Origin of the sequence: Streptomyces sp. NBC_00523, from assembly GCF_036346615.1 — a bacterium.
Taxonomy (GTDB): domain Bacteria; phylum Actinomycetota; class Actinomycetes; order Streptomycetales; family Streptomycetaceae; genus Streptomyces.
The window spans coordinates 6,720,496-6,949,962 of sequence record NZ_CP107836.1 but is presented as its reverse complement, the minus strand read 5'-3'; the positions used below and the strand labels follow the sequence as shown (position 1 = coordinate 6,949,962).

Here is a 229,467-nt window from a genome sequence, read left to right as displayed (position 1 = left end):
CCAGACGCCGTTGCCGTTGTTGAACGCGGCCTTCATCGAGGTCGCGGTTCCGAGGTCGACCGTCTTCTTCACCCAGCCGGTGCAGGCCGGTTCCATGCCGACACCGGGCACGGTGGTCCACGAGCCGCCCGCGGGCTGGTAGTGGAGGTTGGTGGTCGTCCAGCCGACGGTGGCGGTGGAGTAGTACACCGAGGCGGTGTGCGCCTCGTCGGACGGGGTGGGGCTCGGGTCGGGGTCACCGCTGTCCGCGCACGGGTCGCTGTGGGCGACGACCCCGTCCTTGACCGTGATGTTCCCGCTGCCCAGGTCGTAGTTCGCGCCCCCGTTGTTGTCCCAGACACCCGAACCGTTGTTGAAGGTCGCCTGGATGCCCTCGGCGCCGGCGAGCGGGACGGTCTTCTTGACCCAGTCGGTGCAGGCGGCCTCCATGGCGACCCCGGGCACGGTGGTCCAGGAGCCGCCGTCGGGGGCGTAATGCAGGTTGTAGGCGGCCCAGTTCTTCGTCTTGGTGGAGTAGAAGACGGTGGTCGTCGCGTCGGAGGCCGCGACGGGCCGTGCGTCGAGGCCGGTGTCCGGCAGTGCGGTGAGCAGCCCGCACACCGCGGCGGCAGCAGCGGCGGACGCCAGGGTGCGTCTCAGCAGCCGGTGGGCGTTGCGTTTCATGGTGTCTCCAGGGAAGAGCCACGGCGGCGGCGAAGCCGTGGCGTCCGAGGCACGGGAGGTGGGGCCCGTGCCGTCCCGCCGGAGACCCTGACGCGCCTCAAGGTCCGAGCGAGCTTGTAAATCAAGCCGGAATGTTGCTGCAATCTCTTGCAGGACGGAAGTTACCGGCACATGACAAGCCCGTAAAGAGGTGCGGAGCAGCCGTCTCGCGACGCACGTCGCCCGCCGCCTCCGCTCAGAGCGGCACCGTCAACTGCGCCTGGACATGCGCGTGCAGCACCCCGGCCATGTCGGTCCCACCGTTGCCGAGCAGCCATTGGATCTGCAGCCCGTCCATCAGCGCGATGAGCTGCTGCGCCGCCTCCCGCGGGTCGATGTCCTCGCGCAGCACGCCCCTCTCGCGCGCCTCGGTGTACGACACGGCCGTGGACCGGACCGAGCAGCGGTACCGCTCCACGAAGTAGGCGTGGGCCGGGTGGTCGGCGGAGGTGGCCTCGGCGGACAGCACGCAGAACAGCTCGACTATGCCGCGCCGCTCGGCGTTGAGCGCCGCGAGCCCGACCAGCCGGCGCAGCCGGTCGACGCCGGTGGGGCGGCCCGCCTCCAGCCACTGGTCGTCCACGGCGTCGCGATGTTCCAGGACGGCCAGCAGCAGCGATTCCTTGGTCGGGAAGTGGTGCAGCAGTCCGGGATGCGAGATGCCGCAGCGGGTGGCGATCACCCGCAGCGAGGCGCCCCGGTAGCCGGCCTCGCCGAACATGGCCATGGCCTGGTCGAGGATCTCCCCGCGTTTGGCCCGGCCCTTCGCGTATCCACGCCGCTCTTCGCCGGTCACTCTCCACGCTCCCCGGTCGTCTCGGCAGGCACCACTGCGTATGTTCGCATCCTACTTACTTACCACTAGGTCGGTATTCGGCGTACGGTGGTGCCCGGAGCGCACAGCCTCCGCATGACAGAACGTCGCCGACGTCGCGAAAGGACCTCCCGTGGGCTCCTCCCTGCCCTATCTCGACCCCCGCCTGTCCATTCCGGAGCGCGTCTCCGACCTGCTGGGCCGGATGACGCTGCCCGAGAAGGTCGGTCAGATGCTCCAGCTGAACGGCAAGGACGGGGTCCGGCAGCACATCGAGGACATGCACGCGGGCTCGATCCTGCACGCCTCGCCCGAACGCGTCCTGGAGGCCGCCGAGCTGACCCGGCGCACCCGCCTGGGCATCCCCCTCCTGGTCGCCGAGGACTGCATCCACGGGCACTCCTTCTGGGAGGGCGCCACCATCTTCCCGACGCAGCTGGGCATGGCCGCGAGCTGGGACGCGGAGCTGCTGGAGCGCGTGGCGCGGGCGACCGCCGTCGAGGTGGCCGCGACCGGCGTCCACTGGACGTTCTCGCCGGTGCTGTGCATCACCCGGGACCTGCGCTGGGGGCGGGTCAGCGAGACGTTCGGCGAGGACCCGCACCTCATCGGCGAACTGGCGTCGGCGATGGTGCGCGGCTACCAGGGCGAGGGGCTGGACGACCCGACGGCGATCCTGGCGTGCGCCAAGCACTTCGCGGGCTACTCCGAGACGCAGGGCGGCCGTGACGCGAGCGAGGCCGACATCTCGCGCCGCAAGCTGCGTTCCTGGTTCCTGCCGCCGTTCGAGCGGGTCGCCAAGGAGGGCTGCCGTACGTTCATGCTGGGCTACCAGTCGATGGACGGTGTCCCCGTCACCGTCAACAACTGGCTGCTCAACGAGGTGCTGCGCGGCGAGTGGGGCTACACCGGCACGCTGGTGACCGACTGGGACAACGTCGGACGCATGGTGTGGGAGCAGAAGGTGTACGCCGACCACACCCAGGCCGCGGCCGCGGCGGTCCGGGCGGGCAACGACATGGTGATGACCACGCCCGACTTCTTCGAGGGCGCGCAGCAGGCCGTGGCGGCCGGGCGGCTCACCGAGGCGGACATCGACGCGGCGGTCGCGCGCATCCTCACGCTCAAGTTCGAGCTGGGCCTCTTCGAGAATCCGCGCCACCCCGACCGGGACCGGCAGCAGGCGGTCATCGGCAGCTCCGGGCACGCCGAGCTGAACCTCGAGGTGGCCCGCCGCTCGCTGGTCCTGCTGGCCAACGACGGCGTCCTGCCCCTGGGCGGCGGCTTCGCGGCCGGGGCGGACGGCCGGGCGGTCGCGGACGCCGGGGCGACGCCGCGTACGGTCGCCGTGATCGGCCCCAACGCCGATGACGCGCAGACCCAGCTCGGTGACTGGGCGGGCTCCTCCGGCCAGGCGGACTGGCTGCCGGACGGTCATCCGCGCGCCATGATCCGTACCGTCCTCGACGGCTTCCGGGAGCATGTGCCCGCCGGCTGGACCGTCACCCACGCGCGCGGCGCCGACATCCTGACGGTGGGCCCGGACCCCGAGGGCGCGTTCTTCCCGGACGGGCAGCCGCGCCCCGAGATCGTCGTCCCGTGCGAGCCGTCCGAGGACCTGATCGCGGAGGCGGTCGCCGCCGCCGAGGCCGCCGACCATGTCGTCGCCGTGGTGGGCGACCGCATCGAGCTGGTCGGTGAGGGGCGCTCGACGGCGACCCTGGAGCTGATCGGCGGGCAGATCGCGCTGCTGGACGCGCTCGCCGCGACGGGCAAGCCGTTCACCGTGGTCGTCATCGCGTCCAAGCCACTGGTGCTGCCGCCGTCCGCCGACCGTGCCTCGGCCATCGTGTACGCCTTCAACCCCGGCATGCAGGGCGGCCGCGCGGTGGCCGAGCTGGCCCTCGGCCTCGTGGAGCCGTCCGGCCGGCTGCCCGTGTCCTTCGCGCGCCATGCCGGGCAGCAGCCCACGTACTACAACCAGCTGCGCGGCCAGCACGGTTCGCGGTACGCGGACCTGACGCAGCGGCCCGCGTACGCCTTCGGTGAGGGCCTGAGCTACACCACCGTCGCCTACACGGACCTGGAGGTGCTGACCGACGTCCTGGGCGCGGGCGACACGCTGCGGGCGCGCGTCACCGTGAGCAACACCGGCGGGCGCCCCGCGCTGGAGACCGTGCAGGCGTACGTGAGTGACCTGGTGACGTCCGTGACGTGGGCGGAGAAGGAGCTGAAGACCTACCGGCAGATCCGGCTGGCCCCGGGCGAGTCGCGTGAGGTGACGATCGAGCTGCCGGTGACCGATTGCGCACTGGTGGACACCGAGGGCCGGCGGGTCGTGGAGCCGGGGGCCTTCGAGCTGCTGGTCGGTCCGTCGTCGCGCGACGACGACCTGCTGCGGGCGGGCTTCACCGTCAAGGGCTGAGCCGTCGGGCGGGTGGCCGTCGAGGGTGGTCGGCCGGAGCGGTCGGACGGGTGTTCAGGCGCCCGGCTGGCCGCTCCCGCTCCCGCTTCCGCGCAGCCGTTCCAGGTCCGAGGGGCGGACCTGGATGACGAAGAGCGCGATCAGCGCGGCGGCGACGGCGAAGGCCGCTGCGGCCAGGAACGAGGTGGAGACACCCGATGCCAGGACCTGATCGCCCCAGGGGCTGGGGAGCTGCCCCGTCCTGCGGAACTGCGCGAGCTGGGCCGGTGTGGCCTCGGCCATGAACTTGGGCACCTGGTCGGTCGCCTCGTTGCGGCTGGCCGTACCGAAGACGGTGACCAGGATGGACAGGCCGAGCGATCCGCCCACCTGCTGCGTCGTGTTGAGGATTCCGGAGGCCGCGCCCGACTCGTGCGGCGCGACGCCGGAGAGTGCCATCAGGGTCAGCGAGACGAACTGCAGGCCCATGCCGAGCCCGAACACCAGCACCGGGCCCAGCAGACTGCCCAGGTACGAGCTGTGGACGTCGGTCTGCGTGAGCCAGCCGAGCCCGATCGCCGCGAGGACCGCGCCCGTCACCATGAAGGGCTTGGGTCCGAACTTCGGCAGCAGCTTCGAGGTGAATCCGGCGCCGATCGCGATGATGACGCTGACCGGCAGGAAGGCGAGACCGGTGCGCAGCGGGCTGAAGCCGAGGATGTTCTGCACGAACAGGGTCAGGAAGAAGAACATCCCGAACATCGCCGCCGCGAGGCTCAGCATGATCCCGTAGGTGCCGGCGCGGTTGCGGTCGCGGAACATCCACAGCGGGGTGATGGGCTGCCGGGACCGGCTCTCGTTGACGATGAACAGTCCGAGCAGCACGACCGCGGCGGCGAACGCGAGCAGGGTCAGGGTGTCGCTCCAGCCCTCCTCGGAGGCGCGGATGAACCCGTAGACGAGGCTCACCATGCCGAGCGTCGCCGTGAGGGCGCCGAGGATGTCGAAGTGGCCGGGGTGGCGCTCGGACTCCTGGATGTAGCGGCGGGTCGCCAGCACGATCAGTGCGCCGATGGGCACGTTGACGAAGAAGATCCACCGCCAGTCCAGCCATTCGACCAGCACGCCTCCCGCGAGCAGTCCGATGGCGCTGCCGCCTGCCGAGACGGCCGCGAACACGCCGAACGCCCGGTTGCGCGCGGGGCCTTCGTGGAACGTCGTCGTGATGAGGGCGAGCGCGGTCGGCGACGCGATGGCGCCGCCGACGCCCTGGAGCGAGCGGGCGGCGAGCAACTGCCAGGACTCCTGGGCGAGTCCGCCGAGCAGGGAGGCGATGACGAAGAGGGCGACGCCGGTCATGAAGACCCGGCGTCGCCCGAGGATGTCGCCGATCCGCCCGCCGAGCAGCAGCAGGCCGCCGAAGGTGAGGGTGTAGGCGTTGATCACCCAGGACAGGTTCTCGGTGGAGAATCCGAGGGATGTCTGGATGTGCGGCAGAGCGATGTTCACGATGGTGATGTCGAGGACCACCATCAGCTGGCACGAGCAGATGACCAGCAGGGCTATCGTGCCGCCGCGGTCCCTCCGAGGGGGTGCGGTGGCTTGCGCGGGTGTCGCGTGGGAGCCGGTCATTGGTTCGGTGCCGCTGTTGTGCGGGAGTGAACGTGGTCGTTCACTCCCCCGACGTTAGACCTGGGTGAGGGACGTCGCGAATCGATCTCTGGGGGGGCGCCTGCGGCGGGCCTTGTCCCCTACCCGCCCCTTCCGGAAACCGGGGCTCCACCCCGGACCCCGCTCCTCAAACGCCGGAAGGGCTGAACGGCGGCCTACTCGAACGCCGCTGCTGCCTCCTTCAGGGCCTGGGCCACCGCCTCCGGCGAGTCCGGGCCCGGGTCTCCCGGGGTGAACGTCACCGAGCGCAGACGCCCCCGGTACGGGAAGGAGCGGTGGCGTTCGAAGAGGGGCCAGGAGATGGGGGATTTGCGGTCCACGCCGATGCTGATGCCCTGGAAGGGGGCCATGCCGATGAGCTGGTGGACGCTGGGCGGGGTGGCCCGGGTCTCGCCGTCGGCCTCGATCCGGAAGCTCCAGCGCAGGCCGCGCTCGGCGGTGGCCACGAGCCGGACCGTGTGCCCGCCCGGTGCGAGCGGACCCGCGTCCGTCTCGTGGAGCACGCCGTACTCGTTGTACGCGAAGTGCAGACGGCCGCCCTCCACGTACAGGCTGTAACCGCCGCCCTGGTCGCCGTGCGAGACGAGGACGCCCTCGCCCGTCTCCTCGATCGCGACGGTGACCTCGAAGGAGCGCAGCGAGACCAGCCGGGAGGAGCGGTAGCGCTCCAGTTCGGGGGTGCCGGGCAGCAAGGTGAGGGGGCGCGACAGCCGCTGTTCGGCGGGGTTGCGGCGGGCGAGGGCGCCGCTGCCGTCGGGGAGCGGGAAGACGCCGTTGCGCCAGGCGGCCTTCTCCCAGGCCGCCGAGAGCTCCTTGACCAGGCCCGGGTGTGCGGCGGCCAGGTCGTGGATCTCGGTCGGGTCGGTCCTGATGTCGTAGAGGGCCCACTCGGAGTCGTCGTAGGGGGCGCCGGGGCGGTGCAGGGTGACGAGTTTGCGGCCGTCGCGGTAGTAGCTGCGGTTGCCGGTCATCTCGCAGTACTGCTCGGGGTGGGTGGAGAGGTGTTCCGGGTCGGCGAGTACGGGGGCGAAGGTGACGCCGTCCGGCTCCTGGAGCGGGACCCCGCGCCGGCGCTCCGGCCGTTCCAGACCGGCGAGTTCGAGGAGGGTCGGGGCGATGTCGGTGACGTACTGGTACTGCGGGCGGGTGCCCGGGGTGAGCCGCCCTTCGCGGGCGCCCCTCGGCCAGGACAGGACGAACGGGACGCGCACCCCGCCCGCGTACGTGTGCCCCTTGTAGAGCCGGAACGGGGTGTTGGACGCCATGCCCCAGCCGCGCGGATAGTGCACCAGGCTGCGCGGGCCGCCGATCAGCCCGGGGTCCCGGTCGACGTCGGGGGTCCAGTCCTCGGGCAGGGCCGGGTGGTGGACGAAGCGGCTGAAGTAGGAGCGGGTGCCTTCGGCGCCGCCCTCGCCGGTGCCTCCGTTGTCGGAGGTGAAGACGATGATGGTGTTGTCGAGCTCACCGAGGGCTTCGAGGGTGGCGGTGAGCCGGCCGAGGTTCTGGTCGATGTTGTCGACCAGTGCCGCGTACACCTCCATGTAGCGCGCGTACAGCCGCTGTTGCTTCTCGGTGAGGCTGTCCCAGGCGGGCACGTCCTGCCCGGCCTCGCTGTTGCGTTCCGGGAGTTCGGTGCCGGGCGGGAAGAGGCCGTCGGCGATCTGGGCGGCGAAGCGGCGGTCGCGCAGCGCGTCCCAGCCCTCGTCGTAGCGGCCCCGGTGGCGGGCGATGTCCTCCTCCTTGGCCTGGAGCGGGCCGTGGACGGCGTTGTGCGCGAGGTAGAGGAAGAAGGGTTTGTCCGGGTCGTGGGCGCGCAGCGACTTCACCATGGAGATCGCCTGGTCGGTGATGTCGTCCGTGTAGTAGTAGTCGTCCGGGAACTCGTCGATGTCCAGCGGGCTGTTGTCGCGCACGAGTTGGTGCGGGTGGAAGAGGCTGGTGAGCCCTTCCAGGACGCCGTAGTACTGGTCGAAGCCCTTGCGCAGCGGCCAGTTGTCGCGGTCGTCGGCGGCGTTGGAGGCGGAGTCGCGGACCAGGTGCCATTTGCCGACGGCGTAGGTGGCGTAGCCGGAGTCGTGGAGGAGCTCGGCGAGGGTGGGGATGTCGTCGGCGATCTCCATGCCGTAACCGGGGAAGCCCGGGTCGGAGTTGGCGACCATGGCGTAGCCGACGCGGTGCGGGTTGAGGCCGGTGAGCAGGGCGGCGCGGGCCGGTGAGCACAGCGGCATGGTGTGGTAGTTGCTGAGCCGTACGCCGTCCTCGGCGAGGGTGTCGAGCACGGGGGTGGGGATCTCGGAGCCGAAGGGTCCGATGTCGCTGTAGCCCATGTCGTCCACGAGCACGACGACGATGTTCGGGGCCTTCTCCCCCGGTGTCCGGGGCGCCGGCCAGGCGGGCTCGGAGGCGGCGAAGGTGCGGCCGATGCGGCCGGGGAAGCCGTCGTAGGGGTCGCGGCGGGTGCTGGTGGTCATCGGCGGGTGGCTCCGTCACGGGTCGGGGTGGGCGGCTCGGGGGTGCGGTCGGTCATGCGAGGGCTCCCGTCTTCTCGGCGTGCCCGGTCCGGGCCGCCGGGGGTACGGGTTCGGGCGCGGCGGCGAGCAGGGCGCGGGTGTACGGATCGCGGGGGTGCTCGCACACCTCGTCGGCGGTGCCGGTCTCCACGACCCGGCCCCGGTGCATGACGGCGATGCGGTGGCTGATCTGCCGGACGACCGCGAGGTCATGGGCGATGAAGACGAGGGAGAGGCCCAGGTCGCGCTGGAGGTCGGTGAGCAGGCCGGTGATCTGGGCCTGGACGGAGACGTCGAGCGCGGAGACGGGTTCGTCGCAGATGAGGACGGTCGGCGCCGGGGCGAGCGCGCGGGCGATGCCGATGCGCTGGCGCTGGCCGCCGGAGAAGGAGCGCGGGTGGCGTCCGGCCACGGCGGGGTCCAGGCCCGCCAGCTCCAGGAGCTCCGCCACCCGCTCCCGGCGCGCCTCCCGGTCGCCGATGCCGAACGCGACGAGGGGTTCGGCGACGATCTCGCCCACCGTCATGCGCGGGTTGAGCGAGGCGTAGGGGTCCTGGAACACCATCTGGACCTGGCGGCGCACCGCGTGCAGCGCCCGGCGCGAGGGCCGGGTGACGTCCTCGCCGCGCAGCCGCAGGGTGCCGTCGTCGGCGGTGTGCGCGTGGGCGAGGACCCGGGCCAGGGTGGACTTGCCGGAGCCGGACTCGCCGACGATGCCCAGCGTCTCGCCCTCCCTGAGCGTCAGCGACACCCCGTCGAGCGCGGGCACCCCGCGTCGCCGGGCGCCACGTCCCCCGTACGTCTTGGTGAGCCCGTCCGCCTCCAGCACGACCGCTCCGGGCGCGGGGCGGTCGATGCGGACGGGCGGGGCCGGGGCGGGCAGGGGTTCGGTGCGTCCGGCGGCGGGGAGGCAGGCCACCCGGACGTCACCGGCCACCCGTGCGAGCGGCGGGGTCGCGGTGCGGCAGCGGTCCTCGGCCAGGGTGCAGCGCTCGGCGAAGGCGCAGCCGTCCCCGAGGAGCGTGAGGTCGGGCGGGCTGCCGGGGATGCCGGTGAGCCGGGTCCCGGACGGGGTGGCGAGGCGCGGGACGGCCGCCAGGAGCCCGGCGGTGTACGGGTGGCGGGGGCGGGTGAGCACTTCGGCGGTGGGCCCGTCCTCGACCACGGTGCCGCCGTACATCACAAGGACCCGTTCGCAGGCGCGGGCGACGACGCCCATGTTGTGGGTGATGAGGACGAGGGCGGTACCGGTCTCGCGGTTGAGGTCGCCGAGCAGGGTGAGGATCTGGTCCTGGACGGTGGCGTCGAGCGCGGTGGTCGGCTCGTCGGCGAGGAGGACGTCGGGTTCACCGGCGAGGGCCATGGCGATGAGGATGCGCTGGCGCTGGCCGCCGGAGAACTGGTGCGGGTGGTCGTCGGCGCGGCGGTGCGGGTCGGGGATGCCGACCCGGTCGAGGAGTTCGACGGCACGGGCGCGACGGGCGGCCTTGTGGTGGTTGCCGTGGGCGCGCAGGGCCTCCTCGATGTGGCGGCCGGCGGTGAGGACGGGGTTGAGGGCGGTCATCGGGTCCTGGAAGACCATGCCGATGCGGGCGCCGCGCACCGCGCGCAGCTCGGCCTCGTCGGCGGCGGCCAGGTCGCGGCCGTCCAGCCGGACCGTCCCGGTGGTGATGCGGCCGGTGCCGGGGAGCATGCGGTTCAGGGCGAGCGCGGTGGTGGACTTGCCGGACCCGGACTCTCCGACGACGGCCAGGGTCTCGCCCCGGCGCAGGGTGAAGGAGACCCCGCGCACGGCGCGCAGCGGTGAACCGTCGGGGGCGGTGAACTCGACGCCGAGGTCGCGGACTTCCAGCAGCTCGGGGGCGGTCATCGGCGTATCTCCCGGTTGAGCGCCTCGGCGATGAGCGAGAGTCCGAGGACGAGCGCGGTTACGGTGATCAGGGGGCCCGCGGCGAAGTGCGGGGACTGGGCGAGATAGGGCATGGACTGGCTGAGCACCGCGCCGAGGGTGGGTTCGGGCGGCCGGACGCCGACGCCGAGGAAGCTCATCGCGCCCTCGATGAAGACGGCGACGGTCAGCGAGACGGCGATCTGCACCACGAGCGGGTCGGCCGCGTTGGGCAGGATGTGCCGGACCAGCACCCGGCTGCTCGAACCGCCGCCGACCCGGGCGGCGGTGACGTACTCCCGTTCCCGCTGTACGAGGACGCCGCTCCGCAGCAGCCGGCCGAAGACCGGGACCTCGGCGAGGGCGATGACGAGCACGACGGGGACGCGTCCGGGGCCGAGGATCGCGGTGACGGCGAGCGCCAGGATCAGCCCGGGGAACGCGAGGAGCAGGTCGAAGACGCGCTGGACGACGGTGTCGGCGACCGGGTGGGCGGCGGCGGCCAGGGCGAGCAGGCAGCCGAGTACGGCCCCGGCGGGCACGGCGATCGTGATGATGGTGAGGTCGGTGCGGATGCCGTACAGCACCCGGCTGAGCAGGTCGCGCCCGAGGTCGTCGGTGCCCAGGAGGTGTCCGGGCGTGCCGGGCCCCGCGAGGCTCTGGCCGCTCTGGTCGGTGGGCCCGTGTCCGGCGAGCAGCGGTGCGAGGAGCCCGGCGAGGACGACCACGCCGACGAGGACGAGGCCGGTGCGGGCGCGGGCGGTGGACAGGGCGGTGCGGTACGGGTGGCGGGGGCGGGCCGTGGCGCGCGGCTTGCGGGCGGCCGGGGGCGGCGCGACGGCGAGGAGGTCGGTCGTCTGGGTCATCAGGGTTACTCCCACCTGATCCGGGGGTCGAGCCAGGCGTACACGAGGTCGGTGAGCAGCTGGACGAGGACGAAGACGCCGACCAGGAGCAGCAGGAGGTCCTGGACGACCGGGTAGTCGCGGCGCTGGAGGCCCTGCTCGGCGAGTTGTCCGAGGCCGGGCCAGGCGAAGATCGCCTCGACCAGGACGGCCCCGCCGAGCAGGTTCCCGACCTGCATGCCGAGCAGGGTGACGACGGGCGGCAGGGCGTTGGGCAGGGTGTGGCGCCAGAGCAGGCGGCGCGGGGCGATCCCGGCGGCGGTCGCGGTGCGGATGTAGTCCTCGGCGAGGCCGCGTTCGATGCCGTCCTTGAGGTAGCGGCCGAGCACGGCGGCGCTGGGCAGGGCGAGGCAGAGCGCCGGCAGCACGAGGTACTGGGCGGCGAGGTCCGGGGCCATCAGGAAGGCGACCCGGCCGCCGGGCGGCAGTACGGGGAGCGCCACGGCGAAGACCAGGACGAGCAGCACGCCGCTGACGAACGGCGGTACGGCGAGGGCGGCGGTGGTGATCACGCGGACGGCTGCGGTCAGCCACCGGTTGCGCGAGGTGGCCCCGATGACGCCGAAGGCCGTACCGAGCACGACCACGAACACCAGTGCAGCGAGGGTGAGTTCGGTGGTGGCGCCGAGTCCGTCGCCGATGAGGTCGGCGGTCTGACCGCCGATCGCGTACGAGGGTCCGAGGTCGCCCTTCAGGAGCGAGCCGATCCAGTGGGCGTACTGGGAGAGCAGGGGTGCGTCGAGGCCGAGCCGTTCGCGGATCGCGGCGACGGTCGCCGCGTCCGCGTCGGGTCCGGCGAGCGAGGTGGCGGGGTCGCCGGGGACCAGCCTGAGGATGGTGAAGATGAGGAAGGAGGCGGCGACCAGGACGAGGAGGGCGGACGGCAGCCGCCGGATCAGGTAGCTGCGCATGTCACACCAGGTAGGCGTTGTCGAGGTTGAGGTAGGAGAACTTGTTGAGCGTGACGCCGTGCAGCCGGGCGGCGGAGACCTGGAGCTGTCCGCGTACGACGAGGTCGATGAGGAACGCCTCGTCCAGCAGGATCGAGGAGATCTTCTGGTGCAGCGCGTTGGCGGCGGCCGAGTCGGTCTCCGGCTCGGTCCACGCCTCCTGCACGACCTTGGTGTAGGCGGCCGAGCGGTACTTGGAGGTGTTCTTCGCCTCGTTGAAGGGGTACGCACTGACGGCGAGGGTGGAGGGCTGCACCTGGGCGAATCCGTGGCCCAGGGACCACAGGGCCGGCATGCCCTGCGAGATCAGCTTCTTCTGCGCGGTGGCGCCGTCGGTGGGCTGGAGCGTGACGTGGACGCCGACCTGCTTGAGGTCGTACTGGATGGACTCGGCGATGGCCGTCTCGCCGGGCAGCGCGATGTGCAGCATGGGCAGGTCGAGCCTGGTGTGCCCCGCGGACTTCAGGAGTTCCCGGGCCTTGGCGGGGTCGTGGGTGTAGTGGGTGCGGTTGGCCTCGCTGTAGGCGGGTGAGGACTTGGGCCAGGGCGCGGCGGAGGCGAGGCCGTAGCCGCCGAGGGTCTGGGCGACGAGCCGGTCCCGGTCGACGGCCCAGGCGAGGGCCTGGCGGACGGTGCGGTCGTTCAGCGGGGCGACGGTGGTGTTGACGCCCAGGTAGACGGCTCCGGCTCCGGTGTCGTAGTCGCTGATGGTGAGCCCGTTGTCGGTCTTGACGACGCCGACGCTCTTGCCGGGCACGTCGAAGGAGAGCTGGGACTGGCCGGAGCGCAGGGACGATATCAGCGCGTCGGCCTGGGCTATGACCCGCAGTTCGACGCCGTCGAGGTAGGGGCGGCCGGGCTGCCAGTACGTGTCGTTGCGGGTGAGGCTCAGACCGGAGCCGGGGCTCCACTTCTTCAGCTTGAAGGGGCCCGTCCCGATGAACTTCCTCCCGGCGACGGCGTCCTCGACGCTCTCCGAGTCCGTGATGATCATGAACTCGAACAGGTCGAAGAGGTTGTTGACCGGGTGCGCCAGCTTGAGCACCAGCTCGTGGTCGCCGCGTTTTTCGAACCCGGTGACCGTGGCGGCCGTGCTGCGCAACTGGGCGGCGCGCACCGGGTTCTGAAGATTCTTCACCGCGAAGATGACGTCGTCGGCGGTGAACTCGCGGCCGTTGTGGAAGGTGACGTCGTCGCGCAGCCGGAGCGTGATGCTGCGCCCGTCCTTGGCGTACGTCCAGGAGGTGGCGAGTTCGGGTTTCGGGTGGAGGCGGTCGTCGTAGCGGGTGAGGGTGTTGTAGATGAGGCGTTGCTGAAGGGACTGGTTGCTCTGCGCGAACAGCAGGGCGGGCGTGAAGTCGGCGTTCACGGCGACGTTCAGCACACCGCCGCGCCGTGGTGCGGCGCTCGCGCCCTGCGGGGCGGACGAGGTCTCCGACACGGCCGAGCGGCATCCCGCGAGGCCCAGTCCGAGGAGCAGGGCGCCGCCGCCCGCGGCGCGCAGCGTGGAGCGCCGGGACGGTCCGGAGGGCGTGAGGGGGTACAGCTCGGTCATCGATGCCTGCCTGTGACGGTGGGAAAAGGGAAGGTGGGAGCGCGCGGCGGTGCACGTCCGCGTATTCGTTCCGCTGCGGGAGGAATGGAGCGAGGGAGATGCGCTGCGCGAAAGGCGCACCGGACCGGGCCGCTGCGGCGGCCGTACGGAATCGGCGCGGGTAGGCGTCGGGGCTCCCGCGACGCACGGGAGCGGGGAAGCCGGAGGGGAGAGGCGATTCCCGGGTCTCAGCGGGTGGTTGTCACCCGTGGGAAGCCAGCGGGGCGGGGGCCATTCGGCCACGCGCCGCGGTCCGGGTCAGCGGCGGACGGCACAGACCGCGCTGGCCTGTCGACAGAGGTCGACGTGCCTGCGGGAGACGAGGCGCTTGTCCGGGTTCACGGGAGCAATATGACAGCGGCCTCGCCGGACGGTCAACCTGCCTTGTCCGCATCCTGGTACGAAGCGCTTTCCGTCCTCCGGTGGCCGGCTACCGCACCGACGCCGCCAGAGGGCTTCTGAACAGCGGGTTCAGGACGACGGCACCGGCCGCGACCGGGAGGACGGCCGTCCCGGCATGCGGACTGACGATGCGTTCGGGGTCCCGGCAGACGTGCGAGTGGTCGACCGCGGCGCCCCTGATCTCCTCCAGGTACTCCGGGTTGGTCAGGCTGGCGTGCTCGGTGACGACCACGAGGTCGGGGTTGAGGACGTCGAGCAGCAGGGCCGTCGCCCGGCCCACCGCACGGGCCCGCTCGCGCAGCAGCCGGTCGGCGCGCCGGTCACCGGCCGCCGCCGCGTCCACCACCAGAAAGGCGTCGGGCCAGGGCACGATGCCGCGCCGCACGGCGGTCCGTGCCATCGCGGTGTTCGAGGCGGTCGCCTCCAGGCACCCCGAACGCCCGCAGGGGCAGACCACCGTGGAGTCCGGCACTGGGAGGTGGGCCACGTCCCCGGCACCGGACCCGGGGCCCTGGTGCACCACCCCGGTGATGCCGAGCGCCGCGTCGACCACGTTGCCGATGAACAGGTGGACCAGGCTGCGCCGCGCCTCGGGCCGGCCGAACAGGATCTCGGACTGGGCCACGGCCCGGGCGTGGTTGTCGACGCGCACCTCCGGGCCGTCCAGCCCACGGGCGAGTTCGGCGGCGAGCGGGCGGCCGGCCCAGCCGAGCGAGGCGTGCCGCACGGCCGTGCCCGAGCCCGGCTCGACCCAACCGCCGAGGGCCGCGCCCACCCCCAGCAGCGGCCGGTCGCGCCGGACGTCGTCCAGGAAGGCGCGCAGCCCGCGCGCGATCCTCGGCGGCAGGTCCCCGGCGGCGATGCCGTCGTGCGGGAAGGTGCGCCGGTCGAGCAGCCGGCCGCGCAGGTCCAGCAGGCCGAACGTCGACGCGGGCACGCCGATGTGCACGCCGGCGACCAGGGGCCCGCCGCTCTCACCGGTGTGCAGGTCGACCGGGATCTGCGGCCGGCCCACCCCGTTTCCGGCGCTCAGCTCGGGCAACTCCCGGACCAGGCCCAGCCGTACGAGATCGGTGCACTGGCGCGACACGGCGGCCTGGCTCAGCCCGGAGCGGTCGGCGATCGTCCGGCGGGCGACGGGTCCGTGGTCCAGGACGGTGCGCAGCACGGTGGCGGCGTTGGTCTCGCGCCTTCCGTCACCGGTCGCGCGGAAGAGGCGGGGGGCGGCGGTCATGAGGGCCTTCCTTCGGTCCTGCGCCGGTGGGGCGCTCGCAACGTTACGGCGGCGTGAATTCGCACGGGGCCGGTGACCGGGCCCGGAGGCGGCGCCCGCGCACTGCCCGGGTGATCGGGTGAACTCGCAGGCCAGCAAGGGTTTTTCGGCTCCGTCGGGGATGTCCGGTGGCCCCGTGCAGGCGCCGATTGAACCACTCCCGTACGCCCCGCGGGGCGGCGGCGGGCGCTTGACGTACCCGGCGGGGCGCTGCGAGTCTCCGGGACATGTTCGCGACGGCACTCACCGATGCGCGGCCCGCCCGCGCCGGCCGCCCCGCCCCTCAGCCCGTGTGTCCGGGCCGCTGTACCGCCGCCTGACCTCACCGGCGTACCACCGCACCACCCCTCCCTCTCCCGAGCCGGTCACCCCGCGCGTTCTCGCTCCGGGAAGTGCACCGTCTCCGCCCGTGGGCGCCTCCCGCCCCAATTAATTCCGCTCCACAAGTAATTGGCTTGCCACCGGCCGCGCCCTGCGCCCGGCCGTGACGGGCACCTCCTCGAAGGGAAACCCCATGTCCTCCACCACCACCGCCCCCGCCGTCACCGTCCAGCAGCTCGGCGGCCGCATCGGCGCGGTCATCTCCGGTGTCCGGCTCGGCGGCGACCTCGACCCGGAGACGGTCGCCGCCGTCCGGGCCGCGCTCCTCGCCCACAAGGTCGTCTTCTTCCGGGAGCAGGACCACCTGGACGAGGACAGCCACGAGGCGTTCGGCCGGCTGCTCGGCACGCCGGTCGCCCACCCGACCGTGCCGTCCGCCGACGGGCGGTATTCGCTGGGCATCGACTCCGACCACGGCGGCCGGGCCAACCAGTGGCACACCGACGTCACCTTCGTCCCCGCCTACCCGGCCTTCTCCATCCTGCGGGCCGTCGTGATCCCCCCGTACGGCGGCAACACCCTGTGGTCCAACACGGCCGCCGCCTACGCGGAGCTGCCCGAGCAGCTGCGCACCCTGGCGGACGGGCTGCGGGCCGTCCACTCCAACGACTACGACTACGCGGCGGTGCGGCCCAACGCCCTGCCGGAGGCGCTTCAGCAGTACCGGGAGGTGTTCACGTCGACCAAGTTCCTCACCGAGCACCCGGTGGTCCGCGTGCACCCCGAGACGGGCGAACGCGTCCTGCTGCTGGGCAACTTCGTGCAGCGGATCAGCGGGCTGAACGGGCGCGACTCGCGGGCCCTGGTCGAGCTGTTCCAGTCGCACATCGAGCGCCCGGAGAACACCGTGCGCTGGGACTGGCAGGTGGGCGACGTGGCGATCTGGGACAACCGCGCCACCCAGCACTACGGCGTGGACGACTCCGACACCCACGAGCGCAAGCTCCGCCGCGTCACCATCGACGGTGACGTGCCGGTCGGCGTCGACGGCCGCTCCTCCACGCTCATCAGCCCCGAGGCGGTGCCGGACCCGTCCTTCGGCATCCCGTCCGGCGCCTCCACCGCCGAGGCGACGGCTGCGTGAGCGAGCACTCCCCGATCCCGGAGGGCGGCGTCCCGGCGCCGCCCTCCGGGGCACGCCCGCAGGTGATCGTGGTCCTCACCGACCAGCAGCGCTGGGACACCGCCGGGGTGCACGGCAACCGGGCCGGTGTGACACCGGAGTTCGACCGCATCGCGCGCGAGGGCACCCTCTTCGAGCAGGCGGTCACGCCCAACCCGGTCTGCGCGCCCGCCCGTTCGTCGCTCCAGACCGGCCGGTACCCCACGGCCACCGGTGTCTTCCGCAACGGGCTGCCGCTCCCCGGGGACATTCCCACGCTCGCCGGTGAGTTCGCGGCGGCCGGATACACCACCGGCTACATCGGGAAGTGGCACCTGGCGGGCGACGACAACCCCGACGGGCCGGTGCCGGCCGCCCGCCGGGGCGGTTACGGCACGTGGCTTGCGTCCGACCGGCTGGAGTTCACCTCGGACGCGTACCGCACGGTGGTGCACGACGAGGACGGCGCGCCGGTGCGGCTGCCCGGCTACCGCTCGGACGCGCTGATCGACGCGGCGATCCGGTTCGTCGCCGACCACCACGACCGGCCGTACCTCCTCTTCCTGTCGCTGCTGGAGCCGCACCACCAGAACCCCACCGACGACTACCCGGCCCCGGCGGGCTACCGGGAGCGCTACGAGGGTGCCTGGCTGCCACCCGACCTGGCCGCGCTCTCCCCGGGGGCCGAGCAGGGCGGGGCGCACCGCCACCTCGCCGGGTACCTGGGCCAGATCAAACGGGTCGACGAGGGGGTGGGCCGGCTGCGCGACGCCCTGCGGAGCCTGGGCACCGAGGAGAACACGGTCCTGGCCTGGACGGCGGACCACGGCTCCCACTTCCGTACCCGCAACAGCGAGTACAAGCGCTCGGCCCACGAGGCATCGGTCCGGGTGCCGCTGGCAGCCACCGGGCCCGGCTTCAGCGGCGGCGGGCTCGTCCGCCGGCCGGTCTCCACGGTGGACCTGATGCCGACCCTGCTCGCGGCGGCCGGCCTCCCGGTCCCGTCGGGCGTGCAGGGGCGCTCCCTGCTGCCGCTGACCGGAGGGGGCCGCGATCCCGAACGGCCCGGTTCCGTGTTCGTCCAGATCAGCGAGGACCGGGTGGGGCGCGCGGTGCGCACCTCACGCTGGAAGTATGCGGTGGAGGCACCGGACGCGGACGCCTGGAACGACCCGGGCGCGGACCACTACACGGAGACGGAGCTGTACGACCTGGCGGCCGACCCGTACGAGCTGGACAATCTCGTCGGCCTCGACTCGCACCGCGCGGTCGCCGATGAACTGCGCCGGGAGCTCCTGGACTGGCTGGTGCGGATCGAGGGCGCGGAGCCCGCCGTCGTACGGGCGGCGGCACGCCCGTCCGGGCAGCGCCGCGCGGAGTCCTTCCCGTCCGCAACGCCGTGGGAGGGGGTCCGGTTCGGCCACAGCCCGCGCGGGTGACACCGGGGGCGGGCGGGGTCTCCCGCCGCCCCCGGACTGGACTTGCCGGTCCATTTTTGCCTTTCTACGGTGGCCTGACTCACCGCGGCACACGGGTCGCGGTGACGGCTCATGGAGAGGCACACCCGATGCACGCGATCCGCATCACCGAGCACGGCGGCCCCGAGGTCATGGCCTGGACCGAACTCCCGGACCCCGTCCCCGCCCCCGGCGAGGCCCTGGTCCGCCTCGGCGCCGCCGGGGTGAACTTCATGGACGTGGGCGCCCGCAAGGTGGGCGGCCCGGGCTGGGCCGCCCCGACCGTGCTCGGCGCCGAGGGCATGGGGTACGTGACCGCGCTCGGCGAGGGCGTCGAGGATCTGGCCGTCGGTGACCGGGTGGCCTGGTTCTACCACCCGGGCAGCTACGCGGAGCTCCTGTCCGTCCCGGCGGACCGGCTGGTCAAGGTGCCCGCCGAGGTGCCGGACGAGACGGCGGCCGCGGTGATGATGCAGGGGCTCACGGCGAACCACTTCACCACCGAGACGTACGCCGTCGGCCCCGGCGACACCGCCGTGGTGCACGCCGCCGCCGGTGGTGTGGGGCTCATGCTGACCCAGATGATCAAGGCGCGCGGCGGCCGGGTCATCGGCCTGGTCTCCCGCCCGGAGAAGGCGGCCATCGCCGAGGCGGCCGGTGCGGACCACGTCCTGGTGTCGTCCGGGGCCGGGTTCGAGGACCGGGTGCGCGAGCTGACGGACGGCGAGGGCGCCCATGTCGTGTACGACGGGGGCGGGACCTCGACGTTCCGGTCCTCGCAGCTGGCCCTTCGCCTGCACGGGGTGCACGCCTACTACGGCCCGTTCATGGGCGTACCGTCGCTCTCGGTGACCGACCTGCCGAGCAGCATCCTGCTGTCGTACCCGACCGTGCAGGACCACGTCCCCACCCGGGAGGCGCTGGTCGCGCGGACCGGGGAGGTCTTCGCGATGGTGCGGGCGGGACAGGTGTCCCCGCGCATCGGCGGGCGGTACGCGCTCTCGGACGCGGCGCGGGCCCACAGCGATCTGGAGTCCCGCCGAACCACCGGAAAGCTGCTGCTGATTCCCTGACCTCACGCACGGACCCGTTCATGACCGCGGAGAAGGAGAGACATCGTGCCGCTGACCGCCAAGGGCGCCGCGACCAAACAGCGCATCGTCGAGGGCGCCGCCACGGCGATCCGGCGGCACGGTGTGTTCACGCTGACGCTCGATGACGTCCTGGCCCTCACCTCGACCAGCAAGAGCCAGCTGTTCCACTACTTCCCCGGCGGGAAGGACGAGTTGATGCTGGCCGTCGCCCACCACGAGGCGGACCGGGTGATCGGCGACCAGCAGCCGGAGCTGAGCGCCCTCACCTCGTGGCCCGCCTGGCTGCGCTGGCGCGACAAGGTCGTCGCCCGCTACCGCGAGCAGGGCCGGGAGTGTCCGCTCGACATCGCCGTCTCGCGGATCGGCCCGGCCTCGTCGGGCGCGCAGGCCGTCGCCACCGAACTGCTGCAACGCTGGCAGGACGCGCTGGCCGCCGGAATCCGGCACATGCAGTCGATCGGCGAGATCGACGCCGACCGGGACGCGGACCGCTCGGCGGCGGCCCTGCTGGCCGGGATCCAGGGCGGTGTGGTGATCCTGCTGTCCACCGGCGGCCCGGGCCACCTGGAGGCGGCCCTGGACCAGGGCATCGCCGACCTGCGCCGACGGGCGCGCGCCTGAATCGGAAGGCCGTGAACGGGGACGGCTGCTAAGATCGACGGGCCGTTCAGCGTGTACGAGGAGACCAGACATGGCAGGCGACGACGACATCTCCGGGTGATCCCGGAGCTCCATAGCCGCAGCGGGCGCCCAGGGCGCCGCCGCAGTGGCCATGTCGTTGTTCCCTCAGACCATTTCTCCGGGGCCGTGGTGTCTGCCGTCCCCGGATTCACACGCGAGGTCCCGTATGTCCGACGCATCCCTCATCTGCTCGAACCTCTCCTTCTCCTGGCCGGACGACACCCCGGTCTTCTCCGGCCTGTCCTTCAGCGTGGGCAGCGGCCGCACCGGTCTCGTCGCCGCCAACGGCTCCGGGAAGAGCACCCTGCTCAAGCTGCTCGCCGGTGAGCTGAGGCCGGGCGCCGGTTCCGTCACCGTCGACGGCACCCTCGGCTACCTCCCGCAGAGCCTGCCCCTGACCGGGGACCTGTCGGTCTCCGAGGTCCTGGGCGTCGACGCGGTGATCCGCGCGCTGGACGCCGTGGAGTCCGGTGACGTGGACGAGAAGCACTTCGCGGTCATCGGCGACGACTGGGACATCGAGGAGCGCACCCGCGCCCAGCTCGACCGGCTCGGCCTGGACGGCATCGCCCTGGACCGCAGCATCGGCACGCTCAGCGGAGGGCAGGTCGTCTCGCTCGGCCTCGCGGCCCAGCTGCTGAAGCGGCCGGACGTCCTGCTCCTCGACGAGCCGACGAACAACCTCGATCTCGACGCGCGGCTCCGCCTCTACGACACGCTGGAGTCGTGGAACGGCACGCTGCTGCTCGTCAGCCACGACCGCGCGCTCCTGGACCGCATGGACCGCATCGCCGAACTCGGCCCGTCGGAACTGCGGCTGTACGGCGGCAACTTCACGGCGTACGAGGAAGCCGTGCGGGCCGAGCAGGAGGTGGCGGAGAAGAACGTCCGCAACGCCGAACAGGAGCTGAAGCGGGAGAAGCGCGAGATGCAGCAGGCCCGCGAGCGGGCCGACCGGCGCGCGAGCAACGCGGCCCGCAACCTCAAGAACGCGGGCCTGCCCCGCATCTTCGCCGGGAACATGAAGCGCGGCGCCCAGGAGGCCGCCGGCAAGTCGGGCCAGACGCACGCCGCCCGGGTCGGCGAGGCACAGGCCCGCCTGGACGAGGCGGGGCGTGCGGTACGTGACGAGCAGCGCATCACGCTCGATCTGCCGGACACCGATGTGCCCGCCGGTCGCACCGTGCTGCTCGCCGAAGAGCTGCGGGTGCGTCTCGGCGGCCGGGAGCAGTTCTCCGGCGAGGGCGTCGGGCTGACGATCCGGGGCCCCGAGCGCATCGCGCTGACCGGGCCCAACGGGGCCGGCAAGAGCACCTTGCTGCGGCTGGTCAACGGGGACCTGGAGCCGGACGGCGGGTCGATCCGGCGGGCCGACGGGCGGATCGCGTACCTCTCGCAGCGCCTCGACCTGCTCGACCTCGGGCGCACGGTGGCCGAGAACTTCGCCGCGTACGCCCCGCACCGGGAGGAGGCCGAGCGCATGAACCTGCTCGCGCGCTTCCTCTTCCGCGGGGACCGCGCCCATCTGCCGGTCGGCGTGCTGTCCGGAGGCGAGCGGCTGCGGGCCACCCTGGCCTGCGTCCTGTGCGCGGAACCGGCCCCGCAGCTGCTGCTCCTGGACGAGCCGACGAACAACCTGGACCTGGTGAGCGCCGGCCAGCTGGAGAGCGCGCTCGCCTCCTATCGGGGCGCGTTCGTGGTGGTCAGCCACGACGAACGGTTCCTGGAACGGACCGGAGTGACAAGGTGGCTGCGGCTGGCGGACGGGGAACTGCGGGAGACGGGGGCACCGGAAGCATGAGCAGCGCCCTCCATGCCCACGACCTGGTCCGCGTCCTCGGTACGAAGCGTGTCCTGGACGGGGTTTCACTCACCGCGTCGCCCGGCGACCGCATCGGCCTCATCGGTGAGAACGGTGTCGGCAAGTCGACACTCCTGCGGCTGCTCGCCGGGGTGGACGAGCCCGACGCCGGGCAGGTGACCCGCCCCGAAGATGTGGGGTTCCTGCACCAGGAGATGCCGTTCGACGCGGACTCCACCCTCGCGGGCGTCCTGGACGACGCGCTGCGCGAGGCGCGGGCCGATCTCGCCGAGCTGGACCGGCTCTCCGGTCTGCTCTCCCGTACGCCGGAGGACGCTCCGGAGCACGCCGAGCTCCTGGAGACGTACGGCGGACGGCTCGAACAGGCGGAGGAGCGGGAGGTCTGGGACGCCGACCGGCGCGCGGCCGTCGTGCTCGACGGGCTCGGGCTCGGCTCCCTGCCGCACGGTCGGACGATCCGCTCGCTCTCGGGCGGGCAGCGCGGCCGGCTCGCGCTCGCCGCGCTGCTGGTGCGGCGGCCGGCCGCCCTGATCCTTGACGAACCGACCAACCATCTGGACGACGAGGCCGCCGCGTTCGTGGAGGAGCAGTTGCGGACGATGCCGGGACCCGTGGTGGTCGCCGGCCACGACCGGGCGTTCCTGGACGCCGTCTGCACGGACCTCATCGACCTGGATCCGGCGGTCGACGGGCCCGTACGGTACGGCGGCGGGTACAGCGCGTACTTGGCGGAGAAGCGGGCGGAGCGGGCCCGGTGGGAGCGCCGGTACGCCGAGGAGCAGGAGGAGATCGGGGAGCTGCGCCGGTCGGCGGCGGTGACCGCGCGCCAGGTCGCGCCCGACCGGGGGCCCCGCGACAGCGAGAAGATGGGGTACGGGGTGCGGGCGGGCCGGGTGCAGAGCCAGATCGCGCGCCGGGTCCGCAACGCGACCCGCCGCCTGGACGAGGCGGAGCGCGGCCAGGTCGCCGAACCGCCCAGTCCGCTGCGGTTCCGGTACCCCGAGCGGGCCCGGCCGTCCGAGCCGGGCACGCTGGTGTCCCTGCGCGGGGTGCGGTTCCCCGGCCGGCTGGCCATCGACGAGCTCGACGTCGGGGCGTCCGACCGGCTGCTGGTCACGGGCGGCAACGGCACGGGGAAGTCGACGCTGATCGCGGTGCTCGCGGGCCGGCCGGTGGCGTTCGGTGAGGTGGTCCGGCGGCCGGGTCTTACTGTCGGGGTGCTCGCGCAGGACAGCGTGTTCGCCCGGCCGGACCGTACCGTCGCCGACACCTACGTGCGGGTGCTGGGCGCCGACCGGGCGGAGCTGGTGCCGTTGGTCTCGCTCGGGCTGCTGCGCGAGGCGGACCTGGGCAAGGAGGTGCGGCAGCTGTCGGCGGGCCAGCGGCGCAGGCTCGCGCTCGCGCTGCTGATGGCCCGCCCGCCGGAGCTGCTGCTCCTTGACGAACCGACCAACCACCTCTCCCCCGCGCTGTGCGACGAGCTGGAGGAGGCGCTGGGCCCCGGACCGGGCGCGGTCGTGGTCGCCAGCCACGACCGCTGGCTGCGGCGTCGTTGGCGGGGGCGTGCGGTGCGGCTGGGTGATTAGGGGGTGTCGGCCGCCGCTCGCAGGACGCGGTCCGGGCGGATCGGCAGTGCGCGGTGGCGTACGCCCGTCGCGTGCCACACCGCGTTGGCGATGGCGGCGGCGACGCCCACGATGCCGATCTCGCCGATGCCCTTGATGCCGACGGGGTCGCCGGGCACCGGGTCGTCCACCCAGTCCGCCTCGATGAGCGGCACATCGGCGTGGGAGGCGACGTGGTATCCGGCGAGGTCGGCGTTGACGTGGCCGCCGGTCGCCACGTCGCGGACCGCTTCCTCGTGGAGCGCCATGGACAGGCCCCAGGTCATGCCGCCGATGAGCTGGCTGCGGGCGGTGAGGGGGTTGACGATCCTGCCCGCCGCGAAGATGCCCAGCAGGCGGCGGGCCCGGACCTCGCCGGTGGTGACGTCGACGGCGACCTCGGCGAACTGGGCGCCGAATGAATGCCGTTCCTGCTGCGGCAGGGCGGCGATGGCGTCGGCGGTGTCCGCGCGGGCGGTGATCCCCTCGGGCGGGATGCCGCCGCCCAGTGCGAGCCGTTCGCGGAGGTCGGCCGCCGCGAGGCGCACCGCCCAGCCCCAGGAGCGGGTGCCGGTGGAGCCGCCCGCGATCATCGCGTGGCCCAGGTCGCTGTCGCCGATGCGCACCCGCACCAGGTCCGGGTCCGCCCGGAGCGCTTCGGCGGCGACGAGTGTCATGGCGGTGCGGGCGCCGGTGCCGATGTCCGACGCGTTGACCCGTACGGTGAAGGTGCCGTCGGCCTCGGCGGTGACGGCGGCGGTGGAGCGGCCGACGCCCGAGGGGTAGGAGGCGGCGGCCGTCCCGGTCCCGAGCAGCCAGCGCCCATCGCGGCGCAGGCCGGGGCGCGGATCGCGGTCCGCCCAGCCGAACCGGCGGGCGCCCTCCTCGAAGCAGGCGAGCAGGTTGCGGCTGCTGAACGGCAGGCCGGAGACGGGTCCGGTGACGGGTTCGTTGCGCGCCCGCAGGGCGAGGGGGTCCACGCCGCACTTCTCGGCGAGTTCGTCGAGGGCCGACTCGATGGCGAAGGAGCCGGGTGCCTCGCCGGGGGCGCGCATCCACGTCGGCGTGGGCACGTCGAGCCGCAGGATCCGGTGCCGGGTGCGGTGCGCGTCGGCGTCGTACAGCACCCGGCCGAGCACGGCGCTCGTCTCGATGAACTCATGCACGTGGGACGTGAGGTTCAGCGCCTCGTGGTCGAAGGCGCAGAGTCGGCCGTCGGCGTCTGCCGCGACCCTGACGCGCTGGGCGGTGGGGCTGCGGTAGCCGACGAGCGAAAACATCTGACGGCGGGTCATGACGACGCGTACGGGCCGGTGGAGGGCGGTGGTCGCCATGACGGCGGCGACCTGATGGACGCTCAGGCCCTTCGATCCGAAGGCTCCGCCGATGTGTTCGGAGCGCACGCGCACCGAGGCCGGGTCGAGCGAGAAGAGCTGGGTGAGTTCTCCGGCCACCCAGGAGCTGCCCTGGTTGGAGTCCGTGACGTCGAGCCGGCCGTCGTCCCAGCGGGCGGTCGCGGCGTGCGGCTCCATCGAGCAGTGGTGTTCCTCCGGCGTCGTGTACTCCGCGTCCACGACGAAGGCGGCTCCGTCGATCCGCGCCCGGAGGTCCCCCTTCTCCGTGTCGGCCCGCACCATCGGGGAGTCCTCGGGCCGGTAGGCGTCGGCGCGCCCGGCGCGGAACGCCACGTCGTGCGGTTCCTCCTCGTAGTTGACGACCAGCGCTTCGGCGGCCTCCCGGGCCTGTTCGGGGGTCTCGGCCACCACGAGGGCCACCGGCCAGCCCACGAACGGCACCCGGTCGTGCTGGAAGAGCCCGACGACCGGGTTGGGGCGGCCGAGCATGCCCACGTAGCCGGTGTCGACGCGCGGGGCGTTCCCGTGGTGGAGGACGGTGAGCACGCCCGGCAGGGCGAGGACGGGCTCGTCCGCCACGGCGGTGATCCGGCCCCGGGCGATCGTGGAGAGGACCAGCCAGCCGTGGGCGAGCCGGGCGAAGGGGATCTCGCCCGCGTAACGGGCGGTGCCGGTGACCTTGTCGCGGCCCTCCACCCGGGCACGGCCCGAACCCACGGCTCCGGTGGCGGTGGTGGTGCCGGTCGTCGTGGTCATCGGGCGGCCTCCTCGGTGAGTCGGGTGAGCTCGGCGACGACGAGGTTGCGCATCAGCGTCACCTTGTAGCCGTTCTCGGGCAGCGGCCGGGCGGCGGCCAGTTCGGCCTCGGCCGCCGCGGCGAACGCGGTCCCGTCGGCCGGGCCGCCGGTCAGTGCCCGTTCGGCGATGCGGGCCCGCCACGGCCGGGAGGCGACGGCCCCGAACGCGAGGCGGACGTCGCGGACGACTCCGTCGCGTACGTCGAGGGCGGCGGCGACCGAGCCGATCGCGAAGGCGTACGAGGCACGCTCGCGCACCTTGCGGTAGCGGGAGTGCGCGGCGGCCGGGGCGGGCGGCAGCGTGACGCCGGTGATCACGGCTCCGGCGGGGAGCGCGGTCTCGATGTGCGGGGTGTCGCCCACCGGAAGGTAGAACTCCTCGACCGGCAAGTCGCCCGGTCCGTCGGCCGTTTCGTACGAGACGACCGCGTCGAACGCCGCGAGCGCGACCGCCATGTCGGAGGGGTGCGTGGCGACGCAGTGCTCCGACGCGCCGAGGATGGCGTGGTTGCGGTGGTCGCCCGCGCGGGCGGGGCAGCCGGTGCCGGGGGCCCGTTTGTTGCAGGGTTTGGCGAGGTCGGCGAAGTAGCCGCAGCGGGTGCGCTGGAGGAGGTTGCCGCCGACGGTGGCCATGTTGCGCAGCTGCCCGGACGCCCCGGCGAGCAGCGCCTGGGACAGGGCCGGATAGTGACGCCGTACCTCGGGGTGGGCCGCCAGGTCGCTGTTGGTGACGGTGGCACCGATGCGCAGGCCGTCCTCGGGGCTGAACCGGACCTCGTCCAGAGGGAGTTCCCGTACGTCGATGAGGAGGCTGGGGCGCTCCACGCCCGCCTTCATCAGGTCGACCAGGTTGGTGCCGCCGCCGAGGAGCCGGGCGCCGGGGTCGGTGCCGAGGAGGGCCACCGCTCCGGCGACGTCATGGGCTCGTTCGTAGCCGAACTCCCTCATGCGACCGCCTCCTTGGCCTGGTCGGCAGCGCGGGCGACCGCCTGCACGATCTGTGCGTACGCCCCGCAGCGGCAGAGGTTGCCGCTCATGCGCTCACGGATCTCGTCGGCGGTGAGCGCGGGCGCCCCGGCCCGCACGTCCTCGGTGACGGCGCTGGGCCAGCCGGCGGCGTGCTCCTCGATGACCGCGAGGGCGGAGCAGATCTGGCCCGGGGTGCAGTAGCCGCACTGGTAGCCGTCGAGGTCCAGGAACGCCTGCTGCACGGGGTGCAGGCGGTCGCCGTCCGCGACGCCCTCGATGGTGGTGATCTCGCGCCCTTCGGCCGCCACCGCGAGCTGGAGGCAGGCCACGGCCCTGCGGCCGTCGAGCAGCACCGTACAGGCGCCGCACTGGCCCTGGTCGCACCCCTTCTTGGTACCGGTCAGGTCGAGCCGCTCGCGCAGCGCGTCGAGGAGGGTGGTGCGGTGGTCGACGGTCAGCGTGTATTTTTCGCCGTTGACGCGCAGGGTGACGGCGCTGGACGTCGATGGGGCCATGATCAGCCTTCTTTCGCAGGTGCTTCGAGCGCTCCGCACCCGACGGCGAGCGGCCGGTGCGGGAGGCGGAGAGCGCGGCGTGCGGGTGGGGGGCCGACGGAAGCCGGTCGGTCAAGTGGCCTGATCCGGCGCTGCGGTGGAGACAAGCGGACAGCTGTCCGCTTGGTTGTCGAACCTAACGGACAGCTGTCCGGCGAGCAAGGCCGTCCCCGGCCGCGGCTCGGGAGGGGGGAAGGGTGCGGGACGCGAGGAGCACGCCCACGCGCCCGGACGCGCAGCGCAACCGCGAACGCATCCTGGCGGTCGCGCTCGCCGAGCTGACCCGGGCCGCGGACACCCCGGTGAGCGTGATCGCGCGGAAGGCCGGCGTCGGCCAGGGCACGTTCTACCGCAACTTCCCGCACCGCGAGGCGCTGGTCCTTGAGGTGTACCGGTACGAGATGCGGCAGGTCGCCGACGCGGCGGCCCAGCTGCTCGCCGACCGCCCGGCCGACCGCGCCCTGCGCGAGTGGCTGGACCGCCTCGCCCGGTACGCCATGGCGAAGGCGGGCCTCGCGGACGCCCTGCGCGCGGCGACCAGCGGGCACGGCAGCCTGGCGCAGGTCGGCCACGGTCCGGTGACCGAGGCGATCGCGCTCCTGCTGGCGGCGAACGAGGCGGCGGGCACGCTACGCGCCGGGGTGACCCCGGACGACTTCCTCCTCGCCATAGCGGGCCTGTGGCAACTGGACCCGCACAGCGACTGGCAGCCCCGCGCCGCCCGCCTCTTCGACCTGGTGACGGACGGGCTGCGGGCGGGGACGCCGGGTGTCGAACGCATGACCCGTCACCCGGATCAACGGGCTGCCGACTAGCCGATGTTGACGACGCGCGCCCACGCGGGCGGCGAGTCCGGTACGTAGTCGGGGTCGTCCTCGACCCAGGAGCCCCGGTCCGGCCGGTCGAAGAGGCCCACCACCGTCCGGCACGCGGGCCGGTCCGAGGGCCACGGGGTCTGGCCGTCGGTCAGGGCCACGACGACATCGGGCCGGGGGTGCGTCCGCAGCGCCCTTGCGAAGCCCGTACGCAGATCGGTTCCGCCGCCGCCCACGAGCGGGATGCCCTCCGCGCGGCACAGCGGGTGCACGACCCGGGCGGCCGCGTCGCAGGACAGGACCGAGACCAGGTCCCGGCGGCCGCCCACTGCACGGGTAATCGCGGACACTTCAAGCAGCGCGCTGCCCAGCTCGGCATCGCTGACCGAGCCCGAGGTGTCAATGACCACGGAGACGCGCGGTGGTCTGCGCCGCAGGCTCGGCAGGATCACCCCGGGCAGCCCGGCCGAGCGCCGCGAAGGACGCCCGTACGAGTAGTCGTCGCCCGCACCGGGGCCGGACACGGCCGACCGGACGGCGGCTCCCAGCAGGTCGCGCCAGGCCTGGGGCGGGTGGAACGCCTCCTCCGCCCACCGTTTCCACGCCCTCGGCGCATGGCCCGGGCGGCCGGTGATGCCCTGGGCGACCCGGAAGCGCACCGCGTCGCGTTCCTGCTCGCTGAGCCCGTGCGCGCCGTCGGGTCCGAGGTCCCACTCCCGGTCGAGCCCGTCGGAGCCGCTGCCGCAGTCCAGCCAGGCGAAGTCCTGCGTACGGGACCCGAGCCGGAACAGGCGCAGGTACTCCTCCATCAGCTTTCCCTCGGGGAGCCCCAGCGTCCCGGGCCACACGGCGCCCTCGGGGGCGGCCAGCCCGTCCCCGTACACGTCGTCGTTGATCTCGCAGTCGGCCGCGATGTTCATCCGCAACCGCTCCCCGGGCCCGGTCAGCCCCTCCTGGCGCGCGAACCGGTCGCCGCGCCCGTGGTGGTCGCGCAGCAGGTGCGACACCTCGTGCACCCACGCCCCGGCGAGCTCCTCCACCGGTGTGCGGTCCACGAACCACGGCGACACGTAGCACCGCCAGTAGCGGTCGACGGCCATCGTCGGGACGCGCCGCGACTCGACCACGTGGAGGGCGAACAGCGCCGTCGCCAGGAACGGGCGGGCCCTGACGGCCTGCAACCGGGCCGCGAAGAGCTTGTCGCGGTCCAGCTCGCCCCCGGTCACCGGCGGCCCTTCGTCGCCACGGCGGCCCGGGCCGCCGCGTCCTCGGCGCGGCGTGACACCGACACGACTCCCGTCAGCGCCTCGATCGACGGGGGCACGTCCCACTCCTCCCGCCTGAGCGCGGCGAGGGTCGTCGCCGGGACGACGACCAGGTCCGGCGCCCCGGTCTCGACCGCGCGCACCAGCAGCGTCCAGGCGGCGTCCCAGCGCGACCGGTCGAGGCGATTGCGCACCGCCGCGACCACCCCGTCGAGCACCGCCTGCCGCAGATCCCCCCGCTCGGGCAGCACGGCGGCCGCCGGGTCGGCCAGGAGCGTCTCCGGGTCGGGGAGGTCCAAACGGTCGACGGCCGCGAGGAGTTCGAGCCCCGGACCGTCCCCGACCGTGCCCCGGACGAGCAGCGAGAGCACATCGCGGGAGACTCCGGCGGCGGTGGCGAAGGCGATCAGGGTGAGGGTCATGTCCCAGCTCCGGGGCGACGGCCAGGGGCCGCCCCTGCGGGTCTCGCCGCTGGGCAGCCGATGGACGAGCGCGGGACGGGCCGCGAGGAGTCCGCACACCGCGCGACGGGCGAAGTCGACGGCCTCGCCGAGGCGTTCGGGCCGGAGCCGGGGCAGGGTCGCCCGGGGCCAGGTCCCGCCGAGACCGCGTACGACGACGTCCTGGTCGTGGGTCCACTGGAGGTGGACGAACCGGTTGGCGAGCGGCGGGCTCAGCTCCCAGCCGTCGGCCGCCGACGAACGGGGGTTGGCGGCGGCCACGATCCGTACTCCGGGCGGCAGTTGGAGCGCACCGACACGCCGTTCGAGTACGAGGCGGAGGAGGGCGGCCTGCACGGCGGGCGGGGCCGTGGACAGTTCGTCCAGGAAGAGCAGTCCGTGCCCGGCCCGGACCAGCCGCACGGCCCAGTCCGGCGGTGCCATGGGGACGCCCTGTTCCGCCGGGTCGTCACCGACGACGGGCAGCCCGGAGAAGTCGGACGGCTCGTGCACGCTGGCGATGACCGTGGTGAGGGGCAGCCCGAGGTCGTCGGCGAGCTGGGTGAGGGCGGCGGTCTTGCCGATGCCCGGCTCGCCCCACAGAAGCACGGGCAGGTCGGCGGCGACGGCCAGCGTCAGGGCTTCCAGTTGGGTGTCGGGGCGCGCCTCGGTCGTCGTGTCGCGCAGCAGGGTGGTCAGCGCCCCGGCGATGTCGAGCTGGGAGGCCGTGGGCAGGGCGGAAAGGGTGCTTACGGGCATGTGTCATCACCTTGTGAGTCGTGGTGGACCGGTGCGGGGTGCGGGCGCACCCGTCAGCGCGCCCCCGCCCGGCGCGGGCGCGTGCGGCGTGCGGGGGCGGGCGGGGTTACGGGGTGGCAGGTACTCGGGCCGGGTTCGATGAGGTCGGCCCGGTAGAGCCCGTAGGTGATCCGGCGGAGCGCCGCCGTCTCCAGTTCGTCGCGCAGCGGGCCGTCCCGGAGCTGTGCGCCGGGGCCGAGGAGACCTTCGACGACGGCAAGGGCGCCCGCGATGTCGCCGTGGTCGAGCCGCTCCCGTACCCCGGTGAGGCAGTCCGGGCGGCGGTGGGCCTCATCGATGGCCCTGAGGCACGGCAGCGGGGTCCCGGTCAGGGCGACCAGCAGTTCCTCGCGCCGGACCTCGGCCGGGTCGTGGTCCAGGGCGGAGAGCACCCCGTCGACCAGGCCGATCCGGTGCGGGGCGCCCCGGCAGTCCACGACGCGCGGGTGCCCGGCGCCTGCCGGGGCCGGGGGCGGTCCGGCCGGCGCGTGCCCGGCTGCGAGCGCGGCCGCGACGAGGGGGTGCAGCCGGTCGGCCTCGATCGCGCCGGAGCGCAGGAGTTCGAGGTCGGGCAGCGCCCAGGTGGCCGCGTCGGGCAGCACCAGCGGGGTACGGGCGGCGGCCGTCCGGGCGTCCGCGAGCCGCAGACGGCCTTCCGCGGTCGCGTGCAGCAGCAGCCGGTGCCGCCCGCCCAGCCGTACGGTGACGGGGCCCGAGGTGCGGCCCTCGGCATCGAGCAGCAGCGCGGCCTCCGCCGCCCAGCGCCCTGCGGCGCAGCGACGCCCCGGTGGCAGCTGGCCGAGGATTTCCGAGTCCCCGCCGCCTTCCCCTTCCGCACGGACCCGCAGGTCGGCGGCGTGGCGCGCGTCCCACAGGTGGCGGTGCAGGTCGAGCCGGAACCGTCGGCTGGGGTAGGGGTGCGGATGCAGGCGTACGGTCCCGGGGCCGGTGCCGTCCCAGAGGCCGAGGCTGATCCGCTGCCCGGCGTCCGCCCACGCCGGGGGTGTCCTGGCCACCAGGTGCACGGGGGCCGGGGCACGGGCGGTTCCGGGGCGCGGCTCGGAGTCGTACCGCGCGAGCGCGATCGTCAGCCCGGGGCGCAGCAGGCCGCGTGGGGCGATCCTCGGCATGTGCCAGCGCAGCAGGTCCGGTGCCAGGTGGCGCAGGTCGGCGCGTACGCGGGCGGCGAGTTCCCGCCCGTACGTGCGGGCCAGGGCCCGGGGCGTGAAGTCGACGTCGACACCGGCGGCGGCGCACGCACCGGCCCAGTCGCCGGTACGACGCCGGGCGGTGGCGGTTTCGATCATGGAGGGCGGCACGGCGAACTCGCGCACGCGCAGCCAGAAGGACAGGAAGGGATCCTCGTCGGGCCGGTGAGTGGTCATCAGCACTCACCTTGCGCGGACGGGGCCCCCAATCTTTGGAGAGAGTGAGTCGTCATCGCGGCACAGCGTAGCTTCCGGAGGCGGGTCGCGCAGCCCTTATTCGGTCAGGCCCGCCGCCAGTACGGCGCCCAGCTCCCAGCACGCCTCGGTGTCGGCCCTGCTCGGCTCGCCCGTCACCTTCACGGCCTCCGCCGCGCGGCGCCAGCCGAGGCCGGTGGCGATCGTCTCGATGCCGCGCACGGCGCCCGTGACGTCGTTGCCGCCGTGCACGTAGTAGCCGAAGGGGCGGCCCTGGGTGGTGTCGAGGCACGGGTAGTAGATCTGGTCGAAGAAGTGCTTGAGCGCCCCGGACATGTAGCCGAGGTTCGCCGGGGTGCCGAGGAGCAGCCCGTCCGCTTCGAGGACGTCGGACGCCGTCGCGGCGAGCGCGGCGCGCCGTACGACGCGTAGGCCCTCGATCTCGTCCGTCGTCGCTCCGGAGACGACGGCCTCGAAGAGGGCCTGGCAGTTCGGCGAGGGCGTGTGATGCACGATCAGGAGAGTGGGCACAGCACCGAACCCTGCCGTCCCCCTCCCTCCGTCGCAAGCGGGGCGCGCACCCTGCGCTGTGGTGTCAGGAGCGGTGGCCGAAGAACTCGACCTCGGCGACCGCCACCCGGCGCCCCTTGCCGGTGCCGTACGCGGAGTCGACCGTGAGCCGGATGCGGACGGTCTGCGAGCCCCGTACGTCGAAGGTCTGCTGGCCCGCCTGATCGGCGAGCCGGATCGTCTTCGTGCTCTTGGTGCCGTCCTCCGCGGTCAGTTCGGCGATGAGCCTGGACGGCCGGGCCTGCGTCAGGTACTCGTCCGCGCGCGTCGAGGTGCCGGGGAACACCACCATCTTCCGCAGCCGGACCGGCGCGTCGAAGGTGCACTCCAGGAACTCCCCCGCCCCGGCGCCGGTGGCCTTGGGCGCCCAGTACCGGTTGTTGAAGCCGTCCACGGCGGCGGCCGCGGCATGCCCGGGAGCCGCGCTCGACGCGTGGCACGCGGAGGGCGGCATCGACTCCGGCGCGCCGGTCTCCTCCTTGGCGAGGCCCAGCAGCCCGGACAGGTGGGGCAGCGCGAACCACACCCCCACCAGGACCAGGAGCAGCGCGAGGGGGATCCCGAGCCTCGGCCCCCGTCGGCGGCGTCGCGGACGCGCCCCGGCCTCGTGGCCCCGCGCCGGGCCCCGGCGGAAGAGGCGGCGCCACCAGGGCGGGCGTGCCTCCGGCGGGGCTCCGGGGTCGAGGAGCAGGGCGCACCGGACGCACAGGGTGCGGTCGGGGGCGTTCTCGGTGCCGCAGCCGGGGCACCGGACGGGCGCGCCCCCGACCGGTACGGCGGGCGGCTCGGGCGCGGACGCGTCGGGCGTCCAGGCCGAGGGGCCGGGCGGCACATCCGGCCGGTCGCCGGGGCGGCGGGGTGCGGCGCCGGACGGCGTACGGGGTGACGGGCCCGGGCGGTCCGGGTCCTGGGCGCGGAACGCGGGGTTCGGCGGGCGTTGCGGCGGGATGGCGGGGAGGGGGTTCACCGCATGGGGTGGGTGCGGTGGGGTTACGGGGGTTGAGGGCGCCGAGTCCGGCGGTGCGGGGGCCTGAGGCGTGGACGGCGAGGGCGCGGGGGTCCGGGGCGCCGGAGCCGCGGGGGTCGGGGGCGCGGCGCCCCGTCCCGGCTCGGGAGCCACGGCGGGTGGCTGCACGGGCGGCGACGGCGTCGTCCCCGGTGGACCGGGCTGCGGGGGCGCGGGCTCGTCCCCCTCCTCCCACGCCAGAAACGCCTCGCACGACACGCAGAACTCGCGCCCCGGTTCGTTCCTAGTCCCGCACGACTCGCAGATCACCGCGTCGCACCCCCCGCGCCCCCGTCCGAGGGCAGGATCTCCAGCGTGAAACCCACGTGGGCCGGCACCTCCGTGCTGATGAGTTCTTCCAGCCGGGCCCGGTCGACGGGCCGTTCGCGCCCCTCCCGGACCCGGATCGTCACCCAGGGGCGCGGCGCGCCAGGAAGCGTGGTGCCGGGTCCGGTGGACCAGGCGGTACCGCCGCTCTCCGTGACCTCGGGGTCCGCGCCGGTGGCCAGGCGCACCGCCTCGGCGAGGCCGCCCGCCGTCCCGCGCCGGGCGTGCCGGGCCACCGCGCCGCGTACGGTCTCACGGCGCCGCTCGACCGGTCCGTCCTCGGGGGACTCCGCCGCCACCCACTGCGCCAGCCAGGCCAGGAAGTCGTCGGGGGCGCTGCGCGGGTCCAGGTGGGCGGGAAGGTTGTCGATGGTGAGCAGGACCGGGGCGAGGACGTCGTCCAGGGCGGTGAGGAAGCGGCGGAGGAAGTCCTGCTCCAGGTAGACGGCGGGGAGCTGGTCGCTGAGGGGGTGCGGGGTGGGGAGCCCGGGGACGCCGGTGCGCATGGGTCAGGCTCCCCTCACGCGGAGCTGGTGCTCGTAGCTGAAGACCAGCGCGTGCCGGTCGAGCGGGATCTTGGCGGTGGCGTCGGTGCGCTCACCGGTCACCGGGTCGGCGCGGTAGAGGCGTACGTCCTCCACCAGGTCCACGCCCGGCACCCGCTGGAGCACCGCGAACGCCTCCCCGGACTGGACCGGGCGCCCGAACGGCCAGCCCTGTCCGGCCGGTCCTCCGGTCAGGGCGTTGAAGTACCCGTACAGCGCGGCCAGTGCCGCGTCCCGTACGCGGTCGCGGTCCGCGCCGGGCTCGGCCTGCACCGAGGCGACGACGGTGACGCCCTGGTAGAACGGCGGTTCCACGACGAGGCGGGCGCCGATCGGGCGGCGCTCGTCCAGGTGCCCGGCGATGAGGCGCAGGGTCTGGGCGGGCGGGACCAGCTCGTCGAACTCGATGCGGCCCTGGTCGTCGCTGCGCCCGGCCGGTACGACGAGGAGCCGTACGCCCTGCGCGGTGGCGTCGTTCTCGTCGCCGTCGGCCCCGGCCCTGATGCAGTGGACGCGGGCGGCGTCCGGGGCGACCTCGCGGGCGAGGAGTTCGTAGTCGTGCGGGACGACGGCCCGGTGCAGGGTGCGCAGGGTCATCGGGCCGCGCACCCGGGCACTGTCGACGCTCTCCCCGTCGACCCCGCCGAGCGCGGGCCTGCGGTTCTCCACGCGGGCCACGTAGGGGATGGCGCTGCGGAGGATCCTCAGGGTGGACCGGGCGACGTTGCCGCGCAGCCCGCCGCCGGTGCGGTACGCGCGCACCCGCACCGTGGCGCCCTTGGCGGGGACGGCCCCGTAGTAGCGGATGGAGCCGTCCCGTTCGCGTACGGCGGGGCCGAACTCGACGCGGCCGGAGTTGGGGTCCAGGGTGATGTGCCGGTCCTCGGGGCCGGAGTGCGCGAAGTCGTCAACCCTGGTCCAGCGGGTGTACTCCGGCTCGGGGCCGCTCGCCGGGTCCGCGACCTCGACCACGAAGTCCCCCGGCACGACGGGCGAGCGGGCCAGGGTGAACGCCTGGCCGGGTACGCCCTCCGCCGCGCCGAGCACCTCGTCGGTGATGGTCTCGGCGTGCTCGGCCGCGACGGTGGCCCCGATGGTGAAGGCGGTGACCGACCGGACCACGGGCGGCGCGAGATAGGTCGGGCGGCCGGGTTCGGCCTCGATCAGGCGGCAGCGCAGCCAGCCTCCGGTGCGCCGGACGACGGCGGCCGGGGTGTGGGTCCTCGGCAGGTGCAGGATGAGTTCGCCGGACCGGTTGAAGCCGCCGGTGTCGTCCTTCTCGACCTCGCAGGCCGCCCAGGTGGTGCCGTCCCAGGCCTCCCAGACCAGGGGCGGGCGCAGCGGGTCCACACCGACGCCCTCCACGCGGCAGTCGAGCCGCAGGACGACGACGCCGGCGGGGACGGCGGCCGACAGACCCACGTAGAGGCAGTCTCCGGGGGCGGGCGTCGCGCCGAAGCAGGCCACATCGCGCCCGATGGCGAGCTGTTCGGTGCGGTCGGTCACCTCCTCGGCGGCCGGCCAGGTCGCGAGGTGGGCGAACGAGCACGGCACGACGGTCAGTTCGGACGAGGTCGTGAAGACGACCGCCTCCTCCGTCTCCGTACGGACGGTTGCCACCTCGGTCCCGGCGCGCACCACGACGGGGTCGGGGCGGGGCGCGGACAGCCGGAACGTCACGTCGGTGCGCGCGGCCGTCGGCGGGTGGAGCCGTACGCCGATCAGGTCGAGGAAGGTGAGGTAGCTCTTCTCCGGCACCCGGTTCACCCGGTAGACGAGCTGGTCGACCATCGTCGCGAACGCCTCGATGAGCGTGACGCCCGGGTCCGACACGTTGTGGTCGGTCCACTCCGGGCAGCGCTGCTGGACCAGGCGCTTGGCCTCGTCCACCAGGCCCTGGAAGCGGCGGTCGTCCAGATGGGGACTGGGCAGCGTCACGCGCCGGCCTCCTCGTCGTCGGGGTTCGTCTCCGGTCCGTGCTGGGGGATCACGTAGAACGGGAAGACGAGGTTGCGCGGGTCGTTGGAGCCGCGCACGGTGTAGCCGATGTCGATGTACAGCACCCCGCTGTCCGCCGCGTCGAACCGGACGGTGACGTCGGCGACCTCGATGCGCGGTTCCCAGCGTTCCAGGGCGAGGCGCACCTCGTACGCGAGCTGCCCGGCCGTTCCGGCGTCGGCGGGGGCGAACACGTAGTCGTTGACGGCGCAGCCGAACTCGGGCCGCATCGGGCGTTCGCCGGGCGAGGTCGCGAGGATCAGCCGGATGGACTCCTCCAGTTCGCGTTCGCCGCGCACCAGCGCGATGGACCCGGTGGCGTCCGTACGCGGCGGGAAGGCCCACCCGGCCCCGATGAACTGTTCTCCCATGTCCGTTCAGCCTCCGATCAGCACCGTGGCGCAGCCCGACAGGATCGGCGCCCCGCACCCGCTCAGGTCGCCGACGCGGGCGGCCGGTCTGCCGCCGATGAACACGCTCCGGCTGCCCGGGGGCGCGATCGGGGACGGCGGGTGGCCGAGCGGCGAGGCGCACTGGTGGAGGGTGCCGACCGTGGCCGCGGGTCTGCCGCCGATCAGCACCGTGAGCACCCCGGGCGGCCCGACCGTGCCGGGGTGACCCGTGGGGTCGCCGACCCGGGCGGCTGCTGCTGACGGCATGCGGTGCGCTCCTGTTCGCTGCGAAGGTGGTGGTACGTCAGTTGAGCTGGATCATCGGTGCGTTGACGGAGACCGAGCCGCCGCTCTTGAGGTCCGTGCGCCTGCTGCCGTCGACCGTGACCTGTCCGCCGTGTACCTCCACCGCGCCGTCCGTGGAGAGGGCGACCTTGCCGGTGCCGCCGTTCAGGGCGACTCCGTTGCGGGAGGTGAGGGTGACGCTCTCGCCGGTGAGGGTCAGTTCCCCGCCTCCGGCGTCCAGGGACACGCCCTTCGCGGCCGTGATGGAGACCTGTTCCTTGCCCTCGATGGTGACGCTGCCGTCGCTGTTGATGACGACGGCGGTGCCCCGGCGGTCCAGGTCGATGGTGAGCTTCCCGTCGCCGGTGCGCAGCCGTACGCCTTGCGGGCCGTTGGCGGCATCGAGAAGTTCGAGTTGGTTGCCGCTCTTGGACGCGAAGGCGCGGCGGTTCACGGCGCCGGTGGTGGGGTCGACCAGGTCGCCGCCACCCGCGTCGGAGGCGCCGGGGGTGCCCGGGGCGCCGGACGCACCTGAGGTCCCCCCGCCGGGCCGGTCCTTCCCGTTGTACAACCCGGCCAGCACGTACGGCCGGTCCAGGTGCCCCTGCTCGAAGCCGACCAGCACCTCGTCGCCGACCTCCGGGATGAACGCCTCGCCGCCGCCCGTCCCGCCGGACTGCGCGGTGCGCGCCCAGTCGCTCGCGTACTCCTCCGACAGCCACGGGAAGCGCACCTTCACCCGGCCCGAGCCCTCCGGGTCCTGGGTGTCCGTGACCGTCCCGCTGACCAGGCCCGCCCAGCGCGGGCCGCTGCCGGACGCGCCGGAGGCCCCGGTGAGCCCGAACAGCGAGCGCTCCTGCTGGCCGGACACGGTGATCCAGGTCTCGTATCCGCGTACGGCGTCGAAGACGTGGCGCGAGGAGGTGACGGTGTAGCGGCCCTCGAAGGGCGCGCCGACCGCGTTGAGCGCGACCGCGCTGCCCGCCGTGACCTCGGGGTTGCCCCGGATCACCGCTTCCAGCTCCGCGAAGGAACCCGCGATGCGCTCGGCCAGCGCCTTCGCCGCCTGGTCCACCTGTGCCTGGGTGCCGTACGCGGCATCGGTGACGACGAACCGTGCCTCGCCGAACGGGGCGGTGACCTCGGCCGCCGTGACGCCGAGGTCCAGCGTGGCCGACGTTCCGGCGGGCGACCGGCCGACCAGCGGTTCCTTGGCGCCGATGTCCCAGCCGCGCACCTCGACCTCGGAGACCTGTTCGGCGGCCGAGACACCGGCGCGGCAGCGCAGCAGGTTGCTGCCGAGTTCGAGGACGAGCGGGTCCCGGTCGGCGCGCGCCGAGCTGTCCGGTGCCCCGCTCGCCTCGGCGGGCCGGGTGAGGTGCAGCTGCCCGTCGCGCACGTATGCCTGGGCGCCCGCCTCCTCGGCGAGGCCGCGTACGAACTCCCAGTCGGTGACGTTGGGCTGGGCGATGTGCTCGATGACCGGTCCGGCGATGTCCACGGTGCCGGGTTTGAGTCCGGCGCGCTGGGCGACCTGGCCGCAGATGTCGGACAGGGTCATGTTCTGGTAGCTGGCGACGCGACGGCCCCGCAGCAGCCGGTGCGAGGCGTCGAGCCCCCGGACCACGGTGAAGGTGCCGGTCTCGTCCAGCTCGACCTCCAGGGCGGTGACCGCGCCTTCGAGGAGCGGTTTCGGGGCGGTTCCGCCACCGGCCCGGGCGAGGAGCCGGGCCTCGCTGCCGATTTTCAGACCCGTCTGTTCGAGCAGGACGCGGTCCGGGTCGCGGAACCGGAGCAGGAAGAGATCGGGGAGCGTGCGGCTGTCGTCCACATAGCCCTCGACCAGGGTGTTGAGGAACTTCGCGGGCAGCGGGCGGCCGTCGAACTCCACCACCAGCGCGCTGGAGACCCCTGGGCGGGTCACCGCCCCGCTCCCCGGCCGCCGTTGTCGTCCAGGCGGCTCAGCTCGTCCAGCGCGGGCAGCAGCAGCTGGGTGCCCGGGGCGAGTCTGATCGGGTCGTCGATGCCGTTGGCCTCGGCGATGATCCGCCAGGCGCCCGCGTCGCCGTACTCCCGGTGGGCCAGCGACGGCAGCGAGTCCCCGGAGGCGACCCGGTGCACGCGCCGAGCGGCCAGCGCCCCGGAGGTGGGGTTCTGCCCCGGCGTCTCGCCGCTGATCTCCTCCATCGTCACCTGGCACACGGCCCGGATGGGCACGCCCGAGGTGGTGAACAGCGTGTATTTGGCGGCAACTTGGCTCACGTAACCGGGAAAGCCGGTCAGTCCGCCCCAGTGGAACACCACCCACGGCGGCGAGGAACGCTGCTGCTGCCTGGTCTCGTTCGTCGGTACGCAGCACGCGAACAGCTGCTCCACCGCCGTCACGACCCGGGTGTCCTGGGTGTCGCCCGCGTCGAAGAACATCTCGACGGTCAGCTTGCTGGGCTGCGAACCCTGGTACTCCGGCGGCCCGGAGCTCTTCGCGCCCTTGGCCGGGGTGCGCTTCCAGGAGGCCGCCTTGGTGAGGCTCAGCTCCTTGGGGTTGAACTGGAAGTCGATCCGCCCGCACGGCCCGCCCGGGGTCAGCCCGCCCCCGGTGGGCGGGGTGCGCAGCTCCAGGTAGGCGTGCTCCAGCTTGGGCCTGGCGGAGCCGCCCTTCGCGGCGGACGCCACCCCGGACGTCCCGGCCGCGCTGAAGGCGATGGGTCCCGCGCTCACGCCGCTCAGCCCTCCATCACATAGCCGTGGTGGGCGATCTCGATCGTCTCCATCGCGACCTTGGGCGACTCCGGGGTGAACGACGGCCCGGTCCAGCGCACCGGCACGACTTCGAGCAGCCCCCACTGGGCCACCTTGCGCCCGTCGCCGGTCCTCGCCTCGATGTGCGCGGTCTTGCGGCTGAACCCGGTCGTCATGGTGGCGAACCAGCGCGCCACCTTCTCCGTCTCCCGGGTGAGCGGACGCGACAGCTTCACGTTGGAGTACTTCAGCCGGGTCGGCAGCTGCCACACGTGCCCGTTGTTGCCGCCCTCCTCGCGGGTCTCCAGGACGACTTCGCAGCCCAGCCCGTCACAGGTGTTGAACGACCCGAGCTCGATGTCGTCGATCGTCACGACGAAGCAGACGCTGACCGCGGGGTCGTCGTCCGGGGCGTTGGCCATGCGCGTGCCTCTCGATCAGTGACGGGTGTTGATGAGGGAGCCGGAGCGCTCGCGCTCGAGCCGCAGGTCGGCCTTCAGCAGCCTGCTGAGGGGCGTGTAGAGCGCCCGGACGAGTTCGTCGGTGACGGGTGGCGTCTGCGGACTCCCGTCGGGGCTCGTGGAGGTGGTCGTCGCCGCCGGATGTTCCGCGGTGGGCGGCTCGGGGCCGGGTCCGGGCTCCGGACCGGGTTCCGGCTCCGGCTCCGGACCGGGTTCCGGCAGGGGCGGCGGCGGGGGCTCCTCGGCGGTCTCGGAGTCGCGCTGGACGACCGGCCGGGAGGTGCCGTCGCGGGGTGCGGACGGGAAGACGACGCTGCCGTCCGCCATGCGCTGCGCCACCCCGGCCGCCACGGCGACCGCCCCGGCGTTCCGCACGGAGGCGGGCACGCGCGGGCCCGGGCCGGGGACCGCCTCCGGCCGGGCGGGCGGCAGGGGCGTCTGCCGCTGTACGAGGGTGACCGCACGCTGCAAGGGCGGAGCCGGAGCGACCCGCGCGGGCCCCTCGTCGGGGCCGGTCCAGCGGACGGCCACGGCGGGAGGCGGGCCCGGGGGCGCGGGGGCGAACGGTGACGGTCTCGGACCGCTGCCGCCGGACCCCGGGCTCTCCGGCTCGCGCTGGACGGTCGCCTCGCCGCCGGCCGGGGCGGGGCCGGGCGCGGAGGCGGTACGGAGGGGCAGCGGGCGGTCACCGAGCAACGGCGCGGTGGGGCGGACCGGGTCCGACGGGGGCGCGGGGGCGGTGACGGCACGCTGCACGGGAGCGGCGGGCTCGCGGCCGCTTTCCGGGGCCCCCGCCGCCTGCCCGGTGACCGGCGGCGGAGCCGAGTCGTCGGCGGCAGCCTCCGCCAGGGGGGCGTCCCCCAGCAGCGGGGCCACGGTCTCCGGCTCGGGGGCGTTGACCTGCGGGTCTCGCGCCTCTGGCAGTCCCCCGGCCTCTGTCGCCCGGGGAGCACGTTGCACCTGCGGTGCCGGGGGATCCTCTGGCGCGACCGCCCGTCGCTGGGCGGTCGGCGGCAGGCCCGGCAGCGGCGCGCCGAGACCACCCACGCGCCGGAGCGGAGGCGGCACGGGAGTTGCGCCGTCGGCGGTGCGCTGAACCGGCGCCGCGCCGGAGCGGGTGCCCGGCACAGCTCCAGGGACGTCCGGCTCGGAGGCGGGGTCGACCGCATCCGTGTGCTCGTCCGTACGCACGAGGAGCTGCTCGCCGACCAGTTGGCGCACCGGAAGGCCCGCTGCTGATACGGCGGCGGGTTCAGCCGATGTCAGGCTCGGCAGGCTGTCCCCGTACGCCCGCTGTACGGCCACCGTCCACGCCCCGCGCCGCGCGGGCATCGGCATCTCGACGGCCCGCTGGACCGGTGGGGGCGGGCTTCCCGGAGCGGCGTCGACCACCCCGCGTACCAGACCGGCGGGCGCCTCGGGGTTGATCAGATGACCCAACGGCGTTCCCAGTGCTGGATTCTGACGTGTCGTCAGTTCAGCCTCGAATCCGGCCGGGTTGATCACCAGATCCTGGCCCGTGACGGACCGCTGGACGGGTGCCAGACGGCTCACGTCCACCCGGTCCTCCCGCTCACTGCCCGGCCCCGGCACGGGCAGGGCATCGGCGGAACGGCCCCCGCGCAGCCAGGACATCAGCCCCATGGTTTCTCGTCCTCCTCCGTGCTCCCGGCTACTGCCCGTTGAGGCGGGCGACCTGCGCGACGAACTTCAGGCGTTCCGGGTGTTCCAGGTCCAGCAGGTCGTCCAGCGGCCAGTGGAAGTGGTAGGCGAGGTACGCGACCTCCTCGTAGAGCAGGTCGGCCGCGTACGTCACGATTCCCCCAGGCGACCGCCGGCGAGATCCACCGCGAACTCCTCGTCGCAGGACGGACAGGTGACGGCCGCGCGGGTGTGCCCCTCGGCGTTGATCCGGCGGTAGAAGTCCTGGAGGAACGCGAGATCCGACGCGAACAGGTCCTCGATGACGCCCGGATGGATGTCCTCGACCGTCCCGATCCGGGTCACCACCCGGGAGATCAGCACGACCGAGAGGTACGCGGAATTCTCCCGGACCCGGTCGTCGCGCAGGGGCACCAGCTCGTCCCGGGCGGTCGCCAGGCGCATCACCCCGCTGCGGTGCACGGTGCCCGACTCGTCCACGTAACCGCGCGGCAGCTCGAAGGTGAACTCGGTCCGCAACGGTTCGGAGCGGCCCGTGCCCGTGTCCCGTTCCGGAGGCGCCTGGAACTGGACCGAACGCCGCATCAGTCGAGCTCCATGCTCTCGTACGTGATCGCCAGCTTCTCCGTGAGCACCGAGGTGTCCCCGGCCTTGAGCGTGCCGATCTCCAGCGACTTGGGCCAGGCGTTGATGAGCTTGTACCGCTTGATGGGCAGCCCCTCGTAGTCGTACACGATGACGGCGCCGTTGCGGCGGGCGTTCGTCATGCGGCCGAAGCGGGAGTCCTTGATCCAGCGCTCGAAGCTGTTGTCCTCGGTCAGGCCGCGCGTGACGGTGACCTCGCCGGCCTTGGGGCGGCCGGGCAGCTTCTTGATGGCGTACTTGCCGTCGGCGGTGTTCTGCTTCAGCTCGATGACGTCCTGTTCCATCTTCAGACCACTGACCTCGGTGATCTGCTTGATGACGACGCTGTCGAATTCGAGACCGAAGGAGTGCCCGACGGAACTGTCGAGATCGGGAAGTGGCACCACAGGCTCCTTACGCCAGGTTCGGGAACGGGCCGGTCACTGAAGGGCGGCGCGCGCCGGTCACTCGTCCACGCCTCCGGTCCCGCCGGTCAGCTGGGAGAGCCGGAACACGACGAACTCGGCCGGTTTGACGGGCGCGACGCCGATCTCGCACACGACCTGTCCCGCGTCGACGCTCTCCGGCGGGTTGGTCTCCCGGTCGCACTTGACGTAGAACGCCTCGTCCGGGGTGAGGCCGAAGAGCGAGCCCTTGCGCCACTCGTTCACCAGGAACGCGGAGACGGTGCGGCGGATACGGGCCCACAGGGCGTCGTCGTTCGGCTCGAAGACGACCCACTGGGTCCCGGCGAGGATTGACTCCTCCAGGTAGTTGAAGAGCCGCCGCACGTTCAGGTAGCGCCAGGCCGGGTCGGAGGCCAGGGTGCGGGCACCCCAGACCCGGATGCCGCGTCCGGGAAACGCGCGAATGCAGTTCAGCCCGATCGGGTTCAGCAGGTCGTGCTCGCCCTTGGTCAGCTGCGTCTGCAACGCGACGGCTCCGCGCACGACTTCGTTGGCCGGTGCCTTGTGCACACCGCGCGAGTCGTCGTTGCGGGCCCAGATCCCTGCGACGTGACCGCTCGGCGGTACGAGGGTCGCGCGGCCGGACGCCGGATCGGCGACGCTGATCCACGGGTAGTAGAGCGTGGCGTACTTGGAGTCGAAGTTCGCCCGGTCGGTGCGCCAGGCCCGGATCTGCTGCGGCGTCAGGCCGGGCGGCGGGTCCAGAATCGCGATCCGGTCGCCCATCAACTCACAGTGACCGATGAGCGCTTGCTGCACGGCGATGACCGATTCCAGGTCGAGCAGTCCGCGTTCGTACGCTCCCATGAGGTCGGGTACGGCGATCATCGTGACGTCGTCCACCGCTTCGAGGCCGCCCAGGCCGGTGCGGCGGTCGGCGTCGCCGACGTACACCTCGGGGGCCAGTGCACCGGCGCTTCCGGCGGCCGGGGCGGCGGGGGCCAGGGCGACCGTCTGCGGCGCCGGCCGGGCGGGGGCGGCGCCGCGCCCCGACTCCCGTATCTCGATCAGCTCCGACTTGGCGTTGACCCGGGTGGCGACGTTCTCCTTGCTCCGCTTGGTCGTCACGGACGGATACGTCTCCGCGACCTGGCCGTCGCGCTTCACGATCAGCTGGAACACGTCGGACGGCGGGTCGTCGCCCTCGGCCTCCGCGATCTCCACGCTGATCTCACCGGCCACGCCCGGCTTCGGCTTGACGGCGTACGGCCCGACCTGGACCTCGGAGCCGGCCGCGAGTTCGCCCTCCGCTCCCCCGGCCACGGTGTCCGATCCGTCGCCGATGCGGACGACGTAGCAGATGCCGCCGCCGTTGGCGAAGAAGCCGTACACGCTGGAGGCGAGGTACGTGCCGTCCACGAAGTCGCCGAAGGTGCTGACGAACTGGCTCCAGTTCGTGATCAGCGTCGGCTCGTCGAAGGGGCCGCGCTGGGCGAACCCGACGAAGGCGGCGACCGACGTGCCCACCCCTTCGATCGGCCGGGAGCCGGACTCGACCTCTTCGACGTAGACGCCCGGGGACAGGTACGACGGCATATGGGCCTCTCCTTGACGTGCTCCTCGACGTGCTTCCCACCCCGTCGCGTGACCGCTGCCCGACCGGGGAACACCGGCGATTCTCGCCACTTCGGCGATCACCGGGAACGGATAGTCGGCCGCCCCGGCGTGCATGGGGAGCTGCCCGATGAGGCAAACGGGCCGCGCCGCGCGCACCGCACGGGCCTGCCCCTCCCTCGTCCCACCGGTGCTCCCTGCGCCCCTCGGGTGCCCGGCAGCCTGGCTAGCCACCGTGTGCGGGCGGAGCTGTACTGGCGGGAGGGGACGTATGAAGGCGGTTCCCGGAAAGGCGCCCGCCGCCCCCGCCGGGTCCCGGGCCGGGTCTCCTCATATGGAAGCGGCTCCCGCTCGTACGGAGGAGGCTTCCGCCCCCTCGCCTGCCCCCGCACCGGCGCCTGACCGCCGCAGTCTCCAGCGGCTGCAACGGGCGGCCGGAAACGCGGCCGTCTCGCGCCTGGTCGCCCAGCGCTACACGGCCCCCGTCAAGCCGTCGCCCGCCCAGGCGCCGGGGTTCCGGGGCGTCAAGGCGGACATCGCGGCGAAGAAGCAGCGGCTGGCCCAGCACCGGCCGGCCGCGACGGAGTCGAAGGCGTCGCAGGATGCCGCCGTGGCGCCTCCGGACGACAAGGAGGCGCAGGGCAAGGCGGCCAACGCGGAGAAGATGAACGCCGCGAAGCCGGGCGAGTTCGACAAGAAGACGTTCATCGACGCGGTGAACAAGGCGATCGACGCGCAGGCGCCGAAGAACCTCGACGACGCCGACAAGTTCTCCAAGTCCGGCAAGGCGGAACGGGTCAAGGCGGAGGTCGACGGCAAGGTCTCGGACGGCAAGGAGGCGTCGTCCAAGGACATCGACACCGCGACGAAGGCCCCGCCGGACACGTCGGCCGCCAAGGACAAGCCCGTCACCCCGCTCACCCCGGACCAGCCGCCCGGCAACCCCGGGGCGCCGTCCGCGGCGGCCGCGATCCCCGAGAAGCAGCCGGCGTCGGTCACCGACTTCTCCGGGGGGCCCGCGCAGAACGACAAGGCGATGGCGGACGCCGAGGTCACGGAGGACCAGCTCGCCAAGGGCAACGAACCGGAGTTCAACGAGGCGCTCAGCGCGAAGAAGACCGCCGAGGCGGACTCCGCGAAGGCCCCGGCGAAGGGCAGGTCGGCCGAGAGCCGCCAGCTGTCCGCCGCGAAGGCGGGCGCCGCGGCCTCGGGCGCCGCGGCGATGAGCACGCTGACCGCGACGCGTGCGCAGGCCGGGCAGAAGGTGGACGGCGGCAAGGGCGAGACCAAGTCGAAGGACGAGAAGAAGCGCGCCGAGGTCACGGCGAAGCTCCAGAAGGTCTACGACGGCACGAAGAAGGACGTCGAGGCGACGCTGTCCGGCCTGGACAAGAAGGTCGACGCGGCGTTCACCTCCGGGGAGAAGGCGGCGCGGGACGCGTTCACGGCGGACCACAAGCGCCGGATGAAGAAGTACAAGGACAAGCGGTACTCCGGCTGGACCGGAAAGGCCCGGTGGGTGAAGGACAAGTTCGCGGGCCTGCCCGAGGAGGCGAACAACCTCTACCAGGAGGCCCGCAAGCTGTACGTCTCCCGGATGCAGACGGTGATCTCGTCGGTCGCCGACATCATCGGCACGGAGCTGGGCAAGGCGAAGGCCCGGATCGCCAAGGGCCGCGGCGAGCTGAAGGCGGAGGTCGACAAACTCCCGGCCGACCTGCGCCAGTTCGGTGAGGACGCGGCCAAGGACTTCGCGGGCAAGTTCGACGACCTCGAAGCGTCGGTCAACGAGAAGTCGGAGCAGCTGGTCCAGGACCTGGCCCAGAAGTACACGGCGGCGCTCAACAAGGTCGATGAGGAGATAAAGAAACTTCAGGAGGCCAATAAGGGTCTGATCGACAAGGCGAAGGACGCGATTGTCGGCGCGATCAAGACCATCAACGAGTTGAAGAACCTCCTCCTGGGCATCCTCGCCAAGGCCGCCGGCGCGATCATGAAAATCATCAAGGATCCCATCGGCTTCCTGGGCAACCTGGTATCGGCTGTCGGCGCAGGCCTGAACCTCTTCCTGACGAACATCGCCGACCACCTGAAGACCGGGGTCGTGTCGTGGCTGCTCGGCACGGCGGTGAAGGCGGGCCTAGATCTCCCCCAGAAGTTCGACATGAAGGGCATCATCCAACTGATCGGCTCGCTCCTGGGCCTGACCTGGGCCAACATCCGCGCCCGCGTCACCCGCAAGGGCGTCCCCGATCAAGCGATGACGGCGGTCGAGTCCTCGGTCCCGGTCGCCCAGAACATCGCCCGGGAGGGCCCGGCCGGCGCGGTCAAGGAGATCCAGGAGGAGGCGGGCGACCTCAAGTCCACGATCCTGGAAAAGCTGACGAGCTACCTGATCCCCACGGTCATCATCGCCGGCATCACCTGGATCCTCTCCCTCCTGAACCCTGCCTCCGCCTTCGTCCGCGCGGTCAAGGGAATCATCGACATCGTCACGTTCGTGGTGAACCAGGGCTCCCAGATCGTGGAGTTCGTCAACTCGGTCCTGGACGCGGTGGTGGCCATAGCCAACGGCGGCAAGGCCGGCGTGCCCAAAATGGTAGAAACCGCCCTGGCCGCCAGCGTCCCCCTCCTGATCGGCTTCCTCGCCTCCCTCCTGGGAATCGGCAGCCTGGCCGCAAAGGTCAAGTCCGTCTTCCACGCGGTATCCCGCCCGGTGAACCGAGCGATCGACAAGATCGTGAACTTCATCGCCAAGAAGGGCAAGGCGCTCTGGAGCAAGCTGAAGCGAAAGAAAGCTCCTTCCACTCCGGGAGGGAAGAAAAGCGATCAGCCGGACGTCAGGGGCTCAGGCACACACCAGGAGACCCTCACTGCAAAACTAAACAGGATCGCGTCCCGACTATCACCCAGAATCCAATCCTCCACACGATATGGCGCAGCACACGAAGCCGTATCCGCCGCCCTTTCCGAATGGAGGATCAAATACGGACTCTCGCGCCTTGAACTGCAGGGCGACGGCCGCATCAAGGCGACGATCAACCCTTCTGTTTACCTACCGTCGCTCAAGCTCACAAAAATGGAGCCGCGAGAGCTTGGGACACGGCTCATAGCAATTCTCGAAGAGGCAGAACGTCGATACTGGAACTTCCTTCTCACAACCCCCCGCGGGCAAGCAATCCGACAAGCCGTACTCGACTACCGCAACGCTCGCCCCCTTTGCCTCCAGCCCTTGAGCTCATTTGAAAGATCCATGATCCTGAGGACGGTTCCCGCACCTTCGAATGCCCAGACCCAGGACGGTCGCCCATATCTGCGCAATCTGCAAGTTACGAACGAAATGGAAATCGCCGCACTCAATTCTATGTACAGCGCGTGGCAGCCCAGCAGCTACTACTCGAACAGTCTCACGCGCGCTGGTTCGAGAATCAATCCCGTAACACGCGTCAGGGGAAGGTCCGGTTCACACACGCCTGCCCCTTACGAAGAGACGGAGAGGCGCGTATCCGGGGAAGAGTCGGGCGAAGGCACGACTCGCCACGCCCTCGGACGAGTCTCCTTCCCAGGGAACTTTCACTCGTACAGTTCCATGACTGCCGAGCTGCGCAGACGAGCAACAGCAGCAGGAATCTCGGAATCCGCAGCGGCCGAGCTGGTGGTGACCCCGGTCGGCCCGTCTCATCCCGCACCCCCGCCTTCACCGGCCGGCTCTCCCATGGCAGCTTTCGAGGAGTTGGCCGGCCCTGCCCGCGGACTCAGCACCGAGTTCGAGACGGCCCGCGCCGGCGGCATGCACACCACCATCGCCGTCAGGGCCGACGTACTGCGAAATTCCGGAAACGCCAACCTGAACGACGCACTGCATCCCTCGGGCCAGTACGGCCCCATGACCCCCCGTACGGTCGCGAGCGTCCGACCATCGCCGGCTTCAAGGAGAGCCGAGGACGAAAAACTGGCACGGATCGGCACAATTTTTCACGCACTGTACCAACAGGCCCAAAAGTTCATCACACAGAACAGCATATTAGCCCCGGTCAACCAAAGGGACTACGGGCCCATCGTTCGATCCATCCAACAGGTTATCGACCTGGAGACGGACCCGTCCGCAGCCCCTGGCGACCAAGAGCGGGCCGAGGCTAGACTGGTGGAAAAATTAACCGAACTCATGGCCTTGCACGATGGACACACCTACCGTTAGCTCTTGACTCGTAAGCGGACCGGAAGGGGTTTCATGCGGCTTCTACCGAAAACCAGGATCGAGCCCGACGACTTCGCTCTCATCTGCGAATCCCACGACTGGGTGTTCCACGAACGGACGGAGAACACGGATACCGGAGAGGCCCGCTACTCCTGGCTCTCACAGAACGCTGCCACGCGAATCACCTATGTCTATGACCCCATCCTGAATCTTCCCTACATCGAAACCACCGCTTCAGGCTATGCGGAAGAACCTGGAACCCAAGGCCAGGTGGACGGGGAATTGCGGGGCGCCATCCAACAATTGACCGGCCGTGAAGCACTCGCACTCTTTGATCAATGCGGAATGGACTCCGCTTGCCAGGTCAAAATCTTGCACCTAGTCGCAGCAAGCGCACCGGATGAGTTCGACGAATATTTTTTCCAGCGGTTCACCGAGATTCTCGGCGCGGAACAGGCGGACGTACGCAGCATGGCCCTGATCGCCGCCCTTTACATGCCGTGGCCCCAGATTCTCCCCGTGATTGAAACACTGGCGGAGTCCGACTCCTCGGAAGACATCAGAAACCTGGCCCGTTCCGTATTCCATGATCACCCCGCTAACCACTGAGTCGATCTCCAGGAAACGGCCGGCGCATCCTCAGGTCAACAGCCCCAGATACGGCCCGAACTCCGAGGCCAGCGTCAGGCGGCCCAGTTTCTGGTACTCGCGCCGGACCGCGTGGATCAGCGTCGCCATCGTCACCTCGCCGCCCGTGTCCGCCGCCAGGTACGCCGCCGTCACCGCGATCGAGCGGATGTTGCCACCTGCCAGTTCGAAGTTGTCCGCGCAGAAGGGGAGGTCCAGGTCCGCGGCGCGGGGGAGCATCGGCCCCAGGCAGCGGTTCCACAGCACCAGGCGCTGTTCCGCGTCCGGGACCGGGAAGTCCACGACCAGGTCCAGGCGGCGGGTGAAGGCGTCGTCCAGGTTGGCGCGGAGGTTGGTGGCGAGGATCGCCAGGCCGTCGAAGGACTCCATGCGCTGGAGGAGGTACGCGCTCTCCACGTTCGCGTAGCGGTCGTGCGCGTCCTTCACATCCGAGCGCTTCCCGAAAATCGCGTCCGCCTCGTCGAAGAGCAGGACCCCGTTGACCCCCGCCGCCTCCGTGAAGATGCGTTCCAGGTTCTTCTCGGTCTCGCCCACGTACTTGTCGATCACCGTCGCCAGGTCCACCGTGTAGAGGTCGAGACCGAGGTCCGCCGCGATCACCTCCGCCGACATGGTCTTGCCGGTGCCGGAGTCCCCCGCGAAGAGCGCCGACACCCCGCGCCCCCGGCCGCCGCCCGGCCGCATCGCCCACTCCCCCAGCACCCGGTCACGGTGCCGGGCCCGGGCGGTCAGTTCGCGGAGCTGTGCGTGGGCGTCGGGTGGGAGGACCAGGTCGTCCCACGTCACCGTGGGTTCGATGCGGCGGGCCAGGCGGTCCAGACCGGCCGCGTTCTGGGCGCGGGCCCCCTGGCGCACGTGGTCCGGGGTGAGGGTCCCGCCGTCGAGCCGGGCCGTCTGCGCGGCGCTCAGGGCCGCCCCCCGGACCTGCTCCGGCGTCAGCAGGAACGGCGCCAGGAGGTGGTCCGGGTCGACCCCGGCAGGCACAGCGCCCGACCCCGTACGCCGGTACGCGTCGCTCCACAGCGCCCCGCGCGCCGACGGCTCCACCCTCGGGGCGTGCACCAGCAGCGGCGGCACCGTGGACCAGGTGGCGTCCCACGGCACCCGGCCCACCATCACCGCCGGTACCGGGGTGGCCGTCAGGAGGCGTAACAGAGAGGGGTGTTCGCGGGACACCGCGTCCAGCGGCGCGCAGACCAGGCCCGCCCCGGTCAGCCGCGCCTCGCGGACCAGGGCGCGTACGGCGTCGGCGGGGGCGGGGTCCGCCGCCAGGCGGGCGAGGTCCACGCCGAGGACCCTCCGGCCCGCCCGCTCCAGCGCCGACGCGGCCAGGGCAGTGCCCGCACCGCCCTGGTCCTCGCTCAGGTAGACCAGCGGGACGCCACCGGCCAGGACCCGGGCCAGGGCCTCCGGGTCGCCGACGCCCGCGACCGATGCCCAGGGCGCCACGACGTCCGCGAGGCGCGGATCCCTCGTGTCGTCGCCGAGCAGGTGCGCCGTGACCCGGTCCGGCACGCGCAGCGCCCGGCTGAGGAAGGGGCGGTCCAGGTCCTCGGCGAGCAGCAGACCGGCCTCCCGGAGCGGGGCGGCGGCCGCTAACCGGCCGCGTGCGACGGCGTCGGCCGGGGACACCCCGCACAGGCCGAGCGCCAGGCCGATGGACGGGCGCCGCCGGGTCACGTCGTCGTTGAGGTACCCGTAGAACGCCTCGAAGCGGTCGTCCAGATCGGGTACGAGCGCGATGAGCAGGATCTCGGTGTCGAGCGGGGTCAGCCCGAAGTCCGATTCCAGAGCGGTGAGCCGCGAGGGCCCGGCGGACGCGCCGTCGTCGCAGGCCACGCGATCCGAGGCGCCCGCCGCTCCGCCCTCCTCCCCCACCGGGTCCGGAAACCCCCGCGCCCCCTCCTCGTTCAGCAGCCGGGCGATGTTCTCGTCCGTCAGATACAGGCCCCGGAACGCGTCCTCGGGGTCCGGGTCCGTGCGCTGCCGGGCCTCCACCGCGCGGCGGACGCGTTGCTCGACGGCGGTCGCCCGGGCGAGGAGGTGGCGCAGGTTCAGGTCGTCGTCGGGGCGGCCCGGGGGCGTCATGCGGTGGGGTCCTCCGTCGCGTCAGTGGCCGAGCGCGTCTCGGTGATCCGCAGCCCCAGTCCCCGCCGCGCCGCGGAGGCCGCGGGCTCCTCCCGTACCGGACGGCCGGGACGGCTTCCGTACACCGGAAGACCGCGCGGAGCGCCCCGCTCCGGCTCCGGGGATTCCTGCATGTCGCCGAACCGTGCGTGCAGGCCCTCGTCGCCGACCGGCGGCCCCGCCGGGTACGTCGGCGAGGCCGTCACGGGCACGCTCACCACCAGGTCGAGCGACGGCTTCAGTTCGCCGCCGAGCGCGCTCCACACATCGGCGAAGGAGCGGTCCTCCGGCGGGGGCAGGGCGATCGACATCGGGACGGCGGCCCCGATCCCGGCGAGGGAACCGGCCAGGCGCTCCGGGGGCAGGGCCTCGTATCCGAGCAGGCAGGCGAGCAGGGAGGAGAGCAGCCGGTGTTCGTCCTCCGGGCGCTTGGTCCACGCGGTGATGAGGTACGAGAGCTTGAAGTAGCGCGGCGGGCGGCGCCGGGCGACGACGGCGCCGCGTTCGTCGTACTCGTTGTGCAGGCCGCGCTCGCGGCGCCGCATGTCCTCGCGGATGTCGTACAGATAGAGGTTGACCATGGGGGCGTTGACCTTGGCGGCCCACTCCCGGGTGGGGGCGTCGAAAACGACCGTGATCTGGCCGCCGCCGAGCACCTCCGCCCGGATCAGGGACCGGAGTACGTCGTCCACCTCGTGGATCACCTGGTGCCCGCCCCTCTCACGTACGGCCCTTGAAGTCCGGTGGCTGGAGGTTGCGCTGGACGACGAGGACGGGTTTCTGGAGCCGGGGAAGCCCGGTGATGTCCGCGCGCAGGACGCGGGGGCCGAGGGTGTCCTTGCGCAGCACCAGCACCTGAACCTCGAAGGTGCCGTCGCGGCCCACGCGTACGCCGGTGCGGTCCGCCGTGATGCCGGTGTTCCAGGTCAGGCGTACGGTCTCGCCCGGCGGGTAGTCCTTGCCGCGCGCCACGACGGGCTGGCCGGGTTTGGCGACCTGCGGGGTGACGGTGAGGGAGGGCTTGAGGACGCGCAGCCGTTCCGTGTCCTGGTTGTTGACGGGGTGCAGGTCGCCCAGATTGCCGCTCACAGTGGCGCGTACGTCCCCGGTGATCGGTTCACGGTAGGTGCCGGCCTGCGTCACCTCGATCCGGCCGCCGGGCGGGATGGTGCAGGGTGCGGCGGCCGTGCAGCGGCCGAGGGAGGTCAGCGTGCGGTCCTTCGTGCTGCCGGGCTTCGGCCAGCTCGTGGCGAGGACGACGTCCCTGGCGGTGTCCGGGCCGGCATTGGTCACGGTGAATCGGGCCTGGGTCTGTCGGCCGATGTACGTACGGGCGGGGCTGAGGTCGGCCTTGACGGCGACGTCCGTCGCGGGTGGCGGGGGCAGCGGCGCCGGGGGCGCGGGCAGCACCTGGAACTCGGCGGTGTCGGTGGCGGTGTTGCCCGCCGAGTCGGTGGCGGTGCAGGTGACCGTGGTGAAGCCGATCGGGAAGAGGGAGCCGGACGCGGGGGTGCAGGTGACGGGGAGGCGGCCGTCGTGGGCGTCCTTGGCGGTCGCCCAGTAGCTGATCCTCGTACCGTCCGCGTCGTCCGCCCTGGCGATGCGGTCGTCCACGGTGACGATCGGGGCGTCGACGTCGTTCACGTCGATGGTGATCTTCTGCTGGAAGTCGGGGTCGGGCGCGGCCGTGGGGGCGAGTCGGTCCGTGCCCGGGATCTGCGGGCCGAGCAGGAACTGGACGGTGCAGGTGAGCCGGGCACCCTGCGGGGCGTCGGCCGCGACGTCGATGGTCTCGGCGAAGTGGGCGGTCTCGCCGCTGGTCACCCGGCGGGTGGGCGGGTCGAGCGCGACGGTGAGGTAGGGGCTGCAACCACTGAGCTGGTAGCCGACGGACGTGGGGAGGTTGTCCATGCCGTCGATGATGGCCTGGGCCACCTGGTCGCCCTGGATGCCCTCCAGGAGCCGGCCCTGGGTGGCTTCGATGATGCGAGTGGCCTGGTCCGGGTCGGTCGCCGGGAACTCGACCTGGTCGGGGTAGTCGGGGTTGTGCGCGTTGCCGGTGCCGTTGAGACCGTCGCCGAGCTCGCTGTCCACATCGACGCCGACCACCCGGACGCCCTTGTCCTGGAGGGCGAAGATCGTGTCGTCAATGGTGTGGCCGGCGCTCGGTGCGTGGCTGGACGCATCGCTGACGAGCACGATCACCGGGTTGGAGCCCTCGCGGAAGACCGTCTCGCCGCCGGCTCCGTTGGCGATCTGCCAGAGGCCGTTGATCCAGTCCTCGGACGGGCCCATGCTGTTGAGCCCCCGGTCGGTCCTCAGCGCGTCGACGCCGTCCTGCACCTTGCCGAGGTCGTTCGTCAGTCCCTGGAGGACCTCGAACTCGCCGCCCGTGGGGTCGAACTCCTGGTCCCCGAAGGTGGCGACGGCGAAGCGCGACTCGGGCTGTGCGGCCAGGACCTTCTGGGTGATGGCGGGCAGGTTCTCCTGCACGCTGGTGATGGGCACTCCCATGCTCCTGGTGCCGTCCACCAGTAGGACGACCTCGGGTTTCGGCGGGATCGCCGGCGTACGCACCGACTTGTCGACACTGGTCGAGCCGCCCGGGTCGAGCGCCTCGTGCACGGTCGCCGGGGTGACCCACGGGTCCGGGGGGACGGGCACGGCGGGCGCGGCGCCGGCCGGGCCCGGCCCCGGGACGAACGCGGTGGCCAGCAGGAGCAGGGCGAGCGCCGCCGAACGGCGCGCGCCGGCCGGTCCGGGCGGGCGTCCAGCCGCCCGAATCCACCGCACAGCTTCTCTCCCCCGCACCCGGACCTCCCACCGAAGAACAGCGCCCACACGGTCCCCCGCGCACGCCGCGCGCACAGCGGGAAGTCAGGCTTTTCGGCGGGTAGCGTGCACTGCCCTTTGGGGCAGCCGCCCGGGCCGTGTGGCGCCGGGCCGTGTCAGATCAGGCCCTGGCGCATCGCGTACGCCACGGCGTGGGACCGGTTGCGCAGTTGCAGCCGGGTCATGACGGAGTGCAGGACGTTCTTGATGGTGCGTTCGGAGTAGGCGAGCTTCGTGGCGATGTCGGCGGTGTCATAGCCCTCGGCGACGAGGCGGAGGACGTCCACCTCGCGGGCGGCGAGCCCGGTGAAGTGCAGACCGCGTGGTGCGAGGACCTGGCCCTGGAGCCGGCCGACCTCCGCCAGGAGTCGGCCGAGCAGGTCGGACGGGAGGTGCCCTTCGCCCCGGGCGACCGTCTCGATGACGTGCACCAGGTGCTCGGGGGTGGACTCCGCCCGCCTGATGACCCCGACGACCCCGCATTCCGCGGCGCTCACCAGCTTCTGTTCGTCGATGTCCGTAGTGACGAGCACGGCATGGCAGTCGGTGGTCCGCTGGATGTGGCGCAGGGTCGTCAGCACGTCCTCCTCCACGGCGTCCACGACCATGACGACGACATCGGGCCAGGGCCCCTCCTCGCTCCAGTCCACGACGTTCACTTCGGGCCGCGCCCGCAACTGGCTGGCCACTCCGGCTTGCGAGATCGGATCCTGGGCCCGTAACGCGACAGTGGTGCGCTCCATATGTGCTCCCCCTGTGTGACGGCCGGAAGCACATCTGGCACACGCCTCGCAGCCGTGTTCGTGCGCCTCATTGGTGAGGAGGCGGACAGAAGATGCCCTCGTTCATTGAGGAGGAAACCAATTTGCTTGGGCGGGGCACCGGATGTGCCCGAAAGTGTTCCTTCGCGGCCGATGTACGACCTGGGCGGCGACCTTACGGTCCGCCGTATGAGTCTCACGGCAAGCCTCGACGCGTCCACCGTCAGCGCCGCACCGGGCGCGGAGACGGCTGTCCCCCTTCAGGTCCGCAACTCCGGTCAGACCGTCGAGGAGTACCGCTTCGAGGTGGTCGGCGCGTGTGCCGCCTGGGCGGCGGTGGAGCCGGCCGTGCTGTCCCTCTACCCGGGCGACTCGGGCACCGTATCGCTCATGCTGCGGCCGCCCCGCGACGCGACGGTACCGGCGGGCGAGACGCCGTTCGGGGTCCGGGTGGTGCCGACCGGTGAGCAGGGCGAGACGGTGGTGCCCGAGGGCCGGGTGACCGTGCTGCCGTTCACCGGGACGACGGCCGAGCTGGTCCCGCGCGGTTCGCACGGCGCGCTCGCCGGGCGCCATCAGCTGGCGGTCGACAACCGGGGCAACACCCCGGTCACGGTGCGCCTCGGCGCCCAGCCCGGGACCGAGCGGGCACGCGTCGTCTTCGCCGCACCGGAGCTCCAAGTTGCGCCCGGGAAGGCGGAGTTCGCGAAGTTGCGGGTGCGTCCCGTCAAGCGGATGTGGCGCGGCACACCGGTCACGCACCCCTTCCAGGTGTTCGCCGCGACCCAGGTGGCCGAGGGGCAGGACCCGGTGGAACCGGTCCTCGTGGACGGCAGTTACGAGCAGGAGCCGCTGCTCCCCCGCTGGCTGCCCCGCGCCCTGATCACCGCGGCGGTCCTGGTGCTCGCGCTGGTCGGCCTCTGGTACGCACTGCTCCGCCCGGCCGTGAAGTCGGCGGCGCGGGAGGCGGTCACCCCGGAGGCGGTGCGGTCCGCCGCCGCGGCCGACAAGAGCAAGGCGCCGGAGCAGGGCGGCTCGGGCGGCTCCGGGGCGGGCGGGGGCGACTCCGCCGGGAGCGGGTCGGGCGGGGGCGGCGAGTCGAAGCCCACGCCGAGCCCGAGCCCGTCGGCGGCGGCCGACGCGGGAGCGGCCACACCGACGAGTGCGCAGGTCAGGGTGCAGGACTCGCTGGGCGGCGGAACGAACACGGGGACGGCGCTCACCGTGCCGGCCGGGAAGGCGTTCCAGCTGACCGACATCGTGGTCCAGAACCCGCAGGGCGACGCCGGGACGCTGGTCGTCTCGGCGGGCCGGGAGACCCGGGTGCTGAGCCTGGGTCTGGAGAACTTCCGGGACTCCGACTACCACTTCGTGACGCCGATCGTGGTCCCGGCGGGCGGCAAGGTCACCATGACGATCGACTGCCGCAAGGTGGGCAAGCCGGTGGGTGCGCAGGCGCCGGCGCGGTGCGCGGAGTCGGTGTTCCTGGGCGGCACCATGCGGAACGCCGAAGGCGGCTGACGAGCAGTCAGGGTTCTTCGGCGGCACGTCAGGCCGGCGGGGCCTCCTCTTCCTCCTCCGGGCCCTGCTCCTCCGCACGCTGTACGAACGAGCCCTGGACGTCGGCCGGTTGCTCGTCCTCGTCCTCCGTTGCCGCCCGCTGGACGGCGGGCGCCGCGGCGGAGGGTGCGGCGCCGGTGGCCGCCCGGGGTGCCGGGGCCGGGTCGGAGAGCACCCGGTCGGCGTTGGCGACGGCCTCGCGCTCGAAGCGGTCGGAGGGGTCGCTGACCCGGATGCCGCCGGGCGCCTCGGTGCCTTCGACGGGCCCGCTGCGCTGCTGGATGACGTGGGTCAGCTCGTGCGCCAGCGTCGTACGGCCCTGGGGCGAGGATGGGTCGTAGGCGTCGCGCTGGAAGACGACGTTGTTGCCGACGGTGTACGCGTGCGCGCCGACGCCCTTCGCCGACTCGTGCGCGGCCGAGTCGTTGTGGATGCGTACGTCGGAGAAGTCGGCGCCCATCCGGTGCTCCAGGTCGGCCCGGGTGTCGGTGTCGAGGGGGGTGCCGCCGCCGGAGGAGACGACGTCGTGCACGGGCGAGCGCGGCTCCGCCTCCTCGGCCTGCTCCGGGGCCGCCGCCCGGGCGCGCTGGATCACGGGGCCGAGCGCGGCGTTGCCGACGGTGCGCTGGAGGACGCCCATGCCGGAGATGCCGACGACGTCGGTCCGGCCGGTGGCGGCGGCCCGGAAGAGGTGGTGCGCGTCGGAGGTGGCGGGGGCCTCGGCGGTCGCGTCGCGCGGGGCGTCGGCCGACAGCCGCTGGTGGTCCTCCCCGGTCTCCGGGGGCTTCACATGATGCTCGTGCTCGTGGTCGTGGTCCTGTGCGTTCACCGTCATCTCCCCTGACCGCACCGGGGGCGGCCGCGGCGGACCGCCCGCTCCTGCCGGTCCTCCACCCTGGGGGCGGCTCCGCTGCCCCGTCCAGCCCGGTCCTGTCCGGTGCGGGGCACGGCGGGGTGCCTCTTCGGGCAGCGGGGCGGTCCGGAAGGCCGCCGGGCCGGAGTCGGGGAACCGGTCAGGATTCGAGAAGCGCGGCGGGGGCCCGCTGCCTAGCATGATCTTCATGGACATCACCATTCACACCAGCTTCCTCCCGCACGACGACCCCGAGGAGTCCGTCGCCTTCTACCGCGACACGCTCGGCTTCGAGGTCCGCAACGACGTCGGCCAGGGCAAGATGCGCTGGATCACCGTCGGGCCGAAGGACCAGCCGAGCACGTCGATCCTCCTGGCCCCGCCGGCCGCGGACCCGGGGATCACGGACGACGAGCGCCGCACCATCACGGAGATGATGGCCAAGGGCACGTACGGCTGGATCCTGCTCGCCACCCACGACCTGGACGCCACCTTCGAGAAGGTGCAGGCCGGTGACGCGGAGGTGGTCCAGGAGCCGACCGAGCAGCCGTACGGCATCCGCGACTGCGCGTTCCGCGACCCGGCGGGCAACCTGGTCCGCATCCAGGAACTGCGCTAGCCGACGGCCGAAGGCTTACGGTCCCGTGACGTGCCGCTTCCAAAGCACGTGACGGGGCCGTGCGCGTCCTAGCGTGGCCCGCATGCGCGTACTTGTCACCGGCGGCGCCGGGTTCATCGGTTCGGAGATCGTCCGCGGTCTCACCTCGGCCGGGCACGAGGCGGTGGTGCTCGACGCACTGCTCGCCTCGGCGCACGGCCCCTCCGTACACCGGCCGGCCGGGGGTGACGACGGGCGGCTGATCGTCGGGGACGTACGGGACCGCGCAGTCGTGGACCGGGCGCTGCACGGCGTCGACGCGGTGTGCCACCAGGCGGCGATGGTCGGCCTGGGCAAGGACTTCGCGGACGCCCCGGAGTACGTGGGGTGCAACGACCTGGGCACCGCCGTCCTGCTCGCCGCGATGGCAGAGGCCGGGGTGCGGAGCCTGGTGCTCGCCGGGTCGATGGTCGTGTACGGGGAGGGCCGTTACGCGTGTCCGCGTCACGGCACCGTCCGTCCGGGCCCCCGGGACCCGGACGACCTGGCGGCGGGCCTGTTCGAGCCGCGCTGCCCTGACTGCGGGGAGGCGCTGGTTCCCGGGCTCGTCGGGGAGGACGCGCCGGCGGACCCGCGCAATGTGTACGCGGCGACCAAGCTCGCGCAGGAGCACCTGGCGGCGTCCTGGGCGCGGGCGACGGGCGGGCGCGCGGTCGCGCTGCGGTACCACAACGTGTACGGGCCCGGGATGCCCCGGGACACGCCGTACGCGGGGGTCGCGTCGTTCTTCCGGTCGGCGTTGGCCCGGGGCGAGGCGCCGCGCGTCTTCGAGGACGGCGGGCAGCGGCGCGACTTCGTCCATGTACGCGATGTGGCCGCCGCGAACACGGTGGCGCTGGAGGCCGTCGGTGCCCGCGGTCCCGGGAGCTTCGCGGCGTACAACACCGGCAGCGGCGAGCCGCACACGATCGGCGAGATGGCCGGGGCGCTCGCGGCGGCCCACGGGGGTCCGGCCCCGGTGGTGACCGGCGAGTTCCGGCTCGGGGACGTACGCCATGTGACGGCGGACTCGCGGCGACTGCGCGAGGAGCTGGGCTGGCGGCCGCAGGTGGGGTTCGCCGAGGGCATGGCCGACTTCGCGGCGGCGCCGCTGCGGGAGGCCCCAGGGGGTGTCTTGCCGATCATGGCCGGGTCCGCGACTCCTGGCACGGCACCTCGCGGCGTTGCCGAAACGCCCCAATAGCTCCTTCCCCGAGCTCTCAACTCCGTTCGAGCAGGGGAGACCCCAGCCGAGACGCTCCGGCGCCTTGCGATGCACCGCACCAGACGCCGCGGCCTGATCCGACCCTGATCGACAAGACACCCCCTCGTGCTCACGCCGGGGGCAGGGTCACCTCGAAGCAGCAGCCGCCGGTGACGTTGCGGACCTCCGCCCGGCCGGCGTGGGCCTCGACGATGCCGCGCACGATGGCGAGCCCGAGGCCCGCGCCTGCCGGTGGCGTACGGGCATGACTGCCGCGCCAGCCGGTGTCGAAGACCCTCGGCAGGTCCTCCTCCGGGATGCCGCCGCAGCCGTCGGTCACCGAGAGGACCACCCCGTCCGGCGCGCGGTGGGCCGCGACGGCGACGGTGCCGTCGGCGGGCGTCCGGCGGATCGCGTTGATCAGAAGGTTGCCGAGGACGCGGCTCATCTCCTTGCCGTCCACCTCCACGGGCACCTCCTCGATCCGTCCGCCGACCAGCCGCACCCCGTGCTCGCGGGCGAGCGGGTCCGCTCCGGCGAGGGCGTCGCCCACCAGGTCGTAGACGGAGACACGGGTGGGGGTCAGCGCGAGCGAGCCCGCGTGGATGCGGGAGAGCTCGAAGAGGTCGCCGACCATGTCGTTCATCCGCTCGACCTCGGTCCGGATCTGGCGCAGGTAGCGCGGCGAGTCGACGGCCATGCCGTCCTCCAGCGCCTCGGACATGGCGCGCAGCCCGGCGAGGGGGGTGCGCAGGTCGTGCGAGATCCAGGCGACGAGTTCGCGCCGCGAGGTCTCCAAGGCGCGTTCCCGCATCCGCGAGCTGTCCAGCTTGGCGCTGGTGGCGGCGAGTTCGCGGGTGAGGTCGGCGAGTTCGGCGGTGGCCGGGGCCTCGGGCGCCGCGAAGGTGCCGCCGTCGCCGAAGGAGCGGGCGGCGAGGGTCAGTTCGCGGCTGCGGGCGGCGACCCAGCGGCCGAGCAGCATCGCCGTGACGAGGGAGACGACGGCGGCCATGGCGACGACGGTCGTCACCACGGTCAGGTCGTGCGGTGACAGGAACATCGCCCAGGCGACGGCCAGGGTCCCGGCGAGCATCGCGGTGACGGCCACGGTGGCCACGATGCTCAGGGAGACGACGAGCGGGCGGTGCCGCGTGAGCCGCAGCGCGAACGCCCCGAGCAGCCCCGCGACGGCGGCGCCGAGGAAGGCGAAGAGGGCGATGAGGAGCGTGTCGGTCATGACGCGGCTCCGGCGTCCGGGGCGGCGGTGGCACCGGCGGGCAGGTCGAGGCGGTAGCCGACGCCCCAGACCGTACGGATCAGCTCCGGGTGGGCCGGGTCGGCCTCGACCTTCCCGCGCAGCCGGCGCACGTGCACGGTGACGGTGGACAGGTCCCCGAAGTCCCAGCCCCAGACCTCGCGCATCAGCTCCTCCCGGGTGAAGACCCGGCCCGGGTGGCGCAGGAGGAAGGCGAGCAGGTCGAACTCGCGGAGCGTGAGGGACAGCCGCCCGCCCCGGCAGGTCGCGCTCCGGGCCGCCGGGTCGAGCACGAGCCCCGCGCCCTCCAGCAGCCGGGGCTGTCCGGCGGGGACCGCGGCCGCCCTGGCGCGCCGCAGCACGGAGTCGACCCGCAGGACGAGCTCGCGCGGGCTGAACGGCTTGGTGACGTAGTCGTCCGCGCCGGTTTCGAGGCCGAGGATGCGGTCGTCCTCGTCGCCGCGCGCGGTGAGCATGATGACGGGCACCGGCCCCCGGGCCCGCATCCGGCGGCAGACCTCGAAGCCGTCCATGCCGGGCAGCATGAGGTCGAGGACGGCCAGGTCCGGCCGGCGGGCCGCGTCCAGCGCGAGCGCGGCCGGCCCGTCGGCCGCCCGGGCGACGTCGTAGCCGGCCCCGGTCAGGTATCCCGCGACGACCTCGGCGACGGTCGGGTCGTCGTCCACGACGAGGACATGACCGCGCGCCGGGGCGGCGGAGGGCGCCCCGGCTGCGGGGCCGGGGGGCGGGGTGTCCGGGGGCGTCTGCATGGAACCACCCTGGCACCCGGGGCGGCGCCACCGGAAACGCGGGCGGGCCGGTGACGGGCGACGTCCATGTTTCGTAAGAATCCAAAGCCCGAAATGCCGGTTTTCGCTCCGTAGGGTGAGCCGGGTGATCCTTCCTTCCGATGACTCAGGCCCCCGCGCCGACATCGTCCTCCCCTGTCTTGACGAGGCCGCGGCCCTGCCCGGCGTGCTGGCCCGGGTGCCCCGGGGCTGGCGGGCGATCGTGGTGGACAACGGCTCGACCGACGGCTCCGCCGATGTGGCCCGTGCGCTGGGTGCGACCGTGGTGCACGAGCCCCGGCGCGGTTTCGGCTCGGCCTGCCATGCCGGGCTGCTCGCCAGTGAGGCGGAGTTCGTCTGCTTCTGCGACTGCGACGGCTCGCTGGACCCCGCCCTCCTCGCGGGCTTCGTACGCCGGGTGGCCGACGGCGAGTGCGATCTGCTGCTCGGGCGGCGGCGCCCCCAGGAGCGCGGTGCCTGGCCGGCGCACGCGCGGGCGGGCAACGCCGCGCTGTCCCGGATGCTGCAACGCCGGACCGGGCTGCGGCTGCGCGATCTGGGCCCTATGCGCGCCGGCCGCCGCGCGGATCTGCTGGCGCTCGGGCTCACGGACCGGCGCAGCGGCTATCCGTTGCAGATGGTGGTGCGGGCGGCCGACGCGGGGCTGCGGGTGGCCGAGACGGACGTGCCGTACCTCGCGCGTACCGGGAAGTCGAAGGTCACCGGTACCTGGCTGGGCACCTGGCACGCGGTCCGCGACATGCGCGCCGTGCTGGCCGAGCCGCCGGTCCCGGCGGGGGTGCCCCAGTGAGCGCGGGAACCGGACCGGCCGGTGCGACGACCTTGCTGGTCATCGCCAAGGAGCCGCTGCCCGGGCGGGTCAAGACCCGGCTCACCCCGCCCTTCTCCCCCGCCGAGGCCGCGCGCCTCGCGGAGGCCGCACTCGCCGACACCCTGCACACGGTCCTGGCCCTGCCGGCCGCCCGGCGCGCCGTCGTCCTGGCGGGGGCGCCGGGACCGTGGCTGCCGCCGGGCATCGAGGTCGTGGAGCAGGGGGCGGGCGGGCTGGACGAGCGGCTGGCCGCCGCGTTCGGGGCCTGCACCGGACCGACCCTGCTGATCGGGATGGACACCCCCCAGATCACGGCGGCCCATCTGGCCCCCGCGCTGGCCCCCGGGGCCTGGGAGGGGTGCGATGCCTGGTTCGGCCCGGCGGAGGACGGCGGATTCTGGGCGCTGGGCCTGGCGGAGCCCGACCCCGGGCTGCTGCGCGGGGTGCCGATGTCCGTGCCGGAGACGGGTGCGGTGCAGCGGCGCCGGCTGGTCGACGCCGGGCTGACCGTGCGGGACCTGCCCCGGCTGCGGGACGTCGACACGGCGGCCGACGCGGCGGAGGTCGCCGCGCTCGCGCCGGACGGGCGGTTCGCCGCCGAGCTCGGCCGGACGCGCCGGACGGCCGTCCGATGAGCCGCGCCGACCGGGGGCGGAACGCGCTGGTCGACCTGCCCACGGACCTGGACGCCGGGTTCGCGGGCGGGGAGCCCGGGCGCACGGACCCGGAGGCCGGGCTCGCCGCCCGGGCCGCCGCGTCCCGGGCCACCGCGCCGCAGGCCACCGGCCGTCCGGACGCCGACGCGTGGGGCACCGACCCGTACGCCAATGCCCTGCGCAACGGGCACGGGCCGCTGTTCCTGCGCCGTACGGACGGCTGGCTGCTGCCGCTCGACGTCGAGCGGTGGTGCGCCGGGGCCGATGCGGCGGACCTGTCGGCGCTGCGCCGCTGCGAGGGACCGGTCCTGGACGTCGGGTGCGGGCCCGGCCGCCTGGTCGCCGCACTGGCGTCGCGCGGCCACCGCGCCCTCGGCATCGACGTCAGCGAGGCGGCGGTCGCCCGGACGGTCCGGCTCGGCGGGTACGCCCTGCGCCGGTCCGTGTTCGACCCGCTGCCCGGCGAGGGCCGCTGGGGCACCGTGCTGCTCGCCGACGGCAACATCGGGATCGGCGGCGACCCGGAACGGCTGCTGCGCCGGGCGGCGGAACTCCTCGCGCCCGGCGGCCTCCTCATCGCCGAGACCGTGCCGCACGACCTGGACGAGCGGGTCCGGGTGCGGCTGGACGACGGACGCGCCCAGGACGGGAGCGCGGCGGACGGGCTCTTCCCGTGGGCGCGGCTCGGCTCCTCCGCCCTGCTCGGGTACGCCCGCCCGCACGGGCTGCGGTCCGACGGTCAGTGGGAGGCGGACGGCCGCGCCTTCGTCGCCCTGCGGCGGAGCCGGACGGTCCGCACCGCGCACCAGAGCGCCGACAGCAGGAACAGCGCGGCCGTGGTCAGCAGCCAGTTCCCCAGGAACACATCGGGGGACAGCCCGCTCGCGGGCTCGTAGCGCCTCGGCCGCGCGATCAGCGGGAACCACACGAGCAGCAGCAGCCCCGAAAGGAAGGCCGGCACCCGTACGTAATTGACGGAGGCCGGCCTTCGCCGTCCGAGGCCCCGGCGCAGCGCCAGGTCCACCGAGGCGTACAGCGGTACAAGCACCAGGTCGTGGATCAGGGCCGCGCCCACGAACCACAGGGTGACGCCGAGCCAGTCGCCGGCGAGCAGGCGCACGCCCGCGTATCCGGCGAGCGCGAAGGAGGCGGCCAGCAGGACGAGGTGCAGCGGGCCCGCTCCGTAACGGCGGCGCAGGAGGGCGCGGGGGCCGGTGGTGTTCACAGTTCTCCGAAGGTCAGCCGGGCCACCCATTTGGTGTTGAGCACCCCTGGGGCGGCGGGGACGATGATCCGGGCCGGGTACCCGTGGTCGGGCGACAGGTCCTCGCCGTTGACCTGGAGGGCCAGCAGCGAGCGCGGGTCGCGCACCTGGTTGTCCCGGAGCGCGGCCCGGCGGAAGGGGCCACTGCGCTGAAGGGACTCCACCAGCACCCCGGGCGGCCGGTCCGGGTACCCGGCGAGGGCCGCCAGGTCGCTCAGCCGTACGCCGCGCCACCACTGGTCCGAGGTGGACCAGCCCTCCACGCAGGCGATGGGCAGGGCCGCGCTGTGCTGTTCCATGGCCAGCAGTTGTTCCCGGCTGAACCGCAGGTTGCCCGCCGGGCCGCTGACGGTGAGCCACCAGCCCTCGCCGGTGTCGGCGGTGGTGATCCCGACGGCGGCGGCGGTCTTGTTGATCTGGAAGCCGTTGGGGCCGGACCCCGGTTCGGCCGCGCCGCGCGGGGTGAGCGCGGCGAGGCGGCGCAGGGGCCCGTCGAAGCTCCGGCCCACCGAGGTGACCAGCAGGAGCAGGGAGCCCGCGCCGACCATGGCGAGGGCGCCGCGCCGGGACAGGGTCGGCGGGGCCGGGGCGGGCGACTCCAGCACGTCGTCGGCGACCGGCCCGTTGAGGCCGCCCGACCGCAGCACCCGTACGGCCTGCGGGGTGCGCAGTCCGGCGTGGGCGAGGAAGGCGGCGAAGAACACCCATGCCCCGTAGAAGTGCAGCGGGTAGAAGGAGCCGGGGAACAGGTATTCCAGCTGGATGTTGAGCAGCCCGGTCACGAACTCGAAGAGCGCCCCGCCCACCAGCAGGAGCAGCGAGATCCGTTCCAGCGCGTGAGCGAGGGACCGGGCCGGGGGCAGGGTGAAGAGCCGGGGCACCACGGACCAGAGCTTGGCCAGCAGGACGGGGACGAGGACGATCCCGACGGTGACGTGGAGTCCCTGCGTCAGCCGGTAGAGCCAGTGCGGCGAGGTGGGCCAGGGGAAGAGGTAGAAGCCGAGCAGCCCCTTGTCCGGCGTCTTGTCGTTGACCGGGGCGAGATCCGGGTTGTACGCGGCGTACGACAGCAGGCCGGTCACGAAGAGCAGCGTGATCCCGGCGAGCAGGATGATCCCGAGCACGGCGGTGAACGGCACGCCGCGCACGGGGCTGCGCCAGAAGCCGGGCGCCGACGGCAGCCGCTGGAGGAGCGCGGCGGCGCGGGGCCGGGAGGAAACCAAGGAGGATGTCGGAGTCTTCCGACGGCTGTCGCCCATGGGCCCGACGCTATGCCCGTGGCCTGCGCGTTCGGTGGGCGCGACTCCTGACGAAACGATGACGTCACCCTGGCGAACGTACGGCCGGGGTCATGAATCTGACGGTTGTGTGACGCGCCCCGCCGGTACCCGTCGTCGCGGCCTCCCGGTGCGTACGGTGCCTGCGTGAAGACCGAGGACCGCACCGCGCCCCGTACCGAACGCGCCACCGCCCGGAGCTCCGGACAGCGCTGGGATCTGGTGGCCGCCGGGGCGGGCGTCGCGCTCGTCGCCGCTGCCGCACTGGGCGGGCGGGCCATCGAGGACTACGCGCGGACGCTGTACGTGCACTGGCCGCCGCTGCTGGCGTCCTGGTACCCGCACACGGGCCCGGGGACGGTGGCCGCTCCGCTCGTGGCCGTCGCCGTGATCGGGTACGGGCCGCTGCTCGCCCGGCGGCTGCGCTGGCGGTCCCTGCTCCTGGCGGTCCACGCCTCCTCGCTGGCGTGGATCTTCTCGCTCGCGCTGATCGACGGCTGGGGCCGGGGCGTCGCCGAGCGGCTGACCACCAAGCACGAGTATCTGCGGGTCATCGACCGCTTCGAGGACATCGGCGCCGCGCTGCGCACGTTCGACACGCACATCCTGATCGGCCCGCCGGGGAACTGGCCCACCCATGTCGCCGGTCATCCGCCGGGCGCCACGCTCACCTTCGTGTTCCTGGACCGGGCCGGTCTCGGCGGCGGCGCCTGGGCCGGTGTCTGGTGCATCCTGACGGGCGCGTCCGCCCTGCTCGCCGTGCTGGTCACGGTGCGGGCCCTGGCCGGTGAGGACATCGCCCGGCGCGCGGCGCCGTTCCTCGTCCTGGCCCCGGTCGCGGTCTGGGCCGGGACCTCCGCGGACGCCTACTTCGCGGCGATCGCCGCCTGGTCGGTCGCCCTGCTGACCCTGGCGGCGACGCGCACGGTGCGGAGCCCGGGGGCCGCGGCACTGGGCGCGGGCCTGCTCTACGGCTGGCTCTGCTATCTGAGTTACGGGCTGCCGCTGATCGCGCTCCTGCTCCTGGCCGTCCTCGTGCTCGCCCGCACCGCACGGCCGCTGCCGCTCGCGTTGCTCGGGGCCCTGGTGGCGCCGGTCGCGTTCACGGCGGCGGGCTTCAACTGGTGGGAGGCGTACCACGTGCTCGTGGAGCGCTACCACCAGGGCGCGGGCGGGTTCCGGCCGTTCGGGTACTGGGTGTGGGCGAATCTGGCATGCACCGTGATCGCGGTGGGCCCGGCGACGGTCGCGGGGCTGCGGCGCGTCTTCGCGGGGGCGCCGGGTGCCGTACGGGCGTTGCGCGGCGGGGAGGCGAGTGCGCCGGAGCGTCTGGTGCCGCTGGTCCTCGTGGCGCTGTTCCTGCTGCTGGCGGCCGATCTGTCGGGCATGAGCAAGGCGGAGACGGAGCGGATCTGGCAGCCGTTCATGGTGTGGCTGCTCCCCGCGGCGGCGCTGCTGCCCGACCGGGGCCGCCGGGGCTGGCTCGCCGCGCAGGCGGTGGTGGCTCTCGCCGTCAACCATCTGCTCTGGACGGGGTGGTGACGGCGGGGCCGGTCACCCCAGCCCGACCCGTACGAGCGCGGCGGCCAGCCGGGGCAGGTCCTCGTCGGCGACGAGACCGGCCAGCCTCTCCGGTGCGCGCGGCAGCCCGAGCCCTTCGGCGGCGTCCTGGGCGCGCCGGTCGAAGGCGGGGCGCAGCTCGGGCCACAGCCCCTGCGCCTCGCGGCTGAAGATGTCGGCGCCCGTGGGACCGATCCGGGGGAACTCCTTCAGCAGTTCGCGCAGATTCCCCGCGTCCCCGCCGGCTTCCTCGCGGAGCCTGCGCAGGTCCCCGTGGTACCGGTCGAGGGCGAGTTGGGCGCCTTCACCGAGGGCGGTGGCGGTGCTCTCGTCGTAGCGGCGGTAGTGGGCGCGGACCAACGCGTCGACCCGGTCCTGCCAGGACGCGTCCACCATGGCGCGCGGGGTGCGCAGCCCGGCGGCGAAGAGTTCCCGGGCGGCGGCCACCGCCATGTCGGCCTTGATGGGGACCGAGAACAGGACGCACAGGGTCAGCAGCTGGTACAGCGGCATGGGCGTGTCGCGGAGCCGGATCCCTGCTTCGTCGGCGTAGGTCCGCCCGTGCTCGTCCAGCAGGTTCCGCACGGTCGTGGCTCTGGACATGGTGGTTCTCCGTTCGGTGCTACGTGTTCAGCGTGTCGAGCAGGGTGCGGGCCCGGCAGAGGGAGCGGGGCCGCGGGGGCTGGTGCCAGGGGTTCCGGTCCGCGAGCGCGTCGGCGTCGCGCAGGGCCCAGCGGCGGGCGTCGAGCGCCGGGTCGTCGACGTCCTCCCAGGCAAGGGGCGCGGCGACGGGGGCTCCGGGACGGGCCCGGACCGCGTAGGGCGTGACGGCGGTCTGGGCGTAGGCGTTGCGCTGGACGTCGAGGTAGAGGCGGCCGCCGCGTGCCTTCTTGCGGGCCTCGGTGGTGAAGCGGTCGGGGTGACGGGTGACCAGCGCGTCGGCGACCGCGCGGGCGAATCCCCGTACGGCGTCGAAGTCGTCCCGGCGGTCGAGCGCCACCACGACGTGGAGTCCGCGTGAGCCCGTGGTCATGACGAGGGACGGCAGTTCCAGCTCGTCCAGGAGCCCGTGCAGGCCGAGGGCCGCCTCGCGGACCGGGGCGAAGTCGTCGCCGGGCGGGTCGAGGTCGAAGACCAGCCGGTCCGGGTGGTGGGGCCGGTCGGCGCGGGAGAGGAAGCGGTGCGGGGTGACGCTCGCCTGCCCCGCGAGGTAGACGAGGGTGGCGGTGTCGTCGGCGATGGGGTAGGTGACGGTGCCGTCCTCCTTGGGGAGTTCGACGCGGTGGATCCAGTCGGGGAAGTAGCCGGGCACGTCCTTCTGCATGAAGCCCTGTCCGCCGATCCCGTCGGGGAAGCGTTCCAGCATGAGGGGCCGGTCCCTCAGGTGGGGCAGCATGCGGCGGGCCACCGTGCGGTAGTAGCCGGCGAGATCGGCCTTCGTGAGGCCGTCGTCCGGGAAGAGGACCTTGTCGGGGCGGCTGATCTCCGGGATCTTCCGAGCGGTCATCTGCCGCACCTCCTGTTCAACGGAATGCACGCCCGCCCTGGCAGGAACCCCGTACCCGAAGTCGGCCGGTTCACCTGTGGGCGGAGCGTGGTGTCACCCGAGCGCGCGGCCCAGTGGGCGTACCCGGCGGGGCGGTGCCATGTTTCGGACGTGGCCGCCCGGAAACCCGGAGACCGGAGGCACGAGCAGAGGAGGACAGCGTCATGCCGGCAGGATCCAGCCCCAAGCGTGAGCGTCAGTACGAGCACGTGAAGGAGAGCGCGGAGAAGCGGGGCACGTCCGAGAAGCGTGCCAAGGAGATCGCCGCGCGCACGGTGAACAAGGAGCGCGCACGCTCCGGCGAGTCGAAGACGGCGAGCAGGACGTCCACCCGCGACCCCAAGTCCGCCTCCGAGCGCGGCGGTGAGCGCTCGCACAAGGGCGCGCAGGGCCGCACGAAGGACCAGCTGTACGAAGAGGCGAAGAAGAAGAACATCGAGGGCCGCTCCACGATGAACAAGGAGCAGCTCCTGAAGGCCGTCGGCCGCTGAACGAACAGGGCGTGCCGAAACCTTTGTGCGCGGGCCGTACGGCCCGCGCACAAAGGTTTCGGTACGAGGGAGGGAGGGACATCGCACATGGACAACGGACGAGTGGACGAGAACGACCGCAAGAACGCCCACCGGGGGCGGAACGAGACGACGGAGGAACGGGCGGACCGGCGCTGGACGGAACTGCTCCAGGAGTTGCGGGTGGCGCAGACGGGGGTGCAGATCCTCTTCGGCTTCCTGCTCGCTGTGGTCTTCCAGCCGCGCTTCACCACCCTCGCGGACACCGACAAAACGATCTACGTCGTCACCGTGCTCCTCGGTTCCGCCACGGCCGCCGCGCTGATCGGGCCCGTCAGCCACCACCGGCTGCTGACCGGCCGCCATCTGAAGCCGGAGACGGTGGTGTGGGCGTCGCGGCTCACCCTGCTCGGGCTCGTGCTGCTGTTCTGCACGATGTGTTCGGCGCTGCTGCTCATCATGCGCGTCGCGCTGCACAACACGCTCGCCCTGTGGCTGGTGGGCGGGATGGCGCTGTGGTCGTTCATCTGCTGGTTCGTCTTCCCGGCCTGGGCGATGGCGCGCTCCCCCAACGGACGTGACGGCTCCGGCCGCGACAAGTGACCTCGTACGCACCTCACATCGCGCGCAGCGCGGGGAGCAGCTTCTCCTGGGCCCAGTCGATGAACGGCTTCTGGTGGTCTCCGCCGATCTGTACGAGGGCGACCTCGGTGAACCCCGCGTCGACGTAGGGGCGCACCGCTTCCACGAACTGCCCGACGTCGTCGCCGCAGGGCACCGCCCCGGCGATGTCGTCGGGCCGGACGTACTGCGTGGCCTGATCGAAGGCGGAGGGGCCGGGCAGTTCCGAGTTGACCTTCCAGCCGCCGACGGACCAGCGGAACTGGTCGTGCGCCCGCTTCACCGCCGCGTCGCGGTCGGGGTCGTAGCAGACGGGCAGCTGGCCGACCCGGGGTTTCCCGCCGCCGCCGTGCCGGTCGAAGTCGGTGAGCAGCTCCTCCTTGGGCTCGGTGGCGATCACGAGGTCCGCGAGCCGGCCCGCGATCTCGCAGGACCGGTCGCCGGAGACGGCGACGCCGAGGGGCACGGCCACGTCGGGCACGTCCCACAGCTTGGCGTTCTCCACGTCGAAGTGGGGGCCGTGGTGGTTGACGTAACCGCCGGCGAGGAGCGCCTTGATGATCTCCACGGCCTCTTCGAGCTTGTCGAGCCGCACCCGGGCGTCCGGCCAGCCGCCGCCCACCACGTGTTCGTTCAGGCTCTCGCCGGAGCCGAGCCCCAGCCGGAACCGCCCTTCGGAGAGCAGTTGCAGCGTCGCGGCCTTCTGCGCCACGACGGCAGGATGGTAACGAGTGGTCGGGCAGGTCACGTACGTCATCAGCGGGATGCGGGTGGTGGCCTGCGCGGCGGCTCCCAGCACGCTCCAGGCGTACGGGGCGTGGCCCTGGGACTTCAGCCAGGGGAAGTAGTGGTCGGAGGTGACGGAGAAGTCGAAGCCGGCCTGTTCGGCGGCCACCACGTCCTCGACGAGTGCCCGCGGTCCCGACTGCTCGGTCATCATTGTGTATCCGAATTGCACCATATGGGATGGGTTACCGATCCCCGGCGGTCGAAACGTACGGCCGCGGATCATGTTTTCTCCGGGCCCGTTGCGGAACCCGTGAGGGGACATCCGCGCATCCACGTACCCCGAAAGCGAGGAAAGACATGGCTGTCGCGACCTACTGCCTGGTTGCCATCGACTGCCCGGACCCGGCGGCGCTGGCCGGTTTCTACCAGAAGGTGCTGGGCGGGGAGGTGACGCACGACAACGACCGCTGGTACGACCTCCGCGTCCCCGGCGGAGCGCGCCTGGCCTTCCAGCTGACCCCCGACTACCGCCCGCCGGAGTGGCCGCGCGCCGACCGGAACTCCCAGCAGGAACACCTGGACTTCGAGGTGACCGACATGGAGGCCGCCCAGCGCGAGGTGCTGGCCCTCGGGGCCACACCCCTCGACGTGGACGACGACGGCGGCAAGCGCGGCTTCCGGGTCTTCGCGGACCCGGCGGGGCACCCGTTCTGCCTGTGCAACGGCGAGAGCTGAGGACGCACGGCCTCAGGCGCTCATCCGACCGATGACGCCGGAGTCGAGGCGGTCCAGGAGCGCGGCCGGGGAGTCGTGGATCTCCACGGCCCCGGCCGCCTCCAGGTCCGCCCGGGGAATGCCGCCCGACAGCAGGCCCACGGCGGGGACCGACGCCCTGGTCGCCGCCGCCATGTCCCAGACGGAGTCGCCGATGTACACGGCCTCCTCGCTGGTGGCCCCGGCGATCTCCATCGCGTGACGGATCGGGTCCGGGGCGGGCTTCCCCTCGTCCACGTCGTCGGAGCTCGCGGTCCCGGAGATGACGTCGTCGGCGTCGAGCGCGCGCCGCAGGGCCTTCAGCTCGTGCCCGGAGGCGGAGGTGGCGAGGACGATCGTCCAGCCCCGGCCGGCCAGGGCGCGCAGCAGATCCGCCGCGCCCTCCAGCGGGGGCAGGCGTTCGAAATAGGTGGCGTACAGCGCGGAGTGCGTGGCGCTGATCCCGGCGTCCTGTTCCCGGTCCCGGTCGGGGCCCAGCAGATGGGAGACGAGGTCGCCTGAGCCCAGGCCGACCGCGCGGTGGATCGCGGGCATCGGCACGGTGTGCCCGGCCTGGTGGAACGCCTCCCACCACGCGGTGACGTGCAGGTAGTTGGTGTCGACCAGGGTGCCGTCCACGTCGAACAGCGCGGCGCGCGTCATGGGGGTCCTTTCGTACCGGCATGGCTCGCCGGTGTCAGAGGGTGATCTCTTCGGCGGCGCACACCCGGGCGCCCATGTTCCGTTCGGTCATCCGGAGCGCGGCGTCGGCCAGGTCGGCGTGGATGTGGGCCACCCCGTCACGGGGGATGGTCAGGTCCATGTGCCGGATGTGCGCGTCGAGCGCGGAGTAGAGGATGCACTGCTCCGTCACCTGGCCGGTCAGGACGAGGTGGTCGACGTCCAGCTGGTGGAACAGGTACGGCAGGGGCGTCTCGTAAAAAATCGAGTGCCGGGCCTTGACCACGAAGAGCGAGTTCTCGTCGGGCTTCAGCGGTTCCACCAGGTCGGGGCGGGCGCCCGCCATGGCCGCCTCCACGATCTCGCCGTGGTGGGAGCGCCAGTCGCCGAAGTTGTCGTTGGCGTAGATCACGAGGGAACCGCTGCCCCGGGCCGCCTCGAGCATGTCCGCGATGACCGGCACGGCCCGCTCGGCCGAGGGAAGGAGCTGGTCGGCGTCCTGGTGGTTGTACGGGTTGATCATGTCGATCACGATCAGCGCCTTGCGGGACATGGTTGTCATGGTGGCATCCGTGGGCTTTCGCGGCGAACTGTCCGGTGCCCTCAGCTCCACCGGCTGCCCGCCAGCGGCGCCGTCTCCTCGCCCGTGCCGCGTACGACGCCGCGCAGGAACGCCGTCAGCGCTTCGGACGCCGAGTAGCGGGGCCGCCAGTCCAGTTCCTCGTGGGCGCGGGCGCAGTCCATGACGGGGAGGCGCAGTACGGCGTCGAAGAGGTGGGGCGACGCGGGGACCGCCCGTGCGTGCCAGGCGGTCGCCAGCGCTCCGCGTACGAGCGGCACGGGCGCGCGTACCACCCGCGCGTCGAGGAGGGCGCCGAGGGACCGGGCGTCGGTGACGGTGTCGGCGGCCAGGTTGAAGGGGCCGCGTACGTCGCCGAGCACGGCGCGCCGGTACGCCTCGGCCGCGTCGTCCGTGTGCAGCACCTGGAACCTCAGCCCTTCCAGGTCGGGTACGAAGGGCAGCAGGTCGGGGCGGAGGAGTCCCCCGGGAAGGTGTTTCCCGCCGAAGATGCGCCGCTGCTCCGAGGCGGCCGTCTCCTTGAAGAGGAACCCGGGCCGCATCCGTACCACCCGGATCTGCGGGTGGCGCAGCTCGAAGGTGTCCAGGACCCGTTCCAGGTACGCCTTCTCCCGGCAGTAGGCGGCGTCCGGCCAGCCATGGGTGGGCCACTGTTCGTCCACTCCGGGCTCCCGTTTCGGCCCGGGCGCGTAGGCGCCGACGGACGAGGCGTGCACCAGCGCCGGGACGCCCGCCGTGCGCACCGCATCGAAGACGCGGAGGGAGCCCTCGACGTTGCTGCGCCAGGTGACGACGGGGTCGTGGGTGGGCTGGAAGCGCCACGCCAGATGCACGACGGCGTCCGCGCCCGTCAGCAGTGAGCCGAGCCGCTGGGCGCTGTCCGGGCGGGAGAGGTCCACCCTCCCCCACTCGACGCCGGGCAGGGCCAGGTCGGGCAGCCGCCGGGCCAGGCCGAGGACCGACCCGACATCCGGGTCCCGCGCCAGGGCCCGCACGAGGCTCGTGCCGACGTTGCCGGTGGCGCCCGTGACGACGACGCGCAGCCCTTGCGATGCGTTCACGATGACTCCTCACGTCGCGGCATCAGGGCCGCAGCAGCGTCTTGACCATGCCGTCGGCCTTCGCCTGGAAGGTCTCGTACGCCTTCGGGCCGTCCTCCAGGGGCAGGTGGTGCGTGGCGAAGCCGTCCACGCCCAGCGGGTCGTCGTCCACGAGCAGCGGCAGGATGTCGGGCACCCAGCGCTTGACGTTCGCCTGGCCCATCCGGAACTGGATCTGCTTGTCGAACATGGTGAGCAGGGGCAGCGGGTCGACGGAGCCTCCGTACACGCCGGAGATGGAGACGGTGCCTCCCCGGCGGACCGCGTCGATGGCGGTGAGCAGGGCGGTGAGGCGGTCGATGCCGGCGTGTTCCATGAGCTTGCGGGCCGCCGCGTCGGGCAGCAGCCCGGTGGCCCACTGGCCGGCCTTGCCGATCGGCGCCCCGGTGGCGTGGGCCTCCATGCCGACGGCGTCGATGACCGCGTCGGTGCCCCGGCCGCCGGTGAGGTCCCGGACCGCGTCCGGCAGGTCCTTGCCGTAGCGGCTCAGGTCGAGGGTCTGGACGCCGTGTGCGGCGGCGCGGGCGAGGCGTTCGGGGACCAGGTCCACACCGATGACCAGGCCGGCGCCCCGGTGCAGGGCGATGCGGGCGGCCATGTCGCCGATCGGGCCCAGCCCGAGAACGGTGACGCTGCCGCCGGGCGGGATCGCGGCGTATTCGACGGCCTGCCAGGCGGTGGGCAGCACGTCGGAGAGGTAGACGAACCGGTCGTCCGGCGGTCCGTCGGGGACCTTGATGGGCAGGGTGTTTCCGAAGGGGACCCGCAGCAGTTCCGCCTGTCCGCCGGGCACCTGCCCGTAGAGCTTGGTGTAGCCGAAGAGCGACGCGCCGGTGCCGTACTCCCTGACCTGCGTGGTCTCGCACTGCGAGTGCAGGCCCTGGTCGCACATGAAGCAGGTGCCGCAGGAGACGTTGAACGGGACGACGACCCGGTCGCCGCGCGACACGGCGGTGACCTCGGGACCCGTCACCTCCACGACGCCCATCGGCTCGTGGCCCAGGATGTCGCCGGGGTCGAGGTACGGGCCGAGCACTTCGTACAGATGGAGGTCCGATCCGCAGATGCCGGTCGAGGTGACCCGGATGATGATGTCGGCCGGGTCCTGGATGACCGGGTCGGGAACGGTCTCGACGCGTACGTCACGCTTTCCTTGCCAGGTCAGTGCGCGCATGAGTGGTCTCCTAGCTGTCGGGTCAGTGGCGGTCCGTGCGGCGTGCCGCCTTGGCCTCCGCCTGGGCGATCCGTCCGGCGGTCTCACGCCTGCGCCCCTCCGCCTTCAGGCTCTCGTCGCCCAGCGCGGCGCCGTCCGACTTGAGCTTCGCCGCCTTCGCCCTCATGGCCAGGGCGCGAGCGATTTCGGCATGCCGTCCCATATCTCCTCGGTTCCTCCCGGGTCGTCCTGCGGGCGGGCCCGCACAGCGGTTCCGTGCGACGGGTTCCCACGGAATCCGGGTTCAACCGGAATGACCGATTCGATCCGACGGACCGGTCGAGGCCCACGGAAGCGCTCCGGGCCGGTCCCGCATGTCCCCGGGAGGTACGGGTACTCGCCTGGCCAGGCTCCCGGCGTACGCGGGAGCAGGCGCTGCCGGTTGGGACCACAGCCGCAGCGCCGTCCGGTGGGCTTCGAGTCGCGCCGGTCCCGGGGCGCCGCGCCGGAGGTCAGGGCCGTGCTGGGCGACGCCGTGCTCCTCGGCGACCTCCTGGCCGGCGGCGGGCGGGATGCCCACACGGCGGTGATCTCCGGGCTCATCCTGTCGGGCATCCAGCCGGTGTGGGTCGAAACGCAGAGGGACACCCGGACGCCATCTCGCGCACCCGCCGTCCCCGGAGGCGTACGAGCGGGCCTTCGAGGAGCACCCGTACGCGAAGGGCGCCCTGGTCACCAGCCCCACGCCGTACGGGGTGGCGGCGGATCTCCGGGCCATCGGCAAGGTGTGTCACCGGCGCTCCCGCCCGCTCGTCGTGGACGAGGCGTGGGGCGCGCATCTGCCGGTCCATCCGGTGCATCCGGACCTGCCGACCTGGGCGATGGACGCCGATGCCGCGCGCCCTCGCCCTCGCCGCGTCCGTGCGCAAGGAGATCGAGTCGGTCGACGGGATGCACGTCAACGACGCCGACGACTTCTGCGGTCCGGGTGCCGGCTCCGAGTTCGACCCGCTGCCGGTGGTCATCGACATCACGGAGCTCGGGGTCTCCGGCTATCGGGCGGCGGACTGGCTGCGCGAACACCACCACGTGGACACGCATCTGATGGACCACCGGCGCGTCAGCGCCCAGCTCACCCACGCCGACGACGCCGAGACGACGGAGCGGCTGCTGGCGGCGCTGCGGGACTTCGCCCGGCACGCGCCCTCGCTGCCCCGGGGGCCCGAGGTGGCGGTCCCGGCCCCGGCGGAGCCGCGGATGGAGCAGGCGAGGCTGCCGCGCGACGCCTACTTCCACGGAACGGAGGACGTCCCGGTGGAGGAGGCCGTGGGGCGCGTCGCCGCCGAGATGATCACGCCGTATCCCCCGGGGATCCCGGTGGTGCTGCCCGGCGAGCGGCTGACGGAGCCGGTGCTGCGCTACCTTCTCACCGGCCTGGAGGCGGGGATGAACCTGCCGGACCCGGCGGACACCGAGCTGCGCACCGTACGGGTCTGCGCGGACGACTGAGCGGGCGCATGGCCGTCACGCGTCTCAGCCACGGGTGCGGCTGACGCACTCCGTGACCGCGTCGTGGAGGCTGCCCGTGCGGGCGAGCGCGTCGCGCTGGATCCGCGCGCCCGTGCCGCTCTTCAGGAGCCGGTCGATCCCCTCCCGCGCCGCGGCCAGGTCCCCGGTGTCCTCCAGCGCGTCGCGCACATGGGTGAGCAGGGCGTGCACCACGGCCGGCGCGGGGGCGGGGCGCATGGTGGCGGGGTGCAGCAGTTCGCCCTCCAGGCCCGAGCGGCCGGCCTGCCAGGCGGCCATGCGCAGCAGGCCCATCCCGTACGGCTCCGGCGGACCGCCCGCCCGCCAGGCCCGGGCCGCCGTCTCGACCAGGCCGCGCACCAGCGTCGCGAGCAGCACGGCGTCGGCGGGGTCGAGGCAGACGTCCGCGACCCTGACCTCGACGGTGGGATAGCGGTGCGAGAGCCGGGCGTCGAAGTAGATCATGCCCTTGTCGCGCAGGACGCCCGTGCCGACGAGGGCTTCGACCTCGTCGTGGTAACGGCGCGCGGAGCCGAACAGTTCCATCGGCCCGGCCGAGGGCCAGCGGCCCCAGACCTGGCTGCGGTAGCTGCTGTACGCGGTGTCCTGGCCCTGCCAGAAGGGCGAGTTGGAGCTCAGCGCGAGCACCACCGCGAGCCACGGGCGGATGCGGTCCAGGACCGCGACGCCCTCCTCGTCCGACTCCACGGAGACGTGCACATGGCATCCGCAGGTCAGCTGCTCCTGCGTGGTCAGCCCGAACTTGTCGGCGAGCCAGCGGTACCGTTCGCCCTCGCCGATGGACGGGCTGACGGGCAGCGGGGACGTGGCGAGCGCGGCGACCGCTCCCCCGGCCTCGGCGGCGCTGCGGGCCGCCTCCGCCCGCCAGCGCAGGATCTCGTCCGCGAGTTCCCGCATGTCCGCGCGCGGCTCGGTGGCGAACTCCAACTGCTGGCGATGCAGCTCCGGCTCGAAGGCCGAGTCGCCCTCGGCGCGCCGCTCGGCCAGGGCCAGCACGGCCGTCGACAGCGCTCTGGGTTCGCCGCTCTGCTCGTCCACGAGCAGCAGCTCCTCCTCGACACCCACAGTCCGCACCATCGTGTCCTCCATGCTCGGTCGGCCGGGGGCGGGCCCGCTCGCGCCGAGACGCTTTCCACCCTGCCCCACTTCGCCGTATGCCACCTCATGGCGCGGGCACCCCTGACCGGCCGGTTTTTCTTCGCACCCGGTCCGCCCCGCCCGCCGCTCAGCGCGCGCCGGGCCCGCCCACGCCGCTCCGCCGCGCGACGACGGCCATGTGCCCCGCCGCGATCTCCGCGGCAGCGGCCTCCAGCAGCGAGAACGGCGGCCCGGCTCGGAGCAGCGTCAACGCCCCCAGCACCGTCGTGCCGTCGGGCGCGGTCAGCGGCAGGGAAAGCAGGGCGGTGACATCGGCGCGGGCCATGAGCGGCGCCCCGTCCCCGTCCGCGCCCAGCCGGTCCAGGTCGTCCGTCAGCTGTTCCACCGCCGCCGCGCCGGAGGCCATGACCTCGACGGCCACGGGGCAGGCGCGCGGGTCCTGCCGGAGGAACGCCTTCTCCAGCCCCGCGTCCTCCGGGGCCAGAGGGCCGTGGACCGCGATCCGGACCGGCTCGTCCACGGGCCCCAGGTCGAGCAGCGCCCAGTCCGCGAGTCCGTCGCGCAGGAGCCCCGCGACGGTCCCGAGGGCCGCTGCGGAGGGCTCGCGGTCCAGGAGCGCCCGGGCCGTCCGGTCCAGGAGGGCGGTCAGTTCGGCCTGGCGTACGACCGCCGAGGGCTCGGCCAGGTCAGCGGTGCGGGCTGCCACGCGGGGACCCGGTGCCGGGGCGAGCACCACGAGTACGTCCTGCCCCCGCTCCCCCGGCGCGTCGATGCCGGTGAGCGTGGCGTACAGCGGGCCGTCCGGCAGCCCGGGGAGGCGGACCGGGAGGCTGCGGCCTCCTTCGCCGCCGGCCACGGCCGCCGTGTGGGCACGGAGGGCGGCCCGGTCGGCGGGGCGCAGGAGCGCGGCGAGGGAGCGGCCTGCGGCGTAGCCCGGATGGAGCCCCGTCAGTGCGGCGGCGGCCCGGTTGAGACGGCGCACCACGGTCTGCCCGTCGGTCAGGACGACGGGCCAGGGCGCGTGGTCGAACATGGCCTTGAACGGCGCCGCCTTCGCGCCCTGCGTACGGGGCGGTCCCGGTGGGTCCTCCGCCTGGCGCAGGGCCTCGATGGCGTGGTCCAGCTCCGCGAGGGCCGCGTCGAGCAGGACCGGGTATTCGGCGGGAGGATGGTCCCGGGCCGCGCGCAGTTCCCGGGCGCGGGCGACGAGGGCCGGAAGACCGCTCTCGCCCTCCGGTGGCCCGTTCATACGACGAAGCTAACCGATCACCGGTGCCCCGGCGCCGAGCGGCGCGGCGGGTCCGGTCCGTTCCGGTGCGAAGGAGTCCGGGAGCCGACGGGGTCCGAGGGAGGCTGAGGTGACGCGGCCGATGGATACGGTGACCGATGACGCGGCCGTGGCGCCGTCGCTCGTCCGGCTCGGCGGGCGGGCAATGCGCTGCTCGGCGGGGTGCCGGGGCGCGACGGTGTTTCTGCGGTGCCCCGGCGGGGAGGCCCTCGGCACCGCGACCCACCCGGATCTCGCGGTCCTGGCCGCGCTCCAGGAGGACACCGGCGAGGGTCCCTGCGTCGAGGCCGCCCGCTCGCTGCGGACGGTCGCGGCCGTCGATCTGGTCGCCGAGGCGCGGTGGCCGCGCTTCCGGGTGGCGGCGCTGGAACGGGGGCTACGTGCCTGCGCGGCGGTGCCGGTCCTGGCGGGAGGCGCCACGGTGACGGTCACCCTGTACGCGTTCCGGCCGTGGCGGCTCACGGCGTCGGGCCGGGAGGCGGTCACGGTGCTGGCCGAGGAGACGGTCGGCGGACTTCTGCGCGAGCGTGCCCGTACCGGAGTCGAGGCGGAGGCGGAGCAGTTGCGGACGGCGATGGTGTCGCGTGCCGTGATCGACCAGGCCATCGGCATCGTGACGCATCTGCTGGACTGCGAACCGGGCCGGGCGTTCGACGTCCTGCGCATGCTCTCCCAGCGTACGAACCGCAAGCTGAGCGCTGTCGCGGCGCAGATCGTAGGGGCGAAGGGCCGGGGCAGCACGCGTGAACTGCGCCGCTTGCTGGACGAGGTGCGGGCGGGCGGAGCCTGAGCCGCACCGGTCCCGTCAATTGAAGGCCTCGGGGCCTCCGGCCGCCTGCACCTTCTTGACGCACGCGTCTTCGAAGCCGGCCAGGCTGAGCGTCCGGTCGTCGGCGTTCAGGCGGTAGTCCAGGACTATGGTCCAGCCGCGCTTCTTGAACACCGCTTGCACCGCGCGGACTGAGCCGTCCCGCGCCTGTCGCTCGTCGCGCTTCTTGGCCTCTGTCCATCCACGGCCGGTCAGCGCGGCCGCCAGGGCGTTGGTCAGGTGCGGATCCAGCGTGGATGCGGCTTTGTCGAACGACTTGTAGTCGACGAAGCACGCACCCAGCGGGGTGGTCGAGTCGGCACGGAAGGCCGCCCATTTCGGATCGTTCGGCAGTGCCCCCGTGTCCTTGGCGACGCCGTCGAGCACCAGACGCAACTTGGCCTTGGTGACCGGACCGGCGTCTTCCGGTCCCGGCCCGGCCGGGGCAGCCGCAGCCGCCCCGTTCTCATCCCCGTCGTTGCCGCCGCCCCCGCAGCCGGTCACGCCGATCAGCACTGCCGCGACGACGGCAGCCCACCCCACCCTGTTCACATGTGTCCTTTTCAGTGCCCCACCCAACCGGGTTGCCATTCTAGGCAGTGGCGCCCCAGGCCGTCAGGAGCCGGGCGGCCAGGCGGTCCTCCAGGAAGCCGGTGGTGTCGATGCCGAAGACGACGTCCGCCTCCAGGCCGGGTTCGTCGTCCAGCAGCCCCCGTACGACGTCGTGCCGCACCACCTGTTCGTGGACCGCGTCCGCCGCCACGTGTTCGGTGTAGAAGAACTCGGCGGCGGGACCGGCGCCCGCCCGCTTCATGGCGAGGGCGAGGCGGTGCGAGGCGGGCGAGGAGGTGATCTCGACGGCGGCGAAGTGTCCGACCAGGGCGCCCCGCAGCCGCCGGTGCAGGCCGAACAGGGACATGAGGTTGACGAGCGCCAGCATCTCGGCGTGACCCTCGTCCAGGTAGTGGCCGTACGCCGTCTCCAGGCCCAGGTCCGTCATGAGGTCGGCGAAGAGCCGGGCGTGGACGCGGTCGGCGCGGCCGGCGCCGAACTCGTCGTACTCGATCGCGGCCATCCCCGCCTTGGCGCGCCCGCTCAGCCGGGGCAGCACCCAGGCGTGCGGGTCGGCCTCCTTCAGGTGGTACAGGGAGCGCTGGGCGGCATAGGCCCGCAGCCGGTCCGGTGTGGCGTGTTCCTGGAGGAAGTGCGATACGCCCGTACCGTCGACCGGCTCCACGAGCAGCGCGTCCAGCGTGTCGTCCAGACCGGCCCCGGCCGGGACGTCCCGGCGCAGCGCGGACTCGAAGCGGCGTTCCAGGGCCGCCCGGACCGCCAGCAGCCCGGGGTCCCATTCCCGGGCCGGGTCCACGCCCTCGAAGCCCCGGTAGTGGAGCTCGTAGCAGACGTACAGGGCGAGCTGGAGGTCGTCGCCGTAGGGCTCGGCCGCGTCCGCCACGGTGGGCGCGGGCAAGGGGCCGTTGCCCCGGAGATGGGCGACGAGCGCCGCCGAGAGCGCGCCGCGGGCCCCGGGAAGCCTAGGTTCAACCGTTCGACCGGCCATCGTGTCACTCCCCTTACGTCCGCTCGAAAGCCGCTCTCCCACCATGTGGTCGCACCGCCTGTGCCGCTACATGAATGAGCGCGCCCGAGCGGGGAACCCAGAGGCTGCGACCCGGAAGCCACGTCACCGGGCGTGTTCCCCGTAGGACGGAAGGACGGCAGAAGATGAGCGAGAACGGCGGCAAGGGCAAGGTGCTGGCCATCGTCACCAACTACGGCGTGGAGCAGGACGAACTCGTCGTGCCGCTCGGCCATCTGCGCGAACGCGGCGTGCGGGTCGATGTGGCGGCCCTGAAGAAGGACGACATCGAGACGCTGGTCGGCGACAAGGACCCCGGCACATCCGTACGCCCCGACCTCACGCTGGACGACGTCGACCCGGCCGGCTACGACCTGCTGCTCGTACCGGGCGGCACTCTGAACGCCGACACGCTGCGGCTCCAGGGCCCGGCCCGCGACATCGTACGGTCGTTCACCACGTCCGGGCGGCCCGTCGCGGCCATCTGCCACGGACCGTGGATGCTGGTGGAGACCGACAACGTCAAGGGCAAGCGACTCACCTCGTACGCCTCATTGCGGACCGACGTACGCAATGCGGGCGGTGACTGGGTGGACGAGCCGGTCGTGACGGACGAGTCCGGCGGCTGGAAGCTCATCACCTCGCGCGACCCGGGCGACCTGGACCCGTTCCTCAAGGAGATCGACGCCGCGCTCGCGGGCTGAGACACCCTCGTACGAAGGCCGCCCGGCGATCCGTCCGGGCGGCCTTCACACGGGCTCGGGCGCGAAGGGCCGGAACTCGTCCTCGCCCGGCTGCACGACCCCGTAGCTGCTCTCCGGCACCTCTTTCCACACGCCGGGCAGACCGCCCAGGGGTTCCGACACCACCAGGCGGGTGCTGTCGGACACGCCCCGCAGGAAGTCGGAGTCCGGGTGGAGGGCACGCACGGTCTCGGCCCTGCTGCTGTAGAACAGCGAGCGCGACTTGCCGAGACTCGAATAGCGGAACGACCACAGCCGCTCGCCGTCGGACACCGCGATGGTCATCTGGAGCGGATTCTCCACCCCTTCGTCGCGACCCACGCGTTCGATCAGTCCGGCCATCCGGGCCACGGCGCCGGGCACGTCCTGGTCGAGCCCGAACGTCAGCGCGAGGTAGAACATCACCTCGGAGTCCGTGGACCCCTCCAGGGCCGAGAACAGGGCCGGGTCGAGCGCCAGGGAGAGATCGCGCCGCAGCCGGTGGAAGTCCGCGATCGCACCGTTGTGCATCCACATCCAGCGGCCGTGCCGGAAGGGGTGGCAGTTGGTCTCCTGGATGGCCGTCCCCGTGGACGCCCGCACATGGGCGAAGAACAACGGCGAGCGGATGTGGCCCGCGATCTCCCGCAGATTGCGGTTGTTCCAGGCGGGTCCGGTATCGCGGATGATCGCGGGCGTCTTTTGCTCGGGCCCGTACCAACCGACCCCGAATCCGTCCCCGTTGGTCGTCTCCACGCCCATGGTGGAGTGCAGGCTCTGATCGATGAGCGAGTGCTCCGGCTTGTAGAGGAGATCGCTGAGCACGACACTCGTACCGGAATAGGCCAGCCATCGGCACATGTGCGGCCGTCCCTTCCCGGGCGGCGGGCAGGGGCCGACGCGGACGCGCCGGTGGTGCTTCCGCGGGCCCCGGTCCCTGGGGCGCCCGGTCGTCGTCATGTTCCACGCTACCGACTTCACGGGTCGGCTGCCCGGTCACGCCCGCCGGAAACCGGCCCGTGCGCCGAGCCCTCGGTCAGGCGGCGGGCGCGACGCGGCGCCGGAAGGTTTCCGCCAGGGCCGTATTGACCACGACGACGGCACCCAGCACCGCAGCGGCGACCGGGTGCCCGACCCCGTACAGCGCGAGGGCTCCCCCGCCGAGCACCAGGGCCTTCACCGCCAGGACCCCCGCGAGCGGCGGGCGGAACCGGGCGCGTGGTGCGGCGAACAGACCCCACAGCACGACGGCCGCGGCGAGGACGGCGGTGCCGGTGAGCAGTTGGAGGGCCAGGTTGTCCGCCAGGGCGAAGCCCCACCAAAAGAGGCAGGCCAGCGCCGCCACCTCCAGCAGGAACGCGAGCAGCTCGTTGGCAGCCCACCAGGGCCGCCCGGCCACCGAAGGAATCACCCGACCGTCCGTGGCTCTGTCGTGCACCCTGCCCCCAAGTCGCTCGCGTGTACGAAGTCAGCCTACTGGCAGCCCCGTTCAGTCGGCCCGGCGCAGCCGCAGCGCGGCGACTGCCCCGAGGGCGGCGCCCACGGCGAGGACCGCGAGCCCCCGTAGCCAGACGTCGCCCTCGATCTGAGTCGCGAGCCCCACGCAGGAGGCGGCACCGAGGAGGGGCACGGCGGTCGGGGCCCTGAAGTGCCCGGGGCGCCCGGGGTCGCGGCGCAGGACCAGCAGCGACGTGTTGACCAGGAAGAAGACCACGAGGAGCAGCAGGACCAGGGTCGAGGCGAGCGTGGAGACGTCGCCGGTCAGCGCGAGCAGCAGCGAGAGGGCGGTCGTCGCCGCGATCGCCGCCCAGGGGGTGCGCCGCCCCGGAAGCACGGCCGTCAGGAAGCGTGGCAGCAGCCCGTCACGGGCCATGCCGTAGGCCAGCCGCGAGGACATGATGCCGGTCAGCAGCGCTCCGTTGGCGACGGCGACCAGCGCGATGGCGCTGAAGAGCCAGGTGGGAACACCACCGGCGGTGCGGACGACTTCGAGCAGCGGCCCGCTGGACTCGGCCAGCTTCTCCGTCGGCACGGCGGCCGCGGCCGCGGCGCCGACCAGGGCATAGACGGCGCCCGCGGTGATCAGCGCGCCGAACAGGGCCCGCGGATAGGAGCGGCGGGGGTCGCGCGTCTCCTCGGCCACGTTGACGGAGGTCTCGAAGCCGACGAAGGAGTAGTAAGCGAGGACCGCGCCGCTCAGTACGGCCAGGACTGGCCCCTCGCTCTCGGTGCCGAGGTCGGTGAGCCGGCTCAGGTCCCCGTCGCCGCGGAGCACGATCCAGCAGCCGAGTCCGATCACCAGCAGCAGGCCGCTGACCTCGATGACGGTGGCGACGGCGTTGGCCCGTGTCGACTCGCTGATGCCCCGGGCGTTGAGCAGCGCGAGCGCCAGCAGGAAGACGACGGCCACCAGGACCAGCGGCAGCGTGACGAACTCGGAAAGATAGTCACCGGCGAAGCCCCGGGCCAGGGCCGCCACCGACACCACCCCGGCCGCCAGCATGCAGAAGCCGGCCAGGAAGCCGGTGAAGGGCCCGTAGGCCAGCGTCGCGTAGTGGGAGGCGCCGCCCGCGCGCGGGTACTTCGTGGCCATCTCCGCGTACGAGGCGGCGGTCAGCAGGGCCAGGCACAGGGCCACCAGGAGGGGGGCCCAGACGGCCCCGCCGGCATCGGCCGCGACCTCGCCGATCAGGACGTAGACGCCGGCGCCGAGGACGTCTCCGAGGATGAAGAAGTAGAGCAGCCAGGTGGTGAGGTCCTTCTTGAGGCTCGTCGGATCGTCCGGGCCCTCGGGCGTGGTTCGGGGAGCTTTCACGGGGCCCCTATACCCGGTGCGTCCCCCGGCAGTCAGCCGGGGGACGCACCGGAGGACGGCTCGTCGCCCGTTGGAACGGGTGGCCGATGCGGATGGCTCAACCGAGGTGTCCGGTCGTGGGCCAGGGGGTACGCGTGGTCGGGCGATCCCCAGCGCGTGCCGACCACTCCGCGCGGCGCTGCTCCTCCTCCTTCCCCCACGAGATTGGAATCCAGTGAGCGACAACGAGATCCCCGGCGCTCCCGGTCCCGAGCCCGCCACGGTCGAAGAGCCCACGAAGCCGCGCGGGCCGCTGCCGCCCAAGCACGACCAGCGCGGTCCGGAGACCGTGAGCCCGACCGGGCAGCCGACCGGCGCCGACCAGGACAAGGTGGCTCAGGGCGGTGCCTACCTCACCACCGCTCAGGGTGCCCGGCTGTACGAGACCGACCACTCGCTGAAGGCCGGCCCCCGCGGCCCGGTGCTGCTCCAGGACCACCACCTGCGGGAGAAGATCACCCACTTCGACCACGAGCGCATCCCGGAGCGGGTGGTGCACGCCCGCGGTGCCGCCGCCCACGGTGTCTTCCGGGGGTACGGGGCGGCGGCGGGCATCACGAAGGCCGCGTTCCTCGCCGAGGGCGTCGAGACGCCGGTCTTCGTACGCTTCTCCACCGTGCTCGGCTCGCGGGGTTCCGCCGACACGGTGCGCGACACCAGGGGCTTCGCGACGAAGTTCTACACCGACGAGGGCGTCTTCGACCTGGTCGGCAACAACATCCCGGTCTTCTTCATCCAGGACGCGATCAAGTTCCCCGACGTCATCCACGCGGGAAAGCCGCACCCGGACCGGGAGATCCCGCAGGCGCAGAGCGCCCACGACACGTTCTGGGACTTCGTCACCCTGCACACCGAGGCGACCCACCACACCCTGTGGAACATGTCGGACCGGGGCATCCCGCGTTCGTACCGGATGATGGAGGGCTTCGGCGTCCACACCTTCCGGCTGGTCAACGCCGAGGGCGCGACCACGCTGGTGAAGTTCCACTGGAAGCCGAAGCTGGGCGTGCACTCGCAGGTGTGGGAGGAGGCCCAGATCGCCTGCGGCATGGACCCGGACTTCCACCGCCGGGACCTGGCCGACGCGATCGAGGCGGGCGCCTTCCCCCAGTGGGAGCTGGGGGTGCAGACGTTCCCGGACACCGAGGACCAGATGTTCGAGGGCATCGACCTGCTCGACCCGACGAAGATCGTGCCGGAGGAGCTGGCGCCGGTCCGCCCGATCGGGCTGATGACGCTGAACGCCAACCCGTCGAACTACTTCGCCGAGACGGAGCAGGTCGCCTTCCACGTCGGCCATCTGGTGCCGGGCATCGACGTCACCAACGACGCGCTGATGCAGGGGCGCCTCTTCTCGTACGTCGACACCCAGATCACCCGGCTCGGTGGGCCCAACTTCGCCCAGCTGCCGATCAACCGCACGCACGCGCCCGTCAACGACATGCTGCGCGACGGCATGCACCAGACGGCGGTGCACCGGGGCGTGGCCCCGTACCGGCCCAACTCCCTGGACGGCGGCTGCCCGTTCACCGCCGGTGCGGACACGGGCGCCTACATCGAGGTGCCCGTCGAGGTCCCGGCGGCCCGGAAGGTGCGGGACGCGGCGGCCTCGTTCGACGACCACTTCAGCCAGGCCCGGCTGTTCTGGCTGAGCATGACGCCCACCGAGCGGGAGCACATCACCGCCGCGTACACCTTCGAGCTCGGCAAGTGCTGGGACCAGGCGGTCAAGGAGCGTGGGCTCCGGGTGCTCGCCAACATCGACCCGCAGCTGTGCGCGCACGTCGCCGAGGGCCTGGGTCTGCCGGCGCCGGAGGCGACCGTGCCGCTGACCTCCCCGGAGCCGAGCCCCGCGCTGTCCCAGCTGGGGCGCACCTGGCCGGTCGACGGGCGGGTCGTCGGCATCGTCACGGACGGCGAGAGCGGCCTGGACGCCGTACGGGAGGCGCGCGGCGCGGTCCTCGACGCCGGGATGGTCCCCCTGGTCATCGCGCCCTCGGGCGGAAAGCTGGGCCCCGAAAGCGACCCGGTGACCGTGCAGCGCACGTTCACCACCGCCCGGTCGATCGAGTTCGACGCCATCGTGCTGGTGGGGGCGCCCGCCCCGGCCCCGGACGCCTACGGGGCACGTGACGCCAAGACCGACGACGGGGCCCGGTCCACCGGTGTGGACCCGCGCGTCCTGCTGCTGGTCACCGAGGCGTTCCGGCACGGCAAGGCCGTCGGGGCGTGCGGCGAGGGGGCGACGGTGCTGGAGAAGGCCGGTCTGGCCTCGGACGCCCCGGGGGTCGTGGCGGGCGGCGCCGCGTCCACGGTGCTGGACGGCGTCACGGAACTCCTCGCAGGTCACCGCGCCTGGGACCGCTTCACGCCCGCGCTCTGAGCACTGCCCCGGGCCGGCGTGCGTAGCCGGCCCGGGCCAGGGCACGCGCGGGAGAAGCCCGGAGACCGGCACCGACATGAGGAGACGTATGAACCACCAGGACCGAGAGCACGGGAAGCCGCCCCGGACCGCCGCCGAGGAGGTCGTCCGGGAGGCGGAGGAGGCCGAGACGGACGTGGCGGACACCCGTGAGCGGCGCGGCGGGGACAGCGAGGCCGGGGATGCGCTGACCCCGAACGAAGAGGCCCAGGAAGACGCGGACGAGCCGCGCACATAGAGTGACAAAAGGCGTGTTTTCCCCGTGCCCGGCAGGGCACTCGCAGGTTGCGCGGGGCGGCCGCTCGCGGCCGCCCCGGCATCCCTGACGCCTCCGACGGAAGGACGAATCATGCCGACAGAGGCACGTGGCGACGACGTCTACCAGCCGCAGGACGACGGCCAGGACCCGCCCAACGACGATCTCGACCTGGAGAACGCGCTCGGCGAGCGTGGCCTGGACGACCAGCTGGACGAGGGCTACTCACCGCCCGAGCGCCCCCTGGGCGTCGACAAGTACGGCACGACGGGCGAGGAGGAGCGCCGCGGCGAATCCCTCGACCAGCGCCTGGCCCAGGAGGTCGAGGACGTCGAGCCGCCGGACGGCGACGGCATCGGGGACCTGGACGACGGCGAGGGTGAGCCGCTGGAGCCGGAGGAGGGCGGGACCCGCTCGGGGCGGCTGAGCGAGGCGGACGACGTGCCGGGCCGCCGCACCGACGTCTACGCGAACGACGTGGGCATCGACGGCGGCGCGGCCTCGGCCGAGGAGGCCGCCGTCCACACCACGGACGAGGAGGAGGACCAGGGCCGGGAGGGCTGACCCACCGCTCGCCCGGACCATTCGCGTAAAGGGAGGGTTGTCGGTGCTGGGGAGCGGTAAGGCGGCGGCCGTGCGGGAGCGGCTGGGGGCGCTCACCTCCGATGTACGCCTCCCCGGCCGGTACCAGCTGGTGCAGTCCCTGAAGGCCGCCGCCGCTGCCGCCCTCGCCTGGGCGCTCACGGGGTGGTGGCTGGCGGCGCCGATGGCGCTGATGGCCCCCTGGGCCGCCGTCGCCCTCGTGCAGGGAACCGTCTACCGGTCGCTGCGCTCGGCGGTCGAACTGATCGCGATGATGGCCTCCGGCACCCTGCTCGCCGCAGGCGCGGCGGCGGTCACCGGCAACACGATGACGGCCATGCTCATCGCCCTGCCGCTCACCGTGCTGCTCGGCAATTGGCTGCCGGTCGGCGAGCAGGGCCTGTACGCGCCCACCACCGCCCTGTTCGTCCTGGCCTACGGGACGTACTCGTTGTCCGCCGTCGGACACCGGTTGCTGGAAACGGTGGTGGGGGCCGTCGTCGGGATCGCGGTGAACGCGATCGTCCTGCCGCCGGTGCACTCGCTGCACGTGCGGACCCTCGCGTGCGCGCTGCCGAGGGAGTGCTCACGGCTGCTGCGCGAGCTGAGCGAGGGGCTGGTCGAGGAGTACGACGAGGAGCGGGCGGAGCGCTGGCATCGGGCCGCCGGGGCGCTGCCCGGTGCGCTCTCGGACCTCCGCGCGGCGCGCGGCTGGTCGACGGAGAGCTTCCGCTTCAACCCGGGCCACCGCATGCGCCGGAGCACCCCCTCACCCTCCGAGCGGTGGGACGTCGTCTGGGCGCAGGTGGGGAACCAGTTGCTCTCCATCACGCTGACGCTCTGGGAGACCGCGTCCGAGCGGCGCGCGCTGCCCCGCCCGCCGGGGCCGTTCCTGGAGGACCTGAGCACCGTGCTGGCCGCCGCGTCGGAGGTGTGCGCCGCGGACGAGACGACCATGGAGCAGGGGCCGGACGACGCCTGCCTGGAGGAGCGAGCCGGGCACCTGACCGGGGCCAGGCGCGCCCTGGCCGACGCCAAGCGGCATCTGCGCGGGCCGGGCCCCGACGCCGGCGCCTCGCTCGGCAGCCTGGTGGCCGGCTGCCAGGCCCTGCTCGACGACCTGACACCCGGCGAGGACGGCTCGGCGGTTCCCGCCGGCGGCGCCCGCACCGGCCGGATCTGAGGAGAACGCATGACACGGACGGACCGCATCGCCCAGCCCTGGGGCACCCGCACCCCCTACGGCCCCGGTGAGCCCTGGCCCGTACGGGTGGACACCCGGCTCGCCGACGGGGTGACCCCGGACCAGGTCGAGCGGTGGGTGCAGTCGGCGGCGATCCTGCACTCCAACGGGGACGGCCTCGACATCGAGGAGGGTGACCTCGTGGAGGTCGCCACGCCGCGCGGCACGGTGCGGGCGGCGGCGCGGGTCAGCGGCATCCGGGACGGGGTGCTGTTCCTGCCGTTCCACTACGGCTACTGGGACACCGACGGCGGGTTCGAGCCGAAGGGCGCCGGGCGCGCCGGCAACGAACTGACCGCCACCGCGTGGGACCCGGTCTCCAAGCAGCCGCTGTTCAAGACGGCCGCCGCCCGGCTGCGCCGCCTCGGGCCCACCGGCACCCCCGCCCCGGCGCCCACCACCACAGCATCGGCCCCGGTGGCCGGTGCGGCCGTGCCCGCGACCACGGGCGGCGGCGCGGGCCGGGCGGACGAGGAGCCGCACGCGTACCGGGAGGAGATCCGTTGAAGCTGGACCTGGTCCTCAAGGAGGTGCACCACGGGGAGAACGCGCTCGCGGTGCGGCTGATGCGGCTCTCCAGCACGCACTCCACCGACCACGAGGTGCACCATGTCGCCCGCGATCTGGCCGCCTGGTCGCGGCAGCACGTACGGGAACTGGCGGAGGCGGCCGCCGACCACGGCGTGGACCTGGACCCCGAGCCGAAGGAGCAGTCCCCAGCCGCCGCCTGGCTGCGGGAGAAGGGCGGCGAGCTCGTCGGACGGCGTCCCAAGACCGGGTTGCTGCTCCTGCGGGACCTGCGCGACACCTATCTGCGGGCGGCGGCCGTCTCCGTGGACTGGGAGCTGCTGGCCCAGACGGCCCAGGCCGCCCGCGATCAGGAACTGCTCGACCTGACGGAGCGCTGCCACCCGCAGACCCTGCGCCAGCAGCGCTGGGCCGACGCCATGATCAAGGTCGTCTCGCCGCAGGTCCTGACCAGCTGACCGGCTCCCCTGGCGGCCGGCCCGGTGCGAAATCGGGTGCGTATGCCCGGGTGAGCGCGTGCGCGGGCCGGGGCGCGGGCGCATCGTTCTAGAGGGCCCTGGCGAAGGAGCGCCTTTTATGCCGAGTCTGGACTGGAAGACACCCGTCGCGGGAGCGCCCTGCTGGGTGAGTCTCACGACCCACGATCTGGGGGCCGCGCGGACTTTCTACGCCCGGGTGATGGGCTGGGAGTTCCATGACAGCAGCCTGGGCGACGATTTCGTACTGGCGTCCGCGCATGGCAGGCCGGTCGCCGGCATCGGATGCCCGGCCGGTGGACCGCCTCCGGCGTGGATCCCGTACTTCGCCGTGCCGGGCGCCGACGTCACGGCCGACCGCATCCGGGAGCGCGGGGCGACGCTCGCCGTGGGCCCGCTGCCGCTGGGCGAGGGGCGGGCGGCGATCGCCGCCGACCGGGAGGGGGCCGTCTTCGGCTTCTGGGAGGGCCCGGCGCCCGTCTGGGCCGACGGGCCGCGCGCCCCGGCCAGGGTGGATCTCCAGTCGCGCCACGCCTTCGAGGCGGCGATCTTCTACGCGGAGGTCTTCGGCTGGGCGAAGCCGCGGAGCAGGTGCGCCGTCGATTACGCGGAGGACCGCGTCCTCGTACAAGCGGGCGGACACACCGTGGTGACGCTGCGTGGCGGCGGGGTGGAGAACGCGACGGACGCCCGGGTACGGGCGCGCTGGATCGTGGACTTCCTGGTGCCCGACAGTGAGCGGACGGCGCAGGCAGCGGTGGCCGCCGGGGGCGAGGCGACGCCGGTGGAGGGGGTGCCGGGGACCGCGTTCGTGCTCCGCGATCCGGAGGGCGCGCTCTTCACGGTCTCGGACCGCTGACGGGAACCGGGTCGTGTTTGAGGCGGGCCCGTACGGGAATGGGCCAGGGGTGCTTCGGACAAGAGGCGCGCCCGTGGGAGCATTGCTCCGGGTGCCGCCTGTCCGGCGGAGGCTCCCACGGCGGTCCTGACAGGCGACGCCGAGGAGTGAACACCATGGCCGGTGCCCGACAGACTGCCCCCGCACCCGACCGGGACCGGCCGACGGGAACGGCGGCCTTCCACCGCCTGCGGGCCCTGCCCGACGGCCCCGAGAAGGACGAACTGCGCCGCGCGACCGTCTGCGCCTGGCTCCCCATGGCCCACCGGCTGGCCTCCCGCTTCCGCGACCGCGGTGAGCCACTGGACGATCTGCGCCAGGTGGCGGCGATCGGCCTCGTCAAGGCGGTGGACCGGTACGACCCGGCGCGCGGCAAGGCGTTCGAGACGTACGCCATCCCCACCGTGGTCGGCGAACTCAAGCGCCACTTCCGCGACCACACCTGGGACGTCCATGTGCCGCGCCGGGTCCAGGACCTGCGCAATCAGGTACGGGTGGCCCGCCGCGACCTCGCCCAGACGCTGGGCGGGCGGCTGCCGACCGAGGCGGAGATCGCGGCCGTCACGGGACTTGGCGCCGAGGACGTCCGGGCCGGTCTGGAGGCCCTGGACAGCTACCGCACGCTGTCGCTGGACGCCGAGATGCCCGGGGCCAAGGACGGGTCCTGCCTCGCCGACACCCTGGGGCTGTGCGACCACGCGCTGGACGTAGCGGTCGACCGCGAGGCCGTGAAGCCGGGGCTGCGCAGCCTGCCGGAGCGTGAGCGCACCATCCTCTACCTGCGGTTCTTCCGCGACATGACACAGGACCGGATCGCCGAGACGCTGGGCCTCTCGCAGATGCACGTCTCCCGGCTGATCGCCCGGTGCTGCGAGGAGGTGCGCAGACAGGCGCTCCAGGAGGCCGGTCAGGCGGCCTAGGCCCCTTCCCGTACCCGGATCAGGCCGGGCTCAGCGGGCCCGTCTCCCGGACCCGGGGTGTACGGGCGATGTCCGCGTAGACCTGGCAGACGGCGTCCGTCACCTCGTCCCAGGAGAACCGCGCGAGCGCGTGGGTGCGGGCGGCGGCCCCGTAGCGAGCCAGCCGGGCGGGGTCGCCGAGCAGGCCCCGGATCGTCGCGGCGAGGTCGTGCGTCTCGTCGTCGGACGGCTGCACGAGCGTGCCGGTGACCCCGTCGACCACCGCGTCCGTCTGACCGCCGACGGCCGTGGCCACGACCGGGGTGCCGCAGGCCATCGCCTCGATGGGGACGAGGGCGGACGGCGCGTGGCGGGGCAGGGACACGAGCAGGTCCGCGCTGGACATGAGGTGCGGCATCAGAGCCCGCGGCACATGGCCGAGGAGCCGTACCCGCTCGGCGACCCCGTACCGGGCGGCGGCCTTGCGCAGGCGTTCGGCCTCCGGGTCCGCGAACAGGAGCTGTGCGTCCGGGCCGCCGGCGATGAGCAGTTCGGCGCCGGGGATGCCGGACAGCGCCTCGATGGCCCGGTCGAACCCCTGCCGGGGGTCGAGCCGGCCGACGGACAGCAGCCGGAAGGCGGCCCCGGTCGGCCGGTCGGCGAGCGGCACGGGGGCGTAGTGCCCGGTGTCGACACCGCAGGGCACGACAGTGATCCGGGCCCGGGGCACGCCGAGCGCCAGCAGCTCGTTCATCTCGTCCGCGCTGGTCGCGAGGGTGCGGTGGACCTCACGGGCGATCCGGGTCTCCAGGTCGGCGCGCTCGGGCGGCCCGGCGTCCTCGCCGCCCCGGTGACGCCGTTCCGTCGTGCCGAGCGTGTGGAAGGTCTGGACGACGGGGATACCCGCGCCCCGGGCCCCGGTCAGGGCGGCCGCGCCGGACGTCCAGAAGTGCGCGTGGACGACGTCGGGCCGGTTGAGCCGCCAGATCCTGGCCAAGTACGCGCCGAACTCCGGCATCCACGTGAGCAGTTCGTCCTTCGGCACCGGAACGGGCGGGCCCGCCGGTACGTGGACGACCTTCACCCCCGAAGCGGTGCGGACCAGGGTCGGGCGGTCGGGCCGGTCACGGCGGGTGTAGAGGGTGACGTCGTGTCCCCGCCCCGCCAGGCACGCGGCGAGCTGGGCCACGTACACGCTCTGCCCGTCGAGGTCGGGACCGTCCGGTTGCGGCAGCGGCCCCGTGTGCGCGGACACCAGGGCGATCCGGGCGAATCGCGGAGTGGGCTCCGGCATCATCGCGTGACCTCCTTCGTGAGTCGGTCTCCGGTCGATCCTGCCGCAGCGGGCCGGGGGCGCACCTCCGCATCTGCCGTTGGAATGAATCCGCGTCAGTTCGACTGGCCGAGCGGCCGGACCACCAGCGTGTTCACGTCGACGCCGCGCGGCTGCGAGATCGCCCAGACGAGCGTGTCCACCAACTGCTCGGCGGTGATCATCGGACCGGCCGCCGCCGCTCCGCCGGGGCGCTCGTCCCAGAACGGGGTGAGCACCCGGCCCGGTGCGATCAGCGTCGTGCCGACGCCGTACCCGGTGGTGAGCATGCGGACGTTCTCCGCGAGGCCGGTCACCGCCCACTTGGTCATCGAGTAGAGGTTGCCGGGCGTGTTCTTGTATCCGGCCACGCTGCCGATGAGCACGATCCGGCCCTGCGACTCCTTCAGCGCCGGGAGCACCGCCTTGACGAGCAGCGCGGGACCCAGCACGTTCGTCAGGACCATCCCGCGCCACTTCTCCGGGTCGCCGGTCTCGACGTGGGCGTCGGCCGAGTACCCGGCGTTCGCGATGGCGTGGTCGAGCCGGCCGAAGGTGCGTACGGTCTCCTCGACCGCCGCCGACACGTGCTCCCAGTCCCCCGCGTCCCCCTCGAACGTCAGCAGCCGCTCCCCCGCGTCCATCTCCTCGGCCAGCACGGCCAGCTTCTTGGCGCTGCGCCCGGTCGCGGCGACCCGGTGCCCGAGGCCGAGGAGCCTGCGTACGGTCTCCGCGCCGATCCCGCTGGACCCGCCGGTGATGAAGGTGACGGGCGATTCGGTACCGCTGGTGGACGTGTTGTTGCCGTTGCTCATGATCTCCCCGTACTCCGTTGCTGCGCCGTTGTGATCGCCCCCGACGCTAGATCGTCGGGGGCGGGCGCGTCCACGGATCGCGAGGCCGTGCGCGCGCCCGTCGCGCCGGCCACCAGAGCGACGGCTCCGCAGGCGGTCGCGGTCGTGCCCAGGGTGGCCGCCCGCAGACTGATGTGGGCGCGTACGGCCGGGACGACCAGCTCGTTCAGCTCCTGCTTCAGCGGGTCCAGCAGGGCCGCCCCGGTGCGGGTCAGCTCGCCGCCGACGACGATGACGGCGGGGGCGAAGGTGTTCGCGAGGGCGGCAAGGACACCGCCCACGGCGCGCCCCGTCTCGGCCAGGACCCGGCAGGCCGCCTCGTCGGCGTCGCGGGCCGCCACGGCCAGGTCGGCGATGCCGGCCGCCAGTCCGCCGCAGGCGTGGTACCGGTCGAGGACCGCCCGGCTGGAGGCGACGGTGTCGAGACATCCGCGTCCGCCGCAGTGGCACGGTCGCCCGCCCTCGCGCTCGACGTTGACATGGCCGAGTTCGCCCGCGGTCGCGTAGGGCCCGCGCACCAGGGCTCCCGACTGGATCAGCCCGCCCCCGACCTCGCGGGACAGGAAGACGGACAGCAGGTCCGGCTCGCCCGCCGCCGCGCCCCACGTGGCTTCGCCCAGGGCGGCGAGACGGTGGCCCTTCTCCACACGGACCGGAGCCGCGAAGCGCTCGCGCACCAGCTGGGCCACTTCGACGCCGGGGTGCGGGCCCCCGATGCCGACCCCCACGCCCTTGACCGTTCCGGGTACGAGGGACCCTCCCGCCAGCGCGGTGGCGAGGCGGTGCGCCGTCAGGACGCGTTCGCGCCGGCCGGCCGTGCTCGGCTCCTCGGCGCTGCGGACACCGATCAGCTGGCACGCGTCGTTGGCCAGGGCGACCCGGGTGCTCCGCCGGGTGAACTCGATGCCGATGAACTGGCCGCGTCCGGGGTTGAGCCGGAGCCGCTCCACCGGGCGGCCGCGGCCCCGGCCGTCCTCCTCCTGGAGCGCGGTGGTGATCGCGCCGCTGTCGACCAGGGCGGCCACGGCGTCGTACACGGTGGTCCGCGGCAGCCCGCTCAGGTCCATGAGCTGGGCCCGGGTCACCGAGCCGTGGTGCGACACCAGCCGCAGGACCATTTCCTTGCTGCTGGGCTTCCTGCGCAGGTGCGCCGGTGAGCTCTCGGGGTCCGGCATCCGGTCAGCACGTCCTTCGGGAGGCGGTCACGTCGGTGCGCTCCTGTCAGTCGAGCAGTTCGGCCCGGTGGGGCGAGTCCGCTCCCCGCCGGGAGCAGGTGACGGCCGCGGCCCGGGCCGCGAAAACCAGCAGTTCGCGCCACTCGTCGTGGGTGAGCCGGGCGTCCGGGCGCAGCGCGTCCCCGCGGTGGAGACCGTCGAGCAGCGCCGCGTAGACCGTGTCGCCCGCGCCGATGGTGTCGGCCACCTCGCACGCTGCGGCCGGTACGTGCACGGTGTCGCCGGTGGCGGTGACCGCCCAGAGTCCGGCGCCGCCGCCGGTGAGGACGACCGCGGACGGTCCGGTACGCGCCCAGCCGCGCGCGGCGTCGAGCACCGCCTCCTCGCCGGTCCCGCAGCCGGACAGCCATGCCGTGTCCTCGAACGACACCTTGAGCAGCGAGAGATGGGGCAGCCAGCTCCGGAAGCGGGCCCGGTAGGCGTCCGGGTCGGTGATGACGTTCGGCCGGATGTTGGGGTCGAGGGCGATGAAGAGGCCCCTTCCGGACTCGCGCAGGAGCATGTGCTCGTACGCGCTCGCCGTGGGCTCCAGGGCGAGTGAGCACGTGCCCAGGGCGAGGGCCCGGGTCAGGGGCGGCAGGGAGCCGGGGGCCGTGAAGAGACGGTCGGCCGTGCCCTGGTGGTAGAAGGTGTAGGCGGCCGAGCCCTCCTCGCTGATGGCCGTCACGGCGAGCATGGTGGGTTCGGGTCCGCGCTGGACGAGAGCGGTGTCGACGCCCGCCTTCTGAAGGCCCTCGACCAGCGCGGCTCCGTAGGCGTCGGTCGAGACGCGGGAGCAGAACGCGACCGGCGCTCCGAGCCGTCCCAGCGCGACGGCGGTGTTGTACGGGCCGCCACCACGTCTGGGAAGCATGAGGGAAAGCCCGCCCTCCGCGCGCCCCTGGTCGGGCGCCGGTACCAGGTCCATCAGTGCTTCTCCGCCTACTACGATCACGCTCGGTCTTCCTTGTCTGTACGTGCCGGTGGGAGAGACGGCATGCCGAACCGCCCCCCGGGTGCCGGTGGTGGGTGCGCGGGCGGGGCGCCCGCGGTGACGGGGCGGCCGCGCGGCCGCCCGGCTGTTCAGGCGGGCAGCTCCTGGTCGGCGGCGAACCGGCGCTCGCCCGAGCCGCGCTGGATCAGCCTGTTCGGTACGACGACGGTGCGCGGGCGCGACCGGTCCCCCGCCAGCCGCCGCAGCGCGGTGGCTCCCGCCTCGCGCCCGATGGTCACCGGGTCCTGGGCGACGACGGTGAGGGCGGGCGTGAGCAGTTCCGCCATCGGCACGTCGTCGATGGCGACCACCGCCACGGGCGCGCCGCTCCGTCCGAGCTCCGCCATGGCGCCGAGCGTCATGACGTTGTTCCCGCTGACCACGGCGGTGGGCGGGCTCTGGAGGGCCAGCAGCCGGGCCAGGGCCTTTGCCGCGCCGTGTTCGTCGTGCGCCTCGCCGACCAGGGCCCGGTCGTACGGGAGGCCGGCCTCGGCCAGGGCCGCCCGGTATCCCGCCTGGCGTTCGCGGCGCGTGTACAGGCCCCGGGGGAGGTCGCCGATGAACCCGATGCGGCGGTGGCCGTGGGCGATCAGGTGCGCGGTGCCCTCGCGGGCGCCCTTGCGGTTGGAGCTGACGACCGTATCTGTGGGCAGGCCGTGGCCCGGGCGGTCGATGAACACGACCGGGAGTCCCTGGGCCAGGTGCTGTTTGAGGTGGCTGTGGTCGGCGCCCACGGAGGGCACGACCATCAGCGCGCTCACCCGGCGGGCGAGGAAGGACCGGGTCAGGTCCGTCTCCCGCTCCGGGTCGTCCCCGGACGAGCCCATGACGAGGGTCAGCCCGTGGTCGCGGACGGTGGCCTCGATCCCACTGGCGACCGAGCCGAAGAAGGGGTTGGCCAGGTCGGGGATGACGAGACCGACGGTGGTGTCCGGTCCGCCGCTGCGAATGCTCTGCGCCATCGGGTTGAGCTGGAAGCCGAGCCTGCCCACCGCTTCGAGGACACGCTCCCGGGTCGACTCCGAGGTGGGGCCGTTCCCGTTGAGCACCCGGGAGACGGTCTTGGCGCTCACGCCCACCTCCTGGGCGACATCGGCAAGAGTCGGGCGGCGGGGTGAGACCATGGCCAGGCTTCTCCATGTTGAGGCTCTTCGGCCGGGAGGGTGATCGACCCGGCCGACCGAGGACAGGTCGACAGAATACGGTGCGGGTGCGACGGCGGATTCAGCCGTCGTCGTGCCCGGCCCCGACGGCGTCGACCGCCCGGTGGTCGGCCACCGTCGTCGCCCCGTCGGCCTCCACCCGCAGGGCGCCGGTCATGATCGCCACGACCTCCGCCATGGAGTGGTCCGACGGCTTGATCACCGCTGCCCGGCGGCCCAGCCGGTGCACATGGACGCGGTCGGCGATCTCGAAGACGTGCGGCATGTTGTGGCTGATCAGGATGACCGGGATGCCCTTGTCGCGTACCCGGCGGATCAGGTCGAGGACCTGGGCCGACTCCTTGACGCCCAGCGCGGCGGTGGGTTCGTCCATGACCACGACGCTCCTGGCCCAGGCGGCCGCCCGGGCCACCGCGACGGCCTGGCGCTGGCCTCCGGAAAGCGTCTCCACGGGCTGGGTCAGCGAACCGAGCCCGATCTTCAGCTCCGCCATGTGCTCGGCGGCCCGGGCCCTCATCGCCTTCTTGTCGAGCATCCGCAGCGCCCGCCCCAGGATGTCCTTGCGGCGCAGCTCGCGGCCCAGGAACATGTTGGACGCGATGTCCATGGACGGGGCGACGGCGAGGTCCTGGTAGACGGTCTCGATGCCGTGCTCGTGGGCGTCCTGGGGACCGTTGAAGCGGATGGGCTCGCCGTTCAGGCGGATCTCCCCGGAGTCCGGGACCACCGCGCCGGTCAGGGCCTTGATCAGGCTGGACTTGCCGGCTCCGTTGTCCCCGATGACGGCCAGGACCTCGCCCGGCATCAGGTCGAAGTCGGCGCCGTCGATGGCGGTGACATGCCCGTAGCGCTTGACCAGGTTGCGGGCGCTGAGCACCGGGGTCACCACGGCTGCGCTCTTGTCGAGGGTGCTCATCGGCCCTTCTTCCGGGAGAACTGGTCGATCGTCACGGCCAGGATCACCAGCACGCCGGTGACCAGGGTCTGGTAGACGGAGGAGACCCCGAGCAGCTGGAGGCCGTTGCGGAAGACGCCGACGATGAGGACGCCCACGAACGTGCCAAGGACCGTGCCGCGCCCGCCGAACAGGCTGGTGCCGCCGAGCACCACGGCCGTGATGCTGTCCAGGTTCTCCGTCTGGCCGGCCTGCGGGTCTCCCACACCGGTGCGGGAGACCAGCAGCAGGGCCGCGATCCCGTAGACGAGACCGGCCACCGTGTAGAGCGAGATGGTGAGCCGGGAGACGCGGATGCCGTTGAGGCGGGCGCTCTCGGCACTGTTGCCCAGGGCGTAGACGTGCTGCCCCCAGGCGGTGTTGCCGAGCGCGTAGGCGAAGCCCAGGAAGAGGAAGACGGTGAGCAGGGAGCCGTAGGTAACGTCGGTGGTGCCCAGCGGGAAGGTCTCCCCGAGCGCCGTGAGCGAGCTGGGCAGGCCGGTGACGGTCTGCTCCTCGGAGAAGATGTGCGTCAGCGCGAAGGCGACGTTGAGCATGCCCAGGGTGACGATGAACGGCGGGAGCGGCACGAGCCGTACGAGCAGGCCGTTGGCCAGTCCGAAGGCCCCGCAGACGAGGACGCCGGCCAGGATCGCGAGCGGTGCGGGCAGCGGGCTGCTGACGGCCAGCTTGGCCATCACGATCCCGCCGAAGGCCATCACCGCGCCGACCGACAGGTCGATGCCGGCGGTGAGGATGATCAGGGTCTGGCCGATCGCCAGCGTGCCGACGACCATCACCTGTTGCAGGATCAGCGAGAAGTTGCCGCCGGTCAGGAATTCGTCGCTGCTCAGCGCGAAGACGACCGAGGCGAGGATCAGGGCACCCAAGGGTCCCGCCGCGGGCGCCATCAGGATGCGGCGCAGCGTGGTGGGTTCCTTGGCGCCGGAGTACAGCGCCGAGGCGGTGGAGGTGGTCATCGGGGTTACTTCCCCCAGCAGTTGTCGATGCCGAAGCCGGCGTCCTTGGAGTCGACGCCCGGCTGCGCCTTGTCCGCGATCAGCTGGACGCCCGTGTCGGTGTAGCCGCCGGCCTTCTTGCCGGTCTTGGCGTAGTCCACGATCGCGGCCACGCCGTCGGCGGCCATCTTGAGGGGGTACTGCTGCGAAGTGGCGGCGATCCTGCCGTCCTTGACCGCGGCGACGCCCTCGCAGCCGCCGTCGATGGTGACGATCATGACGTCCTTCTCCCGGCCCTTGGCCTTGATGGCGGTGTACGCGCCGAGGGCGGCCGGCTCGTTGATGGCGTAGACGAGGTTGATGTCGGGGGCCTTCTGGAGGCAGTTCTCCATCGCGGTCTGGCCCTTGGCACGGTCACCGCCGGTGTCCTGGGAACACACCAGGGCGGAGTCCTTGTCGGTGATGCCGTAGCCCTCCATGAATCCCTGGTGGCGCTGGACGCCGACGGAGACGCCGGGCGACAGGTCCATGGTGGCGATCTTGACCTCCTTGCCCTGCATGGCGGCCTTGGCGTAGGCGCCGATGAGCTTGCCCGCCTTGACGTTGTCGGTGGCGAACAGCGCGTCGGCGGCGGACTGGGGCTCCGGCGGGGTGTCCAGGGCGATCACCAGGACGCCCTTGGCGCGGGCCTTCGCCAGCGCGGGGACGATGGCCTTGGAGTCGTTGGGGGTGATCAGGATGCCCTTGACGCCCGCGGAGACCATGTTCTCCAGCGCGGTGACCTGTCCGGCGTTGTCACCGTCGTACTTGCCGGCGGCCGTGGTGAGCTCCACGCCCTTCTTCTTGGCCTCCTTCTGGGCGCCCTCGCGCATCTTGACGAAGAAGGGGTTGGTGTCGGTCTTGGTGATCAGGCCGACCTTCACCTTGCCGCCGTCCTTGCCCGAGGAACCGGAGCCGGACCCACACCCGGTGAGCGTGAGAGCACATATGGTGACGATGGTGGCGGCGGCGAACAGCATTCTTCGGGGCATTTCGGCTCCTCGTGCGAAGGGATGACGGATTACGTGGGCCCGTGCGGCCTCGGGCCGAGCCGCCCCGGCGGACTGAATGTCAACGCTGACAGCGGCTCGTACCGAGGATGTTGGACGGCCGGACGCCCGCCGTCAATGGAGAAGCCGCCGATAATTCCGGCAGGACCCTTCTCCCGTGGGTGCGGTGACCGCTCCCCACCCGGCAGGGCAGGCACCCGAAACGGCCCGAACCGCAGCAAGTGCGCCCCGGAAAATCTCACGATCGGCGCATCCCGCATCATCCGGCCACCCGCGCCGGAGGACCGGATTAATTCCGGGTCGTGTCCGGTGTGTTGACCCCCGGATACCGGCCGCACATCATCGGTCGCGATTCACCGTGTCAGCGTTGACATATCCGCTGGCCGCCCCACCACAGCCGCTTCGACACTCGTGTCGCGGCAGAACCGGAGCGAGAGATATGCGTGTACGCCGCAGAGCCCAGGCGTTGGTGATCGCCCTGGCGCTCGGCCTGACCCCGCTGCTGTCGGCCTCGCCGGCGTCCGCGGGCGAGGTGTGGAACTACCCCGAGTTCCCGTACCAGCCCACGACGTACACCGAGGCGTATCGCGGGCAGTTCCACTTCAGCTCCCAGCAGGGCTGGATGAACGACCCGAACGGCCTGGTGTACGCCAACGGCGAGTACCACTTCTTCTACCAGCACAACCCGCACGGGCTGGCCTGGGACACCATGCACTGGGGCCACGCCACCAGCAAGGACCTGGTCCACTGGACGCAGAAGCCGATCGCCCTGGAACCGGACGTGCACCCGGGCACGCTGTTCTCCGGCGGCGGCGTGGTCGACAAGGACAACACCTCGGGTCTGAAGACGGGTGCCGACGACCCCATCGTGGTCTTCGCGAACACCGACGGCGTCAGCGTCTACTACAGCAATGACAACGGCAAGACGTTCCAGGCGTACGACAAGGGCCGCAAGCGCATCACCATCCCGGTCCAGAGCCGCGACCCCAAGGTGGCCTGGGACGCCGCGCACAAGCAGTGGGTCATGGTGGTGTGGTCGGAGAACGACGCCGACAACCACGGCAACGGCGTCGAGATCTACACCTCGCCCAACCTGCTCGACTGGACGCACTCCAGCCGCTATTCCGCGGACTGGCTGTTCGAGTGCCCCGACCTGTTCCAGGTCCCGGTCGACGGCGACCCGAACCGCAAGAAGTGGGTGCTCACCACCGCGTCCGGCACGTACGTGGTGGGTGACTTCGACGGCACCGGGTTCCACGCGGACAACCCCGCCCCCCATCCGATGGACTTCGGCACCGCCTACGCGGGCGGCACGTTCTACGCGGCCGAGACCTTCCAGAACGCCCCGGACGGGCGCGTCGTCCAGATGGCCTGGCAGGGCGGCAACGTCGGCAGCACCTGGACCGGCAACGCCACCTTCCCCGCCCAGCTCGGCCTGATCAGCACGCCGGAGGGCCTCCGGATCACCCGTACACCGGTGGACGAGCTGTCGTCCCTCGCCTCCGGCGGCAAGACCTTGAAGAAGCAGAAGGTCAAGGAGGGCGGCGCCAACCCCTTCAAGGGCGTCCGGGCCGACACGTACGAGATCAGCGCCACGGTCGACGTGAGCAAGTCGACGGCGCGGAAGATCGCGTTCGGCCTGCACGTCCGCAGCGACAACACCGCCGACCGCACGGTGGTCTACGACAAGGCGGCGGGCACCCTGGACGGCCACCCGGTCGGCCTGGAGAACGGCAAGCTGAAGCTGCGCCTGCTGGTGGACCGCGGCCAGTTGGAGGTCTTCGCCGACGGCGGCACGTACTCCCTCTCGGACAACGTCAACTTCGACTCCGGCGCCGACAGCCAGGGCATCCGACTGTACGCCGAGGGCGGCACGGCCAAGCTGGACAGTGCCGTCTTCCGCCGGCTCAACTCCAGCTGGGGCACGGGTCAGTCGACGCTCGACACCGACCTGGGCGACCGGTGGAACGCCGTCAGCGGCAACTGGACCGATGTGTCGGGCGGCAAGCAGGGGCGGGGCTCCGGGAACGGCTTCTACCTCAGTACGCGGACGGCGGCCGACGGCGTCTACCAGGGCGATGTGTCCCTGGGCACCGCCCAGGCGGCCGGTCTCACCTTCCGCGCCAATGACAAGGGCGAGGGGTACACCGCCAACATCGACAAGGAGGGCAAGGTCAAGCTGTGGCGTCCCGGCCGGGACATCGCCACGTACGACACCCCCGTCACGGCGGACAGCACCCACCACCTCAAGGTGACCACCGAGGACAATCGCATCCGGGTCTTCCTGGACAACGGCACCGACCCCGTCATCGACGCGACCGACGACGCCTACACCGGCGGCCGGTACGGAGCCAACGTCTTCAACGGCAGCGCGACGCTCCAGAACCTGAACACGGGCGGCACAGGACTCGACGCCTTCCCCACCGCCAAGTGGGCCACCACGGGCGGGAACTGGACCACGGCCGCCGACGGTCTGCACGGCAGTTCCTCGGGGGACGGCTTCTATCTGAGCGCGCGGACGGGTGAGGACTTCACCTACGAGGGCGACCTCTCCGTCACCAACGGCACCGCGACCGGTCTGACCTTCCGGGCCAACGACAAGGGCGAGGGATACACCGCGACCCTGGACACCAAGGGCCAGGTGAAGCTGTGGCGCCCCGGCAAGGACCTGGCCACCCACGACACCGCCATCACCGAGGGCCGGACCTACCACGTGAAGGTGCGCGCCGAAGGTGACCGGATACGGGTATGGCTCGGCGACGACGCCACACCGGTCATCGACACCACCGACGCCACCTACGGCAGCGGCCGGTTCGGTGTGAACGCCTACAACGGGAACGTCATCGCCCAGCACCTGAGGATCAGCTGACCACTCCCCCGGACCGGGCCCCCGGCACACCGGGGGCCCGCAGGCGTCTGCCGGGGCGATGCGCAGCCGCTAGATACGAAGCGCCCCGGGAAATGCGGTGTGGCTGACATCGGGGCGGGTGACGGCGAGCCAGCCGTGACCCCGCAGGGTGGTGCCGGCGTCGACGTCCTCGGGGACGGTGGAGAGCGCCCAGGCCGCCGCGTTGGTGTCGCATTCCGCGGTGGCGTGGGGCGGCGAGTCCTCCTCGGCGGGAGCGTCGTCGAGGGGTGCCTCCCACTCCATGGGCTCCCCCGTCCACTCGGGGGTCTCATTGCGCCAGTACCTGCGGCGCAGCACACCGTTGATCGCGACCGCCCAGATCATCGAGTCGCTGTGCTCGTCCTGGGAGAAGAACTGCGCCTGCCCGCAGGCCGCGCTGAGGCGTTCGATGGTGGCTCCGAACTCCCAGATTGTGGGCGTCAACGCACTGTCCGCGTAGATGAGCCGCCAGCCGTCCAGCTCCGGGGTGACGAAGACGCGGTACGCCGTCTGCCGCGTGCCGTTCGGGCCCGTGACGTCCACGGAGTCGTGCTCGGCGGCGGCGAGCCCCGTGGCGAGGGTGCAGGGGATGCGGTGGTGCAGGCCCAGGGCGTCGAAGAGCCCTTCGTACGTGGCCCCGGGGACGGCGATCCACTGGTGGTCGGGCAGGGAGTCCGGAGTGTCGTCGGCCACCCTGTGTTCCGGGGCGCTCCGCCCGGAGTTGTGGTGGATCTGATCCATGCGGTAGACGATATCCGGGGGAGCGGCACCGCCGAGGCGGCCCGGCTACCAGCCTCGGCGCGGTTGGACCGGGCCGAGTCGGGCGGTGAGGGCCGCGAGGAAGACCGGGAGTTTGTCGACCATCGCCTTGGGGACCGGTGTGGACTGGACGGTGCCCTTGTCCACGTCCTCCACGACGAGGGTGTACGTGCCGTTCTCCTCGATGAGTTCGGCGGCGAACAGCAGGGTCCGGGCGGAGGTTTCCATCAGCGCTCCCGGGCGGGCTCGTTGAGCCAGGCGGACCACGTCCCGGTGGCCCGCTGTTCGTCGGCGTCCTCGGCGAACAGGTGGTGGCCGAGCCGGATCGGTACGTTCCAGCTGCTGCCGTTGAAGAACCGGTACAGGGCGTCCGGGCCGCGCAGTCCGACGAAGTCGGCGCTGAGCCAGTCGACGGTCACCTCCACCGGCTCGGGGGCCAGGAGGGTGAACCGGTCGCCGACCGCCGCGTCGTCGGCGAGGCCGAGGCGGCGGCGCAGCGCGGCGAAGTCGGCCGGATCGGCGGTCGGTTCGGGGCGGTGGGCCTGTACGTACACGGCGGGGCGCCCGGCGAAGTGGCGGAGGTACTCCGTGAGGGCGTGCTGGTGGAAGTCGACGTACTTCTCGGCCGCGTCCGTCTTGCCGTCCCAGTTCCAGGCGTCGTCCACGACGCCGGTGTGCACCCAGTGGATGCCCATGCGCAGGTGGCTCGTGCCGCCGTCGGCCTGCTCGACGCGGTAGCTGAGTGTGTTGGAGAACCCGCCGTCCTGGGTGGCCCGCAGCGCGAGGTGGTGCGGTGGCTCCCAGGTCAGGACGGTGGCGTCGCCCCGGGTGGCCTTGCCGCCGACGCGTGGTTCGATCTCCATCGGGTAGAGCCAGCCGAGGTTTCCGGCGGCGGTGGCGACCGCGTCCCAGACCTGCTGGGGTGCGACGGGCAGGTCCTGCTGCCTGCGGACTCGGAATTCCCGGGCCATGGTCGGTGCTGCTCCTTGGTCGTCGTTCATGGTCAGTAGGTGAGCGGGAGGGCGTGCAGCCGTCGTTGCAGCGGGTTGGGCCGCCAGGACAGCTCCGCCCCGTCGGCCGGCCGCAGCCCCGGGAGCCGGCGCACCAGCGTGCCGACGGCCACCTCCGTCTGGAGCCGGGCGAGCGGGCCGCCGAGGCAGAAGTGGGGCCCGTGGCCGAAGCCGAGGTGCCGGTTGCCTGGGCGGGTCAGGTCGAGCCGGTCGGGGTCCTCGAAGCGTTCCGGGTCGCGGTTCGTGGCGCCGAGGAAGAGGTACACCAGCTCGCCCTCGCAGAGGATCCGTCCGCCGATCTCCAGGTCCTGCGCGACGACCCTGACGATCGCCTGCGTCACCGTGTCGTAGCGGGTCAGCTCCTCGACGGCGCCGCGCATGAGGCCGGGGTCCTCGCGCAGCCGGGCCAGCTGGTCCGGGTGGCGCAGCAGGGCGTGCACGGCGTTGGTGATGAGGTGGGTGGTGGTCTCGTCGCCTGCGGTGATCAGGACGAAGCAGGTGGAGAGCAGTTCGGAGTCGGTGAGCCGGTCGTCGTGCGTCTGGGTGGCGACCAGGGCGCTGATCAGGTCGTCGCCCGGTTCGCGACGGCGCTGCCGGATGAGCCCGGACAGGTAGTCCTCGTACTGGTCGATCGCGGTCTCGGACTTGGCCAGGTCCTCGCTGAGCCGGCTGAAGCGCCGGAACCAGTCCTTGACCCGGGGCCGGTCCGCCTCGGGGATGCCGAAGAGCTCGCAGACGACGGACATGGGCAGCGGCGATGCGACCGCCTCGATCAGCTCCATCTCCGGCCCGGCGGCGACCGCCGCGTCGATGAGCCGGTCCACGAGGTGCTGGACGCGGTCGCGCAGCGCCTCGACGCGGCGGGCGGTGAACGCCCGGTTGGCGAGCTTGCGGAGCCGGGCGTGGTCCGGCGGGTCGGTGTTGCTCATCACCCGGCCGAGCCGGTCGGTGAGCCGGCTGAACTCCTTGAGGTCGCCGCCGAGCGCGGTGTAGGCCCGGGTCATCCTGTCCCGGTCGTTGGAGAGCCGCAGGTCGCCGAGCGCCGCCTCGACGTCGGCGTACCGGGTGAGGTACCAGACGCCCTGAGGGCTGCGGTGGACCGGGTCCTCGCGGCGCATGCGGGCGTAGAGCGGGTAGGGGTCGCGCCGGGCCTCGGGGGTGAGCAGGGCGGCGCCGAGGTCGCGGACCGGGGCGGGGCCCGCGGTGTCGCGGACCCCGGCCGGGGTGTGGGTGGAGGTCATGTCGGCCGCGTTACCGCTGGGCGTCCATGGCGTCGGCGAGGCTCTTGGGCCGCATGTCGGTCCAGGTCCGCTCGATGTGGTCCAGGCAGGCGGCGTGCGTGTCGGGGCCGTGGGCGACGGTCCAGCCCGCGGGGACGTCGGCGAACTGCGGCCAGAGCGAGTGCTGGTTCTCGTCGTTGACGAGGACGAGGAAGGTGCCGTCCTGGTCGTCGAAGGGGTTGGTCATGGGTCAGTCCTCCTGAGGGGTGAGGGTGATGTCACCGGCGTCACCGGTGACCTCGGCGATCCTGGCGGCCAGGACCGGTCCGATCTGGGCCAGCGATCCGGCCCGGGTCATCTGGTCGTGCCGGGTGGTGATCTCGTGGGATTCGATCCGGCCCGCGATGTACGGGCGCCAGACGTCCGGTCCGGCGTCGTCCTGGGCCCGGTCGATCGTGGAGTTGAACAGCAGCAGGTCGCCGTCGTGGCTGCCGGGGACGAAGTCCACCGCCAGCTTCGCGTTGTTGATCATGATGTCAACGATGACCTCGACCTGTCGCTCGTCGAGCCCGGCGAGGGCACTGCCGCGCCGGTTCAGCACCTCGGCGACCTCCGCGTAGGTGATGTCGCGGTCGCCCAGCTCGGCCGGGTCGACGTCGAGCACACCGACGAGCACGTCCCGCACGGTGGGCACGGGTTCGTCCTCGAACCGGACGTCCTTCACCGGGTAGGCGTCGAGGACGGCCAGGAGGGCGGTCCGTTCACCGCGCGCCCGGAGCTCGCAGGCGAGTGCGTGGGCGATCAGTCCGCCCGCGGACCAGCCGAGCAGCAGGTACGGCCCCTGCGGCTGGATCTTCTGGATGTGGTCGGCGTAGTCGGCCGCCATGTCCTCGTACGACTCCGGCAGCGGTTCGGGGCGTCCGAGGCCGCGTGCCTGGAGAGCGTAGACCGGGTGCTGCGGGCCGATGTGGTTGAGCAGTCCGCTGTACGACCAGCTGATGCCGCCGCCGGGGTGGACGCAGAACAGCGGGGTCTCCGTCCCGGTGGAACGCAGGGGGAGGAGCACGTCCAGCGCGTCGTCCGGGTTGTTCATGGCGAGGCGTTCGGTGAGCCCGGCGACGGTCGGCGCCTCGAACAGCATCCGCAGCCCCAGGTCGAGGCCCAGGGTCTCGCGGACGCGTGCGGCGAGCCGGGCGGCCAGCAGCGAGTGTCCGCCGAGGTCGAAGAAGCCGTCGTCGATGCCCACCTGCTCGCGTCCCAGCACTTCGGCGAAGAGCCCGCACAGCAGCTGCTCCTGAGGGGTCCGGGGCCCGCGCCCCACCCCCGACAGGCCGTAGTCCGGGGCGGGCAGGGCGGCCCGGTCCAGCTTGCCGTTGGCAGTCAGCGGCAGCGCGTCCACGGTGACGTAGGCGGCTGGGACCATGAAGTCGGGCAGCTCGCGGCGCAGCCGGCCGGACAGCTCGGCGGTCTCCGGCACGGCATCGGGCGCGGGCACCAGGTAGGCGACGAGGCGCTTGTCCCCGGGCCGGTCCTCGCGGGCGACGACGGCCGCCTGGGCGACGCCGGGGCAGCCCGCGAGGACGGCTTCGACCTCGCCGGGCTCGATGCGCTGGCCGCGCAGCTTGACCTGGTGGTCGACGCGCCCGGCGAAGTCCAGCGTGCCGTCGGGGCGCCACGCCGCGAGGTCGCCGGTGCGGTACATGCGGCTCCCGGCGGGCCCGTACGGGTCGGCGGTGAAGCGCTCCACGGTGAGGCCGGGCCGTCCGAGGTAGCCGCGCGCCACCCCCGTACCGGCGAGGTACAGCTCGCCGACGAGGCCGGCGGGCAGCGGGCGCAGCCCTTCGTCCAGCACATAGGCGCGCATGTTGGCCATGGGCCCGCCGATCGGCACGGTCGCGGCGTTGTCCGCCAGGCCGCGCACCTGGTGGTGAGTGGCCAGGGTGGTGGCCTCGGTGGGTCCGTAGCCGTTGACGACCTCGATGCCCGGGCAGGCGGCCAGCACCCGGGCGACGGCGGCCGGCGAGACCACGTCGCCGCCGGTCCACACCTCGCGCACTCCGGCGAGCAGCCGGGGGCGTTCCTCGGCGACGATCCGGAACAGCCCGGCGGTCAGCCAGAGTCCGGTGACGCCCTGCGTGGCGACGGTGTGCTGGAGCAGGTCGAGGTCGAGCTGTCCGGGCGGTGCGACGACGATCCGGCCGCCGCTGAGCAGCGGCACCCACAGTTCGTACGTGGAGAGGTCGAAAGCGGTCGGCGAGTGCATCAGCACGCGTTCGTGTCCGCCGCCGCGCCACTCCGGGCTGAGCGCGAGGCCCACCACGTCCCGGTGGGTGACGGCCACACCCTTCGGCCGCCCGGTCGAGCCGGAGGTGTACATGATGTACGCCAACTGGCCCGGCTCGCACGGTACTTCCACGGCGTCCGGCTCGTGGTTTCCGGACCCCTCCAGCGCGGCCAGGACCTCCCGGGTGAGGACCAGGGCGGCGCCGCTCTCCCGCAGGATCAGGTCGATGCGGGAGGACGGGAAGCGCGGGTCGAGCGGGACGTAGGCGCCGCCCGCCTTGATGACGGCCAGGAGCGCCACGACCAGTTCGGCCGAGCGGTCCAGCATGACCGCGACCGGTGTCTCGGGCCGGACGCCCTGGCGGATCAGGGCCCGGGCCAGGGAGTCGGCGCGCCGGTCGAGCTCCGCGTACGTCAGCTCGGTGCCGTCCGCCACGACGGCGACGGCGTCCGGGGTGGCGCGCACCTGGCGGGCGAACAGCGCGGGCAGCGCGTCCGGCGGCAGTTCCGCGGCGGTGTCGTTGAACGCGTGGAGCAGCCGGTGGCGTTCGTCGGCGGACATGAGGTCGATCCGGCTGACCGGCCGGTCCGGATCGGCGACGGCCGCGCGCAGCAGCCGGGCCCAGCGCTCGAACAGCAGCTCCACGGTGGCCGCGTCGAACAGGTCGGTGGCGAACTCCACCGCGCCGACGAGTCCGTCGGCGCCGCCGTCCGGGCGGAACTGCTCGGCCAGGCTGAAGGTGAGGTCGACACGGGAGGTCCCGGTCGGCGCCTCCAGGTGGGCCGTTTCCAGGCCGGGCAGTGAGAAGTCACCGAGCGGGGCGTTCTGGAGGGCCAGCATGACCTGGAAGAGCGGGTGGTGGGCCAGGGACCGCACCGGGTTGGCCACCTCCACCAGGTATTCGAACGGCACGTCCTGGTGGTCGTAGGCGGTGAGCGCCTTCTGCCGGACGCGGCCGAGGAGTTCGGCGAAGCCGGGGTCGCCGCCGGTGTCGGTGCGCAGGACGAGCGTGTTGACGAAGAAGCCGACGAGCTCGTCCAGTGCCTGGTCGGTGCGGCCGGCGATCGGGCTGCCGATGGGGATGTCCGTACCGGCGCCGAGCCGGGTGAGCAGGGCGGCGAGTCCGGCCTGGAGCACCATGAACATGCTGGCGCCGCGTTCGGTGGCGAGGTCGCGCAGGGCCTGGTGCAGCTCGGGGTCGAGCCGGACGACGACCCGGTCCCCGCGCTGCGAGGCGACGGGCGGCCGGGGCCGGTCGGCGGGGAGCTGGAGCTGCTGCGGGATGCCCGCGAGCTCGTCCCGCCAGTAGGTGAGCTGCCGGGCGAAGAGGCTGTCCGGGTCGCCGGCGTCGCCGAGCAGGTCGCGCTGCCAGCGGGTGTAGTCGGCGTACTGCACGGGCAGCGGGGACCAGGCCGGTTCCTCGTCGCGGCACCGGGCGGCGTACGCGGTCGCGAGGTCGGCGGAGAGCGGGCCCATGGACCAGCCGTCGGCGGCGATGTGGTGGACGACGACGAGCAGCACGTGCCGGTCGGGGGCGAGCGCGAACAGCTCGGCCCGGACCGGGGGCTCCGCCGCCAGGTCGAAGCCGCGCCGCGCCGCCTCGGCCAGGCGTCCGGGGAGCGCGCTCTCGTCCAGGTCCACGACGGGCAGAGCGGGGTGTGCCTGGGCCGGGGGCAGTACGACCTGGTGCGGGGTGCCGTCGGTCTCGCGGAACACCGTGCGCAGGCTCTCGTGCCGGGCGAGGACGTCCGCCAGCGCGGCGTGCAGCGCGTGCCGGTCGAGGCTGCCGTCGAGGCTGAGCGCGAGCGGCATGTTGTACGTGGCGCTCGGCCCGTCCATCCGGTGCAGGAACCACAGGCGGCGCTGGGCGAAGGACAGCTCCACGCGCTCCGGGCGCGGTCGGGCGGTCAGCGCGGGGCGAGCCGCTCCGGACCCGTCGAGGCGGGCCGCCAGACCGGCCGCGGTCGGGGTCTCGAAGAGGGTGCGGACCTCCAGCTCCGCGCCGAGGGTGGCCCGGACCCGGGAAGCCAGGCGGGTCGCGAGCAGCGAGTGCCCGCCGAGGTCGAAGAAGCTGTCGTCCACCCCGACCTGGGCCAGCCCCAGCACCTCGGCGTACAGCTCGGTGAGCAGCTGCTCCTGCGGGGTGCGGGGTGCCCTCCCGCCCGCGGCGGGGCCGAGGTCGGGCGCGGGCAGTGCGCGCCGGTCCAGCTTCCCGCTGGCGGTCAGCGGCAGGGCGTCCAGCGCCACGAACGCCGACGGGACCAGGTAGTCGGGGAGCCGTTCGCGCAGCCAGTCGCGGAGTTCGCCGAGGAGGGCGCCGGTGCTCCGGCTGCCGGTGGGGCGGTTGGTCAGCGAGGACAGCGCCCGGCCGACGGGCCCGGCCGGGCGGTACTCGACCGGGGAGCCTTGGGGCGTACGCGGGTCGGCGAACACCACGTCCATGGCGTCGTCCGAGGTGGCCGACCAGGTGACGGACACCGTGCGGCCGTGCTCCCGGCCGAGGGCGTGGAAGTCCTCCGGGTCGGGGAGACCGTGCCCCTGCTCCGGGGCGTGCAGCCGTTCCAGCAGTTCCGCGAGGACCGCGCCCTCCTCGTGCAGGGCCCGGGCGAGGGCGGATTCCCGGACGACGCGGCTGTTGGGGACTCCGGTGATCCGCAGTGCGCCGGCCGGCGGCTCGGCGAGCAGGTGGCGCAGGGCGTCGGGGCCCGCGATGTCCCGTCCCCAGGCCAGGTCGGCGGCCGGGGTCGCGGGCTCCGGGGCAGCCGGTGCCTTGTGCAGGGTGACGTCGTAGCGGTAGCGGCTCAGCTCGTTGTGGTGGCGGCCGCGCTTGATCTCGACGGCGACCGCGCCGATGTCCGCGCCGTGTTCCCGCAGGGCGGTGAAGAAGTCCGGGTCTACCAGGAGTTCCTTCTCCACCCGGACCGCCTGCTCCACCGCACGGCGTACGGCCGCGGGGTCGGCGTCCTCGGCCGTGCGGTGCAGCTGGACGGCGGTCGCGAGCGGACGCAGCAGGCGCAGATTGCGTACGTCTCCGATGAACAGCGCGCCACCGGGGGCGAGGAGCCCCATGAGCTTGGCGATGACGTCGGCGAGGTAGTCGGCGGACGGGAAGTACTGCACCACCGAGTTGATGACGATGGTGTCGAACGCGCCGACCGGCAGCCCGTCGGTGTCGTGCGCCGGACGGGTCTGGAGCACCACCCGCCCGGTGAGGCGTTCCTCCCGGGCGACCTGGGCGGTGAGCGCGTCGATGGCGGTGGCGGAGAAGTCGGTCGCCCAGTAGGACGCGCAGTGGGGTGCGACCTGGGAGAGCAACAGGCCGGTGCCGACGCCGACTTCGAGGACCCGGCGGGGTTCGAGGCCGAGGATGCGGGCCACGGTGGCGTCCCGCCATTCCCGCATCTGCTCCTCGGGGATGGGTTGCGCGTCGTAACTGCTGTTCCAGCCGACGAAGTTGTCACCGAAGGGCGCGGAGCCGGGGGTGATGGGCAGGGCGTCGTAGATGTCCTGCCACTCCCCCACCTGGTCCGCTTCGAGGCCGCTGTCCCGGGCCGTGTCCTGCTGCGGGACGACGTAGCCGACGAGCCGGTCGTCCCGGGCGAGGACAGCGGTCTGCGCGACGGCGGGATGTGCGGCGAGCGCGGCCTCGATCTCGCCGGGCTCGACGCGGAAGCCGCGCACCTTCACCTGGTCGTCGGCGCGGCCGGCGTACTCCAGCTGTCCGTCGCCCAACCGCCGGACCAGGTCGCCGGTGCGGTACATGCGCTCACCGGGCGCGTACGGGCAGGCGACGAACCTGCCCGCCGTCAGCCCGGGCCTGTTGAGGTAGCCCCGGGCCAGGCCCGCGCCGGCCACGTACAACTCGCCGATGACGCCGGGCGGGACCGGCCGCAGCCGGCCGTCCAGGACGTACACCCGGGCGTTGGCGATGGGCCGGCCGATCGGCGGCACACCGGTGCCGGGGGTCAGCGGGTCGCTCATGGTCGCGCAGACCGTGGTCTCGGTCGGGCCGTACGCGTTGATCATCCGGCGTCCGCGCGCCCAGCGTGTCACCAGCTCGGGCGGGCATGCCTCGCCTGCCACGACCAGCGTCGACGCGGTCACGGCCCCGTCCGGCACGGCGGCGAGGACGGACGGCGGCACGGTGACGTGGGTGATGCCGAGGCCCGGGTCGGTGAGTGCGGCGAGGGGCCCGGCGGCCGGGGGGAGCACGAGGGCGGCGCCGCTGAGCAGGGCGGTGCAGATCTCCGACACCGAGGCGTCGAAGCTGGGCGAGGCGAACTGAAGGACCCGGCTGTCGGGTGTGACCGCGAAGCGCTCGATCTGTCCGGCGACCAGGCTCGCCACGCCTCCATGTCCGACGATGACACCCTTGGGGCGGCCGGTCGAGCCGGAGGTGTAGATGACGTACGCCGGGTTCCGCACATCGAGCGCGACCTGCGGGTCCGTCTCCGGCCAGTCGCCCTCCGACACCATCGCCGGGTCGTCCACCACGAGGGCCGGACGGGCGTCTTCGAGCACGTAGGCGATCCGGGCCTCGGGGTACGCCGGGTCCACCGGCAGATACGCCGCACCGGCCTTCAGCACACCCAGCACCGCGACCACCGACTCCGCCGACCTCGGCAGAGCCACCGCCACCACCCGCTCCGGACCCACCCCACGCGCGATCAACGCATGAGCAAACCGGTTCGCACGGCAGTCGAGTTGTCGATACGTCAGTTTGTCGTCGCCGCAGACGAGCGCGAGCGCGTCCGGTGTCGCCGCCACCTGGGCCGCGAAGGCCCGGGGCAGCGGGACCGCCTCGACGTCACGGGCGGTCGCGTTGTCCCGTTCCAGCAGCCGGTGCCGTTCGTCGGCGTCGAGGAGGTCGATTCCGCCGATCGGCCGTTCCGGGTCGGCGGTGACGGCCTTCAGCAGGAGCGTCCAGCGCCGGACCAGCGCCTCGACCGTCGTGCGGTCGAACAGGTCGGTGGCGTACTCGACGGCGCCGACGATCCCGGCCGGGGTGCCGTCCGGGCCGAACTGCTCGACCATGCTGACGCCGAGGTCGAACTTCGCGGTGCCGGTCGCGACGGCGTAGGTGGTGACGTCCAGGCCGGGCAGGGAGAACCGGCCGCTAGGGGCGTTCTGCACGGCCAGGATGGTCTGGAAGAGGGGGTGGTGGGACAGGGACCTGGACGGATTCAGCGCCTCCACCAGATGCTCGAACGGCACATCCTGGTGGGCGTAGGCGGACAACGCCGTCTCCCGCACCCGCCCCAGCAGCTCACCGAAACCCGGATCACCACTCGTGTCCGTCCGCAACACCAGCGTGTTCACGAAGAACCCGACCAGATCGTCCAGCGCCTCATCCGTACGCCCCGCGATCGGACTCCCGATCGCGATATCCGTACCCGCACCCAACCGCGTGTACAACGCCGCCAGACCCGCCTGCAACACCATGAAAAGACTGGTCCCGGTCTGCCGGGCCAACTGGGCCAGGGATCGGTGCAGTTCGGCGTCGAGTTCCAGGCCGATGTGGTCGCCCTGCCAGCCTGCGACGGCCGGGCGGGGGCGGTCGGTGGGCAGCGGGAGCAGTTCCGGCAGATCGGCCAGTTGCCGCTTCCAGTAGTCGAGTTGTCCGGCGAAGCGGCTCCCCGGGTCGGCCGCGTCGCCGAGCAGGTCGCGCTGCCAGAGGGTGTAGTCGGCGTACTGGACCGGCAGTTCCGGCCGGTCCGCCGTCCGGCCTTCGCAGCGTGCCGCGTACGCCTCGGCGAGGTCGCGGGCCAGCGGCCCGGTGGACCAGCCGTCTGCGGCGATGTGGTGCATGACGAGGAGCAGCACGTGCTCGTCCGGCGCGACCGCGAACAGCTCGGCCCGCAGCGGCGGTTCGGCCGACAGGTCGAAGGGCTGCCGGGCGGACTCGGCGAGCAGGTGCGGCAGCTCGTCCGCCGGGACGCCGGCCGGGCGCGCCCGGAGCCGGACGGCGGCCGGTTCCAGCAGGCGCTGGCAGGGTACGCCGTCGACCTCCTGGAACACCGTCCGCAGGCTCTCGTGCCGGGCCACCACATCGGCCAGCGCCTGGTCCAGCGCGTCCCGGTCGAGCGTTCCGGTCAGCTGGAGCGCCAGCGGGATGTGGTACGTGGCGGCGGTGGCGTCCATACGGTGCAGGAACCACAGGCGGCGCTGGGCGAAGGACAGCGGCACCGCGTCGGGCCGCTCGTACGCGGTGAGCGCCGGGCGCACCCGGTCGGCCGCCGCGAGGGTCCCGGCCAGGCCGGCCACGGTGGGCGTCCGGAAGAGGGCGCGCAGCCCGAGCTCCGCCCCGAGCACCGTGCGCACCCGGGCGACCAGCCTGGTGGCGAGCAGGGAGTGCCCGCCCAGGTCGAAGAAGTCGTCGTCCACGGAGACCCGGGGCACGTCGAGGACCTCGGCGAAGAGTTCGGCGAGGATCTGCTCCTGCGGGGTACGCGGCGCCCGGCCGCCCTCGGTGGAGGCGGCCTCGGGCGCGGGCAGCGCGCCCCGGTCCAGCTTCCCGTTCGGCGTCAGCGGGAGCACGTCGAGCAGTACGAACGCGGACGGCACCAGGTAGTCCGGCAGCCGCTCGCGCAGGTGGGCGGCCAGCTCCGCGGGGCGTACGGCCGCAGCGGGGCGCGGCACCACGTAGCCGACGAGCCGGTCGTCCCGGGCCACTACGGCGGCCTGGGCGACGCCGGGGTGCGCGGCGAGCGCGGCCTCGACCTCGCCCGGCTCGATGCGGAAGCCGCGCACCTTCATCTGCTGGTCGGCGCGGCCTGCGTACTCCAGCTCGCCGTCGGCGCGGCGCCGGACCAGGTCGCCGGTGCGGTACATCCGCGCGCCCGCCGGACCGAACGGGCAGGCCGTGAAGCGTCCCGCCGTCAGGCCCGGGCGGCCCAGATAGCCGCGTGCCAGGCCGGGCCCGGCCACGTACAACTCACCGGTCACGCCCGGCGCTACGGCGCGCAGCCGCTCGTCCAGTACGTAGGTCCGGAGGTCCGCGACCGGGCGGCCGATCGGCGGCACACCGGTCCCGGGGGCCAGCGGGTCGCTCATGGTCGCGCATACCGTGGTCTCGGTCGGGCCGTACGCGTTGATCATCCGGCGTCCGGGTGCCCACCGCTCGACCAGCTCCGGCGAGCACGCCTCCCCCGCCACCACCAGCGTGGAGGCCGTGAGCTCGGCGTCACCCAGAGCGGCGAGGGCGGAGGGCGGCAGCGTCACATGGGTGACGGCGAGCCCGGGGTCCGTCAGGGCGTCCAGCGGGGTGTCTGCGGGGGCGAGGACGAGCGCGGCGCCCGTCAGCAGCGCACTGCACAGGTCCCAGAAGGACGCGTCGAAGCTGGGCGAGGCGAACTGAAGCACCCGGCTCCCCGCCGCCACGCCGAGCCGGTCGGCCTGCACCGCCGCCAGGCGCGACACACCGGCATGGCTCACGACGACACCCTTGGGGCGGCCGGTCGAGCCGGAGGTGTAGATGACGTACGCCGGGTTCCGCACATCGAGCGCGACCTGCGGGTCCGTCTCCGGCCAGTCGCCCTCCGACACCATCGCCGGGTCGTCCACCACCAACGCCGGACGGGCATCGTCCAGCATGTACGCGATCCGCGCCTGCGGATACGCCGAGTCCAGCGGCAGATACGCCGCACCGGCCTTCAGCACACCCAGCACCGCGACCACCGACTCCACCGACCTCGGCAGAGCCACCGCCACCACCCGCTCCGGACCCACCCCACGCGCGATCAACGCATGAGCGAACCGGTTCGCACGGCAGTCGAGTTGACGGTACGTCAGCTCTTCACCACCGCGGACGAGCGCGACCGCGTCCGGCGCCTCCGCCACCCGTGCCGCGAACAGCTCCGGCAGGTTCGCCCCGGCCGCCTCGTCCGCCACGGCGGGCAGCAGTTCGCCGCGCTCCTCGGCGGACAGCAGATCGATGGCGCCGATCGGGCACTCCGGCGCTTCCACGGCCTCGGCCAGCAGCCTGGCCCACCTGGCGGCCAGCGCCTCGACCGTCGCGCGGTCGAACAGGTCGGTGCTGTACTCGACGGCACCGCTGAGGCCGGCGGGCTCGCCGTCGGGGCCGTACTCCTCCACGAACCCGAAGGTCAGGTCGAGCCGCGCGGTGCCGGTGAGCACGGGCATCGCGGAGACCCGGAGGCCCGGCAGGTCGAAACCGCCGCCCGGCGCGTTCTGCACGACCAGACCGGTCTGGAAGAGGGGGTGGTGGGACAGGGACCTGGACGGGTTCAGCGCCTCCACCAGATGCTCGAACGGCACATCCTGGTGGGCGTAGGCGGACAACGCCGTCTCCCGCACCCGCCCCAGCAGCTCACCGAAACCCGGATCACCACTCGTGTCCGTCCGCAACACCAACGTGTTCACGAAGAACCCGACCAGATCGTCCAGCGCCTCATCCGTACGCCCCGCGATCGGACTCCCGATCGCGATATCCGTACCCGCACCCAACCGCGTGTACAACGCCGCCAGACCCGCCTGCAGCACCATGAAGAGGGTGGCTCCGGACCGGCGCGCCAACTCCGTCATCTTGGTGTGCAGTTCGGCGCCGATGCGGAGTTCCAGCAGATCACCGGCGTACGACATGACGGCCGGGCGCGGCCGGTCGGCCGGGAGTTGCAGCTGTTCCGGCAGGCCCGCCAGTGTCCGCTGCCAGTAGGCGACTTGGCGCGAGAAGAGGCTGTCGGCGTCGTTCTCGTCGCCGAGGATCTCGTGCTGCCACAGGGTGTAGTCGGCGTACGTCACCGGCAGCGGCGGCCACTCGGGGGCCCCGCCGCTCCGCCGGGTGGTGTAGGCGGTGGCCAGGTCGCGGGCGAGCGGGCCCATGGACCAGCCGTCGCCGACGATGTGGTGCATGACGAGGAGCAGCACGTGTTCATCCGGCGCGACCGTGAACAGCTCGGCGCGCAGGGGGATTTCGGTGGTCAGGTCGAAGCCGCGCACGGCCGCGTCCCTCAGCAGCCCGGGCACCTCGGATTCACCGGCCGGGCGCACGGTGAGCGGGACGCCTGCTTCGGCGGTGTCCAGTACGCGCTGGTGCGGGATGCCGCCCGTGTGCGGGAACACCGTGCGCAGGGTCTCGTGCCGGGTCATCACGTCGGCCAGGGCGGCGCCGAGCGCGTCCCGGTCGAGGTCTCCGGAGAGCCGCAGGGCCAGCGGCATGTGGTAGGTGGCGCTCGGCGCCCCGAACTGCTGGAGGAACCAGAGGCGGCGCTGGGCGAACGACAGCGGCAGCATCTCACGCCGGGGCCGGGGCACGAGTGCGCGGCGCGCGGCACCGGCGTCCCGCAGCCCCGCCGCCAGGCCGGCCGGTGTCGGGGTCCGGAACAGGGCGCGCAGCTCCAGTTCGACCCCGAGGGCCGCCCGGACCCGCGAGACGAGCCGGGTGGCGAGCAGGGAGTGCCCGCCGAGCGCGAAGAAGTCGTCGTCGGCCCCGACCCGGGCGAGGCCCAGGACGTCGGCGAACAGCTCGCACAAAATCTGCTCCTGCGGGGTGCGCGGCGGCCGGCCGCCCCCCGTGGACCCGGCGTCGGGCGCGGGCAGCGCGCCCCGGTCCAGCTTCCCGTTCGGCGTCAGGGGCAACGCGTCGAGCAGCACGAACGCGGACGGCACCATGTACTCCGGCACCCGTTCGCCCAGGTACGCGGCGAGCGCGGCCGGGGTCGCCGCGGCCGGGTCCGACAGCACCACGTAGGCGACGATCCGCTCCTCCCGGGCGAGCACCGCGACCTGGGAGACGCCCGGGTACGCGGTGAGCTCGGCCTCGATCTCGCCGGGCTCGATGCGGAAGCCGCGCACCTTGACCTGGTGGTCGACCCGGCCGGCGAATTCCAGTTCGCCGTGGGCGCCCCAGCGGACCAGGTCGCCGGTGCGGTACATGCGCGCGCCGGCCGGGCCATGGGGGTCGGCGACGAAGCGTCCGGCGGTCAGCCCCGGCCGGCCGAGGTAGCCGCGGGCGAGCCCGGTGCCGGCGAGGTACAGCTCGCCCAGGACACCGGGGGCGACCGGTCGCAGGGCCTCGTCCAGGACGTACACCCGGCAGTTGTCGACGGGGCGGCCGATCGGCACGGGCCGCGGGCAGTCGGCGGGGTCGGCCGGGAGCGCGTAGGCGGTGATGACGTGGGTCTCGGCGGGGCCGTAGTGGTTGTGCAGCACCCGGCCGGGCCGGGCGGCGAAGCGGCGTACGGCACCGCCCAGGCGCATGGCCTCCCCGGCCTGGGCGACGAGGCGCAGGTGCGGCAGGCCGAGACCGGCCTCCTCGGCGGCCTCGGCCAGCGCCTCGACCACCAGGTCCGGCGCGAACAGCTCCTCGACCCGGTGGCGGTCCAGCCAGTGGGCGAACAGTTCGGCGCTGCGGCGCTGCTCCTCGGTGGGGACCACCAGGGTCTTGCCGTACAGCAGTGCGGACAGCATCTCCTGCACGGAGACGTCGAAGCTGATCGCGGTGAACTGCGCGGTGCGCGTGCCGGGTTCGCCTCCGACGGCCCGGTGGTGCCAGGCCAGCAGGTTGAGCAGTGCGGCGGCGGGCATGACGACGGCCTTGGGGCGGCCGGTGGAGCCGGAGGTGTAGATGACGTAGGCCGGTTGGCGCGGGTCCGCGCGCACGCCCGGGTCGTGCTCCGGCAGCTCGCCGGACGGCGTTACGGAGGCGAGGTCGTCGAGCACCACGGCCGGGCGCGCGTCCTCCACCATGTACGCGATGCGGGCGGCCGGGTAGCCCGGGTCCACCGGCAGGTACGCCGCGCCCGTCTTGAGCACCGCGAGGATCGCGACCACCAGCTCGGCGGAGCGCGGCAGCCGGAGGGCGACGACCTGCTCGGGGCCCACTCCACGGGCGATCAGCGCGTGGGCGAGGCGGTTGGCGCGGCGGTTCAGCTCCGCGTAGGACAGCACGGTGTCCTCGAAGACCACGGCCGGGGCGTCCGGGGTTGCCCGGGCCCACTCCTCGAAGAGGGCGGGCAGGGTGGTGCCGGCAGCGGGGCGGGCGGTGTCGTTGCGGGCGGTCAGCAGCTCGTGGCGTTCGTCGGCGGTGAGGACGTCGATCCGGCTCAACGGCAGCCCCGGCGCGGCGACGACCGCCGCGAGGAGCCGCAGCCAGCGGGCGACCAGCTTCTCCACGGTGGCGGGGTCGAACAGGTCGGTGCTGTATTCGACGCGCCCGACGATGCCCTCGGAGGCACCGGGGCCGCCGCGCTCCAACAGGTGGAAGCCGAGGTCGAACATCGTCGTCGGTGTCCCCACCAGGACGGGTTCGGTGGCGAGACCGCCCAGGGCGAAATCGGTGCGCGGCACGTTCTGGAGGGCCAGCAGCACCTGGAACAGCGGCTGCCGGGTGAGCGACCGGGACGGGTTCAGCGCCTCCACGACCTGCTCGAACGGCAGGTCCTGGTGGGCGTAGGCGCCGAGCGCGTTCTCCCGGACCCGGCCCAGCAGTTCGGCGAAGGTGGGGTCGCCCGAGGTGTCGGTGCGGAGGACCAGCGTGTTGACGAAGAACCCGATGAGGTCGTCGAGGGCCTGGTCGGTGCGGCCGGCGATGAGGCTGCCGACCGGGATGTCCTGGCCCGCCCCCAGTTTGTCGAGCAGGGAGGCCAGGGCGGCCTGGAGCACCATGTAGACGCTGGCCCCGTGCTCGCGGCCGAGCCGGACCAGTCCGGCGTGGAGTTCCGCGTCCACCTCGATCGCGAGCCGGCCGCCGGAGCTGGAAGGGGCTGCGGGGCGGGGGCGGTCGGCGGGGAGCCGGATCTGCTCGGGCAGGCCCGCGAGCGTCCGCGTCCAGTAGTCGGTCTGCCGGGCGAGCAGGCTGTCCGCGTCGGACGGGTCGCCGAGCAGTGTGTGCTGCCAGAGGGTGTAGTCGGCGTACTGGACAGGAAGCGGCGCCCACTGAGGGGCCTCGCCACGGACACGTGCCGCGTACGCGGTCGCCAGGTCGGCGGCCAGCGGTCCGAGCGACCAGCCGTCTCCGGCGATGTGGTGCATCACCAGGAGCAGCACGTGCTCGTCCGCCGCGACCTCGAACGCCTCGGCGCGCAGCGGCGGTTCGGCGGCGAGGTCGAAGCCGCGCGCGGCGGCGGCCGTCAGCAGTTCCGTCAGGTTCCGCTCGCCCGCCAGGGTCACCACCAGGTCCGGGTGTGCCTCTCCGGTGGCCAGGACGTGCTGGTACGGCACCCCGTCCTGCGCCGGGAAGACCGTACGCAGGGTTTCGTGCCGGTCCACGAGGTCGCCGAGCGCCGCTTCGAGGGCGGCGGGGTCCAGCGGACCGGTGAGCCGCCAGGCGAGGGGCATGTTGTAGACGGATGCGACGCCCTCCAACTGGCGCAGGAACCACAGGCGGCGCTGCGCGGAGGACAGCGGTACCCGTTCGGGCCGCTCCGCCCGTACGAGGGCGGGCCTGGCCCGGCCCGCGGTGCTCAGGCCTGCGGCCAGTCCGGCCACGGTCGGTGTACGGAAGAGGGCGGGCAGGGCCAGCTCCGCGCCCAGCGTCGTACGGACGCGGGCGACGAGCCGGGTGGCGAGCAGGGAGTGCCCGCCGAGCGCGAAGAAGTCGTCGTCGGCACCGACCCGTGGCACGCCCAGCACCTCGGCGAACAGCCCGGCCAGCACGTGTTCCTCGGGCGTGCGCGGCGCCCGTCCGGCCGTCGCGGCGGCGTCGGGCTCGGGCAGGGCGCGCCGGTCCAGCTTGCCGTTCGGCGTCAGCGGCAGCGCGTCGAGCAGCACGAACGCGGACGGCATCATGTACTCCGGCAGCCGCTCACGCAGGTGCGCCCGCAACGCCTCGGACTGCGGCGCGGCCCCGGCGGCGGGTTGCACGTACGCCACGAGCCTGGGGCCCTGTGTGCCGCCCTGACGGACGACTACGGCGGTACGCGCGATGTCCTGGCGCTCCGCGAGGACGGCCTCGATCTCGCCGGGCTCGATGCGGAATCCGCGTACCTTCACCTGGTCGTCCGTGCGCCCCAGAAACTCAAGACTGCCCTCGGCGTTCCAGCGCACCAGGTCACCCGTGCGGTACATGCGCGTACCTCCGGGGCCGTACGGGTCGGCGACGAAACGCCCGGCCGTGAGGCCCGGCCGGTGGAGGTATCCGCGCGCCAACCCCGTACCGGCGATGTACAGCTCGCCCGTCACGCCCCTCGGGACCGGCCGGAGCGCACTGTCCAGTACATACAGCCGGGCGTTGCCGACAGGCCCGCCGATAACCGGGCGGGGGCTCGAAGCCACCGCTGCCGTAGCCGAGTTGACCGTGCACTCGGAGGGCCCGTACAGGTTGAGGCAGACCGTCTCCTCGGCGGCCCGCATCCGTTCCCACAGCTGCTGCGGGACGGGCTCACCCCCGGCCGCGACCAGCGACGGACGAGGCCCGGAACCCTCCAGCAGACCTTGGTCGACCAGCACCGCGAGGTAGGAGGGCGTCGCCTCGACGTAGTCCAGGCCGCAGCGCGCCGCGTAGTCGAGGAAGGCCCGCGGATCGGTCCAGGTCGCTTCGTCCAGGACGTGCAGCTCATGCCCGGCGAACACGGCGAACAGCTGGTCCAAGGAGGCGTCGAACGACACGGACGTGGTGAGTCCGACGCGCAGCCGCTCCCCCGCCGGAGACACCAACGGGCCCTGGTGGGCGTACAGGTTGACCAGGCCGGTGTGCGTCGCGACGACGCCCTTGGGACGGCCGGTGGACCCGGAGGTGTAGATGACGTAGACCGGCTGGGACGGATCGACCGGCACCATCGGATCAGTGGCGGGGCGCCTGTCGATCCGTGCGGAAGTCTCCGGGTCATCGAGCACCAACCGGCCGCCTGTGTCTCCCGGAAGGCTCTGCTCGGTACGCGTATCGGTCACCGTCAGCACGGGCCGGGCGTCGCCCAGGAGGTACGCGATCCGAGCGGCCGGATACTCCGGATCGACCGGCACATACGCCGCGCCGGACTTCAGCACCGCGAGAATCGCCACCACCAGGTCGGCCGACCTCGGCAACGCCACCGCGACCAATCGCTCCGGACCCGCACCCCGCGCCCTCAGCTCATGGGCCAGCCGGTTCGCGCGCGCGTCCAACTCCGCGTACGACAGCGACATCTCACCGCACACGAGGGCGGTCAGGTCCGGGGCCGTCCGCACCTGCTCGCGGAACAGCCCCGGCAGCGTCTCGGTGCCGCGCGGGACCACCGGCCCGGTGCCCAGCGCCGCGAGCGCGTCGTGCTCCTGGGCCGTCAGCAGGTCGAGCCCGCTGAGCCGCTGCCCGGGGTCGGCGACCGCGATGCGGAGCAGGCGCTCCCAGCGGGCGAGCATCGTCTCGACGGTGGCCGGGTCGTAGAGGTCGACGGCGTATTCGACGGTCCCGTGGAGTCCGTCCGGGGTGCCGTCCTCCGTGTGCCGCTCGGCCATCGTGAAGATCAGGTCCAGCTTGGCCGTGGCCGACGCGGACGGCAGGTCCTCGACGCGCAGCCCGGGCGGCGCGAAGTCGGCCCGGGGCGTGTTCTGGAGCACCAGCATGACCTGGAACAGGGGGTGGTGCGCGAGGGACCGGGACGGGTTCAGGACCTCGACCAGGTATTCGAACGGCACGTCCTGGTGGGCGTAGCCGGCGAGCGAGGTGTCCCGGACCCGGTCCAGCAGCTCGGCGAACGTCGGGTCGCCCGAGGTGTCGGTGCGGAAGACCAGGGTGTTGACGAAGTAGCCGACCAGCTCGTCCTGCGCCTGGTCGGTGCGGCCGGCGACCGGGCTGCCTACGGGGATGTCGTCGCCGGCCCCCAGCTTGGTCAGCAAGGCGGCGAGCCCGGCCTGGAGCACCATGAAGAGGCTCGTCCCGTGGGCGCGGGCGAGCTCGCTGAGCCCCCGGTGCAGTTCGGGGTCGAGACCGGCGCGCACGGAGCCGCCCCGGTGCGAGGCGACCGCCGGGCGGGGCCGGTCGGCGGGCAGCTCGATGAGCTCCGGGAGCCCGGTGAGCTGCCGGGTCCAGTAGTCGGCCTGGGCGGCGAGCAGGCTGTCCCGGTCGGCGGAGTCGCCGAGCAGTTCGTGCTGCCACAGGGTGTAGTCGGCGTACTGGACGGGAAGCGGCGCCCACTGCGGGGCCGCGCCACGGACGCGTGCCGCGTAGGCCTCGGTCAGGCCCCGCGCGAGGGGGCTCAGCGACCAGCCGTCGCCCGCGATGTGGTGGAGCACCAGGTGGAGGACGTGGTCGTCCGGTGCGAGGGCGAACAGGTCGGCGCGCAGCGGCAGGTCGGTGGCCAGGTCGAAGCGCCGGTCCCGCGCCGCCGCCATCAGGGCGGGCAGTCCGGCCTCGGTGGTCTTGTGCAGGGGCAGGCCGGGGCGGGCCTCGTCCCTGTCCAGCACCTGCTGGTGAGGGACGCCGTCCACCGCGGGGAACACGGTGCGCAGGCTCTCGTGGCGGGCGACGACATCCGCGACGGCGGCCTCCAGGGCCCGCCGGTCCAGGTCGCCGGCCAGCCGCCAGGCGAGGGAGATGTGGTAGTTCGCGCCCGCACCCTCCAGCTGGTGCAGGAACCACAGCCTGCGCTGCGCGAACGACAGCGGGATCGTCGCGGGGCGCTCGCGGCGCGCCAGAGCGGTCTGCGCCGGGTCTGCCGCGCCCAGGGCCGCGGCCAGGGCGGCCGGGGTCGGCGCCTCGAAGAGCGTGCGCAGCGGCATCTCCACGCCGAGCGTCGCGCGGATCCGGGCGGCGAGGCGGGTGGCGAGCAGGGAGTGCCCGCCGAGGTCGAAGAAGCCGTCGTCCACACCGGCCGCCGGGGCGCCCAGCACCTCCGCGAACAGCTCGCAGAGGATCTGCTCCCGGGCGGTGCGCGGGGCGCGGGATGTGCTCGCGGGGGCGGGGCCGGGGGCGGGCAGGGCGCGGTGGTCGAGCTTGCCGTTGACGGTCAGGGGCAGGGCGTCCAGCGTGACGAACGCGGAGGGCACCATGTGCTCCGGCAGGCGCTCGCGCAGGTAGGCGCGCAGGGCGGCGGGCTGCGGGGCAGTACCGGCGGCCGGTACGAGGTAGGCGGCGAGCCGGGTGTCGTCGGCCCGGTCCTGCCGGGCGAGGACGGCGACCTGCGCGATGTCCGGGTGGGCGGCCAGGGCCGCTTCGATCTCGCCGAGCTCGATGCGGAAGCCGCGCACCTTCACCTGCTGGTCGGCCCGGCCGACGTAGCGCAGGGTGCCGTCCGCGGCGCGGCGCACCACGTCACCGCTGCGGTACATGCGTGAGCCCGCGGGCCCGTACGGGTCGGCCACGAAGCGCCCTGCGGTGAGGCCGGGCCGGTTCAGGTAGCCGCGTGCCAGGCCGGGGCCCGCGACGTACAGCTCGCCGGGGACGCCCGGGGCGACAGGGCGCAGTCCGGCGTCGAGGACGTACGCGCGGAGGTCGGGGAGGGCGGTGCCGATGTCGCCGGGGGTGGTGGCGGTCCGGCCGAGCTCCGCGTGGGTGACGTGCACCGTGGTCTCGGTGATGCCGTACATGTTGACCAGGCGCGGCGCGTCCTCCGGGTGGCGCTCGTACCAGCTGGCCAGCCGGGCGTGTTCCAGTGCCTCGCCGCCGAAGACCACCGTGCGCAGGGCGAGCCGGCCGCCGGTGTCCGGGTCCTCCGCGTCGGCCTGCATCAGCTGGTGGAAGGCGGACGGCGTCTGGTTGAGCACCGTCACCCGTTCGCGGGCGAGCAGGTCGAGAAAGCGGCCGGGCGAGCGGCTGGTCTCGTGGTCCACGACGACCAGGCGGCCGCCGTGCAGCAGGGGTCCCCACAGCTCCCAGACCGAGAAGTCGAAGGCGTAGGAGTGGAAGAGCGTCCACACGTCGTCGGCGCCGAAGGCGAACCGCTCGCGCGTGGTGTCGAAGAGGCGCACCACGTTGTGGTGCGGGATCACGACGCCCTTGGGGTTGCCGGTGGAGCCGGAGGTGTGGATGACGTAGGCGGCGTGGGCCGGGTCGACGGCCACGCCCGGGTCGGTGTCCGGCAGCCTGTCCAGGTCGGCGGTGTCCAGCAGCAGCCGGTCCACGCCTTCCATCCCAATCTGACTGGTGGTCAGGAGCAGGGAAGGCCGGGTGTCCTGGAGCAGGTAGGTGATCCGGGCGGCCGGGTACTCCGGGTCCACCGGCACATACGCCGCACCCGCCTTGAGCACCGCGAGCACCGCCACCACCAGGTCCGCCGAGCGCGGGAGCGCCAGCGCCACCAACTGCTCCGGCCCGACGCCTCGTTCGATCAGGGCGTGCGCCAGTCGGTTGGCGCGGGCGTTGAGCACCCCGTACGTGAGTGTGGCCGCGCCGTCCGTGACGGCGAGGGCGTCCGGATCGGCCCGCACCTGCCGCTCGAACAGCGCGGGCAGGCTGTGCTGCGGCGGTTCCGCGTCCTGGCGGGCCGGGAGCAGGGCCCGCAGTTCGTCGTCGGACAGCACGTCCACCTGGCCGATGCGCCGGCCGGGGTCGGCGGCGACGGCGCGCAGCAGCCGCAGCCAGCGCTCGACGATGGCTGTGACGGTGGCCGCGTCGAACAGGTCCGTGCTGTACTCCACGACGCCCGACAGCCCTCCCCCGCCGGGCTGTTCGGCGAGGACGAAGGTCAGGTCGCACTTGGCGGTGCCGGTGGGGACCAGGTCGGAGGTCACGCGCAGGCGCGGCAGGTCGAAGGTGCCGGACGGTGCGTTCTGAAGCGTGAGCATCGTCTGGAACAGGGGGTGGTGCGCGAGGGTCCGCGCCGGGTTCAGCGCCTCGACCAGGTGCTCGAACGGCACGTCCTGGTGGGCGTAGGCGGCAAGCGCCTCGGAGCGCACCCGGGTGAGGAGTTGGGTGAACGTCGGGTCGCCGGACAGGTCGGTGCGCAGCACCAGGGTGTTGACGAAGAAGCCCACCAGGTCGTCCAGGGCCTCGTCGGTGCGCCCCGCGACGGGCGTGCCGATCGGGACGTCGGTGCCCGCGCCCAGCTTGCCGAGCAGCGCGGCCAGTCCGGCCTGGAGGACCATGAAGAGGCTGACCCCGCCGTCGCGGGCGAGGGCGCGCAGGCCCTCGTACAGCTCCGCATCGACGGACAGCGGCAGTTGGGCGCCCCGGTAGGACATCGCCTCGGGCCTGGACCGGTCGAAGGGCAGCTCGATCTGGTCGGGCAGGCCCGCGAGCCGTTCGCGCCAGTGGGCGAGCTGACCGCCCAGCAGGCTGTCCGGGTCGCCGCCGTCGCCCAGCAGTTCGCGCTGCCACAGGGCGTAGTCGGCGTACTGGACCGGCAGCGGCGACCACTGCGGCTTCGCGCCCTCGCTCCGGGCCGCGTAGGCGGTCGCCAGATCCTGCGCGAGCGGCCCCGTCGACCAGCCGTCACCGGCGATGTGGTGGACGACGAGCAGGAGTACGTGTTCCTCCTCGGCGAGCCGGAACAGCTCGGCGCGCAGGGGCGGTTCGCCGGAGAGCTCGAATCCCTGCCTTGCCGCCTCGGCCAGCCGGTCGGGCAGTTCGCATTCGGCGGTCTCCGTCAACCGCAGCCGGGGCCGTGCCGCGTCGGGGTCCAGGACCCGCTGGCACGGCACACCGGCGACGGCCGGGAAGACGGTGCGCAGGCTCTCGTGGCGTTCCACCACGTCCGCCAGGGCGGTTTCGAGGGCGCGCTCGTCCAGGTGCCCGGTCAGCCGCAGGGCGAGGGGGATGTTGTACGTGGCGCTCGGGCCCTCCATGCGGTGGAGGAACCACAGTCGGCGCTGCGCGAAGGACAGCGGCACGGTCTCGGGCCGTTCGCGCCGGGCCAGCGCCGGGCGGGCCTGGCCTGCCGCGTCCACCCTGGCCGCCAGCCGGGCCACCGTCGGCGCGTCGAACAGGTCGCTGAGCCGCAGCTCCACGCCGAGCACGGACCGGGCCCGGGCGATGAGGCGGGTGCCGAGCAGGGAGTGCCCGCCGAGGTCGAAGAAGCTTTCCTCCAGGCCTACTTCGTCGGCGCCGAGCACCTCGGCGAACAGCCCGGCGAGCAGGTGCTCGACCGCGCTGCGCGGGGCGCGGCCCGGCGCGGTGGGCCGGTGCCCGGGGGCCGGGAGGGCGCGCCGGTCCAGCTTGCCGTTCGGGGTCAGCGGCAGAGCGTCGAGGACCACGACCGCCGACGGCACCATGTAGGCGGGCAGCCGGTCGCGGAGCCGGGTGCGCAGTGCGTCGGGCTGGATGTCCCGTCCGGCGGCGGGCATGACGTAGGCGACGAGGCGGGGCTCGTCGTCGGTGCGCACGGTGACGACGGCGCGTGCGATGTCCTCGTGCTCCGCGAGGACGGCCTCGATCTCGCCGGGCTCGATGCGGAAGCCGCGTACCTTCACCTGGTCGTCCGTACGGCCCAGGAACTCGAGGTCGCCTTCGGCGTTCCGGCGGACCCGGTCGCCAGTGCGGTACATGCGCGTGCCTTCGGGGCCGTACGGGTCGGCGACGAAACGCCCGGCCGTGAGACCCGGCCGGTTCAGGTAGCCGCGTGCCAGCCCCGGGCCCGCGATGTACAGCTCGCCCGCCACACCACCCGGGACCGGCCGGAGCGCGCCGTCCAGTACATACAGCCGGGCGTTGCTGACAGGCCGGCCGATGACCGGGCGCGGGCTCGACGCCACGACGGCGGTCACCGAGTTGACCGTGCACTCGGAGGGGCCGTACAGGTTGGCGCAGCGCGTGCCGTCGGCCGCCCGCAACCGCTCCCACAGATGCTGCGGGACGGCCTCACCACCGGCGCCGACCAGCGTGGGGCTGTGTCGCGCATCGCTCAACAGGCCTTGTGATACGAGGTCTTGGAGGTACGAGGGGGTGGCCTCGATGTAATCCAGACCACGGCTTGCCACGTAGGCGACGCATGCCTCCGGGTCGGTCCAGGTCGCGTGGTCCAGGACGTGCAGCTCATGGCCCGCGAAGGGGGCCATCAGCTGGTTCCAGGAGGCGTCGAAAGACACCGAGGTGGTGAGCGCCACGCGCAGCCGCTGCCTGTCCTCCACCAGCGGTGCGAAGAGGCGATGCTGGTGGTCGGTCAGCAGGTCGGTCAGGCTGCCGTGGGTGGCGACGACGCCCTTGGGGCGGCCGGTGGATCCCGAGGTGTAGATGACGTAGGCGGGGTTGCCGGCCTCGACCGCCACCATCGGATCGGTGGCGGGGCGGCATGCGATCTCCGCCGCCGTCTCCGGGGCGTCCAGCACCAGCCAATCGCCCGTGTTCCCCGGGAGCCTCTGCCCGGTACGCGTATCGGTCACGGTCAGCACGGGCCGGGCGTCGTCCAGGAGGTACGCCATCCGGGCGGCCGGATACTCGGGGTCCACCGGCACATACGCCGCGCCCGACTTCAGCACCGCGAGAATCGCCACCACCAGGTCCGCCGACCTCGGCAACGCCACCGCGACCAACCGCTCCGGACCCGCACCCCGCGCCACCAGCGCACGCGCCAGCCGATTCCCGCGCGCGTCCAACTCCGCGTACGACAACGACACCTCGCCGCACACGAGGGCCGTCGCATCCGGAGCCGTGCGTACCTGCTCCCGGAACAGCTCCGGCAGCGTCTCGGTGCCGCCCGGGACCACCGGCCCGGTCCCCAGCGCCGCGCTCTCGCGGTGCTCCTCCGCCGTGAGCAGGTCGACCCCGCCCACCGCCTCGTCCGGATCGAGGTCCGCGACGGCGTCGAGCAGGGCGAGCAGTCTCCGCTGGTGCGCGGCGAGGTCGTGGGCGCCGTACGCGTCCGGCGCACCGTGCAGCCTCAGCAGCGGAGGGTTGCCGTCCCGGTAGTCGAACAGCCAGACGGCCAGGTCGGTGGTCGAGCCGGACACGAAGTGGTGCACGGACGCGGGGTGTCCGGCGAAGGAGGGCCTGGCGTTGAAGGCCATGATGTTGACGATCAGCGGGAACGCCGTGCCGATGCCGCCGGGTGCGCCGAGGTCGCGCAGCAGGTCCTCGCTGCGGTACCGCTCGTGTGCGACGGCGGCCTCGACCTCGCGCGCCACCTGGGCCACGAGTTCGCCCCAGGTCATGTCCGGCCGCACGGTCAGCCGCAGCGGCACCACATTGGACATCGTGCCGGGCACGGACATCAGGTCGCGGCCGGAGCCCCGGCGAGCGGTGACGGGCAGGGCGAGGACCACGTCCTGGGCACCGCTCAGCCGGTGGGCGTAGAGCGCGGTCGCCGCGATCACGATCCGGGACCACCTGACCCCGGCCTTGGCCGCCGCAGCCCGCAGCGCCTCCGCGTCCCGCAGCTCCCGCTCCTCGGCCACCCGAAGGACCTGGTGGGGGTCGGTCGTGGAGGTGTCGGTGAGCCGGGTGGGGGCGGGCAGGTCGGTGAAGCGCTCGTTCCAGTGGGCGCGGTCCGCCGTGAAGGCGTCGGAGGCGCGGTACTCGGCGTCGCTGTCGACCAGGTCCCGCAGCGTGCCGAACGGGGTGGGCGGGACGGCGCCGTCCTCGGCCAGCGCCGAGTACACCTCGCCGACCCGCTGCCGGACCATCGAGGCACTGATCGCGTCCAGGACCACGTGGTGGTAGTTCAGGTACCAGAGGAATTCCGTGGGCGACAGCCGGATCAGCGCGTGGCCGAACAGCGGATCGCGGGCGAGGTCGAGCGGGCGGGCGAGGTCGTGTTCCATCCATGCGCGGGCCGCCGCCCGGGGGTCCGGCTCCGCCCCGAGGTCGAGGTGCACCGGTGCCCAGTCCCAGGCCGCGCGGAGGGTCTGGCGCGGGCCTTCGCCCTCGTCGGTGAAGGTGACGTGGAGGGCGTCGACCTCGTCCACCACCCGGCGCAGGGCGGTTTCGAACAGCTCCGGGTCGACCGGCCCGTGGATCTCCAGGAACTCACCGACGCGGTAGCCGGGGATCGGTGCCGGCGAGCTCTGCTCGGCGAGCCAGATCTCCCGTTGGGCCGCTGTCAGGGGAAGGACGTCGCCGTCGCGTCGGGACATGGGGGTACCTCCAGAGGTGTGAGAGGGCATGCGCGCAGGGCGCACCGGCCCGCGGTGGCGTCACGCGGCCGGGCGGTGGGGCGGATTCCTGCGGTCAGGCGGCGAGTTCGCCGGCCTGCAGCTGCCAGAGGGACGCGTAGAGCCCGTGCTGGGCGAGGAGTTCGTCGTGGGTGCCCTGCTCGGCGACGATGCCGCCCTTGTCCAGGACGAAGATGCGGTCGGCGTGGCGGACCGTGGAGAGGCGGTGGGCGATGACGACCATGGTGCGGTCGACCGCGAAGCTGTGCAGCGTGCGCTGGATGGCGGCCTCCGTCTCGTTGTCCACGGCGGAGGTGGCCTCGTCCAGGATGACGACGGGCGAGTCCTTGAGGATCGCGCGGGCCAGGGCGATGCGCTGCCGCTGGCCGCCGGAGAGCGCGGCGCCGCGTTCACCGATGAGGGTGTCGTAGCCGTTCGGCAGGGTCGTGATGAAGGTGTGCGCCTCGGCCATGGCGGCGGCCCGGACGACGGCCTCGTCGGAGGCGCCGAAGCTGCCGTAGCGGATGTTGTCGGCGATGCTGCCGTCGAAGAGGAACGGGTCCTGGGCGACGAAGCCGATGGCGTGGCGCAACTCGTGGCGGCGCAGGTCCCGGACGTCCCGGCCGTCGAGCAGGACGCGGCCGGACTCCGCGTCCTGGAAGCGCATGAGGAGTTTGGCGATCGTCGTCTTGCCGGAGCCGGTGGCGCCGACCAGGGCGGTGACCCGTCCGGCCGGGATGGTCAGGGAGAGGTTGTCCAGGGTCGCCGGGCGGCCGGGGTAGCCGAAGGTGACCTCGTCGAGGACGATCTCGCCACGCACGGAGGGGAGTTCGAGCGTCCCTTCCCCGCTGTCGGCCTCGACGGGCAGTTCGCGCAGGCGCTGGACCCGGTCGTAGGAGGCGAGGGTGCGCTGGTACTGGTCGGCGATTCCGCCGAGCCGGCTCATCCGCATGAGCAGCATCTGCGGGAGGCCGATCAGGGGGCTGAAGACCTCGAAGCGGAGGGTGCCGTCGAGGACCGCGCGGCCGCCGACGAGCAGGGTGCCGGCCATCGACGCGGTGGTGCAGGCCCGGACGGTCTCGCCGTGGCGGAGGGTGCTGCGGTCGGTGCGGTGGCTGCTCTCCTGGACCGCGTCGCTCAACCGGTCGACGCGCTCGGCCTCGTACGCCTCGGTGCAGAAGCTCTTGACGGTCGCCCCGGCTTCGAGCGAGTTGATCACCTGGCTGCCGAGCCTGGCGCGGTGTTCACCGGTTGCGGCGTAGTCCGTGGCGGCCTTCTCCTGGTGGCGCAGCGACAGCCAGGCGATGACCGGGATCGGGAGGAAGGCGATCCAGGCGATCTGGGGGGCCAGCAGGAGGAACGCCGGCACGAGAAGGGCCAGGCTGGTGCCGAGTTGCAGGATGTCGTTGGCCGGACCGGCGAAGAAGGCGCCGAGCTGGCCGACGTCGTTGGTGAGGGTGCCGGCGACCCTGCTGGTCCGCTCGCCCTCCAACTGGCCCAGTTCGAGGTGCTGGACGTGCCGGTAGGCGCGGCCCCGCCAGTCGTGCTCGATGTCCTGGCCGAGCCGTCGCCATTGGACGTTCGAGGCGTACGAGAGTCCGGCGACGGCGGCGCAGGCCGCGCCCACCAGGCCTGCTAGTCCCAGGAGTTGGGCGGACGCCGTGGTCAGGCCGAGGCCGGCGAGCGGGGCCGCCTCGCCCTTGATGAGGACCAGGCCGGTCCATCCGAGGAAGGTGCCGAGCGCCATCTCGGCGGCCTGGCAGGCGACGGACAGGGCGGCGGCGCGGTAGAGGCGGGGGCGGTGCGGTCCGACGATCTCCAGCAGCGGGTGGCCCTCGGGCCCGGCCGCTTCGGCCGTCTTGCTCCATGCCTTCCGCAGGACGACCGCGGTCGCGGCGGCCACTCCGCCGACGGCCACCAACTGCCGTGTCAGGGTCGACCCCTTGACCAGCGCCGCACCGGCCGCGACTCCGCCGCCGACGGCGAGCACCGGCCGTACGACGAGGCCCGGGTCCGCCTTGGGTGACTCCGCGGACGGGTCCGTTGCCGCGCGCCCCGTGCCGGTCGCTTCCCGGGAGAGCCGGGCGACGGTGCGGCCGATGATCCGGCCGACGTCCGCGGCGCGCAGCCGCCCATCGTGCCGGACGAGCACCCCGCCGGTGACCGGGCTGGCCTGGGCCTCGGTGATCCCGGGGATGTGGCGCAGCGCGGCGGCGAGGATCTCGGCCGTCCGGGGGCGTCCGACGACGAGCCCGACGTCCCAGCGCTGGCGGCCCGGTGTGACCGAGCGAGGGCTCGCGGCCGGTTCCACGGAGCGGAATCCGGATGCGGCTCCCAGTAGCGATGGCATGTGTACGTTCACCTGTTTGCGGAGGTCGCGGAAGGCCGTGACGGAGTCGACGGATCGGGGCGACGGATCGGGAATTGAGATACGGGGCGGGGCCGGAGGGGGTGCGCGGGCGGACCGGCCCGCGAACGGCCGCCACCCTGGCGCGTTCCGCCGTAATCGGTCGGCGGGCGCGCCCGGTGGCGGCCGCGAGTCACACAGGCCGTCAGTGCGTCTTTCCGGCAGCGCTCTCGGCGGTCGCGCGGATCTTCGGGGCCCTCCGGTCCCCCTTGGCACCGGCCCCGCTCGTGTGCTGACCGGGCACGGAGTGGCCCTCGGTGTCGGCGGCGGCCATCTGGGCGGCGACCACGTCGGCGGCGACCTCGGCCGCGAGGTCATGGATGTTCTCCCCGGCCTCGTGGGCCGCCTTCTTCACCTCCATCGCGATTCCGACGGACGCTTTGACGACTCCACCCACCAGTGGCTTCAGCAGGCGCTTGGCCAGCGGCGCGACGATGAGTCCGACGAGAAACGGCGGTACTACAGGCGGCATGACGCTCCATCCTCTCCACGCATACGTATGACAGGGAACCCGGGCACGAGAAATGGGAGCGGCGCACGGCCGGGCGGAAATATATTCCCTTTCGAAATCCGGTACGGGCCCGGAAAATCCGGTACCGAGCCGGGAAATCGAATTTCCGGACGCGTGATCACGCCGTCCGATCCCTTGATCACGGTAGTTCAACGACACCCACCTGGGCCAAATGGATTCCCCCGGTTTCACTCGTGTGAGTGTCCTTGGCCATTTCTCGTGTCCGGAATTAAGCGCACCCCCGGAACACTGCAGAGTGATTATCCGACTACCTTTTCCGAAACATGCCGCTGCCCTGTGCCCGGCGCGACGCCGCCCCGCCTCGTACGGGTGAATCAAGATCGGCCGCCCCGGTCGCCCCCGGCCGCGCCAGGCCCGGCGGCCAGGGGACTACGGGCACTCGAACAGGCTTTCCGCGTAAGGAAGTTGGATCATCGAGCCCGCGCCCCGGTGGCACCATGACGCCATGCTCCGACGCACCCCGCCGGCCGCCCTGACGGCCGCGCTCACCGCCTCGGCCCTCGCGCTGAGCGGCTGCGGCGGCGTCGCCCGTTCCTCGACGACCACCCCCCTGGTGGACCGCGGCACCGTCCGGATCGCCGAGGCCGGCGAGACGCCGAGCTTCGACCCGTACTCCACCTTCGGCGCCTCCCAGGCCCGTTACGCCTACGACTCCCTGGTGAACCCCGCCCCCAACGGCGGCCTGGTCACCGGCCTCGCCACGGACTGGCGGGCCACGGCGACCGAGGCGGTGTTCACGCTCCGCGCGGGCGTCACCTGCTCCGACGGCACTCCCCTCACCGCCTCGGCGGTCGCCCGGTCGCTGACCTACGCGGCCGACCCGGACAACCAGCTCGCCGGAGCCCGTACGGTCCTGCCGAACGTCCCGCTCACCGCCCGCGCCGACGACCGGAGGCGCACGGTCTCGGTGTCCGCCGCCGCCCCGTACCCCTTCCTGATCCGCACCGTCGGGCTGCTGCCGGTCGTCTGCCCGGCCGGGCTGGACCGGCCCGGCTCGCTCGCCCGCGCCACGCAGGGCACCGGCCCCTATGTGCTGACCCGCTACTCCCCCGGCGGGCCGTACGAGTTCACCGTCCGGGAGGGCTACACCTGGGGGCCCGACGGTGCGACGACCGGCGAGCGTGGCCTCCCCGAGCGCATCGAGCTCTCGGTGGTGCCCCAGACGTCCACGGCGGCGAACCTCCTGCTGACCGGGGGCGTCGACATCGCGTCGGTGAGCGGACCCGACCGCGCCCGGCTCACCGGCCACGGGCTGGCCACCACGGAGGTCGCCACCGTCATCGGGATGACCTTCTTCAACCAGCGGCCCGGCCGGGTCCTCGCCGACCGGGCGGTGCGCCGGGCCCTGGTCTCCGCCCTCGACCGCCGGGGCCTCGCCAACGTCGCCGTGGGCGGCACCGGCACCCCCGCCCGGGACTTCGGCGCCGAGGGGTCCGTCTGCCACGGAGACCTCGCCGACGCCAACCTCCCCGTGCGGGACGCCGCCGAGGGCCTGCGGGACGCGGGCTGGACCCGCTCACCCGGCGGTCCGCTCACCAAGAGCGGCCGGGCGCTCCGGCTCCGTCTGCTCACCAGCCCCGATCTCGGCCCGACCCTGGCATCGGTCGCGGAGCTGATGGCCCGGCAGTGGACGGCGCTCGGCGTGAAGGTCGAGCTGGTCACCGAGAGCCTGCCGGCCCTGGTCAACGCGATGTACACGACGGCCGACTTCGACGTGGTGGTCGGCAGTACGCCGGGCTTCGCCCTCCCAGCGGGCTTCATTCCCTTCTTCTCCGGTCCCGCCCCCGCCGGGGGCCTGAACTTCGCCGGGGTGGCCAATCCGGAGTACGACGCCCTGGTCGCCCAGGCCCTCCGGGAGCCGGACACGACGGGATGCGCCACCTGGAACAGGGCCGGCGCCGCGCTCTTCCGCTCGGCCGACGCGCTGCCGATCGCCGAGGGCCGCAGCGGCGTGTACGGCCACCGCACCACCTTCACCACCACGTTCGGCGGTCAGCTCGTCCCCACGAGCATCCGCCTCCACCAGTGATCCCGGGACCCACCATGACCGTTCCCGCTCTGCTGCGGCATCCTTGGACGGTGTTCCTGGGCCGCCGCGGCCTCCGGCTCCTCGTCTCGCTCGGCATCGTCCTCACCGCGTCGTTCGCGATGATCCGCCTCATCCCCGGCGACCCGGTGCGGGCCGCGCTCGGTGTGGACGCCGCCCCCGACCTCGTCGCCGCCCGGCGGCACGCGCTCGGGCTCGACATGCCGTTCCTGGCCCAGTACCTGCAGTACCTCGGCGGCCTCCTGCACGGCGACCTCGGGACCTCGCTGATCACCGGGGCGCCGGTCGCGGAGCTGGTCCGCACCCGGCTGCCGGCCACCCTGGAGATCGCCGGCCTCGCCTTCCTCACCGCGCTCGCCGTCGCCCTGCCCGGCGGGCTGCTCGCCGCCGTCCGCACCCGCGACGGCCGCCGCCCGCGCACCGAGCTGGCGTTCACCACGGTCACCGCCGGGTTGACCGGGGTGCCGGACTTCGTGCTGGCCGCCGGGCTCACCGCCCTGCTCGCCGTCGGCCTCCAGCTGTTCCCGGTGGCCGGTGCGGCGGGCGTCGCCTCCCTCGTCCTCCCCGTCCTCGCGCTCGCCCTCACCCCCACCGCCGTGCTCCTGCGCATCGTCAGGGTGGAGGCGCTGAAGGTGCTGAACGAGGACTATCTGCGTACCGCCCGGAGCAAGCGGCTGTCCGCCGCACGCCGCCATCTGCGGCATGCCGCACCGAACATGGCGTCCGCCGCGCTCACCGTCGCGGGCAGCCTGCTGCCCGCCCTGATCGCGGGCACGGTCCTGGTCGAGAAGGTGTTCGCCTGGCCGGGCATCGGGTCCGCGATGGCCCAGTCCGTGGTCACGCAGGACTATCCGGTGGTCCAGGCCATGGTGCTGGTGCTCGGCACCACCGTGCTGATCGCCGGTCTCCTGGTCGATGTGCTGCTCGCCCTGCTCGACCCCCGCTCGGCGATCCGGGAGATGTGATCATGAGCCTTCCCGCCGGACTCCGGCGCTCCCCCATGGCCTGGGTCACCGGGGTCATGCTGGCGTCACTCGTCGTACTCGCCGTGGCCGGCCCGCTGTTCTGGGGCGCGGCGGCCGACCGCCCGGACCCCTCGGCCGTGCTCCAGGGGCCCTCGGCGGCGCACCCGGTCGGCACGGACGGACTCGGCCGGGACCTGCTGGCCCGCATCCTGACGGCGGCCCGGCCCTCGCTGCTGCTCGCTCTCGCGTCGGTCCTGCTCGGTGCGACCGCGGGCGTGCTCATCGGGGCCTGCACCGCCGTCGTCGGCCGGCGCGCCCGACGGCTGGCCGCCGGGCTGATCAGCCTGCTGCTCGCGTTCCCGGCGCTGCTGATCGCGATGTTCCTCGCGGTGGTGTTCGGCGCGGGCACCACCGGGGCCGTGCTGGCCCTGGCCGCCGCGAGTGTGCCCGGGTTCGCGCGGCTGGCCCAGACCCTCGCGGCAGGCGTGGCGGGCACCGACCACCTGGCCGCCGCGCGGGCCCTCGGTCTCGGCCGCCTCCGGCTGCTGGGGCGCCACGTCCTGCCGAACATCGCCGAGCCGCTGCTCCTGAGCGTCACCACGGCGGCGGGCACCGCCCTGGTCGCGCTCTCCGGACTGAGCTTCCTCGGGCTCGGCGTCCAGCCACCGGGCTACGACTGGGGGCAACTGCTCAGCCAGGGGCTCGACCGGATCTACGCCGAGCCGCTGCCCGCGCTCGCCCCGGGCCTGGCGCTGCTGTACGCGGCGCTGACGTTCCAGCTGCTGGGCGAGGTGCTGGCCGGGGGCGCCGCCCGGCGCGGCCCGGTGGCGCGCATCCCGGCGCAGCGGTCCGCGTCGAGCGGCCCCGCCGAGGAGGGGCAGGTCCTCCAGGTCGACGGCCTCACCGTCGAACTGCCGACCCCGGCCGGGCCGGTGCGCCCGGTGCGCGGGGTGAGCCTGTCGCTCGGGCGGGGCGAGATCGTGGGGCTCGTCGGCGAGTCGGGCTCGGGCAAGTCGCTGACGGCGCTCGCCATCGCCGACCTGCTCCCGTACGGCGCCCGGGTCTCCCGGCGTACGCTGCGGCTGCTCGGGGCCGACCTCGGCGCGCTGACGCGCAAGGAGCGGGACCGGCACCTCGCGACGGGACTGTCGGTGATCTTCCAGAACCCGGCGTCGGCGCTCAACCCGTCCCTGCGGATCGGCACCCAGCTCACCGAGGCGGTCCGGGCCCATCGCGGGGCGAGCCGGGCCGAGGCCACCGCGCAGGCCGCCGAGGCGCTGCACCGCGTCGGCCTGTCCCCGTCGTTGCTGCGCTCACGCCCGTACGAGCTCTCCGGCGGCCAGCGCCAGCGGGTGATGATCGCCGCCGGGCTGATGGTGCGGCCGGGGCTGATCATCGCGGACGAGCCGACGACCGCGCTCGACGTGACTGTGCAGCGGCAGATCACCCGGCTGCTGGTGGGCATCCGGCGGGACACCTCCGCCGCGATCCTGTTCATCAGTCACGATGTCGCGCTGGTCGCCGAGTTCTGCGAGCGGGTGCTGGTCATGTACGCGGGCACGCTGGTGGAAGCCCTGCCCGTCGGCCGGCTCGCGGCGGGCGCCCGGCACCCCTACACCCGGGCGCTCGTCGCGTCGGTCCCGGACCTCACCGCCGACCGCGACCGCCCGCTGCCGACGGTCGAGGGCGCGCCGCCCGATCCTCTCGCGCCCTCCCCCGGCTGTGCGTTCGAGGCCCGGTGCCCGAGCCGCCGGGACCGCTGCGCCGAGGAGGCTCCCCCGCTGGACGACCTGGGCTCCGGCCACCGGGTCGCCTGCTGGTACCCGCTGCCGGTGACGGCGGCCCCGGAGAAGGTGACCGCGTCATGACGGCCCTCCGGGTGGACGGCCTCACCGTCCGGCGCACCGGCCCCCGCGGTTCCTTCGCCGCCGTGGAAGGGGTCTCGCTGGAGATCGCGCCGGGCACGACGCTGGGGCTGGTCGGGGAGTCGGGCTCCGGGAAGTCCACGCTGGCGGGCGCGATCGTGGGCCTGGTGCCGGTGCGGGCCGGCCGGATCCTGGTCGACGGCGAGGAAGTCCGCACCCGTACGCTCCGGGACCGGCGTCGGCTGGGCCGCCGGGTGCAGGTGGTCCTCCAGGACCCGGACACCGCGCTCGACCCCCGTATGACCGTCCATCAGGCGCTGGCCGAGGCGGCCACGGTGTTCCGGCGGCTGGACCGGGCCGCACGCGCCGAGCGCGTCGCCGAGCTGCTGGACCTGGTCGGCCTGGACGCCCGGCTCGCCGACCGCCTGCCCCGGCAGTTGTCCGGGGGGCAGCGTCAGCGGGTCGCGCTGGCCCGGGCCCTGGCCGTCGGGCCTGGTCTGCTGATCGCCGACGAGATCACCTCGGCCCTGGACGTCTCGGTGCAGGCGTCCGTCCTGAACACGGTCCGCCGGCTTCAGCGGGAGCTCGGTCTGTCCATGCTGTTCATCGGCCACAATCTGCCGGCGGTCTGCCATGTCTCCGACGCGGTGGCGGTCATGCGGCACGGCCGGATCGTGGAGACGGCACCGACCGGGACGCTCCTGCGGGCACCGGCCCATCCGTACACCCGGGCGCTGCTCGACTCCGTACCGACTCTGCGTACGGCCCCGGCGGGGGAAAAGGCGCCGTGACCGCCGGGGATTGATTTCCGCCATTTCGAAGTCAAGCCGCCGCGCAATTCCTCACGCTCACGGATTACCGCGCACTATTCCCGCTGATTTTCCGTGAGACGATACGGCGGCTTCGGAATGCGACGGGGCCTTTCTCGAACCGCTTTCGAAAGGTACCGAATATGGGAGTTCTCTCGCCCGGTCAGCCCCTGTCCGAGCAGCCGGTCGACCAGCCCCTGTCCCACCAGACCGGTGCGGGGCTGTCCGTGCCGTTCGCCGTCGCCGGGACCGGGATGCACCTCCCGCCGGCGGTCGTCACCAACCACGACCTGACCCGCACCCTGGACACGACCGACGCGTGGATCACCAGCCGCACCGGCATCCGCGAACGCCGCTGCCTGGCACCGGACTTGGCGACCTCCGACATGTGCGTCGCCGCCGCGCGTCCGGCGCTGGAGGCGGCCGGGGTGGATGCTGCCGGGCTGGACGCGGTCGTCGTCGCCAGCTACACGGGCGACCAGCCGCTCGTGTCGACCGCGCTGATCGTCAAGGACGCCCTCGGCGCCCACCGCGCGCTGTCGCTGGACGTCACCCAGGCCGCCTGCGCCTCGGGCATCCAGGCCGTGCTGATCGCCGCGCACCTCCTCCAGAACCCCTCCATCAGCACGATCCTGGTCCTCGCGGCCGACTGCGCGTCCAGGATCACCGACCCCGCCGACCGCACGACGCGCGTCTTCTTCGGGGACGCGGCGGCGGCCGTCGTCCTCACCCGCAGCGAGACGCCCGGGGCCGGTCTGCTCTCGTACGACCTGGGCTCCCGGCTCTCGTACGACGTCCAGATCCCGGCCGGGGGCTCCCGGCTGCCCGCGAGCCGCGACACCGTCGCCGCCGGGGAGCACTACCTGCGGATGGACGGGCGCGCGGTGTGGAACACCGCGACGACGCGGCTCCCCGAGAGCATCCGCAGCGCCGCGCACCGGGCCGGTGTGCCGGTCGATCAGGTGCGGCACTTCTTCCTGCACCAGGCCAACCTGAACATCCTCGACGAGACCCTGAGCGCCCTCGACGTCCCCCGTGAGCGCGCCGCCGTCACCATCGACCGGCTGGGCAACACCGGTTCGGCGGGCGTCTTCACCGCCCTGCACACCACGGTGACCGAGGGCGCCCTGCGTCCGGGGGACGTCTATGTGCTGTCCGCCATCGGCGCGGGTTTTCAGTGGGGGAGCCTCTGCCTGCGCCACGCCTGACCAGCGAGAACGTCATTCAATCTACGTCACATGGACGATGCGCCGGAGGGACGGTTCCACGGAGGCAGGACAGCCTTTCCTCCCCGTCTACATTTACGTGGACTCCCCTGAGGCCGGGCAGCAGTGCCCGCGTCACCGGCTCACCCGTGCGAATCGAGGCACCCGCATGTCCGACGAGGTCACCGCCTCCCTCAGGTCGCGGTGATGGCCCGTGAACTCCGCCTCGGCCACGCTGCTGCCGGTCAACGCCGTGCTCGGCTGGGTCCTGGCCGTGCTCCTCGCCGCGGCCACCGCGGTCACCGCCTGGGCCCGGCTCTCCCCCGATCAGAGCTTCAGCCGCGTCCGCGAGGTGCTGACCGCCGGAGTCCGCGCGGCGGTTCAGCCGGCCGCCGTCTCCGCCGTGATCGGCTGGGTGATCCGGCACGGCGCGGCCCTCCTGGGCTTCCTGCTGCTGACGTACGCCGTCGCGGCGCGCACCGCCGGACGCCGGATCACCCGTGACAACACCGGGTGGTGGGCCGCCCTGCCCATCGCGGCCGGTGTGCTGCCGGCCATCGGCCTCCTGCTGGCCACCGGCCTGCTTCCGCCGCACGGCATCGCCCTCGTCCCGGTGACCGGCATCCTCGTCGGCGGCGCCCTCACCGCGACCGTCCTGGCGGGCCGCCCGTGCACGGGGGCCCTCGAGCAGCGACACGGTGAGGTCGAAGCCGGTCTCGCGCTCGGCCTGACCGAACGCGCTGCCCGGATCGAGATCGCCCGCCCCGCCGCCTCCGAGGCGCTGGTTCCGGGACTGGACCGGACCCGCACCGTCGGCCTGGTCACCCTGCCCGGGGCCCGATGCGGTCCAGGAGGCGGCGCCGGGGGCCGAACGTGCCCTGGCCTGGCTGGAAACCCGTGACGAGGCCGTCGAGCCCTTCCGTGAGGCGCTGGGCGAACTGCCCACGGAACGGGACGACCGCTTGGCACGTATGGGCGACGTCCTGCAGGCGACGGCACAGGGGCTCGGGCCACGGGCGGCCGCGGTGTGGGCCGGGATACCCGAAGCCCTCCTGGACCAATGGCTCGCGCATGACGCGGCGTTCGCCTCGGCCGTGCGGGCGGCCGCCGCCCTGGCCTCGGCCCACGGCACGGAACCGGGCGGACGACGGACTCCGGCGATGATCCGCGTCGTGATCCTGGCCATGAGCAGGGGCGCTTCCTGGTCCTCGGCCGCGGACACCGCCGGGATCAGCGGCTCCGGACTCCGTCAGCTGTGGCGGGCCTCGCCCGTGCTGGTGGCCCTCGTGGACGCCGCGCGACACGGACGCCCACGCGGGGCCGGAAGCTCCGTACCGCTGACCCGCCGGCTGCGGAAGCCGGGGCGTGCCTCGCCGGCCGCGGGGTACCGGCTCGTGCGACGCGACGCCCCTTGACGCCCCGGTCAGCCGGCCTTCTGCGTGAACTCGCTCGTGTACGTCTTCTGCAGGTCGATCGTGGCGTTCTTCAGGTTCGGGTTGAAGGACTTGAGGACCCGCTGCACCGTCGCGGGTCCGTCGGCCGGCATCATCCCGTCCTCGGTGAACATGGGCAGGGTGCTCTCGATCGCCTTGGCGTAGAGGCCGTCGCCGCCCTGCGCGTAGTCGCTGGGCATGCGCGCGGCGATCTCCTTCGCGCTGTGGGTGGACATCCACTTCAGCGTGCGCACGAAGGCGTTGGCGAGTTTCTGGACGGTGTCCTGGTGGGAGTTCACCCAGTCGGTGTTCATGTAGAGACTCGACGACGGGTACAGGCCGCCGAGCGCCTGCTTGGAGCCCTCGGGGGTGCGCATGTCCACGAGCACCTTGCCGAGCTTCTTGTCGAGGATGTGCGCGACGGTCGGGTCGGTGGTCATGCCGCCGTCGATGGATCCCTGCTGCAGTGCGGAGATGAAGGTCTGCCCCGCGCCGACCGCGACATTGCTGAACTTGTCCGTGGACACCCCGTCGTGGACGCCGAGGTACTTGGTGAGGAAGTCGGTGGAGGAGCCGAGGCCCGTCACGCCGAGCTTCTTGCCCGCGAAGTCCTTCGGCGACTTCAGCTCGCCCGCCGCCTTGTTGGACACGATCTCGACCTCGCCCGGGGTCTGGGCGAGCTGGACCACGGACTCGACCTGCTTGCCCTTGGTCTGGAGGTCCAGGGTGTGGTCGTAGAAGCCGACGACGCCCTGGACGTTCCCGGCGACCAGGGACGTGGTGGCGTCGATGCCGGCGGGCTCGCTCAGCAACTCCACGTTGACGCCCTCGTCCTTGAAGTAGCCGAGGCGCTGGGACAGCATCGCGGGCAGGTAGATGACCTTGTCGATGCCTCCCACCATGATCTTGACCTTGGGGCCCTTCCCTCCCGAGGATCCGCCGTCGGCGGCGTTGGAGGAGACCTGGTCGGCGCAGCCGCTGAGAGCGGCGAGCGCGGCCAGGGCCACGGCGGCGGTGGTGAGGGTGGCCGGGGTGCGACGGGACATGTGCGGCTCCTGAATGCGGTACGTGCGGTGAGCGGATCTAGCGGGCTTCATCAGCGGCGGGCTTCCAGCGGAAGAGCTTGCGTTCGAGGAAGGTGAGCAGGCCCTCGGCGAGCAGGGCGACGACGGCGAGGATGACCATCGCGGCGTACACGCCCGCGGAGTTGAAGGTGCCCTGCGAGGCGGAGACGAGCAGGCCGATGCCCTTGGTGGCGCCGATGTACTCGCCGACGATGGCGCCGATCAGGGCGAAGCCGAAGCTGACGTGGAGGCTGGTGAAGATCCACGAGGTGGCGGCGGGGATGACGACCTGGAAGGTGACCTGGCGGTCGCGGGCGCCGAGGATGCGGGCGTTGTCGATGAGGTGGCGGTCGACCTCCCGAGCGCCCTGGAAGGCGTTGAAGAAGACCGGGAAGAAGACGAGGACGACGGCGGAGGCGACCTTCGACGCCGGGCCGAGGCCGAACCAGATGAGGAAGATCGGGGCCAGGACGATGCGCGGCAGCGCGTTGAGGATCTTGATGTACGGGCCCAGCACATCGGCCAGGAACCGGACGCGGCCGAGCGCGATGCCGAGGACCACGCCCGCGATGACGCCGACGACCCAGCCGAGCAGCGCCTCGTAGAGCGTGTACCAGATCTGTTCGAGCAGGGAGCCCTGCGGGGTGCCGTGCAGCGCCCACTGCTGGATCTGGTCCCAGATCCTCGACGGCATCGAGAAGTTGAACGGATCGATGATCCCGGCCCGCGAGAACCACTCCCAGACGCCGAGGACGAACACCAGGACGGCGGCGCGGGCCAGCAGGACGATGCCCCGGCGACGGCGCGCGGCACGGGCACGCTCCTCGGTGCGGACCGAGGGTGTGGCGCCGTCCCGTTGTGGCGTCGCGGCGGTCTTCGTCAAGGCCGGTCCGGTGGTGAGGTCAGGCGACATTCTGGGCACCCCTCTCGCGCGTGATGCGGACTTCCTCGCCCAGCGAGGACCAGATCTCGCGGTAGATCTCGACGAAGCGCGGTTCCAGGCGGACCGACTCGACGCGGCGCGGGCGCGGCAGATCGATCGTGAAGACCTCCTTGACCGTGGCCGGGCCCGCCGTCATGACGACGACCTTGTCGGCCAGCGCGATGGACTCCTCCAGGTCATGGGTGACGAAGACGACGGAGGAGCCGGTGCCGGCCCACAGCTCCATCAACTCGTCCGACATCAAGGCACGGGTCTGGACGTCGAGCGCGGAGAACGGCTCGTCCATGAGCAGGATCGACGGGTCGTTGACGAACGTGGAGGCCAACGCGACGCGCTTGCGCTGACCGCCCGACAGCTGGTGCGGATAGCGGTCCTCGAAGGCGCTCAGCCCGACGCGGGCCAGCCACTCCCGGGCCCGCTCCCTGGCCTCGGCCTTCGGCACTCCGCGGAAGCGGGGGCCCGCCATCACGTTGGACAGCACGGTCCGCCAGGGAAACGTCGCGTCCTGCTGGAAGACGAAGCCGACCCTGTCCTCGATGCCGCGCACCGGGGTGCCCGACAGCATCACCTCGCCCTCGGTCGGCTCCTCCAGCCCGCTGACGAGGGTGAGCGTGGTGGATTTGCCGCAGCCGGTGGGGCCGACGACGGCGACGAACTCGCCTTGCTGAATGGTGAGGTCGAGATCGTGGACAGCGGTGTGGAGGGTGCCGGACGGGGTGCGGAACGCCTTGTGGACACCGCGCAGTTCGATGGCCGGGCTCGATGGGCTTGTCATGCCGGGGACGTTAGGAACCGTCGGCCGGGCCGGGAAGTTTTGGCCTGCAACCGCTGCCATTTCCCGTAAAGGCGATTCTGCTCATTGTGCCGACCGCATCCGGGCCCGCTGTTGTCCGGGCTCTTCCCCGGCCGCGACGGCGACGGTTACGGTGCGCTCACCCCGGCGAAACGACTGGTCGCGCGGGCTGTTTCCCGAAAGCAGGTGTCACAGGTGGCCCGCTTGCGCGTCGGCTGGCCGAGGCAGGTGTTCGCCCAGGTGCTGATCGCGCAGTTGCTGATCACCACCGGCGTGCTGCTGCTTCTCACCGGTCTGTTCCTCCAGCCGCTCCGCACCCAGCTCGACAGCCAGGCCGAGCACGAGGCCCTGGCCATCGCCCAGACGACGGCGGCCGATCCGGAGATCGCCACGGGGCTCCTGTCGAGCACCCCCGATCCGGCCGGGCCCGTGCAGCAGCAGGCCGAACGCACCCGGAAGGCGACGGGCGCCCTCTATGTCGTGGTGATGGACCGGCGCGGGATCCGGTGGTCCCACACGGACGTGCGCGAGGTGGGCCGCCCGGTGTCGACGAACCCGTCCACTCCCCTGCACGGTCACGTCATCCTGGAAGTGGACCGCGGCACCCTCGGCACCTCGGCGCGGGCGAAGGTCCCGCTCCGCGACGGCACGGACCAGGTCATCGGGGCCGTCTCGGTCGGCATCGCCTACTCCGGCGTACAGGAACGCCTCATGGCGGCGCTGCCCGGACTGCTGCGTTACGCGGGCGCGGCGCTCGCGGTCGGCGCGGGCGCGGCGTTCCTGGTGGCCCGGGTCCTGCGCAAACGCACGCACGGGGTGTCCGTCGCGGACATCGCCGCGCTGCTGTCGGAGCGGGAGGCGATGCTGCACGCCGTACGGGAGGGGGTCATCGCGCTCGACCGGCACGAACGCGTCCGGCTGGTGAACGACGAGGCCTCCCGTCTGCTCGCGCTGGAGACGGACGCCGAGGGCCGGCAGCTCGGTGAGGTGCTGCCGCCCGGGCGCTCCCGCGACGTCCTGACCGGCCAGGTCACCGGACGGGACCTGCTGACTGTCCGGGAGAGCCGGGTCCTCATCGCGAACCGGATGCCCACCCCCGACGGTGGCGCGGTCGTCACCCTGCGGGACCGCACCGAGGTCGAACTGCTGGGCCGCGAGCTCGACTCGATCAAGGGCCTGCTGGACGCGCTGCGCGCCCAGGACCACGAGCACGCCAACCGGTTGCACACCGTCCTGGGCTACCTCGACCTGGACATGCCCGAGCGGGCCCGGGATTACGTCGCCGGGCTCACCCATGCCCGTCGCGCGTCGGCGGACAGTTTCGCGGAACGCGTCCGGAACCCGATGGTCTCGGCCCTCCTGGTCGGAAAGGCGGCCATCGCCGCCGAGCGGGGTGTGAGCCTGCGCCTGTCCGACCGCAGTCAGCTGCCCAGCCGGCTGGTCGAGGCCCGGGACATCGTGACGGTGCTGGGCAATCTGATCGACAACGCACTCGATGTCGTCGGCGGTCGCACCACGCGGCCCTCGGTGGAGGTCGAGGTCTTCGTGGAGGCCGACACGGTCGTGACGCGCGTCAGCGACAACGGTCCGGGGGTGCCCGTGGAGCTGCGCGAGACGATCTTCGAAGAGGGGTGGAGTACCAAGGAGTCACCGCACCATCGCGGCCGGGGGCTCGGCCTGGCGATGGTGCGCAGCCTCGCCGAGCGGTACGGCGGCACCGCCCGCATCGCCGCCCGGGCCGGCGGCGGTGCCGTGTTCACCGTCACGTTCCCCGCCATCGTCACCGGATCAGCAGCCCGCACGCAGCCCGCCCTGGCAGGAGAGCACCGTGATTGACGTCCTGGTGGTCGACGACGACTTCCATGTCGCGGAGATCAACGCCGCCTATGTCGGCAAGACGGCCGGCTTCCGTGTGGTGGGCACCGCCCACACCGCGCTTCAGGCCATGCACATGCTGGAGAACCGGCATGTCGACCTGCTCCTGCTCGACCACTACCTGCCCGACCGGAACGGTCTGGACCTCGTGCGCCTGATGCGGCAGCGGGGCCTGCGCAGCGACGTCATCATGGTGACCGCCGCACAGGACGTCGAGGTGGTCGAGGCCGCGCTCCGCTACGGCGTGCTGCACTACCTCGTCAAGCCGTTCACGCTGGACGGCCTGCGTTCCCGGCTGGACAGCTACACCGAGTTGCGGCGCAGTCTGCGGGACGCCGGCACCGTGCCGAGTCCCGGCCAGCAGCAGATCGACCGCATCTTCGGAACGGTACGGGGTCCGGCGAGCGCGTCCACACCGTCGGCGAAGGGCTGGTCGAGGCCCACCGCGGACCTGATCCGGCAGGTCGTCGACCGGGCCGAACACCCCCTGTCGGCCCAGGACGTGGCGGCCCGCGCGGGCATCAGTCGCTCGACGGCCCAGCGCTACCTGCGCCACCTCCAGGAGAAGGGCTCGCTCCAGCTCTCCCTGCGCTACGGGGACGCCGGGCGGCCGGAGCACCGGTACGCCCGTACGGCCCCGGCGCGGCAGGCGGACTGACCGGCCGTCAGGCGGCCTCGCCGCAGATCAGCCGCCGCGCCGCGAATTCCACGTACTCGTGCAGTCCGAATGCCACGGCGAGCGCCGTCACGGCTGCCGCGACCACCGACGCGGCGAGCGCGACGACGCCGATGCGCCGGACGCCACCGCGCGGCGGTGCGGGCTCAGGCAGCAGCAGCGCCTCGACGCGTCGAGGCACCGGCCCGCTCGTGGCCGACAGCAGCGGATACCCGGCGACGCGGCCGCGCGCGGACCCGGCCAGGGCCACACGCGCGCACGCGTTGCCCCGTGCGGCGTAACGAGGGTGGCCGGGGTGGGGAGGCCGGGGAAGGCTGCGGGGCAGCACAGCGCTTCCACCCGTCGCCGCCGCCCTTCAGATGCCGGGAGCATTCATGGCCCTCGCCCCTTCCGCCGACGCCCCGGGGGACACGGAGGAGGACGCCCGGTCGGCCGACCGCAAGGGCGGCCCGGGGCACACGGTGCTGCTGGCGGTGGCGTTCGCGGTGCCGGTGACGAAGGTCGCGTACACCGTCGGGGGCGGCGCCGCGGCCCGTGATGTGTTCGTGGGCATGGAGCCCGCCAACTGGCCGGACGTCCTGATCGGCATGGTGCTCACCGACGCGCTGCTCGCGTCCGTGCTGGCCGTCGTCGTCTCCCGGGTCGTCTTCGCCCTGTTCGCGGCGCGCGGTGCGGTCCCCGTGAAAGGGGGCTTCCTCCAGGCGCTCCAGCGAGCGGCCCTGACCGTCGTCAGCCCGGCCTCGATGGCGGTGGTGATCGCGTGTTTCTTCGGCCTCTGGTGGGGGCTGGGCACCGGGCTCGTGGCGTACGCGCTGCGCAAGGGCGTCGTCGTGGAGTACCGCACCGGCCGACGGCGCCCGCACAAGCACCCCGGCGGCCGGCGTACGGCATCCGGATCGCACGTGGACGACAGCTACCGGCCCTCGCCGGTGCTGCGTCGTGCGGCGGCCCTGGAGCAGTGGGCGGTCCTCGGCCTGACCGTCCTCGCGCTCCCGGTGCTGTCCTTCGCCGCGGCCCTGAACGGTCAGGCGTGGACCGGGATCGTCCGCTGCGAGGTCACCGCAGGCACGCACACCGGGAGCAACCGCCTGATCGAACTGAGTCGCAAGGGCAACGGTGTCGTGGGGTGGAATCTGGACACCCGGGAGATCTCGAACGGCGCGGGGTGCGTCGGCGAGGTGGGCCTGTACGTGCGCGAACCGTGGTGGCGCGACTGAGCGGGGCCCTCCTCGCCGTGGCGGCCCGGGTTCAGCCGCTGACGCTGGGCAGGCCGTTCTCCAGGTGGCCGACGAACCGCTGTGACCAGGTGGGGTCCGCGGAGGCGGTGACGGTGTGGTCGTACCAGCCGGAGCCGTAGGTCTGCACCGAGAAGTCGTCCGTGACGGTCCTGCCCGCCGGCACAGTGTACGTCCAGGGCCCGCCGGTGCGGTACGCGTTCGCCTTGATGGTGAACGTCACGGCGGCCGCGCTGTTGTTGGCCAGGGTGAAGCGGAGCTTGACGGCCCCGGAGACGGTGACGGCGGAGGCGGCCACGAGGAGGTCCTTGCCGGTGCGGGTGGAGTTGCCCTTGAAGCGGCGCATGAACCGGTTGGGGCCGAGGACGGTGAGGTCGTAGAGGCCGTCTCCGTAGCCGGGGCCGCAGTTGTAGAAGTCGGTGGCGGTGCCGCCCGCTGCGACCGTGTACGGCCAGGGGCCTCCCGAGCGCTGTGTGCCGTTGGTGTACACGGCGAAATGGCAGGCGGCCGTGCCACCGTTGGCCACCTTGATGTTGGCCTGGACGGAGCTGCCGGAGGCGGTGAAGGCGACGAGATCGGCCGTCGGCTGGTAGGGCAGGGCCCGTGCCTTGCGGGTGCCCGCTTCCTGGGTGGGCAGTTTGTTGTCGACCGGTGCGGGATTGGGCAGGCCGGAGCACTGGCTCATGTCCACGGTGGCCCCGGTGGCCGGCAGGGCGGGCAGGCCGTAGACCGGGCTGGTGAAGTCGAACATGCTGGTGAGGTCGCCGCACACCGCGCGTCTCCAGGCGCTGATGTTGGGGCAGGTGGCCGGCTTGCCGATCGCGGCCGTCCACTTCTCCAGGAACCGCAGTACCGAGGTGTGGTCGCTGGTCTGAGAGTTGACGTAACCGCCGCGGCTCCAGGGGGAGATCGCGATCAGCGGGACGCGGAAGCCGAGGCCGATGCTCGTCCCGCCGATGAACTCGTCGGCCGTCCCGGTCGGCGGGGTGGGTGGCGGGACGTGGTCGAAGTAGCCGTCGTTCTCGTCGTAGTTGAGGAAGAGGATCGTGGAGTTGAAGACGTCCGGGTCGGCGTTGAGGGCGTCGATGACCTTGTGGACGAAGTGGGCGCCGTTGGCCGGGGTGGCCATGGGGTGCTCGGAGTAGTTCTGGTCGGGGACGATCCACGACACCTGCGGCAGGGTGCCCGCGCGTACGTCGGCGGCGATCGCGTCACAGATGTCGGCGGCCACGTCGCCGGGCTCGGTGGTGCCCCGGGAGACCGTCGACATGCCCTTGCCGCGCAGGGGGCTGCTGGCCGGGGCCGAGGTGAACTGCGCGAAGTACGCGAGCCCGTTGTCACCGTAGTTGTCCGTCGACTGGTAGACCTTCCAGCTGACGGCGGCCTTCTCCAGCGCCTCCGCGTACGTCTCCCAGGTCAGCCCGGACTCGCTGCCGCCGTCCTTGGACGACTCGCTGATCTTCCCGCTCCACAGGTAGGTGCGGTTGGGGCCGGTCGCGCTCATCCCGGAGGCGTGGTAGGCGTCGCAGACCGTCCAGGTGTCGGCCAGGGCGTAGTGGAAGGGGATGTCCTCGCGGGTCAGGTGGCCCAGGGAGCGCAGGCCCTTGGCCGCGACCCAGGAGTCCATCTTCCCGTGGTTCCACGCGCTGTGCTGGCTGGCCCAGTCGTGGGCGAGGTCCCCGCTGCACTGGGCCAGGCGCTCGGGGTCGGCGCCCCCGGACGCCTCCGTCGCGCTGAGCTGCCAGGGGTAGTGGCGGCCGGTGCCGTTCGGCTGGTCGAAGACGCCGTGGCCGCCCGCGAGTTCGACGGTGCTGCGGTCGGAGAAGCCCCGGACGCCCTTGAGCATCCCGAAGTAGTGGTCGAAGCTGCGGTTCTCCTGCATCAGGATCACGATGTGCTTCGCGTCCTTCAGCGTTCCGGTAGCGGCCGTCGCCCCGGCGGGGGCTTTCCTGGGCTCGGCGGCGGACGCGCGGACCGCCTGGGGCCCGCTCACCCCGGCCGCCGCGGCCGCCGTCGCCGCGCTGAGGGCGATGAAGTCACGTCGATTTGGCTTGCGCATGACACTCCTTGACGTCGGTACGGCCGCTGGCTACAGACCCGGGCCCTGGTAGGCGCCCCGGTTGGGCTTGGTGGTCGACGGAACGACGTTGCCCCAGTAGTCGCGGCCCCCGTTGTCGGTGACGACGGCTCCGTTGCCGAGAGCGGGCGAGGTGGACTTCAGCCGGTAGCCGTCGACCTCGTGGATCGAGCTGCCGCCTGTGCCCGGAGCGACGAACTGCGGGTCGCCGGCGATGCCGTTGGACGTGGGCCGGGGCACACCCTGGAAGACGTTCCAGTACCACTGGATCCCGGACCTGGCGGGCAGCTGGGAGTCGGCCGTACCGACGAAGATGTTGTTCTCGACCACGCTCTCGCCCGGAAGTGTGACGTTGAACTTCTTGTCCGTGCAGTAGAGGACGTTGTTGTACAGGTGCAGTGCCGACCGGCCCGAACTGTTGCTGCTCATGCGGCAGTCGTTCTCGGAGATGTTGTAGCGGATGACCTGCTTGGCCCCGCCGATCGTGCCGCAGCCGTCGCAGTCGAGGAAGAAGCCGCCGATGTTGTCGCGGCTGTAGTTGTACTGGATCGTGCAGTAGCCGGTGTTCCCCCAGTCGCAGTCGAACGCCTGGCTGTCGGCGACGGACATCCTGGTGGTGTCGTACACCGCGTTCTTCTGGATGGTCGGGTTGTGGTCGCCGAGGACCCAGATCCCGGCGAAGTTGCCGCCGGAGAACGGGTATACGCCGTTGCCGACGCCGGAGGCGTCGTTGTACTGGATCATCGGCGCGTTGGCGTAGCTGACGATGATGCCGTCACCGCCGACGTCCTTGACGGTGTTGTACTCCACGAGCACACCGTTGCCCTTGGTGGCCATGGAGCCGGTACGGATCTTCAGGCCGCCGCCGCCCGTGTTGCTCACGGTGTTGTGGTGCACGTGGACGTCGTTGAGCGTGGAGTTCGCCCCGGTGGCACCGGTGACGACGCTTCCCGACTGCACGTAGTCCTCGGTGACCGAACCGGTCTTGTTGGTCTGGCCGGCCACCCGGTCGATGACGAGGTTGCCGACGTCGAACCCGGTGTGGGCCTTGCCGTCGGTGGCGGAGATGCGCAGGCCGGTGCGCCGGGCGAGGGAGCCGGCCGGATTGGTGATCTTGAGGTAGCTGATCGTCCAGTGGTCCTGGTCGGTCAGCGAGACGGCGGCTGCGGCCCCGTCGCCGTTCAGGACCGGCAGGGCGCCCGAGCCGTAACGGGTGAGGGTGATGGGCAGGCTCGCGGTGCCGCTGCCCTTGGGGGCGAGCGCGCCCTTGCAGGTGGTGCCGGAGGCGAAGGCGAGCGTGTCGCCCGCTCCGTAGGTCTTGCCGTTGGCCTGGGCGATGCTGTTGAAGGGGCTGGCCTGGGTGCCGGTCCCCGCGGTGGAGCGCGAGCAGTCGACGTAGGTGGTGGAACCGGCCGCCGTCGCCGCCTGGTTCGGCAGGACGGCGGTGCCGACGAGGGCGACGGACACGGCGAAGAGCACACGACTGGCTCTGATGCTCATGCGAGAACCTCCTGGGGTGGGTGGCCCGAAAGTAGAGGTCACGATTGATCAGGTCAAGAGATTCGCTCAACACAACCGCTCATTGATCGAATGATCGATCCAAGGAGCAAGAAGGAGTGGTTACGCTCATCGGGAACTGTCCCCGTCACCGCCGAAGCGGCGGCGGGCCGAGGCGGCTCACCGGATCAGGCAGCAGTCCCCGCACGTCGAGCCGCCCGGCACCCGGTAGTACAGGCAGCAGCTGCGGCGGCGGAAGGTGAGCCCGGGTCCGGTGATCCGGCCGGTCCCGCGCAGCCGTCCCGTCTCCAGGAGCGCCCCCGTCACCTCGGTGAGCGGCCCCCGCAGCCCGGGCCGGGACCTCAGCAGCTGCGCCGCCGATCCGACCAGCGCGGAAGCGGAGTTCCCCGCGAGCAGCCGCGGCGCCGCCTTCGCCGGCAGGTGGCTCTCCACGCGCTGGAGGACGCCGTCGGCCTGCGCGGCCACCGCATCCGCCGACGCCGCAATGGGCCGGGCCGCGCGGCGGCCTCGCGGCCCGGCCAGCCGGAGCGCCGAGCCGTTCCCGGCCCACTCCACGGTGTCCATCACCGGCACCACCCCATGGACGAGGGCGCAGGCGAGGACCGGCGACCACAGGCGCGCCGCGAGTCCGAGGTGGGCGACGGACACGCCGATACGGGCTTCGGCGGTCCCGTAGCGTTCGTTGACGGTCCTGGCCAGCGCCGCGAACCCCTCCGGCGTGAGGCGCCCCTCGCCGGACGCGGGCCCACGGATGGTGTCGAGGGCGAAGAAGCCACCCAGCTGCGCGACGTCGCGCAGGGCCGCTTCGATCTCGTCCGTCGTCACGTCGTCCGCCGCGTCACGGCCACCGGCCACCATGCCACCCGCCTCTCGTCCGAGGACCCGGCCCGGATCAGAGACCCCGAGCCCTCGCGAGGGCCAGGGCGTCCACGACCTCCCGGACGACGCGCTCGGCGTCCTCGGGGTTGTTCACGACATCGGTCCGGTTCATGTCGATCACCAGGACGTCGCTGGCGGAGTAGTGCTCGCGTACCCAGTCGTCGTAGCCGGACCACAGCATCCGGTAGTACTCCACGAGCCCCTCGTCCTGCTCGAAGTCGCGCCCCCGCAGCCCGATGCGGTGCAGCACGGTCCCGAAGTCGGCCCGGAGGTACACCATGAGATCCGGCGCCTTGCGGTACGGCAGGCCGTCGATCTCGCGCATCATCTCCGCGAGCAGCCCCTCGTACACCCGCATCTCCAGGGAGCTGATCCTGCCGAGATCGTGGTTGACCTTGGCGAAGTACCAGTCCTCGTAGATCGACCGGTCGAGGACGTTGTCGTCCTGCCGGTACGCCTCCTTGATCGCGGCGAACCGCGTCTGCAGGAAGTAGAGCTGGAGGAGGAACGGGTAGCGCTTCGCCTCTATCTCCTCGGGGGCGGCGGTGTAGAAGAGCGGCAGGATCGGGTTGTCCTCCACGCTCTCGTAGAAGACCTTGCTCCCCAGCTCCTTGGCGATCAGTTCGGCCACACTGGTCTTGCCGATCCCGATCATGCCGCCGACGCAGATCACTGCCCTACCTCGCTTCTTTCCCGGGCAACGTCAGAAGGCGTGATGCCCAGGACGCGGCACTCACACCACATGACCGACCTGTCACCGCGGATGCTCGGAGATGTGGCGGCAGGCATCAGCGGTGATGCCGGCGCTCTTCTCGCGGGACGGTCGGAGGGATCATATCGGCGGTCGGCGGCAACTGATTCCAGCCACCCCTGCCGCCTGTCCGGAAGGTCCGCGTGCCGTGGGCCCGAAACCGCTCCGTCTCAGTGGTGGAGGATCAGGGGCGCGGGCTGCCCGGGCCGCCAGTCCGGCGCCACGGCGGCGAGGGCGTCGGCCGGCGCCGCCCCGTGCAGGAAGGCGGGGCGGTCACCGCCGACGGGGCGCGCGGTGGCGCCGTCCCAGGCCACCGGTACCAGGCGGGTGCGGCCGGGGACGGGCCGGATGTCGCCGGTGAGCGGGATACGGGGCAGGGCGGGCAGCGGACGGCCGAGGAGTCCGGACAGCAGCGGCGCCAGCAGGGTGTGCGCGGCGACCAGGGCGCCGTACGGGTTTCCAGGCAGGCCCACCACCCAGTGCCCGGGCAGCCGGGCCAGGAGCTGGGGGTGTCCGGGGCGGCAGGCCACCGAGTCGACCACCCAGTGCGCGTCCGCCTCCGCGAGCAGCAGCCGCAACTGATCGGTGACGCCGACCGAGGTGGAGCCGGTCACCACGGTGACGTCCACGCCTTCGTACGCCCCGGCGCCGACGCACGCGCGCAGCGAGCCGACGGGGCGGTCCGGCACGTGCCGGACGTCCACGGTCTCGCCTCCGCTCGCTTCGATGCGGGGCGGCAGGAGCGGTCCGAGCGCGTCGCGTACACGGCCCGTCGCGGGCCGCCCCGCGCGGGTGAGTTCGTCGCCGGTGACGAGGACCCGGACGCGTGGGCGGGGGCGTACGGGGAGGGTGTCGTTCCCGCATGCCGCGGCCGGCCCGAGCAGGGCGGGGCCGATCCGCGTCCCGGCGGATGTGCCGTCCCTCGGCCGCGGAAGGCCCGTGCACGAGGTCCCCGGACCGCGTGGCCAACTCCAGCGGAACATGGCGTGCGCATCGGGCACACCGGCGGCGAGAGCAGCGCGGCGCCAGGCGAGGAACAGGTCGACCGGCTCGGCCGGGGCAACGGCCGGGTCGAAGTCCGGCAGCGGACCGGCGAACACCTCGATACTCCGCAGCCACTCCCGGACGGCATCCGTCCCGGCGCTCGCCCGGTCCAGATACACCCATGCGCGCGTTCCCGAGCGCAAGGTCACCTTCACACGGGTGTACTCGTCCACCCCATAGGCGTCCGCCACGGCGAGTTCGGCATCGGTGATCGCGAGGACCTGCCCCTCGACGAGGTCCGCCGAGCCGGGGGCGGGGACGACCATCGGGTGCCGGTCGGAGCCACTGGCCTCGACCACGGCCGGGTCGGTGATCTGCACGGTCGTGATGCGGTAGCCGCGCAAGGCATCGGGGCGCCCGTGGAGCAGACGGCCGAACTGGGAGAGCTGGACCTCGGTTTGCTGCAGAGTGCCGTACGAGAAGAGGTGATGGGCGGGCTGGTCGTGCATGGAATGAACGGTCCTGCGCGCACAGCAGCAGGGAGGTACGGGCAGATGCGCTTCGAGGAGTACGCCACGGATCGGAAGTCGATCAAACACGACCTGTCCGCGAGCTCATTGCGCCACCTTGGCGGGCAGCAGCGGCAGGTCGCCCAGTGGCCTCGCTCCGGCGCGTGACACAGGGCGACATCGACGACGTACGGGGACTGACTACCTGCTACTCCGCGCGAGACCAGCAGCGCGGTGGGGCCTCGGGACGCTCGGCTCAGGCCAGCCATCTGCGAGATGGAGCCGTCCCGCTTCCCGGCAGCTCGACGGCTACGCGGCCGAGATGCTGCGCGCCATAGGCTGACCGTTATGCGGCACCGTCGCTGCGGTGCGGCGCCGCAGCACATGTCACCCCAGCGGATAGGAAAGAGGGCCGATGGAAACATTTGAAGTCGCACCGATCGCTACGGTCGTCGGCGGCCATACTCAAGTCCTGGACGACTACCAGGGCGGCATCCAAGCGATCATCAGACTCAACGAGAGCTTTCCTCTCGAAACCCTGCAAGGCATCGATGAATTCTCTCACTTGACGGTGACCTGGACCTTCCACCTGGCCCAGCCGGGCGATGTCCAGCTCCATGCACGCAGCCCGCGAGGCAACCCGCAGTGGCCGGCGACCGGTACATTCGTCCACCGAAATCATAGAAGGCCCAATCAACTGGCCATCAGCTACCCCAGGCTGCTGAGCGTGGAGGGCCGAGACCTCCTCGTGACGGATCTCGACGCCGTCGACGGAACGCCGGTCCTGGATCTGGCCCCGTACTTCGAGGAGATGGCACCGCGCGGAACCGTGCGTGAGCCGGCCTGGCCGGGCGAGATGCTCACCGACTACTGGCGCGACGCCGGTGAGCGGCTTGCGTTGTGAGCGTTCCAGGACACTTTGGGCGGCGTCCGCAAAGGTTCGTCCGAGCATGTGGACGTCATCTCGTTTGGTGAGTCCGTGCGACGATTCGTCGACCAGGAGGAAGCCATGAGGGAGCCGGGCTGATGGAGTACGTCGATCTCGATGCGCAGGTCGGCGACCTGTCAGGGGTGTTGGACCCTTCTCGCTACCTGAAGCAGCTGCCCTCGATCTGTGGCGATCTGCCGCCGGGTGCACGGTCGTTCGCCACTGATGCGGATCACTACGACTTCCGCAGCAGGCGATGCGTGAAGGACCTGACGCTTCGGGCCGTCCGGAGCACCGGCGGCGAGGAGATGGAGGTCGAGTTCCAGCACAACTGCTGGAAGCACGACCAAGATCTGCTGATCCGCTACGCAGGGGTGTCCAGCTTCATCATCGATCCCGCCGACGGGGACCGCGGAGCGGACCTCGGGGATGTGATTCTCGACGAGATCCTGCCGTACAGGGACGGCTGCCGTCACGAGATCGCCTGTTGGGACGGCACACTCACCCTTGTCTGCCGTGACCTCCAGGCGATCTGGACCGACACCGTGTGTTCCAGCAAGCCGTAGGCGGAGCACGTCGTCGGGATTGTTGAGCGGCTGGTGCCGGATGAGCTGGGACCTCGCAGCAGCTGGGGGGCACCGGTGGACGATCCGTATTTCGACCCGGCAGACTACCACGAGGCCATGCGGTCGAGTGCGGTCCGCATGGCCTCTGGGGCAGTCGGGCCTCCGCGCCCTCTCAGCCGGTGCGCAGGATCCGAAAGCGATCGGGCTCCGCGGGGTCCCGGTCGACGACTTGGATCGGTGCCCAAGCCCATTGCCAGACGCCGATGCCCGTGGTGCGGGAGAACCGGATCGGCCCGCGGGCGCCATCGACCACCACGCGCGGCCATGACGCGGCGATGGCGGCCCGGTCCGTGCCGTGGGAGCGCAACACCTCGGCGAGGACAGTGGCGGTGTCCCAGCCCTCGAAGGCGACGAAGGAAGGCGCTTCGCCCAGACGCTCGCGAAGCTCCTTCTCGACGCGTTCGGCGAGCGGGCCGAGGACCTCGGGCAGGTAACGCAGAAACGGGATCTCGGCGCCGTCCTCGCCCAGAAGCGCGGCCCATTCGGCAAACTCCGGTTGTCCGGCCGGAGCGCCGATCAGGACCTCCGCGAGTCGCACGTCATCCCGTACGGCCCTGACGATCGGCACCGCCGGCTCCGGGTGGCCGACCAGCAGGAGCAGCGCCGTCGCGCCGTGGTCCACGAGCGCATCGCAGAGAGCCTCGGGGGTGAGCACGCTCATGTCGAGTTCGACGACAGTGCCGCCGTGTGGAGCCAGGTGCTCCCGCAGGACGCGGGTCCCGGACGCCCAGTAGACGCTCGGCTGGGTCGCCACGGCGATCCGGCGTCGTCCCTCACCGAGGAGGAAGTCCGCGTAGATCCGCCAGCCACGGGACTGCGGCGGGGCAAGGCGCGCGATCCACTGCGTCGGCTCCTCGGTGAGCTCGTCAAGCACGGCGGACGAGCAGAGGTACGGCACGCCCAGGGCGTCGGCCCGGCCGGCAGCGGCGCGGGCGACGACGCTGTGGTACTCGCCCGCCACAACAGCCACACCCAGGGCGGCCAGTTCGTCCACGGCCGCCACCGCCCGCTCCGGATCGGCCGCGGTGTCGCGGACCATCAGCTCCAGTCGTCTGCCGTCAATCCCGCCTGTGTCATTGACCTTGTCAACGGCCAGCTCGAACCCTGCGAGCAAGTGTCGCCCCGCCTCGGCCCAGCCTGGCCGCGTCAAAGGGACGAGAACGCCCACACGGACGGACGCCCCCTCTGCGTGCTCTGCTCCGGACAGCGATGGTGGTGTGGTCATCGGTAAACGTCTCCCTCGGGGCTACGCGGTCACGGTCTGCCCGAATCGCACCTGGTCAGGGCAGCCGGTCCGCATTCATCACGTCTCGGCGCAGCAGGAGCGCCCGGGTGATCACGCTGGTCATTGGATCCGCCACCGGTGCGCATAGTCAACCGACCATCCGCTCGCCGATCCGCCGGGCCCAGCGCACTGGGGAGAACCCGACCATGGGACCTCCGGTTGGCCGGATGGTTCGCGAGACGCTTCGTTCTTAGCGTTGCCTCATGTCGATCATGCGGAGTCGGATCAGTCGTCGGACAGTGACCGTGCTCGCTGTTGCCCTTCTGGCACTACTCCCTCCGGCCGGGTCCAGAGCGGCGACCCCCGATCACCTGTCCCAACTGCAGCGCGATGCCGACAGCCTGCGGGACGACGGCGTCACAGGCGTGTCGGTGAGACTGGAGACGCCCCACAGAGTGCGGACCGTCCGTAGCGGGGTCGGCGATCTCAGTACCGGGCAGCCTGTGGCGACGGACGGCTACCTGAGGATCGGCAGCACCACGAAGACGTTCGTCGCGACCGTACTGCTCCAACTCGCCGGCGAAGGCCGCCTGTCGCTGGACGATACGGTGGACACGTGGCTGCCCGGCCTGGTCCGTGGCCACGGCAATGACGGGCACCGGATCACTCTGCGCCACCTGCTCCAGCACACCAGCGGGTTGCCCGACTACATCGGCGATGTCGTTCCTGATCTCAGCGCGGCCGGGTATCGCGTGAACCGCTGGACCACCTACACCTCCCGGCAGCGTGTGGCCCTCGCGATGAAGCACCCGCCGTCGTTCGCACCCGGTAGCGGCTGGGAGTACTCCAACACCAACTATGTTCTCGCCGGCATGGTCATCAAGGCGGTCACGGGCCATTCATGGGAGTACGAGGTTCGGGCCAGGATTCTTCGTCCGCTACGGCTCACCCACACCCTCACACCCGGCAACTGGCCGTTCCTGCCCGGCTCCCCTGCCCGGAACTACCAGCAGTTCGAGCCGGGTGGTGCCATGACCGACACCACGGTCGCCTACCTGCCCTTCGACGCCGATGCCGACGGGTCGATGATCAGCACAGCCGCGGACACCAACAGGTTCTATAGGGCACTGGTGCGAGGCAGGCTTCTGGCCCCCGCCCAGCTGGCTGAGATGCAGCGCACCGTCGAAGTCCCCGCAGACCGCGGCTTTCCACCGGGCACGCGTGACGGGCTCGGCCTGTTCTGGACGCCACTGTCCTGCGGCGGCGGGTACTGGGGGCACAGCGGCGACGGATTCGGATACCTGTTGTGGCCTGCCACGACTCCGGACGGCCGGACCATCGTCACGGTCTCCCTGCACAGCCGACCGGGCGATGAAAGGAGCGCCACCCGGCAGACGCAAGACGTGACGGCTCTCGTCGACCGCGCACTGTGCTCCGCTCGTCCATGACCGACGTCCACATGAACAGCGCTCGCCAAGCCGAACAGCCGCACTTCGATCCACGCCCCGAACGCGACCGCGGCACAGGGGTGAGCCGTCACTCATGCTGTGTGGTGGGGCAGGAGAGCAGAGGCAAGCTCGCGCCACTCGTGCTCGGGCAGGGAGCCGGTGTCGGCGGTGAGTACTTGCAGGCATACGTGGTCAGCTCCTGCGTCGAGGTGCTCCTGAACACGTCGGCGAATTGCTTCCGCCGCCCCATATGCAACGATCGCATCCACCAGTCGACGGCTCGGCCCGCCGACCATGTCGTCGTCGTTGAAGCCGAGTCGCCGAATATTCGCTTCCTGATGCGGTGCCGAGAGGTAGCCGGCGACGTGTGATGTGGCCACTTGGCGGGCGCGGCTCAGGTTGGTGTCGAGCACCACTGCCTGCTCCACAGCGAGAAAGGCGCTCGGCCCCATGATCCGGCGCGCCTGTTCGGTGTGCTCGGTGGACACGAAGTAGGGGTGCGCGCCCCAGGTGTGTTCGGCGGCCAGTTGAAGCATCTTCGGGCCGAGGGCGGCGAGTACGCGGCGCGGAGCCGGGTCCGGTACGGGGCCGCGGGCGGGTACCGCGTCCATGGCCTGCAGCTAGGCGCGCATGGTGGTCACCGCTCTGCCGCGGGCCGGAACGGGGTAGCCGTCCAGTTCGCGGACGGTGTCGTCGACGCGGTGACCGCCCAGGCCGAGTACGTAGCGTCCGGGGAACGCCTCCCCCAGCGCACGTGTCGCGGTAGCGGTGGCGATGGGCTCCCGGAACGCGATGTTGGCGATCCCGGAGGCGACGACGATGCGCTGTGTCGCCGACAACAGCAGCCACGCTTGGCCCACTGTGTCGCGGCCGAACGCCTCCCCGTACCAGATGGCCCCGTAACCCAACTCCTCGATCTCCGCGGCCGATTCCCGTACCCGCCCAGCAGGCTGCCCCTCGTAGGCGAAGGTCCAGATCCCGACTCGCCCCAGTTCGGCCTGCCCGCTGTCCGTCATCCGCACTCCCCAGGTCACGTTTTCCGGAGAACCTCTCCGGTTGATGGACGCTACTATACGGAGAGGTACTCCGCTTAACTACTCCGGACTCGACCGAAAGACGGGACGATGGCGACCACACACGGGCACGTCCCCGCGCGACGACCGCGGCGTACCGATGCGCGACTCAACCGGGAACGCCTCATCGCCACAGCGCAGGAAGTATTTGCCGAAGCCGGACCGGAGGCGTCTCTCAACGAGGTCGCCCGCCGCGCCGGCGTCGGCCCGGGCACCTTGTACCGTCACTTCCCGAACCGCTCCGCCCTGCTGACCGCGGTCCTCGAAGGCCGGATCGAGACGCTGTGCGAGCTCGCCGCGACGCTGTCCTCGTCGGAACCCGCCGACGACGCGCTGACGCAATGGCTGCGCGCGTTCCTCGTTCATGCCAGGCTCAATCAAGGCCTGGCGGGCGCGTTGATGGTCGAGGAGCCGGTCGCGCTGGGGCTCGACTGCCATCAGCTGATCCTGGACACCGCAGCCGGTCTTCTTGCCCAGGCTCAGCGGCGGGGCACGGCACGCGCCGACCTGACCGCCGACGACCTGATCCACCTTGTCGTCGGGATCGCGCTGTCCACAGCTCGCAGCCACGACGCGCAACAGCCCGACCGGCTGCTCGCTCTGATGCTTGACGCCACGTACGGGACACCTCGGAACGAGTGATTGCAGCGATACGCTCGGCGCTGCAACTCGTACCCGCCTGCGCCCTCCTGGGCATCGAGGCGCACTGTCCTACTGCCCCTTCGACAGTTTGCGCGCGATGTGGCCGAGGGCGGCGAGCTCGTCGGGTGTGAGGCGGTCGACGAAGTGCCGGCGCACGGAGGCGACGTGGTGGGGGGCGGCGTCCCGGAGTGTTTGCCGCCCGGTGGAGGTGAGGACGAGCAGGCAGCCTCGGCCATCGGCCGGATCGGGGGCGCGGCGGATGAGGTCGCGGGCCTCCATGCGGGAGGCGTGCCGGGACAGGCGACTGCGCGACCAGCCCATCTTGGTGGCCTGCTCGTGCAGCGTGCTGGTGCCGTCCGTTCTTTCGGACAGGGTGCTGAGCACCTCGTAGTCCGGCTCGGAGAGCCCGAGGGCGGCCAGGTCGCGCGCGGTGCGGCCCTGGACGGCGGTGACCATACGCAGGTACGCCCGCCAGTCGCGCTCCTCGTCGAGGGTGAGCCAGTCACCGGGGGAGCCGCTTTCCTTCTTCGTTGACATGTAATCAATCTACCGGCTAGCTTCGTTTACATGACAACGAAAACTCTGCGCGTCCTCGTGCTGGTCTGCAGCACTCGCCCCAACGCGCTCGGCCCCGCCGTCGGGCGCTGGCTGACGGACGTACTCGCGCCGAGTTCCGAGGCGCTCGGGGTGGAGCTTGTCCCCGTTTCGATCGGCGACCTCGACCTGCCGTTCCTGGACGAGGAGGAGCATCCCTCCAGCGGCATCCATCGCCACGAGCACTCCCGCCGCTGGAGCCGGATGGTCGACGAGGCCGACGGCTTCGTCGTCGTGACGCCCGAGTACAACTACGGCATGCCGGCGACGCTGAAGAACGCCCTGGACTACCTGGGCCCCGAATGGGCCTGGAAGCCGGTCGGCTTCGTCAGCTACGGCCATACCTCGGCCGGCACCCGCGCGGTTCAGCACGCCAAGCAGGTCGTGAGCACCCTGCGACTGGTCCCCCTCGGGGCCACCGTCGCGCTGCGGATCGCGGAGGCGACGGGCGGCAACGGTCTGGAACCCGCTCCCCACCACGCGGACGCGGCGCAGGGGCTGCTGGCGGAACTCGTCCGTCTCGCTCATGCCCTGAACCCGATGCGTGAGCGCGAGCACCCGGCATCCGTCCAGGGACCACTCCCCGGCTCGTACGCACGTCGGCTCGGCCCGCACGACGCCCCCGAAGTCACCGTGCTGCAGCGTTGCTGCTGGACGGAGGAGGCACTCGCCAACGAGACGCTGGCCATCCCCGCACTCCACGAGTCACCCGCCGACATCCGCGCGTGGCTGGCCGACTGGCACACGATGGGCCTGTGGCGCGACGGCCGGCTCCTGGGCCTGGTCCGCACCCGACGCGACGGAAGCGACCTCCACATCGGGCGGCTCGCCGTCGCTCCCGACCTGCGCGGACGCGGTATAGGCCGCTGGCTGCTGCGCGCAGCCGAGTCGGTCGAGGAGGGCTGCACCCGGATCGTCCTGTCCACCGGCGCCGCCAGTCACCGCAACCTCTCCTTCTACCGGCGCCAGGGCTACGCCCGCGTCGCCGGCCTTCGCGAGGACGGCGACGTCAACTTGGCGAAGCCGGTCCGCGCCTGAGCATCCGTCCGCACACCCAGCCGGCCCAGGCAGGGACCCAACGCTCCCTCAGACGTGAAAACCCCAGCTCACCGCACCCGCCCCCGCGGCTTCAGTCCCACGTCCGGCAACGCCGGAGCCGGGATCGGCGGTCCGTCATAGCCGTGTACGGTGCCGAATCGGTCGCCGGACATCCAGTCCTCGCGGGCCCGGGCGATCTCGTCCTGGGTCCTGCCCACGAAATTCCACCACATGATCAGCTCCTCCTCGAACGGCTCGCCGCCCAGGAGCATCAGGCCCGCGTCGGACTCCGCGCGGAGCGGGAGTTCCGTGCGGCCGCAGCCGAGGTAGAGCATGGAGCCGGGGAGGACCGGGACGCCGTCGACCTCGGCCTCGCCGGACATCGAGAGCACGGCGTACTCGAAGTCGGGGTCCAGGGGGAGCCGGGCCTGCGCGCCCCGGGTCAGAGTGAGGTCGGCGCCCACGATCGGGGTGTACGCGGTGCCGGGAGAGGTGGCGCCGTCGAGGTCGCCCAGGATCACGGTGGCCGTGAGGCCGGGGGCGGTGACCGTGGGCAGGTCGCTGTGGTGCTGGAAATGGGGCTCGGTGAAGCGGTGCGCGTCCGGGAGCGCCACCCAGAGCTGGGCGCCGTGGAGCAGCGCGGCGTGCTGTTTGGGGCTCTCCTCGGAATGGCTGATCGCGCGGCCGGAGGTCATCAGGCCCAGTTCGCGCGGGCGGACCGTCTGGAGGCTGCCGAGGCTGTCGCGGTGCAGGACCTCGCCCTCGTGCAGCCAGCTGACGGTCTGGAGGCCCATGTGCGGGTGCGGCGGCACCTGCATCCCGGGTTCGTCGGCGATGTCGTCGGGGCCGTAGTGGTCCACGAAGGCCCAGGCGCCGACCATCCGGCGGCCCAGGTTGGGCAGCAGCCTGCGGACCTCGGTGGACTCGCCGAGCCGCACCTTGCGCGGGGCGAGCAGTTCACGTACGGGCTCCGCGACGACGAAACCGCGGCCTCCGCAGACGGTGGGGACGGCCTGGCGATCGAGATTGCTCATGGCGCTCAACCTATTCCGCTGCGGGGCGAGGGCGGGTGGCGCCCACGCCGGACAATTAGTGGAATGTTAAACCACCTGTCGGTGTTGTGCGGATCGGACACCCGCCCGACCGAGGAGACGACATGAGCGACAGCTACTACGAGTTCGGCACCGCCGCCGAGCGCTGGGAGCGCGCGGGGTTCTTCTTCGACGCGAAGGAGTACACGACCGCGGCCCGCATCCTGGACGGACTCGTCGCGGAGGTCCCGGAGCAGGTCGCGCCCCGGCTGCTGCTGGCCCGCGCCTACTACCACTCGGCGAGCCTCGGGCGGGCCGAGACGGAGCTCCGTGCGGTTCTGGAGCGCGACCCGGTGGAGCACTACGCCCGCCTGATGCTCGGCCGGACCCTGGAGCGCCAGGGGCGGCAGAGCGAGGCGGACACGCAGCTCCGGCTGGCCGCCGCGCTGTCCGGTGACCTGGGGTCCGCGTAGAAGTTGGGTATTCCAGGTGCCCGGCCCCAGGGCCCCGTGATACTTCACAGGACCATGACCGACCTTGAAACGCCGCGCTTGGTCCTGCACCCGATGACCCCCGCCGAAGCCGAGCGCGTCGCGGCAGGTTCGCCGCCGGCCGGGGCGCGCTGGGCTCCCGGCTACCCCTCCCCCGGTGAGCGGGGAGCCGCCGCGCGCCACCTCGCGACCTGCCTGGCCACCGGTGATCCCAGCCCCTTCGGTTCGTACGAGATACGGCTCCGCGCCGACGGTGTGGTCATCGGCGGCATCGGCTTCCACGCCGCGCCGGACGAGCGGCGCAGCGTGACGATCGGCTACGGGTTGGTGGAGTCGGCGCGCGGACAGGGTTACGCCTCCGAGGCGCTTCGGGCGCTGCTGCGTTTCGCCCGGGAACAGGGCGTCGTCCGGGTGCGCGGGGACGCCGACACCGGCAACATCGCCTCGCAGCGCGTCATGACGGCGGCCGGGATGCGCCGGGTGGACGAGGACGCCTCGCTGAAGTACTACCTGGCCGAGTGGACGGCGTAGAACGGGCGGAGCCCGCCGGGTGATCACCCGGCGGGCTCCGCCCGTTGCAGCGCGTCCGCGGCCGTCAGCCCACGGCGGCGGCGGTCCGGTTCGCCCGGCCGTCCGCGAGCGCCTCGGCCCTCGGCACCAGCAGGCGTTCGGTGAGGTGGCCGAAGAGCAGGCCGAAGGTGGTCCACAGCGTGGCCTGCACCGCGAGCGTGGCCAGCCGGAACTGCCACAGCAGGGTGGCCGGGAAGTCCGCTCCGACCTCGTTGAACGAGGGCAGGAAGACATAGGCGAGGGCGATCAGCAGCAGGTAACCGGCGGCTGCCACGACCGTCGCGTTCCAGTTGCCCAGGCGGGGCGCCAGCCGCTTGCCGACGATGACGGCGGCGACCGCGAGCAGCACGCTGAGGGCCACCATCAGGAAGAACAGCGTGGTGCGTTTGCCGATGGTGTCGGGGTTGCCGACGGCCGGCGGGTTGGCCGGGTACTTCAGGAACGGCACGAGGTACACGCTCACCAGCGCGGCGCCAGCGATCAGCGCGGCCGTGGCGCGCGGGCCGAACCGGCCCATCCGCCCCAGCGCGTAACAGAAGACGAGCGCGGCGATACCGCCGACCGCGACGCCGAAGACGAGCACACCGGTGGCCAGGCCGGCGGTCGACTGCATGCTGCGGCTGACGAGTTCCTCGGCGGCGCCGTGGTCGTGGCCGTGGGCGCTGTGCGCGGCCTCTTCGAGCGCGATGGCCGCGTCGACCCTGGACTCGCCGAGGAAGTAGGCGACGAGCAGCGCGAGCGCGCCCGCGACCAGTCCGGCCAGCATGCCGCGGACCAGCAGGGCTCTGACAGATATGGAGTTCATGAGGGATTCCCCTGGATCAGCCGGTCGGTCAGTGGCAGGGGAAGCCGAGGAGGTGGCGGCCGTCGTGGACCCACTCGTGGACGCCCTCGCCCGAGATGACGGCCGTGGCGCCCTGCTCGGCGCCGACGAAGTAGAGCAGGACCAGCATGAGGATGCCGAAGAAGACCGCCCAAGGGGCAATGGCCTTCAGGGAGATGGGGGTGATGGCGGATGCGCCGGTGGCGGGGGCAGCAGTCTGCGCCATGGCAGAACCTCCTGTGGGAACACGCGTCCCGATCGTGGTGCCTGAGACGAAGGTGCTGGGTCTGACTTCCCGCGTGCGCGGGTACACAGTGGCGCGACCGTGCCGGATTCTCACCGGACTTCCTTCACACCCTCGTCATGTCGCCGCGACCATACCCCCTGGGCACCGGGCACCGCCATGCCCCTTACAAGCGGTCCGCGCGGCCCGGATGCCATGGTGTGCTTGGCCGTGGGGCCCATGTTCGGGGAGTTGAGGGTGGTAGTGACGGTACGGGTGATGTTGATCTCACCGGCGATGAACGCGGCACTGCGCGAGGCCCGGTTCGCCGGCGACGCCGCGCTCGACGCGTCCGGCGTGCGGGCGGCCCGGCTGGCCGCGCCCCACGTCCCGGACGCGGACCGGCTGGTGCACGGGCCGTCCGAGCGGTGCGCCCGGACGGCGGAGGCGCTGGGGCTGCGCTCGGTGACCGAAACCGCCGTGCGGGACTGGGAGTTGGGGCGCTGGTCGGGTGCCCGACTGGACGAGGTGGGCGCGCGGGAGCCGGAGGGGGTCGCGGCCTGGCTGGGCGACCCGTCGGCCGCCCCGCACGGCGGCGAGTCGCTGCTCGGCCTGTGCGCCAGGGCGGGGGCCTGGCTCGACTCGCTGACCGGTGAGGGCCGGGTGCTGGCGGTCGCCGAACCGTCCCTGGTGCGCGCGGCCGTGGTCCACGCGCTGGGGCTGCCGCCGCAGGTGTTCTGGCGCCTCGACGTCGCCCCGCTCACGCTGACGGAACTGAGCGGGCGCTCCGGGCGCTGGAACCTCCGCGTCGGGCGCGCGCTCGCGGACCGCGAGGGCGGCGGGGAGGGCGACCGGGGTGCGCCCTGAGCCGGATGGTGCAAGAACTGTTGTCCGTCCCTGAGCCTTGACACCCCGATGGTTCACTTCTTAAATCACGTAGTGAACTAAAGCACCATCATCCCCCCACGTGATGGCCATGCCCCCACTTGTCATATGCATGACGCATCACATGTCCCCGTCCCGCACGGGAAGGAACGTTCATGAACTCCCCCCACCGGGCCAGGCGTCTCCTGGTCCCCGCTCTCTCCGTACTCGCCCTGGTCGCCACCACGTCCGGCCTGGCGTCGGGCGCCCCCAGGCAGCCGGAAACGGTCTCCGCCGCCGCGACGTCGTTCTCGGACGAGTTCGACGGTCCGGCCGGTTCGGCCGTGGACGGCAGCAAGTGGCAGATCGAGACCGGCGACAACGTCGACAACCACGAACGGCAGTACTACACCTCCGGCAACAACAACGCCGCGCTCGACGGCCAGGGCCATCTGGTCATCACCGCGCGCAAGGAGAACCCCTCCAACTACCAGTGCTGGTACGGCACCTGCGAGTACACCTCCGCGAGGCTGAACACCTCCGGCAAGTTCACGCAGACCTATGGCCACGTCGAGGCTCGTATGAAGATCCCGCGCGGCCAGGGCATGTGGCCCGCCTTCTGGATGCTCGGTGACGACATCGGACAGGTCGGGTGGCCCAACTCCGGTGAGATCGACGTCATGGAGAACGTCGGCTTCGAACCCTCCACCGTGCACGGCACCCTGCACGGGCCCGGCTACTCCGGCTCCGGCGGCATCGGGGCCGGCTACACCCTGCCCGACGGCCAGGCCTTCGCCGACGACTTCCACACCTTCGCCGTCGACTGGGCCCCCGACTCCGTCACCTGGTCGGTCGACGGAAACGTCTACCAGCACCGCACCCCGGCCGACACGAACGGCAACGCCTGGGCGTTCAACAAGCCGTTCTTCCTCATCCTCAACCTGGCGGTCGGCGGCTACTGGCCCGGCGACCCCGACGGCAACACCGCCTTCCCCAGCGAACTCGTGGTCGACCACGTGCGCGTCACCACGAGCGACAGCGCACCTCCGGCCTGATCGCGGCCGTCCCGCCGGGCGCGTGCCCGGCGGGACCTCCGCCGCCCGCGGACGCTCAGCGGAGCAGCCCCGCGATCGTGGACGCGAGGAGTGCGAGCAGGGAGAGCGCCGCACCGAAGGCCGTACCTCCCCGCAGGAGAGCGGCAGGGGTCGACGTTCCGGACCGGCGGGCGAGCAACACGGCCGTGACAGCGCTCAGTCCTGCGATCAGCAGCACGAGAGCGACGACGGTCACGGTCAGTACGACGACGGCTTCGAGCGGCACCTTTGCGTCTCCTCACGGAATGGTGTGCGGACAGGCCGAGATTGACCGATCGGCCGTACGGCAGGGTTCGGGCGGACAACAATGAACAGAGCCGAACCGCTCGGCCCACGGGTCCCCGACCGGTGGTCGCGCGCCCGACCGGGCCGCCGCAGGGAGGGTGCATGCAGGCCGGTGACGACGCCTCGGCCCGGGCCGAGGCTCTGGCCGCGTTACGCGAACGGCTGCGCGAAGTGCTCGGCAGCCGGGGGTACACCCGGAGGGACATCGTCAGGCGCAGCGGCGCCTCGCGGATCCCCTTGTCGGCCACCACGATCAGCCAGGCCCTGAACGACCGTCACCCGGCACCGACTCTGCGCACCGTCACGGGCATCGCGCAGGCCGCCGAGGCCGATCCGGAGACGTACCGGCAACTCCGAGAACTCTGGCACCGGTCCCGGCCCGGGCCGGACGTCGCTGCTCCCACCCCCCGCACGGACGTGTCCGCCGGCCCGGGCAGCGTCCAACTGGCCGGACCGGCACTGCTCCAGGTCCAGCAGGCCCCGTTCCTGGCGGCAGGGCCGGTCACCGCCTTCCTCACCCCCTACTACGCCCGCCCGCACGACATCGACCTGGAACGTCTGCTCGCCCCGGCGCTGGACGGGGTGACGTCCTGCTTCGTCCTGCTCACCGGTGACTCCTCCACGGGCAAGACCCGGGCCCTGTTCGAAGTGCTCCTCCGGTTGGCCCCGCACCGCCGTCTGTGGCGGCCCACGCACGCCGCCGCCCTGGCGGATCTGCTCAGGGACGGGCTGGTGGCACCGGGGGACGTGCTCTGGCTCAACGAGGCGCAGCGCTTCCTCCAAGGGGACCGTGCCGAGGAGGCCGCCGCCGCCCTGCGCGAGCTGCTGCTGACCCGGCCCGGTGTGGTGGTGGTCGGCACGCTGTGGACGAACCCGTACTGGGAGGAGTTCGTCCGCCCTCCGGAATCGGTGAGCGCGCCCAGCCACGTCCGCGCCCTCCTGGAGGCGCCGGTCACCCACCGGATCGCGGTTCCGGCCGAGCTGAGCGAGGCCCAGCGCGGGGAGTGGCAGAGCCTCGCTCTTTCCAGCGGGGACCCGCGCATGGGGCAGGCCGGACGGGCCGGAGCGGCCGACGGGCGGGTGGTCCAGCACCTCAGCGGTGGACCCGAACTCCTGGCCGCGTACCGCATGGGTCCCGGCGCGCATTTCACCCCGGTGGAACACGCGCTGATCACCGCCGCGATCGCGGTACGGCACACCGGCCACTGGGCGCCGCTGACCGACGAGTTGCTGGCGCACATCGCCGACGCCGCCCTTCCGCCGCGCCTCAGGCCCGCCGAACCGGGCTGGGCCCGCGAAGCGTTGACCGCCCTGGTCACGGGTGCGCGGGCCGACGGCCGCCGCACCGACATCAGGAACTCCCTGACCGCGCTGGTCGCACTGCGGGACACCGGGGGCGGCCCGACCACGTACGAGCCGGCCGACTACCTCCAGCAGAACGCCGCCGTGGAAGCTGCCGCCGCCGTTCCCGGGCCCGCCTTGTGGGACGCCGTGACCGCGTTCACCACGGACCCGGCTGTGCTCATGCAGCTGTCCTACCGGGCACGGGAGCAAGGGTTCATCAAGCAGGGTGGGGTGCTGCTGCGCCGCGCGACGGTGGCGGGCTGTCCCACGGAGTGGATCAGCCTCCTGCTGGCCACGCCCGTCGAGGCACGTGAGCGCGAGGAGATGGCGCTCTGGATGGCGCACCACATCCGGTGGGAGTCGGCCTGGGACATGCGTGCGCGACTGCTGGAACTCGTAGGCGAGGGCGCCGACGCACGCCTCCGTCTCGCGGCGAGGGCCGTCGAGGAGGTCGACGTCTCCGACGCCGAGGAGGTCACGCACCTGCTTCGGGCCCTGCGCGAACTGGGACACGAGTCCCTGCTCATCGACCGTGATCCGGCGGGGCTCATGCGGCTGTCGGACGTGAGCTGCGTGTCCGACGTCCTCGGACAGCTCCTCGACTACGGCTACCCCGCTCCTGCGGCGCGCCTCGCCGGGAGGATTCTCGCCGACCGCGCCGCTCTGGAGCATCCCCCCACGATGCTGGGGCTCGTCGTGGCGCACCGTGTCTGCCCCCCATGGTGCGAGGACGGAAAGGCCCTGTTCTCCGCGGCGGCCTCGCGCGTCGATCTGTCCGGCGACATCGAACCTCTTCTGAGCCTGGTGGAGGAACTGAAGAAGGAGCACACGGAAGCCGCGCACCTGCTCGCCCTCAGGCTGGCCGACGCCATCGACCTGCGGGACACCGATTTCGTGGCCTCCTCCCTGTACGAGCTGCGGGAGCTCGGTATGACCGCCGCCTCCCGCAGGCTGGCGGAACAGGCCGTTCCCGTAGCCGAGCTGGAGAAACCGGAAGCCGTCGGCTGGCTTCTGGACGAGCTGCGGTACTGCGGGTTCAACGACCTGGTCGCCGAGTTGCTGGGGCGTGACCCCTTGGCGGAGCTCGAGGTGGGATCGGTCAAGAAGGTGGTGCTGCTCCTGTGGGCCTTGCAGGGCCTCGAACGGGACGACCTGGTCCGGCGTCTTCTGCGGGACAGCGTGCGGTACGTCGAACTCGATGACGCGGAATGCACCGCCTCCTACCTCGATGAACTCGCGCGCGTGGGCAGACCTCAGACCGTGAGGCGGTTCGCGCTGCGCGCCGCAGACGAGGTGCCACCGTCCGAGGTGGCCAGGCTCCGGTTTCTCGCACAGACGCTGGACCGGGAGGGACTGACGGAGGCACTCGACCGGCTGGCCCGGCGCGCGGTCCTGGCGGTGGGTCCCTACTCACACGGATTCGTCACTCTCCTCCGGACGCTCCGTGAACACGGTCTGACGGCACACGCCGATGCCTTGATCGAGCGGGGCCGCCGCACACCGCGACGTCTCGTACGCGGTGCGGCGCACGGGGCTTCTGTCCTCCCTGCGCGCCGCGGGCGAGACCGAGGCCGCCGATCGCCTGGAATCCGCAGTGCCGGCAGACGTCGCCGAGCCCCCGGATCCGGTGAAACCGCGCCAGGGGTCGCCGTACGGTCTGGAGACCAACGGCACCCCGGCCGCCCCGTGGACGTGGAGCGGTCTCGACGCGGTCGAGGCGCACCTCGCGAGCCGCACACGCGGACGGACGGCGGCTACCCCCGGTACGTCTCCAGCAGCCGCAGCCACACCTCGCTGATCGTCGGGTACGACGGCACCACGTGCCACAGCCGGTCGACGGGGATCTCGCCCGCGACGGCCATCGTCGCCGAATGGAGCAGTTCGCCGATGCCGGGTCCGACGAAGGTGACGCCCAGCAGGACTTCGCGGTCGAGGTCCACGACCATGCGGGCGCGGCCCTTGTAGCCGTCCGCGTACAGCCCGGATCCGGCCACGGAGGCGAGGTCGTAGTCGACGGCGCGGACGCGGTGGCCGGCCCGTTCCGCCTCGGCCAGGGAGAGGCCCACCGACGCGGCCTCCGGGTCGGTGAAGACGACCTGCGGGACGGCCGCGTGGTCGGCGGTCGCCGCGTGGGCGCCCCAGCGGGCGGTGTCCAGCGGCTTGCCCTGCGCGCGGGCGCCGATCGCGTCGCCCGTGATGCGTGCCTGGTACTTGCCCTGGTGGGTCAGGAGCGCGCGGTGGTTGACGTCGCCCGCCGCGTAGAGCCAGTCCGTGCCCTCGACCCGGCAGGTGTCGTCCACGGTGAGCCAGCTGCCGGGTTCCAGGCCGACCGTCTCCAGGCCCAGGTCGCCGGTGCGCGGGGCGCGGCCGGTGGCGAAGAGGACCTCGTCGGCCTCCACGCTCTCGCCGTTGTCGAGTTCCACGGTGACCGGGCCGTCGCCACCCGGACGGCGTACGGCGGTGGCCGAGACGCCCGTACGGATCTCCGCTCCGGCCTCGGTCAGCGCCTCGGCGACCAACTCCCCGGCGAACGGCTCCATCCGGGGCAGCAGGCCATCGCCGCGTACGAGCATGGTGACCTTCGCACCGAGCGCGTTCCAGACGGTGGCCATCTCCACACCGACGACTCCCCCGCCGACCACGACGAGCCGGCCGGGGACCTTCTTGGCGCTCGTCGCCTCGCGGCTCGTCCACGGGCGGGCGTCCTCGATGCCGGGGAGGTCGGGGACCACGGCCCTGCTGCCCGTGCAGACGGCGACGGCGTGCCGGGCGGTGAGCCGGTGTTCCGTGCCGTCGGGCGCGGTGACGGTGACCTGTTTGGGGCCGGTCAGCCGGCCGTGGCCGCGGAAGATGTCGGCCCCGATCCCGTCGAGCCAAGCGGCCTGGCCGTCGTCCTTCCAGTGCGAGGCGTACTCGTCGCGATGGGCGAGGACGGCGGCGGCGTCCAGCGGTCCCTGGACGGCGCCGCTCAGGCCGGGGACGCGGCGGGCGTCGGCGCGGGCGACGACGGGGCGCAGGAGCGCCTTGCTCGGCATGCAGGCCCAGTAGGAGCACTCGCCTCCGATCAGTTCCGACTCGACCACGGCGGTGGTCAGCCCGGCGGCCCGGGCCCGGTCCGCCACGTTCTCACCCACCGGACCCGCTCCGATGACCACGACGTCGTACGCGACAGGCTCCGCTCCATGTGTCATGCGGCCCATTCTGGCGGGGGGTGTGGGCGTCGGCCACATGGGCAGGCACGGAATAGCACGAGATCGGGCACCGTTGACCCGGACACGTCTCATACGGGCACAGGAAGAGGGAGCAACGCATGAGCACCGTAGAGCTCACCAAGGAAAACTTCGACCAGGTCGTCAGCGACAACGAGTTCGTCCTGATCGACTTCTGGGCTTCCTGGTGCGGCCCGTGCCGGCAGTTCGCCCCGGTGTACGACGCGGCGTCCGAGCGCCACGCGGACCTGGTCTTCGCCAAGGTCGACACGGAGGCGCAGCAGGAGCTGGCGGCGGCCTTCGACATCCGGTCGATCCCCACGCTGATGATCGTCCGGGACAACGTGGCGGTCTTCGCGCAGCCCGGCGCACTGCCGGAGGCGGCCCTGGAGGACGTCATCGGCCAGGCCAGGAATCTGGACATGGACGAGGTCCGCAAGGCCGTCGAGGCCGAGCAGAAGGGCAAGGCGGAGGGGCAGCAGTAAGGCCGCCGCCCCTACCCCGGCAGTACGGCGTCAGGTGTCCGTGCCGCGCTCCGCGACGCGGGCCGAGAGCCCGTACGCGAGTTCCGAGCCGTCCACGAGCAGGCCCTCGACGGTTTTGGTCCTGGGATCGATGTCGGCCACCATGCCGTCGCCCGCGTACCGGGGGTAGCCGGTCTCGCCCGTCTCCCCCGTGGCGGTGACCACGGCCGCCCGGATGGCGGCGCCCGGCCCCCCGCCGTCGGAACCCTTGGCCGCCGCCCCCCTGACACTGGCCCCCGTAGCGCCCTCACCGGCCGCGGGGGCCTTGTCGTCGGTGAACTCGGGGACGATGAGGATTTCGTAGCTCTGCGGAACGCTCATGGTCATGACGCTAGGCATGGGTGGTGCGCCGCGCACGTCGTCGGGCCGGTTCAGCTGGATTCCCGGCGTACGGTGCGGGCGCGCAGCAGGTCGTGCCGTTCGGGCGGGGTCCTGGGGTGCCGGACGAGCCGGTCCACGAGGTCGGCCAGCGGCTGGGCGGTCGCCAGCTCCATCCGTACGCTGCTGAGCCTCGGCCGCAGCAGCCGCCCGAGCATGGAGTCGTCTGCGCCCACCACGGCGGCCTCGGCGGGTATCCCGATCCCGGCGTCCTGGAGGGCCCGCATCAGGAGCATCGCGTAGGTGTCGTCGTACGCGAAGACGGCGTCCAGGCCGAGCGCGGGCCAGCGGGCGGCCAGGGACGCGGCCGACTCCTCCTCGTAGCGCAGCGGCAGCACCTCGACGTGGGCGCCGCCGTTCAGCGCGGCCTCCCGGGCGCCGGCCAGGCGCGGGGCGGCGAAGAGCGCGGTGGCGGGGTCCTCGGGCATCACCACGCCGATGCGGCGCCTGCCGCGTTCCAGCAGATGGCGCACCGCGCAGCCGCCGACCTCGCGCTGATCCATGATCAGGGCGTGGGCGCCCTCCACCGGGTCGGGGCCCAGCGTGATGACGGCCTTGGCGCCGGAGCGTCGGAGCACGGCCGTGCCGCGCGGGGCGAGGGGGACGGAGCCGGGCACGATGACGGCGGCGGGGCGGAGTTCCGCCCAGGCGCGGGCGGCGTCGTCGGCGCCGAGGCCGAGCGAGCCGTACTGGACGACCGTGTAGTCGAGGCGCCGCAGCCCCGCCTCCAGGTCGCGCAGGAAGCGCAGGTGCAGGGGGCCGGTCGGCAGGTTGCCGGTGGGCAGCAGCACCATCCGCGAGTGACCGGCGCGCAGGGTGCGGGCGGCGGCGTGGGGTACGTAGCCGAGTTCGTCGGCCGCCTCCCGTACCCGGCGGCGGGTCTGATCGCTGATCCGCACCTGCGCGTTGTTGTTGAGGACGTAGGACACGGTGGCCCGGGAGACACCGGCGAGCCGCGCGACATCGGCGCTGGTCGGGACGGGGCCTTCGGCGGGCTGATCGGGTAACTGGCTCATGGCTCCGCGCAGTCTTCCAGACCGTCGCGACACACCGGCGCGCAGGCTGTACACGCGGACCGCCTAGGGTGTTCCGATGACGATCCAGCACCGCGACACTTACGACGAGCCGGCCGCCTTCCCGGGCCGGACCGGTTCCACAGCCACCGCCGAGGCCGATCCGCGCGAGGTGGGCCCGGTCCGCACCTCGTACGCCCCCGACCGGGACGGCGCACCCGACCCCGGGGAGATCGTCTGGACGTGGGTGCCGTTCGAAGAGAACGACGGGCGCGGCAAGGACCGGCCGGTCCTGGTCGTGGCGCGGGAGGCGAAGGGCACGCTGCTGGCCGTGCAGTTGTCCAGCAAGCAGCACGACATGGACCGGGAGTGGGTGTCGCTGGGCGCGGGCCCCTGGGACAGCTCGGGCCGTCCGTCCTGGGTGGACCTGGACCGGGTCCTGCGGGTCCACGAGGACGGGATGCGGCGCGAGGCGTGCGCCCTGGACCGGGCCAGGTTCGACCTGGTCGTCGAGCGGCTGAGGGAGCGTTACGGCTGGGCGTGAGGGCGCCCGGCGGACCCGGCCCTCACCCTCGACTTCAGGGTGAGGGTCACCCCCGGTCGGCGAACACCCGGTCGAAGGCCACCCGGGTGGGCGAATCGTCGTCGCGGCCGAGGATGCCGAAGACGACCTCCTCGAAGTGACCCGCGAACCGGCCCTCTCCGGTGAGCAGCACGCGGAAGGCGCCGGCCACCACCGCCGGGTCGTTCCGGAACACGCCGCAGCCCCAGGCGCCCAGGACCAGCCGGCGGTAGCCGTTCACCGCAGCGACCTCCAGCACCCGTTCGGCCCGGGCGGCCAGCGCGGCCGGGATGCGGTGGGCCTCCTGCGGGGTCCGGGCGCGGATGACCCCGGCGTTGGGGGCCGGTGAGGTGAGAAAGCCCGCCGCGTACGGGGCGTCGAGCAGTCGGCCGCGGTCGTCGCGGAAGACCGGCACGCCGGGCGAGTGGATGACCCGGTCGGTGTAGAACACGCCGCGTTCGGCACGGTGATGGTCGTAGAAGCCGGGCGCCCGCAGCAGCGTGGCGTACAGCGCGGAGCCCCGGCACAGGGCCTCCTCCTGGGCCTGGGCGCCGTTGAGGTAGCCGCCGCCGGGGTTGCGGGCGGAGGCGTAGTTCAGGACGGCGACCTCGCCGGGGCCCTCGCGCGTCATCCGGGCGGCCGCCCGGAGGCTGCTCTCGCCGGTGACCTCGATGACCGGGGTCCGGTCCCGGTCGGCGGCCACCGGCACCGGCTCGGGGCCGTACAGCCGCGTACCCGCGAGGGCGGCCGCCACACCCTTCTCGATGCTGATCTGCCGGCCGTTTCCGGCGCGGTAGGTACCCGCCCGGACGATGGCCTCCGTTTCGCGCGCGATTCCGCGCAGCCGGGCGCTCACGGGCCCTCCCCCTTATGGTGCATACGGGGCATGATCGGCGTTCTTCTCCCGGCCACGCAATCGAATTTCGGGCGAAGAAGGCACTCTTGTGCGATGCCTCGGCAGCGGTTTGGGTAGGACGGACGCACCGGAACAAGGAGGCCCGGCATGTCATCCGAGACACCCGGCGGCCATGGTCCGCCACCCGGTCAGACCCCGCCCCTCGGTGAGGGCGAGGCGGAGGATTTACTGCGCGGCATCTGTTTCAAGACGGGGCCGCCGAGCACGGTGGGCGTCGAGCTGGAATGGCTCCTGCACGACCGTGACCAACCGCATCGCACCGTCCCGCCCCACCTGCTGGAGGCGGCCGCAACGGCCGTCCGGGCGCTGCCCCTGAGCGCGGCGCTCACCTTCGAACCCGGCGGCCAGCTGGAACTCAGCTCGCGCCCCGCCGCTTCCCTGATGGCGTGTGTCGAGGACACCGCCGCCGATCTCACCGCCGTACGCGCCGCCCTCGGCCCCCTGGGCCTCGCCCCGGCCGGGCTGGGCGTCGATCCCTGGCAGACACCGCGCCGGCTCCTGCGCGAGCCCCGGTACGAGGCCATGGAGAGGGCCCTCGACCGGTGGGGCCCGGCCGGCCGCGCCATGATGTGCACCACCGCCTCGGTCCAGGTCTGCCTGGACGCCGGGGAGGAGGAGCCCGGTCCGCTCGGCTACGCGCGACGCTGGCAGCTCGCGCATCTGCTGGGCGCCGTCCTGGTGGCGGCGTTCGCCAACTCGCCGTTCCGGACGGGCGCGCCGACGCCCTGGCGGTCCACCCGCCAGGCGCTGTGGGCGGACCTGGACCCGAAGCGGACGCTGGCCCCCGACGGGCTGCTGCCGCCGCGGGACGCCTGGGCCGCGCACGTCCTGGACACGCCCGTGCTGTGCGTACGGGGCGAGGGGCCGTGGCATGTGCCGGACGGGCTCACGTTCCGCGACTGGATCCGGTCCGGGGTGCCCCGGCGCCCGGACCGGAGCGACCTCGACTACCACGTCACCACGCTGTTCCCGCCGGCCCGCCCGCGCGGGCACCTGGAGCTGCGCATGATCGACGCCCAGCCCGGTGACGACGGCTGGATCGTGCCCCTCGCCGTCACGACGGCCCTGTTCGACGACCCGGAGGCCGCGGAGACGGTGTACCGGACCGTGAAGCCGCTCGCCGAGACGGCCGGGACGGGCTCGGCACCGCGCAATCCGCTGTGGACCGCGGCCGCCCGCGACGGCCTGGCCGATCCGGAGCTGCGCCAGGCGGCGGACCTCTGCTTCCGCCTCGCCGTGGAGGCGCTGCCCCGGCTGGGCGCGAGCGTGGCGGTACGGGACGCCGTCGCCGGGTTCCACGACCGCTATGTCGCCCGGGGCAGATGCCCGGCCGACGACCTGCGGGACCTGCTCACCACGGGCGGGGCGCGCCGCCCGGCCCATCCGAAGGGGACCCTGTCATGACCGAATCCCCCGCGCCCCCGCACGCCGGGGACGCCGAGGTGCTGCGCGAACACGCGCTCACCGCGCTGCTCACCGCGCGCAGGCGCACCGCGCTCCTCACCGACAGCGTGGACGACCACGAGCTGACCGCCCAGCACTCGCCGCTGATGTCGCCGCTGGTCTGGGACCTGGCGCACATCGGCAACCAGGAGGAGCTGTGGCTGCTGCGCGGAGTGGCGGGACGGGAGGCGATGCGCCCGGAGATCGACGGGCTGTACGACGCCTTCGAGCATCCGCGCGCCACCCGGCCCTCGTTGCCGCTGCTGGCGCCCGAGGAGGCCCGCTCGTACGCCTCCGAGGTGCGCGGCAGGGCGCTGGACGTGCTGGAGTCCGCTCCGCTCGGTGACGGGCCCGCGCTGGTCAGGTCCGGTTTCGCGTTCGGGATGATCGCGCAGCACGAGCAGCAGCACGACGAGACGATGCTGATCACGCATCAGCTGCGCTCGGGTCCGGTCGCGCTGACAGCCCCGGAGCCGCCGCGCGCGCCGGCCGACACGCCCGCGCTGCCCGCCGAGGTCCTGGTGCCCGGCGGCCCGTTCACCATGGGCACGTCGGCCGAACCGTGGGCCCTGGACAACGAACGCCCCGCGCACCGGCGGGACGTTCCCGGGTTCGTCATCGACACGGCTCCGGTGACGTGCGGGGCGTACCGGGCGTTCGTCGAGGACGGCGGTTACGGTGACCGGCGCTGGTGGGCGCCCGAGGGCTGGGCGATGGTCCGGGAGCACGAGCTGCGCGCCCCGCTGTTCTGGCACCGGGACGCCGGGCAGTGGCTGCGGCGGCGCTTCGGGGTGACCGAGCCGGTGCCGGACGACGAGCCGGTGCTGCACGTCAGCTGGTACGAGGCCGACGCGTACGCGCGCTGGGCCGGGCGCAGGCTGCCGACCGAGGCGGAGTGGGAGAAGGCGGCCCGCCACGATCCGGTCTCCGGGCGCTCGCGCCGCTATCCGTGGGGCGACGAGGACCCGACGCCGGAGCGGGCCAATCTGGGGCAGCGCCATCTGCGGCCCGCGCCCGCCGGGGCGTACCCGGCCGGGCGGGCGCCGTGCGGGGCGGGTCAGCTCATCGGTGACGTGTGGGAGTGGACGGCGAGCGATTTCCTGCCGTACCCGGGGTTCGCGCCCTTCCCGTACCGCGAGTACTCGGAGGTGTTCTTCGGCCCGGAGCACAAGGTGCTGAGGGGCGGCTCGTTCGCGGTGGACCAGGTGGCCTGCCGGGGGACGTTCCGCAACTGGGACCTGCCGGTCCGGCGGCAGATCTTCGCGGGGTTCCGCACCGCGAGGGACCTCTGATGTGCCGGCACCTCGCCTACCTGGGGCCACCGGTCGCCCTGGGCGAGCTGCTGTCGCGCCCCGCGCACTCCCTGGTGCGGCAGTCCTGGGAGCCCCGCCGCCAGCGCCACGGCACGGTCAACGCCGACGGTTTCGGGGTCGGCTGGTACGCGGAGGGCGACCCGGTCCCGGGGCGTTACCGCCGCCGGGGCCCCGTCTGGGGCGACCAGACCTTCGCCGACCTGGCCCGGGTGGTCCGCAGCCACGCCCTGCTCGCCGCGGTCCGGGACGCGACCGACGCGGATCCGGACGGCGAGGCGGCCGCTGCGCCGTTCGCCGCGGACCGGGTGCTGTTCAGCCACAACGGGGCGGTGAAGGGGTGGCCCGGTTCGATGGCCTCCCTCGCGGCGACCCTGCCCCCGGCCGAACTGCTGCGGCTCGCCGCGCGCAGCGACTCCGCCCTGGTGTGGGCGCTGGTGCGGCACCGGCTCGCGACGGGCGACGCGCTCGCGCAGGCCGTGGCGGACACCGTGCCCGAGGTGGCGGAGGCGGCGCCGGGCTCCCGGCTCAATCTGCTGCTCACCGACGGCCGCACCCTCGTGGCCACCGCCTGGGGCGACACCCTGTGGCATCTCACCGAGCCCGGGCGGCGCACGGTCGTCGCCTCGGAGCCGTACGACGATGATCCCCGCTGGTCCGAGGTGCCCGACCGCACCCTGCTGACCGCGACCGCCGGAGACGTCCTGCTGACCCCGCTGAAGGAGCCCCGCACGTGAAGCCCTTCCTGCTGACCCGCACCCTGCCCGAGGACGCGACGGACGCGGCGCTGCGCGCCGATGTGCTGCACGGTCTGTCCCGGAGGCCGAAGACGCTGCCGCCCAAGTGGTTCTACGACGCCCGGGGCAGCGAACTGTTCGAGGAGATCACCCGGCTCCCCGAGTACTACCCGACGCGCGCCGAGCGGGAGATCCTGATCGACCGGGCGGGCGAGATCGCCGCCGCGTCCGGCGCCCGCACGCTGGTGGAGCTGGGTTCCGGCTCCTCGGAGAAGACCCGTCATCTGCTGGACGCGCTGACGGACCTGCACAGTTACGTGCCGGTCGACGTCAGCGAGAGCGCGCTGCGCGGGGCGGCGGAGGCGCTGCTGACGGAGCGGCCGGGGCTGTCGGTGCACGCGCTGATCGCCGACTTCACGGCCGGGCTCTCGCTGCCGGAGACGCCCGGGCCCCGGCTGGTGGCGTTCCTCGGCGGCACCCTCGGCAATCTCCTGCCGGGTGAGCGGTCGGTGTTCCTGAAGTCGGTACGCGATCTGCTGGCGCCCGGGGACACGCTGCTGCTGGGCACGGACCTCGTGAAGGACGAGGGGGTGCTGGTCGCGGCGTACGACGACGCGGCCGGGGTGACGGCGGCGTTCAACCGTAACGTCCTCTCGGTCGTGGACCGGGAGCTGGGCGCGGACTTCGTACCGGAGGACTTCGCGCACGTGGCGCGGTGGAATCCGCGCGAGGAGTGGATCGAGATGCGGCTGCGGGCCCGCCGGTCGCTGACGGTGAAGATTCCGGAGCTGGACCTGGTGGTGCCGTTCGAGGCGGGTGAGGAGCTGCGCACCGAGGTGTCCGCGAAGTTCCGCGAGGACGGGGTGCGCGGCGAACTGGCCGCGGCGGGACTCCGGCTGGCCCACTGGTGGACGGACTCCGAGGACAGGTTCGCGCTGTCCCTGTCCACGGTGGACTGACCTCCGGTACGGGTACGGGGCCGGCGGTGTCCGGTCCCGTACCCGCGCCGGGGGTCAGCTGCCGGCGAGCACCGCGGTGATCTTGTCGGAGGCGGTCTTCGCCTCGGTCGCCGGGTCGCCGCCCTGGAGGACCGCTGTCATGTAGGTCTTGATGGGGTTGTCGGCCTCGACCGCGGCCCACTGCGGGGAGTTGGGCGTCGCGTGGCCCTGCGCCGCGCCCTCGGCCATCGCGGCGGTGCTCTCCTCGCCCTCGATGACGTGGGCGAGCTCGGGCTTGTTGGGGACGTAGCTCATCGTCTTGGCCAGGTCCTCCTGCCACTTGGCCCCGGCCAGCGCCTTGATGACCTCGTAGGCGGCGGCGCGCTGGTCGGACTTCTGCGGCACGATCAGGTCGGATCCGCCGGTGAACACCGAGCCGGGCGCCTTGGCGGTCTTACCGGGAATCGGGAAGTAGCCGAGCTTGCCCTTGAGTTCGGGGTTCTTCTTCTCGACCAGGGTCGCCGTGCTGGGGGTGGAGATGATCTGGGCGACATTCCCCTCGGCGAACACATTGGCCTGCGGGGGCTTTTCCTCGTCGGCGTCCTTGGGTCCGTCGCCCAGGGCCTGGAGCTCGGAATAGAAGTCCATGCCCCTGAGCGCCGCGGGCGTGTCGAGAGTGCCCTCCCAGTCTCCTTCGCCGTCGCTGGCGAGTTGGCCGCCCTCGTCCCAGATGAACCCGGCGAGGACGTACCAGTTCTGCCCCGGCAGATACATGCCCTGGATTCCGTCGTGGTTCAGTTTCTCGGTGTCGGCGATCCACTGCGCGCGCGTCTTCGGGGGGTTCTTGATGCCCGCGTCCCGGAAGATGTCCTTGTTGTAGATCACCACGCGGTTGGCCGCGTACCACGGGATGCCGTACTGGACACCGCCGATGCTCCCCGGCTCGGCGAGACCGGGCAGCCAGTCCTCTCTGCCCAGGTCACGCATGGATTCGAGGGTGAGGTCGCGCAGGTTGCCGCTCTCGGCGTACTGGGCGACCTGGGTGTTGCCGACCTCGATGACGTCGGGGGTGTCCTTGCCGGCGAGCGCTTCCAGGACCTTGGGGCCGATGCCGCCCCATTCCTGGATCTTGAACTCCAGTTCGACCGAGGAGTGCTCGTCCTCGTACGACTTCTTGAAACGCTCCAGGAAGTCGGCGGTAACACCGTCCTTCATCAGCCAGATCGTCACCTTCTCGCTGCCGGAGCCGCCGGTTCCGGGGATCACGCCGCAGCCACCCAGCGCAACAGTGGAAATAAGGGCGACAGCTCCGACGAGCATGCGGTTTTTCACGATTCACCTTCTGCGGAACGGCAGGACGAAATTTGCGGACCCGGTGTGGGGGACTGCGGGCTGCGCTCGCACGGGCGTGGCTGGATTTTGGTATGGACCAATACTTTGGTCAAGCTCCGTCACGGACATGCGCGATGTCCGCGATCCCTCGCGAACCGGGCCGAGGTAGGGCACCTTGGTAGGAACGAGAGGAGACAAACCATGTCAAATCACACGTATCGCGTCACTGAAATCGTAGGAACCTCCCAGGAGGGCGTGGACGAGGCGATCCGCAACGGTGTCGCCAGGGCCTCGGAAACGTTGCACAATCTCGACTGGTTCGAGATCACCCAGGTGCGCGGCCAGATCGAGGATGGCCGAATCGCTCACTACCAGGTCGGCCTGAAAGTGGGCTTCCGGCTCGACGACCCGCAGTGACGCGACCGCGCGTGCGGCACGTCCGGTTCAGGTGCGCCCCTCGCGTTCCTGCGCGTCCTTCAGCGCGGACGAAGCCGGGGTCCAGCGGGCCCGCACCACGGTGAATCCGGCCCGCTCGGCGGCGTCGCAGACCAGCTCGTCGTCGTCCACGAGCATGCGCACCGTACGGTCGCGGCCGAGCCGTTCCAGGGTCTCCAGCTTGGTCCGGCGCGCCGGACGGCGGTCGTCGTTGCGCCGCATGTGCAGCCGTCCCCCGGGCAGCCCCTGCCGGTCCAGCCAGGCCACGGTGTCCTTGCGGCACCGCTCCGGCCGCCCGGTGAGGTAGACGATCTCGCACTCCTCGGCACTGCTCAGCGCCAGCCGTACGCCCTCGTCCAGCGGCGGGTCGTCCGCGGCGGCGGCGAAGAAGGCGGCCCAGTTCCGGCGGCCCTCCAGGAAGTGCTGGCGGTGCGTGGTGTCGGCGAGCGTACCGTCAAGATCGAACACGGCCACCGGCCGGACGTCGTTTCCCATGCGGCCAGCAAACCAAGCGGCCACCCCGTCCGGCCAACCGGCGCGACCACCGGCCGGGCCCCGGCACACCGCACCGAGCACGGAGACCCCTCCCCCATGACCTCGCCCCACGATCCGTACGTCCGGGTCCGAGGCGCCCGCGAGCACAATCTGCGGAACGCCGACGTCGACATCCCCCGCGACACCCTCACCGTCTTCACCGGCGTCTCCGGGTCCGGCAAGTCCTCGCTGGCCTTCGGCACCCTCTACGCGGAGGCCCAGCGCCGCTACTTCGAGTCCGTCGCCCCGTACGCCCGGCGGCTCATCCACCAGGTCGGCGCACCCGCCGTCGGCGAGGTCACCGGGCTGCCGCCGGCCGTCTCGCTGGAGCAGCGCAGATCGGCGCCGGGCGCCCGGTCGTCCGTGGGCACGGTGACGACGCTGTCCAACTCGCTGCGGATGCTGTTCTCGCGGGCCGGCGACTATCCGGAGGGGGCGGAGCGGCTGGACTCGGACGCCTTCTCGCCGAACACCGCCGTCGGGGCGTGCCCGCGCTGCCACGGCCTCGGCCGGGTCCACCGCACCAGCGAGGAACTGCTGGTCCCGGACCCGGAGCTGTCGATCCGGGAGGGCGCGATCGCCGCCTGGCCGGGGGCCTGGCAGGGCAAGAACCTGCGCGATGTGCTGGACGCCCTCGGCTACGACGTGGACCGGCCGTGGCGGGAGCTCGACCCGGCCGACCGGGAGTGGATCCTGTTCACCGACGAGCAGCCGGTGGTGACGGTCCATCCGGTGCGCGAGGCGGGGCGCATCCAACGGCCCTATCAGGGCACGTACATGAGCGCCCGGCGCTATGTGATGCACACCTTCGCCGACTCGAAGAGCGCCACCCTGCGGGCGAAGGCCGAGCGCTTCCTGAGCAGCGAGCCCTGCCCGGTGTGCGGGGGCAGCAGGCTGCGGCCGGAGGCGATGGCCGTCACGTTCGCGGGGCGCACCATCGCGGAGCTCGCGGGCCTGGCGCTCACCGAACTCGCCGGTGTGCTCGCGGCGGCGGGCGGCGACGGGACCGCCCGGGTGCTGACGGCGGACCTCCTGGCCCGCATCGGGACCGTCACCGAACTGGGCCTCGGCTACCTGAGCCTGGACCGCACGGCACCCACACTCTCCTCCGGTGAGCTCCAGCGGCTGCGGCTGGCGACCCAGCTGCGGGCGGGGCTCTTCGGCGTGGTGTACGTCCTGGACGAGCCGTCCGCCGGTCTGCACCCGGCGGACACCGAGGCACTGCTCGCGGTACTGGGACGGCTGAAGGAGGCCGGGAACACGGTCTTCGTGGTGGAGCACCAGATGGACGTGGTGCGGCGGGCGGACTGGCTCGTGGACGTCGGGCCGCTGGCCGGTGAGCACGGCGGCCGGGTGCTGCACAGCGGGCCGCCCGCCGGGCTCGCCGGGGTCGCGGAGTCGGCCACCCGGCGCTTCCTGTTCCCGGACGCGCCGCCCCCGTCGCGCGAGGTGCGTACGCCCTCGGGGTGGCTGCGGCTGTACGGCGTGGAGCGGCACAACGTGCGCGGGGTGGGCGCGGCGTTCCCGCTGGGGGTGTTCACGGCGGTGACCGGGGTCTCCGGTTCCGGCAAATCGACGCTGGTGGGGCAGGTGCTGGCGGGGGCGCTGGCGGACCGGCGCGGGGCGGAGGAGGACCCGAGCGAGGAGCGGCCGGTCGCCGGGTACGCGCGCGCCGAGGGGCTGGATGCGGTGGACCGGCTGGTGCAGGTGGACCAGCGCCCCATCGGGCGGACGCCCCGCTCCAACCTGGCCACGTACACCGGGCTCTTCGACGTGGTGCGCAAGCTCTTCGCGGCCACTCCCCTGGCCCGGGAGCGGGGATACCGGGCGGGCCGGTTCTCGTTCAACGTGACCGGCGGGCGGTGCGAGACATGCCAGGGCGAGGGGTTCGTCTCGGTGGAGCTGCTGTTCCTGCCGAGCACCTACGCGCCCTGCCCGGACTGTCACGGGGCGCGGTACAAACCCGGAGACGCTGGAGGTCACGCTGCGCGGGCTGAACATCGCCCAGGTGCTGGACCTGACGGTGGAGTCGGCGGCCGGGTTCTTCGCGGAGACCCCGGCGGCCGCGCGCAGCCTGGGGACGCTGCTGGACGTGGGGCTCGGCTATCTGCGGCTCGGGCAGCCCGCGACGGAGCTGTCGGGCGGCGAGGCGCAGCGGATCAAGCTGGCGGCGGAGCTCCAGCGGGCCCGGCGGGGCCACACGCTGTACCTCCTGGACGAGCCGACGACGGGGCTGCATCCGGCCGATGTCGAGGTGCTGATGCGGCAGTTGCACGGGCTGGTGGAGGCCGGTTCCACGGTGGTGGTCGTGGAGCACGACATGGCCGTGGTCGCGGGCGCGGACTGGGTGATCGACCTCGGTCCGGGCGGCGGTGACCAGGGGGGCCGCATCGTGGCCGAGGGGCCTCCGGTGGAGGTGGCGCAGGCTCCGGAGAGCCGTACGGCGGGGTATCTGCGGGCGGCCCTGGGGCTTGCCTGAGCGATTGGCGCGGCTCAACTCCGGCGGAGGCCAAGCGGGTTGGCGGCCGGTGCGGGGAAGGGACATGAAACAGTAAAGAATGTTGACAGTTATCTGGTCCATACCAATCATGGGCATGCCACACGGTCGTACGTCGCCGTGCGGCATGTGACCCCCGGCCGGGAATCACAGGAACGGGCCGCGCCCCTCCCCGGGCGCGGCCGAGCCGTGCATCCGCCCGTTGTCCCACCCCGCTGGGAGCTGCCCCATGAGACGTCCAAAAACAGTCGGCGCCGTCCTGAGCGCCTTGGCCACCGCCGTCGCGTCCGCAGGTCTGGTCCTCGGATCAGGCGCCGGCGCACAGGCCGCCACCACCGCCGCCACCCCCATGCCCGCGCACGTCTTCGCCCCGTACTTCGAGGCGTGGAACGGCGACAGCCCGGCCGCGCTCGCCCAGGCGTCCGGTGCCAAGTACCTGACGATGGCCTTCATCCAGGCCGCGACCAAGGGTTCCTGCACCCCGTACTGGAACGGCGATTCGGGCATGCCCATCGCCCAGTCCGAGTTCGGCGCCGACTTCACCACGATGCGGTCGCGCGGCGGTGACGTCATCCCGTCGTTCGGCGGCTACACCGCGGACAACACCGGCACCGAGATCGCCGACAGCTGCACCGACGTCGACTCGATCGCCGCCGCGTACGAGAAGGTCATCACGACCTACGACGTGTCCCGCCTCGACATGGACATCGAGGACAACTCGCTGACGAACAGCGCCGGCATCGACCGCCGCAACAAGGCGCTCAAGAAGGTCCAGGACTGGGCCGCCGCCAGTGGGCGCCCGCTCCAGATCTCGTACACCCTGCCCACCACGACCAGCGGTCTGGCGAGCAGCGGTCTCGCGGTGCTCAAGAACGCGGTGTCCAACGGCACGCAGGTCGACGTCGTCAACCTCATGACGTTCGACTACTACGACGGCGCCGCGCACGACATGGCCCAGGACACCCAGACCTCGATCACCGGTCTGAAGGGCCAGCTGGCGAAGCTCTACCCGTCGAAGACCGAGGCCCAGCTGTGGGGCATGACCGGCATCATCGAGATGCCCGGCATCGACGACTACGGACCGGCCGAGACCTTCACCACGGCCAACGCGCCCGTGGTCTACGACTGGGCCGTCTCCAAGGGCGTCGGCACCCTGTCGTTCTGGGCGCTCCAGCGCGACAACGGCGGCTGCCCCGGCACCGGCGGCAGCGACACCTGCTCCGGCATCGCGCAGGACACCTGGTACTTCACGCACACCTTCGCCCCGTTCACGGGCGGCGGCAGCGGCCCGGTGACCGACGACTACTCGGTGGCGGTGACCCCCTCGTCGGCCACCGTCGAGCCGGGCAAGTCCACGACCGCCACCGTGAAGACCGCGGTGACCTCGGGCGCCGCCAAGACCGTCGCGCTGACCACGAGCGGTGCCCCGGCCGGGGTGACCGCGACGCTCAGCCCGACCTCGGTGACGGCGGGCGGCTCCGCCACGCTGACGCTCAACGCCTCGGTGTCGGCGGCCCCGGGCACGTACACCGTCACCGTGACCGGCACCTCCGGCACCCTCAGCCACGCGGCCTCGTTCACCCTGACGGTGCCCGGTCCCGGCGGCGGGACGGGAGCGCTGGTGAACGGTGACTTCGAGACCGGCGCGCTGGGTCCGTGGACCTGCGAGTCCGGCGGCGCGGTCGTCTCCTCGCCGGTGCACGGCGGCACGCACGCGCTGTCCGTCGCGGCCACCTCCTCGCAGACCGGCGAGTGCGCGCAGACGCTGACCCTCTCCCCCAACACCAAGTACACCCTGCAGGGTTACGTCCAGGGGAACTACGCCTACCTCGGCGTCCGGGGCGGCGCGACCGCGAGCACCTGGGGCCTCTTCAACGGCTACACCAAGCAGTCGGTGACCTTCACCACCGGTTCCAGCGGCTCGGTCACGGTCTACCTGCACGGCTGGTACGGCCAGGGCGCGGTGTGCGGGGACGACCTCTCCGTCACCCGGTCCTGACCGCCGAGGGCCCCGGAGGCGGGCGGCCTCCGGGGCCCTCGGGGCCTTGCGTTCGGATCAGGACGTGCGGCGGATCAGCGGCGGGCCTTGCGGGTCGCCCGCAGCCACTCCTTGTTCATGGCCGAGATCGACGGCAGCGGGATCCCCTTGGGGCAGGCGGTGGCGCACTCACCGGTGAGGGTGCAGCCGCCGAAGCCCTCGCTGTCCATCTGCTCCACCATGTCGAGCACCCGGGTCTCCCGCTCCGGGGCACCCTGCGGGAGCACGTTGAGGTGGTTGACCTTCGCCGAGGTGAAGAGCATCGCCGAACCATTGGGGCAGGCCGCGACACAGGCGCCGCAGCCGATGCACTCGGCGTGCTCGAAGGCGAAGTCGGCGTCCGGCTTCGGCACAGGTGTGGCATGCGCGTCGGGGGCCGTACCGGTCGGGGCGGAGATGTAGCCGCCGGCCTGGATGATCCGGTCGAAGGCCGAGCGGTCCACGACCAGATCCTTGACGACCGGGAAGGCCGAGGCGCGCCAGGGTTCGATGTCGATGGTGTCGCCGTCGTCGAAGGACCGCATGTGGAGCTGGCAGGTGGTGGTCCGCTCCGGACCGTGCGCGTCGCCGTTGATGACGAGGCTGCACGCGCCGCAGATGCCCTCGCGGCAGTCGTGGTCGAAGGCGACGGGGTCGTCACCGGCGAGGATCAGCTCCTCGTTGAGGGTGTCGAGCATTTCCAGGAACGACATGTCCTGCGAGATGCCGTCCACCTCGTACGTGGACATGGCGCCGGGGGCGTCGGTGTTCTTCTGGCGCCAGACGCGCAGGGTGAGCTTCATGCGTAGCTCCGCTGAGTGGGGTGGACGTACTCGAAGACGAGGTCTTCCTTGTGCAGGACCGGGGCCTCTCCGGTGTCGGTGAACTCCCAGGCGGCGCCGTAGGAGAACTCCTCGTCGCGCCGGGCGGCCTCACCGTCCGGGGTCTGGGACTCCTCGCGGAAGTGGCCGCCGCAGGACTCGGCACGGTGCAGGGCGTCGAGGCACATGAGCTCGGCGAGCTCCAGGTAGTCCACGATGCGATTGGCCTTCTCCAGCGACTGGTTGAACTCCTCGCCGTTGCCGGGGACCTTGATGCGGCGCCAGAACTCCTCGCGGATCAGCGGGATCCGGGCGAGCGCGGTGCGCAGCCCCTCCTCGTTGCGGGCCATCCCGCAGTACTCCCACATGAGTTCGCCGATCTCGCGGTGGAACGAGTCGGGGGTGCGGTCGCCGTCGACGGCCAGCAGCAGGTTGAGCCGGTCTTCCGTCTCGGCGACGGCCTCCGCGACCTCGGGGTGCGAGGCGTCGACGTCGTCGTGGTGGGGGTTGCGGGCGAGGTAGTCGTTGATGGTGGACGGCAGCACGAAGTAGCCGTCGGCGAGTCCCTGCATCAGCGCGGAGGCGCCGAGCCGGTTGGCGCCGTGGTCGGAGAAGTTGGCCTCGCCGATCGCGAAGAGGCCCGGGATGGTGGTCTGGAGGTCGTAGTCGACCCAGAGCCCGCCCATCGTGTAGTGCACGGCCGGGTAGATCCGCATCGGGGTCGCGTACGGGTCCTCGGCGGTGATCCGGGCGTACATGTCGAAGAGGTTGCCGTACTTCTCCTCGACCTTGGCGCGGCCCATCCGCCCGATGGCCTCGGCGAAGTCCAGATAGACGCCCTGGCCGCCGGGTCCGACGCCGCGCCCCTCGTCGCAGACGTTCTTCGCGGCGCGCGAGGCGATGTCGCGGGGCACCAGGTTGCCGAAGGAGGGGTACTGGCGCTCCAGGTAGTAGTCGCGCTCGTCCTCGGGGATCTCGTTCGCCGGGCGGGTGTCGCCCTTGGCCTTCGGCACCCAGATGCGGCCGTCGTTGCGCAGCGACTCGCTCATCAGCGTCAGCTTGGACTGGTGGTCGCCGGTGCGCGGGATGCAGGTGGGGTGGATCTGGGTGAAGCAGGGGTTCGCGAAGTACGCGCCGCGCCGGTGGGCCCGCCAGATGGCGGTGGCGTTGGAGTTCATCGCGTTGGTCGACAGGTAGAAGACGTTTCCGTAACCACCGCTGGCGAGCACGACGGCGTCCGCGAAGTAGGTGTCGATCCGCCCGGTGACGAGGTCGCGGGCGACGATGCCGCGGGCCCGTCCGTCCACGACGATCAGGTCGAGCATCTCGGTACGGGGGTGCAGTTCGACGTTGCCCGCGGCGATCTGCCGGGACAGCGCCTGGTAGGCGCCGAGGAGCAGTTGCTGTCCGGTCTGGCCGCGGGCGTAGAAGGTGCGGGAGACCTGGACGCCGCCGAAGGAGCGGTTGTCGAGGAGGCCGCCGTACTCGCGGGCGAAGGGGACGCCCTGCGCGACGCACTGGTCGATGATCTCGACGGAGATCTGGGCGAGCCGGTGCACGTTGGACTCACGGGCGCGGAAGTCGCCGCCCTTGACGGTGTCGTAGAAGAGGCGGTGCACAGAGTCGCCGTCGTTGCGGTAGTTCTTGGCGGCGTTGATGCCGCCCTGCGCGGCGACGGAGTGGGCCCGGCGGGGCGAGTCCTGGAAGCAGAACTGGACGACGTGGTAGCCCTGTTCGGCGAGGGTCGCCCCGGCCGAGCCGCCGGCCAGGCCGGTGCCGACGACGATGACGGTGTGCTTGCGCCGGTTGGCGGGGTTGACCAATTTGGCCTCGAAGCGGCGGGTGTCCCAGCGCTCGGCGACGGGGCCGGTGGGGGCCTTGGTGTCGGCGACGGGTTCGCCGGTCGTGTAGTGCGTGTAGTCGTTCATGTCAGCTCACGACTCCGGTCATGACGGCGACGGGTACGGAGATGAAGCCCACCGTCAGCACCAGCGCGAGGACGTTGGCGAGGGTCTTCAGGACGCGGTCGCGGCTCGCGCGGCCGGCTCCGAGGGTCTGCGCGGCGCTCCAGAACCCGTGCTGGACGTGGAGCCCCAGGGCGAGCATCGCGACGATGTAGATGACATTGCCGTACCAGGTCGAGAAGGTGTCGATGACGTTCTGGTACGGGTGGCCGTGCTGGAATCCGCCGGAGTGCACGGTGCCGGTCGTCAGGTCCAGGATGTGCCAGACGATGAACAGCCCGAGGATGACCCCGCCGTAGCGCATCGTGCGGGTGGCATAGCTGGCACGCGCGCGCTTGTGCACGTACTTGCTGGGCCTCGCCCGCAGGTCGCGGCGGCTGAGCTGGTACGCGGAGACCGCGTGCAGCACCACGGCGGCGACCAGCACCACGCGTACGATCCACAGCGCCCACTCGTAGTGCAGGAACGGCTCGCCCATCACGCGCAGCCAGTGCGCGTAGCCGTTGAACTCACCGGACCCGAAGAAGATCTTCAGGTTTCCGATCATGTGGACGACCAAGTAGAGGAGCATGACCAGTCCGCTGGCGGCCATGATCGCCTTCTTGCCGACGGTCGAGCCCCAGAGCGTACGCGTCATGGACGGCCGTCGGTCCGTCCGGGTTGCCAGTGCCATGGACACGACGCTAGGGCCGGATCTGCGATCAGTCCAAGTCATCGAGCAGCTGATCTCCATAGCCCCTTCCTATGAAGCCGGGTAGCGTGGGGTGATGCAGTTCCAACAGCTCACCTATTTCGTGGCCGTCGCCGAGGCCCGGCACTTCACCCGGGCCGCCGAGGAGGTGCACGTCTCGCAGCCCTCGCTCTCCCAGCAGATCCGGGCCCTGGAGAACGAGCTGGGCGCCGAGCTGTTCAGCCGGGCACGCGGCAACATCACGTTGACGGACGCGGGCGAGGCACTGCTCCCGCTGGCCCGGCGCATCCTGGCCGACGCCGACACGGCGCGCCACGAGGTGCAGGAGCTGGCGCAGCTGCGCCGGGGCCGGGTGAGGCTGGGGGCGACGCCCAGCGTGTGCACGGGCCTGCTGCCGGAGGTGCTGCGCGCCTTCCACGACCTGCATCCGGGCATCCAGCTGCTGCTGGAGGAGGGCGGTTCGCACGACCTCGTACGGGAGCTGGCGCGCGGGGCGCTGGATCTCGCCCTGGTGGTGCTGCCGCTGCCGGCCGCCTCACCGGCGCTGACCACGGTCGAGCTGCTTCAGGAGGACCTGGTGGTCGTCTCGTCGGCGCAGCGTCCCCGGCCGGGCCGGGGCGGGCGGGTCCGGATCGCGGATCTGGAGGGCGAGCCGCTGGTGATGTTCCGGCACGGCTACGACCTGCGGGAGCTGACGGTGGCCGCCTGCCGGGCGGAGGGCTTCGAGCCGTCGTTCACGGTGGAGGGCGGCGAGATGGACGCGGTGCTCGGCTTCGTCCGGGCGGGCCTGGGCATCGCGGTCGTCCCGCACATGGTCGCCGCCCGCTCCGGGGCCGACCTGCGGGCGACCCCGCTGGCCCGGCCCGGGCTGCGCCGCACCATCGCGCTGGCGCACCGCAGCGACGTGGCCCCGCCGCGCGCGGCCCGCGAGCTCCAGCGGGTCCTGCTGGGGCCTGTCTGACCGTTCCCGTCGTCCGCCCGGCAGACGGGAACGGTCAGACAGGCCCAGGGGTCGGGCGGGCGCGGCGAGCCCCTGAGGCGTATCCGGGAAGTCCCGTCGTACGCCCGGAGGGGCCCCCGAGCCCGCCCGGCTCACACCGCGTCGGCCAGCAGCAGCGAGTGAATGCGGTCCGGGGCGCCAGGGCGGGCGTAGTACCAGCCCTGGGCCGTGTCGCAGCCCAGCTGCCTCAGCTGCTCGGCCTGGGCGCCCGTCTCCACGCCCTCCACGGTGACCGCCAGGTCGAGGCTGTGCGCGAGCGACACGATCCCCTCCACGATCTTCAGGTCGACCGGGTCCGCCGGATGGTGCTGCATCCCCTGAGTGAAGGACCGGTCGAGCTTCAGCACGCTCACCGGGAGCCTGCGCAGGTTCGCGAGGTTGGAGTAGCCGGTGCCGAAGTCGTCCAGCGCGATGTCGACGCCCATCTCGGCGAGCTGGCGCAGCGGCTTCAGCACGTCCTCGTCGGCCCCGATGAGCGCCGACTCGGTGACCTCCAGGCAGAGCGCGCCCGCTTCGAGCCCGGAGCGCTCCAGGACCTCGACGGTCTCCGCGACCAGCTGCGGGTGGTGCAGCTGGGCCGGTGAGAGGTTGACGTTGATCCGCAGCGGACCGCCGTCGGTGTGCCGCTCCTGCCAGAAGTTGGCCTGCCGGACCGATTCCTCCAGGACCCAGCGGCCGAGCGGCACGATGAGCCCGGTGTGCTCGGCCAGCGCGATGAACCGGTCGGGCCCCAGCACCCCGTGCTGCGGATGGCACCAGCGCACCAGGGCCTCGGCTCCGTGCACCGTACCGTCGCCGAGGTGCACCAGCGGCTGGTACTCGATGAAGAACTCGCCGCGTTCCAGGGCGGCCGGCAGGGCGGTGGTCAGGCCGTGCCGGGTGATGGCCCGGGCGTCCGCCTCCGCGTCGGCCAGCTCGAAGCGGTTGCCGCCCGCGGACTTGGCCCGGTACATGGTGATGTCGGCGCTGCGCAGCACCTCGGCGGCGCTGCGTTCCCCGGCGGGGCCCTCCACGACCCCGATCGAGCCGCGCACCGTCAGCTCGCGTCCGTCCAGCCGGATGGGCGTGGAGAGGACGCTGAGGATGCGGCAGGCGAGTTCGTCCACCTCGGCCGGGCTGTCGAAGCTCGTCGTGAGCGCCACGAACTCGTCGCCGCCGAGCCTGGCGACCATCTCGCCTGAGGCGGTCGCGCAGCTCTGGAGGCGGTCCGCGACCTCCACGAGCAGCCGGTCCCCCGCGGCGTGGCCCAGGCTGTCGTTGATCGCCTTGAAGCCGTCCAGGTCCAGGTAGCAGAGGCCGAAACGGCTGCCGTCGCCCGCTGAGAGCGCTTTCTCCAAGCGCTCGAAGAAGAGCGTGCGGTTGGGCAGGCCGGTGAGCGCGTCGTGCGTCGCCTCGTAGCGGAGGCGGAGGTTGAGCAGGCGGCGCTCGGTGGTGTCCTCCAGCAGCGCCAGCTGGTATTCGGGCCGGCCCTCGGAGTCGCGGAGCAGCGACACCGTCAGGTTGGTCCACAGCACGGTGCCGTCGTTGCGGTAGTACGGCTTCTCGACCCGGTAGTGCTCGCGTTCGCCGCGTACCAGCTCGTTGTAGTACTTCCAGACCTGCGGGGAGTCCTCGGGGTGGACCCACTCGTTGACCCGGTGGCTCAGGACGTGGTTCTCCAGGCCGCCGAACATCCGGGTGAGGGTGTCGTTGACCTCCAGCACGTTGCCGTCGAGGTCGGCGATCCCGATGCCGATGGCCGCGTCCTTGAAGACGGCGCGGAAGCGTGCCTCGGTGGCGTGCAGGGCCTGTTCGGCGTGGGAGCGGGCGGCGAGCGCCGAGCGGGCGATGGCCTCCTGCTCGGCCAGCGTCCGTTCGCGCAGGGCCTGGGTGAAGCCGGCGGCCACCGCGTGCTGGATGCGGGCGCAGCGGGACCGGCTGTCCTCGGTGGTGAGGTCCACCGGTCCGTTGCTGCCGCAGTAGAGCACCAGGTACGAGTCCACGACGCCGAGCGTGGAGCTGAGCGCGTCGGGGTCGGTGCAGTGGGCGGCGACGAGTGCGCCGCCCACCTCGGTGGCCGCGGCCGGGTCGAACGGGCGGGCGTGCAGGGTCTCGCTGAGCGCACGGGCCAGCGGCAGCAGGTGCTGCTCGAACTCGGGCCGGGTCAGGGAGGTGGCCGTCGACGGGAAGATGGCGCGGCTCCAGATGGTGGCGAACCTCCGGAGCCGGTCCTCGGGGCCGTCGGGTGCCGCCTCCGGGGATCCGGACGGCTGGGCGGGAATGCTCACGCCTTGCGTCCCACTCCCGCGATGCCCGAGAAGGCGTATGGGTCCTCGTTCTCGGGGGCCGCGGCGTTCTCGGGGCGCCATTCCGGCATCGCGACGAGGCCGGGCTCGACCAGCTCGAAGCCGTCGAAGAAGTGGGCGACCTCCTCGCGGGTGCGCATGACCAGCGGGTTGCGGATGTTCCGGTACACGCCGACCGTGCCGCCCGCCTCCTCGCGGGGCAGCGGAATGCCCTCGTACGCGGCGTGGGTGACGACCAGGAGGCTGCCGGGCGCCAGCATGTCGCGGAGTGCGGCGACGGCGGCCCGCGGGTCGTCGGCGTCCTCGATGAAGTGGAGGACGGCCACGAGCAGCAGCGCCACGGGGCGGTCGAAGTCCAGGAGCTTGGCGACCTCGGGGCTGTCCCGGATCTCCTGGGGGCGGCGCAGGTCGGCCGAGGAGATCGTGGCGCCGGTATTGCCATCGAGGACGGCCTGGCTGTGCGCGACGGCGACCGGGTCGTGGTCGACGTAGGCGACCCTGGCGGCCGGATCGATCGCCTGGGCGACCTCGTGGACATTGCCGAAGGTGGGTATCCCGGAACCGATGTCGAGGAACTGGGTGACGCCCTCGCTCAGCGCGTAGCGCACCGCCCGCCGCATAAACGCCCGGTTCGCCTGCATCGCCTTGGGAAGTCCCGGCATGAACTCCATGGCCTTCCGGGCCGCTTCCCGGTCCACCTCGAAATTGTGCGAGCCGCCCAGATAGAAGTCATACATTCGGGACACGCTCGGCACCGAAATGTCTATGCCTTGCGGTGCCCAGGCGGGACGCTCCATCGATGTCTCCAACAAGTCGCCACGGCGATCCGGCCATGTCCATGGTCAGTGTGGACCAGAGGCTACTGATCGACCGCCAAGAGAGCGAGCGGAAACGGAAATTAGCCGTCCGTTATTGGTCACACTCTCATGGCATGTGCAACCGACTCGTCGCTGCCCGTCACATTCGCCGAACGAGAGGTATCAAATAGTTCACTCCCGGACTACTTTGGCACGTCAGTGAAGTCGGAGTCGGCGAAGGCCGGGCACCATGTCCCTTGAGCGCCTTGGACGTTGGCGTTCGGGGGCCGGAAGCGCTCGGGGCGCGAGGGGGGCGCCCGGGGACCGGCGGACCGGCGCGCGCCTCCCCGTCGCGACCCCAAGCCCGGGAATGCGCCGGGCCGGTGACACGGCCTTTGGCGGCATTCCCGCGGAGAGGGTCGACAATCGGCCATTTCCGGAGACCGGGGTCCGGCAGGCCCCTGTTCCATTTCACCGGCGCCAAACCCCGCGCGCCCCAGGTCCCCTCCATCAGGCGAATCCGCAGGGGGTCCGGCGTGCCGCCGCACGGCCCGGAACATGCTCCCGGTCGTGTACGGATCACTCTTCTGGCGGCTGGCCGCGGCGCTCGCGCTCACCTGGCTGCTGACCGCCCCCACCCCAGCGGCCGCGGACAGCTGCGCGTACGCGTCCATCGGGGACGGCGACGGCGGCACGGCCGTGGCCGTCAGCGGCGACGGCAGCTGTTTCGCCGGCCCGGTGCCGGAGCCCACACCGCCGCCCCCGCCGAAACCGAAGCCGCCGCCCCCGCCACCCCCGAAACCGGCACCACCACCACCGCCACCACCTCCTCCGCCGCCCCCGGCGCCCGAGCCCGTACCGGCACCGCCGCCACCACCTCCGCCCCCTCCCCCGCCGCCGGCCCCGAAGCCCGAGCCGAAGCCCAAGCCCAAGCCGAGCCCTTCGCCGTCCGTACGGCCCTCGCCTTCCGTCCACGTCGCCCTCCCCGCCTACCGCAAACCGGTGCGGAAGCCGCCGCAGCGTCACACCTCCCTGGTCACGCTCAGCTTGATGGTCACGGCCCCCGCGGTGTTCGCCGTCGCCGTGCTGCGCCCCCGTTCCCGATGAATCCCGGAGACGCCCATGTCGGAATGGCTCGTCCTCACGCTCGCCATGGTCGCGGCCACCGCCGTCGTCCTGACCATCGCCGTCCTCAGCAACCGCAGACTCCCGGAGGACGACGACCCGTCCGAAACCCCCGACGTCATCGAGTACATGACGATGATGATCGGAGTGATCTACGCGATCGTGCTGGGCCTCGCCATCGCAGGCGTCTGGGAGGGCCGGGGCGCCGCGCAGGAGTACGTACGCCAGGAGGCCCAGGCCCTGCACGAGGTGAGCGAACGCTCCGCCGTCTATCCGCAGGAGGTGCGCACCCGCATCCGGGCCGATGTGGACGCGTACGTGAGCTACGTGGTGCACGACGAGTGGCAGACCATGACGAAGCACGGGACGCTCGGCGACCGCGGTGCCGAACTGCTGGACCGGGTGCGCGACGACGTCACGGACTACCGGCCGAAGACGGACCACGAGGGGCAGGCGTACCAGCCGCTGGTCGACCAGGTGGCCGCCGCCGACGACGCCCGGAGCGCACGGGGGCAGAGTGCCGGCGCGACCATGCCGGGGGTGGTGTGGTTCGGGCTGGTCATCGGCGCCCTGGTGACCGTGGGACTGATCTTCACCCTGCAGATCCGCCGGACCTTCCGGGAACTCCTGCTCGCGGGGCTCTTCAGTGTGCTGATCGCCTTCCTCCTCTTCCTGATCTGGGACTTCGACGCACCGTTCGGACGGGGCTTCTCGGCCACCGCCGCCCCCTTCCTCGACCTCTTCCCGGGGGCGGCGGACGGGTAGCCGGGGCCGGTGCGCCGCCCGGGGGACAGCGGTGCCCCATTCGCCGGACCCCGATCGCGGGCGAAATGCACCACTTCTAGCGTGGGCGGCATTCGAGGTGCATTTCTGACACTTTGTGGAAATCCGTTCCGCAGCTGCTCCTCGGGGACCCGGAGGATTCACCATGCGCGCAATACGTGTCGCCCCCGTCGCTCTGCTCGGCGCCGCCGCACTCGCCCTGACCGGCCCGGCCGTGTCCGCGTACGCGGCGACCGCGGGCGGTCCGTCGGGCGGCGGGAACGGGTACACCGTGACGCCGTCGGTGGTCGCGCCCGGGGGCAAGGTCACCCTGGCGGCCCGGGGTTGCTCCACGACGGCCACGGCGTCCTCGGGGGTGTTCGACACCGTCACCATCCCGGTGAACGGCAGCGCCCAGGCCACCGTGGACTGGGATGCCAAGCCGGGCGCCGCCTACGAGGTGACGTTCATCTGCAACACCTCGCCCAGCTCCACGGCCAAGGTGAACCTCACCGTCAGCGCGGCCACGGGCACGCCCACCACGAGTTCGACCAGCACGGCGGCGGCCACGGCCTCGCCGGCCGGTGTGCAGGGCGGTCTGGGCGGCAGCATCGACAGCGTGAACTCCGGTGAGATCGTGGCGGGCACCGCGCTCGCCGTGGCCGCCGGGGCCGGTGTCGTGTTCTTCGTACGCCGCCGCAGGGAGAGCCGCTCGCACTGACCGGTACGAGCGGATGGGAAACGAGAGTCGCCCCGGGTCCTGACTGAGGACTCGGGGCGACTTCGTTATCGGTCCGGCGGGGGCGTCCTGACGGTCAGGCCGTCCCATGACCCGTCCTCCGGCGGCGCATGATGTACACGCCTCCGCCGAGGGCCGCCGAGGCGACGAGACCGGCGCCGACGCCCATCTCCGCCGGGGTCGCCGCCATCGAGCCGCCGAGCCCGCCCTGGGCGCCCCGGCTGTCGAGCACGGTGAAGCGGTGACCCGCCGTCCGGTCGGTGCCGTCGCACCGGACCGTCAGGTTGTACGTGCCGGGGGTCGCGTCGTCGAAGATGCGGACCCGGGCGTGGCCGACCCGGCCGGCCGAGAGCCGGGTGGTGCGGAAGGCGTTGGACGAGACGCTGCCGCCCCGGCCGCAGCCCTCGGCGCTGACCTGCATGGCCGCGCCCTGGTGCACGCGCTCGGGGTCGACGGTCACGTTGTTCGGGCCGTTGTTGCGCCCGTTGCCGTTGCCGTTGTTGTTCCCGTTGCCGTTGTTGTTGCCGTTCCCGTTGTTGTTGCCGTTGCCGTTGTTGTTGCCGTTCCCGTTGTTGTTGCCGTTGTTCCAGCCGCCCGGGTCGTTCCAGTCGTTCTGGTTGTTGCCGTTGTTCTGATTGTTGTTCTGGTTGTTGTTCTGGTTGTTCCCGACATCTCCGCCGGCGGTCGCCATCGGGGCGCCGGCCCCGAGGGCGGCGACGGCGGCCGCCGCGACCACCAGAGCGCGTGTAGCACGCATCGTTCCAACCTCCACCGGGAAGCGCCCCGGGGCTCTGTGCACCGGGATGGATCGACGAGAACGCCTCCCATGACGAACCCTCACCAGAACCTTGATCGGCCGCATTTCGGCGCTGCTCCGGACCGGTGATCCGACACGCCGTGCGAACACTCCGGAAGCTGACGGATGCCCAGGTCACGGGCCGTCAGAAGTTTTATCCGCGCGCTACTCCGATAAGCATCCGGGTGGCGGGCCGCCACCCGTTCGCCCTTCTCTGATCGCCGCCCGGTGGCACCGCGCCTAGCGTTCTGCTCGTCGCGACGAAGGGAGAACCATGGGCCGGGACAACTGGCGACCGGAACGGATCCGACACTCGCCGTGGGGCGCGCTCGCCCTGGCGATGCTCTCCGGTCTGGCACTCATGCGCAACGGGGCCGACCTCTCCCCCGGCCCCCCGCAGCCGGTCGCAGCCGCCTCCGTGGGCCACCAGAACAACGCCCCCGCCGCACCCGCCGCGGGCCCGGTCGTCAAGCCGCTCCCGTACGCCCCGGTCACCCGCGTGGCGATCCCCGACATCCAGGTCGACGCACCGGTCATCGACGTGAGTCTCGACCCGGACGGCTGGATCGAGACGCCGCCGCCGGAGGACCCCAACCTGGCGGGCTGGTACCAGAACGGCGTCTCCCCCGGTCAGGCCGGCACCTCCGTCATCGTCGGCCACGTCGACAACAAGGCGGGGCCCGCCGTCTTCTACGGGCTCGGCTCGCTGAAGAAGGGGGACCACATCGAGATCGACCGCAGCGACGACCGGGTGGCGGTCTTCGAGGTGTACGGCGTCGAGGTCTTCGCCAAGAACGACTTCCCCGGCGCCCGGGTGTACGGCGACACCGGGCAGCCGGAGCTGCGGGTCATCACCTGCGGCGGCGGCTACACCAAGGCCAACGGCTACGACGGCAACGTGGTGGTCTTCGCCCGCCTGGTGGAGACCCGCTGACCGTCGCCCGTCAGCGGCGTTGCGGCACCGTGAGCCGGTATCCGTCGTCCAGCAGCTCCGGCAGATACCGGCGGAGCGCCGCCACGCTCTGCGAGCGGTTTCCGCCCGCGTCGTGCGAGAGCACCACGACCCCGGCACCGGCGCCCTGTCTGACCCGGCGGACGATGGTGCCGGTGCCGGGCACGGTCCAGTCGAGGGTGTCCACGGTCCAGGCCATCGGTTCCATGCCCAGGGCGGCGCCGATCTCGAAGGAGTTGCGGTTCCAGGCACCGTAGGGCGCCCGGTACCAGAGCGGCGCCTCGCCGGTGATCTTCTCGATGACCTCGCTGGTACGCCCCAGCTCGTCGGTGACCCCGGCCCGGGAGAGCTTGGTGACCAGGGGGTGCGTCCACGAGTGGTTGCCCACGGTGTGCCCCTCGTCGGAGATCCGGCGGACCAGGTCGCGGTTGTCGTTCGCCATCTCCCCGCACAGGAAGAACATCGCCCGTACGTCGTGCGCGCGCAGCGTGTCCAGGATGTGCGGGGTGTACAGCGGGTCGGGGCCGTCGTCGAAGGACAGCACCATGGCGTTCCCGATGTCGGGCAGCTGCTCGAACGGCCGGGTGCGGACCGGTGGTGCGGCGGGGCGGTAGCGGGGCGGTGCCTGTCCGGTCATGGGCCGCAGCCGGTAGGCGAGCGGCCCACCGCGGAAGACGGCGGCCGGGGCTCCCGCCGCCCCCGTGACGGGGGCCGCCGACCGGGGCGGGGAGGTGACGGGGTCCGTGGCGACGAGCGCCACGGCGGTGGCGGTTCCCAGCCCTGCGGCCAGTCGCAGGACCGTTCTCCGCGAGGGCAGCCTGTGCTCACTCTTCATCCCCCACTGCTCGCACGCCCGTCCCGCGGCCCGTCTCAGCGACACCGGCCGCCGGGGTTTTTGCACCCGGATGGCGGGAAAGCCCCGACGGCCGAGGTGAGCGGGGCGCGGTCGCCGGGAGCCCGGGCCCGAAGCCCCGGGGCGAGCCGATAGCCTCACTGCCGTGACAGATCAGCACTCCCACCAGTTCGAACGTGGCACAGACGGACCGAAGGTGATCGTCGCGGGCCTCGACGGTTCCGAGTCGTCCATGCGCGCGGCGGCCTACGCGGCCGGGCTCGCGCGCCGGCAGCGGGCCATGCTGGCGCTGGTGTACGTCCAGCCGGTGCTGGCGGCGGGCGCGGCGCTCGGGGCTCCGGTCGGCGACGCGACCGCCGAGGTGGCCGAGGGGCTGGTGGAGGAGATCCGGCAGTCGACGGCCCGGATGAAGGACATATGGGATGTCCGCTGGGAGTTCCACACCTTCCGGGGCGACCCGTACAACGGTCTGGTGACCGCCGCCGACGAACTCAAGGCGGACGCCGTGGTGGTGGGGGCCTCGGAGTCGGCGGGGCACCGCTTCATCGGTTCGGTGGCCGTACGCCTGGTCAAGGCGGGCCGCTGGCCGGTCACCGTGGTGCCGTAGTCACGCCCGTCCGTGGTGCCGTGAGCCCCGCCCGGGGTGCCGCCCGACCGTTCACCGCACCATTCGCCGCTCTGAGCGACCGCTCGTCGCACGGGGCGGCGTTTGTCCTGTTCCCCGTGGCCTGAATGCGCTCGTATACGCCAGGTCGGCAACGAGGCGGACCTTGGCGGGAAGGGCGTTCACCATGACCACGACGAAGACCGATGAGCGGGCGCTCGCGGAACTCCAGCGTGACCACGGCCCCGCCCTGTTCCACTTCCTGCTCGGGCTGACCTTCGGTGACCGGCAGCGGGCCGAGGACCTGCTCCAGGAGACGCTGGTGCGGGCCTGGCAGCACCCGGAGGCGTTCGACGGACCGTACGAGTCGATGCGGCCCTGGCTCTTCACGGTGGCCCGCCGACTGGCGATCGACGCCCGGCGCTCCCGGCTGGCCCGGCCGGCCGAGGTCAGTGACGCCGGTCTGGAGTGCGCGCCGGCGGGGGCCGACACGGCGGAGTCCGCGGTCGCGGCGCTCGATGTGCGCGAGGCGGTCCGCGCCCTGAGCCCGGAGCACCGGTCGGTGCTGGTGCAGATCTACTTCCGCGGGCTGAGCGTGGGCGAGACGGCCGAGGTGCTCGGGATACCGGCGGGCACGGTCAAGTCGCGTTCGCATTACGCGCTGCGGCTGCTCTCCCGTAACCTCCCCGGCTACACGCGCCGCCCTTCGCAGGGACGGACGGTCGTCGGCAGCTCGTGCCTGTGACGCATCCGGTACGGCGGATCCTGCATTTCCGGCCACGCGGGGCGCGCTCCCCCGGTTCAATGCTGCGTGGGCGACCGGCCGGGCGGCCCGCCGGCCGTACGGGCCCGAAACCGAGGGAATGGGGCGATACGGGATGCCTCCGGAACGTCATGAGGGGTCCGGCGCGGGCGAGCTGCCGGTCCCGATGGCCTGGATGTACGCGGAGTACCTGGCCGACGAACTGCTGCGCACCGGCGACCTGATGGAGCCGGCGACGCTGGAGTTCCGGGCGGGGCGGGACGCGCTGGCGCTGACCATCTTCCTGCTGGACGGTGCGGTGGCCGGGGCGCTGCCGGCCGCGCGGGTGGACGAGCTGCGGCTGCTCACCGCGTCCGGGACTCCGTGGCGCCACTGGGTGCGCACCCGGCTGGCCGCCCCGGTGGCGGGCGGCACCGAAGCGGATCTGGCGCTGGCCCGGTCGGCCTGGCGGTGGCTGGAGGAGACCGAGCTGCTGGCCGCCGATCTGGAGGCCATCGGCCCGCTGCCGCCCTGGGAGCCGGTGGAGGGCGCGGCACAGGCCCCGGAGGAGGAGGCGCAGGTGTGGACCCCGGCCTGGCAGCTGGGCCTGCCGCTGGGGCACCTCGCGGTGCACCTGTACTAGGTGTTCTGTCCTGGGAGGTTGTGGACGGGTGAGCCAGGTCTCGGCTGAGGGATCTTGAAGCAGGTGAGGGCCTTCCGGTTCGGTGTGGATTGCGATGTCAACACCTGACCGAAAGGCCCTCGTGCCCCACCGTAATGCACCCCTGACCGAGACTGGACGCCTGCGCCTGGCCCGCTGTGTGGTCGAGGAGGGCTGGCCGCTGCGCCGAGCCGCCGAACGCTTCCAGGTCTCACCAACCACAGCCCAGCGCTGGGCCGGCCGCTACCGGCACCTCGGTGAAGCGGGCATGACCGACCGCTCCTCGCGTCCTCGTCACAGTCCCGGGCGGACCCCGACCCGCACCGAGCGGCGCATCATCAAAGTTCGTGTCCTACGGCGCTGGGGCCCGGCCCGCATCGCCCACCACCTGCGACTGGTGCCCTCGACCGTGCACCGGGTCCTCACCCGGTTCGGGCTCGCCCGTCTAACCCATCTGGACCGTGCGACCGGCCGGAACATACGCCGCTACGAACGCGAGAAGCCCGGCGAACTGGTGCACGTGGACATCAAGAAGCTCGGCAACATCCCCGACGGCGGCGGCCACAAGGTGCTGGGCCGCCAGGCCGGCCGCAAGACCCGCAAGAGCGCCGGCTACAGCTACATCCACACCGCCGTCGACGACCACTCCCGCCTCGCCTACAGCGAGATCCACACCAACGAGAAGAAGGAGACCGCCACCGCCTTCTGGCAGCGGGCCCACGCCTACTTCACCAGCGCAGGCATCACCGTCGAACGCGTCCTGACCGACAACGGCTCCTGCTACAAGTCCCACACCTGGCGCGACACCCTGGCAGCGGCCGGGATCACCCACAAGCGAACCCGCCCCTACCGGCCGCAGACCAACGGCAAGGTCGAACGCCTCAACCGCACCCTGCTCGACGAGTGGGCCTACGCCCGCCCCTACCAATCAGAGCAGGAACGACGCGACGCGTTCCCCGGCTGGCTGCACACCTACAATCACCACCGCGGACACACCGCGCTCGCAGGCAAGCCACCCGCCAGCCGCGTCCCCAACCTCACAGGGCAATACAACTAGGGCGGGGCGACCGCACCACGGCGCGCCACTCAGGACCCGTGGACCCCGGCCCGGTACTTCGGCAGCCGTACGGTGATCCGCATCCCGGCCCCGATGCCCGTCTCGATGACGAGCCCGTACTCGTCCCCGTACACCTGGCGGAGCCGTTCGTCCACGTTGAGCAGGCCGATGCCGGTGGATCTTCCGCCCTCGCCGCGCAGGATGTGGCGCAGCCGCTGGGGGTCCATGCCGGTGCCGTCGTCCTCGATGACGACCTCGGCCTCGGAGCCGGCGTCCAGGGCGCTGATGGTGATGCGGCTGGACGTGACGGCGCCTTCGAGGCCGTGTTTGACGGCGTTCTCCACGAGCGGCTGGAGGCAGAGGAAGGGCAGGGCGACGGGCAGGACCTCGGGGGCGACCTGGAGGGTGACGGAGAGCCGTTCGCCGAAGCGGGCCCGGACCAGGGCGAGGTACTGGTCGATGGAGTGCAGCTCGTCCGCGAGGGTCGTGAAGTCGCCGTGGCTGCGGAACGAGTAGCGCGTGAAGTCCGCGAATTCGAGGAGTAGTTCGCGGGCCTGCTCCGGGTCGGTGCGGACGAAGGACGCGATGGCGGCCAGGGAGTTGAAGATGAAGTGCGGGGAGATCTGGGCGCGCAGGGCCCTGATCTCGGCCTCGATGAGCTGGGTGCGGGAGCGGTCGAGCTCGGCCAGTTCCAGCTGGACGCAGACCCAGCGGGCGACCTCGCCCGCCGCCCGGGCCAGGACGGCCGACTCGCGCGGGGCGTAGGCGACGAGGGTGCCGAGGACGCGGTGGTCGACGGTCAGCGGCACGGCGACGGCCCACTTCAGCGGGCAGTCCAGGTCGTCGCAGTCGCTGCGGAAGGCGGTGTCGCGGCCGGTCTCCAGGACGCCCGCGACCTGCTCCATGACGTCCCGGCCGTGGTGGTCGCCCTCGCCGTCCCAGACGAGGACCCCGTCGCGGTCGGTGAGGCACAGCGCTTCGGTGCCGAGCAGCGAGCGCAGCCGGCGCGCCGACCGGCGGGCGCTGTCCTCGGTGAGCCCGGCGCGGAGCGGGGGCGCGGCCAGGGACGCGGTGTGCAGGGTCTCGAAGGTGGCGTGCTCGACGGGCGTGCCGACGTCGCTGGTGCGCAGCGGCCGGGCGGTGCGGCGGCCGAGCAGGAGGCCCCCGCCGAACAGCAGGAGGGCGAGCACGACGATGACGGCGTATCCGGCCCCGGTCACCGGTGCCTCCCGGTGGTGAGCGCTTCGGGCAGGTGGAAGCGGGTCATGGCGGCGTTGGTGCCGGGCGGTATCCGGCTCGGCGTGGCGAGCGAGACCAGGATCATGGCGAGGAAGCCGACGGGCACGGACCAGACGGCGGGCCAGGCGAGCAGGGCGTGCGGCCAGCCGGGCGGGCGGACCGCGCCGCTGACCGTGATGGCGACGGAGAGCAGCGCGGATCCGCCGCCGAGCAGGAGCCCGGCCACCGCCCCGGGCGGGGTGAGCCGGCGCCACCAGATGCCGAGGACGAGCAGCGGGCAGAAGGAGGACGCGGAGACGGCGAAGGCCATGCCCACGGAGTCGGCGACGGGGACCCGGCTGACCATCAGCGAGCCGGCCAGCGGCACGGAGATGGCGAGGACGGTGGCCAGCCGGAAGTGCCGCACCCCGCGCGAGGGCAGCACGTCCTGGGTGATGACCCCGGCGACGGCCATGGTGAGCCCGGACGCGGTGGAGAGGAACGCGGCGAACGCGCCGCCCGCGACGAGCGCCCCGAGCAGATCGCCGCCGAGTCCGCCGATGACGCGGCCGGGCAGCAGGAGCACGGCGGCGTCCGCGTCACCGCCGTGGATCAGCTCGGGGGCGTACAGGCGGCCCAGCGCGCCGTAGACGGGCGGCAGGAGGTAGAAGACGCCGATGAGGGCGAGGACGGCGACGGTGGTGCGGCGGGCGTCGCGACCGTTGGGGCTGGTGTAGAAGCGGACGACGACGTGCGGGAGGCCCATGGTGCCGAGGAAGGTGGCGACGATGAGGCCGTAGGTCGCGTACAGCGGGTGGTCGGCGCGGAACGCGGAGAGGTGTGCGTCGAAGGTGATGCGGGGCTGTCCGTCGCCCTGCCAGGCCAGCACCAGGAAGATCGCGGGGACGAGGAGCGCGGTCAGCTTCAGCCAGTACTGGAAGACCTGGACGAAGGTGATCGAGCGCATGCCCCCGGCGGCGACGGCGAGCACGACGACGGAGGCGACGAGCACGTCGCCGAGCCAGCCGGGCGCCCCGGTGAGGATCTTGAGGGTGAGTCCGGCGCCCTGGAGCTGGGGCACCAGGTAGAGCCAGCCGGCGCCGACGACGAGGACGCTGACGAGTCTGCGTACCTGCCGGGATTCCAGTCTCCCTTCGGCGAAGTCGGGCAGGGTGTACGCCCCCGAGCGGCGCAGCGGGGCGGCGACGAAGACCAGCAGGACGAGATAGCCGGCGGTGTAGCCGACCGGGTACCAGAGCATGTCGGGACCGTGGACGAGGACCAGGCCCGCGATGCCGAGGAAGGAGGCGGCGGAGAGGTATTCACCGCTGATGGCGGCCGCGTTGAGCCGGGGGCGCACGGTGCGCGAGGCCACGTAGAAGTCGGAGGTGGTGCGGGAGATCCGCAGCCCGAAGCCGCCGACGAGGACGGTGGCCAGGACGACGACGGCGACGGCCGCCACCGCGTACGTACGGCTCACGGGGCGGAGCGGCCTTCCACGAGCCGGGCGAAGTCGCTCTCGTTGCGCTCGGCACGGCGCACGTACCACCAGGCGAGCAGGGTGAGCGGCGGGTAGGCGGCGAAGCCCAGGACCGCCCAGACGACGGCGGAGCTGTGCAGGGCCTCGAAGACGAGGGGCAGGGTGCCCACGACGGCGGCGAGGACGGCGAAGGCGGTGAGTCCGGCCCGCAACTGTCCCCGCATCAGCGAGCGGACGTAGGCGCCGCCGAGCGCGGTCTGCTCTTCGATCTCCGACTGGGTGCGGTAGCGGGGCAGCGGGCGCACCCGCCGGGGCTCCCCCGTCACCACTTCGCGCCGGGGTGTGGGCTCTGCGGACATGGGGCCGGAGTGTAGGCGGCACCCGGCCCCGCTGGGAAGGGGTTCGGAGGCCGGTAGCCGCTGGTCAGCGGCCGGTCCGCCTCATCAGCAGGTCGCGCAGGGCGCGGGTGTGGCGGCGGCTGACGGCCAGTTCCGCGGTGCCGATGCGGACGCTCATGCTGCCGGCGTCCAGGCGCAGTTCGTCGATCCGGCCGAGGGCCACGAGGTGGCGGCGGTGGATGCGGACGAAGCCGCGGGTGCGCCAGCGCTCCTCCAGGGTGGTGAGGGGGACGCGGACCAGGTGGCTGCCGTGGGCGGTGTGCAGCCGGGCGTAGTCGCCCTGGGCCTCGGCGTAGGTGATGTCATCGATCGGGACGAAGCGGATGACGCCGCCCAGTTCGACGGCTATCTGGTCCTGCGCGGTGTCGTGGACGGCGGGGGCCGAACGGTCCTGGACCTGCTCGGCGACGCGTCGTACGGCCTCGGCGAGGCGCTCGCGGCGGACCGGTTTGAGGACGTAGTCGACGGCCTTGAGGTCGAAGGCGTGCACGGCGAAGCCCTCGTGGGCGGTGACGAAGACGATGAGCGGCGGCGCGGCGAAACCGGCGAGGAGCTGGGCGACGTCGAGCCCGGTGAGACCGGCCATGTGGATGTCGAGGAAGACCACGTCGATGGCGGTCGGGTCGTCGGGCCCCGCGTCGACGGCGCTCCCGATGCGGCGCAGCGCCTCGGTGGCCCCGGTGGCCCCCTCCGCGCTGCGGATGCGGGGGTCGGCGCGCAGGAGGTAGAGCAGTTCCTCCAGGGCGGGTTCTTCGTCGTCGACGGCGAGTACGCGGAGCATGAGGCCGGAGTGTAGGGCGTGCCCGCGCATCGCGCCCCTACTTGAGCAGCCGGGACAGGCGGCGGTCCGCGAGCGGTTTGCCGCCCGTCTGGCAGGTCGGGCAGTACTGGAGCGAGGAGTCGCTGAAGGAGACCTCGCGGATGGTGTCCCCGCAGACCGGGCACGCCTGGCCGGTGCGTCCGTGGACGCGCATCGCGCTCTTCTTCTCGGCCTTGAGGCGTCCGGCCTCGACGCCGCCGGACCGGGCGACGGCGTCCTCCAGGGTGGTGCGCATCGCCTCGTGGAGCCGGGTGATCTCGTCGTCGGTGAGGTGCGCGGTGAGCTTGAACGGCGACATCTTCGCGACGTGCAGGATCTCGTCGCTGTACGCGTTGCCGATACCGGCGATGAGCGACTGGTCGCGCAGGGCGCCCTTGATCTGGCGGCGTTCCCCGTCGAGCAGTGCGGCGAACGCGTCCCGGTCGAATTCCGGGCCGAGCGGATCGGGCCCGAGGCGGGCGATCCCGGGGACCTCGGCCGGGTCGTGCACGAGGTGGACAGCGAGGCGTTTGGTGGTGCCGGCCTCGGTGAGGTCGAAGCCGTCGCCGCCGGTGAGGACGGTACGCAGCGCCAGCGGGCCCTTGCCGGGGCGCGGCGGGGCCGCCGGGAAGGCGTCGTTCCAGCGGAGCCAGCCGGCCCGGGCGAGGTGGGTGACGAGGTGGAGCGGGCCGACGCCGATGTCGAGGAACTTGCCGTGCCGACGCACCTCGGTGACCGTGCCCCCGTGCAGGGCGGTGAGCGGCGGGTCGTACGTCTTGAGGACGCTGATCGCGAGCGGCAGGACGCGGTCGATCTCCTTGCCGACGAGATGGTCGTCCAGGAAGAGCCGCAGGGCTTCGACTTCCGGCAGTTCGGGCATGGTCCCAGCCTGCCGCAGCCGCGCCCGGGACGCCTACCGAAGGCCGTACACGCGTTCGGCGGTGGTGGCGAGCACGGCGGCCCGCTCGTCCTCGCTCAGGTCCTGGATCAGGGCGCGGGCGGTGTCCAGGACCTCGGTGTACGTGGCGGCGAGGCGGCACACCGGCCAGTCGGAGCCGAACATGAGCCGCCCGGGGCCGAAGGCCTCGATCACGGTCTCCGCGTACGGGCGCAGGCCGTCCGGCGTCCAGGTGTCCCAGTCCGCTTCGGTGACGAGTCCGGAGAGCTTGCAGACGGTGTTGGGGAGGGCGGCGAAGGCCCGCAGGTCGTCGGCCCAGGGCCGGATGCGCCCGGTGGCCACGGGCGGCTTCCCCGCGTGGTCGAGTACGAGGACGAGCCCCGGGAGCGCGGCGGCGGCCCGGGTCGCGGCGGGCAGCTGGTGCGGGAGGATAACCAGGTCGTGGACGAGCCCGGCGTCGGCCACGGCGGCCAGACCGCGCAGCACGTCGGGCCGGAGCAGCCACTCGGGGTCCGGTTCGCTCTGGACCTGGTGGCGCAGCCCGACGAGCCGGTCGCCCCCGGGGAGTTCGCGCAGGGCGGCCAGGGTGTCGGCGATGTCCGGGGCGGTGAGGTCGGTCCAGCCGACGACCCCGGCGACCAGCTTGCTGCGGTCGGCCAGCGCCAGGAACTCGGGCGTCTCCCCGGCCACGGTGACCGTCTGGACGAGGACGGTGGCGCTCACCCCGGCCGCGCGCGCCTCGGGCTCCAGGTCTTCGAGGGTGAAGTCGCGGCGGAGGGGGGCCAGCGCCTCGCCGGTGATCCAGTCCTGGTCGCGGACCGCGAGGTCCCACACATGGTGGTGGGCGTCCACGACACGGGGCCCGGCCGCCATCTCACAGCTCCCAGACGACGGGGAGCCCGGCCTCGGCGCCCTCGGCGGAGTAGTCGTGGACGACGTCGAGGAGGCCGTCCATCCGGGCCTGCCAGGTGACGTTGACGGGCAGCTGCTCCAACTCGGCGAGGAGGCGCGCGTAGTCGTCGCACTCGATGAGGTGGAAGAGGTCGGTGCCGCTGCGCCAGATCGTCCAGGAGCCCGCGCCAGCGGCCCGGATCGCCCGGGTCAGCTCCGGCGGGACCTCGCGGTGCGCGGCCTCGTACTCGGCGACGCGGTCGGCGCGGACCTTGGTGTGCAGGGCGATGCGCATGTCAGTGTCCGTTCCCGGGCAGCAGGCCCTGGTCGCGCAGGTCGTCCCAGAGGGCGCCGGGGATCTCCCGGCCGAGCTGTGCGGCGGCGTCGCGCACCTCGTCCGGGGAGCGGGTGCCGACGAGGACCCCGGCGACGGCGGGGTGGGTGAGCGGATAGTGCAGGGCGGCGGCGCGCAGCGGTACGCCGTGGGCCTCGGTGACGCCCTTCAGCCGGAGGGCGCGGTCCAGCAGACCGGCCGGGGCGGTGGCGTAGTCGTAGGTGGCGCCGGGGCGCGGGTCGGCGAGGAGGCCGGAGTTGAAGACCCCGCCGACGACGACGCTCCGGCCGCGCGCGGCGGCGGTCGGCAGCAGGTCGGTGAGGGCCGACTGGTCGAGGAGGGTGAACCGGCCGGCGCACAGGACCACGTCCACATCGGTGTCGCGGACGAAGCGGGTGAGCATCGCGGTCTGGTTCATCCCGGCGCCGATCGCCCCGACGACCCCTTCGGCGCGCAGCTTCTCGAGTTCCGGATACGCCTCGCGGAAGGCGGGTTCCGCGTGGTCGTCGGGGTCGTGGAGGTAGACGACGTCGATGCGGTCGAGGCCCAGGCGGTCGAGGCTTTCCTCGATGCTGCGGCGGACGCCGGCCGCGCTGAAGTCCCAGCGGCGGCGGTGCGTGGCGCGTACGGCGAAGCCCTCGGAGAGCCCGTCGGACGCGGCGGTCTCCTCGGGGGGCAGCGGATCGAGGACGCGGCCGACCTTGGTGGAGAGCGTGTACGCCTCGCGGGGGCGGTGGCGCAGGGCCTCCCCGAGGCGGCGTTCGGAGAGGCCGAGTCCGTAGTGCGGAGCGGTGTCGAAGTAGCGGATGCCCGCGTCCCAGGCAGCGTCGACGGCGGCCGCCGCCCGTTCCGGTTCCACTTCGCTGAAGAGGTTGCCGATGGCGGCCGCGCCGAAGGAGAGTTCGGTGATCTCGACCGCGCTGCCACCCAGCCTGCCGCGCCGCATCCTGTCGTCGCCCTCCCCGATGATCGCTGCCACACAGCGAATATTCATCGGATCACTTGGGCGCGTCAACCCGCTTGCAACCGCCAATTGCGGCGATCAGGAAGCGACCTGTCCGATCTATGCCGTGATCACCTCTGCGAGAAGCGCCTCAAGCTCCTCGTCGGCGCACCGCGCGAGACCGTCCAGTCCGGGCAGCGCCTTGCCGTCGCCCACGATCCCGATGTGGACGCGCGAGCCGTACGTCGTCAGCGCGACCGCCATCGACTGGCCCCGGGCCAGCGGTGCCATCGGGTACAGCGCGCTCAGCGGGCAGCCGGCCAGCGAGAGGCGCGAGCGCGGCAGGGGCACGCTGGTGACCAGGACGTCGAAGAGCATCCGGGCCGCGTTCCCGGCGAGCGGGGCGCCGAAACGGTGGGCCAGCGACGGCAGCTGATCGGCCAGCACCGCGACCGCCCCGGCGCCCCGCAGCGGGCCCGCCGACCTGTTCCGGTCCATCGCCTCGCGTACCGCGCGCAGCCGCTCCCGGGGGTCCGGCTCCGAGACGGGGAGGTCCAGGAGGTAGGCGGAGAGCCGGTTGCCGGTGGCAACCGTCGCGCCGCCCGGACGGCGGCGGGAGACCGGGACCAGGGCGCGCGGGTCGTCGCGCGGCGGGGTCTCGCCGCGCTCCAGCATCCAGCGCCGCAGCGCACCCGCCACGACGGCGAGCAGCACATCGTTGCCGGTGCCCCCGGTCACGCGGCGGACGCGCCGCACGGCGTCGAGGTCGAGGTCGGCCGTGGCGAGCCGCCGGGTCCCGCTGGAGCCGGCCCGGAGCATCGGTGCGCCGCGCGGATCGAGGCGGCCGGCCCGGACCAGCGAGGCGCCGACCCCGAAGGCGCGGCCCAGGTCCTCGATCCGGCCGAGGGCGAACCCGGCGACCTGGCGCGGGCCCGGCATCCAGGACCGGGGCGGCACCGGACGCGGCCGGGCGGAGGGGCGGGGGCGGGTCGTCGCGGAGGCGATCTCGTCGAAGATCCCGGCCCCGATGGTGACCGCGCGCATCCCGTCGGCGAGCGCGTGGTGGAGCTTGACGAGCACGGCGAACGGGCCGCCGTCCGGTCCGTCGATGAGGTACATCTCCCAGGGGGGGAGGCCCCGGCGGAGCGGCCGCTCCATCAGCTCCCCGGCGAGCCGGGTCGCGGCCGGCATGAAGCCCGCGCCGCCGGGCTCCGTCGCCTCGGCGGGCAGCCGGACGCGCCGGACGTGACGGTGGACGTCGAACTCCGGGTCGGTGGACCAGGCGGCGCCGCCGACAGGCAGCAGCACGTCGCGTACCCGCATGCGCAGCCGGGGAATCGCGGCGGCGCGCGCGCCGAGGAGACCGAGGAGCGCGTCGGGGCCGGGGGCGGCGCCGGGGGGCGGCGCGAAGACGGCGAGCGCGCCGAGGTGCATGGGGTGGGCAGCGGACTCGAGGTGCCAGAAGGCGAGATCGAGGGGTGCCAGTAGCTCAGTGCCCAACGGGTCCTCATGTCGTAGAAGACGGGAGACCGACCAGGTCGCAGTCAATCTCCGGTGGTCCATCACGGTCAAGTACAGACACGTTACGTTCAGTTACATTCCCATTGCGTGCAACTTCCCGGCCGGATGGGCGAGAACCGGTCGGCGGGTCATTCCCGTGGCGGAACGACGAATTCGCTCCAGACGCATTTGCCGGTGCCCCGGGATTCGACGCCCCAGGCGTCCGCGAGCTGGTCGACCAGCAGCAGGCCGCGTCCGGAGACCCCGGCCTCGCCGGCTTCCCGGCGGCGCGGCAGTGCGCTCGACCGGTCCTCGACGTCGACCCGGAGCCGCCGCTCAGGGCCGGTGAGGACCCGGATCGTGACGATCGCGCCGCCGTCGGTGTGCATCAGGGCGTTGGTGACCAGCTCGTCGGCGGCCAGCTCGACCTCGTCGGCCCGGTCCTTGGCGCCCCAGGCCCGGACCGCCGCGCGGATCATGTGGCGGGCCGAGCTGAGCGCCTCGGGGTCGTTCTGGCCCACGTGCTGCTGGAGCCGGCCGCCCGGCTGCGGGGCCTGGGCGGCCTTGCGGCGCAGGAGCAGCAGGGCCACGTCGTCCTCGCCGCCGCGCTCGTCCACGGAGGCGCAGAGGCGGTCGGCGAGCTGGCCGAGGTCCTGCGGGCCGTTGGTGATGAGGGCGGTGAGCCGCTGGGTGCCCTCGTCCAGATCGGCGCCCGGGAGTTCCACCAGCCCGTCGGTGAACAGCACCATGGTCTGGCCGGGGTCCAGCTCGACCGTGCCGACCGGGTATTCGAGCCGGCCGAACTCGGCGGAGAGCCCGAGCGGCAGCCCGCCCTCGGACGGCACCCTGCGGCAGCCGCCGTCGGCGTCGCGGACGAGCGGGTCGACGTGCCCGGCCCGGACCAGCTGGACCACGCCGGTGGTCAGGTCGGCCTCGGCGTAGGTGCAGGTCGCGAAGCGGTCGGTGTCGAGTTCGTGCAGGAAGACGGAGGCCCGCGCCATGACCGTGGCGGGACTGTGCCCCTCGGCGGCGTACGCGCGCAGCACGATGCGGAGCTGGCCCATCACGGCGGCCGCGTGGGTGTCGTGGCCCTGGACGTCCCCGATGACGGCGCCGACCCGGCCACCGGGCAGTGGGATGACGTCGTACCAGTCGCCGCCGATGTCCCGGCCGAGCCGGGCCGAGCGGTAGCGCACGGCGATCTGGGCGCCGGGCACGTCGGGGATCCGGCGCGGCAGCATGGCCTGCTGGAGCCCTTCGGCGAGGTCGTGCTCCTGTTCGTAGAGCATGGCGCGCTGGAGGCTCTGGGCGATGGAGCTGCCGAGGGCGAGGAGCAGGTTCCGCTCGTCGGCGGTGAAGCCGTCCTTGCCGCTGTAGAGGAGGCCGAGCGCGCCGATGGGGCGGGCCTGGGCGATCAGCGGGAGGTAGGCGGCGGAGGTGATGCCGAGGTGGCTGATGTGCGGCCACAGGACGGGGTAGGACGCGGCGAAGTCCTCGGCCGACTCGATGAAGCGGGGGCCGAGCGTGCGGACGACCTCGCTCATCGGGTACTGCTCGTCCGTCCGGGTGTACCGGGTGCCGGGCACGAACGACCCCTCGGGCCCGTCGGCCACCAGGTGGATGCGCCCGGCCTCGATGAGCCCCATGACCAGGCTGGTCGCGCCGAGCAGAGCCAGGCCCTCGGAGTTCTTCAGGACCTCGATGACGTCCTTGACGGTACGGGCGTGGGCCAGGGCCGCCGTGGTGGAGTCGACCAGGCTGGTGCGGCGGCGCAGCTCCTCGTCCAGCTCGCGGCGGGCGGCGGACTCGGCGAGCTCGGGGCCGGCCTCCCTGACGATGCCGATGATCCGGCGGGGGCGGCCGTCGTCGTCTCGGCGCACGAAGCCCTGGGTGTGCGCCCAGCGCAGGGTGCCGTCGCGCGACTGGAGGCGGAAGTACGCCCCGTAGTTGCTGCGGCCGCTCTTCAGCGCCTCCGAGACCATGGCGTCCAGCCGGACGCCCTCGTCGGGCGGCACGCGCAGCCCGAGCGTCTCGGGCCGGTTGTCGTATTCGTCGGCCCTCAGGTCGAACACCTCGAGGGCGGGCCGGTCCAAGTGCATGAGGCCGCTGTCGAGATCCCAGTCGAAGCTGCCCATTCGGTTCAGGGCGAGGCTGAGATCCGGGTGGGCGGGCCAGTCGTCCGGGAGTGACAGGGCACCCGCTACCCGATCGTCCATATGCGTCACTCTGCCACTATCTGTCCGATTCTTCGACCGAACCGTCCATTTGATGAACGTGCGATAGGACACATTCACGGAGCGTGCCGGAGGCCCGCGTCACAAGGATTCCCGGCACCCCGGTGCGCGCGGGAGGCCCGAATACCGCCCGGTAACGCCGCCCCGCCCCGAAAGCGGGTCCGAGCAGCGGCTAACGTGTGCGACGGGGTCGACTAAGCCTTGCCTTACCAACCGGCCCCGCTTCTGCTCGCCCGTTCGAAGGAACAGCTCGCCATGACACGCCCCGTTCGCGTCGCCATCGTCGGAGCCGGTCCCGCCGGCATTTACGCGGCGGACGCGCTGCTCAAATCCGACGCGGCCGCCGATCCGGGTGTCTCCATCGACCTCTTCGAGCGGATGCCGGCCCCCTTCGGCCTGATCCGCTACGGCGTGGCGCCCGACCACCCGCGCATCAAGGGCATCGTGCAGGCGCTGCACCAGGTGCTGGACAAGCCGCAGCTGCGCCTGTTCGGCAACGTCGACTACCCGAACGACCTGGACCTCGACGAGCTGCGCACGTTCTACGACGCGGTGATCTTCTCGACCGGCGCCGACGCGGACCGCGCGCTCGACATCCCCGGCCACGACCTGGACGGCTCCTACGGGGCCGCCGACTTCGTCTCCTGGTACGACGGCCACCCGGACGTCCCGCGCACCTGGCCGCTGGAGGCCGAGAAGGTCGCCGTGCTGGGCGTCGGGAACGTGGCTCTCGACGTGGCCCGCATCCTCGCGAAGACCGCCGACGAGCTGCTGCCGACGGAGATCCCCGCCAACGTCTACGAGGGCCTGAAGGCGAACAAGGCGCTGGAGGTGCACGTCTTCGGGCGGCGCGGCCCGGCCCAGGCGAAGTTCAGCCCGATGGAGCTGCGCGAGCTGGACCACTCGCCCAACATCGAGGTCATCGTCAACCCCGAGGACATCGACTACGACGAGGGCTCGATCGAGACCCGGCGCGGGAACAAGCAGGCCAACATGGTCGCCTCCACGCTGGAGAACTGGGCGATCCGTGACATCGGCGACCGGCCGCACAAGCTCTTCCTGCACTTCTTCGAGTCCCCCGTCGAGATCACCGGCGAGGACGGCCGGGTCACCGGTCTGCGCACCGAGCGCACGGAGCTGGACGGCACCGGCAACGTGCGCGGCACCGGCACCTTCCACGACTGGGACGTCCAGGGCGTCTACCGCGCGGTGGGCTACTACTCGCGCGAGCTCCCGAAGCTGCCGTTCGACGTCGCGTCCGGCACGGTCCCGCACGCCGCGGGCCGGGTCCTCGAAGGCGACGAGCCGATGGAGTCGGTGTACGTCACCGGCTGGATCAAGCGGGGCCCGGTCGGCCTGATCGGCCACACCAAGGGCGACGCCAACGAGACCGTCGCCTGCCTGCTGGAGGACCACGCCGCCGGGCGGCTGCCCGCCCCGGCGCGGCCCGAGCCGGAGGCCGTCACCGCCTTCCTGGAGGAGCGCGGCGTCCGCTACACCACCCGCGAGGGCTGGTACCGCCTCGACGCGCACGAGCGCGCGCTCGGGGCCGAGCAGGACCGCGAGCGCGTCAAGGTCGTGGAGCGCGAGGCGATGCTGGACGCCTCGGAGACCGGCCACTGACACCACGGCGACGGCCCCGCACCTCCCGGAAGGGGGGTGCGGGGCTGTCGCCCTGAGGGGGGTCTGCGGGGTCAGCGGCCCTGGAGCGCCTTCACGTTGTCGCCGAAGGTCCAGTTCTTCGAGCCGTCCCAGTTCAGCGACCAGGTCATGAGGCCCTTGAGGCTGTTGCCGTAGTGGTTCCACGCCTGGGAGACGAGGCCGGTCGACATGTATCCGCCGCCCGCGCCGGGCTGGGCGGGCAGACCGGGGACCTGCTTGTCGTAGGGCACCCGGATCGTGGTGCCCTGGATGGTGAGGCCCTTGTCGAGGCAGTCGGTCTGCGCGGTGGAGCCCTCCACGGTGCCGGCGGAGTACGAGTCGCCGGAGCAGCCGTACATGCTGCCGTTGTAGTACTGCATGTTCAGCCACCAGAGCCGGCCGTTGTCCGCGTACTTCTTGATGATGGGGAGGTACGCGCCCCAGATCGAGCCGTACACGACGCTGCCGCCGGTGACGTAGGCCGTCTCGGGGGCCATCGTCAGGCCGAAGTTCGACGGCATCTTCGCGAGGACGCCGTCGATGATGCGGATCAGGTTGGACTGCGAGGCGGACAGCTGGCTGATGTTGCCGGTGCCGGTCAGGCCGGTCTCGATGTCGATGTCGATGCCGTCGAAGTTGTACTTCTTCAGGATGGGCACGACCGTGTCCACGAAGCGGTCCGCGACGGCGGTGGAGCTGAGGTCGATGCCGGCGGTGGCGCCGCCGATCGACATCAGGGTGGTGAGCCCGGAGGCCTTCGCCTGGCACATCTCGGCGGGGGTCGGCACCTTGACGGTCGAGTCCATCCCGTCCTCCCACAGGACGGTGCCGTCCGAGAGGATGACCGGGAAGGCCGCGTTGATCACGTTGTAGCCGTGCTGCGGAATGCGGCTGTCGGTGACGGGGATCCAGCCCAGCGGCGGGTGCACACCGTTGGACGCGCCGTCCCAGTTCTCCCAGTAGCCCTGGAGCACCTTGCCCGCGGGCTTCGACTTGACCGCACAGGTGTCCTCCTGCGCGGAGCTCGGCGTCGCGCCGACGAGCATCTGCACGATGCACGCCGCCGCCAGGCCAACCCCCAGCAGACGTGATGTGCGACCGAACATGACGGGACCTCTTCCTGAAGTGGCATGCCCCTGACAACACGCAGCGGAATCATGAACGCCGCCCAACGTAAAGTGGTCCAGACCTTCCGTCAATAGGTCTGGACCAAAGTGGGGCCGGTGTGCTTCATGGAGAGGCGTGCGCCTGACGCGACCGCTCACGCACCCGGTCCGGATAGCGCTCGGTGAAGCGGACGGCGAACACCAGCAGCACGATCGGGATGATCCAGTTGAACCAGTCGCGCCCCGACGAGGTGTGCAGGGCGAGGAGACCCAGCAGGGCGGTGGCCGCGAAGACCGCGCCCCACAGCAGCGTCAGCACCCGGTTGACGTGGCGGAAGACCGGCGTCCCCCACACCTCCCGGGGCGTCGACTCACGCGCGTACTGCTCGGTGAACGGGACGAACGCCAGCGAACCGAGCGCCACCACCGCGATCACGCCGCTGGACAGCACCTGGGCGTACCTCTCGACCCAGTCCAGGTCCTGACGGTCCAGGAAGAGGGCCAGGACGCTCAGCAACGCGAAGAAGACGATGCCGGTGACCTCCAGGATCTTGAACGAACCCCGGCGCATGTCCGGCAGATTGAGCACCACGGCGGCCACCAGACCGGCGAGGGCGGCGTACTCCCAGGTGCTGGGAGAGGCGACGACGATGAAGATGATCCAGGGCGCGAACGCGAAGAACAGGTTCCCCGTCCGCCGCCCGGAGCGGGTTTCGGCTTCGGACACCGGACACCTCCGAAGGTGTGGCCCGGCACGGCGATCTGCCGCGTCTTCCATGGTGGGCCCGGGGACGGCCCTTCGCACGCCGCGACCCGCGTTGCGGCGGTCCTGGCCCGGGGATTGAATGAGAAGTCAGCCCGGCCCGCATCCGGGCGCGCCCCCACGTCCCGGCAAGGGAGGCCGCCATGGCCGCACATGCCGCACACGCCTTCGACCCGAGCCGGGTCGTCCACCTCTCGGGGCGCTTCGCCCCCGTGACCGAAGAGGTCGACGAGGCGGACCTTGAAGTGACGGGCGCACTGCCCGGCGAGCTGGACGGGGTGTTCCTGCGCAACGGGCCCAACCCCCGCTTCACGCCGATCGGTTCGTACCTCTACCCGATCGACGGCGACGGCATGCTGCACGGCGTGTGGATCTCCGGCGGCCGGGCCCGCTACCGCAACCGGTTCGTCCGGACACCCGCCGTGGTCGCCGAGGAGCGGGCCGGGCGGGCGCTGTGGGGCGGCATCGAGTCGATGATCCTGCCGCAGGAGCCGGACGTCGGTCCCGATCTGGCCGGCACCTTCCGCGACATGCCCGACATCAACGTGGTGCGCCACGCGGGGCGGCTGCTGGCGCTCGCGGAGTCCGACTGCCCCTTCCTCATGACGCCCGACCTGGCGACCGTCGGCAAGGAGACCTTCGGCGGGGCGCTGCCGGCGGGCATCACGGCGCATCCGAAGACCGACCCGGTCACGGGCGAGATGCTGGTGTTCTGCTACGGCCTGGAGCCGCCCTACCTCACCTGGTCCGCGATCGGCCCGCAGGGCGACGTGCTCCGGGGCCCCACCCCCGTGGACGGGGCCGACGAGCCGATGATGATCCACGACATGGCGATCACCCCGCGCTTCCTGGTGATCGTGCTGGCACCGGTGTTCTTCGACATCGCGGCGGCCATGAACGGCGGCTCCATGCTCGACTGGCGCCCCGAACGCGGCACCCGGCTGGCCCTGATCCCGCGCGACGGCAGCCCGGTGCGCTGGGCGTCCGACGACGCCTTCTGGCTGTGGCACACGGTCAACGCGTTCGACACCGAGCCCGGCGGCGGCGATGTGGTGCTGGACTACGTGCAGTGGACACGCCTGTCGCTCGGCGCGCCCGCCGAGGGGGCGGGGCCCAACCACGCGGGCCTGGTGCGCGCGGTCATCGATCCCGTCGCGGGCACGATGCGCCGGACCGTGCTGGACGACGTCCGGATGGAACTCCCCCGCACCGACGACCGGCTGATCGGCAGGCGCCACCACCAGCTGGCCGTGGCCTCGGACTCCGGCGGCCTGGATCTGCTGCCGGGCGAGTACGACACCCTGCGCTGGTACGACGGCAACGACCCCTCCGGTCCGCATGTGGCGTGGCGGGCCGGGGACCTGTCGGTGGGCGAGCCGGTCTTCGCCCCCGTCCCCGGCACCGGGCCGGGCGAGGGCGGCTACTGGATGACGTACGCCACCGACCGCACCGACGGGACCAGCTGGCTGCTCGTCATCCCGTCCGAGGACCCGGCATCGGGCCCGGTCGCCCGGGTCCGCATCCCGGTCCGCGTCCCCCTGGGCCTCCACGGCAACTGGCTGCCCACCGAGGAGTGAGGCCCGCCGGGGAGCGGGGACCGCCGCCGTTCACCACCGCACGGCCGGACCGTCGTCGGCGCCCCTGGGCAGCCGGATGGACGTCGGCGGCTCGTCGGACGCGGGTGTCCGCTCCGGCATCGACGGCTCCGCGGACGGCCCGTCCGTCGGCTCAGCGGTCGGCGTCGGGCAGTGCGTCTCCCCCGGCGCCCGGGCGGGTACGCCGCGGGCCGCCGCCGGCTGACCGGGCGGTGTGGGCGTCTCCGGCGCGGGTACGTCGGGCGTCGGGCACTCCTCCGGAGTCCGGGACGGCGTGGGCTCCTCCGGCCGCGCGGACTCCGTCGGGGACTCCGGCCGCTCCGTACCGGGCGGCGTGACGTCGGGGAGCGGGCCGGTGATATCGGTGTCGGGCGTGTAGGGCGGCGGCTTCTCGGGAACGCGGTCGCCGGTCCCCTCGTCGCCGGCCGGCCGGGCGATCCAGCTGTGGTGGTCCAGGTCGGCGATCACCAGCTCCGCCACGGGCCGCGCGGCGGGCTCGATCACGACGGTCCGCGCCGGGTCGAACCCCTCCCACCGCTTCCCCGTCCCGGCCGCCGCGTCACCCCGGCCGGTGGGCGGGTCCAGCGGATTGCCGCAGACGCAGCGGACCCGGGGCAGCCCCCGTGCGTCGACCATGACCGCGGTCCCCGCCTGCAACACGGACTGGTAGGTGGTGACGGAGCCGTCCCTGAAGCCGTGCCCGGTGACCAGGGTGTCGGCGCGCAGCAGGACGGGCGTCAGGCCGCGCAGGAAGCCGGCGACCTGGTCGCGCGCGACGGACACGGTGTGCGCGAACGCCTCTTCCCGCGCCGGGTCCACGGCAAGCATGCGGATCTGCGCCTCGACGTCGCAGGAGGGAACGGCGCGGGTTCCGGCGTACAGGCCGGGAGTCGATCCGGTGCGCTTGAGCGCCTGTCCGGGCGCCGACGGGGAGCGGGGCGCCCCGGTCCGTGCGGCGTGAGGGGGAAGTGCCGGACCGCCCGCGGTGGAGGCGGTGAAGGGGGCGGTCCCGGGGTCGGACGCGGGTTGGAGGACGGGGCCGGTCGCGTCACCCGTTCGCGTGGCCGGAGCACCGCCGGAGGTGTCCCGGGCGCAGCCCGCGGTGAGGAGGAGGCCGGCGCAGAGCAGGGCGGGGGCTGTGCGGCGCATGCGTATGCGTGAGGGCACGGGCGGTTCTCCTGCCTGGTCACCGGTCTCCCGGTCGCTCCTCCATGTCTGCCGCACTTCCCCCGCCGCCGCAAGCCAACCGCTTCCCGGGAGGTGTACGCCCCCTGCCGCCTTGAACGCGTTCAAAGCAGCGTAGAGTCTGCGTCGACAACGATTTGAACGCGTTCAACTCGGGGGTGGGTGAGTCATGTCGGTCCTTGTCGGGCTGATCGTGATGCTGGGGATGCTGGTGATCGTGCCGGCCGGGCTGCGGCTCGCCGACGCACCGGAACTGGACCGGATCGGACGGTTCTGGCCGGTCTTCGCCGCCCCCGGCGCGGTGTCGCTCTGGCTGCCGCGCGGTAGGGCCGCCACGGTCCTGGCCCTCTGCTACGGAATCGGGGCCGCGCTTCTCGCGCTGCACGCCGTGCCCCGCGCCGCCGGCCGCGACGGTCCCCTGCGTTCCCCGGCCACGGCGCCGGCCGAGATCGCCCTGCTCACCGCACTGGTGACCCCGGCCGTCGCCGCCACCGCGCTGGTCGCCGAACGCGCCGGACACCCGCTGTTCGGCTTCGGTCCCGGCATCCTGGCGCTGACCGTGCCGCACTTCCACTTCGCCGGGTTCGCCGCCGCCCTGGTCGCGGGTCTGGTGAGCCGGGTGGCCGACGGTCCCGCGGGCCGGTTCGCGGCGCTCAGCGTGCCCCTGGGCACCCTGTCCGTGCTGGCCGGCTACTTCATCGGCGACTGGGCCGAACTCGTCGGGGCGGTGGCCCTGACGGCCGGGATGTGGACCGTGGCGCTGCTGACCTGGCGCACGGTCCGGCCCGCCCACCGCGACCGCGCCACCCGGCTGCTGCTCGCCGTCTCGGCCGCCGTGCTCGCGGTGACCATGGTCCTCGCCCTGATCTGGGCGCTGGGCGAGGCGACGGGTCTGCCGCACCCCGGCCTTCTCTGGATGGCCACCACCCACGGCGTGGGCAACGCACTGGGGTTCGGGCTCTGCTCGGTGCTCGCCTGGCGGCGCCTGCACCTCCTCCACGACGGCGAAGGAAGCATCCGATGAGCAGCCTCAACTACCCGGAGGCGGGGGTCACCCGCCTCGGCCCGCTCCCCGACGGCTACCACCACCTGCACCACCGCACCCGGGTCGGGCGCGGCCGCGCCGACTTCGAGGCGGCCGGGGCGGCGATCACCGAGTTCCGGATGCACCGCGGATCGGGGGCGCGTGTGGAGGCGTCCACGCCACGCGCCGAGGCGGGGACGGCCGTTCGGGTGGCGGTGCAGGCCGGGCCGCTGCGACTCGCCGCCCCCTGCCGGGTGATCTGGGCCGAGTACGGTCCGGAGCGGATCGGGTTCGGATACGGGACGGAGACCGGCCACCCCGAGCGCGGCGAGGAGTGCTTCACGGCCGAACTCGCCGAGGACGGCACGGTCTGGTTCAGGGTGATGGCGTTCAGCCGGCCCGCCCGCTGGTACGCGCGGCTCGGCGGTCCGCTGGTGCCGCCGCTCCAGCGGTGGTACGCGCGCCGCCTCGGCCGTACGCTGCGCCGGATCGTGGCGGAGGAGCGCGAGCGGCGCGAGGCGCCCGGCCGATGAGCCCGGGGGCGGGGCCGGGCCATACTGGTAGCGATGGAGTGGTTCACCGCTGACGGGTACTGGCTCGGCCGGCTGGTCTTCCAGAAGGCCCTCGCCGTCGTCTACCTGACCGCCTTCCTCACCGCGGCGCTTCAGTTCCGGGCACTGATCGGGGAGCGCGGCATGCTGCCCGCGACCCGGGAGCTCCGGCGTACGTCCTGGCGCACCGCCCCGGGGCTCTTCCGGCTGCATTGCTCGGACCGCTTCTTCGCCGTGGTCGCCTGGGCCGGGTGCGCCGTCTCCGTCGCGCTGCTCGCCGGGGCGGACAACCAGGTGCCGCTGGGCGCGGCGATGGCGCTGTGGGCGGTGCCGTGGCTGTTGTATCTGTCGATCGTGCAGGTGGGCGGGGTCTGGTACGGGTTCGGCTGGGAATCGCTGCTCCTGGAGACGGGTTTCCTCGCCGTCTTCCTGGGGAACGCGGGCACGGCGCCACCGGTGCTGGTGCTCTGGCTGCTGCGGTGGCTGCTGTTCCGGGTGGAGTTCGGCGCCGGGCTCATCAAGTGGCGCGGTGACGCCTGCTGGCGGAAGCTGACGTGTCTGGACTTCCACCACGAGACGCAGCCGATGCCGGGCCCGCTGAGCTGGTTCTTCCACCGTCTCCCCCGGCCCGTGCACCGGGTCGAGGTGGCGGCCAACCATGTGACCCAGCTGCTCGTTCCGGTGCTGCTGTTCACCCCGCAGCCGGTGGCGAGTTTCGCGGCGGGCCTGATGATCGTCACCCAGTTGTGGCTGGTGCTCTCGGGCAACTTCGCCTGGCTCAACTGGCTGACCATCACGCTCGCCCTGCCGGTCATCGACTGGTCGCCGCTGACCGAACCGCCCGCCCAGCGGGGCGCGCCCGGCTGGTACGCCGTGCTGGTCATCGCGGTCACCGCGCTGGTCCTGGTCCTCAGCTACCGTCCGGCCCGCAATCTGGTCTCCCGCCGCCAGGTGATGAACCGGTCCTTCGACCCGCTGCACCTGGTCAACACGTACGGCGCCTTCGGCAGCATCAGCCGGGTCCGCCTGGAGGTGGTGGTGGAGGGGACGGACGACGCGGTGGTGCATCCGGGCACGGTGTGGAAGGAGTACGGCTTCAAGGGCAAGCCGGGTGATCCGCGCCGGCTGCCGCGCCAGTTCGCCCCGTACCATCTGCGGCTCGACTGGATGATGTGGTTCGCCGCGCTCTCCCCCGCGTACGCCAGATCCTGGTTCGGGCCGTTCGTGGAGCGGCTGCTGGAGAACGACCGGGACACCCTGCGGCTGCTGCGGCACAACCCGTTCCCGGACGCCCCGCCCGCCCAGGTGCGGGCCCGGGTCTTCCGCTACCGGTTCACGACCTGGCGCGAGCTGCGGGCCACCGGCTGCTGGTGGCACCGCACCTTCGTACGCGACTTCCTGCGCCCGACCAGGGCCTGAGCGGCTACTTCTCGCTCTCGCGGGCCCGCAGCAACCGGCTGATCTGCTGGACCAGTTCGTCGTCGCTCGCCACCCGCCGCCCGGAGACCAGCGCGCCGAGCCGCTCGGCGGTCTGGAAGTCGTACGCCCGCTCCGCCTCCTCACCCGGGACGTTGGCGTACTCCTCCTTCGCCCGGAAGCCGACGGTCAGGTCGACGGCCTTGGCGATGAGCCAGGTGAGGATGAACGAGAACGCGATCACGGACACGATCGCCACCAGCTGCTTGCCGAGCAGGCCCCAGCCGCCCCCGTAGAACAGGCCCTCCTTGCCGCTGATGCGGGCCGTGGCAAAGAGGCCGACCATGACCAGGCCGATGAAGCCGCCGACGCCGTGCACCCCGACCACGTCGAGCGTGTCGTCCACGTTGAAGCGGAACTTGAGGGTGACCGCGTACGCGCTCACCGCCCCGACGACCAGGCCGGTGATCACCGCACCCAGGGTGTTGATCTCACCGCACGCCGGGGTGATGGCGACCATGCCCGCGACGGCGGAGGAGACGACGCCCATGGTGGTCACCCGGCCCGTGCGCCACTTCTCGACCAGCGGCCAGGTCACCATGGCGCCCGCCGCACCGAGCTGCGTGTTGATGAAGGCGGCCGCGGCCGTGCCCTGGTCGGTGAGCGCGGAGCCGGAGTTGAAGCCGAACCAGCCGAACCACAGCAGCCCGACGCCGACGACCACGAGCGGGATGTTGTTCGGGCGCTCCTCCCGGCGGGCGAAGTCGCGGGGCGCGCGCAGCACGAGCGCGACGGCGAGCCCGGCGACCCCGGAGTTGAGCTCCACCGGCAGCCCGCCCGCGAAGTCGAGGGCGCCGAGGTGCTTCACGATCCAGCCGTCCTTGTCGAACACCCAGTGCGCGATCGGGATGTAGACGATCAGCAACCAGAGCACGACGAAGACGAGCCAGCCCCGCATCGTGGCGCGGTCGGCGATGGAGCCGCTGATCAGCGCCACGGTGATGACGGCGAAGCCCATCTGGAAGGTGCTGTAGATGTACGTGGGGATGGCCCCGGTCAGCGTGTTGAGCTCGATGCCCTTCATGAACACGTGGTCGAGGTTCCCGATGACCCCGGCGCCGCCGACGTCCGGCCCGAACGCCAGGGTGTAGCCGATGACCCACCAGACGAGCGTGCCGAAGGCCAGCGCGGCGAAGCTCATCTTGATCATCATCAGCACGTGCCGGGTGCGCACCATGCCGCCGTAGAAGAACGCGAGGCCGGGCGTCATCAGCAGGACCATGGCGGTGGCGGCGAGCAGCCAGGCGGTGTCCCCGGAGTCGTACGCGGCCGGCATGGGCGCGGGAGCGGTAATCATCGGCGGTACCTCGGGTAGGGAGCGGGCGGGGCGGGAAGCGCTACGGCTTGCGCAGGTCGGGCGGCGGGTGGCCGGTCAGCAGACGGCGTACGGCGTGCCAGACGGCCCGTTGCGCCTCGGCGACCCGGACCGGGCTGTCGTCGAGCAGCCGCACCCACGCCCCGCAGTCCCGGGGCAGCACGCTCACCCCGTACAGGACGCCGAGCCCGGCCAGCGCCTCGTGCAGGGTGTCGGCGAGCCCGGCGGCGGGAACGCTGTCGGTCACCACGAAGAGCGAGGCGACGTGGTCGTGCCCGGCGAACACCCCGGGCCCGAGGACTCCGGCCCCCGGCGCCAGGCGCAGGGTGTCGATGGCGAGGAGGGTGCCGTCGGGCCGGCTGACGCGGAGGTCGGTGGCGAGCATCCGGTACGCGTGGCGCTCGCCCCGGGCGAGCCGGCCGGCGGTGAGGGTGTCACCGACGAGCACGGTGGCGCCGGGCGCGACGGTGACCTCGGTGCGCTGGTAGAACCGCGCGTCGCGGAACGGGATGAGCGGGTCGGGGAGGTATTCGACGTAGCTGCCGGCCTCGGCGGTGAGGTGGACGCGCTGGCTCGCGTAGTCGTGCTCCATCCGGAAGACCTTGGTCGCGGCCTGGGTCGTCAGGTGGACCTGCGTACCGGGGCCGCAGTGGAAGTCCATCCGGTAGCGGTCGGCCTGGGCGATGCCGCCGCCGGTCGCCATCAGATACACGTAACTCATGCCGGGCTGCGTGGGGTCGATCCACAGCGGGCGCATGATCTGGAGCGGGGTCTTCTGGTAGCGCCCGACGAGTTCGGTGCGCCCGCCCCGCACGGCGAAGGCGAGGTCGAGGATGCCGACCTTGGCCGGGGAGCCGGGCGCCAGGGTGTCCGGGACGGAGGCCAGAGCCGCCACGTCCGGGGGAAGGCGGACGGGCGTGTAGTACTCCTCGGTGAGCCGGTCCTTCGGCCGTTGCGGGGCGAGCGGCATGTCAGATCAGCACCTTGCGGCGCGATTCGAGGTAGCCGGCGATCTCGTCCACGCCCACCCCGGTCAGGCAGTCGGTGAGGACGACGGGGCGGTCGCCCCGGACCCGGTGGGCGTCGGACTCCATGACGTTGATGTCCGTCCGCACGTACTGGGCGATGTCGATCTTGTTGATGACGAGGAGGTCGGAGTCGGTGATGCCGGGTCCGCGCTTGCGGGGCATCTTCTCGCCCTCCGCCGTGTCGAGCACGAAGAGGAAGAGGTCGACCAGGGCGGGGCTGAACGTCAGGGTGAGGTTGTCGCCTCCCGACTCGTACAGGAGCGTGTCGGTGTCCGGGAAGCGTTCCAGCATCTCGGCACCGGCCGCGAGGTTCATCGTCGGGTCGTCGCGTACGGCGGTGTGCGGGCAGGCGCCCGTCTCGACGCCGACGACGCGCTCGGGTTCGAGGACACCGGCCAGGGTGCGGCGGACGTGCTGGGCGTCCTCCTGGGTGTAGATGTCGTTGGTGATGACGGCGGGGCGGTGACCGCGTGCGATCAGGACCGGGACCAGCGCCTCGATGAGCGCGGTCTTGCCGGAGCCGACGGGTCCGCCGATGCCGACCCGCAGTACGTTGTCGTCCATGGTGCTCCTAGGGGTGTCGTGGTGGGTGCTCAGCTGGCGAAGAGGCGGGCCTCGGCGCGTTCATGACGGCCCGACATGACATCCGAGGCGAAGACGGTGGCGCCGACGTCGTCCAGCTCCCTGCGCAGCGCCGCGTCGACGGTGGTCTCGATGACGGGCGCGGCGCCGCGGAGCAGGGTCTGCGCCGTACGGTGATCGGTCAGCCTCAGCCGCAGGGCGGCGCCCGCGAAGCTGACGCAGAACGCGAACAGGTCGGCGGCGACCGCCTGGCGGACCGGGACGCCGGTCGCCGCGTAGACGACCCCGGCCGCCACCGCCTGGGTGCCGGGGGCCTCGCGGCGCACGACCCGGTCGTAGTAGTCGCCGATCTCCGGGCGGCCGAACACCTCGTGGCCCAGATCCAGGAGCTGGCGCCCCGTCCGGGTCGCGGCCAGGCGCATCTCGCGGCCCAGCTTGGTGGCGAACAGGTGCTCGTCGATCCGGACGACGGCCTCCGGGTCGCCCGCCGCGGTGGCCCGGTGGGCGAGGGCGAGCGCGGTGGCGTCGGCGGGGCCGACGCCGTGCAGCAGCAGGTCCGCCAGCAGCGCCGGCAGGCTGTCCGCGTCCACGGCGCCCGCCTGGGCGAAGCCCTCCAGGCTGTGCGAGAGGGTGTAGAAGCCGCTCGGGAACGCCGAGTCGGTCAGCTGGAGGCTGACCAGCAGCGGTCCGAGGCCGGTGGCCGCCGTGGTCCCCGCCGGGCCCTGGTCGCCCGCGATGTCGCCCTCCTTGCGGTACATCGGCCCTAGACCAGGAAGTAGAGGTGGTTCAGGGGCAGCGTCTCGGCCGGGTCGATGGTGGCGACCTTGCCGTTGAGCGTGACCTTGAACGTCTCCGGGTCGACCTGCACGTCCGGCAGGACGTCGTTGCGGACCATGTTGTGCTTGCCGATGGTGCGGGTGCGGCGCACGGGCAGGACCTTGCGGTCCAGGCCGAGCCGCTCCGGTACGCCTGCGGCGATGCCCGCCTGCGACATGAACGTGGCGTGGGTGGCCTGGAGCGCCTTGCCGTACTGCCCGAACATCGGCCGGTAGGTGACCGGTTGCGGGGTGGGCAGCGAGGCGTTGGGGTCGCCCATCTGGGCCCAGGAGACGAGGCCGCCCTTGATGACCATCTTCGGCTTGGCGGCGAAGGAGTGGATGGGCCAGAGCACGATGTCGGCGAGCTTGCCCTTCTCGATCGAGCCCACGTAGTCGGAGATGCCCGTGGCGATGGCCGGGTTGATGGTGATCTTCGCGAGGTAGCGCAGCACCCGCTGGTTGTCGTTGCGCTCCGAGTCGCCCTCCAGCACCCCGAGCTTGTCCTTGCAGTGGTGCGCGGTCTGGAAGGCCCGGGTGACGGATTCGCCGATACGGCCCATCGCCTGGGAGTCGGAGGAGAACATGCTGATCACACCGAGATCGTGCAGCACCGTCTCGGCGGCGATCGTCTCGGCCCGGACCCGGCTGTCCGCGAAGGAGACGTCCTCGGGGATCTCGCGGCTGAGGTGGTGGCAGACCATCACCATGTCGAGGAGTTCGTCCACCGAGTTCTTGGTGTACGGCAGCGTCGGGTTGGTGGAGGACGGCAGGACGTTGGGCTCGCCGGTGACGCGCAGGATGTCCGGGGCGTGCCCGCCGCCCGCGCCCTCGCTGTGGAAGGTGTGGATGGCGCGGCCGTCGATGGCGGAGCGGGTGTCCTCGAAGAACCCGCCCTCGTTCAGGCTGTCGGTGTGGATGGCCACCTGGACGTCGTGCTCGTCCGCGACGTTCAGCGCGTTGTCGATCACGGCCGGGGTGGAGCCCCAGTCCTCGTGCACCTTCAGCGCGCAGGCACCGGCGGTGACCTGCTCCTCCAGGGCGCCCGGCAGGCTGCCGTTGCCCTTGCCCATGATCCCGAGGTTGACCGGCAGCGTCTCGGCCGCCTGGAGGAGCAGGCCGATGTTGTACGGGCCCGGGGTGCAGGTGGTGCCGTTGGAACCGTCCGTGGGGCCGGTGCCGCCGCCGATGAGGGTGGTGATGCCGTTGGTCAGCGCCTGTTCGGCCTGCTGCGGGGCGATCAGGTGGACGTGGCTGTCGATGGCGCCCGCGGTGGCGATCAGGTGCTCGCCCGCGATGGCCTCGGTGCCGGGGCCGATGACCAGGTCCGGATCGACGTTGTTCTGGGTCTGCGGGTTGCCGGACTTGCCGATGCCGACGATGAAGCCGTCCTTGATGCCGATGTCGCACTTGACGACGCCCACCATCGGGTCGATGACGACCACGTTGGTGATGACGGTGTCGAGCGCGCCCTGGGCGGCGGTGGCCTGCGGGTCGGAGGCCATGCCGTCGCGCATGGTCTTGCCGCCGCCGTAGACGACCTCGTCGCCGTACAGGCCCTCGCTGTAGTCCTTCTCGACCTCGACGACGAGGTTGGTGTCGCCGAGGTGGAAGCGGTCACCGACCGTCGGACCGAACATGTCGGTGTACTGCTTGCGGGGCAGGATGGGCATCAGCGCGAACCCTTCTTCTTGTCCTTGGCGGCCTTGGAACTCTTGGCCCCGTCCTTGCCGGAACCCTTGGACCCCGTCTTGGAGCCGGTCCCGGCGGGCGCGTTCCGCGCACCCTGGAAGCCGCGTTCGATGGCCTTGCGAACGGCTTCGACGCGGGCGGGGTGGGAGGCGAGGCTGCCGTTGAGCAGCCCGCTGAAGCCGGTGAGCCGGCCGGTTCCGGCGTACGCGCAGAGCTCGACCTCGCGCGTCCCGCCGGGCTCGAACCGTACGGAGGTGCCGGCGGCGATGTTGAGGTGCGTGCCCAGGGTCGCCTCGCGGTCGAAGGAGAGCGCCGAGTTCACCTCGAAGAAGTGGTAGTGCGAGCCGACCTGCACGGCCCGGTCGCCGGTGTTGCTCACGGTGACCTTGACCGTGCGGCGGCCCGCGTTGAGTTCGATGGGGTCGTCCCCGTACAGGTACTGCTGACGGAACGTCATGCGATGCTCCTGATGCCAAGGTCCGCCCCAGCGGCGGACGGGTGGTGGTGATGCCGGTGCCCGGTCCCGGGGCCGTGCTCGTGCGGGTGTCCGTGCGCGGAGCCGTGGTCGTGGTCGTGGCCGTGGCTGTGTCCGTGGCCCTCGCCCGGCGGGTGGGTGTGCGCGTGGCCGTGGTGGTCGGCCGCCGCCAGGCCGGTCGTGATCCCGTCGTCGCCGTGCTCGTCCCAGCGCCGGTGCGCGTCGGCCACGCGCTCGTCCAGCACCCGGCGCAGCGCCGGGTCCGGCACGAGGGGGCCCGCGTCCGCCACCGGCACGGGCCCCGCGCCGCCCGGGCCCACGGCCGCGAACGAGGCGGGCAGCAGCGCCACGCGTTCCGCGCCGAGCAGCGCGCAGCGCCGGACGCCTCCGGCCGGGCCGGGGTCGCTGCCGTCGAAGGCGACCTCGACCAGCTCGTGGCGCCCGTAGCGGCGTACGAGCGCGGCGACGCGGTGGAGTTCGGCGTCCTCGAAGGGGTCGCCGGAGGGGGCGGCGAGGAGGATCGCGGAGTCGGCGGGCACCCGTCCGGCGGCGGCACGCAGCCAGGCGACGAGGTGCTGGGCGGTGCCGAACGGCTCGGCGAGCAGCACGGCGCCCCGGCCGGCGTCGGGGACGGCACGCAGGGTGCGGGCGGTGTCCGCGACGAGCCCGGGTTCACGGCCGAGGGTCATCGGGACGACGACGACGCGCTCGCCCCGGCGCAGACGGGCGGCGGCGGCCCGGAAGAGGGCGCGCCCGTTGGGGACGATGTCCACGTCCGGCCCGAGCCGTCCTTCCAGCGCCCGGCCGTACGCGGCTTCGTGGC

The 229,467-nt window shown here is 72.5% G+C and carries 189 protein-coding genes, 4 pseudogenes and 1 riboswitch (2 of these 194 cut by a window edge); of the genes and pseudogenes, 75 read left to right on the top strand and 118 right to left on the bottom strand.

The window, feature by feature from the left end:
- Both OHS17_RS31270 and OHS17_RS31265 read right to left on the bottom strand, forming a co-directional pair.
- Positions 1-663, bottom strand: partial view of a carbohydrate binding domain-containing protein gene (locus OHS17_RS31270; protein WP_330314895.1) — the 5' end (the start) only. Its footprint begins 2,334 nt before the window's first position; 663 of the gene's 2,997 nt are visible here — the first part of the coding sequence; the start codon lies at positions 661-663; its stop codon lies off the left edge, out of view.
- A 235-nt stretch (positions 664-898) separates the two neighbouring features.
- Positions 899-1,498 carry a TetR/AcrR family transcriptional regulator gene (locus OHS17_RS31265; protein ID WP_330314894.1) on the bottom strand — a complete coding sequence of 200 codons (600 nt, stop codon included), beginning with the start codon at positions 1,496-1,498 and terminating at the stop codon, positions 899-901.
- Positions 1,499-1,649: 151 nt separating this feature from the next.
- On the opposite strand from OHS17_RS31265, the gene OHS17_RS31260 reads away from it, so the two are divergent.
- Complete coding sequence (locus OHS17_RS31260) at positions 1,650-3,941, top strand: glycoside hydrolase family 3 N-terminal domain-containing protein (RefSeq protein ID WP_330314893.1); 2,292 nt, start codon at positions 1,650-1,652, stop codon at positions 3,939-3,941.
- Positions 3,942-3,995: 54 nt separating this feature from the next.
- On the opposite strand, the gene OHS17_RS31255 is transcribed toward OHS17_RS31260, so the two are convergent.
- The 8 genes from OHS17_RS31255 to OHS17_RS31225 form a co-directional block, all read right to left on the bottom strand.
- The gene (locus tag OHS17_RS31255; RefSeq protein ID WP_330314892.1) at positions 3,996-5,552 is read right to left on the bottom strand and encodes an MFS transporter; all 1,557 of its coding nucleotides are present in this window, start codon (positions 5,550-5,552) and stop codon (positions 3,996-3,998) included.
- Positions 5,553-5,746: 194 nt separating this feature from the next.
- Positions 5,747-8,062, bottom strand: coding sequence for an arylsulfatase (locus OHS17_RS31250; RefSeq protein ID WP_330314891.1), 2,316 nt, complete (start codon positions 8,060-8,062; stop codon positions 5,747-5,749).
- Between the two features lie 52 nt (positions 8,063-8,114).
- A complete protein-coding gene (locus tag OHS17_RS31245; protein WP_330314890.1) occupies positions 8,115-9,971 on the bottom strand; it encodes an ABC transporter ATP-binding protein in 1,857 nt (618 codons plus the stop codon).
- Complete coding sequence (locus tag OHS17_RS31240) at positions 9,968-10,855, bottom strand: ABC transporter permease (RefSeq protein ID WP_018099764.1); 888 nt, start codon at positions 10,853-10,855, stop codon at positions 9,968-9,970. Before OHS17_RS31240 ends, OHS17_RS31245 begins: the two co-directional genes overlap by 4 nt.
- A 5-nt stretch (positions 10,856-10,860) precedes the next feature.
- Positions 10,861-11,805 carry an ABC transporter permease gene (locus tag OHS17_RS31235; protein WP_330314889.1) on the bottom strand — a complete coding sequence of 315 codons (945 nt, stop codon included), beginning with the start codon at positions 11,803-11,805 and terminating at the stop codon, positions 10,861-10,863.
- Position 11,806: 1 nt separating this feature from the next.
- Positions 11,807-13,399: an ABC transporter substrate-binding protein gene (locus tag OHS17_RS31230; protein ID WP_330314888.1), complete on the bottom strand. Its 1,593-nt coding sequence runs from the start codon at positions 13,397-13,399 to the stop codon at positions 11,807-11,809.
- Between the two features lie 297 nt (positions 13,400-13,696).
- Positions 13,697-13,780 carry a putative leader peptide gene (locus OHS17_RS33930; RefSeq protein WP_361031313.1) on the bottom strand — a complete coding sequence of 28 codons (84 nt, stop codon included), beginning with the start codon at positions 13,778-13,780 and terminating at the stop codon, positions 13,697-13,699.
- Between the two features lie 88 nt (positions 13,781-13,868).
- Positions 13,869-15,074: an ROK family transcriptional regulator gene (locus OHS17_RS31225; RefSeq protein ID WP_330314887.1), complete on the bottom strand. Its 1,206-nt coding sequence runs from the start codon at positions 15,072-15,074 to the stop codon at positions 13,869-13,871.
- Between the two features lie 553 nt (positions 15,075-15,627).
- Here OHS17_RS31225 and OHS17_RS31220 point away from each other — a divergent pair.
- From OHS17_RS31220 to OHS17_RS31195, 6 genes are all read left to right on the top strand, one after another.
- The gene (locus OHS17_RS31220; RefSeq protein ID WP_330314886.1) at positions 15,628-16,578 is read left to right on the top strand and encodes a TauD/TfdA dioxygenase family protein; all 951 of its coding nucleotides are present in this window, start codon (positions 15,628-15,630) and stop codon (positions 16,576-16,578) included.
- Entirely contained in the window at positions 16,575-18,035 is a 1,461-nt protein-coding gene (locus tag OHS17_RS31215) for a sulfatase-like hydrolase/transferase (RefSeq protein WP_330314885.1), read from the top strand. Before OHS17_RS31220 ends, OHS17_RS31215 begins: the two co-directional genes overlap by 4 nt.
- 128 nt (positions 18,036-18,163) lie before the next feature.
- Entirely contained in the window at positions 18,164-19,126 is a 963-nt protein-coding gene (locus OHS17_RS31210) for a quinone oxidoreductase family protein (protein ID WP_330314884.1), read from the top strand.
- Between the two features lie 45 nt (positions 19,127-19,171).
- The gene (locus OHS17_RS31205) at positions 19,172-19,768 is read left to right on the top strand and encodes a TetR/AcrR family transcriptional regulator (protein ID WP_330314883.1); all 597 of its coding nucleotides are present in this window, start codon (positions 19,172-19,174) and stop codon (positions 19,766-19,768) included.
- A gap of 226 nt (positions 19,769-19,994) precedes the next feature.
- A complete protein-coding gene (abc-f, locus tag OHS17_RS31200) occupies positions 19,995-21,629 on the top strand; it encodes a ribosomal protection-like ABC-F family protein (protein WP_330314882.1) in 1,635 nt (544 codons plus the stop codon).
- Entirely contained in the window at positions 21,626-23,236 is a 1,611-nt protein-coding gene (locus OHS17_RS31195) for an ABC-F family ATP-binding cassette domain-containing protein (RefSeq protein WP_330314881.1), read from the top strand. The genes abc-f and OHS17_RS31195 overlap by 4 nt, the downstream gene beginning before the upstream one ends.
- On the opposite strand, the gene OHS17_RS31190 is transcribed toward OHS17_RS31195, so the two are convergent.
- Genes OHS17_RS31190 through OHS17_RS31180 form a run of 3 tightly spaced genes read right to left on the bottom strand, consistent with a single transcriptional unit; the run spans position 23,233 to position 26,890 of the window.
- Complete coding sequence (locus OHS17_RS31190; protein ID WP_330314880.1) at positions 23,233-25,365, bottom strand: xanthine dehydrogenase family protein molybdopterin-binding subunit; 2,133 nt, start codon at positions 25,363-25,365, stop codon at positions 23,233-23,235. The two genes, OHS17_RS31195 and OHS17_RS31190, sit on opposite strands and share 4 nt — an antisense overlap.
- The gene (locus tag OHS17_RS31185) at positions 25,362-26,354 is read right to left on the bottom strand and encodes an FAD binding domain-containing protein (protein WP_330314879.1); all 993 of its coding nucleotides are present in this window, start codon (positions 26,352-26,354) and stop codon (positions 25,362-25,364) included. Before OHS17_RS31185 ends, OHS17_RS31190 begins: the two co-directional genes overlap by 4 nt.
- Entirely contained in the window at positions 26,351-26,890 is a 540-nt protein-coding gene (locus tag OHS17_RS31180) for a 2Fe-2S iron-sulfur cluster-binding protein (RefSeq protein ID WP_330314878.1), read from the bottom strand. Before OHS17_RS31180 ends, OHS17_RS31185 begins: the two co-directional genes overlap by 4 nt.
- Before the next feature lie 236 nt (positions 26,891-27,126).
- On the opposite strand from OHS17_RS31180, the gene OHS17_RS31175 reads away from it, so the two are divergent.
- Positions 27,127-27,744: a TetR/AcrR family transcriptional regulator gene (locus OHS17_RS31175; protein WP_330314877.1), complete on the top strand. Its 618-nt coding sequence runs from the start codon at positions 27,127-27,129 to the stop codon at positions 27,742-27,744.
- Here OHS17_RS31175 and OHS17_RS31170 read toward each other — a convergent pair.
- The 17 genes from OHS17_RS31170 to OHS17_RS31090 form a co-directional block, all read right to left on the bottom strand.
- The gene (locus tag OHS17_RS31170) at positions 27,741-28,970 is read right to left on the bottom strand and encodes a vWA domain-containing protein (RefSeq protein WP_330314876.1); all 1,230 of its coding nucleotides are present in this window, start codon (positions 28,968-28,970) and stop codon (positions 27,741-27,743) included. The two genes, OHS17_RS31175 and OHS17_RS31170, sit on opposite strands and share 4 nt — an antisense overlap.
- Complete coding sequence (locus OHS17_RS31165; RefSeq protein ID WP_330314875.1) at positions 28,967-30,208, bottom strand: AAA family ATPase; 1,242 nt, start codon at positions 30,206-30,208, stop codon at positions 28,967-28,969. The genes OHS17_RS31170 and OHS17_RS31165 overlap by 4 nt, the downstream gene beginning before the upstream one ends.
- A gap of 53 nt (positions 30,209-30,261) precedes the next feature.
- Complete coding sequence (locus OHS17_RS31160) at positions 30,262-31,632, bottom strand: hypothetical protein (protein WP_330314874.1); 1,371 nt, start codon at positions 31,630-31,632, stop codon at positions 30,262-30,264.
- A gap of 96 nt (positions 31,633-31,728) precedes the next feature.
- Entirely contained in the window at positions 31,729-32,181 is a 453-nt protein-coding gene (locus OHS17_RS31155) for a flavodoxin family protein (protein WP_330314873.1), read from the bottom strand.
- 64 nt (positions 32,182-32,245) lie between these two features.
- Positions 32,246-33,187: an NADase-type glycan-binding domain-containing protein gene (locus OHS17_RS31150; RefSeq protein WP_330314872.1), complete on the bottom strand. Its 942-nt coding sequence runs from the start codon at positions 33,185-33,187 to the stop codon at positions 32,246-32,248.
- A 305-nt stretch (positions 33,188-33,492) separates the two neighbouring features.
- A complete protein-coding gene (locus OHS17_RS31145; RefSeq protein WP_330314871.1) occupies positions 33,493-34,059 on the bottom strand; it encodes a phage tail protein in 567 nt (188 codons plus the stop codon).
- Positions 34,060-34,062: 3 nt separating this feature from the next.
- The gene (locus tag OHS17_RS31140) at positions 34,063-36,036 is read right to left on the bottom strand and encodes a putative baseplate assembly protein (RefSeq protein ID WP_330314870.1); all 1,974 of its coding nucleotides are present in this window, start codon (positions 36,034-36,036) and stop codon (positions 34,063-34,065) included.
- Positions 36,033-36,467: a GPW/gp25 family protein gene (locus OHS17_RS31135; protein ID WP_018099785.1), complete on the bottom strand. Its 435-nt coding sequence runs from the start codon at positions 36,465-36,467 to the stop codon at positions 36,033-36,035. The genes OHS17_RS31140 and OHS17_RS31135 overlap by 4 nt, the downstream gene beginning before the upstream one ends.
- 6 nt (positions 36,468-36,473) lie before the next feature.
- On the bottom strand, positions 36,474-36,755 hold the full coding sequence (locus OHS17_RS31130) for a PAAR domain-containing protein (protein ID WP_164628106.1): 282 nt from the start codon (positions 36,753-36,755) through the stop codon (positions 36,474-36,476).
- Between the two features lie 37 nt (positions 36,756-36,792).
- Positions 36,793-38,697, bottom strand: coding sequence for a VgrG-related protein (locus OHS17_RS31125; RefSeq protein WP_330314869.1), 1,905 nt, complete (start codon positions 38,695-38,697; stop codon positions 36,793-36,795).
- Positions 38,694-39,491: a CIS tube protein gene (locus OHS17_RS31120; protein ID WP_330314868.1), complete on the bottom strand. Its 798-nt coding sequence runs from the start codon at positions 39,489-39,491 to the stop codon at positions 38,694-38,696. Before OHS17_RS31120 ends, OHS17_RS31125 begins: the two co-directional genes overlap by 4 nt.
- Before the next feature lie 5 nt (positions 39,492-39,496).
- Positions 39,497-39,934 (bottom strand): phage tail protein, encoded by a 438-nt coding sequence (locus OHS17_RS31115; RefSeq protein WP_018099789.1) that lies wholly within the window; start codon positions 39,932-39,934, stop codon positions 39,497-39,499.
- A gap of 15 nt (positions 39,935-39,949) precedes the next feature.
- A complete protein-coding gene (locus OHS17_RS31110; protein ID WP_330314867.1) occupies positions 39,950-41,617 on the bottom strand; it encodes a hypothetical protein in 1,668 nt (555 codons plus the stop codon).
- A gap of 28 nt (positions 41,618-41,645) precedes the next feature.
- On the bottom strand, positions 41,646-41,789 hold the full coding sequence (locus tag OHS17_RS31105) for a DUF6760 family protein (protein WP_018099790.1): 144 nt from the start codon (positions 41,787-41,789) through the stop codon (positions 41,646-41,648).
- A complete protein-coding gene (locus tag OHS17_RS31100) occupies positions 41,786-42,220 on the bottom strand; it encodes a hypothetical protein (RefSeq protein WP_147974097.1) in 435 nt (144 codons plus the stop codon). Before OHS17_RS31100 ends, OHS17_RS31105 begins: the two co-directional genes overlap by 4 nt.
- Positions 42,220-42,663, bottom strand: coding sequence for a phage tail protein (locus OHS17_RS31095; RefSeq protein ID WP_018099792.1), 444 nt, complete (start codon positions 42,661-42,663; stop codon positions 42,220-42,222). Before OHS17_RS31095 ends, OHS17_RS31100 begins: the two co-directional genes overlap by 1 nt.
- A 60-nt stretch (positions 42,664-42,723) precedes the next feature.
- Complete coding sequence (locus tag OHS17_RS31090) at positions 42,724-44,262, bottom strand: phage tail sheath family protein (protein WP_330314866.1); 1,539 nt, start codon at positions 44,260-44,262, stop codon at positions 42,724-42,726.
- Between the two features lie 289 nt (positions 44,263-44,551).
- Between OHS17_RS31090 and OHS17_RS31085 the strand changes: the two genes are divergently transcribed.
- Positions 44,552-48,478: a phage tail protein gene (locus OHS17_RS31085; RefSeq protein ID WP_330314865.1), complete on the top strand. Its 3,927-nt coding sequence runs from the start codon at positions 44,552-44,554 to the stop codon at positions 48,476-48,478.
- 33 nt (positions 48,479-48,511) lie between these two features.
- Entirely contained in the window at positions 48,512-49,087 is a 576-nt protein-coding gene (locus OHS17_RS31080) for a hypothetical protein (protein WP_330314864.1), read from the top strand.
- A gap of 30 nt (positions 49,088-49,117) precedes the next feature.
- On the opposite strand, the gene OHS17_RS31075 is transcribed toward OHS17_RS31080, so the two are convergent.
- From OHS17_RS31075 to OHS17_RS31060, 4 genes are all read right to left on the bottom strand, one after another.
- Positions 49,118-51,214: an ATP-binding protein gene (locus OHS17_RS31075; protein ID WP_330314863.1), complete on the bottom strand. Its 2,097-nt coding sequence runs from the start codon at positions 51,212-51,214 to the stop codon at positions 49,118-49,120.
- On the bottom strand, positions 51,211-51,957 hold the full coding sequence (locus OHS17_RS31070; protein WP_330314862.1) for a DUF4255 domain-containing protein: 747 nt from the start codon (positions 51,955-51,957) through the stop codon (positions 51,211-51,213). Before OHS17_RS31070 ends, OHS17_RS31075 begins: the two co-directional genes overlap by 4 nt.
- Positions 51,958-51,973: 16 nt before the next feature.
- A complete protein-coding gene (locus OHS17_RS31065) occupies positions 51,974-54,046 on the bottom strand; it encodes an HYR domain-containing protein (protein WP_330314861.1) in 2,073 nt (690 codons plus the stop codon).
- A 155-nt stretch (positions 54,047-54,201) separates the two neighbouring features.
- Positions 54,202-54,828, bottom strand: a complete 627-nt coding sequence (locus OHS17_RS31060; protein ID WP_073861959.1) for a helix-turn-helix transcriptional regulator — start codon at positions 54,826-54,828, stop codon at positions 54,202-54,204.
- A 207-nt stretch (positions 54,829-55,035) separates the two neighbouring features.
- On the opposite strand from OHS17_RS31060, the gene OHS17_RS31055 reads away from it, so the two are divergent.
- A complete protein-coding gene (locus OHS17_RS31055) occupies positions 55,036-56,367 on the top strand; it encodes a COG1470 family protein (protein WP_330314860.1) in 1,332 nt (443 codons plus the stop codon).
- A gap of 28 nt (positions 56,368-56,395) precedes the next feature.
- On the opposite strand, the gene OHS17_RS31050 is transcribed toward OHS17_RS31055, so the two are convergent.
- Positions 56,396-57,241, bottom strand: a complete 846-nt coding sequence (locus tag OHS17_RS31050; protein WP_330314859.1) for an eCIS core domain-containing protein — start codon at positions 57,239-57,241, stop codon at positions 56,396-56,398.
- Between the two features lie 226 nt (positions 57,242-57,467).
- Here OHS17_RS31050 and OHS17_RS31045 point away from each other — a divergent pair, with 226 nt between their 5' ends.
- Positions 57,468-57,878 carry a VOC family protein gene (locus OHS17_RS31045; protein ID WP_073862304.1) on the top strand — a complete coding sequence of 137 codons (411 nt, stop codon included), beginning with the start codon at positions 57,468-57,470 and terminating at the stop codon, positions 57,876-57,878.
- An 82-nt stretch (positions 57,879-57,960) separates the two neighbouring features.
- Entirely contained in the window at positions 57,961-59,100 is a 1,140-nt protein-coding gene (locus OHS17_RS31040) for an NAD-dependent epimerase/dehydratase family protein (protein ID WP_330314858.1), read from the top strand.
- A gap of 130 nt (positions 59,101-59,230) precedes the next feature.
- Here the strand turns inward: OHS17_RS31040 and OHS17_RS31035 are convergent, their stop codons facing one another.
- Positions 59,231-60,337, bottom strand: coding sequence for a HAMP domain-containing sensor histidine kinase (locus OHS17_RS31035; RefSeq protein ID WP_330314857.1), 1,107 nt, complete (start codon positions 60,335-60,337; stop codon positions 59,231-59,233).
- Positions 60,334-61,125 carry a response regulator transcription factor gene (locus OHS17_RS31030; protein ID WP_330314856.1) on the bottom strand — a complete coding sequence of 264 codons (792 nt, stop codon included), beginning with the start codon at positions 61,123-61,125 and terminating at the stop codon, positions 60,334-60,336. Before OHS17_RS31030 ends, OHS17_RS31035 begins: the two co-directional genes overlap by 4 nt.
- A 124-nt stretch (positions 61,126-61,249) precedes the next feature.
- On the opposite strand from OHS17_RS31030, the gene OHS17_RS31025 reads away from it, so the two are divergent.
- From OHS17_RS31025 to OHS17_RS31015, 3 genes are read left to right on the top strand one after another with little or no spacing between them, the layout of a single operon-like run.
- Positions 61,250-61,954 (top strand): glycosyltransferase family 2 protein, encoded by a 705-nt coding sequence (locus OHS17_RS31025; protein WP_073861957.1) that lies wholly within the window; start codon positions 61,250-61,252, stop codon positions 61,952-61,954.
- Positions 61,951-62,610 (top strand): TIGR04282 family arsenosugar biosynthesis glycosyltransferase, encoded by a 660-nt coding sequence (locus OHS17_RS31020; protein ID WP_330314855.1) that lies wholly within the window; start codon positions 61,951-61,953, stop codon positions 62,608-62,610. The genes OHS17_RS31025 and OHS17_RS31020 overlap by 4 nt, the downstream gene beginning before the upstream one ends.
- Entirely contained in the window at positions 62,607-63,527 is a 921-nt protein-coding gene (locus OHS17_RS31015; protein WP_330314854.1) for a class I SAM-dependent DNA methyltransferase, read from the top strand. Before OHS17_RS31020 ends, OHS17_RS31015 begins: the two co-directional genes overlap by 4 nt.
- Before the next feature lie 325 nt (positions 63,528-63,852).
- Here the strand turns inward: OHS17_RS31015 and OHS17_RS31010 are convergent, their stop codons facing one another.
- The gene (locus tag OHS17_RS31010) at positions 63,853-65,154 is read right to left on the bottom strand and encodes a molybdopterin-dependent oxidoreductase (RefSeq protein ID WP_383165498.1); all 1,302 of its coding nucleotides are present in this window, start codon (positions 65,152-65,154) and stop codon (positions 63,853-63,855) included.
- 165 nt (positions 65,155-65,319) lie between these two features.
- On the opposite strand from OHS17_RS31010, the gene OHS17_RS31005 reads away from it, so the two are divergent.
- Positions 65,320-66,714, top strand: coding sequence for a hypothetical protein (locus OHS17_RS31005; protein WP_330314852.1), 1,395 nt, complete (start codon positions 65,320-65,322; stop codon positions 66,712-66,714).
- A 12-nt stretch (positions 66,715-66,726) separates the two neighbouring features.
- Here the strand turns inward: OHS17_RS31005 and OHS17_RS31000 are convergent, their stop codons facing one another.
- Both OHS17_RS31000 and ligD read right to left on the bottom strand, forming a co-directional pair.
- Positions 66,727-67,335, bottom strand: a complete 609-nt coding sequence (locus tag OHS17_RS31000; protein WP_330314851.1) for an endonuclease — start codon at positions 67,333-67,335, stop codon at positions 66,727-66,729.
- 19 nt (positions 67,336-67,354) lie between these two features.
- Positions 67,355-68,239 (bottom strand): non-homologous end-joining DNA ligase, encoded by an 885-nt coding sequence (gene ligD / locus OHS17_RS30995; RefSeq protein WP_330314850.1) that lies wholly within the window; start codon positions 68,237-68,239, stop codon positions 67,355-67,357.
- Between the two features lie 203 nt (positions 68,240-68,442).
- Here ligD and OHS17_RS30990 point away from each other — a divergent pair, with 203 nt between their 5' ends.
- Positions 68,443-68,769, top strand: coding sequence for a plasmid stabilization protein (locus OHS17_RS30990; protein ID WP_330314849.1), 327 nt, complete (start codon positions 68,443-68,445; stop codon positions 68,767-68,769).
- A gap of 87 nt (positions 68,770-68,856) precedes the next feature.
- Positions 68,857-69,390: a DUF6328 family protein gene (locus OHS17_RS30985; RefSeq protein WP_330314848.1), complete on the top strand. Its 534-nt coding sequence runs from the start codon at positions 68,857-68,859 to the stop codon at positions 69,388-69,390.
- Positions 69,391-69,403: 13 nt separating this feature from the next.
- On the opposite strand, the gene OHS17_RS30980 is transcribed toward OHS17_RS30985, so the two are convergent.
- The gene (locus OHS17_RS30980) at positions 69,404-70,369 is read right to left on the bottom strand and encodes an LLM class F420-dependent oxidoreductase (protein WP_330314847.1); all 966 of its coding nucleotides are present in this window, start codon (positions 70,367-70,369) and stop codon (positions 69,404-69,406) included.
- A gap of 125 nt (positions 70,370-70,494) precedes the next feature.
- Here OHS17_RS30980 and OHS17_RS30975 point away from each other — a divergent pair, with 125 nt between their 5' ends.
- The gene (locus OHS17_RS30975) at positions 70,495-70,872 is read left to right on the top strand and encodes a VOC family protein (RefSeq protein WP_330314846.1); all 378 of its coding nucleotides are present in this window, start codon (positions 70,495-70,497) and stop codon (positions 70,870-70,872) included.
- 12 nt (positions 70,873-70,884) lie between these two features.
- Here OHS17_RS30975 and OHS17_RS30970 read toward each other — a convergent pair whose 3' ends face one another.
- The 5 genes from OHS17_RS30970 to OHS17_RS30950 are packed head-to-tail and all read right to left on the bottom strand — an operon-like array spanning position 70,885 to position 74,627.
- Complete coding sequence (locus OHS17_RS30970) at positions 70,885-71,553, bottom strand: HAD family hydrolase (RefSeq protein WP_330314845.1); 669 nt, start codon at positions 71,551-71,553, stop codon at positions 70,885-70,887.
- A 34-nt stretch (positions 71,554-71,587) separates the two neighbouring features.
- Entirely contained in the window at positions 71,588-72,124 is a 537-nt protein-coding gene (locus tag OHS17_RS30965; protein ID WP_330315403.1) for an isochorismatase family cysteine hydrolase, read from the bottom strand.
- A 50-nt stretch (positions 72,125-72,174) separates the two neighbouring features.
- Positions 72,175-73,212 (bottom strand): NAD-dependent epimerase/dehydratase family protein, encoded by a 1,038-nt coding sequence (locus OHS17_RS30960; RefSeq protein ID WP_443053338.1) that lies wholly within the window; start codon positions 73,210-73,212, stop codon positions 72,175-72,177.
- 22 nt (positions 73,213-73,234) lie between these two features.
- Complete coding sequence (locus tag OHS17_RS30955) at positions 73,235-74,425, bottom strand: zinc-dependent alcohol dehydrogenase (protein ID WP_330314844.1); 1,191 nt, start codon at positions 74,423-74,425, stop codon at positions 73,235-73,237.
- Positions 74,426-74,447: 22 nt separating this feature from the next.
- Positions 74,448-74,627, bottom strand: coding sequence for a hypothetical protein (locus OHS17_RS30950; RefSeq protein WP_073967120.1), 180 nt, complete (start codon positions 74,625-74,627; stop codon positions 74,448-74,450).
- A 219-nt stretch (positions 74,628-74,846) separates the two neighbouring features.
- Here OHS17_RS30950 and OHS17_RS30945 point away from each other — a divergent pair.
- Positions 74,847-75,913: pseudogene (locus tag OHS17_RS30945) on the top strand (ornithine decarboxylase).
- Between the two features lie 24 nt (positions 75,914-75,937).
- Here OHS17_RS30945 and OHS17_RS30940 read toward each other — a convergent pair.
- A complete protein-coding gene (locus tag OHS17_RS30940; protein WP_330314843.1) occupies positions 75,938-77,029 on the bottom strand; it encodes a glutamate--cysteine ligase in 1,092 nt (363 codons plus the stop codon).
- A 148-nt stretch (positions 77,030-77,177) separates the two neighbouring features.
- Positions 77,178-78,299 (bottom strand): PAS domain-containing protein, encoded by a 1,122-nt coding sequence (locus OHS17_RS30935; RefSeq protein WP_330314842.1) that lies wholly within the window; start codon positions 78,297-78,299, stop codon positions 77,178-77,180.
- Between the two features lie 121 nt (positions 78,300-78,420).
- On the opposite strand from OHS17_RS30935, the gene OHS17_RS30930 reads away from it, so the two are divergent.
- Positions 78,421-79,128, top strand: coding sequence for a GAF and ANTAR domain-containing protein (locus OHS17_RS30930; RefSeq protein WP_330314841.1), 708 nt, complete (start codon positions 78,421-78,423; stop codon positions 79,126-79,128).
- 15 nt (positions 79,129-79,143) lie between these two features.
- Here the strand turns inward: OHS17_RS30930 and OHS17_RS30925 are convergent, their stop codons facing one another.
- Positions 79,144-79,698, bottom strand: a complete 555-nt coding sequence (locus OHS17_RS30925; RefSeq protein WP_330314840.1) for a hypothetical protein — start codon at positions 79,696-79,698, stop codon at positions 79,144-79,146.
- 40 nt (positions 79,699-79,738) lie between these two features.
- Entirely contained in the window at positions 79,739-80,707 is a 969-nt protein-coding gene (locus tag OHS17_RS30920; RefSeq protein WP_330314839.1) for an iron-containing redox enzyme family protein, read from the bottom strand.
- Positions 80,708-80,871: 164 nt separating this feature from the next.
- On the opposite strand from OHS17_RS30920, the gene OHS17_RS30915 reads away from it, so the two are divergent.
- Complete coding sequence (locus OHS17_RS30915; protein ID WP_330314838.1) at positions 80,872-81,429, top strand: type 1 glutamine amidotransferase domain-containing protein; 558 nt, start codon at positions 80,872-80,874, stop codon at positions 81,427-81,429.
- 45 nt (positions 81,430-81,474) lie between these two features.
- Here the strand turns inward: OHS17_RS30915 and OHS17_RS30910 are convergent, their stop codons facing one another.
- The 3 genes from OHS17_RS30910 to OHS17_RS30900 form a co-directional block, all read right to left on the bottom strand.
- Positions 81,475-82,308, bottom strand: coding sequence for a class II glutamine amidotransferase (locus OHS17_RS30910; protein WP_330314837.1), 834 nt, complete (start codon positions 82,306-82,308; stop codon positions 81,475-81,477).
- Positions 82,309-82,483: 175 nt separating this feature from the next.
- Entirely contained in the window at positions 82,484-82,846 is a 363-nt protein-coding gene (locus OHS17_RS30905) for a YrdB family protein (RefSeq protein ID WP_330315401.1), read from the bottom strand.
- Positions 82,847-82,936: 90 nt separating this feature from the next.
- Positions 82,937-84,262, bottom strand: a complete 1,326-nt coding sequence (locus OHS17_RS30900) for an APC family permease (protein WP_330314836.1) — start codon at positions 84,260-84,262, stop codon at positions 82,937-82,939.
- Between the two features lie 214 nt (positions 84,263-84,476).
- Here OHS17_RS30900 and OHS17_RS30895 point away from each other — a divergent pair, with 214 nt between their 5' ends.
- From OHS17_RS30895 to OHS17_RS30860, 8 genes are all read left to right on the top strand, one after another.
- Positions 84,477-86,684: a catalase gene (locus OHS17_RS30895; protein ID WP_330314835.1), complete on the top strand. Its 2,208-nt coding sequence runs from the start codon at positions 84,477-84,479 to the stop codon at positions 86,682-86,684.
- An 88-nt stretch (positions 86,685-86,772) separates the two neighbouring features.
- Entirely contained in the window at positions 86,773-86,961 is a 189-nt protein-coding gene (locus OHS17_RS30890; protein ID WP_330314834.1) for a hypothetical protein, read from the top strand.
- Between the two features lie 111 nt (positions 86,962-87,072).
- Complete coding sequence (locus tag OHS17_RS30885; protein ID WP_330314833.1) at positions 87,073-87,543, top strand: DUF5709 domain-containing protein; 471 nt, start codon at positions 87,073-87,075, stop codon at positions 87,541-87,543.
- 43 nt (positions 87,544-87,586) lie between these two features.
- The gene (locus OHS17_RS30880) at positions 87,587-88,744 is read left to right on the top strand and encodes an aromatic acid exporter family protein (RefSeq protein ID WP_330314832.1); all 1,158 of its coding nucleotides are present in this window, start codon (positions 87,587-87,589) and stop codon (positions 88,742-88,744) included.
- Positions 88,745-88,753: 9 nt separating this feature from the next.
- Positions 88,754-89,311, top strand: a complete 558-nt coding sequence (locus OHS17_RS30875) for a molybdopterin dinucleotide binding domain-containing protein (protein WP_383165478.1) — start codon at positions 88,754-88,756, stop codon at positions 89,309-89,311.
- A complete protein-coding gene (locus OHS17_RS30870) occupies positions 89,308-89,790 on the top strand; it encodes a hypothetical protein (protein ID WP_330314831.1) in 483 nt (160 codons plus the stop codon). The genes OHS17_RS30875 and OHS17_RS30870 overlap by 4 nt, the downstream gene beginning before the upstream one ends.
- A gap of 118 nt (positions 89,791-89,908) precedes the next feature.
- Positions 89,909-90,667 (top strand): VOC family protein, encoded by a 759-nt coding sequence (locus OHS17_RS30865; protein ID WP_330314830.1) that lies wholly within the window; start codon positions 89,909-89,911, stop codon positions 90,665-90,667.
- A 155-nt stretch (positions 90,668-90,822) separates the two neighbouring features.
- A complete protein-coding gene (locus OHS17_RS30860; RefSeq protein WP_330314829.1) occupies positions 90,823-91,626 on the top strand; it encodes a SigB/SigF/SigG family RNA polymerase sigma factor in 804 nt (267 codons plus the stop codon).
- Positions 91,627-91,645: 19 nt separating this feature from the next.
- On the opposite strand, the gene OHS17_RS30855 is transcribed toward OHS17_RS30860, so the two are convergent.
- The 8 genes from OHS17_RS30855 to OHS17_RS30820 form a co-directional block, all read right to left on the bottom strand.
- Positions 91,646-92,902 (bottom strand): glycosyltransferase, encoded by a 1,257-nt coding sequence (locus tag OHS17_RS30855; protein WP_330314828.1) that lies wholly within the window; start codon positions 92,900-92,902, stop codon positions 91,646-91,648.
- 92 nt (positions 92,903-92,994) lie between these two features.
- The gene (locus OHS17_RS30850; RefSeq protein WP_330314827.1) at positions 92,995-93,732 is read right to left on the bottom strand and encodes an SDR family oxidoreductase; all 738 of its coding nucleotides are present in this window, start codon (positions 93,730-93,732) and stop codon (positions 92,995-92,997) included.
- Positions 93,729-94,946: an ROK family transcriptional regulator gene (locus tag OHS17_RS30845; RefSeq protein ID WP_330314826.1), complete on the bottom strand. Its 1,218-nt coding sequence runs from the start codon at positions 94,944-94,946 to the stop codon at positions 93,729-93,731. Before OHS17_RS30845 ends, OHS17_RS30850 begins: the two co-directional genes overlap by 4 nt.
- A 46-nt stretch (positions 94,947-94,992) precedes the next feature.
- On the bottom strand, positions 94,993-95,940 hold the full coding sequence (locus tag OHS17_RS30840) for a carbohydrate kinase family protein (protein WP_383165475.1): 948 nt from the start codon (positions 95,938-95,940) through the stop codon (positions 94,993-94,995).
- A gap of 128 nt (positions 95,941-96,068) precedes the next feature.
- Entirely contained in the window at positions 96,069-97,103 is a 1,035-nt protein-coding gene (locus tag OHS17_RS30835; RefSeq protein WP_330314824.1) for a LacI family DNA-binding transcriptional regulator, read from the bottom strand.
- Positions 97,104-97,203: 100 nt separating this feature from the next.
- A complete protein-coding gene (locus tag OHS17_RS30830) occupies positions 97,204-98,058 on the bottom strand; it encodes an ATP-binding cassette domain-containing protein (protein ID WP_330314823.1) in 855 nt (284 codons plus the stop codon).
- Positions 98,055-99,056, bottom strand: a complete 1,002-nt coding sequence (locus OHS17_RS30825; RefSeq protein WP_073861928.1) for an ABC transporter permease — start codon at positions 99,054-99,056, stop codon at positions 98,055-98,057. The genes OHS17_RS30830 and OHS17_RS30825 overlap by 4 nt, the downstream gene beginning before the upstream one ends.
- Positions 99,057-99,061: 5 nt before the next feature.
- Entirely contained in the window at positions 99,062-100,054 is a 993-nt protein-coding gene (locus tag OHS17_RS30820; RefSeq protein ID WP_383165551.1) for a sugar ABC transporter substrate-binding protein, read from the bottom strand.
- 469 nt (positions 100,055-100,523) lie between these two features.
- Here OHS17_RS30820 and OHS17_RS30815 point away from each other — a divergent pair, with 469 nt between their 5' ends.
- Positions 100,524-102,953, top strand: coding sequence for a glycoside hydrolase family 32 protein (locus OHS17_RS30815; protein WP_330314821.1), 2,430 nt, complete (start codon positions 100,524-100,526; stop codon positions 102,951-102,953).
- 69 nt (positions 102,954-103,022) lie between these two features.
- Here OHS17_RS30815 and OHS17_RS30810 read toward each other — a convergent pair whose 3' ends face one another.
- The 8 genes from OHS17_RS30810 to OHS17_RS30775 all read right to left on the bottom strand — a co-directional run bounded on the left by OHS17_RS30810 (position 103,023) and on the right by OHS17_RS30775 (position 133,020).
- Positions 103,023-103,712, bottom strand: a complete 690-nt coding sequence (locus tag OHS17_RS30810; protein ID WP_330314820.1) for a hypothetical protein — start codon at positions 103,710-103,712, stop codon at positions 103,023-103,025.
- A 45-nt stretch (positions 103,713-103,757) separates the two neighbouring features.
- Entirely contained in the window at positions 103,758-103,958 is a 201-nt protein-coding gene (locus OHS17_RS30805) for a hypothetical protein (protein WP_330314819.1), read from the bottom strand.
- Positions 103,958-104,701, bottom strand: a complete 744-nt coding sequence (locus OHS17_RS30800) for an SRPBCC domain-containing protein (RefSeq protein WP_330314818.1) — start codon at positions 104,699-104,701, stop codon at positions 103,958-103,960. The genes OHS17_RS30805 and OHS17_RS30800 overlap by 1 nt, the downstream gene beginning before the upstream one ends.
- Before the next feature lie 32 nt (positions 104,702-104,733).
- Entirely contained in the window at positions 104,734-105,981 is a 1,248-nt protein-coding gene (locus OHS17_RS30795) for a cytochrome P450 (RefSeq protein WP_330314817.1), read from the bottom strand.
- 10 nt (positions 105,982-105,991) lie between these two features.
- Entirely contained in the window at positions 105,992-106,207 is a 216-nt protein-coding gene (locus OHS17_RS30790; RefSeq protein WP_073861923.1) for an MbtH family protein, read from the bottom strand.
- A 3-nt stretch (positions 106,208-106,210) separates the two neighbouring features.
- On the bottom strand, positions 106,211-130,123 hold the full coding sequence (locus tag OHS17_RS30785) for a non-ribosomal peptide synthase/polyketide synthase (protein WP_330314816.1): 23,913 nt from the start codon (positions 130,121-130,123) through the stop codon (positions 106,211-106,213).
- Positions 130,124-130,217: 94 nt separating this feature from the next.
- Positions 130,218-132,491, bottom strand: a complete 2,274-nt coding sequence (locus OHS17_RS30780; RefSeq protein WP_330314815.1) for an ABC transporter ATP-binding protein/permease — start codon at positions 132,489-132,491, stop codon at positions 130,218-130,220.
- A gap of 202 nt (positions 132,492-132,693) precedes the next feature.
- Positions 132,694-133,020 (bottom strand): DUF5132 domain-containing protein, encoded by a 327-nt coding sequence (locus tag OHS17_RS30775; protein WP_330314814.1) that lies wholly within the window; start codon positions 133,018-133,020, stop codon positions 132,694-132,696.
- A gap of 505 nt (positions 133,021-133,525) precedes the next feature.
- Here OHS17_RS30775 and OHS17_RS30770 point away from each other — a divergent pair.
- The 7 genes from OHS17_RS30770 (at position 133,526) to OHS17_RS30740 (ending at position 141,386) form a co-directional block, all read left to right on the top strand.
- Positions 133,526-135,109 carry an ABC transporter substrate-binding protein gene (locus OHS17_RS30770; RefSeq protein ID WP_330314813.1) on the top strand — a complete coding sequence of 528 codons (1,584 nt, stop codon included), beginning with the start codon at positions 133,526-133,528 and terminating at the stop codon, positions 135,107-135,109.
- Between the two features lie 14 nt (positions 135,110-135,123).
- Complete coding sequence (locus tag OHS17_RS30765) at positions 135,124-136,092, top strand: ABC transporter permease (RefSeq protein ID WP_330314812.1); 969 nt, start codon at positions 135,124-135,126, stop codon at positions 136,090-136,092.
- Positions 136,093-136,094: 2 nt separating this feature from the next.
- Positions 136,095-137,960 (top strand): dipeptide/oligopeptide/nickel ABC transporter permease/ATP-binding protein, encoded by a 1,866-nt coding sequence (locus OHS17_RS30760; RefSeq protein ID WP_330314811.1) that lies wholly within the window; start codon positions 136,095-136,097, stop codon positions 137,958-137,960.
- The gene (locus OHS17_RS30755; RefSeq protein ID WP_330314810.1) at positions 137,957-138,748 is read left to right on the top strand and encodes an ABC transporter ATP-binding protein; all 792 of its coding nucleotides are present in this window, start codon (positions 137,957-137,959) and stop codon (positions 138,746-138,748) included. The genes OHS17_RS30760 and OHS17_RS30755 overlap by 4 nt, the downstream gene beginning before the upstream one ends.
- Before the next feature lie 161 nt (positions 138,749-138,909).
- On the top strand, positions 138,910-139,974 hold the full coding sequence (locus OHS17_RS30750) for a 3-oxoacyl-ACP synthase III family protein (RefSeq protein WP_330314809.1): 1,065 nt from the start codon (positions 138,910-138,912) through the stop codon (positions 139,972-139,974).
- Between the two features lie 211 nt (positions 139,975-140,185).
- Positions 140,186-140,872 (top strand): ABC transporter permease, encoded by a 687-nt coding sequence (locus OHS17_RS30745; protein ID WP_330314808.1) that lies wholly within the window; start codon positions 140,186-140,188, stop codon positions 140,870-140,872.
- A gap of 70 nt (positions 140,873-140,942) precedes the next feature.
- On the top strand, positions 140,943-141,386 hold the full coding sequence (locus OHS17_RS30740) for a hypothetical protein (RefSeq protein WP_330314807.1): 444 nt from the start codon (positions 140,943-140,945) through the stop codon (positions 141,384-141,386).
- Positions 141,387-141,394: 8 nt separating this feature from the next.
- Here the strand turns inward: OHS17_RS30740 and OHS17_RS30735 are convergent, their stop codons facing one another.
- From OHS17_RS30735 to OHS17_RS30725, 3 genes are read right to left on the bottom strand one after another with little or no spacing between them, the layout of a single operon-like run.
- On the bottom strand, positions 141,395-142,450 hold the full coding sequence (locus OHS17_RS30735) for an ABC transporter substrate-binding protein (protein ID WP_330314806.1): 1,056 nt from the start codon (positions 142,448-142,450) through the stop codon (positions 141,395-141,397).
- Positions 142,451-142,487: 37 nt separating this feature from the next.
- Positions 142,488-143,381: an ABC transporter permease gene (locus OHS17_RS30730; RefSeq protein WP_330314805.1), complete on the bottom strand. Its 894-nt coding sequence runs from the start codon at positions 143,379-143,381 to the stop codon at positions 142,488-142,490.
- Entirely contained in the window at positions 143,371-144,186 is an 816-nt protein-coding gene (locus OHS17_RS30725) for an ABC transporter ATP-binding protein (protein ID WP_330314804.1), read from the bottom strand. Before OHS17_RS30725 ends, OHS17_RS30730 begins: the two co-directional genes overlap by 11 nt.
- A 213-nt stretch (positions 144,187-144,399) precedes the next feature.
- Between OHS17_RS30725 and OHS17_RS30720 the strand changes: the two genes are divergently transcribed.
- Together OHS17_RS30720 and OHS17_RS30715 are read left to right on the top strand one after the other, a co-directional pair.
- Entirely contained in the window at positions 144,400-146,040 is a 1,641-nt protein-coding gene (locus OHS17_RS30720) for a sensor histidine kinase (protein WP_330314803.1), read from the top strand.
- Complete coding sequence (locus tag OHS17_RS30715) at positions 146,033-146,737, top strand: response regulator (protein ID WP_330314802.1); 705 nt, start codon at positions 146,033-146,035, stop codon at positions 146,735-146,737. The genes OHS17_RS30720 and OHS17_RS30715 overlap by 8 nt, the downstream gene beginning before the upstream one ends.
- 7 nt (positions 146,738-146,744) lie before the next feature.
- On the opposite strand, the gene OHS17_RS30710 is transcribed toward OHS17_RS30715, so the two are convergent.
- Positions 146,745-147,083, bottom strand: coding sequence for a hypothetical protein (locus tag OHS17_RS30710; RefSeq protein WP_330314801.1), 339 nt, complete (start codon positions 147,081-147,083; stop codon positions 146,745-146,747).
- Between the two features lie 46 nt (positions 147,084-147,129).
- On the opposite strand from OHS17_RS30710, the gene OHS17_RS30705 reads away from it, so the two are divergent.
- Positions 147,130-147,972: a hypothetical protein gene (locus tag OHS17_RS30705; protein WP_330314800.1), complete on the top strand. Its 843-nt coding sequence runs from the start codon at positions 147,130-147,132 to the stop codon at positions 147,970-147,972.
- 31 nt (positions 147,973-148,003) lie between these two features.
- On the opposite strand, the gene OHS17_RS30700 is transcribed toward OHS17_RS30705, so the two are convergent.
- The 5 genes from OHS17_RS30700 to OHS17_RS30680 all read right to left on the bottom strand — a co-directional run bounded on the left by OHS17_RS30700 (position 148,004) and on the right by OHS17_RS30680 (position 154,708).
- Complete coding sequence (locus OHS17_RS30700) at positions 148,004-150,049, bottom strand: phosphocholine-specific phospholipase C (RefSeq protein WP_330314799.1); 2,046 nt, start codon at positions 150,047-150,049, stop codon at positions 148,004-148,006.
- Positions 150,050-150,079: 30 nt separating this feature from the next.
- Complete coding sequence (locus OHS17_RS30695; protein WP_330315400.1) at positions 150,080-151,546, bottom strand: right-handed parallel beta-helix repeat-containing protein; 1,467 nt, start codon at positions 151,544-151,546, stop codon at positions 150,080-150,082.
- Between the two features lie 198 nt (positions 151,547-151,744).
- Entirely contained in the window at positions 151,745-152,443 is a 699-nt protein-coding gene (locus tag OHS17_RS30690; RefSeq protein ID WP_330314798.1) for a (2Fe-2S)-binding protein, read from the bottom strand.
- Positions 152,444-152,477: 34 nt separating this feature from the next.
- Positions 152,478-153,137 (bottom strand): deoxynucleoside kinase, encoded by a 660-nt coding sequence (locus OHS17_RS30685; protein ID WP_330314797.1) that lies wholly within the window; start codon positions 153,135-153,137, stop codon positions 152,478-152,480.
- Between the two features lie 248 nt (positions 153,138-153,385).
- Positions 153,386-154,708 (bottom strand): molybdopterin-binding protein, encoded by a 1,323-nt coding sequence (locus tag OHS17_RS30680; RefSeq protein ID WP_330314796.1) that lies wholly within the window; start codon positions 154,706-154,708, stop codon positions 153,386-153,388.
- Positions 154,709-154,833: 125 nt separating this feature from the next.
- On the opposite strand from OHS17_RS30680, the pseudogene OHS17_RS30675 reads away from it, so the two are divergent.
- From OHS17_RS30675 to OHS17_RS30665, 3 genes and pseudogenes are all read left to right on the top strand, one after another.
- A pseudogene (locus OHS17_RS30675) lies at positions 154,834-155,022 on the top strand (Tat pathway signal protein); the annotation flags it as partial.
- A 101-nt stretch (positions 155,023-155,123) separates the two neighbouring features.
- Positions 155,124-155,612 (top strand): SAM-dependent methyltransferase, encoded by a 489-nt coding sequence (locus OHS17_RS30670; protein ID WP_330314795.1) that lies wholly within the window; start codon positions 155,124-155,126, stop codon positions 155,610-155,612.
- Between the two features lie 122 nt (positions 155,613-155,734).
- On the top strand, positions 155,735-156,202 hold the full coding sequence (locus OHS17_RS30665) for a hypothetical protein (protein WP_330314794.1): 468 nt from the start codon (positions 155,735-155,737) through the stop codon (positions 156,200-156,202).
- Positions 156,203-156,374: 172 nt separating this feature from the next.
- On the opposite strand, the gene OHS17_RS30660 is transcribed toward OHS17_RS30665, so the two are convergent.
- A complete protein-coding gene (locus OHS17_RS30660) occupies positions 156,375-157,487 on the bottom strand; it encodes an ABC transporter substrate-binding protein (protein WP_330314793.1) in 1,113 nt (370 codons plus the stop codon).
- 263 nt (positions 157,488-157,750) lie between these two features.
- Here OHS17_RS30660 and OHS17_RS30655 point away from each other — a divergent pair, with 263 nt between their 5' ends.
- On the top strand, positions 157,751-158,935 hold the full coding sequence (locus tag OHS17_RS30655) for a serine hydrolase domain-containing protein (protein WP_330314792.1): 1,185 nt from the start codon (positions 157,751-157,753) through the stop codon (positions 158,933-158,935).
- A gap of 92 nt (positions 158,936-159,027) precedes the next feature.
- Here the strand turns inward: OHS17_RS30655 and OHS17_RS30650 are convergent.
- A pseudogene (locus OHS17_RS30650) lies at positions 159,028-159,951 on the bottom strand (TIGR03620 family F420-dependent LLM class oxidoreductase).
- Between the two features lie 108 nt (positions 159,952-160,059).
- Here OHS17_RS30650 and OHS17_RS30645 point away from each other — a divergent pair.
- Complete coding sequence (locus OHS17_RS30645) at positions 160,060-160,650, top strand: TetR/AcrR family transcriptional regulator (RefSeq protein ID WP_330314791.1); 591 nt, start codon at positions 160,060-160,062, stop codon at positions 160,648-160,650.
- 69 nt (positions 160,651-160,719) lie between these two features.
- Here OHS17_RS30645 and OHS17_RS30640 read toward each other — a convergent pair whose 3' ends face one another.
- Positions 160,720-161,187 (bottom strand): MarR family winged helix-turn-helix transcriptional regulator, encoded by a 468-nt coding sequence (locus OHS17_RS30640; RefSeq protein WP_330314790.1) that lies wholly within the window; start codon positions 161,185-161,187, stop codon positions 160,720-160,722.
- A gap of 30 nt (positions 161,188-161,217) precedes the next feature.
- On the opposite strand from OHS17_RS30640, the gene OHS17_RS30635 reads away from it, so the two are divergent.
- The gene (locus OHS17_RS30635; RefSeq protein ID WP_330314789.1) at positions 161,218-162,282 is read left to right on the top strand and encodes a bifunctional NAD(P)H-dependent oxidoreductase/GNAT family N-acetyltransferase; all 1,065 of its coding nucleotides are present in this window, start codon (positions 161,218-161,220) and stop codon (positions 162,280-162,282) included.
- Positions 162,283-162,350: 68 nt separating this feature from the next.
- Here OHS17_RS30635 and OHS17_RS30630 read toward each other — a convergent pair whose 3' ends face one another.
- Entirely contained in the window at positions 162,351-163,316 is a 966-nt protein-coding gene (locus tag OHS17_RS30630; RefSeq protein ID WP_330314788.1) for a pirin family protein, read from the bottom strand.
- Between the two features lie 122 nt (positions 163,317-163,438).
- Here OHS17_RS30630 and OHS17_RS30625 point away from each other — a divergent pair, with 122 nt between their 5' ends.
- Both OHS17_RS30625 and OHS17_RS30620 read left to right on the top strand, forming a co-directional pair.
- Positions 163,439-163,786 carry a tetratricopeptide repeat protein gene (locus OHS17_RS30625; RefSeq protein ID WP_330314787.1) on the top strand — a complete coding sequence of 116 codons (348 nt, stop codon included), beginning with the start codon at positions 163,439-163,441 and terminating at the stop codon, positions 163,784-163,786.
- Positions 163,787-163,840: 54 nt separating this feature from the next.
- The gene (locus OHS17_RS30620; protein WP_330314786.1) at positions 163,841-164,335 is read left to right on the top strand and encodes a GNAT family N-acetyltransferase; all 495 of its coding nucleotides are present in this window, start codon (positions 163,841-163,843) and stop codon (positions 164,333-164,335) included.
- Positions 164,336-164,399: 64 nt separating this feature from the next.
- On the opposite strand, the gene OHS17_RS30615 is transcribed toward OHS17_RS30620, so the two are convergent.
- Together OHS17_RS30615 and OHS17_RS30610 are read right to left on the bottom strand one after the other, a co-directional pair.
- Positions 164,400-165,179, bottom strand: coding sequence for a CbtA family protein (locus OHS17_RS30615; protein ID WP_330314785.1), 780 nt, complete (start codon positions 165,177-165,179; stop codon positions 164,400-164,402).
- A 28-nt stretch (positions 165,180-165,207) separates the two neighbouring features.
- Entirely contained in the window at positions 165,208-165,423 is a 216-nt protein-coding gene (locus tag OHS17_RS30610) for a CbtB domain-containing protein (RefSeq protein WP_018099889.1), read from the bottom strand.
- Positions 165,424-165,468: 45 nt separating this feature from the next.
- Positions 165,469-165,560, bottom strand: a riboswitch (adenosylcobalamin (AdoCbl) riboswitch).
- A 139-nt stretch (positions 165,561-165,699) separates the two neighbouring features.
- Between OHS17_RS30610 and OHS17_RS30605 the strand changes: the two genes are divergently transcribed.
- Complete coding sequence (locus OHS17_RS30605) at positions 165,700-166,287, top strand: histidine phosphatase family protein (RefSeq protein WP_330314784.1); 588 nt, start codon at positions 165,700-165,702, stop codon at positions 166,285-166,287.
- Positions 166,288-166,460: 173 nt separating this feature from the next.
- Complete coding sequence (locus OHS17_RS30600) at positions 166,461-167,339, top strand: glycoside hydrolase family 16 protein (protein WP_073861891.1); 879 nt, start codon at positions 166,461-166,463, stop codon at positions 167,337-167,339.
- Positions 167,340-167,394: 55 nt separating this feature from the next.
- Here the strand turns inward: OHS17_RS30600 and OHS17_RS30595 are convergent, their stop codons facing one another.
- Both OHS17_RS30595 and OHS17_RS30590 read right to left on the bottom strand, forming a co-directional pair.
- Positions 167,395-167,604 (bottom strand): hypothetical protein, encoded by a 210-nt coding sequence (locus OHS17_RS30595; RefSeq protein WP_330314783.1) that lies wholly within the window; start codon positions 167,602-167,604, stop codon positions 167,395-167,397.
- A 3,157-nt stretch (positions 167,605-170,761) separates the two neighbouring features.
- Complete coding sequence (locus OHS17_RS30590; RefSeq protein WP_330314782.1) at positions 170,762-172,198, bottom strand: dihydrolipoyl dehydrogenase family protein; 1,437 nt, start codon at positions 172,196-172,198, stop codon at positions 170,762-170,764.
- A gap of 119 nt (positions 172,199-172,317) precedes the next feature.
- On the opposite strand from OHS17_RS30590, the gene trxA reads away from it, so the two are divergent.
- Entirely contained in the window at positions 172,318-172,701 is a 384-nt protein-coding gene (trxA, locus tag OHS17_RS30585; RefSeq protein ID WP_018099895.1) for a thioredoxin, read from the top strand.
- Between the two features lie 30 nt (positions 172,702-172,731).
- Here the strand turns inward: trxA and OHS17_RS30580 are convergent, their stop codons facing one another.
- Positions 172,732-173,067: a hypothetical protein gene (locus OHS17_RS30580; protein ID WP_330314781.1), complete on the bottom strand. Its 336-nt coding sequence runs from the start codon at positions 173,065-173,067 to the stop codon at positions 172,732-172,734.
- 44 nt (positions 173,068-173,111) lie between these two features.
- Entirely contained in the window at positions 173,112-174,134 is a 1,023-nt protein-coding gene (locus tag OHS17_RS30575; RefSeq protein WP_330314780.1) for a LacI family DNA-binding transcriptional regulator, read from the bottom strand.
- Positions 174,135-174,210: 76 nt separating this feature from the next.
- Between OHS17_RS30575 and OHS17_RS30570 the strand changes: the two genes are divergently transcribed.
- Positions 174,211-174,675, top strand: coding sequence for a type II toxin-antitoxin system PemK/MazF family toxin (locus OHS17_RS30570; RefSeq protein ID WP_330314779.1), 465 nt, complete (start codon positions 174,211-174,213; stop codon positions 174,673-174,675).
- Positions 174,676-174,721: 46 nt separating this feature from the next.
- Here OHS17_RS30570 and OHS17_RS30565 read toward each other — a convergent pair whose 3' ends face one another.
- Positions 174,722-175,549, bottom strand: a complete 828-nt coding sequence (locus tag OHS17_RS30565) for a TIGR02452 family protein (protein ID WP_330314778.1) — start codon at positions 175,547-175,549, stop codon at positions 174,722-174,724.
- A 147-nt stretch (positions 175,550-175,696) separates the two neighbouring features.
- Here OHS17_RS30565 and egtA point away from each other — a divergent pair, with 147 nt between their 5' ends.
- The 4 genes from egtA to egtD are packed head-to-tail and all read left to right on the top strand — an operon-like array spanning position 175,697 to position 180,058.
- Positions 175,697-177,013 (top strand): ergothioneine biosynthesis glutamate--cysteine ligase EgtA, encoded by a 1,317-nt coding sequence (egtA, locus tag OHS17_RS30560; RefSeq protein ID WP_330314777.1) that lies wholly within the window; start codon positions 175,697-175,699, stop codon positions 177,011-177,013.
- Positions 177,010-178,344, top strand: coding sequence for an ergothioneine biosynthesis protein EgtB (egtB, locus tag OHS17_RS30555; protein ID WP_330314776.1), 1,335 nt, complete (start codon positions 177,010-177,012; stop codon positions 178,342-178,344). Before egtA ends, egtB begins: the two co-directional genes overlap by 4 nt.
- Positions 178,344-179,099, top strand: coding sequence for an ergothioneine biosynthesis protein EgtC (gene egtC / locus OHS17_RS30550; RefSeq protein ID WP_330314775.1), 756 nt, complete (start codon positions 178,344-178,346; stop codon positions 179,097-179,099). The genes egtB and egtC overlap by 1 nt, the downstream gene beginning before the upstream one ends.
- Complete coding sequence (gene egtD / locus OHS17_RS30545) at positions 179,096-180,058, top strand: L-histidine N(alpha)-methyltransferase (protein ID WP_330314774.1); 963 nt, start codon at positions 179,096-179,098, stop codon at positions 180,056-180,058. The genes egtC and egtD overlap by 4 nt, the downstream gene beginning before the upstream one ends.
- A 54-nt stretch (positions 180,059-180,112) precedes the next feature.
- On the opposite strand, the gene OHS17_RS30540 is transcribed toward egtD, so the two are convergent.
- A complete protein-coding gene (locus tag OHS17_RS30540) occupies positions 180,113-181,369 on the bottom strand; it encodes an extracellular solute-binding protein (RefSeq protein WP_330314773.1) in 1,257 nt (418 codons plus the stop codon).
- 201 nt (positions 181,370-181,570) lie between these two features.
- Between OHS17_RS30540 and OHS17_RS30535 the strand changes: the two genes are divergently transcribed.
- Positions 181,571-181,786 (top strand): dodecin, encoded by a 216-nt coding sequence (locus tag OHS17_RS30535; RefSeq protein ID WP_018554210.1) that lies wholly within the window; start codon positions 181,571-181,573, stop codon positions 181,784-181,786.
- A gap of 27 nt (positions 181,787-181,813) precedes the next feature.
- Here OHS17_RS30535 and OHS17_RS30530 read toward each other — a convergent pair whose 3' ends face one another.
- The gene (locus OHS17_RS30530) at positions 181,814-182,299 is read right to left on the bottom strand and encodes a phosphatase domain-containing protein (protein ID WP_330314772.1); all 486 of its coding nucleotides are present in this window, start codon (positions 182,297-182,299) and stop codon (positions 181,814-181,816) included.
- 96 nt (positions 182,300-182,395) lie between these two features.
- Between OHS17_RS30530 and OHS17_RS30525 the strand changes: the two are divergent.
- Positions 182,396-184,817: pseudogene (locus OHS17_RS30525) on the top strand (excinuclease ABC subunit UvrA).
- Between the two features lie 247 nt (positions 184,818-185,064).
- A complete protein-coding gene (locus OHS17_RS30520) occupies positions 185,065-186,834 on the top strand; it encodes a glycosyl hydrolase family 18 protein (protein ID WP_330314771.1) in 1,770 nt (589 codons plus the stop codon).
- A 74-nt stretch (positions 186,835-186,908) separates the two neighbouring features.
- On the opposite strand, the gene OHS17_RS30515 is transcribed toward OHS17_RS30520, so the two are convergent.
- The 3 genes from OHS17_RS30515 to OHS17_RS30505 are packed head-to-tail and all read right to left on the bottom strand — an operon-like array spanning position 186,909 to position 190,310.
- Positions 186,909-187,655 carry a succinate dehydrogenase/fumarate reductase iron-sulfur subunit gene (locus OHS17_RS30515; protein ID WP_093703813.1) on the bottom strand — a complete coding sequence of 249 codons (747 nt, stop codon included), beginning with the start codon at positions 187,653-187,655 and terminating at the stop codon, positions 186,909-186,911.
- Positions 187,652-189,601: a fumarate reductase/succinate dehydrogenase flavoprotein subunit gene (locus tag OHS17_RS30510; protein ID WP_330314770.1), complete on the bottom strand. Its 1,950-nt coding sequence runs from the start codon at positions 189,599-189,601 to the stop codon at positions 187,652-187,654. The genes OHS17_RS30515 and OHS17_RS30510 overlap by 4 nt, the downstream gene beginning before the upstream one ends.
- Before the next feature lies 1 nt (position 189,602).
- Positions 189,603-190,310, bottom strand: a complete 708-nt coding sequence (locus tag OHS17_RS30505; RefSeq protein ID WP_330314769.1) for a succinate dehydrogenase — start codon at positions 190,308-190,310, stop codon at positions 189,603-189,605.
- Between the two features lie 94 nt (positions 190,311-190,404).
- Here OHS17_RS30505 and OHS17_RS30500 point away from each other — a divergent pair, with 94 nt between their 5' ends.
- Positions 190,405-191,289 carry a LysR family transcriptional regulator gene (locus tag OHS17_RS30500; RefSeq protein WP_073861875.1) on the top strand — a complete coding sequence of 295 codons (885 nt, stop codon included), beginning with the start codon at positions 190,405-190,407 and terminating at the stop codon, positions 191,287-191,289.
- 131 nt (positions 191,290-191,420) lie between these two features.
- Here OHS17_RS30500 and OHS17_RS30495 read toward each other — a convergent pair whose 3' ends face one another.
- A complete protein-coding gene (locus tag OHS17_RS30495; protein ID WP_330314768.1) occupies positions 191,421-193,595 on the bottom strand; it encodes a putative bifunctional diguanylate cyclase/phosphodiesterase in 2,175 nt (724 codons plus the stop codon).
- Positions 193,592-194,410, bottom strand: coding sequence for an SAM-dependent methyltransferase (locus OHS17_RS30490; RefSeq protein ID WP_330314767.1), 819 nt, complete (start codon positions 194,408-194,410; stop codon positions 193,592-193,594). The genes OHS17_RS30495 and OHS17_RS30490 overlap by 4 nt, the downstream gene beginning before the upstream one ends.
- A 570-nt stretch (positions 194,411-194,980) precedes the next feature.
- Between OHS17_RS30490 and OHS17_RS30485 the strand changes: the two genes are divergently transcribed.
- From OHS17_RS30485 to OHS17_RS30475, 3 genes are all read left to right on the top strand, one after another.
- Positions 194,981-195,517, top strand: a complete 537-nt coding sequence (locus tag OHS17_RS30485) for a hypothetical protein (RefSeq protein WP_330314766.1) — start codon at positions 194,981-194,983, stop codon at positions 195,515-195,517.
- 15 nt (positions 195,518-195,532) lie between these two features.
- Positions 195,533-196,300: a bestrophin-like domain gene (locus OHS17_RS30480; RefSeq protein ID WP_330314765.1), complete on the top strand. Its 768-nt coding sequence runs from the start codon at positions 195,533-195,535 to the stop codon at positions 196,298-196,300.
- Between the two features lie 163 nt (positions 196,301-196,463).
- Positions 196,464-197,018, top strand: a complete 555-nt coding sequence (locus OHS17_RS30475; protein WP_330314764.1) for a hypothetical protein — start codon at positions 196,464-196,466, stop codon at positions 197,016-197,018.
- A gap of 94 nt (positions 197,019-197,112) precedes the next feature.
- Here OHS17_RS30475 and OHS17_RS30470 read toward each other — a convergent pair whose 3' ends face one another.
- Complete coding sequence (locus tag OHS17_RS30470; RefSeq protein WP_330314763.1) at positions 197,113-197,793, bottom strand: hypothetical protein; 681 nt, start codon at positions 197,791-197,793, stop codon at positions 197,113-197,115.
- A gap of 313 nt (positions 197,794-198,106) precedes the next feature.
- Here OHS17_RS30470 and OHS17_RS30465 point away from each other — a divergent pair, with 313 nt between their 5' ends.
- Complete coding sequence (locus tag OHS17_RS30465; protein ID WP_330314762.1) at positions 198,107-198,766, top strand: class F sortase; 660 nt, start codon at positions 198,107-198,109, stop codon at positions 198,764-198,766.
- Positions 198,767-198,776: 10 nt separating this feature from the next.
- Here OHS17_RS30465 and OHS17_RS30460 read toward each other — a convergent pair whose 3' ends face one another.
- Positions 198,777-199,619: a polysaccharide deacetylase family protein gene (locus OHS17_RS30460; RefSeq protein ID WP_330314761.1), complete on the bottom strand. Its 843-nt coding sequence runs from the start codon at positions 199,617-199,619 to the stop codon at positions 198,777-198,779.
- Positions 199,620-199,782: 163 nt separating this feature from the next.
- Here OHS17_RS30460 and OHS17_RS30455 point away from each other — a divergent pair, with 163 nt between their 5' ends.
- The 4 genes from OHS17_RS30455 to OHS17_RS30440 all read left to right on the top strand — a co-directional run bounded on the left by OHS17_RS30455 (position 199,783) and on the right by OHS17_RS30440 (position 202,701).
- The gene (locus OHS17_RS30455; RefSeq protein ID WP_026171102.1) at positions 199,783-200,244 is read left to right on the top strand and encodes a universal stress protein; all 462 of its coding nucleotides are present in this window, start codon (positions 199,783-199,785) and stop codon (positions 200,242-200,244) included.
- Positions 200,245-200,428: 184 nt separating this feature from the next.
- Complete coding sequence (locus OHS17_RS30450; RefSeq protein WP_018099921.1) at positions 200,429-200,986, top strand: sigma-70 family RNA polymerase sigma factor; 558 nt, start codon at positions 200,429-200,431, stop codon at positions 200,984-200,986.
- A 133-nt stretch (positions 200,987-201,119) separates the two neighbouring features.
- A complete protein-coding gene (locus OHS17_RS30445; protein ID WP_330314760.1) occupies positions 201,120-201,626 on the top strand; it encodes a hypothetical protein in 507 nt (168 codons plus the stop codon).
- A gap of 121 nt (positions 201,627-201,747) precedes the next feature.
- Positions 201,748-202,701 carry an IS481 family transposase gene (locus OHS17_RS30440; RefSeq protein WP_330314759.1) on the top strand — a complete coding sequence of 318 codons (954 nt, stop codon included), beginning with the start codon at positions 201,748-201,750 and terminating at the stop codon, positions 202,699-202,701.
- A gap of 29 nt (positions 202,702-202,730) precedes the next feature.
- Here the strand turns inward: OHS17_RS30440 and OHS17_RS30435 are convergent, their stop codons facing one another.
- From OHS17_RS30435 to OHS17_RS30390, 10 genes are all read right to left on the bottom strand, one after another.
- Positions 202,731-203,921, bottom strand: coding sequence for a sensor histidine kinase (locus OHS17_RS30435; RefSeq protein ID WP_330314758.1), 1,191 nt, complete (start codon positions 203,919-203,921; stop codon positions 202,731-202,733).
- Positions 203,918-205,399 (bottom strand): sodium/solute symporter, encoded by a 1,482-nt coding sequence (locus OHS17_RS30430; protein ID WP_330314757.1) that lies wholly within the window; start codon positions 205,397-205,399, stop codon positions 203,918-203,920. Before OHS17_RS30430 ends, OHS17_RS30435 begins: the two co-directional genes overlap by 4 nt.
- The gene (locus tag OHS17_RS30425) at positions 205,396-205,758 is read right to left on the bottom strand and encodes a hypothetical protein (RefSeq protein ID WP_051083887.1); all 363 of its coding nucleotides are present in this window, start codon (positions 205,756-205,758) and stop codon (positions 205,396-205,398) included. Before OHS17_RS30425 ends, OHS17_RS30430 begins: the two co-directional genes overlap by 4 nt.
- A gap of 64 nt (positions 205,759-205,822) precedes the next feature.
- Positions 205,823-206,578 (bottom strand): LytR/AlgR family response regulator transcription factor, encoded by a 756-nt coding sequence (locus OHS17_RS30420; RefSeq protein ID WP_330314756.1) that lies wholly within the window; start codon positions 206,576-206,578, stop codon positions 205,823-205,825.
- Positions 206,579-206,615: 37 nt separating this feature from the next.
- Entirely contained in the window at positions 206,616-207,476 is an 861-nt protein-coding gene (locus OHS17_RS30415; RefSeq protein WP_330314755.1) for an Fpg/Nei family DNA glycosylase, read from the bottom strand.
- Positions 207,477-207,509: 33 nt separating this feature from the next.
- Complete coding sequence (locus OHS17_RS30410) at positions 207,510-208,367, bottom strand: amidohydrolase family protein (RefSeq protein WP_330314754.1); 858 nt, start codon at positions 208,365-208,367, stop codon at positions 207,510-207,512.
- A 1-nt stretch (position 208,368) separates the two neighbouring features.
- Positions 208,369-208,680, bottom strand: a complete 312-nt coding sequence (locus OHS17_RS30405) for an L-rhamnose mutarotase (RefSeq protein WP_330314753.1) — start codon at positions 208,678-208,680, stop codon at positions 208,369-208,371.
- A 1-nt stretch (position 208,681) separates the two neighbouring features.
- Positions 208,682-209,665 (bottom strand): aldo/keto reductase, encoded by a 984-nt coding sequence (locus OHS17_RS30400; RefSeq protein WP_330315399.1) that lies wholly within the window; start codon positions 209,663-209,665, stop codon positions 208,682-208,684.
- A gap of 117 nt (positions 209,666-209,782) precedes the next feature.
- Positions 209,783-211,162: a wax ester/triacylglycerol synthase family O-acyltransferase gene (locus OHS17_RS30395; RefSeq protein WP_330314752.1), complete on the bottom strand. Its 1,380-nt coding sequence runs from the start codon at positions 211,160-211,162 to the stop codon at positions 209,783-209,785.
- 149 nt (positions 211,163-211,311) lie between these two features.
- The gene (locus OHS17_RS30390; RefSeq protein ID WP_330314751.1) at positions 211,312-213,378 is read right to left on the bottom strand and encodes a SpoIIE family protein phosphatase; all 2,067 of its coding nucleotides are present in this window, start codon (positions 213,376-213,378) and stop codon (positions 211,312-211,314) included.
- Between the two features lie 273 nt (positions 213,379-213,651).
- On the opposite strand from OHS17_RS30390, the gene OHS17_RS30385 reads away from it, so the two are divergent.
- Entirely contained in the window at positions 213,652-215,019 is a 1,368-nt protein-coding gene (locus tag OHS17_RS30385; protein WP_330314750.1) for an FAD-dependent oxidoreductase, read from the top strand.
- Positions 215,020-215,090: 71 nt separating this feature from the next.
- Here the strand turns inward: OHS17_RS30385 and OHS17_RS30380 are convergent, their stop codons facing one another.
- On the bottom strand, positions 215,091-216,143 hold the full coding sequence (locus OHS17_RS30380) for a chitinase (protein ID WP_330314749.1): 1,053 nt from the start codon (positions 216,141-216,143) through the stop codon (positions 215,091-215,093).
- A gap of 124 nt (positions 216,144-216,267) precedes the next feature.
- Entirely contained in the window at positions 216,268-216,870 is a 603-nt protein-coding gene (locus OHS17_RS30375) for a hypothetical protein (protein WP_330314748.1), read from the bottom strand.
- Positions 216,871-217,049: 179 nt separating this feature from the next.
- Between OHS17_RS30375 and OHS17_RS30370 the strand changes: the two genes are divergently transcribed.
- Positions 217,050-218,483, top strand: coding sequence for a carotenoid oxygenase family protein (locus tag OHS17_RS30370; protein WP_330314747.1), 1,434 nt, complete (start codon positions 217,050-217,052; stop codon positions 218,481-218,483).
- A gap of 30 nt (positions 218,484-218,513) precedes the next feature.
- On the opposite strand, the gene OHS17_RS30365 is transcribed toward OHS17_RS30370, so the two are convergent.
- Positions 218,514-219,668, bottom strand: a complete 1,155-nt coding sequence (locus OHS17_RS30365; RefSeq protein WP_330314746.1) for a DUF6777 domain-containing protein — start codon at positions 219,666-219,668, stop codon at positions 218,514-218,516.
- 187 nt (positions 219,669-219,855) lie between these two features.
- On the opposite strand from OHS17_RS30365, the gene OHS17_RS30360 reads away from it, so the two are divergent.
- Genes OHS17_RS30360 through OHS17_RS30350 form a run of 3 tightly spaced genes read left to right on the top strand, consistent with a single transcriptional unit; the run spans position 219,856 to position 222,680 of the window.
- Positions 219,856-220,710: a YndJ family protein gene (locus OHS17_RS30360; RefSeq protein ID WP_330314745.1), complete on the top strand. Its 855-nt coding sequence runs from the start codon at positions 219,856-219,858 to the stop codon at positions 220,708-220,710.
- The gene (locus OHS17_RS30355; RefSeq protein WP_330314744.1) at positions 220,707-221,243 is read left to right on the top strand and encodes a DUF1990 family protein; all 537 of its coding nucleotides are present in this window, start codon (positions 220,707-220,709) and stop codon (positions 221,241-221,243) included. The genes OHS17_RS30360 and OHS17_RS30355 overlap by 4 nt, the downstream gene beginning before the upstream one ends.
- Positions 221,244-221,276: 33 nt before the next feature.
- Positions 221,277-222,680, top strand: coding sequence for a lipase maturation factor family protein (locus tag OHS17_RS30350; RefSeq protein WP_330314743.1), 1,404 nt, complete (start codon positions 221,277-221,279; stop codon positions 222,678-222,680).
- Positions 222,681-222,684: 4 nt separating this feature from the next.
- On the opposite strand, the gene OHS17_RS30345 is transcribed toward OHS17_RS30350, so the two are convergent.
- The 7 genes in view from OHS17_RS30345 to OHS17_RS30315 are tightly spaced (at most 40 nt apart) and all read right to left on the bottom strand, a layout consistent with a single transcriptional unit that may run on beyond the window.
- Positions 222,685-224,034, bottom strand: a complete 1,350-nt coding sequence (locus OHS17_RS30345; RefSeq protein ID WP_330314742.1) for an ammonium transporter — start codon at positions 224,032-224,034, stop codon at positions 222,685-222,687.
- A gap of 40 nt (positions 224,035-224,074) precedes the next feature.
- Complete coding sequence (locus OHS17_RS30340; RefSeq protein WP_330314741.1) at positions 224,075-225,022, bottom strand: urease accessory protein UreD; 948 nt, start codon at positions 225,020-225,022, stop codon at positions 224,075-224,077.
- 1 nt (position 225,023) lies between these two features.
- Complete coding sequence (ureG, locus tag OHS17_RS30335; protein WP_018099943.1) at positions 225,024-225,644, bottom strand: urease accessory protein UreG; 621 nt, start codon at positions 225,642-225,644, stop codon at positions 225,024-225,026.
- Positions 225,645-225,673: 29 nt separating this feature from the next.
- Complete coding sequence (locus OHS17_RS30330; RefSeq protein WP_330314740.1) at positions 225,674-226,420, bottom strand: urease accessory protein UreF; 747 nt, start codon at positions 226,418-226,420, stop codon at positions 225,674-225,676.
- Between the two features lie 5 nt (positions 226,421-226,425).
- Positions 226,426-228,150 (bottom strand): urease subunit alpha, encoded by a 1,725-nt coding sequence (gene ureC, locus OHS17_RS30325; RefSeq protein ID WP_161210324.1) that lies wholly within the window; start codon positions 228,148-228,150, stop codon positions 226,426-226,428.
- On the bottom strand, positions 228,150-228,626 hold the full coding sequence (locus OHS17_RS30320) for an urease subunit beta (RefSeq protein WP_330314739.1): 477 nt from the start codon (positions 228,624-228,626) through the stop codon (positions 228,150-228,152). Before OHS17_RS30320 ends, ureC begins: the two co-directional genes overlap by 1 nt.
- Positions 228,623-229,467, bottom strand: partial view of a sirohydrochlorin chelatase gene (locus tag OHS17_RS30315; protein ID WP_330314738.1) — the 3' portion only. Its footprint extends 34 nt past the window's final position; only the last 845 of its 879 coding nucleotides appear in the window; its start codon lies beyond the right edge, outside the window; it ends in the stop codon at positions 228,623-228,625. Before OHS17_RS30315 ends, OHS17_RS30320 begins: the two co-directional genes overlap by 4 nt.

Bases quoted from the DNA above. Each gene is read 5' to 3' on its own strand.
- OHS17_RS31255 (WP_330314892.1), bottom strand. From the start codon at position 5,552: ATGACCGGCTCCCACGCGACACCCGCGCAAGCCACCGCACCCCCTCGG.
- OHS17_RS31250 (WP_330314891.1), bottom strand. From the start codon at position 8,062: ATGACCACCAGCACCCGCCGCGACCCCTACGACGGCTTCCCCGGCCGC.
- OHS17_RS31245 (WP_330314890.1), bottom strand. From the start codon at position 9,971: ATGACCGCCCCCGAGCTGCTGGAAGTCCGCGACCTCGGCGTCGAGTTC.
- OHS17_RS31240 (WP_018099764.1), bottom strand. From the start codon at position 10,855: ATGACCCAGACGACCGACCTCCTCGCCGTCGCGCCGCCCCCGGCCGCC.
- OHS17_RS31235 (WP_330314889.1), bottom strand. From the start codon at position 11,805: ATGCGCAGCTACCTGATCCGGCGGCTGCCGTCCGCCCTCCTCGTCCTG.
- OHS17_RS31230 (WP_330314888.1), bottom strand. From the start codon at position 13,399: ATGACCGAGCTGTACCCCCTCACGCCCTCCGGACCGTCCCGGCGCTCC.
- OHS17_RS31225 (WP_330314887.1), bottom strand. From the start codon at position 15,074: ATGACCGCCGCCCCCCGCCTCTTCCGCGCGACCGGTGACGGAAGGCGC.
- OHS17_RS31220 (WP_330314886.1), top strand. From the start codon at position 15,628: ATGTCCTCCACCACCACCGCCCCCGCCGTCACCGTCCAGCAGCTCGGC.
- OHS17_RS31210 (WP_330314884.1), top strand. From the start codon at position 18,164: ATGCACGCGATCCGCATCACCGAGCACGGCGGCCCCGAGGTCATGGCC.
- abc-f (WP_330314882.1), top strand. From the start codon at position 19,995: ATGTCCGACGCATCCCTCATCTGCTCGAACCTCTCCTTCTCCTGGCCG.
- OHS17_RS31195 (WP_330314881.1), top strand. From the start codon at position 21,626: ATGAGCAGCGCCCTCCATGCCCACGACCTGGTCCGCGTCCTCGGTACG.
- OHS17_RS31190 (WP_330314880.1), bottom strand. From the start codon at position 25,365: ATGACCACGACGACCGGCACCACCACCGCCACCGGAGCCGTGGGTTCG.
- OHS17_RS31185 (WP_330314879.1), bottom strand. From the start codon at position 26,354: ATGAGGGAGTTCGGCTACGAACGAGCCCATGACGTCGCCGGAGCGGTG.
- OHS17_RS31180 (WP_330314878.1), bottom strand. From the start codon at position 26,890: ATGGCCCCATCGACGTCCAGCGCCGTCACCCTGCGCGTCAACGGCGAA.
- OHS17_RS31165 (WP_330314875.1), bottom strand. From the start codon at position 30,208: ATGCCCGTAAGCACCCTTTCCGCCCTGCCCACGGCCTCCCAGCTCGAC.
- OHS17_RS31160 (WP_330314874.1), bottom strand. From the start codon at position 31,632: ATGACCACTCACCGGCCCGACGAGGATCCCTTCCTGTCCTTCTGGCTG.
- OHS17_RS31145 (WP_330314871.1), bottom strand. From the start codon at position 34,059: ATGCGCACCGGCGTCCCCGGGCTCCCCACCCCGCACCCCCTCAGCGAC.
- OHS17_RS31135 (WP_018099785.1), bottom strand. From the start codon at position 36,467: ATGGGAGAACAGTTCATCGGGGCCGGGTGGGCCTTCCCGCCGCGTACG.
- OHS17_RS31130 (WP_164628106.1), bottom strand. From the start codon at position 36,755: ATGCCGTCAGCAGCAGCCGCCCGGGTCGGCGACCCCACGGGTCACCCC.
- OHS17_RS31115 (WP_018099789.1), bottom strand. From the start codon at position 39,934: ATGGCCAACGCCCCGGACGACGACCCCGCGGTCAGCGTCTGCTTCGTC.
- OHS17_RS31110 (WP_330314867.1), bottom strand. From the start codon at position 41,617: ATGGGGCTGATGTCCTGGCTGCGCGGGGGCCGTTCCGCCGATGCCCTG.
- OHS17_RS31100 (WP_147974097.1), bottom strand. From the start codon at position 42,220: ATGCGGCGTTCGGTCCAGTTCCAGGCGCCTCCGGAACGGGACACGGGC.
- OHS17_RS31090 (WP_330314866.1), bottom strand. From the start codon at position 44,262: ATGCCGTCGTACCTGTCCCCGGGCGTCTACGTCGAAGAGGTCGAGTCC.
- OHS17_RS31085 (WP_330314865.1), top strand. From the start codon at position 44,552: ATGAAGGCGGTTCCCGGAAAGGCGCCCGCCGCCCCCGCCGGGTCCCGG.
- OHS17_RS31080 (WP_330314864.1), top strand. From the start codon at position 48,512: ATGCGGCTTCTACCGAAAACCAGGATCGAGCCCGACGACTTCGCTCTC.
- OHS17_RS31075 (WP_330314863.1), bottom strand. From the start codon at position 51,214: ATGACGCCCCCGGGCCGCCCCGACGACGACCTGAACCTGCGCCACCTC.
- OHS17_RS31060 (WP_073861959.1), bottom strand. From the start codon at position 54,828: ATGGAGCGCACCACTGTCGCGTTACGGGCCCAGGATCCGATCTCGCAA.
- OHS17_RS31055 (WP_330314860.1), top strand. From the start codon at position 55,036: ATGAGTCTCACGGCAAGCCTCGACGCGTCCACCGTCAGCGCCGCACCG.
- OHS17_RS31050 (WP_330314859.1), bottom strand. From the start codon at position 57,241: ATGACGGTGAACGCACAGGACCACGACCACGAGCACGAGCATCATGTG.
- OHS17_RS31045 (WP_073862304.1), top strand. From the start codon at position 57,468: ATGGACATCACCATTCACACCAGCTTCCTCCCGCACGACGACCCCGAG.
- OHS17_RS31040 (WP_330314858.1), top strand. From the start codon at position 57,961: ATGCGCGTACTTGTCACCGGCGGCGCCGGGTTCATCGGTTCGGAGATC.
- OHS17_RS31035 (WP_330314857.1), bottom strand. From the start codon at position 60,337: ATGACCGACACGCTCCTCATCGCCCTCTTCGCCTTCCTCGGCGCCGCC.
- OHS17_RS31030 (WP_330314856.1), bottom strand. From the start codon at position 61,125: ATGCAGACGCCCCCGGACACCCCGCCCCCCGGCCCCGCAGCCGGGGCG.
- OHS17_RS31015 (WP_330314854.1), top strand. From the start codon at position 62,607: ATGAGCCGCGCCGACCGGGGGCGGAACGCGCTGGTCGACCTGCCCACG.
- OHS17_RS31010 (WP_383165498.1), bottom strand. From the start codon at position 65,154: ATGGGCGACAGCCGTCGGAAGACTCCGACATCCTCCTTGGTTTCCTCC.
- OHS17_RS31000 (WP_330314851.1), bottom strand. From the start codon at position 67,335: ATGTCCAGAGCCACGACCGTGCGGAACCTGCTGGACGAGCACGGGCGG.
- ligD (WP_330314850.1), bottom strand. From the start codon at position 68,239: ATGACCGCTCGGAAGATCCCGGAGATCAGCCGCCCCGACAAGGTCCTC.
- OHS17_RS30990 (WP_330314849.1), top strand. From the start codon at position 68,443: ATGCCGGCAGGATCCAGCCCCAAGCGTGAGCGTCAGTACGAGCACGTG.
- OHS17_RS30985 (WP_330314848.1), top strand. From the start codon at position 68,857: ATGGACAACGGACGAGTGGACGAGAACGACCGCAAGAACGCCCACCGG.
- OHS17_RS30980 (WP_330314847.1), bottom strand. From the start codon at position 70,369: ATGGTGCAATTCGGATACACAATGATGACCGAGCAGTCGGGACCGCGG.
- OHS17_RS30975 (WP_330314846.1), top strand. From the start codon at position 70,495: ATGGCTGTCGCGACCTACTGCCTGGTTGCCATCGACTGCCCGGACCCG.
- OHS17_RS30970 (WP_330314845.1), bottom strand. From the start codon at position 71,553: ATGACGCGCGCCGCGCTGTTCGACGTGGACGGCACCCTGGTCGACACC.
- OHS17_RS30965 (WP_330315403.1), bottom strand. From the start codon at position 72,124: ATGTCCCGCAAGGCGCTGATCGTGATCGACATGATCAACCCGTACAAC.
- OHS17_RS30955 (WP_330314844.1), bottom strand. From the start codon at position 74,425: ATGCGCGCACTGACCTGGCAAGGAAAGCGTGACGTACGCGTCGAGACC.
- OHS17_RS30950 (WP_073967120.1), bottom strand. From the start codon at position 74,627: ATGGGACGGCATGCCGAAATCGCTCGCGCCCTGGCCATGAGGGCGAAG.
- OHS17_RS30940 (WP_330314843.1), bottom strand. From the start codon at position 77,029: ATGGTGCGGACTGTGGGTGTCGAGGAGGAGCTGCTGCTCGTGGACGAG.
- OHS17_RS30935 (WP_330314842.1), bottom strand. From the start codon at position 78,299: ATGAACGGGCCACCGGAGGGCGAGAGCGGTCTTCCGGCCCTCGTCGCC.
- OHS17_RS30930 (WP_330314841.1), top strand. From the start codon at position 78,421: ATGGATACGGTGACCGATGACGCGGCCGTGGCGCCGTCGCTCGTCCGG.
- OHS17_RS30920 (WP_330314839.1), bottom strand. From the start codon at position 80,707: ATGGCCGGTCGAACGGTTGAACCTAGGCTTCCCGGGGCCCGCGGCGCG.
- OHS17_RS30915 (WP_330314838.1), top strand. From the start codon at position 80,872: ATGAGCGAGAACGGCGGCAAGGGCAAGGTGCTGGCCATCGTCACCAAC.
- OHS17_RS30910 (WP_330314837.1), bottom strand. From the start codon at position 82,308: ATGTGCCGATGGCTGGCCTATTCCGGTACGAGTGTCGTGCTCAGCGAT.
- OHS17_RS30890 (WP_330314834.1), top strand. From the start codon at position 86,773: ATGAACCACCAGGACCGAGAGCACGGGAAGCCGCCCCGGACCGCCGCC.
- OHS17_RS30885 (WP_330314833.1), top strand. From the start codon at position 87,073: ATGCCGACAGAGGCACGTGGCGACGACGTCTACCAGCCGCAGGACGAC.
- OHS17_RS30875 (WP_383165478.1), top strand. From the start codon at position 88,754: ATGACACGGACGGACCGCATCGCCCAGCCCTGGGGCACCCGCACCCCC.
- OHS17_RS30865 (WP_330314830.1), top strand. From the start codon at position 89,909: ATGCCGAGTCTGGACTGGAAGACACCCGTCGCGGGAGCGCCCTGCTGG.
- OHS17_RS30860 (WP_330314829.1), top strand. From the start codon at position 90,823: ATGGCCGGTGCCCGACAGACTGCCCCCGCACCCGACCGGGACCGGCCG.
- OHS17_RS30855 (WP_330314828.1), bottom strand. From the start codon at position 92,902: ATGATGCCGGAGCCCACTCCGCGATTCGCCCGGATCGCCCTGGTGTCC.
- OHS17_RS30850 (WP_330314827.1), bottom strand. From the start codon at position 93,732: ATGAGCAACGGCAACAACACGTCCACCAGCGGTACCGAATCGCCCGTC.
- OHS17_RS30845 (WP_330314826.1), bottom strand. From the start codon at position 94,946: ATGCCGGACCCCGAGAGCTCACCGGCGCACCTGCGCAGGAAGCCCAGC.
- OHS17_RS30835 (WP_330314824.1), bottom strand. From the start codon at position 97,103: ATGGTCTCACCCCGCCGCCCGACTCTTGCCGATGTCGCCCAGGAGGTG.
- OHS17_RS30830 (WP_330314823.1), bottom strand. From the start codon at position 98,058: ATGAGCACCCTCGACAAGAGCGCAGCCGTGGTGACCCCGGTGCTCAGC.
- OHS17_RS30825 (WP_073861928.1), bottom strand. From the start codon at position 99,056: ATGACCACCTCCACCGCCTCGGCGCTGTACTCCGGCGCCAAGGAACCC.
- OHS17_RS30820 (WP_383165551.1), bottom strand. From the start codon at position 100,054: ATGCTGTTCGCCGCCGCCACCATCGTCACCATATGTGCTCTCACGCTC.
- OHS17_RS30815 (WP_330314821.1), top strand. From the start codon at position 100,524: ATGCGTGTACGCCGCAGAGCCCAGGCGTTGGTGATCGCCCTGGCGCTC.
- OHS17_RS30810 (WP_330314820.1), bottom strand. From the start codon at position 103,712: ATGGATCAGATCCACCACAACTCCGGGCGGAGCGCCCCGGAACACAGG.
- OHS17_RS30805 (WP_330314819.1), bottom strand. From the start codon at position 103,958: ATGGAAACCTCCGCCCGGACCCTGCTGTTCGCCGCCGAACTCATCGAG.
- OHS17_RS30800 (WP_330314818.1), bottom strand. From the start codon at position 104,701: ATGGCCCGGGAATTCCGAGTCCGCAGGCAGCAGGACCTGCCCGTCGCA.
- OHS17_RS30795 (WP_330314817.1), bottom strand. From the start codon at position 105,981: ATGACCTCCACCCACACCCCGGCCGGGGTCCGCGACACCGCGGGCCCC.
- OHS17_RS30790 (WP_073861923.1), bottom strand. From the start codon at position 106,207: ATGACCAACCCCTTCGACGACCAGGACGGCACCTTCCTCGTCCTCGTC.
- OHS17_RS30785 (WP_330314816.1), bottom strand. From the start codon at position 130,123: ATGTCCCGACGCGACGGCGACGTCCTTCCCCTGACAGCGGCCCAACGG.
- OHS17_RS30780 (WP_330314815.1), bottom strand. From the start codon at position 132,491: ATGCCATCGCTACTGGGAGCCGCATCCGGATTCCGCTCCGTGGAACCG.
- OHS17_RS30775 (WP_330314814.1), bottom strand. From the start codon at position 133,020: ATGCCGCCTGTAGTACCGCCGTTTCTCGTCGGACTCATCGTCGCGCCG.
- OHS17_RS30770 (WP_330314813.1), top strand. From the start codon at position 133,526: ATGCTCCGACGCACCCCGCCGGCCGCCCTGACGGCCGCGCTCACCGCC.
- OHS17_RS30765 (WP_330314812.1), top strand. From the start codon at position 135,124: ATGACCGTTCCCGCTCTGCTGCGGCATCCTTGGACGGTGTTCCTGGGC.
- OHS17_RS30760 (WP_330314811.1), top strand. From the start codon at position 136,095: ATGAGCCTTCCCGCCGGACTCCGGCGCTCCCCCATGGCCTGGGTCACC.
- OHS17_RS30755 (WP_330314810.1), top strand. From the start codon at position 137,957: ATGACGGCCCTCCGGGTGGACGGCCTCACCGTCCGGCGCACCGGCCCC.
- OHS17_RS30750 (WP_330314809.1), top strand. From the start codon at position 138,910: ATGGGAGTTCTCTCGCCCGGTCAGCCCCTGTCCGAGCAGCCGGTCGAC.
- OHS17_RS30740 (WP_330314807.1), top strand. From the start codon at position 140,943: ATGGGCGACGTCCTGCAGGCGACGGCACAGGGGCTCGGGCCACGGGCG.
- OHS17_RS30735 (WP_330314806.1), bottom strand. From the start codon at position 142,450: ATGTCCCGTCGCACCCCGGCCACCCTCACCACCGCCGCCGTGGCCCTG.
- OHS17_RS30730 (WP_330314805.1), bottom strand. From the start codon at position 143,381: ATGTCGCCTGACCTCACCACCGGACCGGCCTTGACGAAGACCGCCGCG.
- OHS17_RS30725 (WP_330314804.1), bottom strand. From the start codon at position 144,186: ATGACAAGCCCATCGAGCCCGGCCATCGAACTGCGCGGTGTCCACAAG.
- OHS17_RS30705 (WP_330314800.1), top strand. From the start codon at position 147,130: ATGGCCCTCGCCCCTTCCGCCGACGCCCCGGGGGACACGGAGGAGGAC.
- OHS17_RS30700 (WP_330314799.1), bottom strand. From the start codon at position 150,049: ATGCGCAAGCCAAATCGACGTGACTTCATCGCCCTCAGCGCGGCGACG.
- OHS17_RS30690 (WP_330314798.1), bottom strand. From the start codon at position 152,443: ATGGTGGCCGGTGGCCGTGACGCGGCGGACGACGTGACGACGGACGAG.
- OHS17_RS30680 (WP_330314796.1), bottom strand. From the start codon at position 154,708: ATGCACGACCAGCCCGCCCATCACCTCTTCTCGTACGGCACTCTGCAG.
- OHS17_RS30670 (WP_330314795.1), top strand. From the start codon at position 155,124: ATGGAAACATTTGAAGTCGCACCGATCGCTACGGTCGTCGGCGGCCAT.
- OHS17_RS30665 (WP_330314794.1), top strand. From the start codon at position 155,735: ATGGAGTACGTCGATCTCGATGCGCAGGTCGGCGACCTGTCAGGGGTG.
- OHS17_RS30660 (WP_330314793.1), bottom strand. From the start codon at position 157,487: ATGACCACACCACCATCGCTGTCCGGAGCAGAGCACGCAGAGGGGGCG.
- OHS17_RS30655 (WP_330314792.1), top strand. From the start codon at position 157,751: ATGTCGATCATGCGGAGTCGGATCAGTCGTCGGACAGTGACCGTGCTC.
- OHS17_RS30645 (WP_330314791.1), top strand. From the start codon at position 160,060: ATGGCGACCACACACGGGCACGTCCCCGCGCGACGACCGCGGCGTACC.
- OHS17_RS30640 (WP_330314790.1), bottom strand. From the start codon at position 161,187: ATGTCAACGAAGAAGGAAAGCGGCTCCCCCGGTGACTGGCTCACCCTC.
- OHS17_RS30635 (WP_330314789.1), top strand. From the start codon at position 161,218: ATGACAACGAAAACTCTGCGCGTCCTCGTGCTGGTCTGCAGCACTCGC.
- OHS17_RS30630 (WP_330314788.1), bottom strand. From the start codon at position 163,316: ATGAGCAATCTCGATCGCCAGGCCGTCCCCACCGTCTGCGGAGGCCGC.
- OHS17_RS30625 (WP_330314787.1), top strand. From the start codon at position 163,439: ATGAGCGACAGCTACTACGAGTTCGGCACCGCCGCCGAGCGCTGGGAG.
- OHS17_RS30620 (WP_330314786.1), top strand. From the start codon at position 163,841: ATGACCGACCTTGAAACGCCGCGCTTGGTCCTGCACCCGATGACCCCC.
- OHS17_RS30615 (WP_330314785.1), bottom strand. From the start codon at position 165,179: ATGAACTCCATATCTGTCAGAGCCCTGCTGGTCCGCGGCATGCTGGCC.
- OHS17_RS30610 (WP_018099889.1), bottom strand. From the start codon at position 165,423: ATGGCGCAGACTGCTGCCCCCGCCACCGGCGCATCCGCCATCACCCCC.
- OHS17_RS30605 (WP_330314784.1), top strand. From the start codon at position 165,700: ATGTTGATCTCACCGGCGATGAACGCGGCACTGCGCGAGGCCCGGTTC.
- OHS17_RS30600 (WP_073861891.1), top strand. From the start codon at position 166,461: ATGAACTCCCCCCACCGGGCCAGGCGTCTCCTGGTCCCCGCTCTCTCC.
- OHS17_RS30590 (WP_330314782.1), bottom strand. From the start codon at position 172,198: ATGACACATGGAGCGGAGCCTGTCGCGTACGACGTCGTGGTCATCGGA.
- trxA (WP_018099895.1), top strand. From the start codon at position 172,318: ATGAGCACCGTAGAGCTCACCAAGGAAAACTTCGACCAGGTCGTCAGC.
- OHS17_RS30580 (WP_330314781.1), bottom strand. From the start codon at position 173,067: ATGACCATGAGCGTTCCGCAGAGCTACGAAATCCTCATCGTCCCCGAG.
- OHS17_RS30575 (WP_330314780.1), bottom strand. From the start codon at position 174,134: ATGAGCCAGTTACCCGATCAGCCCGCCGAAGGCCCCGTCCCGACCAGC.
- OHS17_RS30570 (WP_330314779.1), top strand. From the start codon at position 174,211: ATGACGATCCAGCACCGCGACACTTACGACGAGCCGGCCGCCTTCCCG.
- egtA (WP_330314777.1), top strand. From the start codon at position 175,697: ATGTCATCCGAGACACCCGGCGGCCATGGTCCGCCACCCGGTCAGACC.
- egtB (WP_330314776.1), top strand. From the start codon at position 177,010: ATGACCGAATCCCCCGCGCCCCCGCACGCCGGGGACGCCGAGGTGCTG.
- egtC (WP_330314775.1), top strand. From the start codon at position 178,344: ATGTGCCGGCACCTCGCCTACCTGGGGCCACCGGTCGCCCTGGGCGAG.
- OHS17_RS30535 (WP_018554210.1), top strand. From the start codon at position 181,571: ATGTCAAATCACACGTATCGCGTCACTGAAATCGTAGGAACCTCCCAG.
- OHS17_RS30530 (WP_330314772.1), bottom strand. From the start codon at position 182,299: ATGGGAAACGACGTCCGGCCGGTGGCCGTGTTCGATCTTGACGGTACG.
- OHS17_RS30520 (WP_330314771.1), top strand. From the start codon at position 185,065: ATGAGACGTCCAAAAACAGTCGGCGCCGTCCTGAGCGCCTTGGCCACC.
- OHS17_RS30515 (WP_093703813.1), bottom strand. From the start codon at position 187,655: ATGAAGCTCACCCTGCGCGTCTGGCGCCAGAAGAACACCGACGCCCCC.
- OHS17_RS30510 (WP_330314770.1), bottom strand. From the start codon at position 189,601: ATGAACGACTACACGCACTACACGACCGGCGAACCCGTCGCCGACACC.
- OHS17_RS30505 (WP_330314769.1), bottom strand. From the start codon at position 190,310: ATGGCACTGGCAACCCGGACGGACCGACGGCCGTCCATGACGCGTACG.
- OHS17_RS30500 (WP_073861875.1), top strand. From the start codon at position 190,405: ATGCAGTTCCAACAGCTCACCTATTTCGTGGCCGTCGCCGAGGCCCGG.
- OHS17_RS30490 (WP_330314767.1), bottom strand. From the start codon at position 194,410: ATGGAGCGTCCCGCCTGGGCACCGCAAGGCATAGACATTTCGGTGCCG.
- OHS17_RS30480 (WP_330314765.1), top strand. From the start codon at position 195,533: ATGTCGGAATGGCTCGTCCTCACGCTCGCCATGGTCGCGGCCACCGCC.
- OHS17_RS30475 (WP_330314764.1), top strand. From the start codon at position 196,464: ATGCGCGCAATACGTGTCGCCCCCGTCGCTCTGCTCGGCGCCGCCGCA.
- OHS17_RS30470 (WP_330314763.1), bottom strand. From the start codon at position 197,793: ATGCGTGCTACACGCGCTCTGGTGGTCGCGGCGGCCGCCGTCGCCGCC.
- OHS17_RS30465 (WP_330314762.1), top strand. From the start codon at position 198,107: ATGGGCCGGGACAACTGGCGACCGGAACGGATCCGACACTCGCCGTGG.
- OHS17_RS30460 (WP_330314761.1), bottom strand. From the start codon at position 199,619: ATGAAGAGTGAGCACAGGCTGCCCTCGCGGAGAACGGTCCTGCGACTG.
- OHS17_RS30450 (WP_018099921.1), top strand. From the start codon at position 200,429: ATGACCACGACGAAGACCGATGAGCGGGCGCTCGCGGAACTCCAGCGT.
- OHS17_RS30445 (WP_330314760.1), top strand. From the start codon at position 201,120: ATGCCTCCGGAACGTCATGAGGGGTCCGGCGCGGGCGAGCTGCCGGTC.
- OHS17_RS30425 (WP_051083887.1), bottom strand. From the start codon at position 205,758: ATGTCCGCAGAGCCCACACCCCGGCGCGAAGTGGTGACGGGGGAGCCC.
- OHS17_RS30420 (WP_330314756.1), bottom strand. From the start codon at position 206,578: ATGCTCCGCGTACTCGCCGTCGACGACGAAGAACCCGCCCTGGAGGAA.
- OHS17_RS30415 (WP_330314755.1), bottom strand. From the start codon at position 207,476: ATGCCCGAACTGCCGGAAGTCGAAGCCCTGCGGCTCTTCCTGGACGAC.
- OHS17_RS30410 (WP_330314754.1), bottom strand. From the start codon at position 208,367: ATGGCGGCCGGGCCCCGTGTCGTGGACGCCCACCACCATGTGTGGGAC.
- OHS17_RS30405 (WP_330314753.1), bottom strand. From the start codon at position 208,680: ATGCGCATCGCCCTGCACACCAAGGTCCGCGCCGACCGCGTCGCCGAG.
- OHS17_RS30400 (WP_330315399.1), bottom strand. From the start codon at position 209,665: ATGCGGCGCGGCAGGCTGGGTGGCAGCGCGGTCGAGATCACCGAACTC.
- OHS17_RS30390 (WP_330314751.1), bottom strand. From the start codon at position 213,378: ATGGACGATCGGGTAGCGGGTGCCCTGTCACTCCCGGACGACTGGCCC.
- OHS17_RS30385 (WP_330314750.1), top strand. From the start codon at position 213,652: ATGACACGCCCCGTTCGCGTCGCCATCGTCGGAGCCGGTCCCGCCGGC.
- OHS17_RS30380 (WP_330314749.1), bottom strand. From the start codon at position 216,143: ATGTTCGGTCGCACATCACGTCTGCTGGGGGTTGGCCTGGCGGCGGCG.
- OHS17_RS30370 (WP_330314747.1), top strand. From the start codon at position 217,050: ATGGCCGCACATGCCGCACACGCCTTCGACCCGAGCCGGGTCGTCCAC.
- OHS17_RS30360 (WP_330314745.1), top strand. From the start codon at position 219,856: ATGTCGGTCCTTGTCGGGCTGATCGTGATGCTGGGGATGCTGGTGATC.
- OHS17_RS30355 (WP_330314744.1), top strand. From the start codon at position 220,707: ATGAGCAGCCTCAACTACCCGGAGGCGGGGGTCACCCGCCTCGGCCCG.
- OHS17_RS30350 (WP_330314743.1), top strand. From the start codon at position 221,277: ATGGAGTGGTTCACCGCTGACGGGTACTGGCTCGGCCGGCTGGTCTTC.
- OHS17_RS30345 (WP_330314742.1), bottom strand. From the start codon at position 224,034: ATGATTACCGCTCCCGCGCCCATGCCGGCCGCGTACGACTCCGGGGAC.
- OHS17_RS30340 (WP_330314741.1), bottom strand. From the start codon at position 225,022: ATGCCGCTCGCCCCGCAACGGCCGAAGGACCGGCTCACCGAGGAGTAC.
- ureG (WP_018099943.1), bottom strand. From the start codon at position 225,644: ATGGACGACAACGTACTGCGGGTCGGCATCGGCGGACCCGTCGGCTCC.
- OHS17_RS30330 (WP_330314740.1), bottom strand. From the start codon at position 226,420: ATGTACCGCAAGGAGGGCGACATCGCGGGCGACCAGGGCCCGGCGGGG.
- ureC (WP_161210324.1), bottom strand. From the start codon at position 228,150: ATGCCCATCCTGCCCCGCAAGCAGTACACCGACATGTTCGGTCCGACG.
- OHS17_RS30320 (WP_330314739.1), bottom strand. From the start codon at position 228,626: ATGACGTTCCGTCAGCAGTACCTGTACGGGGACGACCCCATCGAACTC.